General features: G+C 67.1%; 199 protein-coding genes, 6 tRNA genes and 8 pseudogenes (1 of these 213 cut by a window edge). 96 read left to right on the plus strand and 117 right to left on the minus strand.

The features are described from left to right. Window positions 1–170: 170 nt before the first annotated feature. Both IB225_RS18345 and IB225_RS18350 read right to left on the minus strand, forming a co-directional pair. Complete coding sequence (locus tag IB225_RS18345) at window positions 171–596, minus strand: SseB family protein (protein WP_192313710.1); 426 nt, start codon at window positions 594–596, stop codon at window positions 171–173. Window positions 597–667: 71 nt separating this feature from the next. After that, on the minus strand, window positions 668–1,015 hold the full coding sequence (locus IB225_RS18350; protein ID WP_192313730.1) for a ribonuclease E inhibitor RraB: 348 nt from the start codon (window positions 1,013–1,015) through the stop codon (window positions 668–670). 238 nt (window positions 1,016–1,253) lie between these two features. Here IB225_RS18350 and IB225_RS18355 point away from each other — a divergent pair, with 238 nt between their 5' ends. The 15 genes and pseudogenes from IB225_RS18355 (at window position 1,254) to IB225_RS18425 (ending at window position 14,264) form a co-directional block, all read left to right on the plus strand. Then, complete coding sequence (locus IB225_RS18355) at window positions 1,254–2,195, plus strand: integron integrase (RefSeq protein WP_225584073.1); 942 nt, start codon at window positions 1,254–1,256, stop codon at window positions 2,193–2,195. Window position 2,196: 1 nt separating this feature from the next. Further along, window positions 2,197–4,618, plus strand: a pseudogene (locus IB225_RS18360) (DNA internalization-related competence protein ComEC/Rec2); the annotation flags it as partial. Then, window positions 4,584–5,246, plus strand: a complete 663-nt coding sequence (locus IB225_RS18365; protein WP_192313739.1) for a MotA/TolQ/ExbB proton channel family protein — start codon at window positions 4,584–4,586, stop codon at window positions 5,244–5,246. The pseudogene IB225_RS18360 and the gene IB225_RS18365, both read left to right, overlap by 35 nt. A 9-nt stretch (window positions 5,247–5,255) precedes the next feature. Next, entirely contained in the window at window positions 5,256–5,678 is a 423-nt protein-coding gene (locus IB225_RS18370; RefSeq protein ID WP_192313742.1) for a biopolymer transporter ExbD, read from the plus strand. 5 nt (window positions 5,679–5,683) lie between these two features. Then, on the plus strand, window positions 5,684–7,429 hold the full coding sequence (gene msbA, locus IB225_RS18375) for a lipid A export permease/ATP-binding protein MsbA (RefSeq protein WP_225584076.1): 1,746 nt from the start codon (window positions 5,684–5,686) through the stop codon (window positions 7,427–7,429). After that, entirely contained in the window at window positions 7,426–8,442 is a 1,017-nt protein-coding gene (gene lpxK, locus IB225_RS18380; protein ID WP_192313745.1) for a tetraacyldisaccharide 4'-kinase, read from the plus strand. The genes msbA and lpxK overlap by 4 nt, the downstream gene beginning before the upstream one ends. Before the next feature lie 33 nt (window positions 8,443–8,475). After that, a complete protein-coding gene (gene kdsB, locus IB225_RS18385) occupies window positions 8,476–9,237 on the plus strand; it encodes a 3-deoxy-manno-octulosonate cytidylyltransferase (protein ID WP_192313748.1) in 762 nt (253 codons plus the stop codon). Beyond that, the gene (locus IB225_RS18390; RefSeq protein ID WP_192313751.1) at window positions 9,234–9,698 is read left to right on the plus strand and encodes a low molecular weight protein-tyrosine-phosphatase; all 465 of its coding nucleotides are present in this window, start codon (window positions 9,234–9,236) and stop codon (window positions 9,696–9,698) included. The genes kdsB and IB225_RS18390 overlap by 4 nt, the downstream gene beginning before the upstream one ends. A gap of 31 nt (window positions 9,699–9,729) precedes the next feature. Beyond that, a complete protein-coding gene (locus tag IB225_RS18395) occupies window positions 9,730–11,145 on the plus strand; it encodes a redoxin domain-containing protein (protein ID WP_192313754.1) in 1,416 nt (471 codons plus the stop codon). Continuing rightward, complete coding sequence (uvrC, locus tag IB225_RS18400; RefSeq protein WP_192313758.1) at window positions 11,142–12,989, plus strand: excinuclease ABC subunit UvrC; 1,848 nt, start codon at window positions 11,142–11,144, stop codon at window positions 12,987–12,989. Before IB225_RS18395 ends, uvrC begins: the two co-directional genes overlap by 4 nt. A 7-nt stretch (window positions 12,990–12,996) precedes the next feature. After that, window positions 12,997–13,644, plus strand: coding sequence for a CDP-diacylglycerol--glycerol-3-phosphate 3-phosphatidyltransferase (gene pgsA / locus IB225_RS18405; protein ID WP_192313761.1), 648 nt, complete (start codon window positions 12,997–12,999; stop codon window positions 13,642–13,644). Continuing rightward, window positions 13,635–13,710 (plus strand) — tRNA-Gly (locus IB225_RS18410). The genes pgsA and IB225_RS18410 overlap by 10 nt, the downstream gene beginning before the upstream one ends. A 172-nt stretch (window positions 13,711–13,882) precedes the next feature. Further along, window positions 13,883–13,956: transfer RNA gene (locus IB225_RS18415), tRNA-Cys, on the plus strand. A gap of 31 nt (window positions 13,957–13,987) precedes the next feature. Beyond that, window positions 13,988–14,063, plus strand: a tRNA-Gly gene (locus tag IB225_RS18420). 114 nt (window positions 14,064–14,177) lie between these two features. Then, window positions 14,178–14,264 (plus strand) — tRNA-Leu (locus IB225_RS18425). A 16-nt stretch (window positions 14,265–14,280) separates the two neighbouring features. Here the strand turns inward: IB225_RS18425 and IB225_RS18430 are convergent. Next, a complete protein-coding gene (locus tag IB225_RS18430) occupies window positions 14,281–14,427 on the minus strand; it encodes a hypothetical protein (RefSeq protein ID WP_192313764.1) in 147 nt (48 codons plus the stop codon). Between the two features lie 155 nt (window positions 14,428–14,582). On the opposite strand from IB225_RS18430, the gene IB225_RS18435 reads away from it, so the two are divergent. From IB225_RS18435 to pbpC, 6 genes are all read left to right on the plus strand, one after another. Further along, a complete protein-coding gene (locus IB225_RS18435; protein WP_192313767.1) occupies window positions 14,583–16,205 on the plus strand; it encodes an FMN-binding glutamate synthase family protein in 1,623 nt (540 codons plus the stop codon). A gap of 60 nt (window positions 16,206–16,265) precedes the next feature. Next, window positions 16,266–16,340 (plus strand) — tRNA-Val (locus IB225_RS18440). Between the two features lie 290 nt (window positions 16,341–16,630). Then, a complete protein-coding gene (gene gyrA, locus IB225_RS18445) occupies window positions 16,631–19,321 on the plus strand; it encodes a DNA gyrase subunit A (RefSeq protein ID WP_192313770.1) in 2,691 nt (896 codons plus the stop codon). A gap of 138 nt (window positions 19,322–19,459) precedes the next feature. Beyond that, window positions 19,460–24,355 carry an alpha-2-macroglobulin gene (locus tag IB225_RS18450; RefSeq protein ID WP_192314373.1) on the plus strand — a complete coding sequence of 1,632 codons (4,896 nt, stop codon included), beginning with the start codon at window positions 19,460–19,462 and terminating at the stop codon, window positions 24,353–24,355. A 103-nt stretch (window positions 24,356–24,458) separates the two neighbouring features. Further along, on the plus strand, window positions 24,459–24,803 hold the full coding sequence (locus tag IB225_RS18455) for a hypothetical protein (RefSeq protein ID WP_192313773.1): 345 nt from the start codon (window positions 24,459–24,461) through the stop codon (window positions 24,801–24,803). Further along, window positions 24,800–27,157, plus strand: coding sequence for a penicillin-binding protein 1C (gene pbpC / locus IB225_RS18460; protein WP_192313776.1), 2,358 nt, complete (start codon window positions 24,800–24,802; stop codon window positions 27,155–27,157). The genes IB225_RS18455 and pbpC overlap by 4 nt, the downstream gene beginning before the upstream one ends. Window positions 27,158–27,161: 4 nt before the next feature. Here pbpC and IB225_RS18465 read toward each other — a convergent pair whose 3' ends face one another. Together IB225_RS18465 and IB225_RS18470 are read right to left on the minus strand one after the other, a co-directional pair. Beyond that, on the minus strand, window positions 27,162–27,914 hold the full coding sequence (locus tag IB225_RS18465; RefSeq protein ID WP_192313779.1) for a hypothetical protein: 753 nt from the start codon (window positions 27,912–27,914) through the stop codon (window positions 27,162–27,164). Between the two features lie 3 nt (window positions 27,915–27,917). Next, window positions 27,918–28,397 (minus strand): peroxiredoxin, encoded by a 480-nt coding sequence (locus IB225_RS18470; protein ID WP_192313782.1) that lies wholly within the window; start codon window positions 28,395–28,397, stop codon window positions 27,918–27,920. 131 nt (window positions 28,398–28,528) lie between these two features. Here IB225_RS18470 and IB225_RS18475 point away from each other — a divergent pair, with 131 nt between their 5' ends. Next, window positions 28,529–29,416: a DnaJ C-terminal domain-containing protein gene (locus IB225_RS18475; RefSeq protein ID WP_192313800.1), complete on the plus strand. Its 888-nt coding sequence runs from the start codon at window positions 28,529–28,531 to the stop codon at window positions 29,414–29,416. Between the two features lie 245 nt (window positions 29,417–29,661). Here IB225_RS18475 and IB225_RS18480 read toward each other — a convergent pair whose 3' ends face one another. Then, window positions 29,662–31,857, minus strand: coding sequence for a M3 family metallopeptidase (locus IB225_RS18480; RefSeq protein ID WP_192313804.1), 2,196 nt, complete (start codon window positions 31,855–31,857; stop codon window positions 29,662–29,664). Window positions 31,858–32,000: 143 nt separating this feature from the next. Here IB225_RS18480 and IB225_RS18485 point away from each other — a divergent pair, with 143 nt between their 5' ends. Continuing rightward, complete coding sequence (locus tag IB225_RS18485) at window positions 32,001–34,034, plus strand: amidohydrolase family protein (RefSeq protein WP_345776651.1); 2,034 nt, start codon at window positions 32,001–32,003, stop codon at window positions 34,032–34,034. An 18-nt stretch (window positions 34,035–34,052) separates the two neighbouring features. On the opposite strand, the gene IB225_RS18490 is transcribed toward IB225_RS18485, so the two are convergent. After that, a complete protein-coding gene (locus tag IB225_RS18490; RefSeq protein WP_192313810.1) occupies window positions 34,053–34,655 on the minus strand; it encodes a hypothetical protein in 603 nt (200 codons plus the stop codon). A 131-nt stretch (window positions 34,656–34,786) separates the two neighbouring features. Here IB225_RS18490 and IB225_RS18495 point away from each other — a divergent pair, with 131 nt between their 5' ends. Beyond that, the gene (locus tag IB225_RS18495; protein ID WP_192313813.1) at window positions 34,787–35,269 is read left to right on the plus strand and encodes a glutathione peroxidase; all 483 of its coding nucleotides are present in this window, start codon (window positions 34,787–34,789) and stop codon (window positions 35,267–35,269) included. 29 nt (window positions 35,270–35,298) lie between these two features. Next, window positions 35,299–35,679, plus strand: a complete 381-nt coding sequence (locus IB225_RS18500; protein ID WP_192313817.1) for a hypothetical protein — start codon at window positions 35,299–35,301, stop codon at window positions 35,677–35,679. A 21-nt stretch (window positions 35,680–35,700) separates the two neighbouring features. Here the strand turns inward: IB225_RS18500 and IB225_RS18505 are convergent, their stop codons facing one another. The 4 genes and pseudogenes from IB225_RS18505 to IB225_RS18520 form a co-directional block, all read right to left on the minus strand. Continuing rightward, window positions 35,701–36,480 carry a ferredoxin--NADP reductase gene (locus tag IB225_RS18505; RefSeq protein ID WP_192313820.1) on the minus strand — a complete coding sequence of 260 codons (780 nt, stop codon included), beginning with the start codon at window positions 36,478–36,480 and terminating at the stop codon, window positions 35,701–35,703. Window positions 36,481–36,693: 213 nt separating this feature from the next. Beyond that, window positions 36,694–38,358, minus strand: a complete 1,665-nt coding sequence (locus tag IB225_RS18510) for a pseudouridine synthase (RefSeq protein WP_192313823.1) — start codon at window positions 38,356–38,358, stop codon at window positions 36,694–36,696. A gap of 284 nt (window positions 38,359–38,642) precedes the next feature. Next, a pseudogene (gene scpB / locus IB225_RS18515) lies at window positions 38,643–39,197 on the minus strand (SMC-Scp complex subunit ScpB); the annotation flags it as partial. Between the two features lie 47 nt (window positions 39,198–39,244). Continuing rightward, complete coding sequence (locus tag IB225_RS18520; protein WP_192313830.1) at window positions 39,245–40,150, minus strand: ScpA family protein; 906 nt, start codon at window positions 40,148–40,150, stop codon at window positions 39,245–39,247. Window positions 40,151–40,515: 365 nt separating this feature from the next. Here IB225_RS18520 and IB225_RS18525 point away from each other — a divergent pair, with 365 nt between their 5' ends. The 11 genes from IB225_RS18525 (at window position 40,516) to IB225_RS18575 (ending at window position 56,512) form a co-directional block, all read left to right on the plus strand. Then, entirely contained in the window at window positions 40,516–40,815 is a 300-nt protein-coding gene (locus IB225_RS18525; RefSeq protein WP_192313833.1) for a YciI family protein, read from the plus strand. Further along, a complete protein-coding gene (locus tag IB225_RS18530; protein WP_192313836.1) occupies window positions 40,812–41,081 on the plus strand; it encodes a BolA family protein in 270 nt (89 codons plus the stop codon). The genes IB225_RS18525 and IB225_RS18530 overlap by 4 nt, the downstream gene beginning before the upstream one ends. A gap of 87 nt (window positions 41,082–41,168) precedes the next feature. After that, window positions 41,169–43,430: a beta-glucosidase BglX gene (bglX, locus tag IB225_RS18535; RefSeq protein ID WP_192313839.1), complete on the plus strand. Its 2,262-nt coding sequence runs from the start codon at window positions 41,169–41,171 to the stop codon at window positions 43,428–43,430. Window positions 43,431–43,611: 181 nt separating this feature from the next. After that, window positions 43,612–44,640 (plus strand): LacI family DNA-binding transcriptional regulator, encoded by a 1,029-nt coding sequence (locus IB225_RS18540; protein WP_192313841.1) that lies wholly within the window; start codon window positions 43,612–43,614, stop codon window positions 44,638–44,640. 96 nt (window positions 44,641–44,736) lie between these two features. Further along, the gene (locus tag IB225_RS18545) at window positions 44,737–47,712 is read left to right on the plus strand and encodes a TonB-dependent receptor (protein WP_192313844.1); all 2,976 of its coding nucleotides are present in this window, start codon (window positions 44,737–44,739) and stop codon (window positions 47,710–47,712) included. Window positions 47,713–47,805: 93 nt separating this feature from the next. Then, a complete protein-coding gene (locus IB225_RS18550; RefSeq protein ID WP_225584078.1) occupies window positions 47,806–49,446 on the plus strand; it encodes a glucoamylase family protein in 1,641 nt (546 codons plus the stop codon). Between the two features lie 81 nt (window positions 49,447–49,527). After that, complete coding sequence (locus IB225_RS18555; protein ID WP_192313850.1) at window positions 49,528–50,808, plus strand: sugar ABC transporter substrate-binding protein; 1,281 nt, start codon at window positions 49,528–49,530, stop codon at window positions 50,806–50,808. Next, window positions 50,805–51,689, plus strand: a complete 885-nt coding sequence (locus IB225_RS18560) for a sugar ABC transporter permease (protein WP_192313853.1) — start codon at window positions 50,805–50,807, stop codon at window positions 51,687–51,689. Before IB225_RS18555 ends, IB225_RS18560 begins: the two co-directional genes overlap by 4 nt. After that, window positions 51,686–52,507: a carbohydrate ABC transporter permease gene (locus IB225_RS18565; RefSeq protein WP_192313856.1), complete on the plus strand. Its 822-nt coding sequence runs from the start codon at window positions 51,686–51,688 to the stop codon at window positions 52,505–52,507. Before IB225_RS18560 ends, IB225_RS18565 begins: the two co-directional genes overlap by 4 nt. A gap of 61 nt (window positions 52,508–52,568) precedes the next feature. Further along, window positions 52,569–55,694, plus strand: coding sequence for a discoidin domain-containing protein (locus IB225_RS18570; protein WP_225584110.1), 3,126 nt, complete (start codon window positions 52,569–52,571; stop codon window positions 55,692–55,694). A 149-nt stretch (window positions 55,695–55,843) separates the two neighbouring features. Beyond that, the gene (locus IB225_RS18575; protein WP_192313862.1) at window positions 55,844–56,512 is read left to right on the plus strand and encodes a hypothetical protein; all 669 of its coding nucleotides are present in this window, start codon (window positions 55,844–55,846) and stop codon (window positions 56,510–56,512) included. On the opposite strand, the gene IB225_RS18580 is transcribed toward IB225_RS18575, so the two are convergent. From IB225_RS18580 to glk, 4 genes are all read right to left on the minus strand, one after another. Beyond that, window positions 56,493–56,798, minus strand: coding sequence for a hypothetical protein (locus IB225_RS18580; RefSeq protein ID WP_192313866.1), 306 nt, complete (start codon window positions 56,796–56,798; stop codon window positions 56,493–56,495). The two genes, IB225_RS18575 and IB225_RS18580, sit on opposite strands and share 20 nt — an antisense overlap. Window positions 56,799–56,821: 23 nt before the next feature. Continuing rightward, window positions 56,822–57,478, minus strand: coding sequence for a bifunctional 4-hydroxy-2-oxoglutarate aldolase/2-dehydro-3-deoxy-phosphogluconate aldolase (locus IB225_RS18585; RefSeq protein ID WP_192313869.1), 657 nt, complete (start codon window positions 57,476–57,478; stop codon window positions 56,822–56,824). A gap of 150 nt (window positions 57,479–57,628) precedes the next feature. Next, window positions 57,629–59,539, minus strand: coding sequence for a phosphogluconate dehydratase (gene edd, locus IB225_RS18590; protein WP_192313872.1), 1,911 nt, complete (start codon window positions 59,537–59,539; stop codon window positions 57,629–57,631). A 233-nt stretch (window positions 59,540–59,772) separates the two neighbouring features. Continuing rightward, window positions 59,773–60,780, minus strand: a complete 1,008-nt coding sequence (glk, locus tag IB225_RS18595) for a glucokinase (protein ID WP_192313875.1) — start codon at window positions 60,778–60,780, stop codon at window positions 59,773–59,775. 431 nt (window positions 60,781–61,211) lie between these two features. On the opposite strand from glk, the gene ugpC reads away from it, so the two are divergent. Beyond that, a complete protein-coding gene (ugpC, locus tag IB225_RS18600) occupies window positions 61,212–62,294 on the plus strand; it encodes a sn-glycerol-3-phosphate ABC transporter ATP-binding protein UgpC (protein WP_192313878.1) in 1,083 nt (360 codons plus the stop codon). 70 nt (window positions 62,295–62,364) lie between these two features. On the opposite strand, the gene IB225_RS18605 is transcribed toward ugpC, so the two are convergent. After that, window positions 62,365–63,567 (minus strand): amino acid aminotransferase, encoded by a 1,203-nt coding sequence (locus IB225_RS18605; RefSeq protein WP_192313881.1) that lies wholly within the window; start codon window positions 63,565–63,567, stop codon window positions 62,365–62,367. A gap of 278 nt (window positions 63,568–63,845) precedes the next feature. Here IB225_RS18605 and smc point away from each other — a divergent pair, with 278 nt between their 5' ends. The 19 genes from smc to IB225_RS18700 all read left to right on the plus strand — a co-directional run bounded on the left by smc (window position 63,846) and on the right by IB225_RS18700 (window position 83,946). After that, the gene (gene smc / locus IB225_RS18610; RefSeq protein WP_192313897.1) at window positions 63,846–67,349 is read left to right on the plus strand and encodes a chromosome segregation protein SMC; all 3,504 of its coding nucleotides are present in this window, start codon (window positions 63,846–63,848) and stop codon (window positions 67,347–67,349) included. Window positions 67,350–67,385: 36 nt separating this feature from the next. After that, on the plus strand, window positions 67,386–68,120 hold the full coding sequence (gene zipA / locus IB225_RS18615) for a cell division protein ZipA (RefSeq protein WP_192313900.1): 735 nt from the start codon (window positions 67,386–67,388) through the stop codon (window positions 68,118–68,120). Window positions 68,121–68,172: 52 nt separating this feature from the next. Continuing rightward, a complete protein-coding gene (locus tag IB225_RS18620) occupies window positions 68,173–68,607 on the plus strand; it encodes a hypothetical protein (protein WP_192313903.1) in 435 nt (144 codons plus the stop codon). A gap of 135 nt (window positions 68,608–68,742) precedes the next feature. After that, entirely contained in the window at window positions 68,743–69,087 is a 345-nt protein-coding gene (locus IB225_RS18625) for a DUF2200 domain-containing protein (RefSeq protein WP_192313906.1), read from the plus strand. 75 nt (window positions 69,088–69,162) lie between these two features. After that, on the plus strand, window positions 69,163–70,044 hold the full coding sequence (locus IB225_RS18630) for a hypothetical protein (protein WP_192313909.1): 882 nt from the start codon (window positions 69,163–69,165) through the stop codon (window positions 70,042–70,044). A 5-nt stretch (window positions 70,045–70,049) separates the two neighbouring features. Beyond that, a complete protein-coding gene (locus IB225_RS18635) occupies window positions 70,050–70,385 on the plus strand; it encodes a low molecular weight protein tyrosine phosphatase family protein (RefSeq protein WP_192313912.1) in 336 nt (111 codons plus the stop codon). Between the two features lie 21 nt (window positions 70,386–70,406). Continuing rightward, entirely contained in the window at window positions 70,407–70,655 is a 249-nt protein-coding gene (locus IB225_RS18640) for a hypothetical protein (protein WP_192313915.1), read from the plus strand. A 4-nt stretch (window positions 70,656–70,659) separates the two neighbouring features. Then, window positions 70,660–71,022 (plus strand): hypothetical protein, encoded by a 363-nt coding sequence (locus IB225_RS18645; protein ID WP_192313918.1) that lies wholly within the window; start codon window positions 70,660–70,662, stop codon window positions 71,020–71,022. Then, entirely contained in the window at window positions 71,010–71,456 is a 447-nt protein-coding gene (locus tag IB225_RS18650) for a hypothetical protein (protein ID WP_192313921.1), read from the plus strand. Before IB225_RS18645 ends, IB225_RS18650 begins: the two co-directional genes overlap by 13 nt. 46 nt (window positions 71,457–71,502) lie before the next feature. Continuing rightward, window positions 71,503–71,865, plus strand: a complete 363-nt coding sequence (locus IB225_RS18655; RefSeq protein WP_192313924.1) for a GFA family protein — start codon at window positions 71,503–71,505, stop codon at window positions 71,863–71,865. 83 nt (window positions 71,866–71,948) lie between these two features. Next, window positions 71,949–72,434 (plus strand): hypothetical protein, encoded by a 486-nt coding sequence (locus IB225_RS18660; RefSeq protein WP_192313927.1) that lies wholly within the window; start codon window positions 71,949–71,951, stop codon window positions 72,432–72,434. Window positions 72,435–72,992: 558 nt separating this feature from the next. Beyond that, on the plus strand, window positions 72,993–75,335 hold the full coding sequence (ligA, locus tag IB225_RS18665; protein WP_192313930.1) for an NAD-dependent DNA ligase LigA: 2,343 nt from the start codon (window positions 72,993–72,995) through the stop codon (window positions 75,333–75,335). A gap of 500 nt (window positions 75,336–75,835) precedes the next feature. After that, window positions 75,836–76,807: an EF-P lysine aminoacylase EpmA gene (gene epmA, locus IB225_RS18670; RefSeq protein WP_192313933.1), complete on the plus strand. Its 972-nt coding sequence runs from the start codon at window positions 75,836–75,838 to the stop codon at window positions 76,805–76,807. A 109-nt stretch (window positions 76,808–76,916) separates the two neighbouring features. Next, window positions 76,917–77,669 (plus strand): DUF3011 domain-containing protein, encoded by a 753-nt coding sequence (locus IB225_RS18675; RefSeq protein ID WP_192313936.1) that lies wholly within the window; start codon window positions 76,917–76,919, stop codon window positions 77,667–77,669. 49 nt (window positions 77,670–77,718) lie between these two features. Continuing rightward, entirely contained in the window at window positions 77,719–78,777 is a 1,059-nt protein-coding gene (gene mtnA / locus IB225_RS18680) for an S-methyl-5-thioribose-1-phosphate isomerase (RefSeq protein WP_192313939.1), read from the plus strand. Window positions 78,778–78,958: 181 nt separating this feature from the next. After that, window positions 78,959–80,098 (plus strand): GGDEF domain-containing protein, encoded by a 1,140-nt coding sequence (locus IB225_RS18685; protein ID WP_192313942.1) that lies wholly within the window; start codon window positions 78,959–78,961, stop codon window positions 80,096–80,098. Window positions 80,099–80,194: 96 nt separating this feature from the next. Continuing rightward, on the plus strand, window positions 80,195–81,997 hold the full coding sequence (locus tag IB225_RS18690; RefSeq protein WP_192313946.1) for an ATP-binding protein: 1,803 nt from the start codon (window positions 80,195–80,197) through the stop codon (window positions 81,995–81,997). After that, window positions 81,994–82,434 carry a response regulator gene (locus IB225_RS18695; RefSeq protein ID WP_192313949.1) on the plus strand — a complete coding sequence of 147 codons (441 nt, stop codon included), beginning with the start codon at window positions 81,994–81,996 and terminating at the stop codon, window positions 82,432–82,434. The genes IB225_RS18690 and IB225_RS18695 overlap by 4 nt, the downstream gene beginning before the upstream one ends. 3 nt (window positions 82,435–82,437) lie before the next feature. Then, window positions 82,438–83,946: an ATP-binding protein gene (locus tag IB225_RS18700; RefSeq protein WP_192313952.1), complete on the plus strand. Its 1,509-nt coding sequence runs from the start codon at window positions 82,438–82,440 to the stop codon at window positions 83,944–83,946. 36 nt (window positions 83,947–83,982) lie between these two features. On the opposite strand, the gene IB225_RS18705 is transcribed toward IB225_RS18700, so the two are convergent. The 3 genes from IB225_RS18705 to IB225_RS18715 form a co-directional block, all read right to left on the minus strand. Continuing rightward, complete coding sequence (locus tag IB225_RS18705; RefSeq protein ID WP_192313955.1) at window positions 83,983–84,306, minus strand: hypothetical protein; 324 nt, start codon at window positions 84,304–84,306, stop codon at window positions 83,983–83,985. 114 nt (window positions 84,307–84,420) lie between these two features. Further along, a complete protein-coding gene (locus IB225_RS18710) occupies window positions 84,421–84,873 on the minus strand; it encodes a hypothetical protein (RefSeq protein ID WP_192313958.1) in 453 nt (150 codons plus the stop codon). A gap of 269 nt (window positions 84,874–85,142) precedes the next feature. Beyond that, window positions 85,143–85,496, minus strand: a complete 354-nt coding sequence (locus IB225_RS18715; protein WP_192313960.1) for a hypothetical protein — start codon at window positions 85,494–85,496, stop codon at window positions 85,143–85,145. Window positions 85,497–85,673: 177 nt separating this feature from the next. Here IB225_RS18715 and IB225_RS18720 point away from each other — a divergent pair, with 177 nt between their 5' ends. The 9 genes from IB225_RS18720 (at window position 85,674) to IB225_RS18760 (ending at window position 97,793) form a co-directional block, all read left to right on the plus strand. Further along, complete coding sequence (locus IB225_RS18720) at window positions 85,674–88,094, plus strand: DEAD/DEAH box helicase (protein WP_192313962.1); 2,421 nt, start codon at window positions 85,674–85,676, stop codon at window positions 88,092–88,094. Then, window positions 88,091–88,957, plus strand: coding sequence for a ribonuclease H-like domain-containing protein (locus IB225_RS18725; RefSeq protein ID WP_192313965.1), 867 nt, complete (start codon window positions 88,091–88,093; stop codon window positions 88,955–88,957). The genes IB225_RS18720 and IB225_RS18725 overlap by 4 nt, the downstream gene beginning before the upstream one ends. An 85-nt stretch (window positions 88,958–89,042) precedes the next feature. Then, on the plus strand, window positions 89,043–89,864 hold the full coding sequence (locus tag IB225_RS18730; protein ID WP_192313968.1) for a hypothetical protein: 822 nt from the start codon (window positions 89,043–89,045) through the stop codon (window positions 89,862–89,864). Window positions 89,865–90,038: 174 nt separating this feature from the next. Continuing rightward, a complete protein-coding gene (locus tag IB225_RS18735; RefSeq protein ID WP_225584080.1) occupies window positions 90,039–91,160 on the plus strand; it encodes an HDOD domain-containing protein in 1,122 nt (373 codons plus the stop codon). A gap of 88 nt (window positions 91,161–91,248) precedes the next feature. Next, window positions 91,249–91,854: a transcriptional repressor LexA gene (gene lexA / locus IB225_RS18740; RefSeq protein ID WP_192313971.1), complete on the plus strand. Its 606-nt coding sequence runs from the start codon at window positions 91,249–91,251 to the stop codon at window positions 91,852–91,854. 1 nt (window position 91,855) lies between these two features. After that, on the plus strand, window positions 91,856–92,482 hold the full coding sequence (gene imuA, locus IB225_RS18745) for a translesion DNA synthesis-associated protein ImuA (protein WP_192313974.1): 627 nt from the start codon (window positions 91,856–91,858) through the stop codon (window positions 92,480–92,482). Window positions 92,483–92,491: 9 nt separating this feature from the next. After that, entirely contained in the window at window positions 92,492–93,910 is a 1,419-nt protein-coding gene (locus IB225_RS18750; RefSeq protein ID WP_192313977.1) for a DNA polymerase Y family protein, read from the plus strand. Then, window positions 93,907–97,149 carry an error-prone DNA polymerase gene (locus tag IB225_RS18755; protein WP_192313981.1) on the plus strand — a complete coding sequence of 1,081 codons (3,243 nt, stop codon included), beginning with the start codon at window positions 93,907–93,909 and terminating at the stop codon, window positions 97,147–97,149. Before IB225_RS18750 ends, IB225_RS18755 begins: the two co-directional genes overlap by 4 nt. Before the next feature lie 8 nt (window positions 97,150–97,157). Further along, window positions 97,158–97,793 carry an alpha-ketoglutarate-dependent dioxygenase AlkB gene (locus IB225_RS18760; protein WP_225584082.1) on the plus strand — a complete coding sequence of 212 codons (636 nt, stop codon included), beginning with the start codon at window positions 97,158–97,160 and terminating at the stop codon, window positions 97,791–97,793. A 135-nt stretch (window positions 97,794–97,928) separates the two neighbouring features. On the opposite strand, the gene flgL is transcribed toward IB225_RS18760, so the two are convergent. From flgL to IB225_RS18820, 12 genes are all read right to left on the minus strand, one after another. Further along, window positions 97,929–99,131: a flagellar hook-associated protein FlgL gene (gene flgL / locus IB225_RS18765; protein ID WP_192313984.1), complete on the minus strand. Its 1,203-nt coding sequence runs from the start codon at window positions 99,129–99,131 to the stop codon at window positions 97,929–97,931. Next, window positions 99,128–101,011 (minus strand): flagellar hook-associated protein FlgK, encoded by a 1,884-nt coding sequence (flgK, locus tag IB225_RS18770; RefSeq protein ID WP_192313987.1) that lies wholly within the window; start codon window positions 101,009–101,011, stop codon window positions 99,128–99,130. The genes flgL and flgK overlap by 4 nt, the downstream gene beginning before the upstream one ends. Before the next feature lie 14 nt (window positions 101,012–101,025). After that, on the minus strand, window positions 101,026–102,078 hold the full coding sequence (gene flgJ / locus IB225_RS18775) for a flagellar assembly peptidoglycan hydrolase FlgJ (RefSeq protein ID WP_192314397.1): 1,053 nt from the start codon (window positions 102,076–102,078) through the stop codon (window positions 101,026–101,028). Between the two features lie 10 nt (window positions 102,079–102,088). Further along, a complete protein-coding gene (locus IB225_RS18780; RefSeq protein WP_305076764.1) occupies window positions 102,089–103,270 on the minus strand; it encodes a flagellar basal body P-ring protein FlgI in 1,182 nt (393 codons plus the stop codon). A gap of 8 nt (window positions 103,271–103,278) precedes the next feature. After that, on the minus strand, window positions 103,279–103,965 hold the full coding sequence (gene flgH, locus IB225_RS18785; protein ID WP_192313990.1) for a flagellar basal body L-ring protein FlgH: 687 nt from the start codon (window positions 103,963–103,965) through the stop codon (window positions 103,279–103,281). 31 nt (window positions 103,966–103,996) lie between these two features. After that, the gene (gene flgG, locus IB225_RS18790) at window positions 103,997–104,782 is read right to left on the minus strand and encodes a flagellar basal-body rod protein FlgG (protein WP_192313993.1); all 786 of its coding nucleotides are present in this window, start codon (window positions 104,780–104,782) and stop codon (window positions 103,997–103,999) included. Between the two features lie 950 nt (window positions 104,783–105,732). After that, on the minus strand, window positions 105,733–106,485 hold the full coding sequence (locus IB225_RS18795) for a flagellar basal body rod protein FlgF (RefSeq protein WP_192313996.1): 753 nt from the start codon (window positions 106,483–106,485) through the stop codon (window positions 105,733–105,735). 28 nt (window positions 106,486–106,513) lie between these two features. Next, on the minus strand, window positions 106,514–107,734 hold the full coding sequence (gene flgE / locus IB225_RS18800; RefSeq protein ID WP_192313999.1) for a flagellar hook protein FlgE: 1,221 nt from the start codon (window positions 107,732–107,734) through the stop codon (window positions 106,514–106,516). Window positions 107,735–107,771: 37 nt separating this feature from the next. After that, window positions 107,772–108,455 (minus strand): flagellar hook capping FlgD N-terminal domain-containing protein, encoded by a 684-nt coding sequence (locus IB225_RS18805; protein WP_192314002.1) that lies wholly within the window; start codon window positions 108,453–108,455, stop codon window positions 107,772–107,774. A 28-nt stretch (window positions 108,456–108,483) separates the two neighbouring features. Further along, window positions 108,484–108,891, minus strand: coding sequence for a flagellar basal body rod protein FlgC (flgC, locus tag IB225_RS18810; protein ID WP_192314005.1), 408 nt, complete (start codon window positions 108,889–108,891; stop codon window positions 108,484–108,486). Between the two features lie 11 nt (window positions 108,892–108,902). After that, window positions 108,903–109,289, minus strand: a complete 387-nt coding sequence (gene flgB / locus IB225_RS18815; RefSeq protein WP_192267724.1) for a flagellar basal body rod protein FlgB — start codon at window positions 109,287–109,289, stop codon at window positions 108,903–108,905. A gap of 114 nt (window positions 109,290–109,403) precedes the next feature. Continuing rightward, entirely contained in the window at window positions 109,404–110,357 is a 954-nt protein-coding gene (locus IB225_RS18820) for a chemotaxis protein (protein WP_192314008.1), read from the minus strand. A gap of 578 nt (window positions 110,358–110,935) precedes the next feature. Here IB225_RS18820 and flgA point away from each other — a divergent pair. The 4 genes from flgA (at window position 110,936) to IB225_RS18840 (ending at window position 113,757) form a co-directional block, all read left to right on the plus strand. Then, complete coding sequence (gene flgA / locus IB225_RS18825) at window positions 110,936–111,589, plus strand: flagellar basal body P-ring formation chaperone FlgA (RefSeq protein WP_225584088.1); 654 nt, start codon at window positions 110,936–110,938, stop codon at window positions 111,587–111,589. A 169-nt stretch (window positions 111,590–111,758) separates the two neighbouring features. Beyond that, on the plus strand, window positions 111,759–112,067 hold the full coding sequence (flgM, locus tag IB225_RS18830) for a flagellar biosynthesis anti-sigma factor FlgM (RefSeq protein WP_192314027.1): 309 nt from the start codon (window positions 111,759–111,761) through the stop codon (window positions 112,065–112,067). A gap of 5 nt (window positions 112,068–112,072) precedes the next feature. Next, window positions 112,073–112,417 carry a flagellar protein FlgN gene (locus IB225_RS18835; RefSeq protein WP_192314030.1) on the plus strand — a complete coding sequence of 115 codons (345 nt, stop codon included), beginning with the start codon at window positions 112,073–112,075 and terminating at the stop codon, window positions 112,415–112,417. 188 nt (window positions 112,418–112,605) lie between these two features. After that, entirely contained in the window at window positions 112,606–113,757 is a 1,152-nt protein-coding gene (locus IB225_RS18840; RefSeq protein WP_192314406.1) for an ATP-binding protein, read from the plus strand. A gap of 163 nt (window positions 113,758–113,920) precedes the next feature. Here the strand turns inward: IB225_RS18840 and IB225_RS18845 are convergent, their stop codons facing one another. From IB225_RS18845 to IB225_RS18910, 14 genes and pseudogenes are all read right to left on the minus strand, one after another. Further along, window positions 113,921–114,193: a GIY-YIG nuclease family protein gene (locus tag IB225_RS18845; protein WP_192314033.1), complete on the minus strand. Its 273-nt coding sequence runs from the start codon at window positions 114,191–114,193 to the stop codon at window positions 113,921–113,923. Further along, window positions 114,186–115,901 (minus strand): EAL domain-containing protein, encoded by a 1,716-nt coding sequence (locus IB225_RS18850; RefSeq protein ID WP_192314036.1) that lies wholly within the window; start codon window positions 115,899–115,901, stop codon window positions 114,186–114,188. The genes IB225_RS18845 and IB225_RS18850 overlap by 8 nt, the downstream gene beginning before the upstream one ends. After that, complete coding sequence (locus tag IB225_RS18855; RefSeq protein WP_192314039.1) at window positions 115,898–116,515, minus strand: histidine kinase; 618 nt, start codon at window positions 116,513–116,515, stop codon at window positions 115,898–115,900. The genes IB225_RS18850 and IB225_RS18855 overlap by 4 nt, the downstream gene beginning before the upstream one ends. Window positions 116,516–116,646: 131 nt before the next feature. Then, window positions 116,647–117,837 (minus strand): methyl-accepting chemotaxis protein, encoded by a 1,191-nt coding sequence (locus IB225_RS18860; RefSeq protein WP_192314042.1) that lies wholly within the window; start codon window positions 117,835–117,837, stop codon window positions 116,647–116,649. Between the two features lie 224 nt (window positions 117,838–118,061). After that, window positions 118,062–119,132, minus strand: a complete 1,071-nt coding sequence (locus tag IB225_RS18865) for a chemotaxis response regulator protein-glutamate methylesterase (protein ID WP_192314410.1) — start codon at window positions 119,130–119,132, stop codon at window positions 118,062–118,064. Beyond that, a complete protein-coding gene (cheD, locus tag IB225_RS18870; protein WP_192314045.1) occupies window positions 119,129–119,731 on the minus strand; it encodes a chemoreceptor glutamine deamidase CheD in 603 nt (200 codons plus the stop codon). The genes IB225_RS18865 and cheD overlap by 4 nt, the downstream gene beginning before the upstream one ends. Further along, on the minus strand, window positions 119,728–120,639 hold the full coding sequence (locus IB225_RS18875; protein ID WP_192314048.1) for a CheR family methyltransferase: 912 nt from the start codon (window positions 120,637–120,639) through the stop codon (window positions 119,728–119,730). Before IB225_RS18875 ends, cheD begins: the two co-directional genes overlap by 4 nt. Before the next feature lie 100 nt (window positions 120,640–120,739). Next, complete coding sequence (locus tag IB225_RS18880; RefSeq protein ID WP_192314051.1) at window positions 120,740–122,968, minus strand: methyl-accepting chemotaxis protein; 2,229 nt, start codon at window positions 122,966–122,968, stop codon at window positions 120,740–120,742. A gap of 99 nt (window positions 122,969–123,067) precedes the next feature. After that, window positions 123,068–123,415 carry a hypothetical protein gene (locus IB225_RS18885; RefSeq protein WP_192314413.1) on the minus strand — a complete coding sequence of 116 codons (348 nt, stop codon included), beginning with the start codon at window positions 123,413–123,415 and terminating at the stop codon, window positions 123,068–123,070. A gap of 223 nt (window positions 123,416–123,638) precedes the next feature. Beyond that, complete coding sequence (locus IB225_RS18890) at window positions 123,639–126,248, minus strand: EAL domain-containing protein (RefSeq protein ID WP_192314054.1); 2,610 nt, start codon at window positions 126,246–126,248, stop codon at window positions 123,639–123,641. Window positions 126,249–126,411: 163 nt separating this feature from the next. After that, window positions 126,412–128,661, minus strand: coding sequence for a methyl-accepting chemotaxis protein (locus tag IB225_RS18895; protein ID WP_192314057.1), 2,250 nt, complete (start codon window positions 128,659–128,661; stop codon window positions 126,412–126,414). Between the two features lie 214 nt (window positions 128,662–128,875). Then, the gene (locus IB225_RS18900; RefSeq protein ID WP_192267748.1) at window positions 128,876–129,364 is read right to left on the minus strand and encodes a chemotaxis protein CheW; all 489 of its coding nucleotides are present in this window, start codon (window positions 129,362–129,364) and stop codon (window positions 128,876–128,878) included. Window positions 129,365–129,550: 186 nt separating this feature from the next. Next, window positions 129,551–132,160: pseudogene (locus IB225_RS20680) on the minus strand (methyl-accepting chemotaxis protein); the annotation flags it as partial. Window positions 132,161–132,327: 167 nt separating this feature from the next. Next, window positions 132,328–133,107, minus strand: a complete 780-nt coding sequence (locus tag IB225_RS18910) for a flagellar brake protein (protein WP_192314063.1) — start codon at window positions 133,105–133,107, stop codon at window positions 132,328–132,330. Window positions 133,108–133,347: 240 nt separating this feature from the next. Between IB225_RS18910 and IB225_RS18915 the strand changes: the two genes are divergently transcribed. The 3 genes from IB225_RS18915 (at window position 133,348) to IB225_RS18925 (ending at window position 137,020) form a co-directional block, all read left to right on the plus strand. After that, a complete protein-coding gene (locus IB225_RS18915; protein WP_192314066.1) occupies window positions 133,348–134,319 on the plus strand; it encodes a hypothetical protein in 972 nt (323 codons plus the stop codon). 38 nt (window positions 134,320–134,357) lie between these two features. After that, window positions 134,358–135,035, plus strand: coding sequence for a hypothetical protein (locus IB225_RS18920; protein WP_192314069.1), 678 nt, complete (start codon window positions 134,358–134,360; stop codon window positions 135,033–135,035). Window positions 135,036–135,463: 428 nt separating this feature from the next. Then, entirely contained in the window at window positions 135,464–137,020 is a 1,557-nt protein-coding gene (locus tag IB225_RS18925; RefSeq protein ID WP_192314071.1) for a hypothetical protein, read from the plus strand. A 69-nt stretch (window positions 137,021–137,089) separates the two neighbouring features. Here IB225_RS18925 and IB225_RS18930 read toward each other — a convergent pair whose 3' ends face one another. The 23 genes and pseudogenes from IB225_RS18930 to IB225_RS19035 all read right to left on the minus strand — a co-directional run bounded on the left by IB225_RS18930 (window position 137,090) and on the right by IB225_RS19035 (window position 164,187). Beyond that, window positions 137,090–137,590: a hypothetical protein gene (locus tag IB225_RS18930; protein ID WP_192314073.1), complete on the minus strand. Its 501-nt coding sequence runs from the start codon at window positions 137,588–137,590 to the stop codon at window positions 137,090–137,092. Between the two features lie 30 nt (window positions 137,591–137,620). Then, window positions 137,621–140,467 (minus strand): TonB-dependent receptor, encoded by a 2,847-nt coding sequence (locus IB225_RS18935; RefSeq protein ID WP_192314074.1) that lies wholly within the window; start codon window positions 140,465–140,467, stop codon window positions 137,621–137,623. Between the two features lie 471 nt (window positions 140,468–140,938). Continuing rightward, window positions 140,939–142,537 (minus strand): annotated as a pseudogene (locus IB225_RS20685) (methyl-accepting chemotaxis protein); the annotation flags it as partial. 78 nt (window positions 142,538–142,615) lie between these two features. Next, a pseudogene (locus IB225_RS20690) lies at window positions 142,616–143,578 on the minus strand (Cache 3/Cache 2 fusion domain-containing protein); the annotation flags it as partial. 185 nt (window positions 143,579–143,763) lie between these two features. Next, window positions 143,764–146,025 (minus strand): methyl-accepting chemotaxis protein, encoded by a 2,262-nt coding sequence (locus tag IB225_RS18945; protein ID WP_225584091.1) that lies wholly within the window; start codon window positions 146,023–146,025, stop codon window positions 143,764–143,766. Between the two features lie 173 nt (window positions 146,026–146,198). Beyond that, entirely contained in the window at window positions 146,199–147,392 is a 1,194-nt protein-coding gene (locus IB225_RS18950) for a porin (protein ID WP_192314079.1), read from the minus strand. An 87-nt stretch (window positions 147,393–147,479) separates the two neighbouring features. Beyond that, window positions 147,480–149,474: a chemotaxis protein CheA gene (locus tag IB225_RS18955; protein WP_192314080.1), complete on the minus strand. Its 1,995-nt coding sequence runs from the start codon at window positions 149,472–149,474 to the stop codon at window positions 147,480–147,482. A gap of 48 nt (window positions 149,475–149,522) precedes the next feature. Beyond that, complete coding sequence (locus IB225_RS18960; protein ID WP_162338451.1) at window positions 149,523–149,888, minus strand: response regulator; 366 nt, start codon at window positions 149,886–149,888, stop codon at window positions 149,523–149,525. Beyond that, window positions 149,885–150,196, minus strand: coding sequence for an STAS domain-containing protein (locus IB225_RS18965; RefSeq protein WP_192314083.1), 312 nt, complete (start codon window positions 150,194–150,196; stop codon window positions 149,885–149,887). Before IB225_RS18965 ends, IB225_RS18960 begins: the two co-directional genes overlap by 4 nt. Window positions 150,197–150,368: 172 nt before the next feature. After that, entirely contained in the window at window positions 150,369–151,460 is a 1,092-nt protein-coding gene (locus IB225_RS18970; RefSeq protein WP_192314086.1) for a chemotaxis protein CheW, read from the minus strand. Next, entirely contained in the window at window positions 151,457–152,239 is a 783-nt protein-coding gene (locus IB225_RS18975; RefSeq protein ID WP_192314089.1) for a ParA family protein, read from the minus strand. The genes IB225_RS18970 and IB225_RS18975 overlap by 4 nt, the downstream gene beginning before the upstream one ends. Window positions 152,240–152,388: 149 nt before the next feature. Continuing rightward, window positions 152,389–153,201: pseudogene (motD, locus tag IB225_RS18980) on the minus strand (flagellar motor protein MotD); the annotation flags it as partial. Window positions 153,202–153,219: 18 nt separating this feature from the next. Continuing rightward, window positions 153,220–153,960 carry a flagellar motor protein gene (locus IB225_RS18985; RefSeq protein ID WP_192314095.1) on the minus strand — a complete coding sequence of 247 codons (741 nt, stop codon included), beginning with the start codon at window positions 153,958–153,960 and terminating at the stop codon, window positions 153,220–153,222. 218 nt (window positions 153,961–154,178) lie between these two features. Next, a complete protein-coding gene (locus tag IB225_RS18990; protein ID WP_192314098.1) occupies window positions 154,179–155,936 on the minus strand; it encodes a chemotaxis protein CheA in 1,758 nt (585 codons plus the stop codon). 27 nt (window positions 155,937–155,963) lie between these two features. Next, window positions 155,964–156,107 carry a hypothetical protein gene (locus IB225_RS18995; protein ID WP_192314101.1) on the minus strand — a complete coding sequence of 48 codons (144 nt, stop codon included), beginning with the start codon at window positions 156,105–156,107 and terminating at the stop codon, window positions 155,964–155,966. Window positions 156,108–156,143: 36 nt separating this feature from the next. Beyond that, window positions 156,144–156,761 carry a protein phosphatase CheZ gene (locus IB225_RS19000; RefSeq protein ID WP_192314104.1) on the minus strand — a complete coding sequence of 206 codons (618 nt, stop codon included), beginning with the start codon at window positions 156,759–156,761 and terminating at the stop codon, window positions 156,144–156,146. After that, window positions 156,761–157,141 carry a chemotaxis response regulator CheY gene (locus IB225_RS19005; RefSeq protein WP_192314420.1) on the minus strand — a complete coding sequence of 127 codons (381 nt, stop codon included), beginning with the start codon at window positions 157,139–157,141 and terminating at the stop codon, window positions 156,761–156,763. The genes IB225_RS19000 and IB225_RS19005 overlap by 1 nt, the downstream gene beginning before the upstream one ends. A 117-nt stretch (window positions 157,142–157,258) precedes the next feature. Next, entirely contained in the window at window positions 157,259–158,011 is a 753-nt protein-coding gene (locus IB225_RS19010; protein WP_192314107.1) for an RNA polymerase sigma factor FliA, read from the minus strand. Next, a pseudogene (locus tag IB225_RS19015) lies at window positions 158,008–158,820 on the minus strand (MinD/ParA family protein); the annotation flags it as partial. The gene IB225_RS19010 and the pseudogene IB225_RS19015, both read right to left, overlap by 4 nt. A 55-nt stretch (window positions 158,821–158,875) precedes the next feature. Beyond that, window positions 158,876–160,570, minus strand: a complete 1,695-nt coding sequence (gene flhF, locus IB225_RS19020; RefSeq protein ID WP_192314113.1) for a flagellar biosynthesis protein FlhF — start codon at window positions 160,568–160,570, stop codon at window positions 158,876–158,878. A gap of 48 nt (window positions 160,571–160,618) precedes the next feature. After that, window positions 160,619–162,703 carry a flagellar biosynthesis protein FlhA gene (gene flhA / locus IB225_RS19025; protein WP_192314116.1) on the minus strand — a complete coding sequence of 695 codons (2,085 nt, stop codon included), beginning with the start codon at window positions 162,701–162,703 and terminating at the stop codon, window positions 160,619–160,621. Continuing rightward, window positions 162,700–163,830 (minus strand): flagellar biosynthesis protein FlhB, encoded by a 1,131-nt coding sequence (flhB, locus tag IB225_RS19030; protein ID WP_192314119.1) that lies wholly within the window; start codon window positions 163,828–163,830, stop codon window positions 162,700–162,702. Before flhB ends, flhA begins: the two co-directional genes overlap by 4 nt. 84 nt (window positions 163,831–163,914) lie before the next feature. After that, window positions 163,915–164,187, minus strand: coding sequence for a metal/formaldehyde-sensitive transcriptional repressor (locus tag IB225_RS19035; RefSeq protein ID WP_192314122.1), 273 nt, complete (start codon window positions 164,185–164,187; stop codon window positions 163,915–163,917). A 44-nt stretch (window positions 164,188–164,231) separates the two neighbouring features. Between IB225_RS19035 and dmeF the strand changes: the two genes are divergently transcribed. The 5 genes from dmeF (at window position 164,232) to IB225_RS19060 (ending at window position 171,409) form a co-directional block, all read left to right on the plus strand. Continuing rightward, window positions 164,232–165,188, plus strand: coding sequence for a CDF family Co(II)/Ni(II) efflux transporter DmeF (gene dmeF / locus IB225_RS19040; RefSeq protein ID WP_192314139.1), 957 nt, complete (start codon window positions 164,232–164,234; stop codon window positions 165,186–165,188). A gap of 30 nt (window positions 165,189–165,218) precedes the next feature. After that, window positions 165,219–165,605, plus strand: coding sequence for a hypothetical protein (locus IB225_RS19045; RefSeq protein ID WP_192314142.1), 387 nt, complete (start codon window positions 165,219–165,221; stop codon window positions 165,603–165,605). A gap of 62 nt (window positions 165,606–165,667) precedes the next feature. Continuing rightward, the gene (locus IB225_RS19050; protein WP_192314145.1) at window positions 165,668–166,957 is read left to right on the plus strand and encodes a TolC family protein; all 1,290 of its coding nucleotides are present in this window, start codon (window positions 165,668–165,670) and stop codon (window positions 166,955–166,957) included. Beyond that, window positions 166,954–168,216 (plus strand): efflux RND transporter periplasmic adaptor subunit, encoded by a 1,263-nt coding sequence (locus tag IB225_RS19055; protein WP_192314149.1) that lies wholly within the window; start codon window positions 166,954–166,956, stop codon window positions 168,214–168,216. Before IB225_RS19050 ends, IB225_RS19055 begins: the two co-directional genes overlap by 4 nt. After that, window positions 168,206–171,409, plus strand: a complete 3,204-nt coding sequence (locus IB225_RS19060; RefSeq protein WP_192314153.1) for a CusA/CzcA family heavy metal efflux RND transporter — start codon at window positions 168,206–168,208, stop codon at window positions 171,407–171,409. Before IB225_RS19055 ends, IB225_RS19060 begins: the two co-directional genes overlap by 11 nt. Window positions 171,410–171,416: 7 nt before the next feature. On the opposite strand, the gene IB225_RS19065 is transcribed toward IB225_RS19060, so the two are convergent. Then, on the minus strand, window positions 171,417–172,400 hold the full coding sequence (locus IB225_RS19065; protein ID WP_192314156.1) for a GGDEF domain-containing protein: 984 nt from the start codon (window positions 172,398–172,400) through the stop codon (window positions 171,417–171,419). Between the two features lie 241 nt (window positions 172,401–172,641). Between IB225_RS19065 and IB225_RS19070 the strand changes: the two genes are divergently transcribed. Then, complete coding sequence (locus IB225_RS19070) at window positions 172,642–173,259, plus strand: hypothetical protein (RefSeq protein WP_192314159.1); 618 nt, start codon at window positions 172,642–172,644, stop codon at window positions 173,257–173,259. Window positions 173,260–173,344: 85 nt separating this feature from the next. Here the strand turns inward: IB225_RS19070 and IB225_RS19075 are convergent, their stop codons facing one another. From IB225_RS19075 to IB225_RS19220, 30 genes and pseudogenes are all read right to left on the minus strand, one after another. Further along, the gene (locus IB225_RS19075) at window positions 173,345–173,935 is read right to left on the minus strand and encodes a TetR/AcrR family transcriptional regulator (RefSeq protein WP_192314162.1); all 591 of its coding nucleotides are present in this window, start codon (window positions 173,933–173,935) and stop codon (window positions 173,345–173,347) included. 212 nt (window positions 173,936–174,147) lie between these two features. After that, on the minus strand, window positions 174,148–174,939 hold the full coding sequence (gene fliR / locus IB225_RS19080) for a flagellar biosynthetic protein FliR (protein WP_192314165.1): 792 nt from the start codon (window positions 174,937–174,939) through the stop codon (window positions 174,148–174,150). Between the two features lie 18 nt (window positions 174,940–174,957). Continuing rightward, window positions 174,958–175,227: a flagellar biosynthetic protein FliQ gene (locus IB225_RS19085; RefSeq protein ID WP_162338471.1), complete on the minus strand. Its 270-nt coding sequence runs from the start codon at window positions 175,225–175,227 to the stop codon at window positions 174,958–174,960. A 10-nt stretch (window positions 175,228–175,237) separates the two neighbouring features. Beyond that, window positions 175,238–176,053, minus strand: coding sequence for a flagellar type III secretion system pore protein FliP (fliP, locus tag IB225_RS19090; RefSeq protein WP_192314168.1), 816 nt, complete (start codon window positions 176,051–176,053; stop codon window positions 175,238–175,240). A gap of 1 nt (window position 176,054) precedes the next feature. Next, window positions 176,055–176,447, minus strand: coding sequence for a flagellar biosynthetic protein FliO (fliO, locus tag IB225_RS19095; RefSeq protein WP_192314171.1), 393 nt, complete (start codon window positions 176,445–176,447; stop codon window positions 176,055–176,057). Between the two features lie 10 nt (window positions 176,448–176,457). After that, window positions 176,458–176,721 (minus strand): annotated as a pseudogene (gene fliN / locus IB225_RS19100) (flagellar motor switch protein FliN); the annotation flags it as partial. Between the two features lie 80 nt (window positions 176,722–176,801). Next, a complete protein-coding gene (gene fliM / locus IB225_RS19105; protein ID WP_192314178.1) occupies window positions 176,802–177,842 on the minus strand; it encodes a flagellar motor switch protein FliM in 1,041 nt (346 codons plus the stop codon). Window positions 177,843–177,857: 15 nt separating this feature from the next. Continuing rightward, on the minus strand, window positions 177,858–178,385 hold the full coding sequence (locus IB225_RS19110; protein ID WP_192314181.1) for a flagellar basal body-associated FliL family protein: 528 nt from the start codon (window positions 178,383–178,385) through the stop codon (window positions 177,858–177,860). 233 nt (window positions 178,386–178,618) lie between these two features. Next, the gene (locus IB225_RS19115; RefSeq protein WP_192314184.1) at window positions 178,619–179,839 is read right to left on the minus strand and encodes a flagellar hook-length control protein FliK; all 1,221 of its coding nucleotides are present in this window, start codon (window positions 179,837–179,839) and stop codon (window positions 178,619–178,621) included. Further along, window positions 179,839–180,291, minus strand: coding sequence for a flagellar export protein FliJ (gene fliJ, locus IB225_RS19120; RefSeq protein WP_192314187.1), 453 nt, complete (start codon window positions 180,289–180,291; stop codon window positions 179,839–179,841). The genes IB225_RS19115 and fliJ overlap by 1 nt, the downstream gene beginning before the upstream one ends. An 18-nt stretch (window positions 180,292–180,309) precedes the next feature. Then, window positions 180,310–181,707 carry a flagellar protein export ATPase FliI gene (gene fliI, locus IB225_RS19125; protein ID WP_192314190.1) on the minus strand — a complete coding sequence of 466 codons (1,398 nt, stop codon included), beginning with the start codon at window positions 181,705–181,707 and terminating at the stop codon, window positions 180,310–180,312. Next, window positions 181,704–182,294, minus strand: coding sequence for a FliH/SctL family protein (locus IB225_RS19130; RefSeq protein ID WP_225584125.1), 591 nt, complete (start codon window positions 182,292–182,294; stop codon window positions 181,704–181,706). The genes fliI and IB225_RS19130 overlap by 4 nt, the downstream gene beginning before the upstream one ends. A gap of 23 nt (window positions 182,295–182,317) precedes the next feature. Then, window positions 182,318–183,304 (minus strand): flagellar motor switch protein FliG, encoded by a 987-nt coding sequence (fliG, locus tag IB225_RS19135; RefSeq protein ID WP_192314423.1) that lies wholly within the window; start codon window positions 183,302–183,304, stop codon window positions 182,318–182,320. A gap of 16 nt (window positions 183,305–183,320) precedes the next feature. Continuing rightward, window positions 183,321–185,000, minus strand: coding sequence for a flagellar basal-body MS-ring/collar protein FliF (fliF, locus tag IB225_RS19140; protein WP_192314196.1), 1,680 nt, complete (start codon window positions 184,998–185,000; stop codon window positions 183,321–183,323). 49 nt (window positions 185,001–185,049) lie between these two features. Beyond that, on the minus strand, window positions 185,050–185,409 hold the full coding sequence (fliE, locus tag IB225_RS19145; protein ID WP_192267821.1) for a flagellar hook-basal body complex protein FliE: 360 nt from the start codon (window positions 185,407–185,409) through the stop codon (window positions 185,050–185,052). A gap of 77 nt (window positions 185,410–185,486) precedes the next feature. Then, window positions 185,487–186,953: a sigma-54 dependent transcriptional regulator gene (locus IB225_RS19150; protein ID WP_192314199.1), complete on the minus strand. Its 1,467-nt coding sequence runs from the start codon at window positions 186,951–186,953 to the stop codon at window positions 185,487–185,489. Then, window positions 186,946–187,326 (minus strand): response regulator transcription factor, encoded by a 381-nt coding sequence (locus IB225_RS19155; protein WP_192267824.1) that lies wholly within the window; start codon window positions 187,324–187,326, stop codon window positions 186,946–186,948. Before IB225_RS19155 ends, IB225_RS19150 begins: the two co-directional genes overlap by 8 nt. Before the next feature lie 15 nt (window positions 187,327–187,341). Continuing rightward, window positions 187,342–188,766: an RNA polymerase factor sigma-54 gene (gene rpoN, locus IB225_RS19160; protein WP_192314202.1), complete on the minus strand. Its 1,425-nt coding sequence runs from the start codon at window positions 188,764–188,766 to the stop codon at window positions 187,342–187,344. Window positions 188,767–189,004: 238 nt separating this feature from the next. Then, window positions 189,005–189,637, minus strand: coding sequence for a response regulator transcription factor (locus IB225_RS19165; protein ID WP_192314205.1), 633 nt, complete (start codon window positions 189,635–189,637; stop codon window positions 189,005–189,007). 219 nt (window positions 189,638–189,856) lie between these two features. Next, the gene (locus IB225_RS19170) at window positions 189,857–190,441 is read right to left on the minus strand and encodes a PilZ domain-containing protein (protein WP_192314209.1); all 585 of its coding nucleotides are present in this window, start codon (window positions 190,439–190,441) and stop codon (window positions 189,857–189,859) included. A gap of 3 nt (window positions 190,442–190,444) precedes the next feature. Further along, window positions 190,445–190,750 carry a hypothetical protein gene (locus tag IB225_RS19175; RefSeq protein WP_162338489.1) on the minus strand — a complete coding sequence of 102 codons (306 nt, stop codon included), beginning with the start codon at window positions 190,748–190,750 and terminating at the stop codon, window positions 190,445–190,447. Further along, on the minus strand, window positions 190,747–191,163 hold the full coding sequence (gene fliS / locus IB225_RS19180; protein ID WP_192314212.1) for a flagellar export chaperone FliS: 417 nt from the start codon (window positions 191,161–191,163) through the stop codon (window positions 190,747–190,749). The genes IB225_RS19175 and fliS overlap by 4 nt, the downstream gene beginning before the upstream one ends. 52 nt (window positions 191,164–191,215) lie before the next feature. Then, entirely contained in the window at window positions 191,216–192,583 is a 1,368-nt protein-coding gene (fliD, locus tag IB225_RS19185) for a flagellar filament capping protein FliD (RefSeq protein WP_192314215.1), read from the minus strand. A 347-nt stretch (window positions 192,584–192,930) separates the two neighbouring features. Then, the gene (locus IB225_RS19190) at window positions 192,931–194,130 is read right to left on the minus strand and encodes a flagellin (protein WP_192314218.1); all 1,200 of its coding nucleotides are present in this window, start codon (window positions 194,128–194,130) and stop codon (window positions 192,931–192,933) included. A gap of 170 nt (window positions 194,131–194,300) precedes the next feature. Next, on the minus strand, window positions 194,301–195,497 hold the full coding sequence (locus tag IB225_RS19195) for a flagellin (protein ID WP_192314221.1): 1,197 nt from the start codon (window positions 195,495–195,497) through the stop codon (window positions 194,301–194,303). 175 nt (window positions 195,498–195,672) lie between these two features. Next, window positions 195,673–196,875, minus strand: coding sequence for a flagellin (locus tag IB225_RS19200; RefSeq protein WP_192314224.1), 1,203 nt, complete (start codon window positions 196,873–196,875; stop codon window positions 195,673–195,675). 82 nt (window positions 196,876–196,957) lie between these two features. Further along, complete coding sequence (locus IB225_RS19205) at window positions 196,958–198,130, minus strand: flagellin (protein WP_192314227.1); 1,173 nt, start codon at window positions 198,128–198,130, stop codon at window positions 196,958–196,960. Between the two features lie 82 nt (window positions 198,131–198,212). After that, window positions 198,213–199,421 (minus strand): flagellin, encoded by a 1,209-nt coding sequence (locus IB225_RS19210; protein ID WP_192314230.1) that lies wholly within the window; start codon window positions 199,419–199,421, stop codon window positions 198,213–198,215. A gap of 340 nt (window positions 199,422–199,761) precedes the next feature. Next, a complete protein-coding gene (locus tag IB225_RS19215) occupies window positions 199,762–200,340 on the minus strand; it encodes a hypothetical protein (RefSeq protein ID WP_192314233.1) in 579 nt (192 codons plus the stop codon). Then, window positions 200,324–201,178, minus strand: a complete 855-nt coding sequence (locus IB225_RS19220; RefSeq protein WP_192314236.1) for a hypothetical protein — start codon at window positions 201,176–201,178, stop codon at window positions 200,324–200,326. The genes IB225_RS19215 and IB225_RS19220 overlap by 17 nt, the downstream gene beginning before the upstream one ends. 165 nt (window positions 201,179–201,343) lie before the next feature. Between IB225_RS19220 and IB225_RS19225 the strand changes: the two genes are divergently transcribed. Further along, complete coding sequence (locus IB225_RS19225; protein ID WP_192314238.1) at window positions 201,344–201,754, plus strand: hypothetical protein; 411 nt, start codon at window positions 201,344–201,346, stop codon at window positions 201,752–201,754. Between the two features lie 70 nt (window positions 201,755–201,824). On the opposite strand, the gene IB225_RS19230 is transcribed toward IB225_RS19225, so the two are convergent. Further along, window positions 201,825–202,232, minus strand: coding sequence for a GFA family protein (locus tag IB225_RS19230; protein WP_192314241.1), 408 nt, complete (start codon window positions 202,230–202,232; stop codon window positions 201,825–201,827). Between the two features lie 88 nt (window positions 202,233–202,320). On the opposite strand from IB225_RS19230, the gene IB225_RS19235 reads away from it, so the two are divergent. Continuing rightward, window positions 202,321–203,274 carry a YafY family protein gene (locus IB225_RS19235; RefSeq protein WP_192314244.1) on the plus strand — a complete coding sequence of 318 codons (954 nt, stop codon included), beginning with the start codon at window positions 202,321–202,323 and terminating at the stop codon, window positions 203,272–203,274. A gap of 8 nt (window positions 203,275–203,282) precedes the next feature. Here the strand turns inward: IB225_RS19235 and IB225_RS19240 are convergent, their stop codons facing one another. Continuing rightward, on the minus strand, window positions 203,283–203,909 hold the full coding sequence (locus IB225_RS19240; protein ID WP_192314247.1) for a TetR/AcrR family transcriptional regulator: 627 nt from the start codon (window positions 203,907–203,909) through the stop codon (window positions 203,283–203,285). After that, window positions 203,909–204,166 carry an acyl-CoA-binding protein gene (locus tag IB225_RS19245; RefSeq protein WP_192314250.1) on the minus strand — a complete coding sequence of 86 codons (258 nt, stop codon included), beginning with the start codon at window positions 204,164–204,166 and terminating at the stop codon, window positions 203,909–203,911. The genes IB225_RS19240 and IB225_RS19245 overlap by 1 nt, the downstream gene beginning before the upstream one ends. A 151-nt stretch (window positions 204,167–204,317) precedes the next feature. On the opposite strand from IB225_RS19245, the gene IB225_RS19250 reads away from it, so the two are divergent. Then, the gene (locus tag IB225_RS19250) at window positions 204,318–206,306 is read left to right on the plus strand and encodes an SDR family oxidoreductase (RefSeq protein WP_192314253.1); all 1,989 of its coding nucleotides are present in this window, start codon (window positions 204,318–204,320) and stop codon (window positions 206,304–206,306) included. 678 nt (window positions 206,307–206,984) lie between these two features. On the opposite strand, the gene IB225_RS19255 is transcribed toward IB225_RS19250, so the two are convergent. The 4 genes from IB225_RS19255 to IB225_RS19270 form a co-directional block, all read right to left on the minus strand. Beyond that, on the minus strand, window positions 206,985–207,410 hold the full coding sequence (locus tag IB225_RS19255; protein ID WP_192314255.1) for a group II truncated hemoglobin: 426 nt from the start codon (window positions 207,408–207,410) through the stop codon (window positions 206,985–206,987). 84 nt (window positions 207,411–207,494) lie between these two features. Continuing rightward, a complete protein-coding gene (locus IB225_RS19260; protein ID WP_192314257.1) occupies window positions 207,495–208,442 on the minus strand; it encodes a restriction endonuclease in 948 nt (315 codons plus the stop codon). 244 nt (window positions 208,443–208,686) lie between these two features. Beyond that, complete coding sequence (locus IB225_RS19265) at window positions 208,687–209,250, minus strand: phasin family protein (RefSeq protein ID WP_192314259.1); 564 nt, start codon at window positions 209,248–209,250, stop codon at window positions 208,687–208,689. A gap of 94 nt (window positions 209,251–209,344) precedes the next feature. Then, window positions 209,345–210,589: a patatin-like phospholipase family protein gene (locus IB225_RS19270; protein ID WP_192314261.1), complete on the minus strand. Its 1,245-nt coding sequence runs from the start codon at window positions 210,587–210,589 to the stop codon at window positions 209,345–209,347. Between the two features lie 88 nt (window positions 210,590–210,677). On the opposite strand from IB225_RS19270, the gene IB225_RS19275 reads away from it, so the two are divergent. Then, on the plus strand, window positions 210,678–211,394 hold the full coding sequence (locus IB225_RS19275; RefSeq protein ID WP_192314263.1) for a hypothetical protein: 717 nt from the start codon (window positions 210,678–210,680) through the stop codon (window positions 211,392–211,394). 3 nt (window positions 211,395–211,397) lie between these two features. Here IB225_RS19275 and IB225_RS19280 read toward each other — a convergent pair whose 3' ends face one another. Continuing rightward, window positions 211,398–211,673, minus strand: a complete 276-nt coding sequence (locus IB225_RS19280) for a polyhydroxyalkanoic acid system family protein (RefSeq protein ID WP_192314265.1) — start codon at window positions 211,671–211,673, stop codon at window positions 211,398–211,400. A gap of 99 nt (window positions 211,674–211,772) precedes the next feature. Between IB225_RS19280 and IB225_RS19285 the strand changes: the two genes are divergently transcribed. Further along, a complete protein-coding gene (locus tag IB225_RS19285; protein ID WP_192314268.1) occupies window positions 211,773–212,576 on the plus strand; it encodes an FHA domain-containing protein in 804 nt (267 codons plus the stop codon). On the opposite strand, the gene msrQ is transcribed toward IB225_RS19285, so the two are convergent. Both msrQ and msrP read right to left on the minus strand, forming a co-directional pair. Beyond that, window positions 212,545–213,174 (minus strand): protein-methionine-sulfoxide reductase heme-binding subunit MsrQ, encoded by a 630-nt coding sequence (gene msrQ, locus IB225_RS19290; protein ID WP_192314271.1) that lies wholly within the window; start codon window positions 213,172–213,174, stop codon window positions 212,545–212,547. The two genes, IB225_RS19285 and msrQ, sit on opposite strands and share 32 nt — an antisense overlap. Before the next feature lie 6 nt (window positions 213,175–213,180). After that, window positions 213,181–214,149 (minus strand): protein-methionine-sulfoxide reductase catalytic subunit MsrP, encoded by a 969-nt coding sequence (msrP, locus tag IB225_RS19295; protein WP_192314274.1) that lies wholly within the window; start codon window positions 214,147–214,149, stop codon window positions 213,181–213,183. Between the two features lie 174 nt (window positions 214,150–214,323). Between msrP and serC the strand changes: the two genes are divergently transcribed. The 3 genes from serC to aroA all read left to right on the plus strand — a co-directional run bounded on the left by serC (window position 214,324) and on the right by aroA (window position 218,105). Beyond that, window positions 214,324–215,409, plus strand: a complete 1,086-nt coding sequence (serC, locus tag IB225_RS19300) for a phosphoserine transaminase (protein ID WP_192314277.1) — start codon at window positions 214,324–214,326, stop codon at window positions 215,407–215,409. Between the two features lie 97 nt (window positions 215,410–215,506). Next, the gene (gene pheA, locus IB225_RS19305) at window positions 215,507–216,658 is read left to right on the plus strand and encodes a prephenate dehydratase (protein ID WP_192314281.1); all 1,152 of its coding nucleotides are present in this window, start codon (window positions 215,507–215,509) and stop codon (window positions 216,656–216,658) included. A 136-nt stretch (window positions 216,659–216,794) separates the two neighbouring features. Then, a complete protein-coding gene (gene aroA, locus IB225_RS19310; protein ID WP_192314285.1) occupies window positions 216,795–218,105 on the plus strand; it encodes a 3-phosphoshikimate 1-carboxyvinyltransferase in 1,311 nt (436 codons plus the stop codon). Between the two features lie 189 nt (window positions 218,106–218,294). Here the strand turns inward: aroA and IB225_RS19315 are convergent, their stop codons facing one another. The 3 genes from IB225_RS19315 to IB225_RS19325 form a co-directional block, all read right to left on the minus strand. Further along, entirely contained in the window at window positions 218,295–218,858 is a 564-nt protein-coding gene (locus IB225_RS19315; RefSeq protein ID WP_192314289.1) for an energy transducer TonB, read from the minus strand. Between the two features lie 146 nt (window positions 218,859–219,004). Then, window positions 219,005–219,427 (minus strand): hypothetical protein, encoded by a 423-nt coding sequence (locus tag IB225_RS19320; RefSeq protein WP_192314292.1) that lies wholly within the window; start codon window positions 219,425–219,427, stop codon window positions 219,005–219,007. Window positions 219,428–219,431: 4 nt separating this feature from the next. Then, window positions 219,432–220,079 carry an energy transducer TonB gene (locus IB225_RS19325; protein ID WP_192314295.1) on the minus strand — a complete coding sequence of 216 codons (648 nt, stop codon included), beginning with the start codon at window positions 220,077–220,079 and terminating at the stop codon, window positions 219,432–219,434. Between the two features lie 111 nt (window positions 220,080–220,190). Here IB225_RS19325 and serS point away from each other — a divergent pair, with 111 nt between their 5' ends. Beyond that, window positions 220,191–221,471 carry a serine--tRNA ligase gene (gene serS, locus IB225_RS19330; protein ID WP_192314298.1) on the plus strand — a complete coding sequence of 427 codons (1,281 nt, stop codon included), beginning with the start codon at window positions 220,191–220,193 and terminating at the stop codon, window positions 221,469–221,471. A 200-nt stretch (window positions 221,472–221,671) separates the two neighbouring features. Here serS and IB225_RS19335 read toward each other — a convergent pair whose 3' ends face one another. Together IB225_RS19335 and IB225_RS19340 are read right to left on the minus strand one after the other, a co-directional pair. Beyond that, window positions 221,672–222,397 (minus strand): DNA alkylation repair protein, encoded by a 726-nt coding sequence (locus IB225_RS19335; RefSeq protein WP_192314301.1) that lies wholly within the window; start codon window positions 222,395–222,397, stop codon window positions 221,672–221,674. Window positions 222,398–222,570: 173 nt separating this feature from the next. Continuing rightward, on the minus strand, window positions 222,571–223,149 hold the full coding sequence (locus IB225_RS19340) for an NAD(P)H-dependent oxidoreductase (RefSeq protein WP_192314425.1): 579 nt from the start codon (window positions 223,147–223,149) through the stop codon (window positions 222,571–222,573). Window positions 223,150–223,265: 116 nt separating this feature from the next. Between IB225_RS19340 and IB225_RS19345 the strand changes: the two genes are divergently transcribed. From IB225_RS19345 to IB225_RS19365, 5 genes are all read left to right on the plus strand, one after another. Beyond that, a complete protein-coding gene (locus IB225_RS19345) occupies window positions 223,266–224,273 on the plus strand; it encodes a LysR family transcriptional regulator (protein ID WP_192267893.1) in 1,008 nt (335 codons plus the stop codon). A 113-nt stretch (window positions 224,274–224,386) separates the two neighbouring features. Next, window positions 224,387–224,476 (plus strand) — tRNA-Ser (locus IB225_RS19350). 28 nt (window positions 224,477–224,504) lie between these two features. After that, a complete protein-coding gene (locus tag IB225_RS19355) occupies window positions 224,505–224,816 on the plus strand; it encodes a hypothetical protein (protein ID WP_192314304.1) in 312 nt (103 codons plus the stop codon). 28 nt (window positions 224,817–224,844) lie between these two features. Further along, a complete protein-coding gene (locus IB225_RS19360; protein WP_192314307.1) occupies window positions 224,845–225,633 on the plus strand; it encodes a DUF5694 domain-containing protein in 789 nt (262 codons plus the stop codon). A gap of 62 nt (window positions 225,634–225,695) precedes the next feature. Then, window positions 225,696–226,160, plus strand: a complete 465-nt coding sequence (locus IB225_RS19365; RefSeq protein ID WP_192314310.1) for a hypothetical protein — start codon at window positions 225,696–225,698, stop codon at window positions 226,158–226,160. Between the two features lie 60 nt (window positions 226,161–226,220). On the opposite strand, the gene IB225_RS19370 is transcribed toward IB225_RS19365, so the two are convergent. From IB225_RS19370 to IB225_RS19380, 3 genes are all read right to left on the minus strand, one after another. Next, window positions 226,221–226,760, minus strand: a complete 540-nt coding sequence (locus IB225_RS19370) for a hypothetical protein (RefSeq protein ID WP_192314312.1) — start codon at window positions 226,758–226,760, stop codon at window positions 226,221–226,223. Window positions 226,761–226,903: 143 nt separating this feature from the next. Next, the gene (locus IB225_RS19375; protein ID WP_192314315.1) at window positions 226,904–227,956 is read right to left on the minus strand and encodes a RelA/SpoT domain-containing protein; all 1,053 of its coding nucleotides are present in this window, start codon (window positions 227,954–227,956) and stop codon (window positions 226,904–226,906) included. 281 nt (window positions 227,957–228,237) lie between these two features. After that, the gene (locus IB225_RS19380) at window positions 228,238–228,429 is read right to left on the minus strand and encodes a hypothetical protein (protein WP_225584100.1); all 192 of its coding nucleotides are present in this window, start codon (window positions 228,427–228,429) and stop codon (window positions 228,238–228,240) included. A 148-nt stretch (window positions 228,430–228,577) separates the two neighbouring features. Between IB225_RS19380 and IB225_RS19385 the strand changes: the two genes are divergently transcribed. The 4 genes from IB225_RS19385 to IB225_RS19400 form a co-directional block, all read left to right on the plus strand. After that, window positions 228,578–228,859 carry a hypothetical protein gene (locus IB225_RS19385; RefSeq protein ID WP_192314317.1) on the plus strand — a complete coding sequence of 94 codons (282 nt, stop codon included), beginning with the start codon at window positions 228,578–228,580 and terminating at the stop codon, window positions 228,857–228,859. A 152-nt stretch (window positions 228,860–229,011) separates the two neighbouring features. After that, window positions 229,012–229,506, plus strand: a complete 495-nt coding sequence (locus tag IB225_RS19390) for a hypothetical protein (RefSeq protein WP_192314320.1) — start codon at window positions 229,012–229,014, stop codon at window positions 229,504–229,506. Window positions 229,507–229,534: 28 nt separating this feature from the next. Then, window positions 229,535–230,167 (plus strand): superoxide dismutase, encoded by a 633-nt coding sequence (locus tag IB225_RS19395; RefSeq protein WP_192314323.1) that lies wholly within the window; start codon window positions 229,535–229,537, stop codon window positions 230,165–230,167. Continuing rightward, on the plus strand, window positions 230,148–230,686 hold the 5' portion of the coding sequence (locus IB225_RS19400; protein WP_192314326.1) for a ZIP family metal transporter. 397 nt of this gene lie beyond the right edge of the window; the window shows 539 of its 936 coding nt (coding positions 1–539); it begins with the start codon at window positions 230,148–230,150; its stop codon lies off the right edge, out of view. Before IB225_RS19395 ends, IB225_RS19400 begins: the two co-directional genes overlap by 20 nt.

Raw genomic sequence — 230,686 nt, forward strand, 5'->3', positions numbered from 1 at the left:
CGGGATGAGTAACAGGGGCGCTTGAACAGGTGGGGTAGTCCGCGCTCGGGCAGCCGACAAGGAGAGTCGGAAGAACAATAGCTATTGGAACGAATAGCCGATTCCTCACAAGCGGCACCTAACGCCTGAATTAAGCCGACCCGCGAAGCGGGTTCGGCTTGAATGAATTGTTAGGTTGCAGCCGAGTTGCCTGCAACCTGCTGCTTGAGACGGCCGATAGCTTCCGGTGCCAGTTCTACGCCGACCGAACCCCCTGGATTAATGACAACGCCAACTTCCGATCCTAAGCCCTGGAGTAGCCAAGTGAAGCTTACGAGCAGGCCGTACCCAAACTGAGGCAGGTGCTCATGCCAAGGAGTCGACCGCTCTGGCGCGGTGAACGCTGCAACGAAAGGCCCCCCTGCGGCATTTGTCAGCACGCACATGTTAATCGACGGGTCCCAGCGACCTTCGGGGCCGATATCCTTGTCTAGAAGGACGAATACTTGAGAAGTGAGTAGTTGGTCGAAAAAGGCTGCTGGCGAGCCAGTGCCCTGTTGCGCATCAAGTAGCGCATGCTCCAGTGAATTGGTGGGCGAGAACTCTTTTTCAGTCAATGCATTGCTCCCATGCAACCTAACGCCTGAATTAAGCCGACCCGCGAGGCGGGTTCGGCTTGAATGAATTGTTAGGTGCGCGCCGCCTGGACGGCGCACCCCCACCCATCGTAATCGAGTCCGAACAACTCACAAACGCAGGCCATGAAGCCGGAGACGGATTGAATGGCATGCTGCTCAATTGGCATGTTGACGACAACAAGGACACTCGGCGAGTCCTCCAGGCCTTGCGCTGTGGCGACGCCATACTGGTGATCGTTGATGAAATCTGCGACGACCGTTGCTTTGTCCGCGGAGGGGGCTTTGAGCAAGAACTCGACGTCGCGGGGAGTGCTGAAGCGATCTCCTTGTGCGTCCAACTTGCGAAGCAAGTCCGTGTCTGAGACTGCTGTGGCTATCAACATGTCGAGTACTGCCATAGCGCGCCTAACGCCTAGTAGACCCCACTCTGGGGTGATAACGCCGAGTATTCAGGTAGGGCGTGCGGGCGTCAATCGGGGTTTTCCCATGCGGGATCAGTGACTTGTCTGATGGTTGTGGCGTTTGCCCTGTGCGAGGTTGACCGCGTTATTCGCATGGAATGCGGTGGTTATGGATTATCAGGGCAAGGACGGGGCGGTATCTGCGGGCGAGGTCGGTGTACGACGTGGTGGCTTGATGGAAGACGTTGTCCGCAAGTTGCGGGTGGGTCACTACAGCATTCGCACTGAACGGGCGTACGTGGGGTGGATACGGCGGTTCATTATCGCCAATGGCAAGCGGCATCCGCGTGAGTTGGGAGTGGCGCAGGTCGAGACGTTCCTGACGCGGTTGGCGGTCGAAGGCAAGGTGGCGGCAAGCACGCAGAACCAGGCCTTGTCGGCAGTGCTGTTCCTGTATCGCGAAGTGCTGGGCATGAAGCTGCCGTGGATGGACGACGTGGTCCGCGCCAAGCGGCCGCAGCGCGTGCCGACGGTGCTGTCGCAGACAGAAGCAAGAGCGTTGCTGGCGCACATGGACGGACGCTTGGCGCTGCTGGCGCGCCTGCTCTACGGCACCGGCATGCGGTTGATGGAGGGCGTCCGGTTGCGCGTGAAGGACGTCGACTTCGCGCGCAACGAGATCACGGTGCGTGAGGGGAAGGGCGGCAAGGACCGGCGCACGGTGCTGCCGGGGTCGCTGGTCCCTGCGCTGCAGGCCGAGGTGGAGCGCGTCCATGTGCTGCATAGGGACGACCTGGCGCGAGGCATGGGGGAGGTGTGGCTGCCTCACGCGCTGTCGCGCAAGTATCCGAGTGCCGCGCGGGACCTGGGCTGGCAGTATGTGTTTCCCGCCCGGACGATCAGTCGCGATCCGCGTGACGGACGATGGCGGCGACACCATCTCGACGAAGCGATGCTGTCACGCGCGCTCAAGCGGGCACAGGGCGGAGCGGGAATCACCAAGTCGGTCACCGCGCACGTGCTGCGGCATTCCTTCGCGACCCACCTGATCGAAAGCGGATACGACATCCGCACGGTGCAGGAACTGTTGGGGCACAAGGATGTCGCCACCACGCAGATCTACACGCACGTGCTGAATCGCGGGGCGGGCGCGGTGCTCAGTCCGCTGGACCGCTGACATGGACGCGATCGGGAAAGGCGCGCCGCCGTTCGGGCTGGCCTGCGTGGCGGCACTGTTGCTGGGGATCACCGGCATGCTGTGGCAACCGGTGTTGCCCGGGCGCGTCGTGTTGTGGGCGCTGTTGTGCGCCGGACTGGCCCTCTGGTGCCTGCCTTCCCGCTGGCGGTGCGTGGGCGCATTGCTTGCGGGAATGGCATGGGCGGGATTGCACGCGACGTGGAGCCTGTATGTCCAGCTGCCGATGGCATGGGAAGGGCGCGAGACGACGGTGAGCGGCAGGGTGGTCGGGCTACCCGAGCCGCAGGCGCGACGCACGCGCTTCCTATTCCGTATCGATGATGGCGCCGGTCAGCCTGCGCCGCTACGGGGACGCCTGCTGCGGTTGGCGTGGTACGACGATTTCGGTGCGACCCAGCCAGGGCCGCGCTTGCAACTGGGCGCTGGAGAGGCGTGGCGGTTTCGTGTGCGCCTGCGGGCGCCGCGGGGGCTCGCCAATCCCGGCGGAGTGGACGCCGAGCGCTACGCGGCGGCGCAGCGCATCAGCGCGATGGGCTATGTCCGCGACCCCGGTGGCGCTCGCAGACTGGCGTCGGGGCAGGGAATAGATGCCTGGCGCAGTCGGATGTCCGAACGGATTGCGGAAGGAAGTCCGGATGGTGATGCACGCTTCGTCCAGGCGCTGGCGTTGGGCGACACGCGAGGACTCGATGACCATGACTGGCAGGTGCTGCGTGCTGCCGGGCTGACGCATCTCATCGCCATCTCCGGATTCCACGTCGGCATGGTGGCCGGCGCGTGCGCACTGGTCGCCGCCGGCCTGTGGTGGCTGATGCCGGTGCTGGCGCGATACATCCCGCGACCGCAGGCAGCAGGGGCTGCCGCGCTGCTGGGGACCCTGGCGTATGCGGCCGTGGCGGGCTTCGCGCTGCCGACAGTCCGCACGGTCCTGATGATCGCGGTGGTCGTGCTGGCGCGCCTCGCGCGGCGCCACGTACGCATCGCGGACACCCTCGCGCTCGCCATGCTGGCGGTGCTCGTTTTCGATCCCCTGTCGTTGCTCGCGGCCGGTTTCTGGTTGAGCTTCGGCGGTGTCGCGTGGCTGGCCTGGTGCATGCCGGCGTCGCTCCATTGGGCGAAAGCCTTCCTGCCTGCCCAGGGCGTTGCCACGGTGGGCTTGCTGCCGTTCACGGCCGTCCTGTTCGGACAGGCATCGCTGGCCGGTCCGCTCGCCAATCTGGTAGCCATTCCCTGGTGGAGCCTGGTGGTCGTGCCGCTGTCGCTGCTGGGGACCGGCCTGGAGGCGCTGCATCCCGGTGCGGGGAGCTGGGCGTGGCGCGCAGCGGCGGCCTGTTTCGGGCCGACATGGCGGGTCTTCGAGCAGGTGGCGCAGCATCGCTATGCCTTGTGGTGGTTGCCTGAGAGTCCGGCATGGGCGTTGTGGCTGGCGCTGGCGGGCGGATTCTGGCTGCTGCTGCCACGTGGTGTCCCGGGCAAGTCGCTGGCGTTGCTGCTGTGGCTGCCGTTGCTCTGGCCTGATCGCGAGCGACCGCGCGAGGGCGAGGTGGAACTGGTGGCGATCGACGTGGGGCAGGGGTTGTCCGCGCTGGTACGCACGGCGAACCATGCGGTCCTGTTCGATGCAGGCCCGGCGGTGGAGGACGGATTCGATGCCGGTGAACGTGCGGTCGTCCCGGCCCTGCGCGCACTCGGCGTGCCTCGTCTGGATGCGCTGGTGGTCAGCCACGGCGACAACGACCACGCGGGCGGCGTAGATTCCGTTCGCGAGGCCCTGCCGGTGCGCACGGTAATGGCACCGCCGGGCAGCCCCGTGGATATGGATGCGGCCTGTATCGCGGGCGCCTCGTGGACGTGGGATGGCGTGCGCTTCCGTTTCCTGCACCCCGGTCTGCACTTCCCCTATCTGGGCAACGAAGCCAGTTGCGTGCTGAAGGTGGAGACGGCGCACGGCGGGTTGTTGTTGCCCGGGGACATCGGCGCCATCGTCGAGCGCGGGCTCGTTCATCGTGATGCGGCGGCGCTGCGGTCGGAGGTGGTGGTGGTGCCGCACCATGGCAGCGCAGGCTCCTCCGACCCGGCCTTCATCACTGCGGTCTCGCCGCGGCTGGTGCTGAACGCCAGCGGCGCGGGTAACCGTTTCGGCCATCCCCGTGCCGAGGTCGTCGCGCGCTGGCGCAGGCGGGGTGCCGAGGTGCTGGACACCCAGTCGGGCGGGGCGCTGCGTGTGTGGCTGGGCGAGGAGGGCCTGCAGGTGCGTGAACGGCGTCACGACCGGGCGCGCTGGTGGGACGCCGTGCGGCGTCAGCAGGCCGGTGGGCTATCCTATCGGCTGGAAGAAGGACGGCCCGATGCGCCGGAGGACTGAACGTGCTGGAACTGGTGAAGGCCGGCGGTTGGCCGATGATCCCGCTGCTGCTGCTCGGCGTGCTGGCCCTGGCCATCGTGGTGGAACGCTTCTGGTCGCTGCGTCGCAAGGAGATCCTGCCACCCGGTCTGGGCGAGGAAGTCCGCGCGTGGGCAGGCCGGGGGCAGCTGGAGCCGGCCCATATCGAGTCCCTGCGCCGCAATTCCCCCCTGGGTGAACTGCTGGCGGCGGCGCTCGATGTCCGCAACAAGCCGCGTGACCAGATCCGCGAGCGCATCGAGGACACCGGCCGCCATGTGGTCCATCGCATGGAGAAGTTCCTCAATGCGCTGGGCAGCATTGCCTCGGCCGGCCCGCTGCTGGGCCTGCTGGGTACCGTGGTCGGCATGATCCAGATGTTCCTCGGCATCCAGGACAGCGGCGTGGGCGACGTCAATGCGCTGGCCGGCGGCATCGGCAAGGCGCTGGTGTGCGCGGCGGCCGGCATGATCGTGGCCATCCCGGCCCTGCTGTTCCACCGCTACTTCCGCGGCAAGGTCACCGGCTACGTGATGGAAATGGAGAAGGAAGCCACCGCGCTGGTCGACGCGCTGGAAGCCCGCCATCCACCACGCTCCGTCGCCCGTCCTTCCGGCGTCGTCGCGCCGGCGCCGACGAGCGCCTGAGGCCGGCGCATGCGTATCCGCGACGACCGATCGCAGGAAGAGCCTGAGATCAACCTGGTGCCGTTGATCGACGTGATCCTGGTGCTGATCATCTTCTTCGTGATCACCACGACCTTCGACGCTCGCTCGATGCTACAGCTGCAGCTGCCCAGCGCGACGGGCGAACCGGTGGCCGCGCAGGTCAAGGCGCTCAGCGTGCTGGTCAATGCCGACGGGCGCTATTTCGTCGATGAGCAGGAAGTGCTCCGTCCCGACATCGATGCGCTCAAGCAGACCTTGCAGCAGGTGGCCGGCAGCGATCGCAGCCGGCCGGTGCTGCTGCGCGCCGATGCCCGCACGCCGCACCAGGCCGTGGTGACCGCGCTGGATGCACTGGGCCAGTTGGGCTTCCGCAAGATCAACATCGCCACCGCGCCGGAGGCGCAGAAGTGAGCGGCATGGAGTCGCCCTGGCAGGTCTACAAGCGGTTGATGGGCTTTGCACGCCCGTATCGCGGACTGCTGCTGCTCGCCGGCCTGGGCATGCTGATCGAGGCGGCCGCCGGCGGTGCCTTCAGCAAGCTGATGGAGCCGGTGGTCAACGAGACCTTCATCGACCGCGACAAGGCCAAGAGCCTGCTGTTGCCGCTGGCGATCGTCGGCCTGTTCGTGATCCGCGGCATCGCCGGCTATGTCACCGACATGGGCATGGGCAAGGCCGCGCGCAGCATCGCGCGCGATGTCCGCGTCAACGTGCTGGGCAAGTACCTGCGGTTGCCGGGGCTGCGTTTCGATACCGAGCCGGTGCCGGCGATGCTGGTCCGCCTCGGCTCGGACGCGGACCAGATGGCGCAGGCCGCCGTCGATGCCATGAAGGTGATGCTGCAGCAGGTGCTGCAGATCATCGCCGCGCTGGTGGTGATGTTCTGGACGAGCTGGCAGGTCACGCTGGCGATCCTGATCATGGCACCGCCCCTGGCATGGATCATGGACAAGGTGGCCAAGCGCTACCGGCGCATCAGCCACCGCATCCAGGAAAGCGGCGCCGAGATGATGCAGGCCGCGGACCAGACCCTGTCCAACCAGCAGGAAGTGAAGGTCTACGGCGCTCAGGGCAGCGAGCTGGCGCGGTACGAACACCTCGCCAATACGAACCTCAAGCTGGCGATGAAAGTCGAGGCCACGCGCAGCGTCTCGTCGGCGATGGTGCAGCTGATGGGCGCCATCGGTCTGGCGCTGCTGTTGTTCTTCGCGGGACGCGAGGCCATGGCGGGGAGATTGACCGCGGGCGGCTTCGTCACGCTGATGATCTCGATGATGGCGATCATTCCGTCGCTCAAGCAGTTGACCAACGTGCAGAACATGCTGCAGCGGGGCGTGGCTTCGGCGCAGCGCCTGTTCTCCGTGCTCGATACCGATGATGAAAAGGACACGGGTATGCGCACGCTCGATCGCGCAAAGGGGCTGCTCGAGTTCCGCGACATCACCGCGCGCTATCCGGGCCAGAGCCGTCCAGCGCTGGAAGGTGTCAGCTTCACTGCGCGTCCCGGCACCGTCACCGCCATCGTCGGCCGTTCCGGCAGTGGCAAGTCGACGCTGATCAAGCTGATCCCGCGCTTCTACGAATACGAGTCCGGCGAAATCCTGCTGGATGGCCAGCCGCTGCAGGACTACCGCCTCGCCGATCTGCGGCGCCAGGTGGCGCTGGTAGGGCAGCAGGTGATGCTGTTCGACGGCACGGTCGCCGCCAACGTCGCCTATGGTGAGCTGCAGGGTGCTGAAGCCGTCGCCATGGAGGAAGCCGTCCGCGGCGCCAACGCGATGGAGTTCGTCAGCGAACTGCCGGACGGCATGCAGGCGCCGATCGGCAACAAGGGCGGGCGGCTGTCGGGTGGCCAGCGGCAGCGCCTGGCGATCGCGCGCGCGATGCTGAAGGACGCGCCGATCCTGATCCTCGACGAGGCGACCGCTGCCCTCGACAACGAATCCGAACGCCTGGTGCAGAACGCATTGCAGAAGCTGATGCCGGACCGCACCACGCTGGTCATCGCGCACCGGCTGTCGACCATCGAACATGCCGACCAGGTGCTGGTGCTGGACCAGGGGCGTCTGGTCGAGCAGGGCACGCACACCGAGTTGCTGGCGCGCGGTGGGCTGTACGCCCACCTGTACCAGATGCAGTTCCGCGAGGGCGAGGCGGGGTGAGTCGCCGCACGATGCCCCAGCCCCCGGCGTACTGGTTCGGCGATGGTCCTGTGCCGCTCTGGGCGCGCGTGTTGGCCGGCGTCTACGGCGCGCTGGTCGCCCTGCGTCACCGGCTTTACCGTACGGGCGTGTTGCGTCGACACCGTATCGGCGTCCCGGTCATCGTCGTAGGCAACATCACCGCCGGCGGCACCGGCAAGACCCCGCTGACCATTGCCCTGGTCGAGCGCCTGAGGGCGGCGGGTTTCAAACCCGGCGTGGCCAGCCGCGGTTACGGTCGCAGCGGCGATGCCCAGGCGCGCTGGGTGGACGCGGCGACGCCGCCCACCGATGGCGGCGACGAACCCGTCCTCATCGCGCGCCACACCGGCACCCGCGTGCGCGTGGACCGGGATCGCGTCGCAGCAGCGAAGGCGCTGGTGGCGGCTGGTTGCGATGTGATCATCTGCGACGACGGGTTGCAGCATTACCGGCTGCAACGCGACGTGGACATCGAAGTGATCGACGGCGCCCGGCGATACGGCAACGGTCGCATGATGCCGGCCGGCCCGTTGCGCGAGCCGGTGGCGCGCGCGGCGGACTGCGATTTCCGTGTGGTCAACCTGCCGGATGCCGGGAGTGTTGCCGGGTTCGGCGAGTGGCCGATGCACCTGCAGGCCGATGACGCGCTGCCGTTGCGCGGCGGCAGGCCGAAGCCGTTGTCGGCATTCGTGGGCCAGCGCGTGCATGCGGTGGCCGGCATCGGCAATCCGAACCGCTTCTTCACCATGCTCCGCGACCACGGACTGGGCGTCGTGCCGCACGCGTTCGCGGACCATCACGACTACCGCGAAGAAGACTTCGCATTCGGCAGCGAGCTGCCGGTGCTGATGACCGAAAAGGACGCGGTAAAGTGCGCCGCCTTCGCCAACGATTGGTTTTACAGCGTGCCGGTCGTGGCGAGACTGCCGGAGGCATTCTGGATCGCCTTGCTGGAGAAGCTCGGGCGGTCTTCCGGCGTCGCCTCGAAGTAACGCTTACTCAGAAAAACCAGGATCCGGATTCCGATGACCGATTTCATCGTCGCCATTCCCGCCCGGTATGCCGCGTCCCGCCTGCCGGGCAAGCCGCTGCGATTGCTCGGCGGCACGCCGCTGGTCGTGCATGTCGCCCGGCGCGCACTGGCCGCGGGCGCACGCGAAGTCTGGGTGGCGACCGACGACGGCCGTATCCGCAACGCTCTCCAGGGCACGGAAGTGCAGGTGGCAATGACCTCCGAGCGGCATGCCTCGGGCAGTGACCGCCTGGCCGAATGCGCCGACATTGCGGGCTGGGCGGACGACGCGCTGGTGGTGAATTTGCAGGGGGACGAACCGTTCGCGCCGCCGGCCGGTATCCGGACCGTCGCCGAGACGCTGGCTTCCAGCGGCGCGGAGATGGCGACGCTGGCAGTCCCGGTGGACGATGCGGCCACGCTGTTCGATCCCAATGCGGTCAAGCTGGTGCGCGCAGTCAATGGCGACGCGCTGTACTTCAGTCGTGCTCCCATCCCCTGGCCCCGTGACGCGTTCGCGCAATCGCGAGACGTACTGCCGCCCGGACAGTGGCTGCGGCATATCGGCATCTACGCCTACCGCGCGGGGTTCCTGCGCCGTTTCTCGACCATGCCGCCGGGCTACCTGGAGCAGGTGGAGTCGCTGGAGCAGCTGCGGGTGCTGGAGGCGGGTCATCGCATCGCCGTCGCACTGACGCCCGAGCCGTTTCCTCCAGGCGTCGATACGCCGGAGGACCTCGCGCGTGCCGAGGCGATCCTGCAGGCGCAGGCATGAAACTACTGGTCGTGTGCCTGGGCAACATCTGCCGCTCGCCGATGGCGGAGGGCGCATTGCGTGCACGCCTGGCATCGTCGCCGCTGGCCGGGCGCGTCGAGGTGGACTCCGCGGGAACCGGCGGCTGGCATGCCGGCGAGCCGCCGGACCGTCGCGCCATCGCCTGCGCCCGTGGGCACGGCGTCGACATCGCTGGGCAGCGGGCACGCCAGTTGACCGTCAAGGATTTCGAAGAGTTCGACTGGATCCTCTGCGCTGACCAAGTCAACGTCCGCGACGTGCTCCGCCTCGCGCCATCGGGCCGCCGCGATCGCGTTGCCCTGCTGCTGGAGTGGGCCGGCGTCGAGGCAGGCGGCGAGGTGCCTGACCCTTATACCGGCGGGCCGGAGGACTTCCAGCAGGTCTGGCGACTGGTCGATTCGGCCGCACAGGCGGTCGTGGCGCGGCTCGCCGCAGGGTGAGACTGCGGCATAATCAGGGAGGATGACGGACATGACTTTGGCGCCTGAACTGCCGCGTGGCCTGCAATGGCTCAACGCGCCCTCGACCACGTTGCACGAGCAGCGGGGCCGCATCGTCGCGCTGGCCTTCGTCAGCAGCGCGTCCGCCTGGTGCGGTCAGCGACTCAACGAGCTGGCCGTGCTGCAGGCCCGATACCTGGGTCGGCTCCAGGCGCTGGCGATCCACGTGCCGCGTTTCGACAGCGAGCGCGACCCGCAGGCCGCGCTTAAGCGGTTGCGCCGCCATGGCCTGTCGCTGCCGCTAGCGCACGACGCCGACTGGGTGGCCTGGCAACGCTTTGGGGTGGAATCGTGGCCCACGGTGTTGCTGATCGATGGCGAGGGCAACGTCCAGCATCGCGCTGCGGGCGCTGACGGGCTGGCGGACCTGGAACGGCAGATCGCGCGTCTCTGCGACGGCCTGCATTCGCCGCCGGACGATGACTTCCGCAGCTTCCGTGAAGCCCACCCCGAACCGCGGATGCCGCTGTGCTTCCCTACCGGACTGGTCGCCACGCCGGACCGCCTGTTCGTGGCCGACAGCGGCCACCACCGTGTGCTGGAGTGCAACCATCACGGCCGGGTGATCCGCCAGTTCGGCATGGGAACCCCGGACTTCGCCGACGGTGAACTGAATCACGCCGCCTTCCGCCGTCCGCAGGGCCTGGCGCTGGTGCGTGAATCGCTCTACGTCGCCGATACAGGCAATCACGCCCTGCGGCGCATCAACCTGCCGACCAGTTCGGTGGACACACTGTGCGGCAACGGCCGGGCAGGCGAGCCGAGCGAAGGGGTTGTCACGGCACCGCGCGACGTGGCGCTCAACCAGCCGCAGGCGCTGGTGGTCAACAACAACCAGATCTTCCTGGCGATGGCGGGCGACAACCGGGTCTGGAGCTACGACCTCGGCACACGCGAGATCCGCTCGCGCGCTGGCTCGGGTCAGCTCGATGTCCGCGACGGCAGTGGACCGATGGCTGCTTTCGCGCAACCCGCCAGCCTCACGGCGGCGCTGCAGACCCTGTACGTGTGCGATGCCGTGGGTTCGGCCGTGCGCTCGCTACAGTTGCGTGGCGATACGGTGCAGACACTGGTCGGGCAGGGCGCGTGGAGCTTCGGCGATGCCGACGGCCCGCGTGATCGCGCCCAGTTGCAGCATCCGCAGGCGGTGGCGCTGAGTCCGGATTCGCCGGTCATGTGGATCGCCGACAGCGGCAACGGCACGCTCCGCACGCTGCGCCTCGGCGGCGGCGAACTGGCTACCGTCGCGCTGCCGCGGCGCCTGCAGGGCCCCGCTGGCCTGTCCGTGGCCGCCGGCGCGGTGTGGATCGCCGAGACCGATGCCCACGCGGTGCTGCGCTACGATATCGCCACCGGCGAACTGAGCCACGTTCCGATCGACGAATGAGCGGTAGTCCCCAGGCGGAATTCGACGGCAAGGCCTTCGCGGCTGCGCTGAGCACCGCGCCGGGCGTGTACCGCATGTACGCGGCCGACGATGCCCTGCTGTACGTCGGCAAGGCGGGTGCGCTGCGCAAGCGCGTGACCAGCTACTTCAACAACTCCCCCAAATCCCCGCGCATCCTGTCGATGCTGTCGCAGGTCGCGCGGATGGACGTGACGGTCACCCGCACCGAAGCCGAAGCCCTGCTGCTGGAAAACCAGCTGATCAAGTCGCTGACGCCGCGCTACAACGTGCTGCTGCGCGACGACAAAAGCTATCCCTATGTCCTGCTCACGCGCGAGGACTGGCCGCGCATCGCCTTCCATCGTGGCGCGCGAGCGGTGCCCGGGCGCTACTTCGGCCCGTACCCCAGTGTCATCGCGGTGCGCGAGACGCTGAACCTGATGCAGAAGCTGTTCCGCATCCGCAATTGCGAGGACAGCGTGTTCCACAACCGGTCGCGCCCCTGCCTGCAATACCAGATCGGCCGCTGCAGCGGGCCGTGCGTCGGGCTGGTGGCGGAGGCCGACTACACCGAATCCGTGCGTCAGGCCACGTTGTTCCTCGATGGCCGCAGCGATGAACTGACGCGCGAACTCGGCGCCGCGATGGAGCAGGCCAGCGCGAATCTCGAATTCGAGCAGGCGGCGCGATTACGCGATCTGGTCGCGTCGATCCGCACCCTGCAGGCGCGCCAGTACGTGGACGGCCACGCCGCCGATCTGGACGTGCTGGCCTGCGCCATGCAGGGCAGCCAGGCCTGCGTGCTGCTGCTCGCCTTCCGCGATGGCCGCAACCTGGGTACGCGCACCTTCTTCCCGAAGACCAATGGCGAGGATTCCGCCGAGGAAGTGCTGGGCGCCTTTGTGTCGCAGTATTACGCCGAGCAGCCGGCGCCACAGGAAATCGTGCTGGATCGCGAGATTCCCGAGGCCGAGCTGATCGAGCATGCGCTCGCTGCTTCAGCGGGGCGCAAGGTACAGCTGAAATGGAACGTCCGCAGCGAACGTGCGGGCTATCTCGACCTTGCCCGGCGCAACGCCGAAATCGCGCTGGTGACCGAACTCGGCAGTCGCAACGCGCAGACCGCACGCAGCGAAGCGCTGAAGGAACTGCTCGGTCTGCCCGAAGTGGCCAAGCGCATCGAATGCTTCGATATCAGCCACACGATGGGCGAAGCGACCGTCGCGTCCTGCGTGGTGTTCGACGCCAACGGCGCAGTGCGTTCGCAATACCGTCGCTACAACATTACCGGGATCACCCCGGGCGACGACTTCGCCGCCATGCACCAGGCGATCGAGCGTCGCTTCCGGCGGGCGGTGGAGGAGGGCGGGGTCCTGCCTGATGTGCTGCTGATCGACGGCGGTGCAGGCCAGCTGGCACAGGCGCAGGCCGCGCTGGCGGATCTGGGTGTGGATGGCGTGACCCTGGTCGGCGTCGCCAAGGGCGTCGAGCGGAGGGCCGGGCATGAGGCACTGGTGCTGCCGGATGGCCGCGAACTGCGTCCGGGCGCGGCGTCGCCGGCGCTGCAGTTGATCCAGCAGGTGCGCGACGAAGCGCACCGGTTCGCGATCACCGGCCACCGCGGCAAGCGTCAGAAAGCGCGCATGACCAGCAAGCTGGAGGATATCCCCGGCATCGGTCCGCGACGGCGTGCGAGCCTGCTGAAGCATTTCGGGGGACTGGCCGGCCTGAAGGCGGCCGGCGCCGACGAGATCGCCCGCGTCGACGGCGTGAATGCCGCACTGGCCGAGCGAATCTACGCTAACCTGCACGGGCTGCCGTCCCCCGAGGCAGGAAAAGAGTAAGCCTGCGATGAAGTTGACCGTCCCCACCTGGCTCACGCTGCTGCGGATCGTGCTGATCCCGGTACTGGTGCTGGTGTTCTACCTGCCGTATTCGTGGACCAATTTCGCGGCGGCCTTCATCTTCGTTCTGGCAGCAGTCACCGATTGGCTCGATGGCTGGATCGCGCGCCGCTACCACCTGTATTCCGCATTCGGCGCGTTCCTCGATCCGGTGGCCGACAAGTTGATGGTGGCGGTGTCGTTGTTCCTGATCGTGCAGGACAACCCGACCATGTGGATGGCGATCTGGGCGGCGGTGATCGTCGGCCGCGAGATCGCGGTGTCCGCATTGCGCGAATGGATGGCCGAACTGGGCCAGCGCGCGACGGTGAAAGTGGCCGCGCTGGGCAAGATCAAGACCATCGTGCAGATGGTGGCGCTGTCCTGCCTGCTGTACGCGTCCACGCCGGGTGCGCAGACGCTGGAAGACATCTGGCTGGGTCGCTTGGTGTTCGTGCTGGGCGACTGGTTGCTGGCCATCGCGGCATTGCTGACGCTCTGGTCCGGCATCCAATACCTGCTCGCCGCGTGGCCGATCCTGCGCGAGGGCGAGAAAAAGCCTGTTGACATGCCCAAACAAGACGCTACAATTTCGTCTCTCTCGACGCGGGAATAGCTCAGTTGGTAGAGCACGACCTTGCCAAGGTCGGGGTCGAGGGTTCGAGTCCCTTTTCCCGCTCCAGTTTTTCGTCCTGAGAGGGACGGTCCACCAAACCCCGTTCGCGGGGTTTTGTGTTGTAGGGCGCCTTGAAAAAGCGCCTGGATTGCGCCAGTCTGGCGTGGTCGCCACCGGCCCGGTGGCAATGTGGTGATCCGGCGGACGGCAAGTCGATATCGGCTCCGCTGAAAGATTCGGCCTCGTGGCAGAGTGGTGATGCACCGGATTGCAAATCCGTTTACAGCGGTTCGATTCCGCTCGAGGCCTCCAATGTAGAAGACGGTGCATGCATCGTCGCCCCGCGGGAATAGCTCAGTTGGTAGAGCACGACCTTGCCAAGGTCGGGGTCGAGGGTTCGAGTCCCTTTTCCCGCTCCAGATTGGCTCCTCTTGGAGCACGCACGAAGCCCCGCTTGCGGGGCTTCGTCGTTTCCGGCCCCTGGCGTGGAAGCCGCTTTCCAATGCGCCGTGAGTGAGGCACGCTATCGGCGGGCCCGGATGGCGAAACTGGTAGACGCATCGGACTTAAAATCCGCCGGCCGCAAGGCCATGCCGGTTCGATTCCGGCTCCGGGCACCACCGTGACGTTGCCGCCTCAGCGCCGACGCTTCCTCTCTTCCTCGCGCACCTTGCGGCGTACGAACAGCGCCACGAAGACGCTGATTCCCACCATGACGATGCTGCCACCGATGGCCAGCCAGCCGACGGGTTCCATCAGGATTTCGCGCAGGATCGGATGCATGTCGTGTTCTCCCCGGTCGTGGTGGAGTCAACGTCGCATCGCATGCATTGCCAGGCATTGATCCGGATCAAGCCTGCAGGCGCGGTCAATCGTTGCTGCGACCTGTCGCCGCAGGCCATGTCTTAGAATCAGGGCTGGCCCACGGGAGACTGCCTATGCAGCGTTACCTCGCCTATGTCGTCAGCATCGTGCTGGCGCTTGCTTCGCTGGTGCTCGCGCTGTTCTGGCCGGTCGCGTGGTGGAGTGTCGCGCTGTTCGGCGCGCTGGTGCTGCTCGGAACCTGGGACGTACTGCAGACGCGCAGCACCCTGCGTCGCAACTATCCCGTGCTGGCGCACTTCCGCTACGGACTCGAATCCGTTGGTCCCGAAATCCGCCAGTACTTCATCGAAGGCGACACGGCGGAAGTGCCGTTCTCGCGGCAGCAGCGGGCGCTGGTCTACCAGCGTGCGAAGGGCGTCAGCGACGTGGTGCCGTTTGGTAGCCAGCAGGACGTGTATGGCGTGGACTACGAGTGGATCAACCATTCGATGGCACCGACCAGCGTGGATTCGCACGATTTCCGCGTGGTGATCGGCGCGGGCACGGCGCAGCCGTATTCGGCGAGCGTGTTCAACATCTCGGCGATGAGCTTCGGTTCACTGTCGGCCAATGCGGTGCGCGCGCTGAACGAAGGCGCGCGGCGCGGCAACTTCTACCACGATACCGGCGAGGGCTCGATCTCGCCGTACCACCGCGAGAAGGGCGGGGATCTGGTCTGGGAGATCGGCTCAGGCTATTTCGGATGCCGTGACGAGCAGGGTCGCTTCAGCGAGGCGCGCTTCATCGAGAACGCGCATTCGCCGCAAGTGAAGATGATCGAACTGAAACTGTCCCAGGGTGCCAAGCCCGGCCATGGCGGTGTGCTGCCGGCGGCCAAGGTCACGGCGGAGATCTCGGTCACGCGTGGCGTTCCGATGGGGCACGACTGCGTGTCGCCGGCAAAGCATTCCGCGTTCTCCACGCCGGTCGAACTGCTGCAGTTCGTCGCGCGCCTGCGGGAGCTCTCGGGCGGCAAGCCGACCGGATTCAAGCTGGCGATCGGCCATCCCTGGGAGTGGTTCGGCATCGCCAAGGCCATGCACGAGACCGGGCTGCTGCCGGACTTCATTGTGGTGGATGGCGCTGAAGGCGGCACCGGGGCCGCACCGGCCGAATTCATCGACCATGTCGGCGTGCCGATGCACGAGGCATTGCTGTTGGTCCACAACACGCTGGTCGGCCTGAACCTGCGTGATCGCATCAGGATCGGCGCCGCCGGCCGGATCATCAGCGCGTTCGATATCGCGCGCACCATGGCCATGGGTGCCGACTGGTGCAACGCGGCCCGCGGCTTCATGTTCGCGCTGGGTTGCATCCAGTCGCAGAGCTGCCACAACGACCGCTGCCCCACCGGCGTGGCCACGCAGGACCCGAAGCGCTGGAAGCACCTCGATGTCCCGGACAAATCGGTGCGCGTGCAGCAGTTCCACGACAACACGCTCAAGGCGCTGCGCGACATGCTGTGTGCGGCGGGGCTGGAACACCCCCAGCAACTCGGGCCGGAGCACATCCTGCGGCGCGTCTCGCCGATCGAGGTCCGTTCGCTGGCGGCGCTTTACCGCTTCCTGGAGCCGGGCGAGCTGCTGGACCGGGTGCCGTCGCATGCGGTGTTCCGCGACTTCTGGCCCGAGGCGCGGAGCGACGCGTTCGCGCCGCCGCGCCGGGTCAGCGCGCTGTGCGACACCAAGGACCGGTGACCGTTGGATCCGTTGACCGCCCCCCCGGTCCGCGGCTATCATTCGCGCCCCGATGATTTCGGGCGGTTAGCTCAGCGGTAGAGCACTGCTTTCACACGGCAGGGGTCACAAGTTCGAAACTTGTACCGCCCACCAGTTCCAGCGAAAAGCCCGGCCTTGGCCGGGCTTTTTCGTTTCGGTCTCCGCCGCATTCCAGGGTCTTTCCGCGGGCCTTGACGACGACCTCCGGGACATGTGTCGAACGGGCGCATAAGTGCTTGTTTCTCGGGCCGAAACGGCCGGTCTGGTGCGCCCGGTGTGGTACACTCGGCACGCTGCAGAACCCGCCGGAATCCCCGCCTGTCGCTGCCTCGCCGGCCCACGCCGGCTAGGCCCGTTTTGGCCGCGATTCCGGCCCGAGACAACCTGAGAAACACGGAACCCGAATGGCCGATACCGCCAAGGAAATCATCCCCGTCAACCTCGAAGACGAGATGCGTCGCAGCTATCTCGATTACGCCATGAGCGTGATCGTGGGCCGCGCGCTCCCGGATGTCCGCGATGGCCTGAAGCCCGTCCACCGGCGCGTCCTGTTCGCGATGAACGAACTGGGCAACCACGCCAACAAGCCGCACGTGAAGTCCGCCCGTATCGTCGGTGACGTGATCGGTAAGTACCACCCGCACGGCGACCAGTCGGTCTACGACACGCTGGTGCGCATGGCGCAGCCGTTCTCGCTGCGTTACATGCTGGTCGACGGCCAGGGCAACTTCGGTTCGGTCGACGGCGACTCCGCTGCGGCGATGCGTTACACCGAAGCGCGCATGGCCAAGCTCACCCACGAGCTGCTGGCCGACATCGACAAGGAAACGGTCGATTTCCAGCCCAACTACGACGAGAAGGAACAGGAGCCGACGGTCCTGCCGACGCGCTTCCCGAACCTGCTTGTCAACGGTTCGGCCGGCATCGCGGTGGGCATGGCCACCAACATCCCGCCGCACAACCTGTCGGAAGTGATCAACGGCCTGATCGCGCTGATCGACAATCCGGAGCTCGATGTCGACGGGCTGATGCAGTACATCCCCGGTCCGGATTTCCCCACCGGCGGCATCATCAACGGCACCGCCGGCATCATCGCCGGCTACCGCACCGGGCGTGGTCGCGTGCGCATGCGCGCCAAGGCCGATATCGAAGTCAACGATGACAACGGCCGCGAGTCGATCATCGTCACCGAGATCCCGTACCAGGTGAACAAGGCGCGGCTGATCGAGAAGATCGCCGAGCTGGTGAAGGAAAAGAAGCTCGAGGGCATCAGCGAGCTGCGCGACGAGTCCGACAAGGACGGCATGCGCATCTACATCGAGGTCAAGCGCGGCGAATCGGCCGAGGTCGTCCTCAACAACCTGTACCTGCAGACGCCGATGGAATCGGTGTTCGGCATCAACATGGTCGCGCTGGTCGATGGCCGTCCGCAGCTGCTCAACCTGAAGCAGATGCTGGAAGCGTTCGTGCGCCACCGCCGCGAAGTGGTGACCCGCCGGACCATCTTCGAACTGCGCAAGGCCCGCAGCCGCGCCCACATCCTGGAAGGCCTGACGGTCGCGCTCGCCAACATCGACGAGATGATCGAGCTGATCAAGACGTCGGCCAATCCGCAGGAAGCGCGCGAGCGCATGCTGGCCAAGACGTGGGAGCCGGGCCTGGTCGGTTCGCTGCTTGCCGCCGCCGGCGCCGAGGCTTCGCGTCCGGAAGACCTGCCCGTCGAGATCGGTTTCGTCGACGGCCGCTACCAGCTCAGCGAGGCGCAGGCCACGCAGATCCTGGAAATGCGCCTGCACCGCCTGACCGGCCTGGAGCAGGAAAAGCTCACCGAGGAATACCGCCAGCTGCTGGAAACCATCGCCGGCCTGATCCGCATCCTGGAGAACCCGGACGTCCTGCTGCAGGTGATCCGCGACGAGCTGCTGAACGTCAAGGCCGAGTTCGGCGACGAGCGTCGCAGCGAGATCCGCCACAGCGAAGAAGACCTGGACATCCTGGACCTGATCGCGCCGGAAGACATGGTGGTCACGCTGTCGCACGCCGGTTACGCCAAGCGCCAGCCCGCCAGCGCGTACCGTGCGCAGAAGCGCGGCGGCCGTGGCCGCAGCGCGGCAGCGACGAAGGAAGAGGATTTCATCGACCAGCTGTGGCTGGTCAATACGCATGACACGCTGCTCACCTTCACCAGCAGCGGCAAGGTGTTCTGGCTGCCCGTGTACCAGCTGCCGGAAGCCGGCTCCAATGCGCGCGGTCGTCCGATCATCAACTGGATTCCGCTGGAAGCTGGCGAGAAGGTCCAGGCGGTGGTGCCGGTGCGTGCGTACGAAGAAGGTCGTTACGTCTTCTTCGCGACCCGGAACGGCACGGTCAAGAAGACGCCGCTTACCGAGTTCGCGTTCAAGCTGGCGCGCGGCAAGATCGCGATCAACCTGGATGAAGGCGATGCCCTGGTCGGCGTCGCGCTGACCGATGGCGAGCGCGACATCATGATGTTTGCCTCCAACGGCCGCGCCGTGCGCTTCTCCGAGTCGCTGGTGCGCGCGATGGGCCGCACGGCGACCGGTGTGCGCGGCATGCGTCTGGTCGAGGGTGCGGATGCGGACGTCGAGGGTGACCAGGAAGAAGGCGAGGCCGGCGATGTCGATGGCGCGCCGTCGATCCCCGAAGCGGGCTCCGAAGTCGTCAGCCTGGTCGTCGTCGACGGCGAGGGCGACATCCTGACCGCCAGCGAGCGCGGTTACGGCAAGCGCACCCCGGTGGCCGATTACCCGCGCAAGGGTCGCGGTACCCGGGGCGTGATCGCCCTGAAGACCACCGAGCGCAACGGCCGCCTGGTCGGTGCCATCCAGCTGTCCGACCACCACGAGGTCCTGCTGATCTCCGACGGCGGCACGCTGGTGCGTACCCGCGCGGCGGAAATCTCGCAGGTCGGCCGCAACACCCAGGGCGTCACCCTGATCCGTCTGTCCGAGGGCGAGACGCTGCAGGCGGTGGAACGTCTGGATGCCTCGCTGGATGAGGACGAAGGCATCGACGGTGTCGTGGCGGCCACCCCGGTGGCACAGGAAGCGACCGATACGCCGCCGGAGGCCTGACGGTCGATTTACATGAAAGCGTGCGGGGTTTGACCCCGCCGCTTTCATCCCTGCGTTCTATACTGCCGATACGACCACGGCAGGGAACGGCACATGGGATCGGTACGTCGCAACACCAGGAACGCGCGCAGCCGCTGGATGCGCGCGTTTTTTATTGGCCTGATCGCGGCAGCGGCACTGGCCGGCTGCAAGCGCAACGAGTCCGGGCAGCTGCCCGAAGCCAGCGGTGATCCCATCAAGGCGCAGGCTGCCAAGGTGGAAGGCTTCGCTCTCGTCGGCGCCTATCCCGACCAGCATGACGGCGACCTCGCCATCGCACTGGAGTTCAGCCGTCCGCTGGTCAGCTCGCAGGATTTCGATGCGCTGCTGGTAGTGAAGGATGCCAACGGTGCGGCGGTGAAGGGCAGCTGGGTGCTGGACGACAAGGGTCTGGTGCTGCGCTTCCCGGCCGTGGAAGCGGCCAAGGACTACGACGTCACCCTGAAAGCCGGCCTGTCGGCCGCCGACGGCACGCGCCTGGGCAAGGACGACACCCGCAAGGTGCACACGGGCGAACTCGACCCGGCCGTGGGCTTCGCCTCGCAGGGCAGCGTGCTGCCGGCGCGCGAAAGCCGTGGCCTGCCGGTGGTGTCGATCAACGTACCGGAAGTGGACGTGGAGTTCCTGCGCGTCACCGAGAAGCAGTTGCCGAAGTTCTTCGCCGAGTACCAGCGCGGTGGCCGGCGTGGCAGCTGGGACCTGGACAGCGAGTACGGCGATAGCACGCCACTCGGTCAGCTGGCCGAGCCCGTCTACCTCAACCGCTTCGTGCTGGGCGGCAAGCCCAACGAGCGCGTGCTGACCTATCTTCCGATCCAGGACATCCGCGAGCTGCAGGATCCGGGTCTCTACTTCGCGGTGATGAAGCGCACCGGCAAGTTCGCCGGTGAATTCGAGACGGCCTTCTTCACCGTCAGCGACATCGGCCTGCACACGCGTGCTTACAAGGACAAGCTGTTCGTCCATACCGCCTCGCTGCAGGACGGCTCTGCCACAGGCAGCGTGGACCTGAAGGTGCTGGACGGGCGTGGCGAAGCCATCCTGACCGGCAAGACCGACGGCAATGGCAACGCGCTGTTGAATTACACGCTGGATGCTGGTCACGTGCTGGTCGCCACGCGCGGCAAGGACGTGTCGATGCTGCCGTTCAACCAGCCGGCGCTCGACCTGTCCGAGTTCGCGGTCGCCGGACGCGAGCAGGCGTGGTTCGATGTGTTCGCGTGGTCCGGACGCGACCTGTACCGCCCCGGTGAAACCGTACGCATCTCCGCGCTGCTGCGCGACAACGACGGCAAGCCGGTACCGGCGCCGAAGCAAGGCGGCGGGCAGCCCGTTTTCCTGCGCCTGAAGCAGCCCGACGGCAAGGTCTTCCGCGAGACCCGGCTGCAGCCCGGTGCGCAGGGCTATTTCAGCTTCGAGCAGGCGATCCCGGTGGAGGCGCCGACCGGCCGCTGGCAGGTGGAGTTCCGCACCGACCCGGCCAGCAAGGAAGCGGTGCAAGGCATGACGCTGCGCATCGAGGAGTTCCTGCCCGAGCGCATGAAGCTGGACCTAGACGCGGCGCCGGTGCTGAAACCGGGCCAGCCGCTGAAGCTCAAGGCGACGGCCGCTTATCTGTACGGCGCGCCCGCCAGTGGCAACCGCTTCACCGCCAAGCTGGCCGTGGCGGTGGAACAACATCCGCTGGAGCAACTGCCCGGCTATTTCTTCGGCGACCCGACGATGGAGCTGCCGAAGGAAGCCAAGGACGTGATCGACACCACGCTGGCCGACAGCGGCGTGCTGGAAGAAGACATCGCGCTGCCGGCGGAAGCCAAGCCGCGCAGCCCGATCGCCGCGATCGTGTCCGGCAGCGTTTACGAGACCGGCGGCCGCACGGTGAACCGCACGCTCAAGCGCGTGCTGTGGCCGGCCGATGCGCTGGTCGGCATCCGTCCGCTGTTCGACGACAAGGACGGCGCCGACGCCAACGCGAACGCGGGCTTCGAAGTGGTGCGCATGGACGCCGCCGGCAAGCCGCAGCCCGGCAAGGGGCTGAAGGCCACGCTGGTGCGCGAACTGCGCGACTACCACTGGAACCATTCGGATGACGGCGGCTGGGACTACGACTTCACTCGCCGCTTCGAGAACAAGGAGACGCGTACGCTCGATGTCGGCACCGGCGCGTCGAAGATCGACTTCCCGGTGGAGTGGGGCGAATACCGGCTGGACGTGTTCGATCCTGCCACCGGCCTGACAACGCGTTATCCGTTCCGCGCCGGCTGGAGCTGGGACGACCAGAACCGCGGCCTGGATGCACGCCCCGACAAGGTCAAGCTGGCGCTGGACAAGACCGGCTACAAGGCGGGCGACACGCTGAAGGTCACCGTGACCCCGCCGCATGCCGGCAAGGGTCTGCTGATGGTCGAGAGCGACCGCATGCTGTACGTGCAGGCGATCGAGGCCAAGCCGGGCAGTACGTTCTCCATTCCGGTGACGAAGGACTGGGAGCGCCACGACGTCTACGTCACCGCGCTGGTGTTCCGCGGCGGCTCGGCGCCCAGCAAGATCACGCCGGCGCGCGCCGTCGGTGTGGCGCACGTGCCGATGGACCGTCGCGACCGTCGCGTCGCGGTCGGCTTGTCGGTGCCGAAGCAGATGCGTCCCGAGCAGAACCTGCCGGTCACCGTCAGCGTGCCCGAGCTTGCCGGCCAGACCGCGCACGTCACGGTGTCCGCGGTGGACGTGGGCATCCTCAACATCACCCGTTTCCCGGTGCCGGACGCCAACGCGCAGTTCTTCGCGCAGCGCCGGCTGGGCGTGGATGCGTACGACATCTACGGCCGCGTGATCGAGAGCTTCGAGGGCGGCAGCGCGAAGATGCGCTTCGGCGGCGACATGGCGCTGGCCGCGTTGCCGCAGGCCAAGCGACCGACTTCGCGCGTGCAGACGGTGGACCTGTTCTCCGGTCCGGTGAAACTGGATGCCAAGGGCAATGCACGCGTCGCGCTGAAGGTGCCGGACTTCAACGGCACACTGCGGGTGTCGGCGCTGGTCTATTCGGATACGCGCTACGGCAACCGCGACCGCGAGACCGTCGTGCGTGCGCCGATCGTCGCCGAAGCCAGCCTGCCGCGCGTGCTGGCGCCGGGCGACAAGAGCACGGTGACGCTGGACGTGCAGAACTTCACCGGCAAGGCGGGCGCGTTCAAGGTGCTGGTGAACGGCGAAGGTCCGCTCAACATCGGTGAAGGCAGCAAGAGTGCGGATCTGTCCGTCGACGCCAAACGCACGCTGACGTTCCCGATCACGGCGGGCGAGGGCTATACCACCGCGCAGGTACGCGTGCGCGTCGAAGGCAACGGCTTCAAGGTCGACCGCCGCTACGACGTGCCGGTGCGCGCGGGCTGGCCTGCCGTGCTGCGCTCGCGCACGCAGGTGCTGGACAGCCTGGTGCCGGTCGAGATGGGTGCGGGTTTCGCCGATGGCCTGATGCCCGGCTCGGTAACCGCACGCATGACCGTCAGCGCGCTGCCACCGATTCCGTTCGCCAGTGCCCTGAAGGGCGCGCTGGAGTATCCGTACGGCTGTGCCGAGCAGACCACCAGTAAGGGTTACGCCGCGCTGGAACTGGACGATGCCACCGCCAAGCTGCTTGGCATCGACGGACTGGAAGCCAAGAAGCGCCGCGAGCGCATGGAAGGTGCGTTCGGACGGCTGGCGTCGATGCAGGTGGCGAACGGCCACTTCTCGATGTGGGGCGACGACGATTACGTCAATCCCGGCCTGACGCCGTACATCGCCGAGTTCCTGCTGGACGCGCGCGAAGGCGGCTTCGCGGTGCCGGAGACGGTGCTGCAGAAGGCACTGACCCGTCTCAACGAAGATCTGCTGGCCGGCGGCGCACAGTTCTACGGCTACGACCGGCGCGACCACCTCAAGTTCGCCAACCAGGCCTACGCCGGCTACGTGCTGGCCCGCGTCAACCGTGCGCCGCTGGGCACGTTGCGCGCGCTGTACGACAACGAGCGCGGCAAGACGCTCACCGGTCTGCCGCTGGTGCACCTGGGCATCGCGCTGTCGCTGCAGGGCGACAAGACGCGGGGTGCGAAGGCGATTGCCGAGGGCTTCGCCAAGACCGGCGACCGTCCGGAGTACCTGGGCGACTACGGCACGCGGCTGCGCGACGATGCGCTGATGATCGCGCTGGTGCATGAGCGCAAGCTGGCCAAGCCGGAGTACGACCGCCGGGCGATCTCGCTGGGCCGAGAGCTGGATGCCCGCCGCAACAGCGGCTGGATGTGGCTGAGCACGCAGGAGCAGGTCGCACTCGCACGCTTGGGCAAGGCGCTGATGGTCGACCAGAAGAAGCTGGTTTCCGGTCAGTGGAGCATCGGCGGCGAGGCTGAGGTGGTCGCGCCGGTGCGCTTGTTCGGCCGCGCCGTCGACCATGCGGCGCTGGCGCGCGGCGTGCGCTTCACGCCGGAAGGTTCGCCGCCGCTGTACGCATCGCTGGATGTGGCGGGTATTCCGCGCAGTGCGCCGGCACCGGACGATCGCCAGATCGGCATCGAGCGCCGCTACTACACGACAGACGGACAGGAGTGGAAGGGCGGGACGTTGAAGGAAGGCGAGGCGTTGATCGTACGCGTGGGCATCACTGCCAACGTGGCGATCCCGGACGCGCTGTTCACCGACCTGTTGCCCGCGGGCCTGGAGATCGAGAACTTCAACCTCGGCGACGCTAAGCAGTGGGCCGAAGTGGTCGTGGATGGCATCTCGATCAGCGACCGTGGCGACGCGGCGGACGTCAAGCACGAGGAGTTCCGCGACGACCGCTATGTTGCGGCACTGAAACTGGACCGCCGCAGCACTGCCAAGCTGTTCTATCTCGTGCGTGCGGTGACGCCGGGTACGTACACCGTGCCGCCTTCGCTGGTGGAGGACATGTACCGTCCGGATATCCGGGGTGTCGGCAGGGCATCGCCGGCGACGATCACGGTGGTGCAGCCGTGATCTCGTCCGGTATCCGGATCCGCCATGGGAGCATCGTGGAATCATGAGACATAAGGGACTGCGGGCGACCTACCTCGTGTTCGGGTTCGCCCCGGTTGCCTACATGTTCTGGTGGTTGCTCAAACGAGGGATCGACGATTGGTTCGAGGCGATCATGCTTGTTGAGGTGGCAGCCTGTTTGGCGGGAATGGCGACGGCATGCGTCGTTCAATTGCCTGCGAGGGCACGCACGTACTGGCCTATCGCCGCGGTGTTGGGCGTGAGCGCGATATGCTTGTCATCGATGGCGTTGCTGGGAGTGATGGCGTTCGGTAGGCGCGTCGACGCGACCTTTCTCAATGCACTGCATCTTGTTTGGAGCTACGTCGCTCCCTCACTGGTTGCCTTCCATTTCATCCTCCGCGCGCAGGAAATCGGTATGACCGCCGCGAAGCAAGCGACTGAATGAACGTTGTCGAGTCGCGACGATCGCGTCCATTGACAATCTTGCGCTGGACAACGGTCGTCGCGCTGCTGGCTTTGCTGGTGGCGGATCTCGCATTCCCGCCCCCCCTCCCGAAGACCCGCGACACCAGCACGCTGGTCGTCGCGCGTGACGGCACGCCGCTGCGCGCCTTCGCCGACCGGGATGGCGTCTGGCGCTATCCCGCCTCGCCCGAGACGGTGTCGCCGCTCTACCTGCAGGCACTGCTGAACTACGAGGACCGCTGGTTCTGGAAGCATCCCGGCGTCAATCCGTGGGCGCTGATGCGCGCAGCCGGCCAGTTCGTTCGCCATGGGCGCGTGGTATCCGGTGGTTCCACACTGACCATGCAGGTCGCGCGCATGCTGGACCGCCACTCGCGCACGCCATGGGGCAAGGCCAAGCAGATGCTGCGGGCGGTGCAGCTGGAGGCGCATCTTTCCAAGCGCGAAATCCTGACGCTGTACCTGGAGCGCGCGCCATTCGGCGGCACCATCGAAGGCGTGGATGCAGCGAGTTGGGCCTACCTCGGCAAGCCGGCCGCGCGGCTCTCCCATGCGGAAGCCGCACTGCTGGCGGTGCTGCCGCAGTCGCCCAGTCGGTTGCGGCCGGATCGCCACCCCGAGGCCGCCCGCATCGCGCGCGACAAGGTGCTGCAGCGCATGGCCGATCTCGGCGTCTGGTCGAAGACCGATGTCGACGATGCACGCATCGAGCCCGTCGTCGCGCGGAGCCTGCAGGCGCCGCTGAGCGCCGCATTGCTGGCCGAGCGCCTGCGCCGGCAACAGCCGCGGGCATCGCGCATCACCTCCACCATCGACGCCGGTCTGCAGCGGACGCTGGAAGAGCGAGTGCACAGCTACTTCTCCGCGCTGCCGGCGCGCACGTCCGCCGCCTTGCTGGTCGTGGACAACGCCACGATGGAAACGCGCGCCTATGTCGGCTCGGTGGCCTTCGGCGACCGCGAACGCCTGGGGCACGTCGACATGGTGCAGGCATGGCGCTCACCCGGGTCGACGTTGAAGCCGTTCCTGTATGGCCTGGCGCTAGACGACGGGCTGATCCATTCCGAGAGCCTGCTGATCGATGCGCCGCAATCGTTCGGCGGCTACCGTCCCGGCAACTTCGACGCCGCATTCAATGGTCCGGTCAGCGCCGCCGATGCGTTGCGCCTGTCGCTCAACGTGCCGGCGGTGGACCTGCTGGATCGCGTCGGGCCGGCCCGTTTCTCTGCGCGATTGGCGAACAACGGGTTGGTGCTGCGGTATCCACGCGGCGCTCAACCCAACCTGTCGCTGATCCTCGGCGGCACCGGTGCACGCCTGGAAGATCTGGTGGGCGCGTACGCGGCGTTGAATCGCGGCGGCCTGTCGGGCCGCGTGCGCTACACCGCGCAGGACTCCGCTTCGGATCGGCGCCTGCTGTCACCCGGTGCGGCGTGGATCATCCGCGAAGTGCTGGAAGCACATCCGCGCCCCGGCTACGGCAGCGGATTGCTCGACACCGGCAACCGCCCGCGCGTGGCCTGGAAGACCGGTACCAGCTACGGTTTCCGCGATGCATGGGCGCTGGGCAGCACGCGGCGCTACACGGTGGGTGTATGGGTGGGCCGACCTGACGGCACGCCGCTCCCGGGCCAGTACGGTGCGGTCACCGCGTTGCCGTTGATGTTCGAAGTGATCGACAGCCTTCCGCGCGCGCCGGGCGATGCCGGACCGCTGCCACCGCCGGCGGACGTGGCCGGGCACGAAATCTGCTGGCCGCTGGGAACGATGGTGGAAGCGGAATCCCCCCAGCTGTGCCAGCGCAGGCGCGATGCGTGGACGCTGGCCGGCAACGTGCCTCCGACGTTCGCCGAACGCGATGCGCGCTTGTGGAGTGCGGGTCGCGAACGCTTCGAGGTGGACGCGCGCACCGGCCTGCGCCTGTCAGCCGAGTGCACACGTCCGCACGAAGCACGCAGCACCGAGATCGCGCGCTGGCCGGCGCTGGCGTCGCCGTGGTTGCCGGCACGCGAGCGGATCGCGTCGCGCCTGCCGGCACTGTCGCCGGACTGCCAGCCCGACGGCCGCGATGCGGCCGAAGAACTGCGTATCGAAGGACTGAACGACCTCGCCAGCCTGGCCCGTGCGCCCGGCAGCGAACACGGCGTGCGTCTGCAACTGCGGGCGCTCGGCACCGACACGCGCGTGCAGTGGCTGCTGGACGGGCGCTGGATCGCGGAGACACGCGGTGCGCAGGCATTCCAGCAGGAGTTCGCCGAGACGGGCGAACACCAGCTCACCGCGCTGGCCGACAGCGGCGCATGGGCGAGGGTGCGGTTCAACGTGCTGCGCTGAAGCGTCAGCGGTAATGGGCGAGGAACTCGCCCAGCGAGGTGGCGTCGGGTACTAGGAGGTTCATCAGCGCGCCGGCGATCAGCAGGGATAGCGTGGCCGCCATGAAGGGTTTTCCGGTGTGCCGCAGCGTGGTCGACAACCAGTGTTCGCCGGAATAGGGACGCTTCAGGCGTCGATAGAGGCCGGCGGACAGCACCGCGTCCAGCGCGAGTTCCGCCAGCAGGGCTGGCGCGACCAGAATCACCCAGCCCATCGCCAGCAGCGCGCCGCCCAGCAACGCCATCACGAACACGACCGGCAGTGCCTCGTCGGCGTCCAGGGCGTTGTCGAGCGAGGGCAGTTCGGCCGCAGGCGTCGACGCATCGAAAGACGTGAGGGGTACCGGCGCTGCGGGGGCGTCGAACGAAGCGCTGGCGCCACCACCACCGGAACTACCACCGCCTCCTTGCCAGTCGCTTTTTCCTGGCGTCGGTGTTGCCGATGCGCCGTCCTCGCCACCGGACATGCCGCTCAGGTCCCATTCGCGATGACGGCGCCAGGCCCAGATCAGGCAGAGAAAGGCGCCGTACGCGAGCAGCACGCAGATCGGATAACGCAACCAGAGCGCGTCCACGCCGATCGCGGACAGGGCCACGGAAGCGAGGAAGCCGGTGGCCGCGGTCAGTAGCACCAGCAGGCTCATCTGCAGCCGCGGCACGCTGACCTGCGCCGCGGCCATCGCCCTCCACGCGTCGTGCGAGCGGTCACGACGCGCCATACATCAGCCGAGCTGTTCCAGCATGTGCTCCGCGCCGGAGACCTTGTACTCGCCCGGGGCTTCCACGAACACGTGCTTCACCACGCCGTCTTCCGCGTACAGCGAGAAGCGCTTGGCGCGGATGCCCATGCCGTAGGCGCTGGCGTCCATCTCCAGGCCGAGCGCCTTGGCCAGGTCGGCGTTGCCGTCGGCCAGCATCTGCAGGCCGTCTGGTACGTGCTGGGTCTTGCCCCAGGCCTGCATCACGAACGGGTCGTTGACGGACACGCAGAAGACTTCGATGCCGCGGCTGCGGAAGTCCTCGAAGTGCTGCACGTAGCTGGGCAGGTGCTTCTCGGAGCAGGTAGGGGTGAAGGCGCCGGGCACGGCGAACAGCACCGCCTTGCGGCCATCGAACAGGGCGGCGGTGTCCACCGTTTCGACGCCTTCGCGGATGCGCTTGAGGGTGACTTCGGGGATGCGTTCGCCGATCTGGATGCTCATGGGGCTGCCTGGCAGGGGGAATGCGGCCAGTGTAGCGCGCACCCGTGACGACGCTGCGCGGACGGCACGCGATTAGAATGGGCACATGGCGCGCGCCGGCGCGGGGCGCCCCCGATGATGGCGGAGATCGCATGCAGTTCAAGGATTACTACGCGGTGCTGGGCGTCGAGCCCTCGGCCGGCGACGCGGAGATCAAGACGGCGTACCGCCGCCTGGCGCGCAAGTACCACCCGGACGTCAGCAAGGAGCCGGGCGCCGAAGACCAGTTCAAGGCGGTCAACGAGGCGTACGAGGCCTTGCGCGATCCGCAGAAGCGCGCGGCCTACGACCAGCTGCGCGCGCGCGGCTACCGGCCGGGTGAGGAGTTCCGTCCGCCGCCGGATTTCGGGCGTGGCGGAGCGGGTGCGCAGGATTTCGATTACGACGAGATCTTCGGTGGTGCGGGCGGCAACAGTGGCGGCTTCAGTGATTTCTTCGAGGGCCTGTTCGGCCGTCGGGCGCGCGCCGAGCAGGCGACGCCGCGGGGTCCGCAGCCGGCGCGCGATTCACGCGCCAAGCTCGCCGTGCCGCTGCAGGCGGTGTACGAGGGCGGCAGCGTGCGGGTGAACGTCAATGGCAAGCAGTTGGACGTGAAGGTGCCGAAAGGCGTCAAGCCCGGCCAAGTGATCCGTTTGACGGGGCAGGGCACGCAGGGCGGCAACCTGATGCTGGAAGTGGAGTACGCGCCGCATCCCCAGTTCGAGGTGGACGGCCGCAACATCATCCACGTGCTGGCGCTGACACCATGGCAGGCGGCACTCGGCGCCACGCTCAGCGTGCCCACGCTGGGCGGTGCCGTGGAACTGAAGATCCCGGCGGATTCCGATTCCGGCCGCAAGCTGCGATTGCGTGGTCGCGGGCTGCCGGGCACACCCGCGGCAGGCGACCAGATCGTCGAGCTCGAAGTCACCGCGCCGCGTGCCGAGACCGACGCACAGCGTGAGGCCTATGTGGCACTCGGCAAGGCCTTCGACGTCTGACAGGCATCACCTGCGCCGCATTGCGTGATCGCACCATGCGGAGCGGTGGCGAAAAATCCGCCATCCGTCTTGACAGCACCGCGGCGCAAGGGCGCGCGGTAGTTATCCACAGTTTCGTGCAGTATCCATCCACACGCCCTGTGGAAAACCCGCCGGTCTCGCTGCGCAAACACGACCCCTGAAAACAACCACGCCACCCGAAGGTGGCGTGGTTGCGACGGCGTGCGACGGTGCCGTCGCGGTACTCAGCGACCCTGCGTGGCCGCGGGAGCCGGTGTGGCGCTGGCCGGCGCGGTCAGGCCACGCTTCTCCAGCAGCGGCTCGATCTTCGGATCGTGGCCGGCGAAGTCGCGGAACAGCTTCATCGCGTCCTGGCTGCCGCCCTGCGACAGCAGGGTCTTGCGGAAATGGTCGCCGTTCTCGCGCTTCAGGCCGCCGTTGTTCTTGAACCACTCCACGCTGTTGGCGTCCAGCACTTCCGACCAGATGTAGGCGTAGTAACCCGCCGAGTAGCCGCCCATGATGTGGCTGAAGTAGGGCGTCTTGTAGCGCGGCGGCACCGGTGCGTAGTTGATGCCGTCGGCCGCCAGCGCGGCGGCCTCGAACTTCATCACGCCGTCGGCAGCGGGCACCTGATCGGCGGTGATCTGGTGCCAGCGCTGGTCCAGCATGGCGGCGCCCAGGTACTCGGTGGTCTTGAAGCCTTCGTTGAACTTGGACGCGGCGATCACCTTGTCCAGCAGTGCCTGCGGCAGCGGTTCGCCGGTCTTGTAGTGCTTGGCGTAGTTGGCCAGGATCGACGGCCAGTCGGCCCACATCTCGTTGACCTGCGACGGGTACTCCACGAAGTCGCGTGGCACGCTGGTGCCGCTGAAGTACGGATACTTCACGTCGGAGAACATGCCGTGCAGCGCATGGCCGAATTCGTGGAACGTGGTGGTCACTTCGTCCCACGTCATCAGCGTGGGCTCACCGGTCGGCGGCTTGGGCACGTTGAGGTGGTTGGCCACCACCGGCTTGTCGCCACTCAGGCCCGACTGCGACACGTACGAATTCATCCACGCGCCGCCGCGCTTGGAGTCGCGCGCGTAGGGGTCGAAGATGAAGATCGCGAGCTGCGAACCGTCGGCGTTGAACACGTCGTAGGTCCACGTGTCGGCGTGGTACTTCGGCAGGTCGGTGCGTTCCTTGAACGTCAGGCCGTACAGCTGGTTGGCGGCGAAGAACACGCCGTTCTCCAGCACGTTCTTCATCTCGAAGTACGGCTTGAGCTGCGATTCGTCGAAGTTGTACTTCGCGGCGCGGACCTTCTCGGAGTAGAACGCCCAGTCCCACGGCTCGAGCGCGAAGGTCGGCTGCCCCTTGGCTTTCTGTTCCTGGTCGATCATCGCCTGCAGGTCGGCGGCTTCGCGCTTGGCGTTGGCCACCGCGGCCGGTGCCAGCTTGCCCAGCATCGCGTTGACGGCTTCCGGCGTGCGCGCAGTCTGGTCTTCCAGGCCGTAGGCGGCATGGTTGGGATAGCCCAGCAGCTTCGCGCGGTCGGCGCGCAGCTTCATGATGCGCGAGACGAGCGCGGTGGTGTCGAATTCGCCGCCATGGCTGCCGCGCGCGACCGAGGCCTCGTGCAGGCGCTGGCGCAGGGCGCGGTTGGTCAGCTGGGACTCCGGCGGCTGGCCGGTGGTGTTGAGCAGGGTCAGCACGTACTTGCCTTCATGGCCACGCTTCTTGGCGGCTTCGGCGGCGGTGGCGATCTGGCCCGGGGTGAAGCCGTCGAGCTGCTTCACGTCATCGACCACGACGGCCGACGCGTTGACTTCCTTCAGCACGAAATCGCTGAACTGGGTACCCAGCGAGGCGAGTTCGGCATTCATCGTCTTCAACGTGGCCTTGTCGGCATCGTTGAGGTTGGCGCCGGAGCGCACGAAGCTGGTGTGGTAGCGCTCGATCAGGCGCACGCCCTGCGCATCCAGGCCCAGCGTGGTGCGCTTGTCGAACAGCGCCTTGATGCGCGCGAACAGCTTGGGGTTGAGACTGATGGCGTCGCCGTGCGCGGCGAACTTGGCCGAATAGTCGGCGCGCAGCTTGTTGCGTGCGTCGTTGGTGTCGGTACCGACCAGGTTGAAGAACACCGTGGTCGCGCGATCCAGCACCTGGCCGGACTTCTCCAGCGCGATGATGGTGTTGTCGAAGGTCGGTGCCGCCTTGTTGTTGGCGATCGCATCGATTTCCTTCAGTTGCTCGGCCATGCCGGCGTCGAAGGCGGGAGCGAAATCGCTGTCCTTGATCTTGTCGAACTGCGGGTAATGCAGCGGCAGCGGGCTTTCGGCGAAGAAGGGGTTGGCGGCCTGGGCACTCTGGGTGGCCGGCGTGGCGGCCTGGCTGTAGGCGGGCATGGCGAGTCCGAGGGTCGCGGCAAGCGCGAGGGCGAGGCGGGTGGTCATGAAGCGCTACGTCCTTACAAAGGTGGATTTCCAAGGGTAACCCAGGGGGGGAGGTCGGACCCATGACGAAAGGCATGGGCGACCGGGCTGGCGGCGCTCCAAGCTGCGGCAGAATGGCGCCTATGCCTCTGTCGGAGAGACCTGTGAAGCCCGTCCTTGCCTTCTGTTGTGCGTTGCTGCTGGCCCCGTCGGCGCTGGCCGCCGAAACCCTGAAGTACGTCGCCCTGGTGGACGGCGGCAAGAAGGCCGGCGAACAGACGGTTACCTTGGGAGATGACGGCACCACGCGCGTCGACTTCATCTTCAAGGACAACGGGCGTGGACCGGAGCTGAAGGAGGAATTCCGGCTGCGCGCAGACGGCACCTACGACCGCTATCAGGTGAAGGGCGCTTCGACGTTCGGTGCGCCGGTAGATGAAACGTTCACCCGCAACGGTGATACCGGCATGTGGAAGAGCACGTCGGACAGCGGTACGCACGCCTTCACCGGCACCGCGTTGTATACGCCACTGGGCGGCACGCCGGCGTCGATGTCGGTGGCGCTGGCGGCGCTGGCCAAGCAACCCGACGGCAAGCTGCCGCTGGTACCGAGCGGCATGCTGACGCAGCGCAAGGTCGCGTCGATGGACATCACCAGCGGCAAGAAGATGCAGACGGTCGACCTGCTGGCGCTGACCGGCATCGGCTTCACGCCCAGCTTCGTCTGGGTGACGCGCGATGCCGAGCCCCGTCTGTTCGCCTTTATCTATCCCGGGTTCCTGCAGCTGATCGAGGACGGCTGGCAGGGCAGTGCCAATGCGCTCGAAGCCCGCCAGAAGACCGCCGAACGTGAAGCGCTGGTGGTGTTGCAACAACGCCTGGCGCATCCGTTGCCGGGCACCACGCTGATCCGCAATGCGCGCGTATTCGACAGCGAGAAGGCCGTGCTGGGCGCAGCGTCGGACGTGGTCGTCCGGGATGGCAGGATTCTGGCCGTCTCGCCGGTCGGCCAGTCGAGGGTTGCCGCCGACAACGTGGTCGATGCGGGCAATCGTGTGCTGCTGCCGGGGCTGTACGACATGCACGTGCACGCCGGTGCCTGGGAAGGCGGACTGCACCTGGCCGCGGGCGTGACCAGCGCGCGCGACATGGGCAACGACAACGCCACGCTGCAGCAGCTGATGGCGGAGGAGCGGGACGGCACGCTGATGCATCCGCGGGTGATCCCTGCCGGCTACATCGAAGGCCAGAGTCCGCATTCGTCGCAGGGCGGCTTCGTGGTGAAGGACCTGGCCGGCGCGAAGCAGGCGATTGACTGGTACGTCGAACACGGCTATCCGCAGATCAAGATCTACAACTCCTTTCCCAAGGAGATCCTGCGCGACACGACTGCGTACGCGCACCAGCGCGGTATCCGTGTCAGCGGACACGTGCCGGCGTTCCTGCGCGCGCAGGACGTGGTGGAGCAGGGTTACGACGAGATCCAGCACATCAATCAGGTGATGCTGAACTTCTTCGTCACTCCCGAGACAGACACGCGCACGCTCGCCCGCTTCTACCTCGTCGCGGACAAGACCGACGGACTAGACTTCGACAGCAAGCCGGTGCAAGACTTTATCGCCGAGCTGGCGAAGAAGCAGATCGTCATCGATCCCACGCTGGCGACGTTCGAGTTCATCCACCAGCGCGAAGGCCAGTTGTCGCCGATCGTCGCCGACGTGGCCGACCATCTGCCGCCGGACGTGCAGCGCGGTCGGCGTGCGGCGGAAATGGACATTCCCGATGACGCCACCGGCGCGCGCTACAAGCGCAGCTTCGACAAGCTGGTCGAGTTCACCGGGCGCATGTACCGCGCCGGCGTGCCGCTGGTCGCGGGCACCGACGAGTTGCCGGGCTTCACTCTGCAGCGCGAACTGGAGCTGTACGTGCAGGCGGGGCTGACGCCGTCGCAGGTGTTGCAGATCGCGACCTGGAACGGTGCTAAGTACAGCCGCACGCTGGACGATGCCGGTTCCATCACGCCAGGAAAGCGTGCGGACCTGGTGCTGGTGGATGGCGATCCGACCGCGGATATCGCCGATATCCGCAAGCTGGCGCTGGTCATCAAGGATGGCCGTGCCTACTACCCGGCAGAGATCCACGAAGCGCTGGGCATCACGCCGTTCGTGCCGGCGCTGAAGGTCCAACCTGCCCGATGAGTCGCGAAGAGGTGGCGCTTACGACAGGATCTCGTAGCGCCGCCAGATCCACGACAGTTCGTAGAGCAGTGCGGCCACGGCGAACATGCCGTGGAAGCGCGGACTGCGCGTGGCGATGGCCGCCAGACTTGCGAGCACGAACACCGTGTTGCGGACCCAGTACTCCGGTCCGAGCTGCTGCAGGTAGGCGGGACCCTTGATCAGCGTATCGCCTATGTCGATGACGAACATCAGCGCCAGCAGGCCGAAGAACCAGCGTCGCCGTCCGTAGTAGTACTCGCGGTATCCCACGCCTTCGGCCAGCGATTCGGGAAACACCAGCGCACAAAGCAGGTACAGCAGCAATGCGTAGAGGGTGACGTACAGGTAGAGCGTGAAGTTCCAGTGCGCCTGGTGGGACAGGCTGAACTGCCACCACCAGAAATGTAGCACGTAGACGAACATGAAAGCCGCCCAGAGCAGGTGCACGCCATGGACGCGATGGGCGTGTGGACGCTCGACGATCCGCGCCACGTGGCGCAGCAGATGGGTCAAGCCGAGGCCTACGATCATGCCCAGCAGGATGCGGACATGGATGTACAGGTTGGCGTGGCTGGCGGGGTCTGCAATGGCGTCCTGCATGACGGGTTCCCTGGGCCGGTGGCCTGCACGGTAGCGCAAGCGGGTACGGTTTCCCACGGTACGTGCGCGAGGGGCGACGCTTGCCCCACGGCCGCGGCAGGTGTCTGATAGCGCCTTTCCCGGAGCCTGACATGACCACCGCCTACGATTTTTCCGCCCAGGACCTCGACGGTCGCGAGCGGTCGCTGTCCGAGTACCAGGGCAAGGCCCTGTTGATCGTCAACGTCGCGTCCAAGTGCGGGTTCACGCCGCAGTACACGGGCCTGGAAGCGCTGTGGCGCGAGTTCGGTCCGCAGGGCCTGGTCGTGCTCGGCTTCCCGTGCGACCAGTTCGGCCATCAGGAGCCGGGCGACGAGGCCGAAATCCGCAACTTCTGCTCGCTGAACTACGACGTCACGTTCCCGATGTTCGCCAAGATCGACGTCAACGGCGACGCCGCGCATCCGCTGTGGAAATGGTTGAAGAAGGAGAAGGGCGGGTTGCTCGGCATCGCCGCGATCAAATGGAACTTCAGCAAGTTCCTGGTCGGCCGTGACGGCAAGGTCATCAAGCGCTACGCGCCCACCGATACGCCCGAGTCGCTGGCCGGCGACATCCGCGCCGCGCTGGGTTGACCCGTGGCATGAGAGGTGCGGACGCCCCCGTGTTCCACATCGAGTTCGGCACCGCCGATTACGGCCTGCGCGCCTGGGTGACCGGCACCAATGGCACGCTGGAGACGACACTGGCGTACTGGCGCGCCATCGCCGAAGAAGTGCGCCGGCTCTCGCCCTCCGGTCTGCTGGTGGTCGACGACATGGAAGGCCTGCCGCCGCCGCCGGAACAATTGCTGCAGTTCGTGCAGGCGATGCGGGGGCAGGGCATGGAAGCGGTGCGCATCGCCTACGTGGAGCGGCACACGGAGCAGATTCCGGAGGTCGAATTCGCCGGCCTGCTTGCGAACGAGCATGGCTTCGATGCACGGATCTTCGGGACCGAAGCCGAAGCGGTGCTTTGGCTACGCTATGGGGAACGCGACGTCTGAGCGCGTCGACGCGGTCTTCGTCTACTTCTCGACGAAAGCACGCTCGAACACATACTGGCCCGCGGTACCGATGCGCGGTGCGGCGGTGAAGCCGCGGCCGTCCAGCAGTTCGCGGAAATCGGCCAGCATCTGCGGGCTGCCGCAGATCATCGCGCGGTCGTGCTCCGCATCCAGCGGGGCGATACCGAGGCTGTCCATCATCGCGCCGCTGGCCATCAGGTCGGTCAGGCGTCCCTGGTGGACGAAGTCCTCGCGGGTCACGGCCGGGTAGTACAGCAGCTTCTCGCGGATGGTCTCGCCGAGGAACTCGTGCTGCGGCAGCTCCTTCTCGAAGTAGTCGCGGTAGGCCAGGTCTTCGGCATGGCGCACGCCATGGGTCAGGATGACCTTGTCGAAGCGCTCGTAGGTTTCCGGGTCCTTGATCACCGAGAGCCATGGTGCCAGGCCAGTGCCGGTGCCCAACAGGTAGAGGTTTCGGCCTGGGTGCAGGTCGCTGATCAGCAGCGTGCCCGTCGGTTTGCGCCCGATCAGCACGGTATCGCCGGGCTTGATGTGCTGCAGGCGCGAGGTCAGCGGACCGTTCTGCACCTTGATGCTGAAGAATTCGAGCTGTTCTTCCCAGTTTGCGCTGGCGATCGAGTAGGCGCGCAGCAGCGGCTTGCCATTGACCTCCAGTCCGATCATCACGAACTGGCCGTTCTCGAAGCGGAAACCGTCGTCGCGGGTGGTGGTGAAGCTGAAGTAGGCGTCCGTCCAGTGACGGACGTCGAGCACCGTCTCGGTGCCGAACGCAGAGGACATGGGGGGAGTCTTGTCTATCGAATCAACACGCCATTGTAGCCGACCGGCACGCGCCGACCTTTGATCGTGCTCAATACCTTGGCCGGGAAGCCGACAGGTGCCGTCCATGCCCATGGCGGCGCGACGCGACGACGTCATTCAACACGCGGCGAGCGTCGCATCGAACGGCGCGGGAAAAAAGAAGGCGCCGATAGGCGCCTTCTGTGTGGTTGCTCAACCGTGCCCGCCACCGCGGGGGCCACGCTGTCCGCCGCCGCCGGGACGACCACCCGGACCACGACCGCCTGCCGGACGCCCACCCGGGCGCGGACCGGCATGCTGCGGACGATTGCCACCGCCCCCCGGACGTCCCTGCGGACGCGGGCCACGCGGCTGCTGGCCGTACGGGTTGAAGCCGGGGTTGGCGTGGTCGGACGGGAAGCTCGGCGCGCTGGCCGGATGCCCATACGGACGTGCCGCACGCTGCGGCTTGCCGGCGCCCTGCGCACCACGCGGACCGCGCTCGGCACCAAAGCCAGCACTGCCGCCGCGGTCATTGCCGAAGCGATCGCCACCAAAGCCGCCCTGGCCACCGCCGGGACCGCGCTTGCCTGCGCCGCCGCCGCCCGGCTTGCCGCCTGCGCCGGGACGACCGCCCGGCTTGCCGCCATAGGGCTTCTTCGGGCCGCCGGGGCCGGCATTGCGATGACCGGCCGGGCCGGTATCCACGCCATCCGGCACGTACCAGCTGCGGAACGCGGCCGGATTGCCTTCCGGCAACGGCTTCGGGCCCTTCGGCGTGCGCTGCTTGAACGGGCGCTGCGACTGCTTGGCCGCCTGTTCACCGCTGACGGTCAGGCCGCCATGCGGCTTCTTGCCGCGGCCACCACGGCCACGGTCTTCGCGCACGTGGTCGAAGCGGCGCAGTTCGCGGCCTTCGTCGGCGCTGTTGTGGCCGTTGACGTAGGCACTGCCACTGCGGCCGCCGCCCACGTGCACGGTGGACTTGGCGGCCTTGCGCTGGCCGATCACCGGCTGCAGCGTCAGGGCGGCGGGCGTGCCCACGTCCAGGCCCAGGTCCTTGCGCAGCGCTTCGACCTGCGCGTCCGGCAATTCCTGCGTCTGGCCGCGCAGCAGCGGCTGCGGCAGGCTGACCTTGCCGTAGCGCACGCGCTTCAGGCGGCTGACCTGGCAGCCCTGCGACTCCCACAGGCGGCGCACTTCGCGGTTGCGGCCTTCCTTGACGACCACGCGGAACCAGTCGTGCGAGTCGGTGCCGCCGATGCGTTCGATCTCGTCGAACTTGGCCGGGCCGTCGTCCAGCGCCACGCCGCGGCGGAGGCGGTCAACGATGTTGTCCGGCACGCTTTCCTGGCCTTCCGGCGCGCGCACGCGCACGACGTACTCGCGCTCGACTTCGTACGACGGGTGCATCATCGCGTTGGCGAGTTCGCCGTCGGTGGTCAGCACCAGCAGACCGGTGGTGTTGATGTCCAGGCGGCCGATGGCGATCCAGCGCGCGCCCTTCAGGGCCGGCAGCGCTTCGAAAATCGTCGGGCGGCCTTCGGGATCTTCACGCGTGGTGACTTCGCCTTCCGGCTTGTTGTAGATCAGCACGCGCGAGGGCTCGGTCAGCGCGCTGGCGACGAAGGTCTTGCCGTCCAGTTCGACGCGGTCGCCGCCCTTGACCGACATGCCGGTCTGCGCGGTTTCACCGTTGACCTTGACCAGGCCGTCGGCGATGCGCTGTTCCAGCGCGCGGCGCGAGCCCAGGCCGGCCTGCGCCAGCACCTTGTGCAGGCGCTCTTCCAGGCGGGTGGTGTCCGGCGTTTCGGCGCCTTCGCCGCGCTTCAGCGACAGCTTGCCCAGGGTGGTTTTCTTCGGGGGGGTGTTGCTCATTGTTTCTGCTCCGACGGTGCCCGGTCTTCCTGGTCGGAAGCAGCGGCGTCGTCATCTTCGGGTTGAGGTTCATCGTCGGCATCGGCGTCATCGCCGGTGTCGTCCGATGGGGTGTCGTCGTCGGCATCGTCCGATGCCTCGGTGTCGTGGTGCGTGTCGTCCGTGTCGCCGTCATCGTCCGCGACGGGCGTGCTTTCGTCCTGCATGCTGTCGTTGGACGCGCTGTCGTCCTGTTCGCTGTCGACGGCATCGCCGCTGGCGATGCTGACCGGCAGCGGGGCGCCGTCCAGCGGCAGCTGCGGTTCCAGTTCGCCGATGTCCTTGAGTTCGGACAGCGGCGGCAGTTCGTCCAGGCGCTTCAGGCCGAAATAGTCGAGGAAGCCCTTGGTGGTGCCGAACAGCGCCGGCTTGCCCGGCACGTCGCGATGGCCGACCACGCGGATCCACTCGCGTTCTTCCAGCGCCTGGATGATGTTGCTGCTGACCGCCACGCCGCGGACCTGCTCGATCTCGCCGCGGGTGATCGGCTGGCGGTAGGCGATCAGGGCCAGCGTTTCCAGCGTGGCGCGCGTGTACTTGGTCTTGCGCTCGGTCCACAGGCGCGCGACCCAGGCATGCACGTCCGCCTTGACCTGGTAGCGATAGCCGGAAGCCACCTCGACCAGCTCCACGCCACGGTCGGCGCAGGCTTCCGTCAGCTGCTGCACGGCAGCCTCGACGCTGCCTTCCGGCGCCGGTTCCTCTTCCGGGAACAAGCCGTGTAGCTGCGCCAGCGTCAGCGGCTGGGTGGCGGCCATCAGAGCGGCCTCCACGATGCGGTTGATGAGCGATTGATCCATGCGGTCCTGTCGTTCGGAAGTGCGGCGGGCGTTGCGGCCCTACCGCGTCACGGGCTGTCGTTGGCGGCGTCGCTGTCGTCGAACTCGCTGGAGAACTGCAGCGGCTCGTTGGTGTTGTTCAGCGCCAGCGACTTGATGTAGATCGGGGCGAGCGGAGCTTCCTGCACGATGTCGAGCAGCTGCTCCTTGGCCAGTTCCAGCATGGCCAGGAAGGTCACCAGCACGCCCAGCTTGCCTTCCTCGGGGGTGAACATGCTTTCGAAGCGGTGGAACTTGCCGTCCTCCAGCCGCGTCAGCACGTCGCCCATGCGCTGGCGCACGCTCAGCGCCTCGCGCTTGATGGCATGGCCGGTGAACAGCTCGGCGCGCTTCAGCACGTCGTGCAGCGCCAGCAGCATTTCCTTCAGTTCCACCGGCGGCGGCAGCTTGACCGCCGCGCGGTCCGGCACGTCGGCGTGCACCGGGGTGGTGTCGCGGTCCTGGCGGGGCAGGGCGTCCAGATCCTCGGCAGCCTGCTTGAAGCGCTCGTACTCCTGCAGGCGGCGCACCAACTCGGCGCGCGGGTCGCCTTCCTCGCCTTCCTCGCTGACCGGCCGCGGCAGCAGCATGCGCGACTTGATCTCGGCCAGGATGGCGGCCATCAGCAGGTACTCGGCGGCCAGTTCGAACCGCAGCTCCTGCATCACATTGATGTAGTCCACGTACTGCCGGGTGATCTCGGCGACGGGGATGTCCAGGATGTCCAGGTTCTGCCGGCGGATCAGGTACAGCAGCAGGTCCAGTGGGCCTTCGAACGCGTCGAGGATGACTTCCAGCGCGTCCGGCGGGATGTACAGGTCCTGCGGGATCTGCAGCACCGGCTGGCCATGCACTACCGCCAGCGGCATTTCCTGCTGCTGGGGGTGCGTGGTCGGGGTTTGTGGGTTCGCGTCGGACGCGAGTTCTGGGCTCATCAAGAAACAGCCATCGTGCGGGTCACCCTGCGCGCAGCAGGACGGCGTGGCAACCGGCAATGCACCAACATCATCATGCGTCGCAGGGCGAACGCTTCCCTTACAGCAACCAGCAAAGCACACCGCAGGACTGCGGTGGCGGACAAGCGAGAGGTCGTCGGGCGCGGGCGGGTGGGGGCAGCGAATCGAACGTCCCGGTGGTCCCTCGACGGGCAGGGAGGCCGGCGTGACCGGATTTTCCCTTGGACGGGCCGCTGCTTCCGGCCGTGCAATGAAGGACAGGGTAAGCCCTGGCCCGGACCGTGTCCAGCACCCGGAGCAGGGCGCGCACGTACAATTCAGTCTTCGCCTTGGGAGTGAACACCATGTGGTATGCCATTGAAGGCCATGACGGGGCCGATGTCCTGGCCAAGCGGTTGGCGTCCCGGCCAGAGCATCTCGCCCGGCTGACCGCCCTGCGTGACGAAGGCCGCCTGCTGCTGGCCGGTCCGTGCCCGGCGATCGACGCTGAGGATCCAGGCCCGGCAGGCTTCAGCGGCAGCATCGTGATCGCCGAATTCGATTCGCTGGAAGACGCGCGTGCCTGGGCCGACGCCGATCCGTACGTGGCGGCCGGGGTCTACGTCCGCGTCGATGTCCGTCCGTTCCGCAAGGTCCTGCCGTGAGCCGGATCGAACGTATCCGGGCCGCGCTCGAGTCCGCCCTGCAGCCGGTCGCGCTGGAGGTGGTCGACGACAGCCACAAGCACGCCGGCCACGAAGGCGCCCGCGACGGGCGGGGCCATTTCACCGTCCGGGTGACCAGCGAAGCATTCGTCGGCAAGGCGCCACTGGCCCGACACCGGGCCGTCTACGCCGCGCTGGGCGACATGATGCAGACCGACATCCACGCCCTGGCCATCGAGGCGCGTACGCCGGCCGAAGCGGCCTGACCGGGGGCGTACGATCTGGCACTGCGGCATGCAGCGCCTCATGAAAACGTTTACATTCGCCCCCTTTCGTTACGCCGGGAGGGCGCCATGAGCCGGAAACACCCCCATTCTCCGACCCCGCTGCTGCTTGGATTGGCCGCCGCCCTGATTGCGGCCCCCGGCATCGCCAAACCGCCGGTCTATGCGACCCCGGCCGAGAAAGCCTTCGTCGACGCCCTGATGGCGAAGATGACGGTGGAGGAAAAGCTCGGCCAGCTGAACCAGCCTGCCGGGGTCGGCAACAACACCGGCCCGGCGGCGATGGCCGGCAACGAGGACCAGATCCGCCGTGGCGAGATCGGCTCCTACCTCGGCACCCAAGGCGCCGTGCTGACCTGCCGCCTGCAGAAGATCGCCGTGGAAGAGTCGCGGCTCGGCATCCCGCTCCTGTTCGGTTACGACGTCATCCACGGCCACCGCACGGTGTTCCCGGTGCCACTGGGCGAATCGGCCAGCTTCGACCCGGCCGAGGTGCAGCACGCCGCCCGGGTTGCCGCGATCGAGGCGTCGGCGCATGGCATCCATTGGACCTACGCCCCGATGGTCGACATCTCGCGCGACCCGCGCTGGGGTCGTGTGGTGGAAGGGGCGGGCGAGGACCCGTATCTCGGGTCGGTGCTGGCTGCCGCGCGCGTGCGCGGCTTCCAGGGCGATGACCTGCGCAAGCCGGATGCAGTGCTGGCAACAGCCAAGCACTTCGTCGCCTATGGTGCAGCCGAGGCCGGGCGCGACTACAACGTCGCGGACATCTCGGAGCGCACGCTGCACGAGCTCTACCTGCCGCCCTTCAAGGCGGCGGTGGATGCTGGCGCGCAATCGATCATGGCGGCGTTCAACGAGATCGCCGGCGTGCCGATGCACGCGCACCGGCCGTTGATCGAGGATCTGCTGCGCAAGCAGTGGGGCTGGGATGGCCTGCTGGTCAGTGATTACACCGGCGTGATGGAGCTGATGCCGCATGGCATCGCGGCCGACAGCAAGCAGGCGGGCGCGCTCGGCCTCCGCGCCGGCGTGGACGTCGACATGGTCAGCCAGATCTACGTGAAGGATCTGCCGGCCGAGGTGAAGGCGGGTCGCGTGCCGATGGCACAGCTGGATGCGTCCGTGCGCCGTGTACTCAATGCGAAGTACCGGCTGGGTCTGTTCGAAAATCCCTATCGTTCTTGCACGGCGGATGGCGCCCATGAGCGTGCGATGACGCTGACGCCCGCACATCGCGCCGACGCGCGCCGGATGGCGCAGAAGTCGCTAGTGCTGCTGGAGAACGACAACGACGTGCTGCCGCTGTCGAAGTCGGTGCGCACGCTGGCGGTGATCGGGCCGCTGGCGGACCACCGTCGCGCGATGCTCGGCAACTGGGCAGTCGCCGGTCGCGAGGAGGATGCGGTCACGCCGATCGAAGGACTGAAGGCCGCCCTTGGCGACGCCACCCGGCTGGTCGTGGCGAAGGGCGCCGATATCGACAGCCAGGATACGTCCGGCTTCGCGCAGGCCGTGGCGGCGGCAAAGCAGGCCGATGCTGTGGTGATGTTCCTCGGCGAACATCCCGACATGAGTGCGGAAGCGAACAACCGCACATCGCTGGATCTGCCCGGCGTGCAGGAGCAACTCGCGCTGGCCGTTGCGGCTACCGGCAAGCCGGTAGTGGTCGTGTTGTTGAATGGGCGTCCGCTGTCCATCGGCGGCCTGAAAGGCAAGGTGCCGGCGATCCTCGAAGCGTGGTTTCCCGGCATCGAAGGTGGCCATGCGATCACCGACGTACTGTTCGGCGACGTGAATCCGTCAGCCAAGTTGCCGGTGACGTTCCCGCACAATGTCGGCCAGGTGCCGATCTACTACGCGCACAAGAACACCGGTCGTCCGCCGAGTGAGACGGAGAAGTACACCAGCAAGTATCTCGACGTGCCGTGGACGCCGCTGTATGCGTTCGGTCATGGTCTCAGCTACACCACCTTCCGTTACGACGCGCCGGTGGTGTCGAAGAAGACGCTGGCGCCGTCCGCGCTGCAGCAGCAGGTCAGCGTGCGCGTTACCAATACCGGCAAGCGTGCGGGCGAGGAGGTCGTGCAGTTGTACGTCCGAGATGACGTCGCCAGCATCACTCGCCCGGTGAAGCTGCTGCGTGGTTTCCAGCGGGTGGCGCTGCAGCCGGGTGAATCGAAGACCATCAGTTTCGATCTCGGCTTCGACGATCTGGCGATGTACGACGATCGCATGCAGCAGGTGGTGGAACCCGGCACATTCACGGTGTTTGTGGGCGGCAGTTCGGACCGCACACAGCAGGTGTCGTTCTCTGTCGCCTCACAATAAATAGACCGGCGGCGCGGCAGTGACGATGCTGCGTCGCAATATTTTTCATCTGTCGGCAGCGCGCGTAAATAGCTGAATCCAAGCGCTTTTTTGCTCCAACTAACGCGGGCTTTACACGTTTCCGTGAAAACGGTTACAGTCCGCGCCACTCAAGGCAAGTCATCACCGCGGAGGGGCGGGAATGGCGCGAACCTCGGTCACCATCAAGGATGTCGCACGCGAGGCGCGGGTTTCCGTCGCCACCGTGTCGCGTGCCCTGAACGGTCACGAGAACGTCGCCGAATCCGTCCGTCAGCAGGTCCTGGCCACGGCCGACCGCCTGCGTTACCAGCCGCATGCCGCGGCCCGCAGCCTGAGCAGCCGGCGCACCCAGACCATCGGTGTGGTGTTGCCTGACCTGTACGGCGAATTCTTCTCCGAACTGATCCGCGGCATCGACCAGGTCGCCCGCGCGCGTCGCCAGCACCTACTGGTGTCCAGCTACCACGGCCATCCGGAAGAGCAGGGCGAAGCGCTGCGTGCGATGCGTGGTCGCGTCGACGGCCTGCTGGTGTTGTCGCCGTATACGGATCGCCCCGGCTTCCTCGTTGACAACCTGCCGTCGTCGCTGCCCGTCGTGCTGATCAATACGGACGTGCAGGATGCGTCGTATCCGGCACTGACCATCGACAACTACAGCGCAGCCGTCGCGATGGTCGAACACCTCGCCGGCGCTGGCCACCAGCGTATCGCGTTCATCGGTGGGCCGGAAGGCAATTTCGATGCGCGGGAGCGCCTGCGCGGTTACCGCGACGCGATGGCGCGTTTCGTGCCGGGTGCGCAGTGTCAGGAGTTTTCAGGCGACTTCAGCGAGTCGTCCGGCTACGAGGCCGGCAAGCGCATCGCGCAATCGGCAGAGAAGCCGCAGGCGGTGTTCGCAGCCAACGACATGATGGCGCTGGGCTGCCTGTATGCCTTCAACGAAGCCGGTGTGCGCGTTCCGCAGGACGTTGCGTTGGCCGGCTTCGATGACATCCCGCTCGCGCGTTTCGTTCACCCGACCTTGACCACGATGCGGGTCAGTATTGCGGAGTTGGGTGGCCAGGCGATGAGCCGTCTGCTGGAAGCGATTGAATCCGATGGTGCGCGTGTGGCGCCCTCGGCCATGCTGACCCCCGAACTGATCATCAGGGCTTCCAGTGTGGGAGAGGGCCGCCACGCAACGACTTAGCTAAATGCAGGGCCGCTTTTTTTTGGAGCGGGTTGTAATCGATTACAAGCGGCATCAAGCCGATACGCAGTACATCAATCTTTGGAGGGAGAGCCAATGAAGCAGCACAACCGCACCACATTCCGACCCAACCGCAAATTACTGTCATGCGCCCTGGCCAGCTGCCTGGCGATGGCCGCGCCGCACGTGATGGCGCAGTCGACGTCCGCCACGCTGCGCGGTGCAGTCACCGCCGATTCCACGGTCACCGTGACCAACGTGGACACTGGCCTGACCCGCACCACGAAGGCGGCGAACGGCAACTACAACATCGGCGGTCTGCCGCCGGGTACTTACCGGATCGAAGTTAACGCCGGTGGACAGACCACAAGCCGAGCCGTGACGCTGGCCGTGGGTCAGACCGCCACGCTGAACTTGCAGGACGCGCCGCCGGTGTCCGCGCCGACGGGTGATGCGACTACGCTGGATACGGTGCGCGTGACCGCGCCGTTGCTGGTGGAGACCAAGACGTCGGAAGTGGCGACGTACGTCAGTCAGAAGCAGATCGACTCTTTGCCGCAGAATTCGCGCAACTTCCTGGCGTTCGCCGACACTGTGCCGGGCATGCAATTCATCTCCAGCGTCAACGGCGACGAATCGCAGCTGCGCAGCGGTGCGCAGAGCTCCAGTCAGATCAACGTATTCATCGATGGCGTGGGCCAGAAGAATTACGTCACCCCAGGTGGTATCACTGGACAAGATGACAGCCGTGGCAATCCGTTCCCGCAGTCCGCGATCGGCGAGTACAAGGTCATCACCTCCAACTACAAGGCGGAGTACGACCAGATCAGCAGCGCGGCGGTGACCGCAGTGACGAAATCGGGCACCAACGATTTCAGTGGCAGTTTCTTCTGGGATCGCACCTCCGACGATTGGCGTAAGGCGACGCCACGGGAAGAGGCCGCGGGCGCCAAGACACCGGAGACCACCGAACAGTACGGCGTTTCCTTTGGTGGCCCCATCATCAAGGACAAGCTGCACTTCTTCGTGTCGTACGAAGCGAAGGACTTCGTGATTCCGGCGGACATCATCCCGCCGAACCAGGTGAATCCCGGCACGCTGCCGTCATCGATCACGTCGCAGTACGTCAGCGCGACGCGGCCCTTCAATCAGGACCTCTACTTCGGAAAGCTGAGCTGGCAGGCTTCCGACGCCCACCTGATCGAGCTGACGCTCCGTCAACGTGACGAGATCGGTACGCTGGACATCGGTAATCAGGATTCGGTCAGCCGCGCCACGCAGCTGGTCAACGACGAGACCCGTTACGACCTGCGCTCGGTTTACTCGGCCGAGAACTGGATGAACGATGCGCACATCACGTTCGAAGAGTCGGCGTACAACCCGCAGCCGTTGACCAAGGCGCCGAGCAATGCGTACACGGTCGTCAATCCGAGCGACCCCGGAAACCTGTCGCTGATCGTGCTGAACACGGGCGGTGGCGGCAACTTCCAGGACAAGGGCCAGGAAGGCTGGGGCATCCAGAACGACTTCACGTTCTACGGATGGGAACGGCACACGATCAAGGCCGGCGTGAAGTACAAGGACGTGGAGCTCAAGGCGTTCCAGCAGTTCCCGCCCTATCCGCGCTACTGGTACGACGTCAACGAAAGCCTCACGCAGCCCTACCGGGTCCAGTACACCACGCCGTTCACCGGCCGTACTCCCTTCATCGAGTCCAACAATCGCCAGTTCGGCATCTACGTGCAGGATGACTGGGAAGTCACCGACAAGCTGACCCTGAACTTCGGCATCCGCTGGGACTACGAGCAGACCCCGAGTTACACCGACTACGTGGTGGATCCGGGCATCGTGACGGCATTGCGTGGCTGGACCAACATCCAGAACACCGATTTCGACGTGGAGGACTACATCAGCAACGGCTCCAACCGCGATGACGACAAGAACAATTTCGCTCCGCGCTTCGGCTTCTCCTACGATCTCAATGGCGACCAGCGCCACGTGATCTTCGGTGGTGCCGGCCGCGCGTACGACCGCAATCTGTTCGACTACATGGCGAGCGAGTATTACTCCGGCGCATTCACCACCTACGAGCTCAACTTCGCCACGCCCATCCATGGATGCAGCGGAACGAGTTGCATCGCCTTCGACCCCGCGCTGCTCACGCCCGAGGGGCTCGCAGCTTATGCCGCAGCCAATCCCCGTTCCGGTGGTGAAGTGCGGTTGTTGAACAATGATCTGGAGACACCGTACTCCGACCAGTTCAGCATCGGCATGCGCAATGCGGTGACCTTGTGGGGCCAGGACTGGAACACGTCGGCGACGATCTCGCACATCCGCGGCCACGACGGCATTTACTTCCGTCTCGGTAACCGCTACTCGGATGGCCGGTACTACAACGTTCCCGGCGCGACCTGGGGCGGTCAGCCCTGGGGCCAGACCATTCCAGGATACGGCTCGCTCATTCTCGGCGACAACGGCATCGAAACCCGCCTGAACTCGTTGCTGCTTTCGATCGACAAGCCGTTCACGCAGGCGTCGGGCTGGGGTTTCACCCTGGCGTACACCTACAGCGACGCGGAGGAGAACCTGATCGACTCCGCGCAGAATAACGGCAATTTCGTGGGCGACTATCCTGTCATCCCCGACGAGTTGATCACGTCGACCGGCGTGCCGAAGCACCGGTTGGTGATGTCGGGCATCTTCGACCTGGGGTGGGACGTCACGCTGAGCAGCAAGCTGACGCTGGCCAGCCAGCGTCCTCGCTATGCGATCAACTGCAACAACACGACCAGCTTCGACAACTGTTTCTTCGATCCCTTCGAGCCGGAAGGAACGCTGGGTTACAAGCAGTTCGATCTCGCGCTGGAGAAGCGTTGGAGCACCGGCACCGATATCGGCTTCAAGGTCCGTGCCGATCTGATCAACGCGTTCAACTGGCGTAACTGGAACCAGTACGCGGATTGGCGCGGAGGTCCCGGCGAAGTCGTGCCGGACAGCTTCGGCCGCCGCAACGGCACCGAGATCCTGTGGCCGACGCGCACGTTCAAGTTGTCCTTCGGCTTCGACTGGTAATACGCACCCGCCCTCGGGCGACGCCTCCGGGCGTCGCCTGACCGGCGGGTTTGTTTGATGCACCTCTGTAAACGGTTACAACGGGAAAACGTTTTGAACAAGATCACCCCAGCCCCGCGCTCGTCCTGGTTCATCGGCGTTGCGCTGACTCTGTTGATCGCCGGTTGCCAGAAAGCGCCGGAAGAGAAGGCGGCGCCCGTCGCCACCAAGCCGGCGGCACCTGCCCCCGCCGTCGCCAAGCCGGAGCCGCCGGCGAAGCCGGAACTGCCTCCGCTGTTCCGCGACATCGAACGCCGCACGTTCCAGTTCTTCTGGGATACCACCAACGAAGCGAATGGCATGACGCCGGATCGCTATCCGTCGCGTCCGTTCGCCAGCATCGCGTCGATCGGCTATGCGCTTACCGCGTATCCCATCGGCATCGAGAACGGCTGGGTCAGCCGCACGCAGGCCGTCGATCGCACGCTGACCACACTGAAGTTCCTGCGTGATGTGCCGCAGGGACCGCAGAAGGAAGGGAAGGGCGGGCACAAGGGCTTCTATTACCACTTCCTCGACATGGATACCGGGCAGCGCTTCAACTCCTGGGTCGAACTGTCCAGCGTCGACACCTCGCTGCTGCTGATGGGCGTGCTGTTCGCGCAGTCGTACTACGACCGTGACGACCCGCGCGAGCGCGAGATCCGCTGGATCGCCGACACCATCTACAAGCGCGTCGACTGGACCTTCCTGCAGCAGAACAAGCCGCTGATCTCGATGGGCTGGTTCCCCGAGAGCGGCACGATTCCGCACGACTGGAAGGGCTACAACGAAGCCATGATGGTCTACATCCTGGCGATGGCCTCGCCGACGCATCCCGTGGGCCAGGACGCGTGGGAAGTCTGGACGCGCAGCTACAGCGAACTCTGGGGTGTGTTCCAGGGGCAGGAGTACCTGACGTTCGCGCCGCATTTCGGCCACCAGTACAGCCACGTCTGGATCGACTTCCGCGGCATCCAGGACGCGTACATGCGCGAGCGCGGCATGGACTACTTCGAGAACAGCCGTCGCGCCACGTACGCCCAGCGTGCGTACGCGACCGAGAACCCGATGAAGTGGAAGGACTACGGCGAGAACGTCTGGGGCCTGACCGCGTCCGATGGCCCGCAGCAGACGCTGCAGGAGTATCGTGGCGAACAGCGCCCGTTCCGCCACTATTCCGCGCGTGGCGCCGGCTTCCGCGAGAACTTCGACGACGGCACCATCGCGCCGACCGCCGCCATCGCGTCGTTGCCGTTCGCGCCGGAGATCGTCATTCCGGCCACCGAGGAGATGCATCGCCGTTATGGTGACTATCTGTATTCCAGCTACGGCTTCCTGGATTCGTTCAATCCCAGCTTCGACTACGACATTCCGCTGAAGACAGGACGCATCGTGCCGGGCAAGGGCTGGGTGGCCAGCGATTACATCGGCATCGACCAGGGCCCGATCCTGGCGATGATCGCGAACTACCGGAACGACTTCGTCTGGAGCGTGATGAAGAAGAATCCGTACATCCGCGATGGCCTGAAGAAGGCCGGCTTCCAGGGCGGCTGGCTGGATGCGAAGACAGAGAAGGCGGCAGAGGGCGCGGCCGCGGCGCCGATCGCGCCACCGGACCTCGACGCGGCGGCGGCACGTGCACTGGGCACAGCGGAATCGCGCGCCAACCAGGCATCACAGCCCGAGGCGGCGCGACCGCAGCAGCCAGAGTAAGCTGCCCGCATGGATCGGCGTGCGCCAGCAGGAGTCTCTCCGGCACGCATCAGGGTCTTCTCCGGTGGAAGGAGGGCCCTGATGCGCTGCTCTTCTCTTGCGATCCTGTTGTTCGCATTGGCGATGGTCGGCTGTACGCGCACGCAGGACGACCGCACTACCGTGCGGTTCTGGGTGATGGGCTACGAAGGCGAAGTCGTCGCCAGGCTGCTGCCCGAATTCGAACGCCAGCATCCCGATATCCATGTCGACCTGCAGATCGTGCCGTGGCTGTCCGCACACGAGAAACTGCTTACCGCGTTCGCCGGCGAGTCGTTGCCGGACGTGAGCCCCATCGGCAACACCTGGATTCCGGAGTTCGCCGCGCTCGGTGCGCTGGAACCGCTGGACGATGAAATCGCCGCGACACCGGGCTTCGACCAGCCGGACTTCTTTCCCGGCGTGTGGGACACCGGCGTGATCGATGGCCGCGCGTACGCGGTGCCGTGGTACGTCGAGACCCGGCTGCCGTTCTACCGGCGCGACATGCTGGCCAAAGCCGGTGTGAAGACGTTGCCGGCGAGCTGGGACGAATGGCGGACCGCGATGCGCGAGGTCAAGCAGGTCGCGGGGCCGGGCAACTACGCCATCCTGCTGCCGCTCAACGAATTCGAACCGCTGCTCAGCCTGGCGATCCAGCAACCGGAACCGTTGCTGCGCGACGACGGCCGCTACGGCAACTTCCGCAGTGCAGGCTTCAAGCAGTCGCTCGGGTTCTACAAGGAAATGTTCGACCAGCAGTGGGCGCCGGTCGTCACCAACAACCAGATCTCCAACGTGTGGGACGAATTCGGCAAGGGCTTCTATTCGTTCTACATCTCCGGGCCCTGGAACATCGCCAAGTTCAAGGAGCGCCTGCCGGCCGCGCAGCAGAAGGACTGGATGACGATGCCGCTGCCCGGTCCGAATGGTCCAGGCGCCTCCCTCGCCAATGGCACCAGCTTCGTGGTGTTCAAGGATTCGCCGAACAAGGACGCCGCTTGGCAGTTGATCGCCTGGTTGTCGTCACCGAAGGTGCAGGCGGAGTTTCATGCGCTGACCGGCGATCTGCCGCCGCGCCGATCGCCATGGCTGACGCCTGCACTGGCAGACGATCCGTATGCCAAGGCTTTCCGCGAGCAACTGGAACGTGCGGTGTCCACGCCGAAGGTGCCGGAGTGGGAGCGCATCGCCACCGAGATGCGCCTGGTGGGCGAGCAGGTCGCGAACGGTCGGCTGACCGTCGATCAGGCCGCCGAAGAACTGGACCGTCGCGCGGACCGCATCCTGGAGAAGCGTCGCTGGATGCTCGACCAGGCCGCGAATGCGGGAGCCGCACCGTGAGGTCTTCGCATTCGCTTGCCGGCTGGCTGTTCGCCGCGCCTGCGCTGACCGTCATCGTGCTCTTCTTCGGTCTGCCGGTACTGGCGGCGCTTGCGTTGAGCCTGACTGACTTCGACATCTACGCGCTGGCCGACATCGGCAACCTGCGCTTCGTCGGCTTCGACAACTACATTGGCCTGCTGCAGAACCCGATGTTCTGGAAGTCGCTGGGCAACACGGTGTACTTCGTCGTGGTCGGAGTGCCGCTGTCGGTGACGCTGTCGCTGGGCGCGGCAATGCTGCTGCATTCCAAGCTCGGCCGCTTCAAGGGCTTCTTCCGCACCGCGTTCTTCGCGCCGGTGGTGACCACCGTGGTCGCGGTCGCGGTGATCTGGCGCTATCTGTTCCACACCAAGTACGGCCTGGTGAACTGGGGGCTGTCGTGGGTCGGCATCGACCCGATCGACTGGCTTGGCGATCCCGCGTGGGCCATGCCGACGATCATCCTGTTCGCCGTGTGGAAGAACTTCGGCTACAACATGATCATCTTCCTGGCCGGCCTGCAGAGCATCCCCGAAGACCTGTACGAGGCCGCGCGCATCGACGGCGCCTCGCGCTGGGCGCAGTTCCGCCACGTCACCCTGCCGCAGCTCGGCCCGGTGCTGCTGCTGGTCGGCATCCTGACCATGGCCGGCTACTTCCAGCTGTTCGCCGAGCCCTATGTGATGACGCAGGGCGGTCCGTTGGAAAGCACCAAGAGCGTGCTCTACCTGATGTACGAAGAAGGCTTCAAGTGGTGGAACCTCGGCAACGCATCCGCCGTGGCGTTCCTGCTGTTCGTCCTGATGACGGCGGTGACCAGCGGGCTGCTGTGGTTCGCCCGCAAGCGGGGCGTGGAATGAACCAGCGTCTCGCCGCCATCGTCGTCAACGCGCTGTTGGTCGCACTCGCCTTCGTCAGCATCGGACCGCTGCTGTGGATGCTGTCGGTGTCCTTCATGCAGACCGGCGAGGCGGGCCACTTCCCTCCGCCGCTGCTGCCGTCGGCGCCGACGCTGGACAACTACCGCGAACTGTTCGTGCGCGCCGGCATGGGCCGCTACCTGTTCAACAGTGTCATCGTCTCGACCAGCGTCATGCTGCTGTCGTTGCTGTTCAACACGATGGCCGGCTATGCGTTCGCCAAGCTGCGCTTCAAGGGGCGCGATCGCACCTTCCGCGCGTTGCTGGCCGCGCTGGTGATTCCCGCGCAAGTCGCGATGATGCCGCTGTTCCTGCTGCTCAAGCAGATGGGCCTGGTGAATACCTACGCCGGCGCCATCGTGCCCGGCATGGCGGCGATCTTCGGCATCTTCCTGGTGCGCCAGTACGCACGCTCGATTCCGGACGAACTGCTTGAAGCCGCGCGCATCGACGGCGCCAGCGAGGCGCGTATCTTCTTCCAGATCGTGCTGCCGGGATTGAAGCCCATCCTGGTGACGCTGGCGATCTTCAGCTTCCTGGGCGCATGGAACGATTTCATGTGGCCGCTGATCGTGTTGAGTGACGATGCCCTGCAGACATTGCCGGTCGCGCTGGCGGGCCTGTCGCGCGAACACGTGATGGATTACGAACTGATGATGGCCGGCTCGGTCGTCACCATCCTGCCGGTGCTGCTGCTCTTTCTGGTCTTGCAGCGCTACTACATCCAGGGCCTGTTGCTGGGCAGCGTGAAGGGCTGATTCCTTCCCGCTGCGGCCTTTAGCCGGAGACGAAAACATGCTGTCGACCCTTTCCCGCCGGATGGCCGGGGTGATGTTGCTTCCGCTGGCTGGCGTGGTATCGGCAGAACCGGTGCGCGTGCTGGATGCCTTCGACAATGCCGCCACATGGCGCGTGGTCACCTCCAACCAGGTGAGCGGAGCCATCCGTCTGGTCGATGGCGTGCAGGGGAAAGGTCTGTGCCTGGACTACGACTTCAACGGTGTGTCCGGGCACGCGGGCATCCAGCGCGATCTGCCGCTGGACTACCCGGCGAACTACCAGTTCGGCTTCCAGTTGCGCGGAGATTCGCCACGCAACGACCTGCAGTTCAAGGTCATCGATGCGAGCGGCGACAACGTCTGGTGGGTCAACCGGCCGAAGTACGACTATCCGACGGCGTGGACGCCGGTGCGCTACAAGCTGCGCCACATCGACAAGGCTTGGGGGCCCGATCCGGATCGCGTGCTGCGCAAGAGCGCGAAGCTGGAGTTCACGGTCTACAACAACGCCGGCGGCAAGGGTTCGGTCTGCTTCGATGAACTGACGTTCCAGCCGTTGGCAGTGGATGACGGCGCACCGTTGACGGGCAAGGCCAGCGCCTCCGTTGCGTTTCCCGCCGGTGGCGCAGCGCTGGCCGTGGACGGCAAGACCGACACTGCCTGGGCTGCCGACCTTCAAGGCGAGCAGGATCCGCAGTTGACGCTGGACCTGGGCAAGGTGCGCGAGTTCGGAGGCCTCGTGTTGCGCTGGAAGCCGGGACAGCACGCATCGGACTATCTGGTGCAGTTGTCCGACGATGGCCAGCGCTGGCGCGATGCGCGCACGGTGGTCGATGGCAATGGCGGCAGCGACTATCTGGCGTTGCCGGAGTCGGAGGCGCGCTATGTCCGCGTGACGCTCGGCGACGGTCCCGGACGTTCGTTCGCGCTGGCCGAGCTGGAAGTGAAACCGCTGGCGTTCGCCGCGCATCCCAATGACCTGATCAAGGCGATGGCGGCCGAGTCGCCGAAGGGCTGGTTCCCGCGAGGCTTTAGTGGCGAGCAGCCGTACTGGACCATCGTCGGTCTCGATGGTGGCCGCGAGCAGGGGCTGATCGGTGAAGACGGTGCCATCGAGATCGCCAAGGGCGGCGTCAGCGTGGAGCCCTTCGTGCAGGTCGATGGCCGCTGGATTGGCTGGTCGGACGTGCAGGCGACGCAGTCGTTGCAGGACGGCTATCTGCCTATTCCGACCGTCGCATGGACACACGCAGATTTCGCGCTGTCCACCACCGCGTTCGCGGCCGGCAAGCCCGGCGACTCACGCGTCGTCGCGCGCCACCGTCTGACCAATACCGGCAAGGTACCGCGCGAGTACGTGCTGGCACTGGCCGTGCAGCCCTGGCAGATCAACCCGCCCAGCCAGTTCCTCAACACCACCGGCGGCTTCAGTCCTATCAATGATCTTGCGGTGCGCGATGGCGTGGTCAGCGTGAACGGGCGCGCCAGCCTGCGCTTTGCCAAACCCGACGCGGCGCTGGCTTCGCGCTTCGATGAAGGGCTGGTACGCGAGCGGTTGGCGTCGGTCGACGAGGTATCAGGCAGCGCCGACGCACAGGTAGGCGGCGAGCCCACGGGTCTCGCCTCTGGCGCCGTGCTGTACCGGATCACGCTGGCAGCGGGCGAAAGCCGCGACATCGATTGGGTCGCGCCCTTGGAGGGCACGCTGCCTGCCCGCATCGACGCAGACCGGGACCAGCAGGCCACTGCAGCGCTCTGGCGCAGCAAGCTAGGCGAAATGAAGCTGCAGGTGCCTGCCGAAGGCCAGCCGGTCGCCGACACGCTGCGCACCGCGCTGGCGCACATGCTGATCTCGCGCATTGGCCCGCGCCTGCAGCCGGGTACGCGTTCGTACTCGCGCAGCTGGATCCGCGACGGCGCGATGATCTCCGAAGGGCTGCTTCGCCTCGGTCGCCCCGAGGTGGTGAAGGAATACGTCGAGTGGTACGCGCCGTACCAGTTCAAGAACGGCAAGGTGCCGTGCTGTGTCGATGACCGAGGCAGCGATCCGGTGCCGGAGAACGACAGCCACGGCGAGCTGATTTTCAACGTTGCCGAGTATTACCGCTATACCGGCGACAAGGCCTTCCTGCGCAGGATGTGGCCGCACGTGCAGGGCGCGTTCGCGTACATGGAAGAGCTGCGCCTGAGCGAACGCACCGAGGCCAACCGCGCGGTCAACGCGGCGTTCTACGGCATGATGCCGGCCTCGATCAGCCACGAAGGCTATTCGGCCAAGCCGATGCATTCGTACTGGGACAACTTCTGGGCGCTGCGCGGCTACAAGGATGCGGTGGAAGTCGCCGATGCGCTCGGCGAAACCGCCGCGTCGAAGCTCATGGCCGCCTCGCGTGACCAGTTCCGCGATGATCTGTATGCATCGCTGCGCGCAGCGACGCAGTTGCACAACATCAGCTATCTGCCGGGCGCGGCGGAGATCGGCGACTTCGATCCGACGTCGACGACCATCGCGCTGGCCCCGGGTGGCGAGCAGGGCAAGCTGCCTGCAGACCTGTTGAACGGGACGTTCGAGCGTTACTGGACCGAGTTCGTGCAGCGCCGCGACGGCAAGCGCGAGTGGAAGGACTACACGCCGTACGAATGGCGCAACGTCGCCGCGTTCGTCCGGCTGGGCTGGCGCGAGCGGGCGTGGGACGTGCTGGACTTCTTCTTCAAGGATCGGGCACCGCAGGCCTGGAACCAGTGGGCGGAAGTGGTCTCGCGCACGCCGAGAAAGCCGTTCTTCGTCGGCGACCTGCCGCATGCGTGGGTCGCGTCGGACTTCGTCCGCTCGGCGCTGGACATGTTCGCCTACACGCGTGAGTTGGATGACAGCCTGGTGCTGGCCGCCGGCGTACCGGCGAGCTGGCTGGACGGGCAGGGCATCGCCATCGATGGCCTGCGCACGCCCAACGGTGTACTCGGCTACGCGCTGCGCAAGCAGGGTGATGAGGTCGTCCTCGATGCGAAGGCCGGACTGAAGCTACCGGCCGGCGGCCTGGTACTGCCTTGGCCTTACGAAGCCGCGCCTGGCGAGACGCGCATCAACGGCAGGCCGGCGCAATGGAAGGATGGCGAACTGCGCATCACTACGCTGCCGGCACGCGTGACGATCAAGACACGTTGATCGTTCCTTGAACTCGTAGAGCGGAGCCTGCTCCGCTTCTTCGACTTGGCCTGAGCGCGGACCGGTCGGCCGAAGCTGCGCAAGCTCGGCTCTGCGTCGCGGCATGGGACGGAGTACATTGCCGGGCATCGTCCTGCTCCGTCGCCGCCATGGTCGCTGATAGCGCGCGCATCCCGCTCTGGCCTTTGCCGTTGCTGCTGACGCTGCTGTTCCTCGTCGCCGCGCATGCGGCCTACCTGCTGTCGATCCAGGGCGGCCATGTGCCGGCTTGCATTCCTTACGTCGACGGCTGCGTATCCATCAGTCGCGCCGCGCGCCACGGGTGGGGCAATCACCTGTTCCAGCTGCTGGTCCTTCCATGCGCGGTGCTGCATGCGCTGGTGTGGTGGCTGGCCAGGCATTGGCTGCGCGGCGGTCGCGTCATGCTGGCGCTGGGCGTGTTGTCGGCCATCGCGCTGGCGGTGTACGCGACGTTCCTCGGCACCGAAGGTGAGGCGTATCGCTTCCTGCGGCGTTATGGCGTGGTGGTGTACTTCGGCTTCGGCTATCTGGCGCAGCTGGCGCTGATGCGGCGCGCGTCGTTGACGGAGGCGCTCGCCGCAGGCGTCATCGCGGCGATGTCGTGGATCTCGATCGCGATGCTGGGACTGGGCGTGGCGAACGTCGTGGCCGGCTTGGTCGTCGACGATCCGTCAGCGAAGGACCGCTGGGAGAACGTCTTCGAATGGTGGCTGGGACTGCTGATGGTGAGCTGGTATGCCGTGCTGGCTCTCGGCTGGCGACGTCAGAGTGTTGGCATCAGGTTACAAGCTGACTGAGGATGCTCAGATCCAATTGCGCGCGGCGAGTGGGATCGAACGCCGAGGCTGGGATTTCAATGGCGCCGAGCAAGCGGATCGCCTTTTGATCCAGCCCTGCCCACGATCCGCACAGGTCGGCGGGCGCCAAGGACGGCATCAGGTACACGTTGTATCGGTTGCCGTAACCATCAAGCTGATCGTCGAATGGGCAGTCGAGCAGGTAAGACTGCTGGCCGTCTGACGTGTAGAGAATCCTGGGTTGGTCCCAGAAATCCCGATATTGAAAGGGATGCCAGTTCGTCACCGCATGGTCTCCGGAGGTGCGACTCAGCCACGCACCCGTTGCACGATGCCCGCCGCTTTCGCGGAGCTCTCGGTGACCTTGTCCCACTCACCGTTTTCCAGCCAGTTCTTCGGCACCATCCACGAGCCACCGATGCAGACCACGTTCGGCTGCGACAGGTAGTCGGCCGCGGTGTCCTCGGTGATGCCGCCGGTGGGGCAGATCTTCAGTTCCGACATCGGACCGGCCAGGCCTTTCAGCATTGCCAAGCCGCCGACGGCAGTGGCGGGGAACAGCTTGCAGACGCGGAACCCGCGTGCCATCAACGCCAGCAGTTCGGTCGGCGTGGCGGCACCCGGCACCACCGGAATGTCGGCGGCGGCCAGCGCATCGGCCAGCGCCGGCGGCGTGCCCGGGGTGACCAGGAAGTCGGCGCCCGCATCGATGGACTGCTTCATCTGCTCCGTGGTCAGCACCGTACCGGCGCCGATCACGATGTCGGGCAGTTCCTTCTTCAGCATCGCCAGCGCTTCCATCGCCACCGGCGTGCGCAGCGTCAACTCGATCGCCGGCAGACCGCCCTTCAACAGCGCCTCGGACACCTTGCGCGCCTCGTCCAGCGTGTGGACGGTAACGACCGGCAGGATGCCGGCGGCGCGGAGGAGGGATTCGGCTTTCTGCTGGCGGGCTTCGATGGTCATGGTGTATCGGTCTGTTGGAGTGAGCCCCTCTCCCATCGGGAGAGGGGTTGGGGAGAGGGGCGACGAAGGTCAGGATAGTTCAACCTCACCCTGACGCTCGCCCCTCATCCGCCCTTCGGGCACCTTCTCCCGAGGGGAGAAGGGAAAAGCTCAGGCATCCTTCGCCTCATGCGGTGCTTCCGCTGCATGCGCTGCATCGCCGAGTTCGTATTCCGCATCGTATTCCCACGTGCCATCGTGGTACGGCAGGCCGCAGGAAATCGACATCGCGCCACGGTCTGCGGGCGTGACCACGTCGCGACTCACCGCGAACAGGTTGCGGCCCAGATCAAGCGCGGCCGGCGACGTATTCGGTGCGATCTCGCGCGCCGCCCATTCCTGCGCATCGACCAGCGCTTCCAGCGTGCCGGCTTCGGCGTCCAGGCGAATGATGTCGCCTTCACGCAGTTTCGCCAGCGGACCGCCGCGTGCGGCCTCCGGGGTCAGGTGGATGGCGGCGGGAATCTTGCCCGACGCGCCGGACAGGCGGCCGTCGGTCACCAGCGCCACGCGGCGGCCCTGGTTCTGCAGCAGGCCGAGCAGCGGAGCGAGCGAGTGCAGTTCCGGCATGCCGTTGGAACGGGGGCCCTGGTAGCGCACCACCGCAACGAAGTCCTGCGGCAGCGCGCCGGCGGCATGCAGCTTGTTGAGTGCGCGCGGATCGTCGACCACCACCGCGGGCGCCTCGATGTAGCGGTACTCCGGCTTCACCGCCGAGGTCTTGATCAGCGAGCGGCCGAGGTTGCCGCGCAACAGGCGCAGGCCACCCTGGCTTTCGAACGCACGCGATACAGGACGTGCGACCTCTTCGTCCGCACTCTCGGCGATGCCGGGCGCGTAGGCGAGCTTGCCGTCCTGCAGGCGCGGCTCATCGCAGAACGCACGCAGGCCGCCGGGCACGATGGTGGTGATGTCGTGCATCAGGCCGGCGTCGAGCAGTTCGCGGAACACGAACTGCGTGCCGCCCGCCGCAGCGAAGCGGTTCACGTCGGCTTCGCCGTTCGGGTACACGCGCGCCAGCAGCGGCACGGTCTGCGACAGCAGGTCCATGTCGTCCCACGTCAGCACGATGCCGGCCGACCGCGCCACGGCGATCCAGTGGATGGTGTGGTTGGTCGAACCACCCGTCGCCATCAGCGCCGCCATCGCATTGACGATGGCACGCTCGTCGATCAGGCGACCGATCGGACGGTAGTCGTCACCGAGGGCGGTGATGGCCAGCGCACGCTCCGCTGCCGCGCGGGTCAGCACGTCGCGCAATGGCTGGTCGGGATTGACGAACGAAGTGCCAGGCAACTGCAGGCCCATCGCTTCCAGCAATACCTGGTTGGAATTGGCGGTGCCGTAGAACGTGCAGGTGCCGGCAGCGTGGTAACTCGCGGCTTCGGCTTCCAGCAATTCCTCGCGCGTGGCTTCGCCTGCGGCGTAGCGCTCGCGGACTGCGGCCTTTTCCTTGTTCGGAATGCCGGGCGACATCGGGCCGGCCGGCACGAACACCGCGGGCAGATGGCCGAAGGCCAGTGCGCCCATCAGCAGGCCCGGCACGATCTTGTCGCACACGCCCAGGTAGAGCGCGGCGTCGAACATGTCGTGGCTCAGCGAGATCGCCGTGGCCTGCGCGATCACGTCGCGCGAGAACAGCGACAGCTCCATGCCGGGGCGGCCCTGCGTCACGCCGTCGCACATCGCCGGCACGCCACCGGCGACCTGCGCCGTGGCACCAAGGTCGCGTGCGACCTGGCGGATGATTTCGGGGTAGTGCTCGAACGGCTGATGCGCCGACAGCATGTCGTTGTAGGCGTTGATGATGCCGAGGTTGGGCGTGACGTCCGCGCGCAGCCGCCCCTTGTCGGTGGGACCGCAGGCGGCAAAGGCGTGCGCGAGGTTGCCGCAGCTCAGGCGTGCGCGTTGCGGACCGTCGCGGTGGGCGGTATCGATGCCGTCGAGATAGGCGCGGCGCAACGGGGCACTGCGCTGGCGGATGCGTTCGGTGACTTCCTGGATGCGGGGGTGCAGGCTCATGGGCGTAGGGCTAGGCTGCAGACGCTGTCATTCTGCATGGCGTGGCGATGAGGAGCCGTGATGCGCAGCCTTCCTGCAACTCCAGCGCGTGGAGGGGAAGGGCGATGAACGACGGCGACGGCATGATGCTTTCTACCGCCTTTATCGCAGGCGCGAAAGCGACCAAAGTCAGACCAGTCCACAGGTTGCGGCGCTGCCGGTGCTGCATTGCAGCGCGCATATGCGCAAAACGCTCAGGCGTGAGCGGCGCTTTTCGGTCCGAACAGTTCCACCGCATAAGCCGCGGCACCGAGCAGGCCGGGGCGCGGATGCACGTTCGCCAGCGTCGGCACGCGACCCATTGCGGGCGAGAAACGGCCCTTGTGTTCGAAGCGCTGGCGGAAGCCGGAATGCTGCAGCGACGTCAGCAGTTTCGGTACCAGACCACCGGTGAGGAACACGCCGTCCCAGGCGCCGGTGGTGAGCACCAGATCGCCGGCAATCGCGCCGAACACCGCGCAGAACACATCCAGCGTACGCACGCAGCGCGGATCGCCGGCCGCGGCGCGCGCGGTGACGTCCTTCGGTTCCAGCGGACCGCCCGGATCTTCGCCAGCGATCTCGCTGAGCGCGCGATACAGATTCACCAGGCCGGGGCCGCAGATCAGGCGCTCGTTCGACACGCGACCGAACTGCGCCGACAGGATTTCGAGAATGCGGATTTCTTCCGGCGTACCGGGCGGGAAACTGACGTGGCCGCCTTCCGTTTCGAGCGGATACGCGCGTCCATCGCGGATCACCAGTGCGGCCACGCCCAGGCCCGTGCCGGGGCCGATGACGGCATACGTGCGCGGCACCGACAGCGGTGCCGGCGTCCAGCGCGCGCCACCGATCGCGACCACGTCTTTCGGCGTCAGCAGCGATACCGCCATCGCCTGCGCGGCGAAGTCGTTGACCAGCTTCAGACCCTGGAATCCCAGCGCCTGCCGCGTGCGGTTCACCGAAATGACCCACGGATGATTGGTGATGCGGGCTTCGTCGCCATCGACGCGGCCGGCGACGGCGAACACGCCGTTCTGCGCAGTCGCGCCGGTTTCTTCCAGATAGTGCTGCGCGGCATCGGCGAGCGACGGGAAATCGGCGACAACGAACTCACGCACGCTGTCGTCCAGCAGCGGCACGGAGGCGGAGGTATCAGCCAGCGCGAAGCGCGCATTGGTACCGCCGATGTCGGCGAGGAGGACGCGATCGGCGCTGCTCATGCGGCAAACATCCTGTTCGATGCGGGGTGACTTCCAAAACGGGTCCGCTGCATTCGCCTGGTCGATCCTGTGCTGCCGTGAAAGGGCCACGTCGCGTGGGCGGCGCATGATAGCGCGCACCTGCGCTGTCGGCGCGCAAGCCCGCGCAGGTGTGCGCCATCCGTATACGTATGCGCCATTCCGGAATAGGTGGCCATGCGACGACACGCGCGGAAAGATGGGCAGGACAGAGAGGACATGCAGGTGGCGGACGTTCCGAAGGGCATCGGCACGCAGTCCGCTTGCGTCGTGAAAACGGTTACATGGCAGAATAGCGCAACTTCCCCGACCACGGAACGGGAAGCCGCGTGCATCGCCCACCCGGGCATGCCTGCACCCGGGAGGGCCGGGACGCAGCGAACAATCACGGGCGCCGCCCGACCGGAGCAATGATGGCCAGCGTCAAACTCGACCGCGTGCGCAAGGTGTACGACAACGGCCAGGTGGCCGTGCACGGGGCCAGTTTCGAGATCGCCGACGGCGAGCTCATGGTGCTGGTCGGTCCGTCCGGCTGCGGCAAGTCGACGCTGCTGCGCATGATCGCCGGGCTGGAAGAGATCACCGACGGCAACCTGCTGATCGGTGATCGCCGCGTCAACGACGTGGCGCCGAAGGATCGCGACATCGCGATGGTGTTCCAGAGCTATGCGCTGTATCCGCACATGACGGTGGCCGAGAACCTGGCCTTCGGCCTGAAGCTGCGCGGCGTGGCGCGCGCGGAGATCGACCGGCGCGTCAACGCCGCCGCCGAGACGCTGGGCATGACGCACATGCTGGGCAAGCTGCCGCGTGAGATGTCCGGTGGACAACGCCAGCGCGTGGCGCTGGGCCGTGCACTGGTACGCGAGCCGTCGGTGTTCCTGCTCGACGAACCGCTGTCCAACCTCGACGCCAAGCTGCGCCATTCCGTGCGCACCGAGATCGGCCGCCTACATCGCCAGCTCGGCGCCACCATGATCTACGTGACCCACGACCAGGTCGAAGCGATGACGCTCGGCCAGCGCATCGTGGTGCTCAAGGATGGCGAGATCCAGCAGATCGACACGCCGATGGCGCTGTACGAGAAGCCCGCCAACCTGTTCGTCGCCGGCTTCCTCGGCAGTCCGGCGATGAACGTGCTGCACGGCACGCTGCGGCAGGCAGAGGGGCTGCAGCTTGCCCTGGATGGCGGTGGCGAGATCCCGCTGGGCAATGCGGCCGTGGCCGACGTCTGCATTGGACGGCGCATCGCGCTCGGCATCCGCCCGGAGCACCTGCAACCTGCCGGCATCGGCAAACCCGCGTTCGAGGCGCACGTCGACCTGATCGAGCCGGTCGGCAACGAGGTCTTCGTCAATCTGCGCTTCGTCGGTCAGCCGCTGGTGGCGCGCATGCCGCCGCAGGTACTGCCTGAGCCGGGGCAGGGCTTGCGCATCACCGTCGAGAACGCCGCGCTGCACTGCTTCGATCCGGACAGTGGCCTGCGCCTGGGCTGAGGTCGTTCAGCGCTGCAAAGGAAAAAGGGAGGCCGAAGCCTCCCTTTTTTGTGCCGGATGACCGGGCAGGTCAGCCGCGACTGACGGTGCGCACCGCTTCCGCCACGTAGGCCAGGTTCTGCTGGTTCAGCGCGGCCACGCAGATGCGGCCGGTGCCGACCGCGTAGATGCCGAACTCGTCGCGCAGCCGGTCCACCTGTGCCTTGCTCAGGCCGGAGTACGAGAACATGCCGGCCTGCTGCTGGATGAAGGTGAACTCCGGCGCGCCGAGGGCGGCCAGCTTGTCGACCAGACCGGCACGCAGCGCATGGATGCGCTCACGCATGCCGCCCAGTTCGCTTTCCCACAGCGTGCGCAGTTCGCTGCTGGCCAGCACACCGGCGACCAGTGCGGCGCCGTGCGTCGACGGGCTGGAGTAGATGGTGCGGATGATGCGCTTGATCTGCGACTGCACCGCCTTGGTGTCCGCGGCATTCGGGCCGACCACCGACAGCGCGCCGACGCGCTCGCCGTACAGCGAGAACGACTTGGAGTACGAGTTGGCGACGATGAAGCTGTCGATCCCGGCCTCGGCGACGATGCGGACCGCGGCGCCGTCTTCAGTGATGCCCTTGTCGAAGCCCTGGTAGGCCATGTCGATGAAGGGGAACAGGCCGCGGTCCTTCAGCAGCGCCGCGACCTGCTTCCACTGCTCGATCGTCAGGTCGGCGCCGGTGGGGTTGTGGCAGCAGGCGTGCAGCAGCACCACGGTGCCGGGCTTCAGCTGGCCCAAGTCGGCCAGCATGCCGGAGAAGTCCAGGCCATGCGTGGCGGCGTCGAAATAGGTGTAGTCGACGATGTCGAAGCCGGCCGCGCCGAACACGGCACGGTGGTTCTCCCAGCTCGGGTTGCTGATCGCGATGGTGGCGTGCGGCAGCAGCTTCTTCAGCAGGTCGGCGCCGACGCGCAGCGCACCGCTGCCACCAACGGTCTGGGTGGTGGCGACGCGACCGGCGGCGACCAGCTCCGAGTCCTTGCCGAACACCAGTTCGCGGGTGGCGGCGTCGTACGCGGCCAGGCCGTCGATCGGCAGGTAGCCGCGCGGTTTGCCTTCGGCGGCCAGCGCCTGTTCCACCTGGCGGACGCAGTCGAGCAGGGGAATGCGACCCTGCTCGTCGTAATAGATGCCGACGCCCAGGTTGACCTTCTGGGTGCGTGAGTCAGCGTTGTAGGCCTCGGTCAGCCCCAGGATGGGGTCGCCGGGCACCAGTTCGACGGATGCAAAAAGAGACACGGAGTGGGGACCGTTGATGTGTGAGGGAGGGGGGGGGTGAAGCCGCCCGCGATGCTAACAGGCGCGGGCCTTTCCCGTACGCCGGAGGCGCAGGGGCGTACGGCGCCCGCAGGCCCGGGCATCGTCTGTCACAGGCGGCTATACTCATCCGTTGGCGTGCCAGACGGCAGGCCTGATTGCCACGGAATCAATCACTTGGCAGTCGAAGCTGATCCCACTTCACACTTGCGGCAGCGCGTCGGACCGGTCCGGTCGCGGTGCCCGGAAGACACCGTCGCATGCGCCTTTCCACCATCAAGCTGTCCGGCTTCAAGTCGTTCGTCGATCCCACCGTGCTGCACCTGCCGACCAACATGACCGGCGTGGTCGGCCCGAACGGCTGCGGCAAGTCGAACATCATCGACGCCGTGCGCTGGGTGATGGGCGAAAGTTCGGCCAGCCGCCTGCGCGGCGACTCGCTGACCGACGTGATCTTCTCCGGCTCGGCCGCACGCAAGCCGGTCTCGCAGGCCTCGGTCGAACTGATCTTCGACAACAGCGACCACACCATCAGCGGCGAGTTCGCCGCCTTCAACGAAATTTCGGTCCGGCGCCTGGTCAGCCGCGACGGCCAGAGCAACTACTACCTCAACGGTACCAAGTGCCGCCGCCGCGACATCACCGACCTGTTCCTCGGCACCGGCCTGGGCCCGCGCAGCTACTCGATCATCGAGCAGGGCATGATCAGCCAGATCATCGAGGCGCGCCCCGAAGACCTGCGCGTGTACCTGGAAGAAGCCGCCGGCATCTCCAAGTACAAGGAGCGCCGCAAGGAAACCGAAACCCGCATCCGCCACACCCGCGAGAACCTCGACCGCCTCAACGACCTGCGCGAAGAGATCGGCAAGCAGCTGGAGCACCTCAAGCGTCAGGCCAAGCAGGCCGAGCAGTACAAGGCCTTGCAGGAAGAGCGCCGCATCAAGGACGCCGAGTGGAAGGCGCTGGAATACCGCGGCCTGGACGGCCGGCTGCAGGGCCTGCGCGAGAAGCTGGCCCAGGAAGAAACCAAGCTGCAGCAGCTGATCGCCGAACAGCGCGAAGCCGAGCGCCTGCTGGAAACCGACCGCGTCCGCCGCGAGGAAGCTGCCGACGGCCTCAACAAGGCGCAGGGCGAGGTCTACCAGGTCGGCAGCACGCTGGCCCGCATCGAACAGCAGATCCAGCACCAGCGTGAGCTTGGCGACCGCCTCAAGAAGGCGCGCGACGAAGCCCACAACGCGCTGCAGGAACTCGGCCAGCACATCAGCGGCGACGAAACCCGCCTCACCGTGCTGCGCGAATCCGTCGCCGACGCCGAACCGCAGCTCGAGCAGCTGCGCGAAGAAGACGTGTTCCGCCAGGATGCCTTGCGCGAAGCCGAAACCCTGCTGTCCGATTGGCAGCAGCGCTGGGAAACCCACAGCCGCGACTCCGCCGAAGCCTCGCGCGCCGGCGATGTCGAACGCACCCGCGTCGATTACCTCGACCGCCAGTCGCTGGAAGCCGACCGCCGCCGCGAAGCACTGGCCGGCGAGCGCACCGGGCTTGACCTGGATGCATTGGCGTCCGCGTTCGAACAGTTGCAACTGCAGCACGACACCCAGAAGGAATCGCTTGAGACGCTCACCGAGCATGTCGAGGCGCGCAAGCAGGGCGCTGCCGACGTGCAGGAGCAGCAGCGCACCACCCAGACCGAACTGTCCGACGTGCGCAAGCGCGCACAGGTAGCCCGCGGTCGCCTGTCCTCGCTGGAGACCCTGCAGCACGCCGCGCTGGGCCAGGAGCAGGGCGCCGCGATGAGCTGGCTGAAGGCGCGCGGCCTGGACAACGCCTCGCGCGTCGGCGAGAAGCTGACCGTCGAGTCCGGCTGGGAGAACGCCGTCGAAGGCGCGCTCGGCCAACTGATCGAAGGCGTACTGGTCGATGCGCCCGAAGCGCTCGTCGATGCGCTGGGCGAGCTCGGTGACGGCCGCATCGCGCTGGTCGCCGACGACCGCAGCGACGTCGCGTTCGCGCCGACCTCGCTGGCCGCCAAGGTGCAGGGCCCGGCGGCGATCCGTCGTCTGCTGGCACGCCTGCACGTGGCCGAGGACCTGGCCGAAGCCCGCCGCCTGCAGGCCACGCTGGGCGACGGCGATTCCGTCATCACCCGCAACGGCGAGCGCCTGGGCGCGGGCTGGGTGCGTGTGCTGCGCTCCGGCGCAGCCAAGCAGGGCGCCCTGCTGCGCGAGCGCGAAATCCAGTCGCTGCGTGGCGAGATCGAGACCCTCCAGTCCCGCGAAGCCGAGCTGGAGGAACGCCTGGCCAGCCTGCGCGATGCGCTGCTCGCCGCCGAACAGCAACGCGAGGACGCGCAGCGCACGCTGTACATGGCGCACCGCGGTGTGTCCGAACTGGCCGGCCAGTTGCAGAGCCAGCAGGGCAAGGTGGATGCCACCCGCACGCGCCTGGAACGCATCGACGGCGAAATCGCGCAACTGGTCGAAACGCTGGATACCAGCCGCGAGCAGGCCCGCGAAGCCCGCGCCAAGCTCGAAGACGCCGTCACCCGCATGGGCGATCTGGAGTCCGCACGGCAGGCGCTGGAAGGCGAACGTCGCCAGCTGGTCGACGCGCGCGACCAGGCCCGCGAAGCCGCGCGCACCTCGCGCGACACCGCACACGCCCTGGCGCTGACGCTGGAATCGCAACGTACCCAGATCGTCTCGCTGAGCCAGGCGCTGGATCGCATGGGCGGACAGCGCGGCCATCTGGATTCACGCCTCGAAGAATTGACCCTGCAGCTGAGCGAAGGCGATTCACCGGTGCAGGAACTGGAAGCCCAGCGCCAGTCCGCCCTCGAACACCGCGTCACCGCCGACCGCCAGCTGGCGGAAGCGCGTTCGCTGCTGGAAGGCATCGACAACGAACTGCGCCAGTACGAGCAAACCCGCCAGCAGCGCGACGAGCAGGCCGTGGCCCAGCGCGAACGCATCTCGCAGCGCAAGCTCGACCAGCAGGCGCTCGCGCTGAAGGCCGAACAGCTGTCCGAGGGCGTCGTGGCCGGCGGCTTCGTGCTGGAAGACGTCATCAACACGTTGCCCGAGGTCGCGGACATCCGCGAGTGGGAGCAGTCCGTCACCCAGATCGACGGCCGCATGCGCCGGCTGGAGCCGGTCAACCTGGCCGCCATCCACGAATACGGCGAAGCCAGCCAGCGCTCGGAATACCTCGACGCGCAGAACGTCGACCTGACCACCGCGCTGGAAACGCTGGAAGAAGCCATCCGCAAGATCGACCGCGAGACCCGCGGCCGCTTCAAGGACACCTTCGACCGCGTCAACGCCGGCGTGCAGCAGCTGTATCCGCGCCTGTTCGGCGGTGGTCATGCCTATCTGGAACTGACCGGCGAAGACCTGCTCGACACCGGCGTGGCCATCATGGCCCGCCCGCCGGGCAAGCGCGTGTCCAACATCTCGCTGCTGTCCGGCGGTGAGAAGGCGATGACCGCGGTCGCGCTGGTGTTCGCCATCTTCCAGCTCAATCCCGCGCCGTTCTGCCTGCTGGACGAAGTCGACGCACCGCTCGACGAAGCCAACGTGGGCCGCTTCACCAACATGGTGAAGGAGATGAGCGAGAAGGTGCAGTTCCTGTTCGTTTCGCACAACAAGGCCACGATGGAAGCCGCACATCAGCTCAGTGGCGTTACCATGCGGGAACCCGGTGTCAGCCGGCTGGTGTCGGTGGACCTGGAAGAGGCCGCCCGCCTCGCCGGTGCCGCCTGACGCCTACCCACATTCCACCTTGCCGGAGAAACCCCTGTGTCCGACATGGCCATGCTGCGAATCGGAATCCTCGTCGCCGGCGTCCTGCTGCTGGTGGCGATCTTCCTGTTCGGTCGCCCCAAGAAGCCCAGCCAGGGCCGTCGCATCGAGACCACCGAGCGCGACAACGCGCGCGTGGAGCCGAGCCTGGCCGGTGATGACACCAGCGAGCAGGTGCAGGACTACAGCGGCGAGCGCGTCAGCCAGCCCGAACTCGGCCTGCCCGGCGGTACGCCGGTCGCGGGCGTGGAGAGCGACCTGGGCAAGCGGCCCAGCCAGGATTTCGACAAGATCGTCTCGCTGTACGTCGCGGCCAAGGCCGGGCAGGTGCTGCGCGGCGAGGACATTGTGGTGGCGGCCGAGAAGACCGGCCTGACCTTCGGTCACATGAATGTCTTCCACCGTCTGGTGGAAGGGCATCCGGAACGCGGCCCGGTCTTCAGCATGGCCAACATCATGCAGCCGGGCAGCTTCGACATGGCCAACATCCGCACGCTGGAAACCCCGGCCATCGCGTTCTTCCTGACGCTGCCGGCGCCGATGACCGCGCTGGAAGCGTGGGAGAAGCTGGTGCCCAACGTCGAGCGCATGGCCGAACTGCTGGGCGGCGTGGTCCTCGACGACAGCCGCAACACCCTCGGTCGCCAGCGCATCCAGCACATCCGCGAAGAACTGCGTGCCTATGACCGCCAGCACGAAGCACCGCCGCTGACGAAGGCGCCGCGGTGGTGAGTGTGGGGTTTTGTTGATCAGAAGAACGGACAAGTCGTAGTTTGAGGCCCGAATGGATATCCAGGTCGCTCTAGACGAAATTGCTCGAGAGATAACAGAGAGCAATGGGGGTGCATTCGAGCTATTGCTGGTCTCTGAAACGAAAGAGTCGAGAGACATAACTCGAGTCAACGAGGTTGTGCGCCGATGGGCCGAGATGGCGAAGCATGAACTGCGAAATCCTCTGCAACCATGGAATTTTTCTTTTCATGATCGGATATCAGCAAAGGCATTGCTGACAAGGATGCTTTCTAGAGACTTGGTCTTCAACTGCGAAGCTATGAATCCGCATCATGCTGCGAGAGTGGCAGAGCACATCCTCTCTTTGCTTCAAATCGAGTCTGTCTACTCCGAGCGTTTTGTCGCGGCAGATGCGGATTTCAGTGAGGTTGTGATTATTTCTGATCCTAGAGATAGCATCGTGGTGGCGGTCACTGGCGACGACTAACGCACGTAGAATGGGTGGAGCGAAGCGATACCCATCGCTCATGGCAAGGATGGCTCATGATGGGTATCGCCTTCGGCTCAACCCATCCTACGATCGCCTTCGATCGCTCCATCGCGTGCCCTTGGAGAAATGACGATGTCGCACCGCATCTTCACCACCTCCTTCGCCAGCGTGTACCCGCTCTACGTGCAGAAGGCCGAGCGCAAGGGACGCACGCGGGCGGAGGTCGACCAGGTCATCCTCTGGCTGACCGGTTACGACGCCGCCGGGCTTGAGCGCCAGATCCGCGACAAGGTCGATTTCGAAACCTTCTTCGCCCAGGCGCCTGCGCTCAACCCCAACGCGTCGTTGATCAAGGGCGTGGTCTGCGGTGTGCGTGTGGAAGACGTCGACGACCCGCTGATGCAGAAGATCCGCTACCTCGACAAGCTGGTCGACGAACTGGCGAAGGGGAAGGTGATGGAGAAGATCCTGCGGTGATACCGTGGCGCGGTATGGAATGCGCGTAACAAGTCCTTGCCCCAACGGAGGTGGAGCATGCGGCATTGTCTCTTGATGATCCTGCTGGCCTGTGCGGCCCTGGCGTCCGAGGTGGATGCTCAGGACCGCGATCCCGCTTTCGTGCCGGCCCAGGGCTGGATACTGGTGAGGGAGACCGTCGAGACGGTACAGGCGGATATCGCGTCGTACACCGAGTATTTGAAGACTGAGGATCCGACCGATACATTCCGCATCGAACTTCACCCGCAGGCCGACGGGCAGGTGGCGTTGATGTTCCCGGACGGCTTCCCGGCGACCGATCTGGCCGGACTGACGGGATGGGTGGGGTCACCCTGCCGGAAGCTGACGCCCGCCGTTGCTTCTGCATGGATCGTGGCGCAGGACGGCGCAGCCTATTACCTCGAATCCGATCCGACGCTGGAGGTGTTGGAGGATGAGACGGAAAAAGAGGCGCGTGACGGATGCCGCGAGGGCGGCGGAGTGCTGTACGGTGCGTCGTCCGCAGGGCAGCACGTGCGTTACGACATCCGGAATGCGCACCTGGTGACGGCCGAGACGGGCACGCCTTACCGCAAGGAATCCGCGCCAGCCAGGTCGGGCGCACCGGTCCTGCTCCGTGCTGCGATCCCGAACCAGACGGCACGCCCCGATGATGGCCTTGTTCTTGATACGCGCACAGAGCCGGAGCGGCTATTGGCTGAAGCGTTCCATCATTGCAAGGGTCTCGACAACATCGGTCAGAACACGGGTCGATGGGTTGAGGAACTCTGGTTCTGGTTGCAGGCCCATCGCGCCGACGTGTCCAAGCAGCTGTGGAACCCTGCCGGCCGTGCCGCCATCGCCGCAGCAAAAGCCACCGCCACCACGGAAGCCGACAAGGCCTGCCTGAGTCGCCTCGAGCGCGAAGCCAGGATCGGCGAGATCATCCACGAGTAATCCGCATGTCGCGCAACGTCCTTTTCATCTGCACCCAGAACCGCCTGCGCAGCCCGACGGCCGAACAGGTGTTCGCCGACTGGCCGGGCGTGGAGACGGCCTCTGCCGGGCTGGGCAACGATGCCGAGGTCCCGGTCTCGCCGGAACTGCTGGCGTGGGCGGACCTGGTCTTCGTGATGGAGAAGGCGCATCGCAATCGCCTGTCGGCGAAGTTCGGCAGCCACCTCAAAGGCGCACGAGTGATTTGCCTGGATATCCCGGACGACTACGAGTGCATGGATCCTGACCTGATCCGTCTGTTGAAGCAGAAGGTTCCGCGCTTTCTGCCGAGCGCGAAGTAGGCAGGTTGAGGAGGAAAAGCGATGCGCGATATCGATGGCAATGAAATAGTGCTTGGAAGCAAGGTCAAAGTCCTTGTGTTGGACCCCAGGATCGTCGAGTTCATGGATGACGAGGATCGCCGCAGCCTTGAGAACATCGTGGCAGGGCCGATGGTGGTCTATGAGCTATGCGCAGGGCACGTCAATGTGGAGGGCGTGCGCGAAGTCGAAGAGGGCGCTGAGTCCCACGCCTTCTCGGTGTTGCCGTCCAATGTCCGTGTGGTGGGATGAATCGATGAATCCAACCGACGTCCGCCCCTTCATCGGCAGCAAGGATTTCGACATCTCCCGGGCCTTCTACGAAGCCCTCGGCTGGACGACCGAGTATCTCGACGACCAGCTGGCGTTGATGGCCAACGGCGCACACCGCTTTTACCTGCAGCGTTACTACCAGAAGGACTGGCTGGAAAACACGATGCTACATCTCACCGTCGCCGATGCCACCGCCTGCCACACGCAGATCGCCGCGGTGCTGGCGAGCGGCGCGTACGGCGAGGCGCGCGTCGCACCGCCGAAACAGGAAGACTACGGCGCACTGGTGACCTACGTCTGGGACCCGTCCGGCGTGCTGCTGCATCTGGCGGAGTGGAAGAACTGACGATGCATCGCTACCCACTCGCGCTCGGTGCGGCGCTGCTGGCATGTTCGGTCGTCGCGCTGGGACAGCAGGCGCCCGCGTCGGTCGAGAACGAGGCCTATGTGCGCGCACGACTGATCTTGGTGGAGCGGGCCCCCGGCTGCGGCAACATCGTTTTCGGCTCGCGCGCGCTCTACGCGGTCGATGAGGGGCCGGATGGACTGAAGGGCGAACCACTTGAGGTTGTCGTCGGCTGCATCGAATTTCCGATGACCGATTGGGAGGGCATGGGTGACCTGAAGACCTTTGTCCCTGGCGAAACCCATTACCTGCGCATCAGCCGGGACAATGTCCGCAAGCTGGAGATCTACGACGACAGGGACGGTCGCGCATGGCATCTGTTGGCGGCATCCCTCAAGCCACTCGTGGACGATGGGATGCCCGCGCAGCTCTGAGTCCCCGTGGTCGTCTAGCATGAGGGACCCCACCGGACCGTCCCCCATGTCGTCACGCCCCCTGCAGACCTACACCGGCGCTTGCCACTGCGGCGCCATCCGCTTCGAGATCGACACCGAGTTCCCCGAGCTGACGCAGTGCGACTGCTCGATCTGCCGCAAGAAGAACGCGTTGATGGTGAAGGTGCACGAGAGCGCCTTCCGCCTGCTGGCGGGGGAAGATGCGCTGGCCGACTACCAGTTCCACACGCACACCGCGCACCACCACTTCTGCAAGGTCTGCGGCATCTACCCGTTCCACCGCAAGCGCGTCACCCCGGACTACTACGGCATCAACGTGTACTGCCTGGACGGCTTCGATCCCGCCGGCATCCCCGTGCGGATGACCGTCGGTGCAGGCATGCCGTGACCGTCGCCGGGTAGACTGCGGCCATGTGCCGATTCGTCACCGCCGTCCTTCCCGCCAGCGCGCCGCATGAGGCGTTGGATGCCATGGCACGTGCGCATGGTCGCCGCTTCTCGCGGGCGTCCAACCGCTCGGTAATGCAGCAACTCGAAGCGGACGAAGCCTACTTCCTGACGACGCTCGGCCATTGCGATTGCGATGAGCCCGTCGGTGCGCTTCACCTCGGTAAGCCGGAGGACTGGGACGAGACGGCCCGCAAGCTGGCGCGCAAGGGCTGGAGCGAAGGCAAGATCGCCCGCGCGGTGGCACAGAAACGCGAGCAGGCCGAAGCGGCCGACGGCGTGAAACGACGGCACGCGGACGACGACCTGGCCCGCTGGCGCGCCTTCGTGGATGCCGTCCTTTCTTCGGGCCAGACCGACCGGCTGGGCCTGCTGCTGCACGTCTACAGCGGCACGCTGGACGATGAGCCGGTCGTGATCCGCGAGCGCCGCCCGGTCGGACGGACGGAGGATCGCGCCGGGCTGCTGTACGGCATGGAAGAGGACGTGCTGTACCTGTTCCACGCCTGACCCCGTCGGGCTGGCGTTCCACGCGCAGCACATCTCACATTCCCGCGGGCAGATGGCACGCTGAGCCCCATCGATGGCATTCCGAGTGCCATCCGCAAGGCTCGGAATCCCGACGATGGGGCACCAGAGCTCCATCGATGGCGCTCGGCGTGCCGTCGTCGGCATTCAAAGACCCATCGATCGCTTTCCGAATCCCGACGTCGGAGCTCCCGAGCCCCGACGGTGGCTTTCGGAAAGCCAGCGCCGGCACTCAAAGACCCAAAGCTCACACTTCGAGTCCCGACGTCGGAGCGCATGAGCTCCAGCGCTGGCTTTCGGAGCGCCGGCGCTGGCTCTCGAAAACCCGACGCTCACCTTCCGAGCCCCGACGTCGGAGCTCATGAGCTCCGGCGCTGGCTTTCAAAGAGCCGGCGCTGGCATTCCGGGCCTTGCGCGTGGAGCTCCGCGGGCCATCTCGTTTGCGCTGACCCGGTGGCACCGTCCGCCAGAGGGCAGGGACCGTCCTCGGCCGCCCGGTGCTGCACGCCCTGTCACAGTCGCCGGCCTTAGAATTCACGCATGACGCCGACTCCCGCCGCCCGCATCGCCGACCTCCGCCGCCAGTTGGAGGACGCCAACTACCGCTATCACGTGCTGGACGAACCCAGCATTCCCGATGCCGAGTACGACCGCCTGCTGCGCGAACTGGACGAGCTGGAGGCGGCCCATCCCGACCTGGTCACCGCCGATTCGCCCACCCAGCGCGTGGGTAGCGCGCCGGCCGGCAAGTTCGCCGAGGTCCGCCACGCCATCCCCATGCTGTCGCTGGGCAATGCCTTCAGCGACGAGGAAGTACACGACTTCGTCCGCCGCATCGCCGACAAGCTCAAGCGCCCGGCGCTGACGTTCTCGGCCGAGCCCAAGCTGGACGGCCTGGCGATCAGCCTGCGCTACGAGGACGGCGCCTTCGTGCAGGGCGCCACCCGCGGCGACGGCGCCACCGGCGAGGACGTCACCCTCAACCTGCGCACGGTGAAAGCCATTCCGTTGAAGCTGCGCGGCAAGGACTGGCCGGCGGTGCTGGAAGTGCGTGGCGAGGTGTACATGCCGCGCGCGGACTTCGAGACGTACAACGAACACGCCCGCCTGCACGGCGGCAAGGTGCTGGCCAACCCGCGCAACGGCGCCGCCGGCTCACTGCGCCAGCTCGACCCGCGCATCACCGCGCAACGGCCGCTGGCGTTCTTCGCCTACGGCACCGGGCTGGTGGAGGGCGGCGAGTTGCCGGATTCGCACTCGGCCACGCTGAAGCAGCTGCGTGCCTGGGGCTTCCCGGTCAGCAGCCTCAGCGACGTGGTGGAGGGCGCCGACGGCCTGCTCGACTACTACCGCCGCATCGGCGAAGCGCGCGACGGCCTGCCGTTCGACATCGACGGCGTGGTCTACAAGCTGGACGACGGGGAAGGGCAGCGCGAGATGGGCTTCGTCTCGCGCGCACCGCGCTGGGCAATCGCGCACAAGTTTCCGGCGCAGGAACAGGCCACCACCGTCGAGGCCATCGAGATCCAGATCGGCCGCACCGGCGCCGCCACCCCGGTCGCCCGACTGACGCCGGTGCACGTGGCCGGCGTCATCGTCACCAATGCCACGCTGCACAATGCCGACCAGATCGCACGCCTCGACGTGCGCGTGGGCGACAGCGTGATCGTGCGCCGCGCCGGCGACGTCATCCCGGAAGTGGCCGGCGTGATCCAGGAGCGTCGTCCCGACGGCACCGTACCGTGGCAGATGCCGACGCATTGCCCGGTGTGCGGCGCCGAGATCGTGCGCGAGGAAGGCGAGGCCGTCTGGCGCTGCTCGGGCGAACTGAGCTGCCCGGCGCAGCGCAAGGAATCGCTACGCCACTTCGCCTCGCGCCGTGCGATGGACATCGAAGGCCTGGGCGACCGCTACATCGAGGACCTGTCCGACCTCGGTTACCTGACGTCCATCGCCGACCTCTACAAGCTGACGTTGGACGATCTTCTGGAAATGAAGCGCCGCGTGGACGAGCGCGACGGCACCACGCCGGAGACGGTGAAGGCCGGCAAGGTGGCGACCAAGTGGGCGGACAACCTGATCGAGGCCATCGACCGCAGCCGCGCCACCACACTGGAGCGCTTCCTGTTCGCGCTCGGCATCCAGCATGTCGGCGAGAGCACGGCCAAGGCGCTGGCGCAGTGGTTCGGCGACCTGCAGTTGATCCGTCGCCTGCCGTGGTCGATGTTCAAGCGCGTGCCCGACATCGGTGGCGAAGTGGCGCGCTCGCTGGGTCATTTCTTCGACCAGCCCGGCAACCAGCAGGCCATTGACGACCTGCTGGCGCGCGGCGTGGTGATCGGCGACACGCACCCGCCCTCGGGCAAGCTGCGCGCCGAGCTGGACCTGGCCACGGTGCTGGTCGACCTGGAGATTCCCAAGGTCACCCGCATCCGCGCCGAGCAATTGGCGTCGGCGTTCCCGTCCGTGGAGGCGTTGCTGGATGCGCCCGCGCACAACTTCGTCACCGCCGGCCTGCCGAGCGAATCGGCCAACGCGTTCGCCGCGTGGCTGGAAGACGACGCCAACGCGAAGCTGCTGTCGCGCAGCGGCGCCGCACTGGACGAGTTGCTGAAGATCACGCCGGAAGACGTGGCCGTCGCCGCCGGTCCGCTCGACGGCAAGACCGTCGTGCTCACCGGCGGCCTGGCCGCGATGAGCCGCGACGAAGCCGGCGAGAAACTCGAAGCCCTCGGCGCCAAGGTGTCCGGCAGCGTGTCGAAGAAGACCCACCTGGTGGTCGCCGGCGAAGCCGCCGGCTCCAAGCTCGCCAAGGCGCAGGAACTGGGCATCGAGATCTGGGACGAAGCGCAGCTGCTGGCGTTTCTGGAGAAACATGCGTGAGCGGCAGGAATGGTCGATGTGGGAGCGACGTCAGTCGCGATCGCTTTCCGGATGCACGGACGCCCGGTCATGCCCTGATTCCGTTCATCGCGACTGACGTCGCTCCCACACCGGGTATCGCGCGATGAATGGGCAAGCCTTCGCGGGACGAAGCGCGGTTGCTGGCGTTTCCGGAGATGCATGCGTGAGCGACAGGGATGATCGGTGTGGGAGCGACGTAAGTCGCGATCGCTTTGCGAATGCGTGGACGCCCGGTCGTGCCCCGATTCTGTTCACCGCGACTGACGTCGCTCCCACACCGGGTACCGCGCGATGAACGGGCAAGCCTTCGCGGGACGAAGCGCGGTTGCTGGCGTTTCCGGAGATGCATGCGTGAGCGGCAGGGATGACCGATGTGGGAGCGACGTAAGTCGCGATCGCTTTGCGGATGCGCGGACGACCGGCCGTGCCCCGATTCCGTTCATCGCGACTGACGTCGCTCCCACGCCGGGTACCGCGCGATGAAATGGCAACCGTCCGCATCGATGGAGGCCTTCCGTCAGCGCGCCCAACTCAACCGCCTCATCCGCGAGTTCTTCCACGCGCGCAACGTGCTGGAAGTCGAGACGCCGATGATGTCGCGGGCGGGCAATACCGATCCGAACATTGCGTCGTTCTCGCTCGAATTTTCCGGCCGCACCGATGGCGCACCGCGTACGCGCTGGCTGCGCACCTCGCCGGAGTTTCCGTTGAAGCGCCTGCTGGCGGCGGGTATCGGCGACTGCTACGAGCTGGGGCGCGTGTTCCGTGATGGCGAAGCCGGGGGGCGGCACAACCCGGAGTTCACCATGCTGGAGTGGTACCGCGTGGGCTGGACGCTCGAACCGCTGATCGACGAGACGGTGGCGCTGGTGCAGGCGGCGCTGGCGATGATCGGCCGGCAGGCGACGGCATCGCGGATCAGCTTCCGCGATCTGTATCGGCAGCGGCTCGGCTTCGATCCGATGACCGCCGAGCTGGACGTGGTGCGCCATGCCGCCGCCGGCATCGCCATCGATGGTGAAGGACTGACGCGCGACGACTGGCTGGACCTGCTGATGACGCATGTGCTTCAACCTGCGTTCGGGCGCGACGAGATCCTCGTCGTGCACGACTATCCCGCCACGCAATCGGCGCTGGCGCGCGTGGTGGAGCGCGATGGCGTGCCGGTCGCGGAGCGGTTCGAGCTGTACCTCGGTGCGCTGGAACTGGCCAACGGCTACCACGAGCTGACCGATGCGGTGGAGCAGCGCACGCGCTTCGAGCGTGATGTCGTCGTGCGGCAGGCACGCGGCGATGTCGCGCCGCCGATCGACGATGCCTTGCTGGACGCGCTGGCCCACGGCATGCCGGCGTGCGCGGGCGTGGCGCTGGGCGTGGACCGCCTGCTGATGGCGATGGGCGATACGGCGCGCATCGCCAATGTCGTCGCGTTCGACTTCGCGCGCGGCTGAAAGCCAGCCAAACATCGCGTCGACGCGATGAAGACTGCAAACGGTTTCGTGGGTTCACGTTCATGATGGCTGCGTAGATTGCAGGCCAACACCCACGAGGATGCACGCCATGGACCGCCACCTGATCGCTTCGTTGATGCTGGGAACCGCCACACTGCTCGGCACTGCCGCGGCCAAGGCCGCACCGCAGTACGACGATCGCTATTACGGCGGCGGCCAGACGGTCCGCTGCGAGTCCGCGAGCAACCGGTACCGCGAGTGTCCGATGGATACGCGCGGCGGTGTGCAGCTGACGCGCCAGCTGTCGAGCACGCGTTGCGAAGAGGGCCGCAACTGGGGCCTGGGTCGCAATGGCGTGTGGGTCGATCGCGGTTGCCGCGCCGAGTTCACCAGCGGGCGCGGCGGTGGCTGGGGCAATGGCGGGGGCTGGTCGGGCAACGGTCAGCGCATCCGCTGCGAATCGGACAAGGGCCGCACGCGCACCTGTGCGATTCCGCCGCGCGCCGACGTCAGGCTGGTGCGCCAGCTGTCGAGCTCGCGCTGCGTGGAAGGCCACACCTGGGGTCAGGACCGCAATAACCTGTGGGTGACGCAGGGCTGCCGGGCCGAGTTCGAGGTCTACGGGCGCGGCAACGGCTGGGGCAATGGCGGTGGCTGGGGCAACAACAACGGCAACTACGGCCAGACCTTCCGTTGCGAATCCGACAAGGGCCGCACGCGCAACTGCGGGTTCGACGGCCGTCGCGTACAGCTGGTGCGCCAGCTGTCGAGCAGCGCCTGCATCGAGGGCCGCACCTGGGGCCGCGACAACCGTGGCGTGTGGGTGACGGCGGGGTGCAGGGCGGAGTTCCGCAGCTGGTGAGTTCCATCGCCGGAACGGCCCTGTCACGGCGGGCCGTTACAATGGCGGCATGAACGACACCTTCGATTACGCCCGTTACGACCGCATCCGTCCCATCCGCTGGACCGGCACCGCGCTGGAACTGCTGGACCAGCGCAAGCTGCCGTTCGTGGTGGAGTACCTGAGCTGCACGACCAGCGATGAGGTGGCCGATGCCATCCATGTGCTGGCCGTGCGCGGCGCGCCGGCCATCGGCATTGCGGCGGCGTGGGGCGTGGTGCTGGCCTCGCGCGAGGTGATGGCGGCCACGCCCGCCGAGGCGCTGGAGAAGCTGGAGCCGGCCCTGCAGCGCCTCAACGACGCACGCCCCACCGCGGTCAACCTGGCCTGGGCACTGGCGCGCATGCGCGCAGCGCTGCGCACCGCCGGCAGCGACTGGCGCGGCGTGCTGGAACTGGAAGCGCTGGCGATCGCCGAGGAAGACCTGGCGGCCAACCGCCACATGGGCGAACTCGGTGCGGCGCTGATCGGCGAGGGCAGCGGCGTGCTGACCCACTGCAATACCGGCTCGCTGGCCACCGCCGGCTTCGGCACCGCGCTGGGCGTGATCCGCGCCGGCGTGGCGCAGGGGCGCATCGGCAAGGTGTATGCCGGCGAGACGCGTCCGTGGCAGCAGGGCGCGCGGCTCACCGCGTGGGAACTGCAGCAGGACGGCATCCCGGCCACCCTGATCGCCGACTCCGCCGCCTCGCACCTGATGAAGACCGGGGCGGTGCAGTGGGTCATCGTGGGGGCGGACCGCATCTGCGCCAACGGCGACACCGCCAACAAGATCGGCACCTACCAGCTGGCCATCGCCGCACGCCATCACGGGGCGAAGTTCATGGTGGTGGCACCGTCGTCCACGGTGGACATGGCCACGCCCAACGGCGATGCGATCCATATCGAAGAACGCGACCCGGCCGAACTGCTCGGCATCGGCGGCACCCGCATCGTCGCCGAGGGCGTGGCGGCGTGGAACCCGGTGTTCGACGTGACCCCGGCCTCGCTGATCGACGCCATCGTCACCGAAAAGGGCGTGATCGAGCAGCCGGACGAGGCGCGCATGCGGGCTGCCTTCGGCGGATGAGTCCGCTTAAGCGCATCCCAGGTGGGTCCAACATCGACGTAGCGCGTCAGGCGCGTGCCGCGGATGCCGCGCAGGTGGCATGGCGCGGCTGAAACGTCGCCGCTGCGCACCGGGTCCTGACGTGTCCGCGGACGTGGCACGCGGGTTGCATCGCGGGGTGCATCCCGTCCAGGAATCGCGCATGCGCGCCCAGACCGTCCACGCTCCGACCGTTGTGCCCGGGCTGCTCCACAGCCTGCGTGTCCTGCTGTCCCGCAAATCGACGCGCGGACTGGATGCGGCCGAGCGCGAGGATCTCGCCCGGGCCCAGCTGCGCGCCACGCGTCCGATCGTGAGTGGCGTGCTGCTGTGCGGGGCGGTGATGATGGGCATCATCGCGCTGTTCGAACTGGTGGAAGTGACGCCTTCGATCGGCTATCCGGTGTGGGCGCAGCTGCTGGCCGCCGTCGGCGTGGCGGCCTGCGCCGCCGGGATCGCGCGCCTGGAGCACTGGCAGCATCGCCTTATGCTGCTGCTGGGCGGCACGCTGATCGCCGGCATCTTCATGAGCATGCCGCTGCCGGGCGCGGCCGGGCAGCTGGCGCTGCGCACCGGCCTGTTCCAGTTGCTGCCGCTGGCACTGATGGCGCTGATGGTGCGCCCGGTGTCGTTGCTGGCGCTGGCCATGCTGATCGTGGTGATGGCGCAGCTGCGCATCGCGCTGTACGGCGCACCGGGGACCGGCACCGCGCTGTACTGGCTGTACACGCTGACCACGATCGGCTTCGGCCTGGTGCTGGCGGGATACCGTACGGACTTCGCCGTGTCCGCGTGGCGCATGCGGCGCCGGCTGGTGCAGCAGGCGCACACGGATGAACTGACCGGATTGCTGAACCGCAACGGCTGGGGCGATCACGCGATCGCGGCCCATGCGCAGGCGGCGGCCGCAGGCAGGCCGATCGCGGTGGTCGTGCTGGACATCGATTTCTTCAAGCGCATCAACGACGACTACGGCCACGACGGCGGTGACGCGGTGTTGCAGCGCCTGGGCGGCATCATGCGCGCACGCGTCGGCACGACCGGCTGCGCGGCGCGTATCGGGGGCGAAGAGTTCGCGGTGTTGCTGGAGGGCAACGATGCGCTCGAGGCGCAGGCGTTCGCCGAGCGGTTGCGCCGGGAGTTCGGCAAGACGCAGGGCGATGTCACCACGACCCTGTCTGCCGGCGTCGCGCATCACCAGCCGGGCGAGACCCTGCGCGACCAGATGCGCCGCGCCGACATGGCGCTGTACGAAGCCAAGCGCGAGGGACGCGATCGCGTTCATGTTGCCGGCGTTTCCTGAACGCTTTTAATTCGTTTCCAAATGTGACATCCCTGCGCTAGCATCCCCGTGATGTCGGCAGGGCACCCCTGCGGCGCACGCACATGCCAGGGGAACATGAACGACGACAGCGCCCGATTCACCTGGGGCAGATGGCGACTGCCCCTGCTGGGGCTGGCAATCCTGTTGATCGTGGTCGGTCCCGTCGTGCTGCTGCAGCGCCTGTCGCGCGCGAACCTGGATGCCGCCGACGCCGTCGCGCATACCCATGAAGTCGAAGCCGCCGTGATGGCGCTGGCGCTGGACGTCCGCGAGATCGAGTCGTCCGGCATGATGATCGCGCTGGGCGCCGATCATCCGCTGGCCCGGCAGCGCCTGGTCACCGGGCGTGCCGAACTCCCGGGACGTTTCGAAACGCTGACCCGGCTGACCGCCGACAATCCCGAGCAACTGGTCCGCGTGGGTCGCCTGCGCGAGCTGGTGGACGCGCGCACCGAGGTCGTCGAGCAACTGCTGGAAGCACCCGATGCGTATCGTGGATCCGTGGTGGCGCCGTTGGCGACGCGCTTCCCGATTCGCGCCCTACTGAACGACATCCTGAACGACGAGCGCGCCTTGCTGGAACGGCGCAACCAGGATGCGAAGACACAGCGGCAGCGCGCGGAATGGCTGGCGCTGGTGGCCATGGGCGCGCAGCTGCTGCTGCTGTCGCTGGTGCTGCTGTCGCTGATCCGCCAGGAGGCGCGCCGGCTAAGTGCAGAGAAGGACACCGTGCGGGCGAGCCAGCGCGCGCTGGTGGTGCTGGACACCGTGCGCGAGCCCATCGTGCTGCTGGACAGCGAACAGCACATCCAGATGCACAACGCCGCCTTCGCCGAACTCTACGGCGTCGAGAAGGGCAAGACCGCCGTCAGCCTCGATGCGCTGGGCACCGCCTGGCAGGACAAGGTGATGCGCCAGCGCCTGGACGACGTGCTGGCGCGCGGCCGCGAGCTGTGGGACTACGAACTGCAGCAGGACACCGCCGACGGCCTGCGCCGCACGGTGCTGCTCAATGCGCGCCGCATGCCGCTGCCGGACAAGGACGACAACGCCGTGCTGGTGACGGTCAGCGACATCTCGCTGCAGAAGACCGCACAGCAGGAAATCGCCGCGCTGAACCGCCAGCTGGAAGGCAAGGTGGAGCAGGTGTCGGAAGTGAACCGCGAGCTGGAGGCCTTCAGCTACTCGGTGTCGCACGACCTGCGCGCGCCCCTGCGCCATGTGGCCGGTTTCTCCGACAAGCTCGGCCGCCACCTGGGCGAGGGCATGGATGACAAGAGCCGGCACTACATCAACGTGATCGGCGACTCCGCGCGCCGCATGTCGCAGCTGATCGACGACCTGCTGGTCTATTCGCGCCTGGGCCGCAGCGCGCTGCGCCTGCAGGCGGTGGACATGCAGTCGCTGGTGGCCGAGGCACGCGCGATGCTGGATGCGAACGAATCCAGCGACGGCCGCGCCGATCGCGTGGAGTGGCGCATCTCGCCGATGCCCATCGTGCTGGCCGACGAGAACATGATGCGCCAGGTCTGGAGCAACCTGCTGGGCAACGCGCTGAAGTACAGCAGCCAGCGCGAGCGCTCGGTCATCCAGGTCGAACATCGCCTGCAGGACGACGGCAGCCATCTGTTCAGCGTGCGCGACAACGGCGCCGGCTTCGACATGGCGTACGCGGGCAAGCTGTTCGGCGTATTCCAGCGCCTGCACAAGGCCAGCGATTTCGCCGGCACCGGCATCGGCCTGGCCAGCGTGCGGCGCGTGCTGGGCCGGCATGGCGGCCGCATCTGGGCCGAGGCCGTGCCCGACCAGGGCGCGACCTTCTTCTTCACCCTTCCCGCGGCGCTCGACGCTCCGCTTTCCACAGAGAGAGACGCATGAGCGACATCCGCACCATCCTGCTGGCCGAAGACAGCCTGGCAGACGCCGAAATGGCGATCGACGCGCTGCGCGAAGCCAACCTGGCCAACCCGATCGTGCACGTCGAGGACGGCGTCGAGGCGCTGGATTACCTGCTGCGCCGCGGTGCGCACGCCGACCGCGCCGAAGGCATGCCGTCGGTGCTGCTGCTGGACATCAAGATGCCGCGCATGGACGGGCTTGAAGTGCTGAAGCAGATCCGCGGCGACGAGAAGCTCAAGCACCTGCCGGTGGTGATCCTGTCGTCCTCGCGCGAGGAAAGCGACCTGGCGCGCAGCTGGGATCTGGGCGTGAACGCCTACGTGGTCAAGCCCGTCGACATCGACCAGTTCTTCCAGGCGGTCAAGACGCTGGGCACGTTCTGGGCGGTGATCAACGAAACCCCGGCCGGGGGTTGATCCGTGCCGAAGACCGGTGTGCCGCTGGGACACATCCGCATCCTGCTGGTCGAGGATTCGGCACTCGATGCCGAGTTGCTGATCGAACAGTTGCAGGACGCGGGTCTCGATGCCGAGTTCGTCCGGGTGGACGGCGCGGACGACCTGCGGGCGGCGCTGGCCGGCGAGCCGTTCGACCTGGTGCTGTCGGACATGGACCTGCCGGGATTCTCCGGCTACCAGGCACTGGAAATCCTGCGCAGCCACGATGCGCGACTGCCGTTCGTGTTCTTTTCCGGCACGATCGGTGAGGAGACCGCGGTCAAGGCGTTGCAGGAAGGCGCCAGCGACTATGTGCTGAAGCACTCGCCCGCGCGCCTGCCGTCGGCGGTGGCGCGCGCGATCCGCGAGGCACGGACCGAACGCGAACGCGAACATGCCGAGCGCGAGCTGATGCGCTCGCAGCGGCTGGACTGCCTGGCGATGCTGGCGGCGGGCCTGAGCCACGACCTGCGCAACATCCTGCAGCCGCTGCTGATCGTGCCCGACCTGCTGTCGACCTACAGCGACGACCCCAAGGTCCTGCGGCTGGGGGCAGTGATCTCGGAAAGCGGCAAGCGCGGCCACGAGATGGCCGACTCGATGCTGTCGTTCGTGCGCGGCTCGCGCAAGGCCAGCGAGACCATCAGCGTGGCGGCGCTATTCAGCGCCGTACAACTGCTGTTGCAGGGTAGCCTGTCGCGCAGTGTCCGCCTGACGGTGGAGCAGCCGGCCGACGACCTGCTGATCGAAGGCAACTACACCGAGTTCCAGCAGTGCCTGATCAACCTCTGCCTCAACGCGATCCAGGCCATGGCCGAGCGCGGGGGCGAACTGACGCTGTCGGCGACGCCGGCCGTCGCCGACGATGGCGCTGAATACGTCGTGCTGCGGGTGGCGGACGAAGGTGCCGGCATGGACGACGCCACGCGGCAGCAGCTGTTCACGCCGTTCTTCACCACCAAGGCCAGCGGCACCGGCCTGGGCCTGATGTCGTGCAAGCGCATCGTCGAATCGGTGAAGGGACGGATCGAGGTGCACAGCGTGCAGGGGCAGGGCACCACGTTCGAGCTGTACCTGCCGGCACCGGTCGTCGATGAGTGGGCGGGCAGCGAGGACGCCGCGTTCCTGGATGGCGAAGGACGCCGCGTGCTGCTGGTCGACGGCGACGCGACGCGCCTGTCGCTGCTCGGCAATGCGCTGGCGGCGCAGGGCTACGACCCGATCATGTCGCCCGACGGCGCCAATGCGCTGCAGCAGATCGCCCGCCAGGGACTGCCTGCGCTGGCGATCATCGACGACGACATCCTGCTGCTGTCGGCGGCGGATGTGCTGGCGGTCCTACAGGAAGCGGGCTTCGATGGCCCGGTGATCCGCCTGCGCGAACCGAGCAGGCAGGCCGATGCGCACGATTACGCCGCGACGGTGGTCAAGCCGGTGCAGGTGCAGTCGCTGTTCGGTGCGATCGAACACGCGATGGGGATGCGCGCCTGACGATCCCGTCGGGAGGCAGGCGCGCGGGAGGCTCGCTCAGACGTGGCCGACCGCCGGCTTCAGGCGCTGCCACACGGCCCGCATGATCGGCTGCGCGCGGTACCAGCCGATCGGCGTGTCCGGGCAGTGTCGCTGCAGGCGGTCGCGCAGCGACGGCGCGATCTCCTCGAACTCCTGCCGGTGATGCAGCAGGTAGGCGTCGTAGCCAATCTTCAGGCACTGCTCCAGGTCGTTCACCGTGGCACCGACGACCTGGAACGTGTCCTCGTTGAGGCGCGTCTTCCAGTACGCCAGCTCGGCGTCGATGTCGACGATCTGCGCCGTGGCGGCGTGGGCGTTGCGCTGATGCAGACTGGCCATGGTGTTCCCCCGTGTCGTGTGTGGTGACGGGGTGAGTTTTTGTTCGGCGCAGTGATGCTTAAGTGAAATAAAGGGCGTTTTAACCTGCATTTAACCGCGCAGGGGCTTTTCCGTTCACCTTTGCCGTGACGGCGTGAAGCGATTGCCCGCACGACGTTGCATCGCTTCGGCCAGTACGAGGCGTTCGTCCATCACCGTGGCCACCAGCGAAGGCGCGAACAGCGGCGGATCTTCTTCCAGCGGCGCATTGAGGCGCTCCCACACGCGCGCGATCACGGCCGAGGCCAGCGTCCAGTCCAGGCGCGCGTTGCGCACGACGGCGGCTTCGTAGCGGGCCGGCAGCGTGGGCAGCAACGATTGCAACGGACGTCGTCGCGAGAGCAGGTAGATGTCGTAGGCGAACTTCAGCGTGGGCACGTAGTGGCGGAAGGCGGTGCCGGGGCGATGGAAGGCCTGGCGTGCGTACGTCTTCTCCCAGAAGCGCAGTTCGGTGTGGATGTCGACCACGGCGCATGGCATCGCCTCGTCGTCCCAGGCGTGGGCGAGCGGATCGGGCTGGCAGGACATGGGTTCCCCTCCCTGGCGCAAGGCCTGGCGGAGCATGGAACCGCCGGATGAAGCACGGTTTGCGGACACATGACAGGCATGTGCCGTCCGCGCCGCGGCAGTCGGCGGACTGCGCGGTGCCCCCTGTGGCGACGTGCCACTCCGTCCTCCCCGAAGAAGGCGTGTGGTTCCCGGCCTTGCCGGCGCTTGTCGTTGCCCCTGCCTCTTCAGACACGCATGGATACGCGACGGACGGCCTACCGTTCGTCAGTCGCGTATCGCTTCGTCGATCAGTGCATGCGGGCCTGGATGGCGCCGTTTTCATCCAGCCAGCGCCATGCTTCACGCAGCAGCGTGCGCGCCACGGGCCATTCCGGCCCCGCATCGCCGCGCAGCCGCTCCCAGTGGTCTTCCAGCTCGAGCTCGGTATCGAGGTCCAACTGGCCCGCGTGGTCCGCATGCGAAGCCGCCGCGAACGCATACGCGCGGCAGGCGTCCTCCCACGCGACATCCGGATGCAGGCGGCGCCTGCGACCGTAGTCATGCACCGTGAACGCGGCGAAGGCGTCGCTGGTCACGGCCGGCGCGCGGGGCGGCACCTGCCGGAGCGTGTCGAGTTGGTCGCGATAGAGCTGTCGGTCCATGCGGGAGCCTCCGTGGGGATAGTGCTGTGGTATCGCGGCGGTCGTTATCGATGGGTGAGAAATCCCTTCGATCCGTGATCACAAAGCTGAGATGCGGTCCGACGATCAGCCGGCGGTCAGTCTCATCTGCTGAGACGCGGGCCGCGTCAGATGGCGGCCTGCCGCCGAGAGACCGCCATGCCCGCCCAGACCGCCCTGATCCGTCGCCATGCCGACGAGGCTTCCCTGCTGCCCGCGACCAGCGCCGATGGCCGCGCGCTGGCCGAGCGGCTGTCCGGCAAGTACCACGACCGCGTGACCGGGCAGTTCGTCATCCCCGCACGCGAAGGACGCTATGAGGCGTTGCCGGACGACCTGCCGAAGGCGCTTGCCGATGCGTTGCGCCAGCGCGGCATCGAGCGGCTGTATTCGCACCAGGCCGAGGCGTGGCGGCAGGCGCAGGCCGGCGATCATCTCGCCATCGTCACCCCGACGGCCTCGGGGAAATCGCTGTGCTACACGCTGCCCGTGGTCGCCTCGGCGCTGTCGCGGCGGGGCAAGGCGTTGTACCTGTTCCCGACCAAAGCACTGGCGCAGGACCAGGTGGCGGAACTGCTGGACCTGAGCCGCGCAGGCGATCTGGGATTGAAAGCCTTCACCTTCGACGGCGACACGCCCGGCGATGCGCGCCAGGCGATTCGCCTGCATGGCGACATCGTGGTCAGCAACCCGGACATGCTGCACCAGGCCATCCTGCCTCACCACACCAAGTGGGCGCAGTTCTTCGAGAACCTGCGCTACGTGGTGATCGACGAAGTGCATACCTACCGTGGCGTGTTCGGCAGCCACGTGGCCAACGTGCTGCGGCGGTTGAAGCGGGTCTGCGCGTTCTATGGCGCCACGCCGCAGTTCATCGTCTGCTCGGCCACCATCGGCAATCCGCAGGCGCATGCGGAGGCATTGCTGGAACTGCCGGTGCACGCAATCACCGAATCCGGCGCGCCAAGCGGCGAGAAGCACGTGCTGCTGTGGAACCCGCCGGTGGTCAATCCCGACCTGGGCCTGCGCGCGTCGGCACGCTCGCAGAGCAACCGCATTGCGCGGCTGGCGATCAAGGCGGGCCTGAAGACGCTGGTGTTCGCGCAGTCGCGCACGATGGTCGAAGTGCTGACCAAGTACCTGAAGGACGTGTTCGACCACGATCCGCGCAAGCCGGCGCGCATCCGTGCCTACCGCGGCGGCTACCTGCCGACCGAACGGCGCGAAGCCGAGCGCGCGATGCGCGATGGCCGCGTGGACGGGATCATCTCCACCTCCGCGCTGGAGCTGGGCGTGGATATCGGCAGCCTGGATGCGGTGGTGTTGAACGGCTATCCGGGGTCCATCGCGGCGACGTGGCAGCGTTTCGGTCGGGCGGGGCGACGGCAGCAGGCGTCGCTGGGCATCCTGGTCGCCAGTTCGCAACCGCTGGACCAGTACGTGGTGCGGCATCCGGAATTCTTCGCCGACAGCCCGCCGGAACACGCACGCATCGCGCCGGACCAGCCGATGATCCTGCTCGACCACGTGCGTTGCGCGGCGTTCGAACTACCGTTCCTGGCCGGTGAACCGTTCGGTCCCATCGATCCGTCGCCGTTCCTGCAACTTCTGGACGAGGACAGCGTGGTCCACCGCGAAGGCGATCGTTACGAATGGATCGCCGACAGTTATCCGGCCAACGCGGTCAGCCTGCGTTCGGTGGCGGACGGCAACTTCGTCGTCGTCGATCGCACCGACGGGCGCCAGGTGATCATCGCCGAGGTCGACTTCAGTGCCGCGCCGTTGACGCTGTACGAAGGCGCGATTCACATGGTGCAGTCCACGCCGTACCAGGTGGAGCGGCTGGATTGGGAAGGACGCAAGGCCTACGTCACCCGCACGCACGTGGACTACTACACCGATGCGATCGACTACACCAAGCTGAAGGTGCTGGAGCGTTTCGATGGCAGCATCGCGGGGCAGGGCACCTGCCACCACGGCGAAGTGCACGTGGTGCGGCGCGTGGCCGGTTACAAGAAGATCCGTTACTACACGCACGAGAACATCGGCTACGGGCCGGTGAACCTGCCGGATCAGGAGATGCACACCACCAGCCTGTGGTGGCAGCTGCCGCCTGCACTGCTGGAATCCGAATTCGAGTCGCGCCAGGAGGCGCTGGACGGCTTCCTCGGCGCCGCCTATGCGTTGCATGTCGCCGCCACTGTCGCCGTGATGGCCGAAGGTCGCGACCTGCAGAAGGCCGTGGGGGATGGCGATGGCGCGTGGTTCGCGTTGCCGGATACGCAGGGGCGCGGCCAGCTGCGCGGCAGCGAGAGCCAGGTGCTGTCGCCGGTCTCGGGCGAACGTTTCGTGCCGACCGCGTATCTGTACGACAACTATCCCGGTGGCATCGGCCTGAGCGAACCGTTGTGGCGACGCCAGCGCGAACTGGTGCAGCGTGCGGTGCAGTTGGTCTCTTCGTGCGACTGCCGGGGCGGTTGTCCCGCCTGCGTCGGCCCGGTGCTTGCGAACGACGAGGACGCCGAGACCACGCCACGCGCGCTGGCGGCGCGCGTGCTGCAGTTGCTGGACGCCGCATGAGCGTCAGCGTCGAGAAACTGCAGCGGCTGCGGAAGCAGGCGGGGCACGATGCCGTCGTGACGTCGTCGTCGCCTTTGCCGCCCGCGCATGATCCGTTGCCCGCGCTGCGTCGCATGCTGGGCATCCGCGAAAAGGCACGTCCCGCCGTGACGGTGCGCGCCCACGATCGCGTGCTGCCGGGCGATGAGATCGCGCCGGGGTTGCTGCTGCTCGAACAGGTCCTTCCGTTCGATCGCGTGCCGTCGGAGGTCGACGGCACGTTTGCTCGCATGCATGCGTTCCGCACGGACAACCTGCTGTTCTTCGATACCGAGACCACCGGTCTGTCCGGCGGCACCGGCACGCGCGCCTTCATGGTGGGCGCGTCGGATTTCGTCCCCGACGGACTGCGCGTGCGCCAGTTGCTGATCACGCACCTGTCGGCCGAGCCGGCGATGCTGCGCGCCTTCGCCGGCTGGCTGTCGGAAGACACGCGACTGGTCAGCTACAACGGCCGCTGCTACGACGCGCCGCTGCTGGCCGCGCGCTACCGCTTGGCACGACAGGGCACGCCGTTGGCCGGCATCGAACATCTCGACCTGCTGTTCCCCACGCGCCGGCGCTACCGCGGCGTGTGGGAGAACTGCCGGCTGGCGACGATCGAGCGCCGCGCGCTCGGCATCGTGCGCGAGGACGACCTGCCGGGTTCGGAAGCGCCCGGCGCATGGCTGCAGTACCTGCGGGGCGGTGATGCCGGGCTGCTGCGGCGCGTGCTGGAGCACAATTTCCAGGACGTGGTGACGCTGGCGCACCTGCTGCTGCATCTGTCGGCGCCCGACGCGGCGTCACCGGATGGAAGCGTATTTACCTGCACTCCGCCTTGACCCCGCGCAGGGGCGGGCGGATGCTGGCCGCGCTGGAACCCCACGAAGACGCACTGCCTGTCCGCCCTGCCACAGGAGCCGTCCCATGCATCGTCCCGTCGTCTTCTGCCTGCTGCTCGCAGGCACGTCGTTCACTGCCGCTGCGCAGGACACCTTGCCGCCCGTCGACCGCTTCTACATCGGCGCAGGGCGCTACTGGGCCGACCACGACCTCGACACGCGCTGGGATGCCAGCGACGGTTCGATGGGCACGCACGTCAACGTCCAACGCGACCTCGGCTTCGCCGACCGCCAGGATGCGCTGGTCTGGAACATCGGCGGCAGCCTGGGCGAGGAACGGCGGCACAAGTTCGACGCCTTCGGCTACGACTACGACGATGACACCACGCGCCTGCTGGACCGCACGCTGCAGATCGGCGACAACGCCTACCCGGTGGATGCGGATCTGGACGGGCGCCTGGACCTGAAGATCACCGGCGTGTCCTACACCTGGTTCTTCCATCACGACGGCCAGCGCGCCTTCGGCGTGGGCCTGGGCGCGATGCGCTACGACGTGGACGTCGACCTGGATGCCCCCGCGACGGTGGCCGGCGCGCCGGTCGCCTACGCCAACACCCTGTCCGAGGACGAGTGGGCGCCGATGCTGCGCGTGGAATACGTGCATGCGCTGTCGGCGCACTGGCGCTGGGGCGCGTCGCTGGCCTACACCAGGAAGACCGGCGGCAATGTCACCGGTGACGCACGCGATGTACAGGTGGAACTGGAGTACTTCCCCTGGCAGCACGTCGGCTTCTCGCTGCGCTACAACTACAACGACGTCGACCTGGATTTCGAGCGCACGCGCTTCGACGGCAACCTGAACCTCAACAACCGCGGACCGCAACTGCTGGCGTTGCTGCGCTTCTGAAACACCATATGTCGGGGTTCCACCGACAGCGGAGTGTGAAGCGTTGCGCATTCCCCGCATCGCGTCTCAAGAATGCACCGGCGCGGCCGACACCCTTGCTAGATTCCATTGGTCCGTGCCTTCCCGAGTGGGAGGCATGCATTGAACTTGCAAGAAAAACAAAGGGGACGTGCCTTGCGCATTCTGTACGTTGGCGACACCGCCTGCCTGCCTGACGATCTGACCGACTACATCGGCGACATGGGCGACGAGTGGACGGTCGAAACGGTGGCCGATGGAAAATCGGCGATGTTCGCGGTCTCCAACGGCCCGGTCGACGTGGTGATGGTGGGGCCGGCGCTGTCGGACCTGCCGCCGGCCACGCTGCTGGGGCAGATCCGCACGCTGCGTCCGGAAACCATCCGCATCGCCCTGCTGGAAGGCAGCACCGACAGCCTGGCGGCACCGATCAAGCTGATCGGCGTGGCGCATCGCTTCCTGCCGTTGCCGCTGACGTCGGAAACGGTGCTGGAGTCGATCCACAGCCTGGAAGAGCTGCGCGACCTGCTGGACAGCCCACGCCTGCGCCGTGCGATCGGCCGCGTCGAACACCTGCCGTCGCCGCCGCACCTGTACTTCGCGCTGACGCGCGCGCTGGAAGAAGACGAAGGCACCGCCAACGACATCGCCCGGCTGGTGTCCGGTGATCCGGCCATCGCGGCCAAGGTGCTGCAGCTGTGCAACTCGGCGTACTTCTCCAACGGCCGTGCGGTCACCGACCTGCGCGCCGCGGTCACGCGGCTGGGCCTGGGCACGCTGCGCGACCTCGTGTTGGCCAGCGAAGTGTTCTCGATGAAGACCACGTCCGGCGTCGACCGCGCCGCCCTGCAGCACCGTGCGCTGCTGGCCTCGCGCCTGGCGGCGAAGATCCTGCCGCGTACCAGTTCCGAACTCGGCGCCACCGCGGCACTGCTGGCCGACATCGGCCTGCTGCTCCCGGGCGTGCGCGACGAGCGCGACTCACCCGCTGCCGAAGACGACGACCGTCCCGGCCACACCGAGGCGGGCGCCTACCTGCTGGGCCTGTGGGGCCTGCCGATGCCGATCGTCGAAGCGGTGGCGTTCCATCGCCAGCCGCAGCGTTCCAGCCTGCGCAGCTTCTGGGTGCCGGGTGCCGTGCACGTGGCCGGCGCGCTGGCCAGCAACGAGCCGGTGGACGAGGGCTACCTGAAGTCGCTGGGCGTGCTGGACCAGCTGCCCAACTGGCGGCAGATGGCCGAAACCATGGTCGAGCGCGCCGAGGAACAGGCCGCCTGACGGCTCCCTGGCGGGGTGCCGCTAGCCGATATACGGCAGCCTCGCCAGTCTCGCCCTGCGCGACGGAAAGGTGTACAAATGTACACCCATGAGCCCCGTCGACCTGCCTCCCCAACGTGCCGCCGTCCTGGCCTTCCTGCGCCGGGAGCTGGCGGCCGGACGCGCGCCCAGCCTGGCGGACATCGCCGACGCCTTCGGCTTCGCCTCGCGTAACGCCGCCCAGAAGCATGTGCAGGCGCTGGTCGCCGACGGTCTGCTGGAACAGGCGCCAGGCCAGAAGCGCGGCCTGCGCCTGCCCGGCGGTATGGCGGACCTGCTGCCGCTGCCCGTGCTGGGACGTGTCGCCGCCGGCCAGCCGATCGGCGCCGACATCGGCCTGGACGAACAGCTGTGGCTGGACCGCCGGCTGTTCTCGCCGCAGCCGGATTACCTGCTGAAGGTGCAGGGCGATTCGATGATCGACGACGGCATCGTCGATGGCGACCTGGTCGGCGTGCATCGCACCGCCGACGCGCGCGACGGACAGACCGTCGTCGCCCGCATCGACGGCGAACTGACCATTAAGCGCCTGCAGCGCGAACGCCGGCGCATCCGCCTGCTGCCGCGCAATCCCGCGCACACCCCCATCGACGTGCAGCCGGGACAGGACTTCGCCATCGAAGGCGTCTACTGCGGCCTGGTGCGGCGCGGCTGAGATGGGCGCCGTCGTCGCCCTCGACACGCTGCTGGCTGCGCGCACGCTGTGGCATGCGGGACGCAGCGCGGCCATCGCCGCCGATGGCGAACCCACCGGCCATGCCGCGCTCGATGCCTTGCTGCCGCAGGGCGGCTGGCCACGGCGCGCACTCACCGAACTGCTGCTGCCCGCTGACGGTGTAGGCGAACTGGCGCTGCTGCTGCCGACGCTGGCACGGATGACGCAGGCCGGCAGCACCGTGGCGGTGATCGCACCGCCGTACATTCCGTATGCGCCCGCCTGGCAGGCCGCAGGCGTGGACCTGGCGTTGCTGGAAATCGTCGAAGCCGCGCCGCGGGATGCGCTGTGGGCCTTCGAACAGTGCCTGCGCAGCGGCGCCTGCGCCGCGGTACTGGGCTGGCCCGTGAACGCTGATGGCCCCGCACTCCGTCGCCTGCAGGTGGCGGCCGACGGGGGCGAGTGCCTGGGTTTCGCGCTGCGCGACCGTCGCCATGCCACCAATCCGTCGGCGGCCGCGCTGCGATTGGAAGCCACCCGCGATGCCCGCGGCGACACCGCCTGGCAGGTGCGTAAATGCCGGGGCGGGCCGGCGCCTGCGCAACCGTTCGCGCTGGTCGCGCATTGAGGCCAGCGCATGCTCTGGGCCTGTGTACTGCTGCCGCAGCTGGCGCTCGACGCCGTCCTCCGGCGTCTGCCTGAACCTGATGCGCCACTGGCGCTGGTCGGTGGTCCCGCGCAACTGCGCACATTGCATGCGGTGAATGCATCCGCCGCACAGGCGGGCCTGCGTGGCGGCATGCGACTGACGGCGGCGCATGCCCTGTCGCCGGACTTCGCGATGGTCGAATACGACCCGCAGGCCGAAGCGCGCTGGCAGCGCTTCCTCGCGGCGTGGGCGTACCGGCACAGCTCGCTGGTCAGTGCACAGTGGCCGGGCTGCATCGTGCTGGAAGTGCGCGCGAGTTTCCGGCTGCTCGGGCCCTGGCCGCGCATCGAGGCGCGGTTGCGCGAGGAACTGGGTCTGCTCGGTTTCCAGCACCGCATCGCATTGGCGCCCACGCCGCGTGCCGCGCATGTGTTCGCCGGCCTGCGCGACGGGCTGGCGGTGATGCAACCCGCAGCGATGGCCGACCTGCTGGACCGCGTGCCGGTAAGACGTGCACGGCTGCCGGACGACACCGGCGAACGCCTGCACCGCATGGGCATCCGCGACCTGCGCACGCTGCATGCCTTGCCACGCGACAGCCTGCGCCGCCGCTTCGGCCTGCCGGTGCTGGAGCACCTGGACCGCCTGTACGGGCAGGCCGACGATCCGCTGGCCTACTACATGCCGCCGGACCACTTCGACGCACGCATCGAACTCGGCTACGAAGTCGAGAGCCACATGGCGCTGCTGTTCCCGCTGCGCCGGCTGATCGGCGATCTGTGCACCTACCTGTCCATCCGCGACGGCGGTGTGCAACGGTTCCTGCTGCGGCTGGAACACGAGGAAGGGCATACCGATGTCGAAGTCGGTCTGCTGGCCGCCGAGCGCGAACCGGCGATGCTGTTCGAGCTGACCCGCAACCGGCTGGAACGCGTGCAGATCGACCATCCGGTGGTCGGCGTGCGCCTGCTGGCGCGCGAGCTGCCGCCGTTCGTGCCGGCCGCGCGCGACCTGTTCGATACGAGGCCGCAGCAGCAACTGCCATGGCCGCAGTTGCGCGAACGCTTGCGTGCGCGCCTGGGCGACGACGCGGTGCACCGTGTGGCGCCGGCCGGCGATCCGCGTCCGGAGCGCGCGTGGCGTCGCGTGCAGGGCGATGGCGCGCGCATTCCGTCAGCACCGGTGCGTCCCCCGCGTCCGGCGTGGCTGCTGCCGCAGCCGGTGCCGCTGCGCGATCCGCACCCGCGCATCGTGTCCGGCCCCGAGCGGCTGGAAAGCGGCTGGTGGGATGGCGAGGACGCACGCCGCGACTACTACGTGCTGGAAACCTCGCAAGGACAGCACGTCTGGGCGTTCGCGCCGCCGGGCGAGCAGGGCGGCTGGATGCTGCATGGGTGGTTCGCATGAGTCGCGAGGAAGGACGCGGCGATCATCCCGGTGCGCACGTGCCACGGGCGTGGGAGACCGCGCAGCGGCTGCGCTTGCAGGTCGCGGCCAACGACGATGCGCCGGTCGACGATGGACTGCCGGCGTATGCCGAACTGCACTGCCTGTCGGATTTTTCCTTCCTGCGCGGCTCGTCCAGCGCGGAGGACCTGTTCGCCCGCGCCGTGCAATGCGGGTACGAAGCGCTGGCGATCACCGACGAGTGCTCGCTGGCCGGCATCGTGCGCGGGCTGGAAGCGTCGCGTGCGACCGGGCTGAAGCTGATCGTCGGCAGCGAGTTCACCCTGGCATGCGGATTGAAATGCGTGCTGCTGGTGGAAACCCTGCACGGATACGCACGCCTGTGCGAACTGATCACCACCGCGCGCCGTGCCGCACCGAAGGGCCGGTACCGGCTCACGCGCCAGGAGGTGGAGCAGGTGCTGGGCGACGGCGATCCCGAGGCCGGCGGCCTGTTCGCGCTTTGGTTGCCGGCGCGCGTGCCGGACCAGGCGCAGGGGCGCTGGCTGCTGCAGATCTTCGGCCCGCGGGCGCATCTCGCGGTGGAGCTGCACCGCGAGCAGGACGATGCGGCACGGCTGCGGCAGTTGCTCGATCTGTCGTCGCACCTGTCGATGCCGGCTGTCGCCAGCGGCGACGTGCACATGGATGTACGCCGGCAGCGGGCGTTGCAGGACACGATGACGGCGATCCGCCACACGCTGCCGCTGTCCGAGTGCGGTGAACATCTGTTCCGCAATGGCGAGCGCCACCTGCGTACGCGACGGGCACTCGGCAACATCTATCCGGGAACATTGCTGGATAACGCCATCGCGCTCGCACGGCGCTGCACGTTCTCGATGGCGGAGGTGAAGTACAAATATCCCGCCGAGCTGGTGCCGGAGGGTCATACGCCAACCAGCTGGCTGCGCGAACTGACCGAGCGGGGAATGCGCGAACGCTGGAAGGAAGGCGTGCCGCCCGCCATCGTCGCGCAGATCGACGAGGAACTCGTCCTCATTGCCAAGCTCAAGTACGAGGCGTTCTTCCTTACGGTCGAAGACATCGTCCGCTTCGCCAAGTCGCGGGACATCCTGTGCCAGGGGCGTGGCTCTTCGGCCAATTCGGCCGTCTGTTTCGCGCTGGGCATCACCGTGGTGGATCCGGCCGAAAGCCGGTTGCTGATGGCGCGTTTCCTGTCCGAAGAGCGGGGCGAGCCGCCTGACATCGACGTGGACTTCGAACATGCACGTCGCGAGGAAGTACTGCAGTACGTCTACGGCAAGTACGGACGCCGCCGTGCCGCACTGGCGGCCACCGTCATCCGTTACCGCGGCAAGAGCGCGGTGCGCGACGTCGCCAAGGCGTTCGGGCTTCCCGCGGACCAGATCGGCCTGCTGGCCGAGTGCTACGGCTGGGGCAATGGCGAGACGCCGATGGAACAGCGGCTGCGCGAAGCCGGCTTCGATCCGGAGAACCCGCTGATCCGGCGCGTGCTGGCGGTGACCACCCAGCTGCGCGGCCATCCCCGGCATCTGTCCCAGCATGTCGGCGGCTTCGTCATCAACGACGGGCCGCTGTCCGAGGTGGTGCCGGTGGAAAACGCCGCGATGGACGAGCGCACCATCATCCAGTGGGACAAGGACGACCTGGAGACGATGAAGCTGCTGAAGGTCGACTGCCTGGCGCTGGGCATGCTGACCTGCATCCAGAAAGCCGTGGACCTGGTGACGAAACACCGTGGCTACACGATCGACCTGGCGCGGCTGCCGCCGGGAGACAAGCGCACCTACGCGATGATCCAGGCCGCCGATACCGTCGGCGTGTTCCAGATCGAGTCGCGTGCACAGATGAGCATGTTGCCGCGGTTGAAACCGAAGAGTTTCTACGACCTGGTGATCGAAGTGGCCATCGTGCGCCCCGGTCCCATCCAGGGTGGCATGGTGCATCCGTATCTGCGGCGAAGGCAGAAGAAGGAAGCGGTGACGTATCCGTCCGAGGGCATCGAGGCCATCCTCGGCAACACGCTGGGCATTCCGCTGTTCCAGGAGCAGGTGATGGAGCTGGTGATCCACGCCGGTTACACGCCATCGCAAGCCGATGGCCTGCGTCGTTCGATGGCGGCATGGGGCAGGGGCGGCGACATGGAGCCGCATCGCGCGAAGATCCGCAGCCTGATGGAGGGAAAGTATTCCTCCGAGTTCATTGACCAGATCTTCGAACAGATCAAGGGCTTCGGTTCCTATGGCTTCCCGCAGAGCCATGCGGCCTCGTTCGCCAAGCTGGTCTACATCAGCTGCTGGCTGAAGCGGCACGAGCCGGCCGCGTTCGTCTGCGCATTGCTCAACGCGCAGCCGATGGGCTTCTACTCGGCCAGCCAGATCGTGCAGGACGCACGGCGGGGCCATTGGGCGGGGCGGCCGCGTGTCGAGGTCCGCCCCGTGGACGTGGCCTGCAGCGATTGGGACAACACGCTGGAGGGCGGGCGGATGCGGAGCGACGCGGTTCGCGGAGGACAGGCCGCGGTGCGTCTCGGCTTCCGCCAGGTCGGCGGGCTGTCGGAGACGGTGGGCGAAGCGATCATGGCGGCGCGCGCGCAGCGGCCTTTCACCGACGTGCGCGACCTGTGCCTGCGCGCGAACCTCGACGAGAAGGCGCGCACCGCCTTGGCCGAAGCCGGCGCGCTGCAGTCGCTCGCCGGCCACCGTCATGCCGCCCGCTGGGCCGTGGCCGGCATCGAGCGCCAGCGTCCGCTGCTGCCGGGCAGTCCCGACGAAGACGACATCGCGCTGCCCGCGCCGAATACCGTCGAAGACGTACTGTCGGATTACCGCGTCACCGGCCTGACGCTGGGCAAGCATCCGCTGGCGTTGCTGCGCGACCGCCTGCGTCGCGAGCGCGTGGTGGATTCGCGCCAGCTGCAGGACCTGCCGCACGGCCGTGGCGTGCACGTGGCCGGCATCGTCACCCAGCGCCAGCGGCCGGGGACGGCCAGCGGCGTCATCTTCGTCACGCTGGAAGACGAGCATGGCGTGGTCAACGTGGTGGTCTGGGCGCGTATTGCCGAGCGCCGGCGCAAGGCACTGCTCGGCGCGCGTCTGCTGGGCGTGCGCGGACGCTGGGAGCACGTCGACGGCGTGCGCCACCTGATCGCCGACGACCTGCACGACTTCAGCCACTTGCTCGGCGAGCTGCAGACCAGCTCGCGCGACTTCCATTGAGGTCCGCCATGCACGCCCTCTCTTCGATGATCGATGACCTGTTCGCCCCTGCGATGGTGCAGCTGGTGGACGATGCCGAAGGCGGCATCCGCTATTGGCCCGGCGTGATCGATCCGGTCACGGCCCGGCGATGGTTCGATGTCCTCCACGCCCATGCCGCGTGGACGCATCTGCAGCGGCCGATGTACGACCGCATCGTCGATGTGCCGCGGCTGCTGGCGAACTACGCGGTGGATGCACTGCCGAATGACCTGCCTCTGGCGCACCTGCTGGCCTGCGTGCAGGCGAAGGCGCCCGCGCCGTATTCGCGCATCGGCATGAACCTGTATCGCGACGGCAACGACAGCGTCGCCATGCACGGCGACAAGCTGCATACGGTCGCGGCGGGCCATCCGATCACGCTGGTCTCGCTGGGCGCGCCACGGCGCATGCTGATCCGGGCGACGTCCGGCGCGCGCGATACGGTGGCCGTCGATCTCGCGCCCGGCAGCGTGCTGTCGATGAGCCATGCCTCGCAGACCACGCACGAACACGGCATTCCTAAGACGCAGCGATCGCAGGGCGCGCGGATCAGCGTGGTGTTCCGGGTGAGGCCGGCGTCGCCTGTGGGAACAGGCGGGATAGCCGGTGTGGGAGCGACGTAAGTCGCGATGGGCCACCGGTAATGCCTCATCGCGACTTACGTCGCTCCCACAACCGTTTTTCCCGCCCTGCAAAAAAAATCGCCGCGAGTGTGCCGCGGCGTGAGGGCAAGGACTGCTTGAAAGGAGAGAGGTGCGTCAGCCCATCAGCTTGAAGAGCGACAGCTGCTGCATCTGCATGAAGACCGTCTGCGCGGCCTGGAGTGCGGTGTTTTCCATCTGGTAGCGGCCGATGGCCTCGGCCCAGTCGAGGTCGCGCAGGCCGGACAGCGTGTCCTTCAGCGTGACGTTGTTGGCTTCGCGCAGGGCCGCGGCATCTTCGATGGCCGACAGCTGGGCGCCGCCGCTGGCGCGGGCATCGATCATCTTGCCCTGCGCGGTGGAGACGTCGCGCATCGCGGCCTGCAGGTTGTTCTGCATGGCGGCGCGCTGCGCATCGGTGGTCGGACTGGTCTCCAGTGTGTCGATCAGGCCCTGCACCGTGGCGAAGATGTCGCGGCTGCCGGCCGGCCCCAGCGTGAAGCTGTCGCCGTTGGCGGGCTGGCCGTCGATCTTCATCTGCACGCCGGCGAAGGCGATGCTCTCGCCCTTGGTGTAGGTGCCGGAGGTGACCGGATTGCCGCCCGCATCCAGCACCTGGTAGGTGTCGTTGGCGCCGAACTCCAGCGTGTAGGTGCCGCCGGTCCACGCGGTGGAGTCGGTCACGCTGAAGCCCATCAGCAGGCCGGTGCCGGTGTTGCCGCTGGCGGCCGCACCGTCGATGCGTCCGTCGCCGGTGCGCAGGCGCAGGAAGACTTCGCTGCCGGGCAGGGTGTCGGCGACGAACATGTCCGGCGCCACTTCCACCTGCCGCTGCGTCTGGTCGCCGCTGTAGATCACGTTGCCACCGGCGATCGCGAACGGTGCGCTGCCGTCGCTGGTGCCGCCGAACAGGTAGCGGCCGGCGCCGTCGGTGCTGTTGGCCAGGTCCAGCAGGCCGGCGTAGATCGCCTTCAGCTCGGTGCTGATCGCCTGCCGGCTGTCGTCGCCCATCGCGGCGTTGTTGGCCTGGATGACCAGTTCGTTGACGCGCGCCATCGCATCGCCGACCCGGGTCAGTGCGTTCTCCTGCAGACCCAGGCGGTTTTCCACCGCATTGGCGTTCAGGCCGAAGCGTTCCAGCTCGGCGACCGCGCGGTCCAGGCCCACGGCGGTGCCGGCAGCGACCGGATCGTCCTTCGCCGTGACCAGCCGCTGTCCGCTGGCGAGCTGCTGCTGCGTGTGCGCCAGCTTCGCCTGCTTGGCCAGCATCGTCGAGATCGACTGCTGGTACATCATGTTGGTGGAGATGCGGTAGTTCATCGGCGGGTCGCAGCCAGGAGCGATTGGAACAGGGTGTCGGCGGTCGCGATGATCTGCGACGCGGCCTGGTAGGCCTGCTGCAGGCGCATCAGGTCGGCGGCTTCCTCGTCCAGGTTCACGCCGGAGATCGCATCGCGCGAGGCCTGCGCCTGGTCGTGGATCACCTGCTGCGCCTGCGCCGAGTAGTCGGCCTGGCGTGCCGCGGAACCGACCTGCGTGGTCAGGCCGCCGATGGCGCCGTTGAGCGTCAGCGTGCCGCCGTTGAGGACGCGGGCATCGTCCAGGTTCGACAGCAGCTTGGCGTTGCCGTTGTCGCTGGAGTTGGCGCCGGTGGGGCTGACGCGGAAGCTGTCGCCGGCTGCCGGTGCGCCGTCCAGCACCACGCTCCAGCCGTTGTAGGCGACGGTCTGGCCGGGGGTGTAGGCGAACGGGCCGGTGCCGTTGATGGTGTATTGGGTGGCGTCGATGAACTCGATGTCGACCGGCGCCAGCAGGTTGGCGTTCGCGGCGTCGGTGACCTTCAGGCCGCTGACCTTGCCGCTGCCGGTGTTGGCCATGTCGGTGTTGGCCTTCACCGGCGTCGCCGCGGCGATGCGGCCGGGATCGGTGATGGCCACGCTGAGGTTGCCGGCCGCACCCGCGGTGGGCTGCAGCAGGAAGCGGTCGTTGGTGCCCGGCGTGGTGCCGGGTGCCAGCCGCAGTTCGATGCCGTTGACGACCAGCGGATCCGTCGCGGTGCCGGTGCCGGTCATCGGGATGCTGGCGCCGGTGTCGGGATTCGTTGCCACCCATGCGGCGCCATCGAAGCGCAGCAGCACGTTCTGCGCGCTGAGCGCGCCCGTGCTGCCGACGGAGGTCTGCAGCGTCGCGTTGCCGGTGTTGCCCGCATTCGAGGAAATGCGCGGCGCCGGCAGATTGAAGAAGTCGGTGCCCAGTTGGCCGTACTGGTCCATACCGGCGCGGTGGCCGGCGTTGAACGTCTGCGCCAGCGAAGTGGCGACGCGGCCGAGTTCGGCCGCCGCCGGATCCAGGACGGTGGTGCGGAATTCGATCAGGCCGCCGATCTGGCCACCGAGTGCGCGCGAATCGAGCGTGGTGCGCTGGCCGTTGGTCTCCAGCGCCACCTGCAGGCGTTCGGGACGGTAGGGGTCTGGCACGGTCACCAGCGTGCTGGCGGTGGCGCCCACCACCAGCGGTTGTCCGCCGGCACTGAAGACGTTGACCAGGCCGCCGTCCTGCGTGACGGCATTGCCGCCGGTGTAGCCCACCAGTTCGCTGATCAGCTGGTCGCGCCGGTCGAGCAGGTCGCCGGACGGACTGCTGCTGCCGCCGATGCGGCCGTTGAGCTGCGCGATCTCTTTCGCCAGCCGGTTCACTTCACCGGTGGCGGCGGTCAGGCCGGCATTGACCTCGATGTCCAGGCCGTCGAGATGCTTGTCGATCTGGCCGAAGCGGGTGACCAGCGCATTGGCCTGCGCCAGCACGCTTTCACGGTCGGCCGAACCGGCCGCGTTCGACGACAGCGCGTTGACCGAATCGAAGAAGCTCGACCACGGCGCACTGATGCCGGTAGCCTTCTCCGAGAACAGCTGGTCCAGGCGGGTGGACAGCGTGGACAGTTGCTGCAGGCGCGAGAGTTCGCCGCCGCTGTCGAGCAGGCGCGAGGTGGCCAGCGAATCGGCCATCCGGCGCACGTCGACGATCTGTACGCCGTTGCCCTGGAAGCCGTAGCCGAAGAACGTGCCGTCGCGCGCCTCGAACTCCACGCGCTGGCGCGAATAGCCCGGCGTGTTGATGTTGGCGACGTTGTGGCCGACGGTGGACAGGGCGCGCTGGAAGGCGATCAGGGCGCTGCTGCCGGTGGCGAGTAGGTTCGACATGCGTTATCCCCAGGTCAGCGCCGCAGCGCGTTGCCGATGGCGTTGCCCACGACGTTGCCGACCTTGCCGCCGACGGTGTCGCCGATCGCCGACAGCACCTTGCCCAGCGTCGGGCCGTTGGCGATGGAGGCGATCTTGTTGGCGTAGGTGGGATCGGTGGCGTAGCCGGCGCGTTGCAGGCCGCGTGCGAAGCCGGCGATGTCCTTGCCGGCCGACAGTGCCTGCTGGTAGCGCGGGTTGTTCTTCAGCAGCCGCACGTAGTCGGCGAAGCTTTCGGCGGGTGACGCGTACGCGCGGAAGTCCGCGGTCTCGGTGTGCTTCACGCCGTTGGTGTATTCGTGCGTGGCGGTGCGGGCGCGTTCGCCCTTCCAGCCGGTCGCCTTGATGCCGAACAGGTTGTGCGCGCTGCCACCGTCGCCGGTCTTGATCTGGCGCTTGCCCCAGCCGGTTTCCAGCGCGGCCTGCGCGACCAGCGCACGCGGATCGACGCCCAGTTCCTTCGCCGCCTGCTTGGCGTGGTCCCAGATCTCGGCGACGAAGCGTTCCGGCGTGTTGCGCGCGTACTTGGACGGATCGGCCGAGGCGACCTGTTCGACTTCATCGCAGGCCGCATCGGGACGCACGGTGATGGTGTCCAGCGTGATCGTGCCGGGCATCGTCGTGGTGTCGCGCGCCGTGCTGCCGATGCCGCGGCCGGCGATGGCATCGAGCATCGAATCGGCTTCGCCGCCCGGCAGCAGGCGCTTGTACGCCGACAACGCGGTGCTGGCGGGAACGGCGGGTGTGTTGGTGTCGGTGGCGCCCAGCTGGCGCGCGATCATCGGCGCCAGGCCCAGCCCGCGACCCTGCGACATCGCCGTGGCCAGCTGCTGGTCGTACATGTCGCGGAAGACCTGGTTCTCGCCCGGGAACAGCGAATCGCCGAAGCCCGCTTCGCGCATGCACTTGATCATCATCTGCGCGAACTGGCCTTCCAGCTTCTTCGCGACGTCGTGGATGCGTGCGTTGTCCGGCTTGCCGCCGGCATCAGCCAGCGGCAGCGAGGGATTCAGCGTTCCGATGGGCATGCTGGCCATGTCAGATCACCTCGAGCTCCGCGCGCAAGGCGCCGGCCTGCTTCAGGGCTTCCAGGATCGCGATCAGGTCGCCGGGCGCGGCACCGACTTCGTTGACCGCGCGGACGATCTCGTCCAGCGAGGTGCCGCCTTCGAACTTGAACATGCGGTTGCCTTCCTGGCTGACGGACACGCTGGACTGCGGCGTGATCACGGTCTGGCCACCGCGGGAGAATTCGTTCGGCTGGCTGACGTTGGCCGACTCGGTGATCGTCACCGTCAGCGAGCCATGCGTCACCGCGGCCGGCATCACCTGCACCTGCGCGCCGATCACCACGGTGCCGGTACGCGCATTGACGATGACCTTGGCCGGTGCGCTGCCAGGCGTCAGTTCCAGGTTCTCGATCTGGGCGAGGAAGTTGATGCGGCGCGAGACGTCGGCCGGCGCGCGCACGGCGACGGTGACGGCATCCAGCGCGTACGCGTTGCCGGCACCGAAGTTCTGCTCCAGCGCGGCGACCATGCGCGAGACGGTGGTGAAGTCGGCGCGATGCAGGTTGAGCATGATGGTGCCGTCGCCGCTGTCCAGCGCATTCGGCACGGTGCGTTCGACCGTGGCGCCATTGGGGATGCGCCCCACGCTCGGCACGTTGACCGACACGCGCGATCCATCCTTGCCCTGTGCGCCAAAGCCGCCGACCACCAGATTGCCCTGGGCGATGGCATAGACCTCGCCATCGGCACCGCGCAGCGGCGCCATCAGCAGGCTGCCGCCGCGCAGCGAGGTGGCGTTGCCGATCGAGGACACGGTGATGTCGATCGGCTGGCCGGGCTTGGCGAAGGCGGGCAGGTCGGCGTGGATGGCCACGGCCGCTACGTTCTTCAGCTGCGGATTGACGTTGGCCGGGACGTTGACGCCCAGCTCGCCCAGCATGTTCTTCAGGCTCTGCACGGTGAAGGGCGCCTGGCTGGTACGGTCGCCGGAGCCGTCGAGGCCGACGACCAGGCCATAGCCGACCAGCGGATTGCTGCGCACGCCGCCGACCTGCGCCAGGTCCTTGATGCGCTCGGCACGCGCGGCCGGCGCCAGGCAGATCAGCACCAGGCCGATCCAGGCCAGCAGGCCGAGCAGGGTATAGGTGTCGATGCGACGCGGCTTCTTGGTGGGCGTCGGCGCAGCGTGGTTGGAGTCGTTGGTGTCCATCACGGCGCTCAGTTCGGGAAGATCGGGGAGTTGAAGAAGCGGCCCAGCCAGCCCATCGAATTGGACTGCGCGATGGCGCCGCGACCGCCGTAGGCGATGCGTGCGTCGGCGACCTTGCCGGACGAAATGGTGTTGTCCGGGTTGATGTCGGCCGGGCGCACGATGCCCTGGATCTGCACCATCTCGTCGCCCTGGTTCAGGCGCATGTTCTTCTGGCCCTGCACGACCAGGTTGCCGTTCGGCAGGCGCTGGATCACGGTGACCGTCACGCTGCCCTGCAGGCGGTTGCTCTGCGCGCTGTTGCCGGTGCCGTTGAAGCCGCGGTCGCCGTTGACCGTGGCGCTGAGGATGTCGCGGCCGTTGACCGTGACCGGCGCACCGGCGATGTTCGGCGCGGCCATGCTGATCTCGCTCTTCTTGTCGACCGACGTGGTCGCCGAAGTCTGCGCGGCGGTGTTCTCCACCAGGTTGATCGTCAGCAGGTCGCCCACGTCGCGCGCGCGGCGGTCGGCGTAGAGGTTCAGGCCGGGGCCGGCGCGGTAGATGGAACCGGCCGTGGCCGGCGCCGTGGCGGCGACGATCGGCTGGATGGGTTCCATCGGCGCGTACGGACGCACGTCGCCGTAGTAGCGCGCACAGCCCGGCAGCAGCATCAGTGCGCAGGCGAGGGTGGCGGCGGACGTGGAGCGCTTCATGGCGTGTCTCGTGGCGTGACGGGTTTGGACGTCAGACGTTGTTGTTGAGGTAACCGAGCATCGAGTCGGTCGTGGAGATGGCCTTGGCGTTCATTTCGTAGGCGCGCTGTGTCTCGATCATGCTGACCAGCTCTTCCACGACGTTGACGTTGGAGCCTTCCAGCGAGCCCTGCACCACGTTGCCCAGGCCGTTGAGGCCGGGCGTGCCGTTCTGCGCGGGGCCGGACGCGGTGGTCTCGACGTAGAGGTTTTCGCCCTTGGCCTGCAGGCCGGACGGATTGACGAAGTCGGTCAGCGTCAGCGAGCCGATCTCGAGCGCCTGCGCCTGGCCGGCCATCGTCACGCTGACGGTGCCGTCGTTGCCGATGGTCAGCGACTGCGCGCCTTCCGGAACCTGGATGCCGGGCTGCACGGGATAGCCGCTGTTGGTGACCAGCTCGCCCTGTGAGTTGATCTGGAACGAGCCGTCGCGCGTGTAGGCGGGCGAGCCGTCGGGCAGCAGCACTTCGAAGAAGCCGCGGCCGTTGACCATGACGTCGAGCGAGCGGCCGGTCTGCTGCGGATTGCCCTGCTGGAAGTCCTTGGAGGTCGACACGACGCGCACGCCGGTGCCGAGCTGCAGGCCCGAAGGCAGCTGGGTCTGCGAGGAGGTGGAGCCACCGGGCTGGCGGACCTGCTGGTACAGGAGGTCTTCGAAACTGGCGCGGTCGCGCTTGAAGCCGGTGGTGTTGGTGTTCGCCAGGTTGTTGGAGACCACGGACATGCGCATCTGCTGTGCGTCCAGTCCGGTCTTGGCGACCCAGAGGGCTTGGTTCATGGCGTGGTTCCTCGCGGGTGAAGGGGGTGGAATCGCGTGGTGCGGTTCCTCGCCTTCTCTCAGGCAAGTCCTGTGCCGAAACGGGTGTCGTGGTTCTGGCGCTGGGGGCCGGGCCGATCCGGGATCTGGATCAAGGTCCCGGCAGGGAGGTGCCGGAAAGCCGGCGCGGCAGCCTTGGAGCCCCTCTCCCTGCGGGAGAGGGGTTGGGGTGCGGGGTGATGGGGTCCGTTGCCTGTGCGAGCGGTTGTTCTGTCCAAGGTCTTGCGTTGGATATCTGGGCCTGTCGGGATGGTTCTTTTGGGGCTGCCGGCATGGCGCCGCTCGCCGCGGGGTCTTTCTTTCTTTGCTTGTGCAAAGAAAGAAGCAAAGAAACACACCCCAGGCGGCACGCCCTCCGCGCTGCGCGCTCCGGGTCCGCGAGTGGGCCGGGAATTTTCGTAAGGCACATCCCTGTGCCATACGAAAACGCCGCCCATCCAGGGCGGCGCCCTTCGGGTTTTACCCGTCCCACTCGCCGTGCCTCATGGGGGCCCGAAAAGCTGGAGCAGAGCAAAGCCTTCGTCGGATGTAACTGGGGTGGCTCTCGGGCCCCCTGAGGTCCGGCAGTCGCGGCGGGTAAAACCCCGCAGGGGCGCCGCACAAGGATGTGCGGCGTTTTCGTACAGGGCAGGATGCCCTGCACGAAAATTCCCGCCGGGACTGCGCACCCGCCGCGTGCGGCGGGCGGACCGCCGGGGTGTGCTTTCTTTGCCTACTTTCTTTGCACAAGCAAAGAAAGTAGGGCCTCCGCGGCGAGCGGCACCATGCACACGGAAAAGAAGAACCATCCCGCAAGGCCGTACAACCCAAGCCAATCGCGGACGTGGCCGACGCCACGGATCTCTAAAGGCAAGGACTCCGTTACCCCTCACCCCAACCCCTCTCCCGGTGGGAGAGGGGCTTGAGAAGCGTCAGCCGCCGAGACGCAGCAACTGGTTCGACGACTGCGCCATCTCGTCGCCGCTGCGGATCACCTTCACCTGCATCTCGAACTGGCGCTGCAACTGGATCATCTGCACCAGCGCACCGGCCGCATCCACGTTGCTGCCTTCCAGCACACCCATCGTCAGACTGTTGCCATTGGCGACGGGCAGCGCGGGTGCCTGCGGATCCGAGGGCCGCATCAGACCGTCGCCGCCGCGCGCCAGCTGCGACTGCGCCGCTTCCACGATGCGCATGCGGCCGACGATCGCCATCGTCTGCGGGCCTTCGCCCTGCGGGATGATCGACACCGTGCCATCGGAACCGATGTCGATCGACTGCGCCGGCGGCACCGCGATCGGGTTGCCGTTGTCGTCCAGCACCGCGCGGCCGCCGGCGGTGACCAGCTGGCCGTTCGGCGTGACGCTCAGTTCGCCGTTGCGCGTGTACGCCGTGCCGCCGTCCGCAGCCTGCACCGCCATCCAGCGGTTCGGTTGCAGCGAGATGTCCAGCGAACGGCCGGTGACCATCTGCGAACCGGTCCGGCCGTCGAAGCCCGGATCGATCAGTACCGCGTCCACGCGCGACGGAAAGCCCTGGCCCTGGATCTTGAACGCCTCGGTGCCGGCCAGTGCAGCCTTGAAGCCCTTGGTGTCCACGTTGGCCAGGTTGTGCGACACGGTGCCCTGCGCCTGCAGTGAAGCGCGGGCGCCGGTCATTGCGACGTAAAGGGCCTTGTCCATGCGTCAGTCTCCGTCGGCGTCTGCCGGATCAGCGGATGTTGATCACCGCCTGGGTGATCTGGTCCTGCGTCGAGATGGCCTGCGAGTTGGCCTGGAAGTTGCGCTGCGCCACGATCATGTTGACCAGCTGCTCGGTCAGGTCGACGGTCGAGGCTTCCAGTGCACCGGAGGCCACCTGGCCGAAGTCCGAGGAACCCGGCGCACCGATACGCGGCTCGCCCGAGGCGTAGCTGTGCGTCCAGGTGTTGTTGCCTTGCGAGACCAGGCCCTGCGGATTGCTGAAGTTCGCCAGCGCGACCTGGCCCAGCGGACGATCCACGCCGTTGGAATAGCGCGCGTACACGACGCCGGTTTCGGACACGCTGAACTCGTTGAGCTTGCCGGTGGCGTAGCCGTCCTGGTTCTGGATGCGCTTGGCGAACTGCTCGCCGTACTGCGTGGTGCCGCTGATGTTCATCGTCATGTTCAGCACGCCGGCACCGGTGCTGGGCGTGAACGGTGCCAGCGTGATCTGGCCATTGGCCGGGGCGGTCAGCGTGCCGTTGTTGTCGAACTGCACCGTGGTCGGCGCACCCATCGAGGCGCCGTCGACGTACGAGTGCATCTGCCACTCGTTCGGGTTCGGCGTCTTCACGTAGTAGACGGTCTGCTGGTGGGCCACGCCCAGCGAGTCGTACACGGTGACCGAGGTGGTCTCGTTGTAGCTGGCGCTGTCGGTCGGCGAGAACGGCGAGATCGTCGGCTGCGCGGCGTTGCCGGGCAGGGTGACGCCCAGTTCCACGTTGGTGGTCGGCGACGGCGGGCTGTCAGTGGTCAGCAGGCGCAGGTCGGCCATATTGCCGGTGTCGAAGCCGACGCCGTCGGCACGCGGCGGGAACACCTGCAGGCGGTAGCCTTCCGGCGTGGTCACGAAACCGTTCGGGTCGCGCTGGAAGTTGCCGGCGCGCGTGTAGACGTTGGTGCCGTTGTTGTTGACGGTGAAGAAGCCTTCACGGTCGATCGCCAGGTCCAGGTAACGGCCGGTCTGGTTGATGTCGCCCTGCGAGAACTGCTGGGCGACGTTGGTCAGGCGCACGCCGGCACCGACGTTGTTGCGCGTCAGGCCGTAACCCGTGGTGGAGAACACCTCGGCGAACTCCGCGCGCGACTCCTTGAAGCCGGTGGTGTTGACGTTGGCGATGTTGTGCGAGGTGACGTTGAGGTCGGCGTTGGCCGCCCTCATGCCGGACAGCGAGCTTTGGAATGCCATGGAAGACTCCTTGCGGGATGCGGTGGGAGCGGAAGTGTCAGGACGCCGACTTGCCGATGCGCAGCACGTAGTCGAGCGGGGCGGTGCCCAAGCCGGGCAGGTTGAGGTACAGGCCGTCGGAGCCGATGGTCACGCTGTCCACCGTGGCGTCGACATAGGTGTTGAGCGCGGTGCCGGTGCCGTCGGTCGCGGTATGGGTGGCCTTGATGGAGTACTTGCCGGCCTCGGCGCGTTCGCCGTTGGCTTTCAGGCCGTCCCACGCGAACGCGGTTTCGCCCTTGCCGGTCGCTTCCACCTCGACGGTGTCGACGACCACGCCGCTGGCATCCTTGATCTCGAAGGTCACCTTGCCGGCGCCCGGCGACATCACCAGGCCGGTGGCGTTGCCGGAGGCGGGCAGCGCGATGGATTCGGACGGCACCACCACCGAATGCCCGACCAGCGAGGCGCCTTTCAGCACCTGGTCGCCAGTCAGCGCGGCGGTAAAGCCGTTGACGGTGGTGTTGAGGTCGCTGATGCCCTGCACGGTGGAGAACTGCGCCAGCTGGGCGACGAACTCGCTGTTCGACAGCGGCTTCAGCGGGTCCTGGTTGCTCAGCTGCTCGGTCATCAGCCGCATGAAGTCAGCCTGGCCCAGCGTGTCGGCTTTCTTCGCGGTGGTCGCGGCGCCGGTGGTACTGGTGTTGAGGGCGGAAAAGGGATCGCCGTTGACAGTGGTCATGCGCGTGCTCGGTCAGGGGAGGGACGCATCAGCGGCCCATCGTCAGGGTGGCCAGGGCGAGTTCCTTGGCGGTGTTCAGCACTTCCACGCCGGCCTGGTAACCGCGCGAGGCGGAGATCAGGTTGACCATCTGCGCGACCGGATCGACATCCGGGGCGTAGACGTAGCCATCGGCGTCGGCCATCGGGTGGCCGGGTTCGTAGCGCTTGATCGGCGGCGCTTCGCTCTGGGTGATCTCCTTCACCTGCACCGACGTCAGCGAACCGTCGTTGCGCAGCGGACGCGCCTGGAAGATCGGTTCGATCGGTTTGTAGACCGCCTCGGGCGACGACGCGATGGAATCGGCGTTGGAGAGGTTGCTGGCGATGGTGTTCAGGCGCACGGACTGCGCCTGCAGCGCGGAACCGGCGACGTCGAAGATGGGCAGATTGCTCATGGCATGCCTCCTTACTGGCCGGTGATCGCGGTGAGCATGGTGCGCACCTTGGATTCGATGAAGCTCAGTGAGGCGCGGTATTCCAGCGCCGCGCGGCCGTAGGCGGCGCGCTCGGTGTCGGCGTCGACGGTGTTGCCGTCCAGGCTGGGCTGCACGCCGTCGCGCTCGAAGATCCGCGGCGAGGCGTTCAGCAGGGTCATGTGCTGCTCGCTGGTGCTCCGCAACGGTGCGGCCTTGGCGGCGGCCTGTTCCAGCGCGGCCTGGAAGTCCAGGTCCTTCGCCTTGAAGTTGGGCGTATCGGCGTTGGACAGGTTGCTGGCGATCAGCTGCATCCGCTGCTCACGCAACGGCAGGGCCGCCGCATGGACACCCAGGTAATTGGAGATGGGATTGGACATGGCACCGCTCCGGCAGACCGTTGCCGGGGCAGTTGCAAGGCGTGTGCCAGAACACGTGTTTCCTTCTCCCTGCAGCGCGGGGAGAAGGTGCCCGGAGGGCGGATGAGGGGAGCTTTACGCCGCCATGCGCGCCGAAACCACCTGGTTCAGGCGGAACAGCACGTGTTCGGCCAGCTCGTGCGGGCTGTACTTGGCCACGAAGGCGTTGGCGCCTACGCGTTCCACCATGGCGTTGTTGAACACGCCCGACAGGGACGTGTGCAGCAGCACGTACAGGCCGGCCAGGCCCGGGTGGCGCCGGATTTCCGTCGTCAGCGTGTAGCCGTCCATGGCCGGCATCTCGATATCGGAGATGACCATGGCGTAGCGCTCGGCCGGGTTCTCGCCGGCCGCGTGCACCTGCAAGAGATGGTCCAGCGCCTGGCGGCCGTCCGAGAGCAGGGTGGCGGTGACGCCCAGCTGCTCCAGCACGCTGCGGATCTGCGAGCGCGCCACGCGGGAGTCGTCGACCACCAGCACCTGCATCGGCGGGGCATCGGCGGGGAGGGCCATCTCCGGCGCCAGCGTGGCGTCCATGCGCGACTGGCAGATGTCGGCCAGCACGCTTTCCACGTCGATCACCTGGATCAGTTCGCCCTGGAACCGCGTCACGGCGGTCAGGAAGCTGTTTTCCGCACCCAGCTCCGGCGGCGGATGGATGTCCTCGACCGCGATGTTGACGATGCGCTCCACGCCGCTGACCAGGAAGCCCTGCACCGAGCGGTTAAACTCGGTGACGACCAGGTAGTTGGGGGCGTTCTCGGGGTTCGGATCGCGCTCGGGGTGGCGGATACTCAGGCCCAGGTCCAGCACTGGCACGGAGCGTCCACGCACGTCGGCCACGCCCACGAACTCGGTGGGCAGGCCGGGCAGCTGGAACAGGCCCGGACGGCGCAGGACTTCCTGCACCTTGAAGACGTTGACGCCAAAAAGCTGACGCCCGCCCAGGCGGAACAGCAGCAGGGCGAGGCGATTGTGACCGGCCAGGCGGGTGCGCTGGTCGATGCGGTTGAGCAGGTCCTGGGTCATGCACAGCATATCGGCCGGTGGGGAGGGCTCTTGAGCCGGCCGCCGAAGCTGTGAAGCCCCTCTCTCTGCGGGAGAGGGGTTGGGGAGAGGGCCAACGAAGTCCGTTGCCTTTGCGAGCCGTTGGTCTGCCCAAGCTATTGCGTTGAATTCCTGGGCCTGGAGGGATGGTCTTTTCGGAGCGCCGGCATGGCACCGCTCGCCGCGGGGGCCTTCTTTCTTTGCTTGTGCAAAGAAAGAAGCAAAGAAACACACCCCAGGCGGCACGCCCTCCGCTGCGCTGCGGGTTCGCGAGCGGTCCGGGAATTTTCGTATGGCACATCCCTGTGCCATACGAAAACGCCGTCATCCATGACGGCGCCCTTTGGGTTTTACCCGGCCCACTCGCCGTGCCTCATGGGGGTCCGAACGGCAGCAGCGCAAAGCCTTCATCGGATGTAACTAGGGTGGCTCCAGAGGCTCCCGCAGCCAGCGGCGCCATGCCTCTGCGTCAAGAAACACCACACCGAAGGTCCCGCGAACAAACACCGTTTGGCACACCGCTTGCACCTTCCCCGCCGATGAACCACCGGAGCCCGCCCATGCTGCTGCGCCTGATGACCGCCCTGATCGGTGGACTGACCGTCTGCGCCGTCCTGGCCGCGGACTTCCAGCCGGTCGACAGCATCAAGGCGGCCGCGATCGGCGCGCTGCCCGCCGGCAGCGAGGCCGAGGCCACGCTGGATCCCGCCCTGCGCCTGCCGCGCTGTGGTGCCGCGCTGGTCGCGCGCATCCAGGGCAGCAACAGCGTCGAAGTCAGTTGCCCCCAGGACGCCGGCTGGCGCCTGTTCGTGCCGGTGCGCGTGCGTCGCAGCCAGACGGTGCTGGTACTGGCGCGGGGGATCGCGCCGGGCGAGACGATCACCGCCGATGCCTTCGTCGCCGAGCGCCGCGATGCCTCGCGCATCGTCGGTGCTGCGGTGGCCGATCCGTCGCAGGCGGTCGGCCGCGTCGCGCGCCGCATGCTGTCGGCCGGTGCCGTGCTGGCCGCGACCGACCTGGTCGCGCAGCGGCTGGTCCGGCGCGGTGACAACGTCGCGCTGGTCTCACGCCGGGGCGGGGTGGAAGTCCGCGTGGCCGGCAAGGCGCTCGCCGATGCCGGCGAGAACGAGCGGGTCACCGTCGAAAACCTGTCCTCGCGCCGTGTGGTGCAGGGCGTGGTGGGGCCGGGCGGCGACGTCTGGGTCAGCCGATGAAAAATAATTGCCAGGTCGCCCTAAAGTTGCACCCGGGGTGGCCGATACCGAACGTGGGTGGAAGTAGACCGGGTACAAACCGGACCTTCTTCGGAAATGTGGCTTCCGTCACTAAAGTCGGAAACGCTGCGGCCGATAACTCCTATGAACCCTGTGACAGGTGACTGACATGAACCAGAAAATCGAAGGCACTCCCCCTGCCGCCATCCGCACCACCGGCCCCGTAAGCGGCCGCGTGGCGTCCGCAGGCGCTGATCGCTCCAGCCCCGTGGAAGCCAGTGCGGCGGGCGACAGCCTGCGCTTGACCGGTGAAGCCACCAGCCTGCAGGCCATGCAGCGCGAACTGGCCAGCGCCCCGGCGATCAACGAGGCCCGTGTGCAGGCCGTGCGTGAGGCCCTGCAGGCCGGCACGTACAAGGTCAACGCCGAGGCCATCGCCGACGGCATGCTCGGCCTGGAAGACCAGCTGGGTCGTTGATCCCGATGACGCAGGCCCCTCTCCAGCGACTGTCCGCGGCCCTGGACGAGGAACGCCGCGCCATCGTCGAGCACGACGTGGAAGCGCTGGTGCGCTCCACGCAGGAAAAGCTCGACGCGCTGCGCGCGCTGGAAGCGGCCGCGGCCGGCTTCGGCTTTTCCGAAGACATGCAGGCGCGACTGGCCGAACTGGCCGAACTGAACCACGCCAACGGCATCCTGCTGGCGCGCCGCCGACGTGAAGTGAACTGGGCGCTGCGCCACCTGGGCCGCACCGAAAGCCATGGCGCCTACGATGCGCAGGGCCAGACGTCCACGACGTCCGCACCGCGTCCGCTCGCTGTCGCCTAAGCCCGGTGCCCGATCCGCAAACTGCGACCCCGCACCTTGCCGCCCCCGCGGCCGCGCCGGATACTGGCGCCCCATCGCCGCCACCCGATGCATCCGTGGCCACAGCCCCGCCCAACAATCCGCCGTCCGGCGCCTGCGCCACGGATGACATCCCCAGCTTCTCCGATCTGAAGGCGCTGGCCGAACTGATGGACGACGGCTACCTGCTGTGCCGTGGCGATGCGCGCCCACTGCATGCCAACGCCGCCGCCCGCGCCCTGGTCAACGATGACGGCGACCCGCTGGCGGCGCTGTCGCGGTTGTTGCCCGCTGACGCGATCCGCACCGCACGCGAGACCGGTCGCTGGAACGCCGACCTGACCCTCGACGACGGCCTGGTGCTGCAGGTGCGCGCGTACTTCCACGACAGTCCTGGCGGCGGCCACTGCATGGTCGTGTTCCACGATGTCAGCGAGGCGCATGCGCGCCAGCAGGAACTGCAGCGCCGGCATGCGCAGCTCCGGCAGACGCTGGTGCGCCTGGCCGGTGCGCAGGAACAGTTGGTGCAGTCCGAGAAGATGGCCTCCATCGGCCAGCTCGCCGCCGGCGTCGCGCACGAGATCAACAATCCGATCGGTTACGTGCACTCCAATCTTGGTTCGCTGCAGGAATACCTGCACAGCCTGTTCTCGCTGATCGAGGTCTACGAGCGCGCGCTGCGCCTGCCGGACCCGAAGGTGATGCTGCCCGAGATCGAGGACCTGCGCGCGCGTTCCGACATCGACTTCATCACCGGCGACCTGCCGCAGCTGATGTCCGAGTCGCGCGAGGGCATCGAGCGCGTTACCGCGATCGTGCGCAACCTGAAGGATTTCTCGTACTCCGGCCGCGACGACAGCTGGAAATCCGCCGACCTGCACGCCGGCCTGGATTCCACCATCAACATCATCTGGAACGAGCTGAAGTACAAGGTCACGCTGGAAAAGCACTACGGCAAGCTGCCGCTGGTGCAGTGCCGTCCGTCCGAGTTGAACCAGGTGTTCATGAACATCCTGCTCAACGCCAGTCATGCCATCGACGAGCGCGGCACCATCAACGTCAGTACCGGCGTGGAAGGCGACGAGGTCTGGGTCGAAGTCCAGGACAGCGGCCACGGCATTCCGGACGAGATCCTGCAACGCATCTTCGATCCGTTCTTCACCACCAAGCCGGTAGGCAGCGGCACCGGCCTGGGCCTGTCGATTTCCTACGGCATCGTCAAGAAGCACAACGGCCGCATCGAAGCGCGCAACGAGCCCGGCGCCGGCGCCTGCTTCCGCATCACGCTGCCGATCCGCCAGCCTGCCGCCGACGCGGCGTGAACGATTCGATGCCTGCAGGTGTGGGAGCGACGTAAGTCGCGATCAGGGAATCCGGTTGTTCTGGAACTTGACCCGTGCGGCGGGCGTCGGTCGCCTTCGATGGCGCCATGATGGTTCGGTTGCTGCGTTCGCGACTTACGTCGCTCCCACATCCGCATACACCTCAGCAGGGATCGAAAAACGCCAGCTTCTTCGCCCTGGGCAACCGTTTCAGCTGCGCCTCGGCGCGCGAGGCCGCGCTGCGATCCGGATAGCCGCGACTGGCCAGCACGCGAACAGGTGGATTCGCCCGCGTGTATTTCGCGCCGGTACCGGCGACATGCGCGGCGTAGCGTGCGTCCAGGCGGTTCGTGATGCCGGCGTACCAGGCGCCGTTGCGGCATTCCAGCAGATACAGGCACCAGCCGTCCGGCGTCGGTGCATCCGCGTCAGGCATGGGCGCGGTGGTGCGGCTGGTTCTCGTAGGTGGTGAAGGCCTGGCGGATGTGTTCGCGCAGGTCGTCGTCGTTCCATGGCTTGGTCAGGAAGCGGTAGATCTCGCCGCGGTTGATCGCCTCGGTCACCGTCGCCAGGTCGGTGTAGCCGGACAGCACGAGGCGCACGGTGTCGGGGTAGAGCAAGCGCACGCGGCCGAGGAACTCGGTGCCGCTCATGTCGGACATGCGCTGGTCGGACAGGATCACCTGCACGTCGTTGGTCGCCAGCAGTTCGAACGCGTCGGTGACGTTGCTGGCGGCGAGGATGCGGTAGCCGTCACGGCGGAACAGGCGCACCAGCGATCGCAGGATGTTTTCCTCGTCGTCCAGCAGCAGCAGCGTGCGGTCCGGCTTGGTGGCGGCGAAGGCGTCGGCGCGCAGATAGCGGCGGCGCAGCACGGCGCCGGCGTCCTCGGCCGACATCGGTTCGCCGAACAGATGACCCTGGAACATGTCGCACTGATTGCGGCGCAGGAAGCCCAACTGGGTATCGGTCTCCACGCCGTGCGCGATGACTTTCATGCCCAGCTGGTGGCCCATCGCGATGATGGCGCAGGTGATGGCGACTTCGCGGGGGCCGGACGGCACGCCTTTCACGAAGTTGCGGTCGATCTTGATCTTGTCCACCGAGAAACGCACCAGCGAATCCAGGTTTGAATCGCCCATGCCGAAATCGTCCAGCGTCAGGCGCACGCCTTCGCGATGCAGCTGCGCCAGCGTGCGATGGACCAGGTTCATGTCCTTGGCCAGCGCGTTCTGCCGGACTTCCAGCACCACCATCTGCGGCGGGATGCCGGCTTCCTGCATGGCCTCCAGCACTTCGGAGACGAAGCTGGGGCGCAGCAGCTGCAGGGTGGAGACGTTGACCGCGATCTCGAAGTCATCGAAGCCCCAGTCGCGCCACACGCGCGCTTGCTTGAACGCATTGCGCAGCACCCAGTCGCCGATCTGCACGATCACGCCGAGCTTCTCGGCCACGTGCATGAAGCGCTCCGGCACCAGCAGGCCGAGCGCCGGGGAGTACCAGCGCAGCAGCGTTTCCATGCCGACCACGCGGCCATCGTGCGCGTTGATCTGCGGCTGGTAGAACAGGCGCAGTTCGTTGTGGTGGATCGCGTTGACGATCTGGCGCGCGATGATGCTGTCGCTGCGCGCGGTGATCGCGGCGCCGCGCCGGTACAGGCGCACCAGGTTCATGCCCTCGTGCTTGGCCTGTTCCATGGCGCTTTCCGCGCACTGCAGCAGGCCCGAGGCGGTCTCCGCATGTTCGGGGCACAGTGCGACGCCCAGCGTGCCGGTCAGGAACAGCGTGTACGGCAGCACCGTCATCGGCAGTTCGATCTGCTCGCGCAGCAGGTCGCCGAAACGCTCCGGCGGCAGCGTGCCGGGCAGGCGCGGCACTGCCACGATGAATTCGTCGCTGCCGTGGCGCCATGCGCGCGCTTCCGGACCCAGGGCCTGCTGCAGGCGGTCGCTGAGGATGGCCAGCGCTTCGTCGCCGACCTCCACGCCCATGTTCTCGTTGATCGAGCGGAAGTGGTCGATGTCCAGGTACAGCAACATCAACGGCGTGCCGTCGTTCGTGGCGGCCTCGACCATGCGCTGCAGGTCGGCTTCGCCAGCGCCGAGGCGCGGCAGGCGGGGCAGGTGGGCGTGCTCGGAATTCACGCGGGATCGGCGGATGCGGAGGAGGGGGCCGCATAGGGTAGGCGAAGTCGCCACGGCGTGCCCGGAACGGCCTCGAGCTCGCCGCCGACCGCGATCGCCAGCGCGTGCAGCAGCGGCCGCTCGGCGATGTCGCCGATGCCCGGTGACAGGTCGAGCGTGAACGTGCCCGCCGCGTCGCCATCGCCGGCCAGCGTCACGGCCGGCTGAGCGCCCGCGGCGCGCAGCAGCACCTGCGCGATGCGGAACGCCACCAGCGCGGTGTCCGTCGCCGGTGCATGAGGCAACGGCGCCAGGGTCAAGGCAGCGCCGGGAAAGAGCCGTTCGTACTCGGCGCGCAGCGCGGCATCCAAGCCGATCGAATCCAGTTGCGGCGGATGCAGGGTGGCGTGCAGGTCGCGCACGATGGCGACGGCTTCGTCGCTGGCGCGGATGATTTCCTGCAAGTCTTCCGCACGCACCTCGGCATCGTCTTCCGACTGCACCAGGTGCGCGCCCATCCGGATCGCCGACAACGCCTGGCCCACCTGGTTGTGCAGGGCGCGGCCGACGCGATGGCGCTCGGCTTCCTGCAGGCGGAACAGCTGCATCAGCAGGGGGGATGAAGGCGTCGACATGGGCGGTGCGCGGAGGGGAACGTCCGCAGTATGCCAGCCATGCCGCGGGCGGATGGCGCGCTGATGCCCGGAACGCAACGGGGCGGCCATCGCTGGCCGCCCCGTCGTGTCGTTCTTCAGATGTCAGCAGGTCAGAACAGCTCGACCGTGCCCGCACCCATGTTCTGCTGAGCGACCGGCTTGTGCGGCGGACGCTCCCACTCCGTGCGCTGGTCGCGCAGGCGGTTGCCGATCAGGCGCAGCGCGCTGAGCAGTTCGTTGTCGGTGGCGCCGCCCGTGCGGTGCAGCAGTTCCTGCAGGGCCAGCGCTTCCTTGTTGATCGCGGTCAGGCGGTCCAGGTGTGTCTGTGCACTGCCCAGCGACTGCGTGGCGATGTCTTCGAACTGCAGCGAGCGGACCGCATCGGCGACGCTGGCGTCGATGGCGTGGCCGCACATCGAGACTTCGCGCATGCCGTCGCCCAGCGAGGCGTTGATCGCGGCGACCTGGTTCAGCATGCCGGCGGCTTCGCTACGCGCTTCCCGCGAGCGGTCCAGGTCGCGCGAGGCCATGTTCGACACGGTGTCGCGCACCTTGGCGATCGATTCCTTCGAGCTGTGGGCCAGCTTGCGGATCTGCTCGTTGAAGGCGGTGGAGCGCTCGGACAGGTTGCGCACTTCGTCGGCCACCACCGCGAAGCCGCGACCGGCTTCACCGGCACGCGCCGCTTCGATGGCGGCGTTCAGCGCCAGCAGGTTGGTCTGGTCGGCGATCGACTTGACGTCTTCCAGCAGCGAGAAGATGCCGTCCAGGTGCTGCGCCATGTCGTCGATGTGGTGCACGGTGGTGCCGCTCTGGCCGGCCACCTGTTCCAGCGCCTCGACCAGCTGCTCCATGCGCTGGCTGGCGTTCTGCGCGAAGCGCGCCACGTCCACGCCGGCCCGGTCGCCTTCGCCGTTGCGGTCGATGATGCGGGAGATCGCGGTGCTCTGTTCGCGCGACTTGCGGTTCATCGCGTCGAAGCTGCCGCCCAGGTTGTTGACCGCTTCGCGGATCAGTTCGCGGGCGCGGTCGATCTCGCTGCGCGAGCCTTCGATCTCGTTGTTCACGAAGCGGCGCAGTTCGGTCAGCAGGGCATCCTGTTCGCGCACGACGCTGGCGTGCTCGGGGGAGATCTGGTGCGACTGGGTAACGGTCAGCCAGGCGAAGATCAGCCAGGCCAGCGTCAGCGACGTCAGCAGGGCCCATTGCAAGGCGCTGGGCCAGTCGAAACCGACCGACACCGGGAACAGCAGGGTGAGGATGAGGGGTGCCGCCAAACGAACCAGGATGCGCGAATACATGGGTGCTCTCTGCTGAAGCTCACTGATGAGTATCGGCCGTGCGGATCGGCTCTTTAGGCGGGAATTCCGCGGGTTTCCGGGTTGAGGGTGATCTGTGACTGCCGTTGCCGCTCGCGCGCCCGGCTGTTGTGGGAGCGACGTAAGTCGCGATGCTCTTCGTTCAGGCATCGTGGTCCCGTCATCGCGACTTACGTCGCTCCCACAAGACAGATGTGGACCGCTCCTCAGGCGATCGCCGCGGCCAGGTCGAGCAGGCGCTGGGCGATCCGCTCCAGCGGCAGGGCTTCCTTGGCGGCGCCCATGCGCATGGCGGCGCCGGGCATGCCCCAGACGACGCTGGTGGCTTCGTCCTGCACCAGCGTCGGAGCGCCGGCCTGGCTCATTTCCAGCAGGCCGCGCGCACCGTCGTCGCCCATGCCGGTGAGGATGGCGCCGACCGCGTTGCCGGCTGCGGCCTGCGCGACCGAACGGAACAGCACGTCGACCGCCGGCTTGTGCCGGTTGACCGCCGGACCGTCATCGATGCGGGCACGCCAGCGGGCACCGTCGCGAATGATCCGCATGTGCTGGCCGCCCGGTGGCAGGTAAGCGTGGCCCGGCAGGATGGCTTCGCCATCGCTGGCTTCGCGCACGGCCATCGCCGAATGACGGTCCAGACGCTCGGCGAAGGCGCGGCTGAAGCCCGCCGGGATGTGCTGGGTCAGCACGATGGCGGGGGCGTCGGCGGGCATCTGCTCCAGCACCACGCGCAGCGCTTCGGTACCGCCGGCGGAGGCGCCGATGGCAATCAGGCGGTCGGTGGTGCGGAAGCGCAGCGGGGGCGGGGGCGGCAGGGTGGTATCCAGGCCCACGCGCGGCGCGCCGGTACGGGCCAGCGGTCGCACGCGCGCCTTGGCCGCGGTCTTGACCTTGGTGATGATTTCTTCCGAGTACGCCTGCAGGCCGCTGGCGACATCGAGCTTGGGTTTGGAGACGAAATCCACCGCGCCCAGCGCCAGCGCCTGCAGCGTGGTGTCGGCGCCGCGCTCGGTCAGCGAGGAGATCATCACCACCGGCATCGGCCGCAGGCGCATGACGTTCTCCAGGAACGCCAGGCCGTCCATGCGCGGCATTTCCACATCCAGCGTCATCACGTCCGGATTGAGGCGCTTGATCTTGTCGCGCGCCAGCAGCGGATCGGCGGCGGAGCCGACGACCTCGATGCCCGGGTCGCGGGACAGGATTTCGGTCAGGATCTGGCGCACGACCGCCGAGTCGTCGACGATCAGCACGCGGCAAGGGGTCGTACTCATCAGAACAGCTCCACGCCCCCGGTGACGGGAGCCTTGGACAGGCGGGCGCGGGCTGCGGATTCGGCGGCCAGCACTTCGGCATCGTGGGCGTGCGGCAGGCGCTGCACGACCGCGCGGCCGGTATCGGGGAAGTACCAGACCTTACGCGGATGGATGCCGCGCAGGTCCTCGGCCACCACCGGGATGCGCTCGGCTTCCAGGTAGCGGCGGACGAATTCGGCATTGCGCGTGCCGACCGGATTGCTGGTGAAGCCCTTCAGCACGTTGGCGCCACCGAACACCTTGGCCTGCAGCCGGCTGCGGGCGGCGCCGCGCTTGAGCAGGTCGTTGATCAGCAGTTCCATCGCATAGCTGCCGTAACGCGCGGGCGCACCGTCGCCGACGTTGCCGTCGGGCAGCAGGAAGTGGTTCATGCCGCCCAGCTTCAGCAGCGGATCGCGGATGCACGCGGCCACGCATGAGCCGAGCACGGTGACCAGCGCGGTGTGGTCGTCCACCACCAGGTACTGCGTGGGCAGCAGCTTGGCGGCGTCGGTCTTGAAGCGGATGTCGTGGTAGCGCATCACGCTGCCATCGGCGAAGGCGGCTGCGGCGGCACTCATGCAGCGGCCCCGGCGCGACGGTACAGCGTGCGGCCGCAGGGCTGGATGATGTCTGCGGCGTGCAGGTAGTTTTCCGAGTGGCCGGTGTACAGCATGCCGTCGTCGGCCAGGTGCGGTACCAGGCGGGTCAGGATGCCGCGCTGGGTCGGCTTGTCGAAGTAGATCATCACGTTGCGGCAGAACATCGCCACGAACGGACCGGCCACGTCATAGCGCGGGGCCAGCAGGTTGAGCGGGCGGAACTCGATCAGCTGGCGCAGTGCCGGATGTACGCGGCATTTGCCTTCGTTGGGGCCGCTGCCGCGCTGGAAGTAGCGGCGCTTCATCGCGTCGCTCAGGCCGGCGATGCGCTCGACCGGATAGACGCCGCGTTCGCCGGTGGCGAGCACCTGCGTATCCACGTCGGTGGCCAGGATGCGCACCGGCGGCGTCAGCGTGCCGTAGGCCTCGCAGGCGGAAATGGCGATCGAATAGGGCTCTTCGCCGGTGGAAGCGGCGCACGACCAGATCTTCAACGGTCCGTCGTGGCGGCGCTTGGCCAGTTCTTCCTGCAGGCGCTCGAAGTGGTGCGGCTCGCGGAAGAACGAGGTGAGGTTGGTGGTCAGTGCATTGGTGAACGCCTGCCACTCGTCGCCGCCGTCGCGCTCCAGCTGGTCCAGGTAGTCCTTGAAGCTGCGCAGGCCGAGCGCACGCAGGCGCCGCGAGAGGCGGCCGTAGACCATGTCGCGCTTGCCGTCGGCCAGGGCGATGCCGGCCCGCTGGCGGATCAGGTCCGCGACGCGGCGGAAGTCGCGGTCATCGAATTCGAAATCGCGCGTGCCGCTGGCGGCCGGCTCGTCGTGGGCGGGCAGCGAAGGGGTCCGTCGGATCGAGGCAGCTGGGCTGGTCGGGCGGGTACTGACGGACATGGAGGTCTCGAAGGGACGGGAAAGCGCGTGTTGCGTGGCCGGTGTCCCGTCGCAGGGACGGGACACCGGGTCATGCCGCTACCGATGCAAGCGGTATGCCTCAGAACTCCTGCCAGTCGTCGCCTTCGGCCAGGGCGGGTTCCAGCACCGCCGGGGAGGCGGAGCGGACGACGGCGGGCCTGGCGACCGTGGCGGTCGCCGGCTTCACCGGCTTGGCCGCAGCCGCGGGCGTGGCGTGGGCATGCAGCTTGAAGACCGAGACCGACTCGCTGAGCGCCTGAGCCTGTTCTTCCATCGAACGGGCGGCGGCGGAGGCTTCTTCCACCAGTGCGGCGTTCTGCTGGGTGGTTTCGTCCATCTGGGTGATGGTCTGGTTGACCTGCTCGATACCGGCGCTCTGTTCCTGCGACGCGGCGGAGATCTCGGCCATGATATCGGTCACGCGCTGCACGGAGGCGACGATCTCGCCCATCGTGGCACCGGCCTGGTTCACCAGCTTGGAGCCGTCGGCGACCTTGTCGACCGAGGTTTCGATCAGGCCCTTGATCTCCTTGGCGGCGTTGGCCGAACGCTGGGCCAGCGTGCGCACTTCCGACGCGACCACGGCGAAACCACGGCCCTGCTCGCCGGCACGGGCGGCTTCCACCGCGGCGTTGAGCGCCAGGATGTTGGTCTGGAAGGCGATGCCGTCGATGACCGAGATGATGTCGGCGATCTTCTTCGATGAATGCTCGATGTCGCGCATCGTCGTGACGACCTTGCCGACCACCTCGCCACCCTGCGATGCGACGCCGGCGGCGCCGATCGACAGCTGGTTGGCCTGGCGGGCGGACTCGGCGTTCTGGCGCACGGTGGAGGTCAGTTCCTCCATCGAGGCGGCGGTTTCTTCCAGGTTGGCGGCCTGCTGCTCGGTACGGCGCGACAGGTCGCTGTTGCCCGAGGCGATCTCGCCGGCGGCGGTGTTGATCGACGCGGATGCATCCTGGATGCGGCCGACGATGTCGGTCAGCTGGGCAACCGTCGCGTTGGCGTCGTCGCGCATGGTGGCGAACACGCCGTGGAAGTCGCCTTCCATGCGGGCCGTCAGGTCGCCGCGGGCGATCGCCTGCAGCAGTTCGGACACTTCGGCCAGGTTCTCGTCGGTCGTCTCCATCAGCTGGTTCAGGCCGTCGATCATGTCGCGGAAGTCGTACTGGTACTTGTCCACGTCGCCGCGCTGGGTGAAGTCGCCGGACGAAGCGGCCATGGCCAGGCGCTTGATCTCGCCGTTGATCGCCGACAGGTTGGCCTTGGTGGCGTCCATCGTTTCGGTCAGGTTGGCTTTTTCGCCGGGCAGCTTGGGCATGTCCAGGCTCAGGTCGCCGACCGAGTAGCGCTGCATGATCTTCAGCGCATCGCCGATGGCCTGCAGGTGCGAGGCGACCAGGGAGTTGGTGTCGCGCACCATGCGGCCGTACTCGCCGGGGAACGCGCTGTCGTCCATGCGGAAGCTGATCTGGCCTTCGTCGTGGCGCGCAGCCATCTCGCTCTGCGCGGTGATCACCGACTGCACCTGCGTCTGCATGCGCTGCATGGCGGTCAGCAGCTGGCCGACTTCGTCGGAGCGGCTGGTGTCGATCTTGCCGTCCAGCTTGCCGGCGGACACATCGTTGGCCACGCGGACGGCTTCGCCGACGGCGTTGGCGATGGCGCGGGCGAAGAACCAGGCCAGGGCCAGGCCGCCCACGATGCCGGCCAGCAGCATGATGACCATCAGCGTGCTGGAGGCGGTGTAGGTGCTGTCGGCGTCCGCGCTGGCCGTCTTGGCCTGCTGGTCGACGACATTGATCAGGGTAGTCAGCGCGGCGGTCGCCTTGCGGTGCTGGTCGCGCGTGGCGCCGATGAAGGTATCCACGGCGTCATCCGGCAGGCCGAGGTCGAGCATTTCCTGCACGTCGGCGTAGGACTGCTGCGCGGCCTTCCATTCCTTGGTGAAGGTGTCGTACGCCTTCTTTTCTTCCGGCTGGGTGATCAGCTTGGCGTAGTCCTTGCTCGCCTGGTCGATCCGCTTCTCGGTCTCGCCGGCGAGCTTCCGGGCTTCCGCCTTGACGGCGTCGCTGGCGCGCACGTGCTGGCGGTAGGAATTGGTGCGGTACTCGCCCAGCAGGCTCTGCAGGTCGCCTGCGGCCTTGACGCTGGGCAGGACGTTGCCGGTCACCTGGGTGGTGGCACCGTTCAACGAGTTCAGGCCCACGAAGGCCGCAATGCCCTGGATCAACATCAGGGCTAGCACGACGCCGAAGGCGAGCATCATCTTCGTCGTCAGTTTGAGGTTCTTGATCCGCTGCATGGGATTCTTTTTCCTTTACCGGGGCGCGCGCCGCGCCACTCTCAGATGCGACCGGGACGGGCAGGGCATGGCGCCCTGCCCGCGAAGCAGATCAGCGGATCAGCGGATCGTGGCCAGCTTCAGGTTCGACGGCGAGTTGACGACGATTTCGGCGCGCGACTGGTCGCGCTCGATGGTGCCGATCACGCAGACGTCCTTGCCTTCCAGTTCTTCCGGGGCCGGCTTGAACTTGGCGCGGGCGTCGCCCGGGATGCGCGCGGTGAAGGTGTGGCGCGGGAAGTTGCCGCCCATGTACAGGAAGGTCGGCGTGCCTTCGGTGTTCTCGGCGAAACGGGCCTTGCCCACCTTGCCGCAGACGGTGCCGGCCTTGCCGGTGAAGCGGGACGCCATGTCGGCCGGAATGGCGTTGTCGATCTGCGACTGGCTGTTGGCCGGGGCGGCCGGCATCAGCAGGGCGGCGCCAGCAACGGCGATGGACAGGGTCAGGACGGATGCGATCTTCATGCCAGTAACTCCGGGTGGGCAGGGATAGAGAGAGAAAGACTCACCGCCTGAGATCGGCCCGCCGGGATCAAACTTGAGGCGGTGGCGCCAGCGGGACGAGCGGGTGTTCGCGATTGGGAGCCGTGTCACATTTCGCGCGCCGGCCGCGCCGGAATGCGCGTTGCGATCAGGCCGGGACGTGCCCGGTATCCGCCTCGCGCACGGCGGCGTAGCCCTGGGTCCGCAGCCACTCTTCCAGCGGACCTGCCGGCAGCGGTTGCGAGAACAGGTAGCCCTGCAGCACGGGGAAGCGCTGCTCGGTCAGGAAGCGGTGCTGCGACTCGGTTTCCACGCCTTCGGCCACGACCTTCATGCCCAGGCTTTCGCCGATGCGCAGCACCGACGAGGTCAGGGTGCGCGCGATGGCGCTGGTATCGATGTCGCGCACGAAGCTCTGGTCCAGCTTGAGTTCGCTGATCGGCAGACGGTGCAGGTGGCTGAGACTGGAGTAGCCGGTACCGAAGTCGTCCAGCGACAGGCGCACGCCCAGCACGTAGATGGCCTCGATGTTTTCCAGCACGTCCGGGTCGGGATCGAGCATGACGCTCTCGGTGATCTCCAGCGTGAGGTCTTCAGGCAGGAGTCCGTGCTCGTCCAGCAGGTCGGAGATCTGCAGCGACAGCTGCGGATCGCGGAAGTTGATCGCGGACACGTTGACCGACACGCGCGGAATGTCGACACCGCGGCGGCGCCAGTCGGCCATCTGCGCGCAGGCCTTGCGCAGTACCCACAGGCTGAGGTCGGCGATCAGGCCGCATTCCTCGGCGACGGGTACGAAGCGCGATGGTGGAATCACGCCCAGGTCCGCGTGCTGCCAGCGCAGCAGCGCCTCGACGCCATACAGTTCCAGCCCGTCGCGACCGCCGACCTGTGGCTGGTAATGCAGGTCGAGCTGGTCGAGCCGCAACGCCTCGCGCAACGCGGTCTCCAGCGAGACGCGTTCCTGCGCCAGGCGGTTCATGTCCACGCTGAAGAAGCGGAAACCGTGGCCGCCGTCGGTCTTGGCGCGGTACATCGCCATGTCGGCATGGCGCACCAGCAGGTCGATGTCGCGGCCGTCGTCGGGGAACATCGCCACGCCGATACTGGCGCTGGGATGCAGGGTCATCAGGCCGGCCGCGGTGGGTGCCGCGATCGCGCCCAGCAGGCGCTCGGCCATGCTGCCGGCCTGTTCGGTGCTGCACATCGGCAACACCGCGACGAATTCGTCGCCGGCCTGGCGGCCGACGATGTTGATGCCACCCAGCTCCTCGCTCAGGCGCGCCGCGACATCGCGCAGCAGGCCGTCACCGGCCGCGTGGCCCTGTGCATCGTTCACCCGCTTGAAGCGGTCCAGGTCGATGAACAGCACGGCGGCCGTGCTGTTGGCCTGGGCGACGTTGGCCAGCGCCTGTTCGGCCTTGGCACTGAACATGATGCGGTTCGGCAGGCCCGTCAGCGTGTCGTAGAACGCCAGCTGGTGCACGCGCTCGTTGGTCTGCTCGCGCTCCAGCGTCAGCGAGCACAAATGCAAGCAGGTGTCGGCCAGCCGCTCGTGCAGTTCGTCCGGTCCGCGGTTCTCGCGGTAGTAGAACGACAGCGTGCCCAGCACGCGGCCGCTGCTCGACTTGATCGGATGCGTCCAGCATGCGCGCAGCCCCAGCGGGGTAGTCAGGTGCCGGGTGTTGGCGCACAGCGGGTCGCTGGCGATGTCCTTCACCAACACCGCGCGACCGCGCCACGCGGCCACGCCGCTGACGCCCGCGCGCGGGCCGATCGGCAGGCCGTTGATCTTGCGTGCCCAGGCTTCCGGCAGGCTGGGCGAGGCGAGGGCATGCATCAGGCCCTCGCTGTCCACGGTGATGATGGAGACCGTCAGCTCCGGCGCGATGTGCTCCACCTCGCGGCAGATCAGTGTCATCACGTCGGCGACGTTCCACTCGTGCACCAGCGCATCCAGCACCTTGTTGTGCAGTACCTGGTGCATCTTGGTCTGGGTGATGTCGCTGAGCACGCTGACCAGGCCCAGCAGCGAACCATCCTCGTCATGCACGGGGTTGATCGCCGTGGACAGCCAGAGCGGGCGGCCCGCCTTGGTGTACAGCAGCACTTCGGTCTGCAGGCCTTCGCCGGCCGCCATCGCGCGGGTGATGCGCTCATCCAGCGAGGCATCGGTATGCGGGCCGGACAGCAGGTCCGCGGGCTTGATGCCGCGCAACTCTTCCAGCCGGTAGCCCAGCATGCGGGTGAAGCCGCTGTTGACGTAGACGACCTCGCGATCGGACGAGCTGATGAAGATGGCGTTGTCGCTGCTGTCGACCACGATCGACAGCTGCCGCAGCCGCGCCAGCTGCCGTTGCTGGTCGCTGGTATCGCGGACGAAGGCGGTGTGGAAGACGTGCTCGCCCACCACGACCTTCGACATCGAGACCGAGCAGGCGCTTTCGCTGCCGTCCTGGCGCAGCAGCATGGCATCGCGATGGCTGCCGAGCAGCGCAGCCAGCGTGGCGTCGATGCTGCCGTCGGCCTGTGCATCGGCCAGCAGGCGGGTGAACGGAAGACCGTGGACGTCCTCGCGCCGGCATCGCCACAGGGCTTCCGCGGCCGGATTGAACAGCACCACGCGGTGGCGTGCATCGATGACGAAGGCGGCATCGACCGACTGTTCAAGGACGTGCCACAGGCTGTCCTGCGCCGGTTCGACCGGCGCCTGGGCATCGCGCAGTGGCGTCAGCGCGTTCAACGTGCGACGCAGCATGCGGCCTCCTCGCGGGGCACGGGCGTCGGGCGTCGGGCGTCGTCGTGGGCGGTAGGTGCGACGGTCATCGGGGCGAGGGAGGAGGGCCTTCTGGTGACGTATCGGCCGCGATCCGGATTACTTGAACGCGGTCACGGGGCGGATGCGAAGCGGGTCCGACCGCTCAGAACTCCTGCCAGTCGCCGTCCGCCAGCGCCGGCTCGGGCTTGCGCGCGGCGGGTTTGCGGGCCACGGCCTTGGCTGCGGCTTTCGGTGCCGGCGTGGTGGCGACCGCGATGGCCTTGCGCACAGGCGCACTGACCGCGGCTTCGATCTTGAACACTGCCACCGATTCGCTCAGAGCCTGCGCCTGTTCTTCCATCGAACGGGCAGCAGCCGTGGCTTCTTCCACCAGCGCGGCGTTCTGCTGGGTGGTTTCGTCCATCTGGGTGATGGTCTGGTTGACCTGCTCAATGCCGGCGCTCTGTTCCTGCGAGGCCGCAGAGATCTCGGCCATGATGTCGGTTACGCGCTGCACGCTGGCCACGATCTCGGCCATCGTCGCGCCGGCCTGGTTCACCAGCGCCGAGCCATCGGCGACCTTGTCGACGGACGTCTCGATCAGGCCCTTGATCTCCTTGGCAGCGTTGGCCGAGCGCTGAGCCAGCGTGCGCACTTCCGAAGCCACCACGGCGAAGCCACGGCCTTGCTCACCCGCACGGGCGGCTTCCACCGCGGCATTCAACGCCAGGATGTTGGTCTGGAAGGCGATGCCGTCGATGACCGAGATGATCTCGGCGATCTTCTTGGACGACTGTTCGATGTCGGACATGGTGGTGACTACCTTGCCGACCACCTCGCCACCCTGCGACGCCACGCTCGCCGCACCAATCGCCAACTGGTTGGCCTGACGGGCGGACTCGGCGTTCTGGCGGACGGTGGAGGTCAATTCCTCCATCGACGCAGCGGTTTCTTCCAGGTTGGCCGCCTGCTGCTCGGTGCGGCGCGACAGGTCGCTGTTGCCCGAGGCGATCTCGCCGGCGGCAGTGTTGATCGAGCCCGAGGCATCCTGGATGCGGCCGACGATGTCGGTCAGCTGGGCGACGGTGGCGTTGGCGTCGTCGCGCATAGTGGCGAACACGCCGTGGAAGTCGCCTTCCATCCGCGCCGTCAGGTCACCATCGGCAATCGCGCGCAGCAGGGCGGACAGCTGCGCCAGGTTACGGTCGCTGGTCGCCATCATCGCGTTGAGGCCCTGCACCATCTGCAGGAAATCGTGGCGGAAGCGGGTTTCGTCGCCGCGCGCGGTAAAGTCGCCGGCCGCTGCGGCCTGCGCCAGTCGCTTGATCTCGCCATTGATCGCCAGCAGGCTCTGCTTGGCGGCATCCATGGCCTCGTGCAGGAAGGCGCGCGTGCCGGGCAGGCGGCGCGCATCCTGGCTCAGGTCGCCACTGGCGTAGCGTTCCAGGATGCCGATCGCATCGCGGAACGCGTCCAGGTGCTCGAACATCATGGTGTTGATGCCGCCGGCCAACTCGCCGTACACGCCGGGGAAGTCCTCCGGCATGCGGTGGGCGATGTCTTCGGCCGCATGCAGGCGGATCATGTCGCGCGTCTCGTGCGAGAAGCGCTCCAGCATGTGCACCATCTCGTCGGTGGCCTTGAGCATCTGGCCGACTTCGTCGCGGCCATGGTGGCCGGTGCGCACGCTCAGGTCGCCGCGCGAGACGCCCTTGATCGCCGACAGCGCACGCGCCACCGGCTCCAGCACGGACTGGCCGATGACCCAGCTGATCGCCATGCTCAGCAGCACGATCAGGCCACCGACGGCGGTCATGATGAAGGTGAACTGCAGCGCCTGCGCCTGCGTGTCATCGAGGTAAACACCGGTGCCGATCACCCAGCCCCACTGCGGGTACAGCGCGGCGTAGGAGGTCTTCGCCACGGGATCTTCCTCGCCGGCCTTCGCCCAGGCGTAGTCCACGTGGCCGCCGCCGGCCTTCGCCACGCGCACGAATTCCGGGAAGATGCGCTTGCCGTCCGGGCTCAGCACGTCCTGCAGCGGCTTGCCGATCAGGTCGGGACGCGTGGGGTGCATCAGCATGGTCGGAGCTTCGTCGGTGACGAAGAAGTAGTCCACGCCCTTGTTGGCCTGCATCGTCGCCAGCGTCGCGAGCGCGCGCGCTTTCGCTTCCGCTTCGTCCAGCGTGCCGGCCTTGGCCTGCTGGGCATAGCCTTCGATCACGCCGAGGGCCATTTCCGTCTGCGCCTTGAGTCCCGCCTGGCGCGTGCTGTTGAGATCCAGGTATTGCATGCGCGCCGCGATGACGGCCAGCGCGATGACGCCCACGGCGACCAGGGCGGTCTGGATCAGGAAGCGGCGCTTCAGCGGCAGGGAGGAGAGAGGAGCGGCGATCTTGGCGATGAACGACATGGCGATCTCGGACGACAGCAGGGGCGCAGGGAGGAGGAGGGGACCGTTACGTCCCGTGTTGTTTATCGGCGGCGCGGCGCAAACTTTCAGTCTTGTGAAGGGATTTGCGACGAACGGCAGTGCGGGGACGACAAGCCTGGAAAACGCGAAGACCGCGCACCTCGCGGCACGCGGTCTTCGATGGATGTCATCCTGCCGGTCGCCCGGCGACGGATCAGGCGGCCGCCTGTTCCGGCAGCGGCTGGCCCAGGTCGGCGCTGTCGATCAGCGTTTCGATGTCGAGCAGGATCAGCATGCGTTCGTCCACCGTGCCGATGCCCGAGATGAAGCGGGTGTCGACGCTGGCGCCGAATTCCGGCGTGGGACGGATCTGTTCGGCGTTCAGTGCCAGCACGTCCGACACGCTGTCCACGACGATGCCGACCACGCGGTCTTCCACGTTCAGCACGATCATCACGGTGAAGGCGTCGTAGCGGGCTTCCTTCAGGCGCAGCTTCAGGCGCAGGTCGATCACCGGCACGATGGTGCCGCGCAGGTTGATCACGCCCTTGATGTAGTCCGGTGCGTCCGGCAGGCGGGTCACCGAGTCGTAGCCACGGATTTCCTGGACTTTCAGGATGTCCACGCCGTAGTGCTCGTCCCCCAGGGTGAAGCTGAGGAACTCGTCCGCGCTCGCCGCGGCCTGGGTCTTCTTGTCGCTCATTCGTCGGGCTCCTGTTGCAGCCGGTAAGGGGTCGGGGTTCCCGGGGCGGAACCGGTCAAGGCCTAGATCGGCCCCGGGCGGGGTTTCTTTAGGGGAACATCAGGCGTGCGGTTCGGTCACCGGGTGGCGGGCGCCGCCGATACGGGAGACGCGCTCCTGCACCAGCCGCGCGACGCTGCCGTGGCCGTCCAGGCGGAAGGTCGACACGGCCTCGGCCAGGGCTTCCGCCTGTTCTTCCATCGAACGGGCGGCGGCGGAGGCTTCTTCCACGAGCGCGGCGTTCTGCTGGGTGGTCTCGTCCATCTGGGTGATGGTCTGGTTGACCTGCTCGATGCCTGCACTCTGTTCCTGCGAGGCGGCGGAGATCTCGGCCATGATGTCGGTCACGCGCTGCACCGATGCCACGATCTCGGCCATCGTCGCGCCGGCCTGGTTCACCAGCGCCGAACCGTCGGCGACCTTGTCCACCGAGGTCTCGATCAGGCCCTTGATCTCCTTCGCTGCGTTCGCGGAACGCTGGGCGAGGGTACGTACCTCGCTGGCGACGACCGCGAAGCCACGGCCCTGTTCGCCCGCACGCGCGGCCTCCACCGCGGCGTTCAACGCCAGGATGTTGGTCTGGAAGGCGATGCCGTCGATGACCGAGATGATCTCGGCGATCTTCTTCGACGACTGCTCGATGTCGGTCATGGTGGTGACCACCTTGCCGACGACATCACCACCCTGTGAAGCGACCGAGGCGGCGCCGATGGCGAGCTGGTTGGCCTGGCGGGCGGACTCGGCGTTCTGACGCACGGTGGAGGTCAGTTCCTCCATCGACGCGGCGGTTTCTTCCAGGTTGGCCGCCTGCTGCTCGGTGCGGCGCGACAGGTCGCTGTTGCCCGAGGCGATCTCGCCAGCGGCGGTGTTGATCGAACCCGAGGCATCCTGGATGCGGCCGACGATGTCGGTCAGCTGGGCGACGGTGGCGTTGGCATCGTCGCGCATGGTGGCGAATACGCCATGGAAGTCGCCGTCCATCCGCGCGGTCAGATCGCCCTTGGACAACGACTGCAGCACGCCGGACACGGCCTCGACACTGCCGGAGATCGTGCCCAGCAGGCCATTGATCTGCTGCGACAGCGCCAGCAGGAAGCCCTGCTTGCCGGTTTCGGCGATGCGTCCGCTCAGGTCGCCCTGCACGGCGGCCCGCACGATGCGGCTGACCTCCTGCTCGACCATCACTTCGTGGGTGCGGTCCGCCCACTCGACCACGTAGCCGATGCGCTGGCCTTCGCCGTCGGTCACCGGATTGATGATCAGCTGCATGATGCGGCCGCCCACGCTGATCTGCGCGCGGTGCGTGCCCTGCAGCTGCGCCAGCATGCGCGACTGGTGTTCGGGCTTCTTGTGGAAGATGTCGATGCTGCTGCCGATCACGGTCTGCACGTCGAACGCCGGCAGGTCGCGGCGCAGGTCTTGCTCGACGTCCGTCAGCATCTTCATCAGCGGGCGGTTGGCGTAGACGATCGTGCGATCGGCGTCGGCGATCATGACGTTGGTGGTCACGTCCTCCAGCGCGGTGCGGATGCGCAGGCTTTCCTTCGCCACCACGGCGTCGCGCTCGATGCGCTCGCGCAGGTTGCCCTGCATGCTGCGCATGGCCTTCATCAGCGTGCCGATCTCGTCGTCACCGCTCGCGTCGATCTCGCTGTCCAGCTTGCCGCGGGCGATGTCGTCGGCCACACGCACGGCACCGGCCAACGGCTTGGCGACCTGGCGGCGCAGCAGCCAGAACACCGCACCGCAGAGCAGGGCGGCGCCCAGCGCGCCGACCGCCACCACGGTCCACAACACGGCGCGGGCTTCCTTCATCAGCACCGCGCGCGGAACCACCACGCCGAGCGCGAAGCGCTCCTGGGCGGCGCCGATCTGCAGCGGCACATAGGCTTCCATCACCGCCTCACCCGTTGCGTCGGTGGCTTCGCGGAACACCGGCTCGCCGGCTGCGATCTGCTTCATGACCTCGGCGGCCTGCGCGCCGGCATAGGGCTTGCCGACCGATGCCGCATCCTGGTCGGCGATCACCACACCGGCCGGGGTCAGCAGGCGCACGAAACCCGCGTCCATCGGGGTCAGCTTGGCGATGCGCTCCTGCAGCGACTGCAGGGCGAAGTCCACCGTCATCACGCCCACGTAGTTGCCGTCGTCCAGCACCGGCGTGGACAGGGTCGTCATCAGCACGTCCTTGCCCGCGATCTTGTAGACGTAGGGCTCGGCGACCACCTGGCGCTTCAGCTCGCGCGGGCGCAGGTACCAGTCACCGGCACCGGGCACTTCGTAGTCGCGCAGGGCTTCCTGCAGCGGGGCGCCGTCGCTCCACGCCCAGTAGCTCATGAAGCGGCCGGTGTCGTCGTGGCCTTCCGCGGACACGTACTCCGCGTCCTTGCCGTCGAACGCGTCGGGTTCCCACAACGTGCCCACGCCGACCCATTCCGGATGGGCTTCCAGCTGGCGCTTGAAGATGGTGCTGGCCGCCGCGCGGCTGATGCCGTCGCCGGCGCGTTGCGCGAGCAGGGCATGCGCGAGCGCTGCGTTGGTGTCGAACGCTCCGGTCAGTTCGCCGGAGATGCGCTGCGCTTCCAGATTGGCCAGTCCTTCCATCGTGGTGCGCGCACCGGCGAGCAGCGACTGGCTGCTGCGCAGGTAGCTGGCCGCGGCGGCAACGCCGAAGGCGAGCAGGGCGACGACGGCGGTGCCGTACATCACGCGCGTGGCGATGCTGCGGGAGGAGAAGCGGGTGGAAGCGGATGACATGGCGGCCTCGTGCAGATGGGGCGGTGCGATTCCCGGCGCACGGGAATGGCCGCAGCGCAGCCACGCCTGTATGTCAGGAGCGTTACACGGGGTATCGGCGGCGGGTCGGCGGGGTTGAGCCGGAGGCGGTCAGAACCGACGGGTGGTGGTCGAAACGTCGACGCCGGTCACGCTGCGCCACGTTCGCGGGCGCTGCGCTGGCGCTCCAGCCGGAAGATGTAGCGCTGGATCAGCGCGTCGCCGCCACGCGGCATGTCGGTGAACTGGCAGCCGGCGCGCCAGCTCTCGCTGCCGTTCTGGTTGAGCTGGCGATGCAGGCTCTTCACCATCAGGCGGACGCTCAGCGGACCACTGTCGGGCAGGTGCAGCAGGCTGCCCGGAAACTCCTTGTACGGTTGCAGCGTCGGCTCTTCGGCCTGGACGGCCAGGGCGATGCCGCCGCCACTGATGTCCAGCACGCGGTAGTTGCGATAGGTCGTCTCGCCGTCGGGATGGCGCGTGGGGATGGCGCATTCCATCGGCTGCGTCACCGGCACCTGCAGCCGGTAGAACTCGCGACGCTGCAGGCGCAGGATGCTTTCCGGCAGAGCGGCGCGGAACGCGGTCTGTCCGTCCTTCTGCACGCGCTGGAGGTCGTACAGCTTGAACTGCACGTGGATGCGTTCCAGCCGCGACACACAGGTGACGTGGGTGGATTCCTCGATGCTGCGGTTGATCGTCTCCGAGGCGCTGCCATCGATCAGCACGGCATCCTCGTCCTCCAGCACTTCCACCACGGAGGTGGGGAAGGTGTGGTTGCGCGGCATGGCGCAGCCGCTGACGAGCGCCCGCTTGTCGATCAGCGATTGCAGCAGCTGCCGGATCGCGTACTCGCCGTGCACCAGGTACTTTTCTTCATCGTCGTACCTGACGGGATCGGCCAGAGGGGCGTCGCTGGACTCGGTCATGCGGGCGGGAACATCAAGGCAGGGAAGGCGTCACAGGCTGTATCGGCGTGCGTCACAGGATCTTTAGGACGGTGCCCCGCCGACGCACGTCCGGATGGCCAGCGCAGCGTGGGCGCACGGACGCATCAAAGGGCGAACTACGCGTTACACTCCGGGTGTCCATATGCGCTGGGGAGCGCCATGACGTCCTGCCGGGGAACGACGCCGAGATTCGCGTGGCTGCTTGGCGCTGCGCTGTTGATGTCCCTTCATCCGCTGGCTGCGGCGGAGCCGGAAGCGGACTCACCCAGCCCGAAGTCCGGTCCACGCACGCTGTCGGAGGCGGAGCTGGCCACGTTGCGCCAGCGGATCCAGACCGACAGGACGCGCCGTGCCGACGCGCTCAGCCGGGAGCAGGAAGCCGCCGAACAACAGCGCCAGCAGCTCGAACAGATGCAGATGGCGGCACTCGAGGAAGAGACGTACTGGGAGGAGGAGGCGCCAGCACCGGCGCCCAACCTGGCGGCCGTCTTCCTCAACACGCTGGGCAGCGAGATGGCCAAGCACCAGGCCGAACGCGAAGCGCAGGATGCGTTCATCCGTGACGTCGAGCGGCAACAGGCGATGATCGTCCAGCGGCGTCAGCGTGAGGAAGAACGCCAGCGACGCGATGCGGAGCGTGCACGACAGCAGCAATCCACCCATGCCGCGGTCGCGCCGTCGCCAGCCGCCAGTGCGCAGGACGTCGCGCGGAAGGCCGAGCAGGCACGCGCCGCCGAGGCACGGGACCGCGAACTCGCCACCCAGGCCGCCGCCGAGCGGGCGCGCCAGCAGCAACTGCGCGCGCAGCAGGCCACGTCAACGGCGGTAGCAGCCACGCCAGCGCCGTCGTCGTCCGACGCCGCCGTCAAACCGCTGCGCTTCATTCTCAGCATCAGCCTGCTCAACAAGCCCGGGGATACCGTCAATCCCATGTGCTACTCGAACGTCATCACCCGTCCCGGCCCGCCGGGGTGGGGTGGACCGGGTTTCCTGCCGCCGGGCTCGGGCAACCAGGCCCACGCGACCGTGCTGTCGATGAAGGACGCCTTCATCGCGCGTTGCCGTGCCAGCGGTCGCGAGATCACCAGCGAAGGCAACTTCAACTATTCCTGGAACCGCAGCCAGGGCGAAGAGGCCGGCATGCAGCAGGTGGGTCCGCGGCACCGTGAAGACATTTCGGTGTCGCTGTGATGCCGGGCATCCGTACCCGATACATCCAAGGGGAATCCATGACCAAGACCGCTTCACTTCTCGGCGTCGCGTTCGTCGCCGCATGCCTCGCCCTGCCGTCGACGACCGCACGGGCGCAAAGCGCGCAGACGGCGGAAGGCGCGCAGGCATTCCTGGCCACCATGGCCAAGCGGGGTTTCTCGCGCGTCACGTTCCTGGACACGCTGGGTAGGCCCAACCACGTGACGGGCACGCACACGGTGGACATCAGCCGCATCAAGTTGTCCATCAAGGAAGAGACGAGCAGCAACGTGGTCGAGAAGTCGCTGGGCGAGTTCGTCGTCTCGGGCCTGTCGTCGGGCGATGCGCAGGGCGCGGTCGATGCCTGCACCACGCGGATCGACAGCTTCCAGCCGCCGGCAGGCGTCTTCGAGAACAGCAGCACGACGTGGGAGGAACCGGGTTTCCTGGTATCGGTGACCGTGTTGAAGAGCGAGGTCTGGAACTACACGGAAGGCTTCAAGAAGTTCGTCACGCCGCAGTTCATCGACTGGCGGCAGGCCCAGGTCGTTCGCAGCAACGAAGGTGGCCGCATCGATGTGCGCGCCAAGGGGCAGGCGTTCGCCACCAATATCCTGTCGTTCTTGCCGGGCGATCCGGAACTGGCCGACCGTATCGAATACGCGACGAAATTCCTGCGGATGAGCTGCGACGAGACGGCCGATACCGGATTCTGATCGCTGCATCTGGCACGCAAGTGGTTGTCTGCGAACGCGGAAGTTAGCGCGACTGTCAGTTGCGCAGGTAAGAATGACTTCCGGGCTCTTTCAACCTCATTGATTTCATTGCGCGTTCGCGTAGTGCACACATGTATCTGACGAGCGGGGCGCGGAATTGTGTCTCGACGCGTCTGTGTGAGTGCAGACTGTTGGCAATGGCGCGATGTGCGCGTCTTGAAAGTGAAAGCCTGGAGAGAAGCGGTAGTCCGCTGATCAATCCGATGGTGAAGTGCGTTGGTTGTGTTGGATGCAGCCGCGCGTGCCCACCTGCATCGGTCCCGTAACAGGAAGTCCTGGTAACGACGCGCATCCGCTGGTGCGGGTTCACGCCTTTCGAAATTGCAGATCTCTCTCGCAACGTCAGGAAAGACCGGCGGAGGATTGACATGTTCCCGAGTACAGGCGTGCGCCGTCATGGGCGTGCACGGGTGTGCGCTGCGTCCGTGCTGCTTGTCCTGTTCTGCCTGCTGCCGTTGCAGGCGTCCGCGGATGAAATTCGCCAGGGTGTGCTGCAACTCCGCTGGGGCGATGCGGAGCCGGGTAGAGCCTCGCGGCCACCGCAACTCGAGGTCTGGCTGGATGCCGGACCGCGACAACGCTACCGGTTGGACGTGGATCAGGCGAGGCGCGCAGCGGGCGATCTCTATGCGCTGGCCAATCGCCGCGTTGCGGTGTCCTACGCAACGCGGCCGGATGGACGCACCGGACGCGCTGCCATGTTGATCGATGCGATCGTGCCTGCCGATCGGCTGTCGGCGCGCGCACAGACGAGGGGTGTGGATGGCAGGGCGACGCTGTCGTTGCCACTGCAAGGCAACACGCGATGGATCACCCTGATGTGCAAGTTCGGCGACATCGACACGGAGCAGAAGCCGCTTTCGTTCTTCCAGTCCCAGTACGGCAATGCGCCCGGCCAGCTGGGCCATTTCTGGTCGGAGGTGTCGTACGGCAACATCGATCTTGCCGGAAGCGATGCGTACGGCTGGTACACGCTGCCCAAGCCGAGATCGTCCTACGTGGAACTCGTGGGCGGCAAGCTGAAGGTCGATCTGTCCCTGCTGTTCACCGATTGCACGGTACAGGCGGATCCCGATGTCGATTTCGACGGTATCCACGGCGTCAACCTGATGTTCAACGACGAACTCGATGGATATGCGTGGGGAGGCGGTGCTTGCGCGACGCTGGACGGGGTCTATGTCTGTCCGCGTTCGACATGGAATCCGCCCTGGTCCTTCTCCCATCTCGCCTCGATGGCGCACGAGATGGGCCATGGCTACGGCCTGCCGCACTCCAACAACAGCGATGGCGACGGCGACACCTTCGACAATCCCTGGGACCTGATGAGCGACGCGTGGCGCATGGCCAACAGCGATGCGACCTATGGCCTGCTGCCCAAGCACCTCAGCATGTTCCAGCGACAGCGGCTGGGTTGGGTGACGGAGGCACGTACGCTGACCCTTCCGGCAGAGGATGTCGGCACCCACGAGATCGTGCTGGATGCGGCAAGCCTGCATGATGCCGCAGGTGTGCAGTTGCTCGTGCTGCCGCTGCCTGCGCAACCGGATCCCTTCGCGACGGTCGTCTACACCGTGGAGGCCCGCCGACGGACCGGCAGTTACGAGTCCAGGCTGGCGGGCGATGCGGTCATCATCCATCGGGTGAACGACTACGGCATCGCCTACAGCATGGATGCCGACGTGCCGCCCGCCGATCACGCGTCCAACGAGGGCTCGATGTTGAAGCCGGGTGAGCGCTTGACGCTGCCGGAGGGGCAGCACTGGGTGGAGGTGGTGGAAGAGACCGCGAACGGATTCATCGTGCGTGTCGGTCCACGTCTCCGTGTCATGAGTTCGCCCTTGCCGCCGCTGGTGAATCCGGTCGGTAGCGGGATGAAGTCCAGAAGGAGTGTTGTCGCTCCGCACATCAGGCCGCGCAGCGACTGACTGCTGACGCCTGCGTGCTGTGGCGCCCGGGCTATGGCGGTGGCCGGGTTGTCGACCACCGCCATTCGGTTACCTGACGATCTTCCCGTTGATGATCGGGTAGTAGACGGAGGGTGTTTCCTCGTTCAGATCGATCTCGACCAGGCTGGTATCGGCGTGGTCCACCGTCAACTCCCAACGGCGCCGCTCACCCGCGACATAGGCTTCGATGTCGGGGAAGAGCTTCTTGATCAGTTCGCCGCGCGATGTCGGGAACGGCTTCGGTTCGGCTGGCGACACGCTGACGATGACGAAATCGTAGTTGCCGTCGAACTGGTGGCTACTCAGCACGTACAGCGTGCTGCTGATCGTGGTGCCATGCTTGATCTGCGCATCCATGATCGGGCGGTGCCACTTCTTGTACAGCGCGAGCCATTCATCGTGCTTGCCGGGCGGCACCTTGTAGTAGCTGATGCCGACGCGCGGCCGGTCGGGCAGGGCGCGGCCGGCGAGGGCCTGGGCGGCGGCACTCTGGATCCCGGCGAGGGCCAGCGCCAGGATGGCCAGCGAGGTGAGCAGTCGGTTCTTCATGTTCGATCTCCTTCAGGTGGTGGGGTGGTGTCAGAACTTCGCGGTCAGGCCGACGAAGTACTGGCGGCCGAAAATGTCGTAGGTGCTGGCATGCGTGGCGCCGGGCGTGCCGCCGACCTGCGGCGGCTCCTTGTCCAGCAGGTTGTTGATGCCCGCGCGCAGGGTGATGGTGTCGTTGAGCGCCCAGTCGCCGAACGCGTCGAAGTAGTGGTAGGCGTCCACGCCTGGCGTGGTCGAGGCGGGATTGGTGACCTTGGAGCTGTGCTGCTGCGCGCCGAGGTAGCGCCAGCGCAGGCCTGCACCGAACGTGCCCTGGCCGTAACGCAGTTGGCTGACCGCCTTCCACTCGGGCACGTAGCCGACCGTGCCGACGTAGTCGTACACGGTGCCGCCCTTGAGCGTCTGGACGTCATAACGGTCGACCCAGCTCAGCACCGAACTGGCGCGCAGGCTGGCTACGCCCTCCCATTGCCGGCTCCAGTCCAGCTGCACGTCCACGCCCTGCGTACGCAGGCTGCCCATGTTGTAGGTGGGCTTGAAGATGTTGTCGATGCGGCCCGTCGTGGCGTTGCGCTGGATCTGCTGGCAGTAGAAGTTGTCGACTGCGTATCCCGGGTTGGCACCGTCCTGGTTGAAGCACGAAGCCAGCACCTGGGATGAGGTCAGCGTGCCGATGACGTCGGTCACCTTGATGTCGAACCAGTCCGCCGCCACCGAGAACCCGCTGCCGTCCGGGGACCACACCACGCCGACGGTGTAGGTATCCGCGGTCTCCGGTGTCAGGCCCGTGTTGCCGGCGATGGTCGCCAGCGACTCGCGCTGCGTGTCGATGTAGCCGGGCAGCAAGGCAGACGGAACCCCTTGCGCAAGGCAGAGCGCTTCGACCGCTGCGGCATTGGCGCCGCTACGCAGCGGGCTGCCGGCCTGGCACTGGTCGCCCTGTCCATTCGCCACCAGCCCGTAGCTGTTCGACTCGGTCTGTGCGGCGACATACAGCTCACCCACGCTGGGCGCACGCACGGCGCGCTGGTAGCTGCCGCGCAGGCGCAGGCTGTCGATCAGTGCCCAGGTGAAATCGAACTTGTAGGTGTCCGTGCCGCCCGACAGGTCGTAGTCGGAGTAGCGGTAGGCCAGGCCTACGTCCAGCGCGTGCGCGAAGGGTTTGCCGTACAGCAGCGGCACCAGGGCTTCCACATACAGTTCCTTGACGCTGGTGCTGCCGCCACTGGCGCCCTTGGCGGGAAGTCCGATCACGCCCCCTTGCTGGAGCAGGCGGTCGGGCTGGAACTCGTAGCGGTTGCGCCGCCAGCCCAGTCCGGTGGCGAAGCGCACCTCACCTGCCGGAAGATCGAACAGCCCGCCTTGCAGGTTCGCTTCCAGCACTTCCTGCTCGAAGACGGTCCGGCTGTGGGTCGTCGCGACCAGATAGTCGCGGCAGGCATCGGACAGCGTGGTGAGGCCGAACGGGTTGTAGCCGCCGGCGCACAGGCTGATGCCGCCGTCGGCGGCGTTGATGAGCGTGTTCAACGCCTGGGTGACGACCGCGCCATTGCTGATCTCGGACACATCGGTGCGGCCCTTGCTAGCGTAGACATCCCACGTGCCGTTGAGCGCTTCAAGACGGCCCTTGGTGCCGACGACGAACTGCCACGTATCGAAGTCGCGTTCGAAAGTGCGGGGGCCGGCTTCGCCGAAGCGCTTGTGCACGGTGAAGTTGGCGTTGGGGTTGGTGCGCGACGCGAGAATCGAGCGTAGATCGTCCGGAATGAAAGGGTTGGTGACCGGTACGCTGATGCCGGCGTTGCCGGCCTCTGCTGCCACATAGCTCTGCAGGTTGGACCAGCTGAACTGCCCGTAGGCCTGCACGTCATCGGTCAGCTGGAAGGTGGCGCGCCCGAAGGCGGTGTGCCGTTCCAGGGGTACCTGGATCAACGAGTCCTGGTTGAGGTTGTTGAGCTGGGTACCGGTGTTGAACAGCAGCGTGTCGGAGCCGCGCCAGTTGAACGGTCCCTTGTTCGCCAGGAACAGCGTGCCGTCGTCGTTGAAGCCGAGATAGGTGGTGGTGGTGACCGGCACGCGACCGGGTGCGGCTCCGTACTGGGCGAACACCTGGTCGACCGCGGCCTGACCCGGCAGGTTGGCGCCGAATTCGTAGGTGCCGGTCTGGATGCGGAAGTCGGTACCGCCCGGGCTCTTGCGGAAGAACTCCCGCGCCATGTAGTCCACGCCGTCGCGATCCGTCCACGAGAACGAGAGCACCGCATTGCCGCGTCCATCGGCGAAGTTCCCACCGAACGTCAACGACAGGTCGTGCGTGGTGCCGTCGCCCTCGGCGTACTGCGAAACCTGCGAGTCGAGCCGGACGCCCTCGAAGTCGTCCTTCAGGCGGACGTTCACCACGCCCGCGATCGCGTCCGATCCGTATACGGCCGAGGCGCCGCCGGAAATGATCTCCACGCCTTCGATCAACGCGCTGGGAATCCCGTTGATGTCCACCACGTTATCGGTCGTGGAGGGTTGCAGGCGACGGCCATCCAGCAGGACGAGGTTGCGCTGTGCGCCGAGCCCGCGAAGGTTGAGCGTCGACTGCCCCGTGCCTCCCCAGCCGGCGTTCGTCTTGTTCGCACCGAGTCCCAACTGCGGCAGCTGGTTCAAGGACTCTTCGAGGGTGCTCGTGCCGGTCGCCTGGATGTCTTCCGCCGAGACGGTGGTGAGCGGGCTGCTGCTCTCGTAGTCGAGGGCGGCGATGCGCGAGCCGGTAACGCTGACGGCATCCAGCTGGGTGGCCTTCGTCTCCCCTGGCGCTTGGGAAGCGGGTTCTTCGTTTGAGCGGGCCTGGGCGAAGGCCGGTGCGTTCAGCGCCTGGGCAACGAGCAATCCGAGAAGCGTCCGCTTCAGATGGGAGCGGGGCGGAAAAGAGGCGAAGCGGGATCGTGCCGGCCGCGATGCACGGGCCAGAAGCAAGAATGACATCAGTGGTAGTCCTGGGTGGTGGCGACGTAGGGGACGCACGGAACTCCGTGCCGCTACGCAATCGCCCGCACGGACCTCCCTCCCCAGGGCACGGTCACGCGCGCATCACCTCCGTGTGTCATCGCTCCCGACGTTGCGCAGCGGACGAACGTTATGCGGACACCACGCAAGCCGACCAATAACCTGCGCTCATGAATACATGGCGCCGCAGGGAATGAGGAAGGTTATGAGCATGGCATGAGCAAAAAGCGATGTTGCTGGAAACCCATGTGCCGTCTCGATCAGCGATGCACGCACGGCACTTACCCCCGAAACGCACACGGCCCGGAATGACCGGGCCGTGTGGTTGAGCGGAGCCGTCTGATCAAGCAGGAATCAGAACTCCTGCCAGTCGCCATCGGCGAGCGCGGGCTCCGGCGTGCGTGCGACCGGCTTGCGCGCCGCGGCCTTGGCCGGCTTGGGCGGCGTTCCACCGGTTGAAGCAGGCGCTTTCCGGGCCGGCGCACGCACGTTGGTGTGCAGCTTGAACACCGACACCGACTCGGTCAGTGCGTGTGCCTGTTCTTCCATCGAGCGGGCGGCAGCGGAGGCTTCCTCCACCAGCGCGGCATTCTGTTGCGTCGTCTCGTCCATCTGCACGATGGTCTGGTTGACCTGCTCGATGCCCGAGGACTGCTCCTGCGACGCCGCGGAGATCTCCGCCATGATGTCGGTGACGCGCTGCACGCTGGCCACGATCTCGGCCATCGTCGCGCCGGCCTGGTTCACCAGTGCCGAACCATCGGCGACCTTGTCGACCGAGGTTTCGATCAGGCTCTTGATCTCCTTGGCCGCGTTTGCCGAACGCTGGGCGAGGGTACGCACTTCGCTGGCGACGACCGCGAAACCGCGGCCCTGCTCGCCGGCGCGGGCCGCTTCCACCGCGGCATTGAGCGCCAGGATGTTGGTCTGGAACGCGATGCCGTCGATGACGGAAATGATCTCCGCGATGCGCTTCGACGACTGTTCGATGTCGGTCATCGTGCTGACGACCTTGCCGACCACCTCACCACCCTGCGATGCCACACCGGCGGCGCCGATCGACAACTGGTTGGCCTGGCGGGCGGACTCGGCGTTCTGACGGACGGTGGAGGTCAGCTCCTCCATCGACGCCGCCGTTTCTTCCAGGTTTGCGGCCTGCTGCTCGGTGCGGCGCGACAGGTCGAGGTTGCCCGAGGCGATCTCGCCCGCGGCGGTGTTGATCGAAGCGGAGGCGTCCTGGATGCGGCCGACGATGTCGGTCAGCTGCGCGACCGTTGCATTCGCATCGTCGCGCATGCGGGCGAACACGCCGTGGAAGTCGCCTTCCATGCGGGCAGTGAGGTCGCCGCGGGCGATGGCCTGCAGCAGGGCCGACACGTCGGCCAGATTGCTGTCGGTGGTCTTCATCAGCTGGTTGAGGCCGCCGACCATCTCGCGGAAATCGTACTGGAAGCGGTCCAGGTCGCCGCGCTGGCTGAAGTCGCCGGACGAGGCGGCGTGCGCCAGGCGCTTGATCTCGGCGTTGATCGCCGACAGGCTGGCCTTGGTGGCGTCCATCGTTTCGGTCAGTACGGCCTTCTCGCCGGGCAGACGGTCCATGTCCACCGACAGGTCGCCGATGGCGTAGCGCTGCATCACTTCGATCAACCGCATCTTCACCGCGATGTGCTGGGCGACCAGCGCGTTGGTGTCGCGCACCATGCGGCCGTACTCGCCGGGGAAGCGGCTGTCGTCGATGCGATGGCTGATCTGGCCCTCGTCATGGCGCTGGGTCATCTCGGTCTGCGCGGCGATCACCGACACCACCTGCGTCTGCACGTGGTGCATGGCGGTCAGCAACTGGCCGACTTCGTCCTGGCGCGTGGTGTCAATCCTGCCGTCGAGCCGGCCGGCCGCGACGTCCTCGGCAATGGCCACCGCCGAGCGCAGCGGACGCGAAACGACGCGGCGCACACCGAGCGCGGTCAGCACGGCGATCGCGATCAGCGCCAGCAGCGACAGCGTCACGATGGCGATGGTCAATGCGCGGCTGGACGCCAGCACGTTCGCGCGCGGCTCGACCGCGACCAGCGCCCATTTCCAGGGCGCGAAGCGCTTGACGGCCACCAGCGCGGGCACGGCTTCGTCACCGGCCTTGGGCGCGATGTCGAGCACCGCCTGTCCGCTGTCCTGCTCCAGCAGCGCCTTGATCGCCGGCACGGAGTCCGCGTCGACCACGGCCGTGTAAGGCGATTCCTGGCTGGCGGGATGCGCGGCCAGCATGCCCTGGTGGTCGCCCTCGGCCAGATCGACGACGAAGAAATAGCCGGCCTCGCCGAGCTTGGTGGTGCGCAGCTTGTCCTTCAGCGCGGCCAGGCCGTCGCCGTAGTTCTGGCCGACGAACAGGATGCCCACCGTGTTGCCTTCGGCGTCCTGCAGCGGCTGGTAGTGCGTCATGTAGTCGCGGCCGAACAGGCGCGCGCGACCGGTGTACGGCTTGTCCTCGAGCATCAATGCGTAAGCGGGATGCTTGTGGTCCAGCGCGGTGCCGATGACGCGGGCGTCTTCGGTATTGCGTAGCGAAGTCGTCGCACGGATGAATTCGTCGTCCTTGCGCACGAAGACCGTGGCGACCACGCCGGTGGCTTCCGTGAAGCGGTCCACGGCGGTGAAGTCAAGGTTGATCGTCTGCTCGCCAAAGCGCAGCGCCGGTACGTCGAAGTCACCGATGGGCGTGCTGTTCTCGGCATCGACCGAGACGTCGCCCGACGGCAGGGCGGCGCGGAAGCTGCTCGCCATCCGCTGCGTGCCATCTGTCAGCGTGCTGTCGTACAGCGCAATCGATTGCTGCATCACCTGGGCGGCGACGTCCAGGTCGGCGAGCGCGCGGTCTTCAATGGCGCGGCTCGACTGCCGCTGGACCACCAGGGCCAGCAGGATGAGGACGATGGCCACGGCGGCGGTGACCTGGATCGACAACTTGCTGCCGAGCGAAAGACGCGCTGATCGAGTCATAGGGCTGGGAAGGTGGTGGGAGGTTCCCGACTGATATCGGCGTCACGGAATCGGCATTGAGGGCCTGTCGGGACTTTCCCGACGAACGGTAAACACGTGTACGGGCTGCGGCCTGGCCTGAACGCACACGGCCCGGAAAGTCCGGGCCGTGTGGGGTGACGCGATCAACCGCTGCGGACGTTGGCTCAGAACTCCTGCCAGTCGCCATCGGCCAGGGCCGGTTCCGGCTTGCGCGCGGCCGGCTTGCGGGCCACGGCCTTGGCGGCAGGCTTGGCTGCGACCGGCGCCGAGGCGGCCGCCGCGATGGCCTTGCGCACCGGCGCACTGACGGTGGCTTCCAGCTTGAACACGGCCACCGATTCGGTGAGCGCCTGCGCCTGTTCTTCCATCGAGCGGGCGGCGGCGGTGGCTTCTTCCACCAGCGCGGCGTTCTGCTGGGTCGCTTCGTCCATCTGGGTGATGGTCTGGTTGACCTGCTCGATGCCGGCCGACTGTTCCTGCGAGGCCGCCGAGATCTCGGCCATGATGTCGGTGACGCGCTGCACCGAAGCCACGATCTCGGCCATTGTCGCGCCGGCCTGGTTCACCAAGGCCGAACCATCGGCGACCTTGTCGACGGACGTTTCGATCAGGCCCTTGATCTCCTTCGCTGCGTTCGCCGAGCGCTGGGCCAGCGTGCGGACTTCCGAAGCCACCACCGCAAAACCACGGCCCTGTTCGCCGGCACGCGCAGCTTCCACCGCAGCGTTGAGCGCCAGGATATTGGTCTGGAACGCGATACCGTCGATGACGGAAATGATCTCGGCGATCTTCTTGGACGACTGCTCGATGTCGGTCATGGTGGTGACCACCTTGCCGACGACATCGCCGCCCTGCGAGGCGACCGACGCGGCGCCGATGGCGAGCTGGTTGGCCTGGCGCGCGGACTCGGCGTTCTGGCGCACGGTGGAGGTCAGTTCCTCCATCGAGGCGGCGGTTTCTTCCAGATTGGCGGCCTGCTGCTCGGTACGGCGCGACAGGTCGTTGTTGCCGGAGGCGATCTCGCCCGCCGCGGTGTTGATACTGAGCGCGGCGGTCTGGATGTCGCCGACGATTTCCGTCAGCTGGCCAACGGTGGCGTTGGCGTCATCACGCATGGTGGCGAACACGCCGTGGAAGTCGCCTTCCATTCGGGCCGTCAGGTCGCCGCGGGCGATGGCTTTCAGCAACTCGGACACTTCGCCGAGATTCTTGTCGGTGGTTTCCATCAGGTGGTTCAGGCCGGCCACCATGTCGCGGAAGTCGTACTGGTACTTGTCCACGTCGCCGCGCTGGCTGAAATCACCCGAGGAGGCGGCATGCGCCAGTCGCTTGATTTCGGCATTGATGGCCGACAGGCTGGCCTTGGTGGCGTCCATCGTCTCGGTCAGGACCGCCTTCTCGCCGGGCAACCGGTCCATGTCCACCGACAGGTCGCCGATCGAATAGCGCTGCATGACCTCAGCCAGGCGCATCTTCACCGCGATGTGCGACGCGACCAGGGCATTGGTCTCGCGGACCATGCGGCCGTAGTCGCCCGGGAAGGCGCTGTCGTCCATCCGGTAGCTGATGCGGCCTTCGTCGTGGCGTGCCGCCATCTCGCTCTGTGCGGCGATGACCGACCTGACCTGCGTCTGCATGCGCTGCATCGAGCCGAGCAGGTCGCCAATCTCGCTGCGGTCGTCGATCGTGATCTGACGATCCAGTTGGCCACGTGCCACCGCGTCGGCGACGCTCGTGACGTCAGCCATCGGTCGTACGATCGAACGGGTGATGAGGATCGCGGCGGCGATGGCCAGCAGCATCGCGACCACCACCAGCAGGCCGATCGCGCGGATGTTGCTGTTGTAGCCGGCCTGTTGCGCGGCCACGGCGTCGTCCAGCCCCTTCATCTTGTCATCCAGCATCCGGGCCACGGCGTCGGCGACCGCCTGGCGCAGGTCGCCGGCCCCGCTGGCAGGCGTCAGGTCGCCGACCTTGACCGATTCGATCAGCTGGCGGCTGTTGTCGAAGTACAGCGCGGATTTGGCCAGCATCTGCTGGTACAGCTCCTGCTCCTGCTTGTCGGAAATGCTGTCGCCGTACTTTTTCGAAAGTTCGTCGAATGCCTTGCCGCCGGCGACCATCTCGCCGGTGTACTCGGCGACCTTGTCCGGATCCTCGTAGTTGGCAACGAGGCCGCGCTCGCTGACGCGGTACTCGGCCAGCATCGTGGCCAGGCGTCCCAGGTCGCGGATGGCTGGAACCTCCTTGTTCGTGATCTCGACCACCACGCCTTGGGCGACCCCCATCCGCTGCGCGGAAAAAGCCCCGGTGGCGACGATGAGCAGGACGAGCACGGCGAAGCCGATGGCCAGGCGTTTGCCGATCTTGAGGTGCTTGAACATGAAGGTGGTCTCGATGGAGTTCAGCGGTTGGGCCGCGTGCATCAGGCGGAAGCGAGAGCTGTCCGCACCGTCTTGGTGCGACGTCTGCTATGGAGTAGCGGCGTCATGTGACAGTTCTTTATCACTGTCTGCGCGAAAGGTAAGCGGACTTACCAAACTGCCGCCGCACGCGCACGAAAATCGTGACGTGACGCGTGCGAGGGGGGCAGAAAAGGTCAGAAGTGCATCTGTGCGCGCAGCTGGAACACGCTCGGGTCGGCAGAGAACGCACCGCGCGTGGCGTCCGTCTTCACGTAATTCGCTTGGAACTTGAAATACGGCGACAGGTACCAGTTGGCACCCACGGTCCAGTTGTGTTCACGGCCACCGGCGATGCCGTCGCTGTCCAGGTCGATGCGGCTGTAGCGGGCGAGCAGCTCCACCGCACCGTACTTGCCCTTCGGCTTGGGGTTGGCGACGTTGCCGCCGCTGTAGCCGCGCGATTCGCCGGTCAGCAGCCAGCTGGCGAACACGTAACCGCCATCGGCCGAATAGGAGGGCAGGCCCAGATCGCGCGTGGTCTTCTGGCGCAGGTACTCGCCCTGCAGCGACCACGGGCCGTGGATCCACAGCGCTTCCAGTCCGGTGCGGTCGATGCGGTCCACACGCGAGAGCGTGCCCGAATCCACCAGCCGCACGTCGGTCAGCGCGGCTTCCGGACGCGCGCGCCAGCGCACGCTGGGGTGCACGGTCACGCCGAGGCCATTGACCTCGCTATCCGGGCGCTCCTGCGCGCCGGCGATGCCCAGGTGCAGCACGTCGCCGGCGGCCTTGCGCGGCGTCCATGCCAGGCGGACTGCGGCGGTGTCGCCCTTGTTGTTGCCCAGCAGGTCGGACTCGAAGAAGTAGCCGGCGTTGGCGATGTAACGATCGCGTTCGAACGCCCAGTCGATGCCGCTGCGGCGGTTCTCGTAGAACGCCTGCGTGGGCAGCGCGCTTTCAAGGAAGCTGACGGCGCGGGTGGCGGTGTTGCCCTCGAAGCCCAGCGGCACCTTCATCTGGCCGATGCGTACCTTGCCCAGGTCGTGGCCGAACAGCGCCTTGGTCTCCACGCGCAGCGCCACGTCGTTCCAGCTCTTGGCGTGGAAGTCGTAGGTCACGCCCAGGTCGTAGACACCTTTCTTCCTCAGCGTCAGGCCCAGTTCCTGGCGGCGCCATGCGTCGTCGTCCTCCAGGTCCGCACCGTTGTAGCCGTCGCCGGAGAAGCGGTTGAGGTCGTATTGCAGGTTGCCGCCGAGGCTCAGCTCGGTGCCGCCGGCGAAGGTGATTTTCGGCGGCCACGCGGCGGCCGTGGTCTTGCCGTCATCGGCGCGGGCGCCGGCGTGCACGGCCAGCAGGGCGAGGGCGAGAGTGGAGAGCGCGTACTTCATACGGATACCGGTAGTGTAGGGACGTGCGCCGCCGAACGTCGCCTGCGGGAGGCGACGCGGTCGGGAGCGACACAAGGGAGTGGGGCGTCAGGCCGCCTGCTGCAGGCGGCGCGTGCGTACCAAGCCGCCGACATCGACGATCAGGGCGACGCGGCCGTCGCCGAGGATGGTGGCGCCGGAGATGCCGTCGATGCGGCGGTAGTTGTTCTCGAGGTTCTTCACCACGACCTGCTGCTGGCCGATCAGTTCGTCGACTTCCAGCGCCAGCTTGTGGCCATCGGCTTCGACCACGACGACCAGCGGGTCGGCGTTGCGGTTTTCGCCGTAGCGGTAGTACTCGTTCAACGCGACGATCGGCAGGTACTCGCCACGCACGCGCAGCACGCGTCCGTCACCGGCCACGGTGCGCACGTCTTCGTCCTTCGGCTGCAGCGCTTCCAGCACGTAGGTCAGCGGCAGGATCAGGGTTTCGTCGCCGACCGATACCGCCATGCCGTCGAGGATGGCGAGCGTCAGCGGCAGGCGGATCACCACGCGGGTGCCGTGACCGGCCGCGCTTTCGAGCTGCACTTCACCGCCGAGCGCCTGGATGTTGCGGCGGACCACGTCCATGCCGACGCCACGACCCGACAGGTCGGTGACCGCTTCGGCGGTGGAGAAGCCCGGCTGGAAGATGAGGTCCCACACCTGCGCGTCGGTGGGATTTTCCGGCACGGCGAGGCCACGCTCGGCGGCCTTGGCGAGGATGCGGTCGCGGTTGAGGCCGCGGCCGTCGTCGCTGACTTCGATGACGATGTGGCCACCCTGGTGCGACGCGGCCAGCGTGATGGTGCCGGTCTCGTCCTTGCCCGCCTGTGCGCGCACGTCGGGCATTTCCAGGCCGTGGTCGATAGAGTTGCGGACCAGGTGCACGAGCGGATCGGCGATGCGTTCGATCAGGCCCTTGTCCAGCTCGGTGCCTTCGCCGATGGTGCGCAGGCGGACCTGCTTGCCCAGGCGTGCGGACAGGTCGCGGACCAGGCGCGGGAAGCGGCGGAACACGGCGTCGACCGGCAGCATGCGCACGCCGATGACGGCTTCCTGCAGGTCGCGCGTATTGCGCTCCAGCAGGTCGAGGCCGGCGAACAGGCGTTCGCACTGGGCCTGGTCGAGCAGGCCGGAGACCTGCTTGAGCATGGCCTGGGTGATGACGAGTTCGCCGACCAGGTTGATCAGCCCGTCGATCTTGTCGACGCTGACGCGGATCGAGGTTTCGGCGGCATCGTTGGCGGCGGGTGCGGCCGCCGTGGCAGGCGCCTGTGCGCCGCTGGCGACGACGGCGGCCACCGGTTGTGCAGCGACGGCGACGGCGTCGACCGGCACGGCGTTGCGCTGCATCGGCTGGATGTCGAGTTCGCAGTCGTCAACGACCCACGCGAACACGTCGTCCACCGCGCTGCGCGGCACCTTGCCGATCAGGCCGAGGTCCCACGCCAGGTAGGCTTCCAGCGGATCGATCTGCTCGAAGCCGGGCAGGCGTTCCATGCGGCACGCGATTTCCAGCGGGCCGAGATGTTCCAGTTCGCGCAGGATGCGCAGCGGATCGTTGCCGCTCATGAACAGCGACGGTGCCGGCGTGAAGCCGATCTTCCAGCCGTCGGGTTCGGCCTGGGCCACTGCGGCAGCGGCGGGCGCGGCCGTCGCCGGCGCGTCCTGGCCGGACAGCACGGCGTTGAGGCGATCCTTCATGGCCTGCACGGCGGCGGGATCGGCCGGCGTGCCGTGTTCGGCTTCGGCCAGCAGGGCGCGCAGCACGTCGACCGAGGCGAGCATCGCATCGACGGCGGGCGGGCTGACGGCGCGCTGGCCGGCGCGCAGTTCGTCGAGCAGCGTTTCCAGCACGTGGGTCATGCCGGCGATGGCGTCGAAGCCGAAGGTCGCCGAGCCGCCCTTGATGGAGTGCGCGGCGCGGAAGATGGAATTGATCAGGTCGCCGTCACGGCTGCCCTGCTCCAGCGACAGCAGGCCGGCTTCCATGGCCTCCAGCCCTTCGCGGCTTTCCTCGAAGAACGTGGCGTGGAAGCGCTGCATGTCCATGTTCATTGCGACGGTGCCCTGGTGCGATCGGAAGGGAAGCGGAGGAAGAAGAAATCAGCCCAGGACTTTCTGGACGGTGGCGACCAGTTGTTCCGGGTTGAACGGCTTGACCAGCCAGCCGGTGGCACCGGCGGCCTTGCCTTCGGCCTTCTTGTCGGCCGCGGACTCGGTGGTCAGCATCAGCATCGGTGTGAACTTGTAGTCCGGCAGGCCGCGCAGCGCACGGATCAGCGAGATGCCGTCCATGTTGGGCATGTTGACGTCGGTGACGACGGCATTGAACTTCTGGCCCTGCGCGCGCCCCAGCGCGACCTGGCCGTCTTCTGCCTCATCCACCGCGAAACCCGCCGAGCTCAGGGCGAAGGCGACCATCTGTCGCATCGAGGCCGAATCGTCCACTACCAGAATGCGTGCGCTCATGCGGCGTTCTCCACTTGTTGCGTGTTGTGTTCGTTGTCGTTGGTCAAGCCGAGCTGCGGCGCGATGCCGAGCAGGCGCGCGGCGTCGCGGAAACTCTGGCTGACCGCACTGAAGTCGGTGGCAAGGCCGGCCTGCTCGCGCTGGCGCACGAAGCTGCACAGCACCTGCAGGCTGGCGGTATGCACGCGCTGCACGGTGCCGGCGTCCAGCGCCAGCGGTCCCGGCTGCGCGACGTGCGGGGCCAGGTGCTGCTTGAGGTCGGTGGCGGCCTCGATGCCGAGGTCATCACCCAGTGGCACAGCGCTCATCGTGTCTCCGGAAAGGCGGCTCTAACGAGGTATCGGCGCGGCATGGCCGCTCTTGAGGGGCGGGTGTGAATGTGTGACGGAGTTGGTAAAGCGCGGAGTGAGGGAGAGGAGCGAGGAGGGGCTGGGCGTCTGCTTTTCCTCACTTCCCACTCCTCTCCACCCGTTGCGCACTTCATTGCAGGATCCGCGAAGCATCCAGCAGGATCACCGCGCAGTCGTTGAGGCGTGCCACGCCGCGGAACAGCGGATTGGCGATGCGACCAACGCGCGCGTTGTCGGGGGATTCGATCTGCTGGTCGGTGAGGTTGGCGACGTCCTCGACCGCGGTCACGCGCAGGCCCAGGGTTTCGCCGTGTTCTTCCAGCACCACGATGCGGGTGGTGGCGTCGGTCTCGATCGCGCGGCGGCCGAGATACAAGCCCAGGTCGATCACCGGCACCACCTGGCCGCGCAGGTTCATCACGCCCAGCATGTGCGGCGCGGCGCCACGCAACGGGAGCAGCGTGGCTGGCCGCACGACTTCCTGCACCTTCAGCAGTTCCAGGGCGTAGTGCTGCTGGTCGCACCGCAGGCGCAGCCAGCGGGTTTTGCGCTCGGTCGCGCGACGGCGTTCGCCGGTGTCGAGCGCAGCCTGCAGGTACGGCTTGGCCGGCAGCGGTACGGCGGCGTAAGGCAACGGTGCGGCCTGCACCGGCGGCTTGGCGGCCGGTACGGGAGCGGGCGTGGCGACGACACGCGAGGTCGGTGCGGCACCGCCGTGCAGGTTGTCGAGCAGGGCTTCGAATTCGTCGTCGTCGATGACGTCCGCGCCGGGGCGGACCGGCGACACGGCGAGGGCGGGCGTCGCCGGCACGGCCGGTGCAGCGGATGCGACGGCGCTCGGTGCGGCATCGCCGTGCAGGGTGTCGAGCAGCGCCTCGAACTCGTCGTCGGTAATCAGGTCGGCTTCGCTGCCGGCGCGCACGGGCGCAACCGCGAGGGCCGGTGCGGGCGCAGGTGCCGGCGCGGTGTCCGCTGTCGCCACGGCGCCTGGCACGGCATCGCCGTGCAGCGTGTCCAGCAGGGCTTCGAATTCGTCGTCGGTAATCAGGTCGGCCTCGCTGCCGGCACGCACCGGCGCGACCGCCAGCGTGGGCGCGACGACCGGGGCGGGTTCGGGAACCGGAACGACCGTGGCCGCCGGCTCGGCGGCCTGCACGGGCGGCGCGGCGATATCGCCGAGCAGGTCCTGCAGGTAGTCGTCGAGGACGGCGGGGGTGGTCATGCGGCCTGCTCCGTGTCGCGGGCTTCCGTCAGCAGCAGCCAGTCGAGCGCGCGGCGATAGGCCGACAGACCGCGGCCCGGGTAGGCGGCGGCCGGGCTGGAACGCGTCAGCACGTCGACGCTGCAGATGCGGGTGTCGTTGGGAATGGCGTCGTTCCAGACGCGCTCGCCGTACTCGTCCTGCATGGCCTTGAGCGTGTCGGCACCGGTACGCGTGCGCTTGTCGTGCAGCGTCGGCAGGATCGACACCGGCAGTTCGCGGTGGCGCGAACGCTGGATCATCTCGGCGGTGCGGCACATGCCTTTCAGGCCGTGCAGTGCCAGCGGTTCGGTCTGCGTCGGAATGATGACGTGGTCGGCCGCGGCCAGTGCGTTGACCATCAGCAGGCCGAGCGTGGGCGGGCAGTCGAACAGCACGTGGTCGTAGGCGTTGCCGCTGCGGGCCAGCGCATTGGACAGCGCCAGGCCGAGACCCGGCTGGGTGGCGCTGCGACGTTCCAGCGTGGCCAACGGCGTCTGCGCGGCCACGAAGGACAGGTTTTCGATTTCGGTGGGGCGCGCCACGCTGGACAGCGTGGGCGGCTGTTCGTCGAACAGGTCCAGCACGCCGGTGGGCTGCGGATCGGTGGCGACGCCGAAGGCGCGCGTCAGCGAGGCATGCGGATCCAGGTCGATCAGCAGCACGCGATGGCCGCGCATGGCCAAGCCGCGCCCGAGGGCGAGGGTGGTGGTGGTCTTGCCGACGCCACCTTTCTGGTTGGCGATTGCCCACACGCGCATCACTGGACTCCTTCATGGACCTGGGGCGCCGGCGGCGCTCCGGGCATGGGCGACGCGGCGTGGGTCGGCAGCGGCGGCAGCGAGATCACTGACGGCGGTGCGACGGCCTGTTCCTGTGCCTGCAAGTTCGGTGCCGGACCGGTGGGGCTGGCCAGGATGATCAGCAGGACGCGGCGGTTGGCGTTGCGGCCTTCCTGGGTCGTGTTGTCGGCGACCGGGCGGAACTCGCCGTAACCGATCATCGCCAGCCGCTCCGGCGGAATCCCGTCGCGGACGAACAGGTGCACCACGCTGGCGGCACGGGCCGACGACAGTTCCCAGTTGGACGGGAACTGGGCCGTGCGGATCGGGCGGTCGTCGGTATAGCCCTCGACGCGGACCGAGTTCGGCACGCCGGCGAGCACTGCGCCCAGCTTGCCGACCGTTTCCTGCGCCTGCGGATCGAGCGCGGCCGAACCGGTGGCGAACAGGATGTCGCTGTTGATCTGCACTTCCAGCCACAGCGTGGAGCGCTTGATGGTCACCAGCTTCTCGTCGATCAGCGGCGCCAGCGCGCGCTCCAGGTCGTCGGCGATGCGCTTGAGTTCGCCCTGCGCGGCCTGCAGGCCGTTGGCGTCCAGCGACATGTTCATCTGCGAGGCCATCGCCGCCAGCAGGGTGACGTTGGGCGACGGCGAGGGTGCGGACGGTCCTTCCTTGGCGCCGGACTTGATCGGCGAGGGCCGGTCGAAGTCCGCGCCCTGCAACTGGTGGTTGCCGACCTGCACCGGATTGATCGTGCGCGGCGCGCCGCCGAAGGCGGCGGTGAGCGCATCCGCCACGACGCGGTACTTGCCCTCGTTGACGGTGGAGATGGCGTACATCACCACGAAGAAGGCGAGCAGCAGCGTCATCAGGTCGGCGTAGGGGATCGCCCAGGCCTCGTGGTTGGCGTGCTCTTCGTGCTTCTTCCTGCGTGCCATCGCCGTCGTCCCGCGCGCTCAGTGCAGGAAGCCGGCCAGCTTGGCCTCGATGTTGCGCGGGTTCTCGCCCTGCGCGATGGCGATCAGGCCTTCGATGATCATCTCCTGTTCGCGGCTGCGACCACCGATCACGCTCTTGAGCTTGCTGGCGACGGGCAGGAAGAACAGGTTGGCTGAGGCGATGCCGTAGATGGTCGCGGTGAACGCCGCGGCGATGCCATGGCCCAGCTTGCTGGGATCGGCGAGGTTCTTCATCACCGCGATCAGGCCGAACACGGCACCGATGATGCCCAGCGTGGGTGCATAGATGCCCATCGCCTCGAACACCTTGGCGGCGGCGAGGTCCTGGTGTTCCTGGCCGTTGAGGTCGATTTCCATCATGTGGCGGATCGCCTCCGGCTCCACGCCGTCGACCAGCATCTGCAGGCCCTTCTTCAGGAAGGGGTCGTCCTGCTGGTTGACCACCGGCTCAAGCCCGAGCAGGCCCTGCTTGCGCGCGATGTTGCTCCACTCGACGATCTGCGCGACCAGCGCATCGCCGTCGTTGCCCGGCGGCCGGATGATCCAGCGCATGATGCCGAGGGCGCGCTTGAACACCGGCGGCGGCGTATGTACCAGGATCGCGGCGATCGTGCCGAGGATGACGATGACGAACGCCGCCGACGACCACAGCGACGACAGGCCGGCACCCTTGAGGATGCTGCCACCCACCAGGGCGACCAGTGCCAGCAGGAGTCCGATGAGGCTGAAGATGTCCATGGTGTGATCTATCGGCCCCGTTCAGGTGGACTTGAGGTGACGCGGGTGTGGGAGCGACGCAAGTCGCGACCTTGATCACATCCGTATGTCAGGTGTGGGAGCGACGTAAGTCGCGAGCTCTTTCCTTCAGACGCCGGGATCCGGCCCGGTCCCGTCTCGCGGCCATCGCGACTTACGTCGCTCCCACAACAGCCGTGCTCCCACAACCGCTCAGTGGGTCACGCCGTCGCGCGCAGTCCATCGACATCGAGGATCAGCGCCATGCGGCCGTCGCCGATCAGGGTGGCACCGGCGTAGCCGGGCAGGCCGCGTACCGCGCGCGGTAGCGGCTTGATGACGACTTCCTCGCGGCCGCGCACCTGGTCGACGATCAGGCCGAAGCGCTGTTCGCCCATCTGCAGCACCACGATGGTGAGCAGGGGCGCCATCACCGGATCCACGCGCAGCCATTGGCGCAGGTCGACCAGCGGCAGGGTATGGGTCTGGCGGTCCAGCACGGCCTGGCCATCGAACCAGCGCAGGCTTTCGGAGGGGGCGTGCAGCACTTCCATCACGCGCGCCAGCGGCAATGCGTAGACGGGATCGCCGGCCTGCACCAGCAGCGTGGGCAGGATCGCCAGCGTCAGCGGTACACGGATGACGAAGCGGCTGCCGCGGCCCACGTCGGAATGGATGGTGATCTGGCCGCTGAGTTCGCGGATGCGCGACTGCACCACGTCCATGCCGACGCCACGGCCGGAAATGTCGGTGACCTCGGCCTTGGTGGAGAAGCCCGGCAGGAAGATCAGCTGCAGGCACTCGTCGTGGCTGAGGCGTGCGGCGGACTCGGGATCGATCAGGCCTTTTTCCAGCGCCTTGGCGCGCAGGCGCTCGGGATCGATGCCGGCACCGTCGTCGCGGATCTCGATGGTGACGAAGTCGCCTTCCTGCTGCGCCGACAGGCGCACGTGGCCGGCGCGCGGCTTGTTGCAGGCTTCGCGCAGCGACGGCACTTCGACGCCATGGTCGATCGCGTTGCGCACCAGGTGCACCAGCGGATCGGCCAGGGCTTCGACCAGGTTGCGGTCCAGCTCGGTGTCGGCGCCGACCAGTTCCAGGTCGACTTCCTTCTGCAACTGGCGGGCGACGTCGCGCGCCACCTTGGGGAAGCGCGAGAACACCTTGCCGACCGGCTGCATGCGCGTGCGCATGACGGCGGTCTGCAGGCGCGCGGTGGCGATGTCCAGGCTGCTGACGGCGCGGTCGAGTTCTTCGTCGCGGATGCGTGCGCGCAGTGTCTTCAACCGGTTGCGCGACAGCACCAGCTCGCCGACCAGGTTGACGATGGCGTCCAGCCGCTTGGTGTCCACGCGGATGGTCTGTTCGACGTCACCGCCGGCCTTGGCAGCGGGTTTGGGCGCAGCCGGTTTCGCAGGCGCGGACGCCGGAGCGGCCGGCGCCGGTGCGGGGGGCGCCACGCTGGTCGGTGCAGCGCCGCCATGCAGGTTGTCGAGCAGGGCTTCGAATTCGTCGTCGCTGATCAGGTCGCCACCGGCCGCCGCCGTCACGGGTACCGCGACCGCGGCCGCTTTCTGCGTGGGCGCGGGCGCGGGCGCACCGCCGTGCACGTCGAACTGGTCGATCAGTGACTGCGGAGCATGCGGCGGTTCTTCACTGGCGCCGATGGCGTCCAGCATCTGCTGCAGCCAGTCCAGCGACTGCTGGGCGGCGTCGAAGTGCTGAGATTCGAGCGTGGCCTGTCCTGCGCGCACCAGCCCGAGCGTTTCTTCGGCCGCGTGGCACAGGTTGACCATGGGCTGGATGCCGAGGAAGCCGGCACCGCCCTTGAGCGTATGGAAGCCGCGGAACACCGCGTTGAGCTGTTCGCTGTCGGACGGGTCGTGTTCCAGCGTGACCAGCTGTTCGCCGAGCCGGTCGAGGATCTCCTGCGCTTCGATCAGGAAGTCGGCGGCGATTTCAGGCGTGACGGCGGACATGGGCGGGGCGGGTACCGGTACGGGCGATCAGCGGGAAGGGTCAGGCAGGTGCAGGGCGTGGGCGTGGCGGCGACGCAGGAAGCGTCCGATCACCACATCGCAGACCAGCAGCAGGCCGACGAACAGCAGGACGACGGGATGACGGGAGCGGCGGGCGGATGCGGCGGGCATGGACAGTCTCCTGTTCCGCATCGCCCATCCCCCGGGCTACAGGCCCAGGCCGGACAGCAGGTCGTCGGCGTCACCCTGCGAGAACGCGTTGCGGTCAAGACCAGCAACGGCCGGACCGGCGAGTTCTGAAGGCTTGTCGCGGTTTTTTTCCGGCGGCGGCAGGCCGAGCGCACCAAAACCCTCGTGCACGCGGCGGACGATGCCGGCCACGCGGCGGATGATCTGTCCGGTGAGGTCCTGGTAGCTCTGCGCCAGCGCCATCTCCGACAGGCCCTTGCCGATGCTGTCCACCAGCGCGGCCTGGTCGGCCGACAGCGGCGTGGCTTTCAGCTGCGTGGCGTAGCCGCGGCATTGCTCGGCCAGGTCCAGCGTCTTGTGGCTGGCCTGTTCGGTCATCTCGACCACGTGGTCCAGGCGCGCGCAGGCATCGTCGAGTTCACCGGCGTCGGTCGGCGGCAGTTCGCCCAGCGTCTGCGCCAGCTCTCGGGCCAGGCGGCCGAGGCCCTGCATCATCGGCTGCGTGCGCCAGGCGGCGATCGCATCCAGTTCGCGGCGCCAGCCGGCTTCGTCGCCCTGTTCCAGGGCGTCGAGCGCGTGTTGCAGTTTCTCCACCAGCGCCGCGCGGGCACCGGTGGCGTCGGCGACGGCGTTCATCAGGCGGCCGCTCCCAGACGTTCGAAGATCTTGCCGAGCTTCTCTTCCAGTGTCTGTGCGGTGAACGGCTTGATGATGTAGCCATTCACGCCGTTCTGCGCCGCTTCGATGATCTGCTCGCGCTTGGCTTCGGCGGTGACCATCAGCACCGGCAGCGTCTTGAAGCGATCGTCAGCACGGATGGCCTTCAGCAGCTCGATGCCGGTCATGCCGGGCATGTTCCAGTCGGTGACCACGAAGTCGAAACTGCCCTGGGCCAGCGCCGTCAGCGCGGTGTTGCCATCGTCGGCCTCGGCGGTGTTGGTGTAGCCCAGGTCGTTGAGCAGGTTCTTGATGATGCGGCGCATGGTGGAGAAGTCGTCCACGATCAGGATGCGCATGTTCTTGTTGGCGGTCACATCGAACTCCGGTAAAGCGCCCCCGGCGAGGGGCAACGGCAAGGCAGGGGCTGCACGTGGCGGCCTACCGGGGCTTTATCGGCAGGCCGCGGGGTTTCTTCAGTCTTCGTCTTCCAGGCCGGCGTCGGCCTTCTCGAACACCTGCAGGCGACCGCGCAGGCGCACCATCGCCTGGCCGTGGATCTGGCAGACGCGCGACTCGCTGACGCCGAGCACCGCGCCGATCTCCTTCAGGTTGAGCTCCTGCTCGTAGTACATCGACAGCACCAGCTGCTCGCGTTCGGGCAGGTGGCCGATGGCCTTGACCAGCTGCTGGCGGAACTCGCTGCGTTCCAGGTTCTGCTGCGGCGACGGGCCGCCGGTGCGCGAGGTGTTCGGCTCGCCGTGGTCGTCGATATGCGATTCCAGGCTCAGCACCTGGCCACGCGCGGCGTCTTCCATCAGGCGCAGGTACTCGGGCAGCGGCATGTCCATCGCGCTCGCCACTTCGGTGGCGATGGCGGCGCGGCCGGTGCGCTGTTCGATCTCGCGCACGGTGGCGGCGGCCTGGCGCGCACGGCGGTGCACCGACCGCGGCACCCAGTCGCCGCGGCGGATCTCGTCGATCATCGAGCCGCGGATGCGGATCGATGCATACGTCTCGAACGAGGCGCCCTGTTCGGCGTCGTAGCTGCGCGAGGCTTCCAGCAGGCCGATCATGCCGGCCTGGATCAGGTCGTCGATCTCGACACTGGCCGGCAGGCGCGCTGCCAGGTGGTGCGCGATGCGGCGGACCAGGTCCGCGTGCTGGGTGACGAAGTCGTTGGCGGTCGTGCGCTGCACGGCGCGGTATTGGGCGGCGGCGGTGTTCATGCGGCCACCCCGCGCTGGATCAAGCGTTCGACGAAGAACTCCACGTTGCCGCGGGCGCCGACCGGCGGCTGCCAGCGGGCGGTGGTGCGTGCGATCTCGGCGATGGCGCGTGCCGACGGGCTGCCCGGGTAGGCCTTCACGACGGGTTGCTGGCGCTGCACGGCGCGGCGCAGCCAGTCGTCCTGCGGCACGGCACCCAGGTAGTGCAGGGCGACGTCGCCGAGGAAGCGTTCGCAGACGCGGGCGAGTTTTTCGTACAGCTTCCGGCCTTCGTTGGGGTCACGGACCATGTTGGCGATGACGTGCACGCGGTCCAGGCCGCGCTCGCGCGCCAGCACCTTGATCAGCGCGTAGGCGTCGGTGATCGAAGCCGGTTCGTCGCAGACCACCACCACGGTGTCCTGTGCGGCTTGGCAGAAGGTCAGCACGCTGTCGCTGATGCCGGCGGCGGTGTCCACCACCATGAAGTCGAGGGCGCGCTGCAGTTCGGAGAACACGTTGACCAGGCCGACGTGTTCGGCCGGGGTCAGTTCGGCCATGTGGCGGAAACCCGACGAGGCCGGCACCACCAGGACGCCTTCCGGGCCCTCAAGCAGAACGTCTTCCAGACCGCAGCGGCCGGCGATCAGGTCGGCCAGGGTGAACTTCGGCGAAAGGCCGAGCAGCACGTCCACGTTGGCCAGGCCCAGGTCGGCGTCCATCAGCAGCGTGCGCTTGCCCATCTCGGCCAGCGACACGGCGAGGTTGACCGACACATTGGTCTTGCCCACGCCACCCTTGCCGCCGGTGACGGCGACGACACGCACGGGATGGAAGGCGCCGGGCAACGGCGGGTTGCTGCGGGGGTTGGTCTGCAGCGGGTGATCAGGCGACATGGGTGGCCTCGGTCGAGCAGGGTTCGTCGGCTTCGCGGCGCAGCTGGTCCAGCCGCAGCACGAGGTGGGCGCTGTTGGCGCGGTGGAGGTCGTCGGGGACGCGCTGGCCGTCGGTCACCCAGGTCATCGGCAACTGGTGGTCGACGACCACGCTCAGCGCGCTGCCCAGGCGTCCGGTTTCGTCCAGCTTGGTCAGCACCACGCCTTGCGGCTGCACGGTGCTGAAGCGGCGGACCACTTCGTCCAGGTCGGAGAAGTGCGAATTGGCCGGCAGGCACAGCAGGGTCTTCACCTGGCCCGACGCACGCAGCCAGTTGAGCTGGCCGACCAGGTTGCGGTCGCGCTGGCCCAGGCCAGCGGTGTCGATCAGCACCAGTTTGTAGTCGCGGAGGCGCTCAAGCACCAGCGCCAGGGTCTGCACGCTGTCGGCTTCGTGTACGGCGATGCCGAGCTGGCGGCCGTAGCCGTGCAGCTGCTCGCGGCCGCCGACACGCACGGTGTCGGTGGTGACCAGCGCCACGTCGCGGGCGTTGTGGCGCTGCGCGAAGCAGGCGGCCAGCTTGGCGATGGTGGTGGTCTTGCCGGCGCCGGTGGGACCGACCAGGGCGATGACGCCGCCGGTGTCGAGCAGGTCGGTGTCGAGCACCGGCAGCTTCTTCGACAGCAGGCCCAGCATCAGGCCGCGGCCGCGGTGCAGTTCGGTATCGGCAGGAATCTGCAGGGCGATGTCGCGGGTGATGCCGGCATCGAAGCCGTAGTCTTCCATCAGCTCCATCGCCTGCATGCGCACCGGCGAACCGCGCAGGCGTTCGTCGGTGAGGCGGTGCATCTCGCGCTCGATCATCTCGCGCATGGCGGACAGTTCGCCGCGCATCTGCACCAGCTGTTCGTCGCTCTCGCGCGCGTCCGCGGCGTTGTCGGTGACGACCGTCAGCGTCGGCACGGTGACGGCGGCGGGCGCCGGGACCGGTGCGGCCGCGGTCACGCGGGTGGCGTGCAGGGCGACGACCGGGGCCGGTTCGGGTTCCGGCAGCGACAGCGGCGGGGCAATCGAAGGCAGCAGCGCATCCAGGTCGAGCGTGTCGTCGATCTCGGCACGGTGCGAGGCCGGGCGGCGCGGGATCGCGGCCGGCTCGATCCTGGCGACCGGTTCGTTGGCCGGTGCGGGCGGCAGGCAGGCCGCCAGCTTGGCGGCGAAGGATTCGGGTTCGATCAGTTGCGGCGCGATGTCACGGAGGACCGGTGCCGGAATCTCGTCATGGATCGGCGCGGGCGTGGCGGCGACCGGCGCACGCGACGGCGCGATCGGCGCAGGCGGTGCGATCGGGGCCGGCGCGACGGGAGCGGGCTTCACGGCGTCGGCACGCGGCGCGGCCGGCGCTGCCGGCTGGCGGCGGGCGAAGTAGCTGGCGGCGGCTTCGGCCGGCGACAGGGCCGGCGCGCTGGCGGTCGGTGCCTGCGGCGCCGGATCGAGCAGCGGATGCAGCGGGGCGCTCGGCGCGGCGGGGCGCATGGCGTCCAGCGTGCGCTGCACGAGGGCTTCGTCGTAATTGCTGGCGGCGACGATCTCGACACCGTCCTCGGTGACCCGGTTGGACAGGATCACCGCATCCGGGCCGTGTTCCTGCCGGACCATCGCGAAGGCGGTGCGCATGTCGGGGGCGACGAAGCGTTTGATTTTCATGGCGTGCTATCCGGTTCGATGTCGCGTCGGGTTCTGCTGCTCCGGGCCTCAGCTGATCGTGCCGACCAGCTTCAACCGCTTGTCCTCGGGAACCTCGCTGTAGGCCAGCACCGACAGCGAGGGGACGCTGTGGCGGACCAGGCGGGCGAGGGCGGCGCGGACCGTTCCCGGTACCAGCACCACCGCAGGCTCGCTGCGGGCTTCCTGCTTGGTCACCACGTCGGCGAGGCTCTGGTGCAGGCGTTCCGCCAGTCCCGGTTCCAGCGCCGCGCCGGTTCCCTGGGTACTGTCCTGCAAGACGCGTTCCAGATTCGGCGCCAAGGTATAGACGGGCAGTTCCGGGGCCATGCCGGAGATCTCTTGCACGATGAAACGGCCCAGCGACGTGCGCACGGCGGCGGTAAGCGCGGCCGGATCGGTGTTCTGCGGGGCGAACTCGACCAGCGCCTCGGCGATGCGGCGCAGCTGGCGGATCGGCACGCGCTCGATCAGCAGGTTCTGCAGCACACGCACCACGGTGGCCAGCGGCAGCGCCTTCGGCGTGAGGTCCTCGACCAGCTTCGGCGCGCTGCGGCCCAGCTGCGCCAGCAGTTGCTGGACTTCCTCGTGGCCGAGCAGTTCCGGCGCGTGTTCGCGCACCAGATGGGAGAGGTGGGTGGCCATCACGGTGGCCGGGTCGACCACGGTGTAACCCAGTGATTCGGCGGTGGCCTTCTGGTGCGCCTGGATCCACACCGCGTCCAGTCCGAACGCCGGATCCTTGCCGGGGATGCCATCGATGGTGCCGAAGGCGCCACCGGGATCGAGGGCGAGTTCGCGGTCGGGGTGGATCTCCGCCGATGCCACCGGCACGCCGTGCACCAGTAGGCGGTAACCGTTGGACGGCAGTTCCAGGTTGTCGCGGATATGCACCGGCGGCACCAGGAAACCGAGGTCCTGGGTCAGCTTGCGGCGCACCGCCTTGATGCGCGACATCAGCTCGCCGCCCTGGTTCTTGTCGACCAGCGGGATCAGCCGGTAACCGACTTCCAGGCCCAGCGGGTCGACCGGACGCAGTTCGTCCCAGGTCAGTTCGGCATTGCGGTCGGGTGCCGCGCCCGGGCCGGTCAGCGCAGGCACGTCGCCGGCCGCCGCCTCGGGGCCCTCCTGGGTCCGCTTCCACATCTTCCAGGCCAGGTAGCCGATGCCGGCGGCCAGCGTCAAAAAGGCGACGTTGGGCATGCCGGGCACCAGCCCGACCAGGCCCAGCACGCCGGCAGCCACCGCCAGCGCCTTGTGCTGACCGAAGGCCTGGCCCATGACGGCCTTGCCCATGTCTTCCGAGCGGGAGGCGCGCGTGACCAGCATGGCCACGGCCGACGAGACCAGCAGCGCGGGCAGCTGGGCGACCAGGCCGTCGCCGATCGACAGCAGGGTGTAGGTGGAGGCCGCTTCGGCGGCCGGCATGCCGTGTTGGAGCATGCCCACGGCGAAACCGCCGATGAGGTTGATGAACAGGATCAGGATGCCGGCGATGGCGTCGCCGCGGATGAACTTGTTGGCACCGTCCATCGAGCCGTAGAAGTCGGCTTCCGCGCGGACTTCCTCGCGGCGGGCCTTGGCTTCCTCGCGGGTCAGCACGCCGGCGTTGAGGTCGGCGTCGATGGCCATCTGCTTGCCGGGCATCGCGTCCAGGATGAAGCGCGCCGACACTTCGGCGATGCGTCCGGCACCCTTGGTGATCACCACGAAGTTAATGATGGTCAGGATGGCGAACACCACGATGCCGACCGCGTAGTTGCCGCCGACGACGAACTCGCCGAAGGCCGCGATGACCTTGCCGGCCGCGTCGTGGCCGTTCTGGCCGTTGAGCAGGATCACGCGGGTGGACGCCACGTTCAGCGCCAGCCGCAGCATCGTGGTCATCAGCAGGATGATCGGGAAGATCGTGAAGTCCAGCGGACGCCGCACGTAGATCACCGCCAGCAGCACCACCAGCGAGATGGCGATGTTGAAGCTGAAGAGGGCGTCCAGCACCGGCGGCGCCAGCGGCACCACGATCATGGCCAGCAGCGCCAGCACGACCAGCGGCGCGCCGAGGCCGTTCTTCAGCATGTCCATCCAGCGCATGCCGCCGGCAGGCTGGGCGCTCATGCCTTGCCCCCGTGTTCATCCACGTCGAGCGACGGCAGGTCGGGTAGGGGGGCTTCGCCCACGCGCCAGGCACGCAGCTGGTACACGTAGGACAGGATCTGGGCGACGGCGGCGTACAGTCTCACGGGTATCTCCCGGCCAAGCTGACCTTCGCGATACAAGGCGCGTGCCAAAGGCGGGGCGGAGACGATGGCGATGCGGTGGGCGTCGGCGATTTCGCGGATGCGCAGGGCCATTTCGTCCAGGCCTTTGGCGACCACGGTGGGGGCACCCATCTGGCCGGCCTGGTACTTCAGCGCGACGGCGTAATGGGTCGGGTTGACCACGATCACGTCGGCCTTCGGCACGTCCTCCATCATCCGGCGCTGCGACATCTGGTGCTGCATCTGGCGGATGCGGCCCTTCACTTCCGGGCTGCCCTCGCTTTCCTTCATCTCCTTGCGCAACTCTTCGCGGGTCATCTTCAGCTTCCGCAGCCAGTTCCACTTCTGGTACGGCGCGTCGATCGCGGCCAGCAGGATCAGGCCACCGGTGGTGGCCAGCAGCAGGGTGCTGGTGAACTTCAGGCCGCTGCGCACCGCCTGCTCGAGCGGCATGGTCAGCAGCTCGCGCAGGGGGTTCAGGCCCATCTTCAGGCAGATGGCGGCCGCGCCGCCGATCAGCGCCACGCGCAGCAGGGACTTCAGCAGTTCGGCGATGCTCTCCGCGCCGTACAGGCGCTTGAGGCCGGAGGCGGGGTTGAGTCGCTTGAAATCGGGCATCAGCGACTTCTGTGAGAACTGCAGACCGCTCATCAGGGCCGGCGCCGCCAGGCCGGCCAGCACGCAGATGGCCGCGACCGGGGCGATCGCGACCAGCAGCTTCAGCATCATGATGCCGACATAGCCGAACAACTGGTCCGGCTGGCGCATCAGCAGCGGGTCGGGCGTCAGCGCGATCTTCATCCAGCCCAGCGCGTTGCGCGCCAAGCCCGGACCCATGCCGATGATCGCCAGCACGCCCGCACCGAACACCGCCGCCGTCGCCAGCTCGCGCGAACGCGGGATGTTGCCCTGTTCCCGGGCTTCGCGAAGTCGTTTCTCGGTGGGTAATTCAGTGCGTTCGCCGCTTTCGTCCTGCTCAGACATGGCGCATTTCCGACGGGGTCGGAGGCCTGTCGTGCAAGAGCTGTTCCAGTGCGGCGACGGCTCGCCGCCATCGGGAAGCGCGGGCTACTTCAGGTAGCGACGCATCAGGTCGGCGACCAGTGCGGCCTCTTCGGCACGCCGGGGTTCGTCGGCTTCCTCGACCACGTGCGCCTGCAGGTGGTCGTTCAGCACTTCCATCATCAGGCCGTGGACGGCGCCGCGCACGGCGGCGACCTGGGTCAGCACCGCGGTGCAGTCGGCGTCGGCTTCGAGCGCCTTTTCCAGCGCGGACACCTGGCCACCGATGCGGCGGACGCGGGCGAGGAGTTTGTTCCGGTTCGAATGGATGTGCGCCATGGGATCGAATCATATACCCTAGGGGGGTATATAGGAATGCCGCCATGAACCACGATCTGCTCGCCGGCGAAGCCCGGTCCCGCGTCCACCCGCACCGGTTCGACACCGGCAACCCGCTTGCCGAGCGCAACACCCGCCGCGCGCTGTACCTGACGGCGGTGATGATGGTGGTCGAGATCGTCGGCGGCTGGTGGTTCAACTCGATGGCGGTGCTGGCCGATGGCTGGCACATGAGCTCGCACGCCATCGCGCTGGGACTGGCGGTGTTCGCCTACGCCTGCGCGCGCCGCTGGTCTCAGGACGCGCGCTTCACCTTCGGCACGTGGAAGATCGAGATCCTCGGCGGCTACACCAGCGCGCTGCTGTTGCTGGCCGTGGCCGCACTGATGGCCGTGCAGTCGGTCCAGCGCCTGGCCAACCCCAGCCCGATCCATTACGACCAGGCCATCGCGATCGCCGCGGTGGGTCTGGCAGTGAACCTGGTGTGCGCGTGGCTGCTGCGTGGCCATCACGATCACCACCATGGGCATGGCCACGATCATGGCGATGCCCACCATCACGATCTCAACCTGCGCTCAGCCTACCTCCACGTTCTCGCCGACGCGGCGACCTCGGTGCTGGCGATCGTGGCGTTGACCGGCGGCAAGGTATGGGGCGCCGCGTGGCTGGACCCGACCATGGGCATCGTCGGCGCCGTGCTGGTGACCGTGTGGGCCTGGAGCCTGCTGCGCGACTCCGGCCGCGTGCTGCTGGACGCGGAAATGGATGCGCCGGTGGTGGACGAAGTCCGCCAAGTCATCGAACAAGGCACGGTGCCCGCACGCATCACCGACCTGCACGTATGGCGGGTGGGGCGGGGCCACTACGCCTGCGTGGTGAGCCTGGTGACCACGGCGCCGGTCGATGCCGCGTTCTTCCGCAACGCCCTGCAGGTACACGAAGAGCTGGTGCACGTAACGGTCGAAGTGGTGCACGTGCCGGCCGCGGCCGTGATTGCCTAACACCTGAGGGCTTGGTTAGCATCGCCGCCGATGAGGCATCGTCTTCTCCAGCGCTTTTCCCGCGTGCTGCGCCTGCCGGCGCTGGCGGTGCTGCTGTTGGCGGTGCTGGTGAATCCCGTGTTCGCCTCGCTCGGCGATCTGCATGAGCTGGGGAGCGGGAGCGATCACCTGCATGCTGTCAGCGATCATGAAGCGACCGGCAGCGGTCACGATCATGCCGATGGCGATGCAGGCGAGGGCGACCTGCTGCATGCGCTGATGCATGCCAGCCACTGCTGCGGCCACCTGACCGCCATCGTCCCCGCGCCCTTGCTGCTGCAGGGCGTGCTGTTGCCATCCGTGGCGCTGGCGGCCGACGCTGTCCCGTTGCCGACCGCGCGTCCCGCATCCTTGCTGCGTCCTCCGATCGTCGCGTGATGGCCGTGCCGGGCTGACGTCCTGTCGCCCGCGTTCCCTCACCGACGTTCCGGAGACTTCCCATGTGGTTGCGATTGGCGGCATTGGCCGCCTTCGCGATCGCGCCGTGCGTGCACGCACAGGCGCCATCGCCTGCTGTTCCCCCTGACACCCTGACGCTGGACGACGCCATGGCGCGCGTCGCCCGCGCCCATCCCGACCTGCGCCTGTTCGGCGCACGCACCGATGTCCTGCTCGCCGAACGCGACGTGGCCCTGCTGCGTCCCGCCCTGCGCGCCGGCCTCGACCTCGAGAATGTCCTCGGCACCGGCGACGCCAGTGGCATCCGCCAGGCCGAAGCCACGCTGACGCTGGCCGGCGTGCTGGAGCGCGGCGGCAAGCTGGACGCGCGCCGCACGCTGGCGCAGGCCCGCATCGATGCCCTGGCGATGCAGCGCGAAACGCAGCGCCTCGATCTGTTGGCCGATGTCGCACGCCGCTATCTGGCCGTCGCCGGCGCACGTGCGCAACGGGCCATCGCCCAGCAGGACATCGCGCAGCGTCGGCGTACCGTTGCCGCCGCGCGTCAGCGTCTGCAGGCGGGCGCATCGCCCGAGTCGGTCGTGCTGACCGCGCAGGCGGCGTTGGCGCGTGCCGAACTGGCGCTGGCACGCGCTGACCAGCAGGACGCTGCGGCACGCCAGCATCTGGCCGCGCTATGGGGCGAACGCGCACCGCGCTTCGATGTGCTCGCAGGCGATCCGCTGGCGTTGCCCGCGATCGACGATGTCGATGCATTGGCCTCGCTGCTGGAGGGTACGCCGGAACTGACGCAGTTCGCCGACGAGCGCCGTATCCGAGAGGCACGCATCCGGCTGGCACGCGCCGCGTCCACGCCCGACCTCGACTGGCAGGTCGGCGTGCGCCGCATGCAGGACGGGCGAGACACCGCGCTGGTCGGCGGTATCTCGGTGCCACTCGGCGGTGCGCGCCGCGCGGTGCCGGAGATCCGTGCGGCCGAAGCGGACCTGGCAGCACTGGAGATCGAGCGCGAATCGCGCGACATCGCGCTGTACTCCACGCTCACCGATGCGCATGGCCGCTACCGCGTGGCGCAACTGGACGTGCAGCGCACGCGCGACGACGTGCTGCCCCGGCTGCTGCGTGCCGAACAGGCCGCCGAACGCGCCTATCGAGGTGGCGCCATCAGCTACCTGGAATGGGCGCAGCTGCAGTCCGAGACCACGGCGACGCGTCGCCAGCAACTGGACGCCGCGCTCGACGCGCAGGCGGCCCTGATCGAAATCCAGCGGCTCACCGGGCAGACCTTTGTCGCCGCTCCCGCCGCTCAAGAAGAAGGAACGACCCCATGACATTGCGTCCCCTGATGAGCGCGCTGGCGCTTTCGCTGATGCTGGCCGCCTGCGGCGGCAAGGACGACCATGCAGAAGATAGCCATGGCCACGGTGCTGAAGGCGAGGAACACGGGGCGGAAGAGGCTGCCCGCGGTGAGCATGGCGGACGCCTGCTGACGCAGGACGGTTTCACCGTCGAACTGGCGATCGCCGAGTCCGGCACGCCGCCGACCTACCAGGCCTGGCTGTACCGCGACGGCAAGCCGTTGCCGGCGACGGCGGGCAGCGTCGAGGTCCGCCTCGTGCGGCTTGGCAACCTGCGCGAGAACCACGTTCTGCAGCCGCAGGCGGATGGCAGCCTGCTGGCGAAGAGCGTGGTCGGCGAGCCGCATTCGTTCGATGTCGAAGTGCTGGCGAAGGTCGAGGGCAAGTCCCTGCGCTGGACCTACGACAGCTATGAAGGCCGTACCTCCATCGGCGCGAAGATCGCCGAGGCATCCGGTATCCGCGTCGCGCCGGTGCAGGCCGGCACGATCGCAGACGAACACGAAGTACAAGGCCTGCTGACGCCGGTCGAAGGCCGTGTGGCCAACATCGCCGCGCGCTTTCCGGGCCCGATCCGCCGCCTTGCCGTGAACGTCGGTGATCGCGTGCAGGCCGGGCAGACGCTGGCGACGGTGGAAAGCAATCTGAGCCTGACGACGTACTCGGTCACCTCGCCGATCAGTGGCGTGGTGCTGGCGCGCAACGCCAGCGTCGGCAGCGTGGCGGGCGAGGGGATGACCTTGTTCGAGGTCGCCGACCTGTCCACGCTGTGGGTGGATCTGCATATCTTCGGTGCCGACGCGCAGCACATCGTGCCCGGCGTGCCGGTCACGGTGACGCGGCTGAGCGACGGCGTCACCGCGCAGACCACATTGGAGCGCGTGCTGCCCGGCACGGCCACCGCCAGCCAGAGCACGGTGGCGCGCGCCACGCTGGAGAACAGCGACGGCCTGTGGCGCCCCGGTTCGGCGGTAAAGGCGCGCATCACCGTGGAACAGCAGCCGGCGGCGATGGTGGTACCGCTTGCGTCGCTGCAGACGTTCCGCGACTGGGATGTCGTGTTCGTGCGCGTCGGCGATACCTACGAGATCCGCCCGGTCGAGCTGGGCAAGCGCGATGCGCAGCAGGTCGAAGTGCTGTTCGGTCTGAAGGCCGGCGATCAGGTGGTCGTTGAACAGAGCTATCTGGTGAAGGCCGACATCGAGAAATCGGGGGCCTCGCATGACCACTGAGTACGCCAACCAGGAACCGCGCGGCCCGTTGGAGCGCATCCTGCGCTTCGCCATCGCGCATCGCTGGCTGATGCTGGCGTTGACGCTGGCGCTGGTCGCGGTCGGCGTGTGGAGCTTCGGCAAACTGCCGATCGATGTCACCCCCGACATCACCAACGTGCAGGTGCAGATCAACACCGAAGCGCCGGGCTATTCGCCGCTGGAAGCCGAGCAACGCGTGACCTTCACCCTGGAGACCGCGCTGGCCGGCCTGCCGGGCCTGGACTACACACGCTCGATCTCGCGCTACGGCCTGTCGCAGGTGACGGTGGTGTTCAAGGACGGCACCGACCTGTACTTCGCCCGCCAGCAGGTCGGCGAGCGCATCCAGCAGGTGAAGTCGCAGCTGCCCACCGGGCTGGAACCGGAGATGGGGCCCATTGCCACCGGCATGGGCGAGATCTTCATGTACACGGTGGAAGCCGATGCGAAGGCGCGCAAGGACGACGGCACGCCGTACACCGCTACCGACCTGCGCACGCTGCAGGACTGGGTGGTGCGGCCGCAACTGCGCAACGTGCCCGGCGTCACCGAGGTCAACACCATCGGCGGCTTCGCGCGGCAGATCCACATCACGCCGGATCCGGCCCGCCTGGTCGCGCTGGGATTCACCCTGCACGACGTGGTGCAGGCGGTGGCGCGCAACAACCAGAACGTCGGCGCCGGTTACATCGAGCGCAACGGCCAGCAGTTCCTGGTGCGCGCACCGGGGCAGGTGGCCGACCTCGACGGCATCCGCGACATCGTGCTCGACCGTCGCGATGGCGTGCCGATCCGCGTGCGTGACGTGGCGCAGGTCGGCGAGGGCCCGGAGCTGCGTACCGGCGCCGCGACGCTGGACGGAAAGGAGGTCGTGCTGGGCACCACCTTCATGCTGATCGGCGCCAACAGCCGTGAGGTCTCGCAGGCCGTGGCCGCACGCCTGGCAGAGGCCAACCGCAGCCTGCCGTCCGGCGTGCGTGCCGAACCGATGTACGACCGCACTTCGCTGGTGGACCGTACCATCCGCACGGTGGCCAAGAACCTGGTCGAAGGCGCGATCCTGGTCGTGGTGGTGCTGTTCCTCCTGCTGGGCAACGTGCGCGCCGCACTCATCACCGCGGCGGTGATCCCGCTGTCGATGCTCTTCACCCTGACCGGGATGGTGCGCGGGGGTGTGTCGGGCAATCTGATGAGTCTGGGCGCGCTCGACTTCGGCCTGATCGTCGACGGTGCGGTGATCATCATCGAGAACTGCCTGCGCCGCTTCGGTGAACTGCAGCAGCGGCTCGGACGCCTGCTGACGGACGAGGAACGGCTGGATGCGACGGCGTCGGCGACCGCGGAAGTCATCCGGCCCAGCCTGTTCGGCCTCGGCATCATCACCGCCGTGTATCTGCCGATCTTCGCGCTCACCGGCGTGGAAGGAAAGATGTTCCATCCGATGGCGATCACCGTGGTGCTGGCGCTGAGCGGTGCGATGGTGCTGTCGCTGACCTTCGTGCCGGCGGCGATCGCGCTGTTCCTGCGCGGTCGCGTGCAGGAGAAGGAAACACGGGTGATGGTGTGGGCGCGTCGTGCCTACGCGCCGGTGCTGGCGTGGGCGTTGCGTCAGCGTCTGGTCGTGGCAGGCGGCGCGTTCGCGCTGGTCGTGCTGTGCGGCCTGCTGGCCACGCGACTGGGCAGCGAGTTCGTGCCCAGCCTGGACGAGGGCGACATCGCGATGCACGCGATGCGTATTCCGGGCACCAGCCTCGATCAGGCCGTGCGCATGCAGTCCACGCTGGAAGAACGCATCAAGCAGTTCCCGGAAGTGCACCGCGTGTTCGGCAAGCTCGGCACGGCCGAAGTGGCGACAGATCCGATGCCGCCCTCAGTCGCCGACACTTTCGTGATGCTGAAGCCGCGCAGCCAGTGGCCGGATCCGCGCAAACCGAAGGTGACGCTGGTCGCGGAGATAGAGAAAGCGGTCGCCGAGATCCCGGGCAACAACTATGAATTCACCCAGCCGATCCAGATGCGCATGAACGAGCTGATTTCCGGCGTGCGTGCCGATGTCGCGATCAAGCTCTACGGCGACGACCTCGACACGCTGGTGGAGGTCGGTGAACGTATCGAAGCGGTCGCCAAGACCATCGAGGGTGCAGCCGACGTGCGCATCGAACAGGCAACCGGCCTGCCGCTGCTCACCATCACGCCGGATCGGCAAGCGCTGATCCGTTACGGTCTGAATCCCGGTGACGTGCAGGACACGGTCGCGACGGCAGTCGGAGGCGAAGTGGCAGGACAGCTGTTCGAAGGCGACCGTCGCTTCGACATCGTGGTGCGCCTGCCGGAAGCGATGCGGCAGGATCCTGCCGCGCTGCACGATCTACCCATCCCGCTCGGCGGCGCCGGCAACGAGGACGAGTCGACGCGTTCAGCCAGTTGGCGCTCGGGCACGCCGGGTACGGTGCCGCTGCGCGAGGTGGCGAAGATCGAGACCACGCTGGGGCCCAACCAGGTGAATCGCGAGAACGGCAAGCGCCGCGTGGTGGTGACGGCGAACGTGCGCGGGCGCGATCTCGGCGGTTTCGTCGACGACCTGCGCGATCGCATCAATGCTGAGGTGTCGTTGCCGGCCGGCTACTGGATCGACTACGGCGGTACGTTCGAGCAGCTGATCTCGGCCAGCCAGCGTCTTGCGGTGGTGGTGCCGGCCACGCTGGTGGTGATCTTCGTTCTGCTGTTCTGGGCGTTCGGCTCGGCGAAGGACGCCACGATCGTATTCACCGGCGTGCCGCTGGCGTTGACGGGCGGCGTGGTGGCGCTGGCGTTGCGCGGCATTCCGCTGTCGATTTCCGCGGGCGTGGGCTTCATCGCACTGTCGGGCGTGGCGGTGCTCAACGGCCTGGTGATGATCACCTTCATCCGCAAGCTACGCGAGCAGGGCCAGCGGCTGGATGAGGCCGTGGTCGATGGTGCGCTCGGTCGCCTGCGGCCCGTGCTGATGACGGCGCTGGTCGCATCGCTGGGCTTCCTGCCGATGGCGTTCAACGTGGGCGCAGGTTCGGAAGTGCAGCGACCGCTGGCCACGGTGGTGATCGGCGGCATCGTGTCGTCGACGCTGCTGACACTGGTGGTACTGCCGGTGCTGTACCGATGGTGGCATCGCCGCGGTGCGGCGATGGCCTGACGCCAGGTCAGAACAGGTCGTCCGCGATCACGTAGCTGTCGCGGCCGGCCATCTTCGCGCGATACAGCGCCGCATCGGCACGGGAGAACCAGTCGTGCCAGGTCTTCTCCTGTTCCCGCAGCAGGGCCGCACCCAGTGAAATGGTGATGCGGCCACCGGGTCCGCGCAGGGCGCCGCGCACCGCCTTGCGTAGCCGCTCGGAGGCTGATTCCAGCGCCTCGCGACTCTCCAGTTCCAGCAGCGCCACGAACTCTTCGCCGCCGAAGCGGAACACCTGGTCATTGCGGCGCATCTCGAAGCGCAGGATCGAGGCGAGGTCGGCGATCGCGGCATCACCGGCCGCATGACCGTACTGGTCGTTGACGTCCTTGAAGTGGTCCAGGTCGAGCACCACCAGCCCGAAGCAGCATTCGCCGCGCTGGAACCGGTCGACGGCGTCAGCCAGCGCACGCTCCATGCTGCGCCGGTTCGGCACGCCGGTGAGTGAATCGATCGCGGCCAGGCGCTCGAGCTGTACGCGGTCGTCCTGCGTGCGCGAGGCGAAGATCAGCGAGAACACGGTGATCAGCCCCGCGCTGACGAATACCGACACCGCATGCACGCCATCGTGGAAGAAGCCGGGGATCAGCTGCATGCCCAGGATCAGCGCGACGTTGCAGCCCACCGCCATCCAGCGGTGGGCGACGAAGAAGTTGGTCAGCAGCACCAGGTATGTCCAAGCGAGCGCCGTGTGGCCCAGCATCAGGCAGGCACCGAACGTCGCACAGGAATTGAGTGCCGCCAAAACATTGCCGGCGCGCAGGCTGTCGCCACCGCGCCAGGCGTAGAGCACGGGCGCCGCGACTGCGGCCACGACGATCAGGTCGAAGGCGGCCTGCGACCAGTTTCCTTGCCAGCCGCGGTACGCACCGAACGAAGCGATCGTTACCGCCGTGATGGAACCCAGCAGGACGATGATGTCCAGGCGGAAGTCGCGGCGTTTCGGCTTCATCGATAAGGCCGGGTGCGGACGGTGATGGTCGGGAGGTGACGTGCTCAACGGAAATCGGATAAGCGGACGGAACAGCGCCGCGCGGGCCCGCGCAGTGTAGGCGGTTGCAGAATGAGGGGAGTGATGGAGATCACGCTTGCCGGGGAGCGGAAATGCGCGGTAATGCGCGTTCTGCGGCGCCTCATCGCGTATTCACCGGGGACGACGAAGACTCGCGCCCACCCTTGAGAGGAAGTGTTGCATGAAGACATTGAAGATCGCGGCCGTGGCGGCATTGCTCGTCTGGGCCATCGCATCAACCGTGCCGGCCAAGGCGCAGACCGTGGGCTACAACGTCCGTACCGGGGATGTATGGGTCGACACGCGGCTCGGCGAGATCAACGATTACGGACGGCGGTACCACGATCCGTTCGTGTCGGAGATGACCGGCCACTACGGCGCCCCGCGTTCACTCGTCCTTGACCTGCTGGACCGTCGGGGCTGGGCACCGGCGGATGTGTACTTCGCTTGTGCCATCGCGCGTGCGCTGGGGATTCCCTGTCTAGACGTGGTGAATCGCTATGAGCGGAATCCCGGACAGGGCTGGGGCAACCTGGCAAAGCAGATGGGAATCAAGCCCGGTTCGCCGGCTTTCCATGCACTGAAGAATGGTGCGGTGGGCACCTATGACCGGTGGGGCTATCCGATCCGCATCGATCAGCGCGTCAGCGTCGACTGGGCGCAGCACGGGCCAGGCCGCGGCAAGTCTTCTTCGCCGGGCCAGGGCGGCAAACCTGACCACGCAGGCCACGCGGGTAAAGGCAACGGCAACAAAGGCAATGGGAAGGGCAACAACGGCAAGGCCAACGGTCGCGATTGAGCGATCTTTCCAACGCCGTAAAGAGAACGGCCTCCGCAAGGAGGCCGTTCGCATTCTTGTAAACGTATTTCCGGTGGGCGCTGCTTCAGGCCGACAGCGCTTCCAGCGTCTTGAACACTTGCGGCACGGCCATCGCCGGCGTGCCGCCGTTGACGGACACCGCACGCAGGCCGTGCTGGTAGCTTTGCCAGATCATCTCGTCGGCGTGCTGGATGTCGACGCCGCGGAATTCGCCGGCGCCCATGCCGCGACTCAGTTCGAGACGCACCGGTTCGCGCATGCGGCGCAGGGCGGAATTCATTTCGGCTTCGACCGCCGGCGACCAGCGTGCCGACACGCTCCACAGGGCGGGGAAGGCGATGAAGTTGGCGGCGTCTTCGCGTGCCGTCCAGAAATAGAAATCGAGGATGCGCTGCGCATGCGTCGATCCCTGGGGACGTTCCACCATCGGTGCCTTGCGCGCGGTGTAGTCGCGGATCAGCAGCGTGGCGATGATGTCGGCCTTGGTTTCGAAGTGCAGGATCACACCGCGGGCGCTGAGTCCCGTTTCCTCGCCCAGGTCCATCAGCGTGGTCTGGTCGAATCCTTTGGTGAAGAAGAGCCGGCGTGCGGCGGCGAGCACGGCCTCCCGCGTTTCCTGACTGGTGCGTCGCTTGTGGGTCGGGCTGTGGTTCACAGGCAATCTCCTTTTCGCGGGGGGAGCGCCACTGCGTCGGGCTGGATCAGCTCCAGTCCGTGCGCAGGCGTATGTTGCAGCTCCCTCGTCCCCATTCTGCACAAATTCATGCATTTAGTGGAACAGGGAACGCAAACGCGATGTGAAAGCGACACGCGATGCCCGCCAACTGTGCGTTTCAGCACTGTTTTACAAAGGTAACCACGATTTCTTTATGCGGTGAGTTGCCGCGCCGCATCAAAGGAAAGGTCAAAAACGCGCTGCACGGGAGGACCCAGTTCACCCGCCAGCAACGCCAGCAGGAACAGGCCCAGCAGCAGCGCAGTGGGCAGGCCGAGCTGGATGGGGTTCAGTGCGGGCGCGGCGCGGCCGAGCACGCCGAACGCCAGGTTCACGGCCAGCATCGCCACCATCACCGGCAAGGCTAGGCCCACGGCCGCGCGCAGGATGTGGGTGAACAGCATCGGCGCGACTTCCAGCATCTGTTGCACATCGGGCAGCGCGGTGCCGATCGGCAAGGAGCGATAGCTGTCCACCAGCAGCGACACCAGCGCAAGGTGGCCGTTGACGGTGAAGAACAGCAGGCCGAACGCCAGGTAGAACCACTGGCCGACCACGCCCGAGTTCACGCCACGCAGTGGATCCGACATCTGCGCAAACGCCAGGCCCGTGCCTTGCGAGATCAGTTCACCGGCCATCGCGCCGGCTTCGAACGCGAGCCGCAGCATGAAGCCCATGCTGGCGCCGACGGCGAGTTCGCGCGCCACGTTGAGCACGGTGCTGGCATCGAAGGCGATGCGGTCGGGCGTGCCCGGCAGCAACGGTGCCAGCGCCATCGCCAGCGCGCCTGCGATGATGACGCGCACACGCACCGATACCGCGCGCGTGCCGATCAGCGGTGCCGCCATCAACAGCGCGCCGGTACGCAGCATCGTCCACAGGATGGCGTTGATCATGCCGAAGGCCTGCTGGCCATCGATCACCATCTGGGTGGCGGCATCCATCGCGTCGTATCCGCTGCGTCAGCCGATCAGGTGCGGCAGGCGCTGGAACAGCGTGGTGGTGTACTCCACGAGTACGCCGAGCAGGTAGCTGCCGGTGGCGAACAACGCGGCCGTCAGCGCGATGGCCTTGGCGACGAAGGCGATGGTGGGTTCGTTGAGCTGCGTCGCGGCCTGGATCACGCCGATGACCACACCGACGACGAGGACGACCAGCAGCAGCGGACCTCCGACCCAGAGCGCGATCTCCAGGCCACCGCGAAGTTCGGTGAGGGCGGTTTCGGGACTCATCGTGGGCTCCTCAGACGCCGTTGAAGCTGGCGGCGAGCGAGCCGACGATCAGCACCCAGCCGTCGACCAGCACGAACAGCAGGATCTTGAACGGTGCGGACACCAGCATCGGCGACAGCATCATCATGCCCATCGACATCAGCACGCTGGCCACGACCAGGTCGATGATCACGAACGGGATGAAGATCAGGAAGCCGATCTCGAACGCGGTCTTCAGTTCGCTGGTGATGAACGAGGCGACGACGATCGGGAACGGCACGTCGGCCGGACCCGTGTAGCTGGTGTGGCCCGCCAGGCCGGCGAAGGTCATCAGATCGGTTTCGCGGACCTGCGCCAGCATGAAGTCGCGCAGCGGGCCGGTGGTCAGCGTCCACGCGGTGGAGAAATCGATCTGGCCGTTGAGGTAGGGCGCCATGCCCTGTGCCCAGGCTTTTTCGCCGACCGGCATCATCACCAGCATGGTGAGGAACAAGGCCAGGCCCACCAGCACCTGGTTGGACGGCGTCTGGCCGGTGCCCAGTGCCTGGCGCAGCAGGCCCAGCACGATGATGATGCGGGTGAAGGCGGTCATCGCCAGCAGCGCGGACGGGATCAGCGTGATCGCCGTCATCAGCAGCAACGTCTGCAGCGGCAGGCTGACGGTGTTGTCGCCGACCTGGCCGACGTTGACGTTCGGCAGCGTCGGCAGTGCGGGCGCCGTCGGTGCGGCAGGCGCAGCCGGTGTGGCAGCCGGCGCAGCGGCAGGCGTGGTGGTGGCCTGCGCGAACGCCAGCGTCGGCGCGGCCAGCCACAGCAGGCAGATCAGGGAGAGGATGAAGCGACGCATCTCAGGACTCTTTACGCAGGCGCTTGGCCAGCAGTTCGGCGAAGTTGGGCATCGTCGGCGCGGGCGCGACGACCAGGGGTTCGGGCAGCGTGTGCAGCGTGGTGATGCCGCCGGCGCTCACGCCGATCAGCAGTTGTTCCTTGCCGACTTCGATCACCATCACGCGCTCCTTGGCGCCGACCGACAGCATGGACACCACGCGCAGCTGTTCGCTGGGGCGGATGCCGAGGCCGGCGCCGGGCATGCGCTTCAGCAGCCAGGCCAGGCCGAGGATCAGGCCCAGTACCAGGATCAGGCCGACCAGCGCACCGCCGATGCCGGGCGTGGATGGCGCGTGCTGTCCGATCTTCTGGGCGGGAGCGGCCGCGGTGGCGAGCAGGGCGAAGGCGTGCATGGCGATCGGCTCAGCGCAGGCGACGGATGCGTTCGCTGGGGCTGACCACGTCGGTCAGGCGCACGCCGAAGCGGTCGTTGACCACCACGACTTCGCCGTGCGCGATCAGCGTGCCGTTGACGAATACGTCGAGCGGTTCGCCGGCGCCGCGCTCCAGTTCCACCACCGAGCCCTGGTTGAGCTGCAGCAGATTGCGGATCGGCATGCGGGTGCGGCCGACTTCAAGCGACAGCGTCACCGGCACGTCGAGGATGACGTCCAGGCTCATGTCGGCGTCGTGCGCGGCATGCGCCTCGCTGGTGGCGAGCTCGGTGTCGCCGAAGGCGGTGGCGAGGGCTTCTTCGTTCTCGGGAATCATGGCGTGGCGTCCTGGAAGGCGACGGGTGCAAGGGCGTGGCGGGCGGGAGCGGACGGGTGGCGGCTGCCGGGCGGGTGATGGGCGGTGATCTTCACGGCGTTCCGGCCGTTGGAGATGCCGAACTCGCCGCTGAACACCGGCACCTGTTCGACACAGACCGGCACCGACTTGGGCAGGTCGATCGGCAGGATGTCGCCGACCTTGAGGCGGGTCAGTTCGCGCAGGTTGATGCGCTTCTCGGCCAGTACGCTGGAAACGGTGACTTCGGCGGTGCGCAGCTGCTCGTGCATGGTGACGCGGAAGCTGTCGTCGTCATGCACGCGGTCGGACTGGATGCCGGCGTCGAGCAGTTCGCGGATCGGCTCCAGCATCGAATAGGGCAGGGTGACGTGCAGGTCGCCGCCACCGCCGTCCAGCTCCACGTGGAAGCGGCTGACGACCACGTACTCGCGCGGGCTGACGATGTTGGCGAAATGCGGATTCACTTCGCTGGTGATGTATTCGAAGTCCACCGGCATCACCGGCGCCCAGGCGTCGACCAGGTCGGCGAAGGTCTGCTTCAGCAGCAACTGGATCACGCGCATCTCGGTAGCGGTGAACTCGCGGCCTTCGATCTTGGCCGGGTAGCGGCCGTCGCCACCGAAGAAGTTGTCCACCATGGTGAACACCAGCTTCGGTTCGAACACGATCAGGCCCACGCCGCGCAGCGGCTTGAACTTGACCAGGTTGAGGTTGGTGGGCACGTACAGCGAATGCAGGTAGTCGCTGAACTTGATGGTCTCGATGCCGCGCACCGACAGTTCGGCCGAGCGGCGCAGCAGGTTGAACAGGCCGATGCGCCACGTGCGCACGAAGCGCTCGTTGATCATCTCCAGCGTCGGCAGCCGTCCGCGCACGATGCGGTCCTGGCTGGCGAAATCGTAGGTCCGCGCGACGGTCGGGTCGTGCGGCGGCTCCTCGGTCTCGATCGCGCCGGAATCGACGCCGTTGAGCAGGGCGTCGATCTCGTCTTGCGACAGCAGGTCACTGGTCATCATGGCGGCGGGGTTCCGTCACTGCATCACGAAGCTGGTGAACAGGAGCGACTCGGCGCTGGGCTTGCCGGTTTCGGCCACCAGCAACGCCTTCACTTCGCCGAGGGCGGCGTTCTGCAGGCGCTCCTTGCCCTCGCGCGACATCAGGCCGGCGGCATCCTGCTGGGCGAACAGCATCAGCAGGCGCGCGCGGATCGCCGGCGCGTGCAGTTCGATGGCCTTCAGCGACTCGGGGTCGCGGGTCATCAGCTGCACTTCCACCTGCAGGTAGCGCGCGCCGCCGGTCTCACCGACCAGGTTGACGACGAAAGGCGGTTCCAGCGCGAAGTACTGGGCCGGTGCCGGCACTTCGCCGGGCTTCTTCGCGGCGGGGGCTTCGGCCTTCTCTTCCTTCGCACCGTGGCTGGTGAAGTACCAGGCACCGCCACCGGCGGCGCCGGCGGCAATGACGGCCACCAGACCGATGGTCAGCATCGACTTGCCGCCCTTGGGCTTGTCGCCCTTGTCGGACTTGGACTTGCTTGCGTTCTTGTCGGCGGCTGCCACGGCGGTGGATCTCCTGAGGGGTCAGCCCAGGTGATGCAAGCGGTGTGCCGTGATGGACGGGGAAGGCCGACGGAGTTTTGACGGGACGTCAGCCGAGACGGTTTTCGGTGTGGGAGCGACGTAAGTCGCGATAGCCGTCACGCATCGCCTGGTCTCCGATGCGCCCGGCCACCCGGAGACGGCGTTCGCGACTTACGTCGCTCCCACAATCGGGTCCACCGGCAGGTGAACCATCAGGCGTACGCGTCCACCAGTCCGCGCGCCGTCATGCGGACGCTGCGCGGTGCTTCGGAGGCGGGTTCTCCTGCGTCGCCGCTGCCGTCACCGGCGTGCGAGCCACCGCCCTGCGAGGGCGGGGCGTGCTGCTGGCCCACGTCGGCGTGGGCGAGCTGGAAGCCGTGCTGGCCCAGCATGTCGCGCAGGCGGGGCAGGCTGCTTTCCAGGGCCTGGCGGACGTCGGCCTGGGCGCTGGCGAAGTCCGCATGCACGCGGTCGCCCTCCAGGCGCAGGCGAATCTCGACCGTGCCCAGCTCGTTCGGGGTGACCTTGATGTGGGCGTGGCCGATCTTCTGGTCGGCCATCCAGCGCACGGCATCGCCGATGTCTTCGTCGAAGTGGCCACCCTGCAGGTCGGCGCTGGGCGCTTCCATCGCGTTGACGGTTTCGGTGCGCGACAGGCCGAGCGATCCGTTCGATGCGCCCACGCCTGCCAGCACGTTGGTCGTCGGGGCCGCGTCGCCGTCCTCGTTGCGGAAGGCATCGACGAGGTCGCGGCCCAGGTTGATCGCGTCCGGCACCGCGGCCGCCACTTGCCCGGAGGCCAGGTGCGCGGCGAACGACAGCAGGTTCTGCAGTGGCGCCTTGCTGTCGCTTGCGGCCGCGGCTGCAGTCGGCAGGGACGATGTCGCGTCTGTCGTGGCGGGCTGGGCGGCGTCGCCGGCCTCCGGAGAGGCGATGGCCGGGGCGGCGCCGAGGGCGCCGGGCAGCGCCGACAGGGCGGCGCGAGCGCCGGACAGCAGAGCATCGGGCGTGGCGGTGCCGGCGGCGGGCTGGGCGCCACCGAGAAGCGGATTGCCGAGCGGATCGGTCAGTGCGGGGGCTGTGGCGTCGGTGGGCAGCGCCGCGAGGATCGGCGGCAGTTCCAGCAGGGTCGGTGGCGCGGCAGGGGCGGCGTCAGTGTCTTCCGGCTTGTCGTCGTCGCCTTTCGTACGCGTGGTGTCGTCCTGCTTGCGCGCGGCGGTGTCGGCGCGCTGCCTGACGGGTTCCTTGGCCCCGTTGGCGCGCGTCTCGGGCGTCCGTGGTGCGTCATCGCGCTTCGCAGGACGGCGGACCATGTCGTCGAACGCCGGCTTCTTCGCTGCGGAGGCGTCGTCGTTGGCCGCGACGCCGCTGCCGGACGGCGCGGACGCGGGAGCCTTGGTGGCGAAGGACAGCGCGGACGTCGGTGACGGCATCAGGCGTCCTCGTTCTCGCGAGCGGTGGCGGCCAGGCGTGCGCGGCGCGCGCCCACGTCGTCCATCTCGCGCTGGTCGCGGCGGTCGACGATCAGTTTTTCCTGCACGCGGTAGCTGGCGGCCAGCTGTTCCAGCACCTGCTTGTCGCGGCTGGCCAGCAGCAGACGGTCGCGTTCGATGTCCACGCTGGCGCGGCTGCGGTCGACGTTCTGCAGCTGCTGCTTGAGCGCCTGGTCGATGCGCTCGAGGAAGGCGCGGCGATTGGCCAGCTGCGCCGGGCTGGTCGCGGCCATCTGGCTGTTGGCGTAGTCCTCGGCGTACTGGCGCAGTTCCTCCAGGCGGGATTCGTGCTGCGCCAGCGTGTTCTGGCGCTCGGCCAGGTCGCGGGCGACGGAATCCTCGTGCTCCTGCGCGCGGCGCAGCAGGGGATCGATTCGGCGGGACTGCATCATCGTGGGGGTTCCTTGGCGTTACTGCAGGCCGGGCGGCAGGGGAATGCCGGCGGCGAGGTTGCGTTGGATCAGGGATTCCAGGGCGGCGCGGCTGCTCGGCAGGTCGGCGGCGTGCGCCACGTCCTGGCCGAGGAACTCGACGATCTCCGGCCAGCGTTCCAGTGCCTCGTCCACGGTCGGATCGTTGCCGCGCTGGTAGGCGCCGATGGCGATCAGGTCGCGGTTGCTGTTGTAGGCCGACAGCAGGCGCTTGAGCTTGCGGATGCGGTCGCGCCAGGTCTCGTCGGCGATTTCGGTGACCACGCGGCTGACCGACGACTCCACGTCGATCGCCGGATACAGGCCGGCGTCGGCGACGCGGCGCGACAGCAGGATGTGGCCGTCGAGGATCGCGCGCGCGGCATCAGCGATCGGATCCTGCGGATCGTCGCCTTCGGTCAGCACGGTGTAGAACGCGGTGATCGAACCACGACCCTTGGCACCGTTGCCCGCGCGTTCAACCAGCGCCGGCAGGCGCGCGAACACGGAAGGCGGATAACCGCGCGTGGTGGGCGGCTCGCCGACCGACAGGCCGATCTCGCGCTGCGCCTGGGCGAAGCGGGTCAGCGAGTCCATCAGCAGCAGCACGTTGAGGCCCTGGTCGCGGAACCATTCGGCGATCGCGGTCGCGCGGTACGCGCCCTGCAAGCGCGCCAGCGGCGGACGGTCGGCGGGACTGGCCACGACGACGGCACGCGCCAGGCCGGCGGGACCCAGCGTGGTCTCCACGAAGTCGCGGACTTCGCGACCACGTTCACCGATCAGGCCCACGACGATGACGTCCGCGGCGGTGTACTTGGTCATCATGCCCAGCAGCGTGGACTTGCCGACGCCGGAGCCGGCGAACAGGCCGACGCGCTGGCCGCGGCCGATCGGCAGCAGCGCGTTGATCGCGCGCACGCCGACATCGAGCGGCTGGGTGATGGGTTCACGCGACAGCGGATTGATAGCCACGCCGGCCAGACTGACGCTGCCTTCGGCGCGGATCGGGCCGCGGCCGTCGAGCGGGATGCCATCGCTGTCGATGACGCGGCCGAGCAGGCCTTCGCCGACTTCCACGCCGCCGCGGCGACGCGACGGCACCACGCGCGCGTTCGGCAGCAGGCCGTGCAGTTCGGCGCTGGGCATCAGATAGGTACGTTCGCCCGAGAAGCCGACGACTTCGGCATCGACCCAGCCGCCGTCGACGACTTCGACCTTGCAGGTCGCGCCCATCGGCGCTTCGCAGCCGATCGCTTCCAGGGTCAGGCCGACGGCGCGGCGCAGGATGCCTTCACGGATCAGGCCGCGGCCGCCCAGTTCGGGATTGATCTGCGACAGCCGCGCCGACAGGCGCAGGTCGCGTGCAGTGAGCCACTCGAGCGGCTGTGCACTCATGCGCGTGCCCCGCGGTTCAGGACGGTTTCCAGCGCGCCGCGCAGGCGGGCTTCCAGCGTGCCGTCGATGCGGACGCTCTCCGCATGCACACGCAGGTCGCCGCGGCTCAGCGACGTGTCGGCCGTCAGGCGGGTATGGGCGGTCATCGCCAGCACCGGCGTCAGCGCGGCGATGTCGTCCGGGTGCAGGCGCAGTTCCACTTCACGCTGCGAACCGCCGACGGCGTCCAGCGCGGTGGTGGCCAGTTCCTGCAGCAGCACGGGATCGGTCTGGTAGGCGCGGCCGACCAGTGCGCCGGCGATGCGCACGGCGAGTTCGGACAGCGCGGCGACGACTTCGTTTTCCAGCCGGTCGAGCGGACGCGAGAAGTTGTCGAGGATGCCTTCCATCTGCGCGGCGAGGCGACGCACGTCGGCCTGGCCCTGGGCGAGACCGTCGGCATGGCCTTCGGCCAGGCCGCGTTCCAGGCCTTCGCGGTACGCGGCGTCCTGGATCGCCTGGATCTCTTCCAGGGTCGGCGGCACCAGCGGCGGCGCATCCTGTTCGACGACAGTGTCGGACACCACCACGTCGAGCGGGGCCGGCATCCAGCGCAGCGGCGAGGGCGTGCTCATACCATCTCCTCGGCGCTGGCGGTGAGGGCGATGACGCCCTGGTCAGCCAGGCGGCGGACGATGGCGAGGATTTCCTTCTGCGCGCCTTCGACGTCGGACAGACGCACGGGGCCGCGCGCTTCCATGTCCTCGAGCAGGATCTGCGCGGCGCGCTGCGACATGTTGCGGGTGATCTTTTCCTTCACCTTGGCGTCGGCGCCGCGCAGCGCCAGCCCCAGGCGATCGTTCGGGACTTCGCGCAGCAGCGCCTGCAGTTCGCGGTCGCCCAGGTCGGCCAGGTTGTCGAACACGAACATCAGGTCCTGGATGCGCGAGCCGAGGTCGGCGTCGACCTGGGTGATGTTGCCCAGGATCACCTGGTCCTGGCCGGAATCCATGAAGTTGAGGATGTTGGCCGCGACCTTCACGCCGCCGATGCTGGAGGCCTTGAGGTTCTGGTTGCCGGCGAACTGGCGCTCCATGATCTCGTTGAGCTCGTTCAGCGCGTTCGGCGGGATGCCGTCCAGCGTGGCGATGCGCAGCAGCACGTCGGTGCGGGTGCGCTCGGGCAGCAGCTTCAGCGTGTCGGCGGCCTGGTCGCTGTCGAGGTGGGCGAGCACGATGGCGATGATCTGCGGGTGCTCGTTGCGGACCAGGTCGGAGATCGCGCGCGGGTCCATCCACTTCAGCGTGTCCAGGCCGGTGGTGTTGCGGCCCAGCAGGATGCGGTCGATCAGGCTGCCGGCCTTGTCTTCGCCCAGCGCCTGCACCAGCACCTTGCGCACATAGTCGTCGGCGCCCATGCCCAGCGAGGTCTGCTTGTCCAGCGCCTCGCCGAAGTTGGACATCACCTGCATCACCTGCTCGCGGCTGATGCCGGAGATGGTGGCCATGGCGATGCCGAGCTTCTGCACCTCCTTGGCGTTCATGTGCTTGAGCACTTCGGCGGCGTCTTCCTCGCCCAGCGAGAGCAGCAGCACGGCGGCGCGCTGCACGCCGGTCAGCGAGGTGTCCGGTACGTTATTCATCGCTGGCCACCCAGTCCTTGACCACCTGCGCGACCTGCTTGGAGTCGGTCTTCACCGCTTCGCGGGCCTGGCGCAGGCGATCTTCGTAAGCGTCGGAGGGCAGGGCGCGCATCGGCGGCGCGTGTTCGTGCGACAGCGTGGCGACCACGCCGTCCTCGTCGCCGTCCTCGTCCATCACGCTGACGTCGATGCCTTCATCGTCGTCGCGCTTGTGCTTGGTGGCCGGGCTGATGATCTGGCGCATGGCCGGGCGCAGCACGCCGAACAGCAGCGCGATGACGACCAGCGCGCCCAGGCCGTAGCGCGCGATGTCGCGCACCATCGGGTTGTGCAGCCACGGGCTCTCCCAGAACGGCACGTCCACCGGCGCTTCGGCCTCGCGGACGAACGGGGCATTCATGACCGAAACCGAGTCGCCGCGGGCGGCGTCGAAGCCGACGGCTTCCTTCACCAGCGCCTCGATGCGCGTCAGCGTAGCGGCGTCCAGCGCGGTCATCACGGTCTTGCCGTTCTCGCCGGTGCGCGGCACGTGGTCGACCAGCACGGCGGCGGTGACGCGGCGCACGCGACCGGCCGGCTGGCGCGTGTGCTGCAGCGTGCGGTCCATCTCGAAGTTGCGCGTGGCGCTGCTGGAGGTTTCCACCGGTGCGGCGGGATTCGGCGCGGCGGCGGCCGCGGCGTTCGGGCCGGGTGGCGTGTTGCTGGTCGCGCCGGGCACGCCCTCGGGGCCGGTGCCGGCGTTGGTGGTGTTCTGGCTGACCTGCTCGCTGCGGATCTTGGCCGGATCGTTGGCGAAGGTCTCGCGGGCTTCCTCGGTGACCGAGAAGTCCATGTCCACGGCGACTTCGGCGTTGACGCGGCCGGGGCCGGTCAGCGGCTCCAGCAGTTCGCGGATGCGGTCGTTGAACGAGGTTTCCAGCTTGCGCACGCGTTCGAACTGCGCAGCGTTGAGCGCGGCCTCGCTGTTCGGATCGCTGATGGTCAGCATGCGGCCGCTCTGGTCGACCACGGTGACGCGCTCGGGCGCCAGGTCGGGGATCGACGACGACACCAGGTGCACGATGGCGTCCACCTGGTTGCGTTCCAGCATGGCGCCGGAGCGCAGGTCCAGCACCACCGACGCGCTGGCGACTTCGCGCTGGCGGGTGAAGGCGGACGGCTTGGGGATGGCCAGGTGCACGCGCGCGTCGCGGACCGGGCGCAGCGTGGTGATCGTGCGGACCAGTTCGGTTTCCAGCGCGTGCTGGTAGCGCGCGTTCTCGACGAACTGGCTGACGCCGAAGCCCGGGTCGCGCTCCATCATCTCGAAGCCCAGGCGGCCGCTTTCGGCCAGGCCGGCGCCGGCCAGCTTCAGGCGGGCGTCGTGCAGGTTTTCTTCCGGCACGGAAATCGCGCCGGTGCCCTGGTCCAGCTGGAACGGGATCTGCGCCGCGCGCAGCATGTCGGTCGCTTCGGCGGTCGCCTTGGCGTCCAGGCCGGTGTAGAGCGGGGTGTAGGCCGGCTTCTGCGACCAGAAGAACACCATCATGCCCACGGCCACCGCGCCGGCGATCAGCAGCAGCGTGCCCATCTGCTTGAACACGCGCGCGTCCTGGATCTTGGTCAGCGCTGCGCCGGCCTTGTCGGCGGTCAGCGATTCCTTCAGGGCTTCCTTGGAGAGCGTGAGGGCCATGGCGACGGGTCGGTTCTAGGTAGGAGGGTGGGCGTGGAAGGGGCGCCGCTTACAGCGGCATGTTCATGACGTCCTGGTAGGCCTGCACCAGGCGGTTGCGTACTTCGACGGTGGCGCGGAATGCGACCTGCGACTGCTGCGCGGCCACCATCACCCGCGCCAGGTCCGCGCGCGGATCACCGAGTTCGAAGGCCTGTGCCAGCGCGCCGGAGGTCTTCTGCGCGTTGTTCACGCCTTCCAGCGCGTTCTGCAGCGTGTCGCCGAAACTCGGCGCCTTGACGCCCGGCTGCTCCAGGCCGACCCGGTTGGGCGTGAACGCGCCCGGATTCGGCATCGGCTCCAGCGCACGCGTACCGACCTGGTGCTGGTAGCTGCGGATCTGCGAGAGGATGGAGGTGACGTCGGACATGGGCGGGTGCTTCGGTCGTCGGAATGTCTTGCCTGATCAGTTGCAAGACCCGTGCCGGAAACCACGCCCGCCGCCAGTCAGTTTTCCGTCGCCAGCGCGACGTCTTCGCGTTCGATGCCGTACTTGCGCAGCTTTTCCACCAGCGTGGTGCGGCGCAGGCCCAGCAGCTGGGCGGCGTGGGCGACCACGCCACCGGCGCGGTCCAGCGCGTCGCGGATCAGGTTCAGTTCGATCTGGGCGATGTGCTCGCGCAGGTCGATGCCGGCTTCGGGCAGGCGGTCGGCCGGGGTCACCGCGGCCGCCACGACGGCGACGGGCGCCAGCGACGGGGTGGCGGCAGGGGCGGCGGCGACCGGTGCCGGAGTTTCGACGGCCGGCAACTCCATGCCTTCCGGCTGGTAGCGCTTGGGCAGGTCGGCCATGCGGACCAGGCCACCCGGGTGCAGCACGGCGAGGCGCTCGACCAGGTTGGTCAGTTCGCGCACGTTGCCCGGCCACGCGTAGGTGCGCAGCGCCTGCAGGGTGTCGCTGGCGAAGCGGACTTCGCCACGGCCGGTGCGGGACAGCTGGGCGGCGATGGTCATCACCAGGTCAGCCAGGTCGTCGGCGCGCTCGCGCAGCGCCGGCATCTCGATGGGGAACACGTTGAGGCGGTAGAACAGGTCTTCGCGGAAGTGGCCGTCGGCGATGCGCGCTTCCAGGTTGCGGTGGGTGGCGGCGATCACGCGCACGTTGCAGCGGATGGTCTGGTTGCCGCCGACGCGCTCGAAGCTGCGCTCCTGCAGCACGCGCAGCAGCTTGACCTGCATCGGCAGGCTCATGTCGCCGATTTCGTCGAGCAGCAGGGTGCCGCCCTCGGCCATCTCGAAGCGGCCCTTGCGGGCGCTCAGCGCACCGGTGAAGGCGCCTTTCTCGTGGCCGAACAGTTCGCTCTCCAGCAGGTCCGGCGGGATGGCGCCGCAGTTGATCGCCACGAACGGCCCGTCGCGGCGCGGCGACTGGTCGTGGATGGCGCGGGCCACCACTTCCTTGCCGGTGCCGGACTCGCCCAGCACCAGCACGGTGGTGTCGAAGCTGGCGACCTGCTCGATCATGCGGCGCAGGCGGACGACGGCCGGGCTGTTGCCGGTCGGGCCACTGGTGCTGACCTGCTGCGCCTGGTGTTCGGTATCCAGCCGCTTCAGGCTGGCACGGCGCAGGCAGGCTTCCAGCTGCGCGTGGCGGATCGGGCTTTCCAGCGCCCAGACGCCGGCCTCGTGCAGGCCGTGGGCGGCGGCGAAGCCGGCGGTGTCGCCTTCCAGCAGCAGCACCGGCGGCGGCAGTTGGGCCTTGCCCAGCCAGGCGAAGAAGGTGTCGGCGGCCTTCTGGTCGTCGAGCGAGCCGACCACCACGGCCAGCCAGTCGTGCTGGCGGGCACGACGGACATCCACGTCACCGGCGCTGGAAACCCAGCGGGGCGTCAGGTCCATGAACTCGAGCAGTCCGGCCAGGCGTTCGGCACGGGTAGCGTCGGCGTCGATGACGAGGATGCGGGATTCACTCATGGCGGCTGTCTTTGAATTTTTCGAGGATGGGCAAGACTTCCTGGATGTAGGAAAGCTTGCTGACGAAGTCGTCGGCGCCGGCCCGCATCGCGTGTTCGCGGTGTTCGGCGTCGTCGAAATGGCTGGCGATCACGATGAAAGGCGGTGCGTCCTGCGTCTTGATCAGGCGGGTGGCCTGCAGGCCACCCATCTCCGGCATGGCCAGGTCCATCAGCACCACGTCCGGACGCAGGGTCTCGGAGCGCTCGATGGCTTCCAGGCCGTTGCTGGCGCGGCCCACGACGTCCAGCCACTCCACCTTGCGCAGGTGGCGCAGGGCGGCGTTGATGAAACCTTCGTGGTCGTCCACCAGCAGTACGGTGATCTTGCTCATTACGGTCGTGCTCCGTTATCCAGCCTTGGCCAAGACGGATACGGTAGCGCGTCGGCGTTCCCGGGCGGGAGCGATATCGAGCTGTTCCCGGTACTTCGCCACAGTTCGGCGGGCGATGTGGATGCCCTGGCGGGCCAGCAGGCCGGCGATCGCCTCGTCGGCCAGCGGCTTGCCGGCCGGCTCGGAGTCGATCAGGCGGCGCACCATGGCGCGCACGGCCGGGCCGGACACGTTGGCGCCTTCCAGGCGCACCGCGAAGAAGTGCTTCAGCTCGAAGGTGCCGCGCGGGGTCTGCATGTACTTGCCGGTGGTGATGCGCGAGACCGTGGACTCGTGCATGCCGATGGCGTCGGCGACTTCCTTCAGGGTCAGGGGGGCCATCGCCTCGTCGCCCTGGGTCAGGAAGCCGGCCTGGCGCTCGACGATGGCGCGCGCGGTGCGCAGCAGGGTGTCGTAGCGGATCGACAGGCCACGGGTCAGCCAGCGGGCTTCCTGCAACATCTCGCGCAGCTTGCCGGCGCCTTCCGACGGCTCGGCCTGGTCCAGGGCGCGCTCCTGCATGGCATTCACGCGGATGCGCGGCGTGGTGGCCGGGTTCAGCGCCACGCGCCAGGCGCAGTCGGCGTGCCAGGCAACCACGTCCGGCACGATGTAGCCGGTCGGGGCGGGGGCCAGCGAGGCGCCCGGGCGGGCGTCCAGCGACAGCACCAGGCGCACGCCTTCCATGACCTGGGCGGTGTCCAGGTCCAGCAGGCGGGCGAGGGCGTCGTATTCGTGGGCGGCCAGCAGTGCCAGGCCTTCGGTGACGATGCGGCGGGCGATGTGGCGCGCCGGCACGCGACCCTGCAGGCAGTCCAGCTGCACCAGCAGGCATTCGCGCACGTCGGCCGCGGCCAGGCCGGGGAACTCGCCGCGCAGCAGGCGCTCGCGCAGGCCCAGCACGGCGTCGGTGGTCAGGTCGAAGCGGGCCGAGGCCAGCAGCGCCAGCGTGTCGGGCGCCTGCTCCAGGTAGCCGGCATCGTTGGTGTGCTCCAGCCAGAAGGCGATCACGTCGAGCGCGCGGTCGTCCAGTTCCAGCGCCAGCCGGTCCAGCACGCGCACGTGCGGGTCGCTGGACTCGCCGGCTTCGACGCGCTGCATGCGGTCGTCGTCGCCGTCCTGCCAGCCGGCACCCGGGATGTCCCACAGGTTCGATTCCGGCAGTTCGTCGAACGCGGCGGTTTCCAGCGTGGCGACGTCCTGCGGCGGCAGCACGTCGATCTCGCCGTTCTGCTCGGCGTCGTGGGCTTCCTCGACTTCGAGCAGCGGATTCAGGTCCAGCGCGCGGCGCACTTCCATCTCCAGCTGCAGGCCGTCCAGCTGCAACAGCCGGATCGACTGCAGCAGTTGCGGCGTCAGGTGGAGTTGCTGGCCAAGCTGGGTGGAAAGTCCCGTCTTCATTCCCGTAATCCCCGATTCGATGGCGTGCCGAGGTCGGCTTCACATCGTGTTGACACTTTGCGGGGCGGGTGACGGAAAAAAAATCAGGGCGTTTCTGGTTGTGCTGCGGGCACGCCCCACGCGCCGTCAGGGTTTCCCCTACAGCGTCGATTCAATGGCGGGAATGGGCGCCCTGCGGGGCGCTGCGATCACGGAATTCCGTCACGGAAAGGGCATCGCCCCCGGTGTACTGCAAGGCTCAGGCCAGTTCGTTCTGGTGGCGCGCGGCCAGCAACAGCAGATCGTTGGCGCGGCGGCAGCCGAGCGATTCCATCATGCGCGCGCGGTGCGTTTCCACCGTCTTGACGCTGATGCCGAGTTGCGCGGCGATTTCCTTGCTGCTCATGCCGCTGCCGAGTTGGCGCAGGATTTCGCGTTGCCGCGGCGACAGTGCGGCGATACCGGTCGGACGCTGTGGATTGAGCATCGGCGCCAGCATCTTCGACGACACCTGCGGGCTGAGGAACACTTGGCCGCTCGCAGCGGCACGCAAGGCGAGTTCCAGTTCCATCGGCGCGGCTTCCTTGACGACGAAGCCGGCGCAACCGCGATCGAGGGCGACGCGCACCTGGGTGGGATCGTTGTGCATGGACATCATCACCACGCGCGTCTGCGGCAGCGATTCGCGCAGCAGCGGCAGCAGTTCCAGACCGCTGCGGTCGGGCAGCGACAGGTCCAGCAGGATCAGGTCGGGACGGTGGATCGCCGCCATATCGAGGGCCTGCTGGGCATTGCAGGCTTCGGCCACGACATCGACATCGGGCAACGCCTGCAGCAGGCGTCCAATGCCAGCGCGGACCAGGGTGTGGTCATCGACGATCAGTACACGCACGGGGAGAGATCAGAGGCTGTCGCGTTGCAGGGTAGGGCCACGATAGCGGCGCGATGCCGTCGCGCCAATTCATGGACGCGATGGAGATGTGAAATACCGACACGAGTCACACTTAGCGCACGCACGGCGCGCGCAAAACCACGAATTGCGCAAGGCGCAGACGTGACAGTCACATCGCCTGCGCGATGCGCCTGCAGCAGACATCTGCGCGAAACGTGTTTACGTACGGCTTGCAAGCTGCCGTGCCTCGGCGACCTGACGACGGTGCAGGCGGAACAGGTGACGGTCCATCGCTTCGGCGAGGCCGGCGTTCAACGCATCGAACTGCAGCCACAGGTGATGCAGCCCCTGCGAGCCTTCCACCTGGTCCATCACGGTGGCCGGCAACTCGATCTGGTCGCTCAGCCAGGCCGCGGGCTGCATGGTGACGATGCCGGGATCGCCGGCGGTGCACGCCAGCGGCGTCGTGCTATCCAGCCGCACACCACGATGTGACCAGCGCAACGCGATGACGGGCAGGGCTTCTTCGTGCCGGCGCGCGAGGCGGCCGAGCAACGACAACACCAGGTCGAGCTTGGCTTCGATGCGCTGCTGCGATGGCGTGGCTTCCTTGCGCTCCTCGGGATCGTCACCGCGGACGTCTTCGGCGATCGCCAGGCCTTTCAGCAGGGCTTCCGACGGCGCCTGCATCACCACGCGCCGACCGGGGTCGAAGCGCGCGGGGAGCACCGCGTCACACGTCAATGCTCCGTCGAACAGCGCGTGTTCCGCGGGATGTTCCACCAGGATGATCGACGTGGTCATGGTTCAACCCTCGACGACGGACAGGTATGCGCGTGCGGCGCGATCCGCGCGCTGGGTGGCATGCATGCGGACACGTGCCTGTTCGCGTGCGTCCTGCATGGATTTCTGCAGTTCGAGCTGGGCGCGCAACAGCACGGCCAGCGCGTCGTAACCGGCGGTCCTGCCGCCGTCGGCATGCAGGAACGCGCGCACGTCATGGTCGTGGCGGTTCAACAGGCGCTCCACGTCCTCCAGTTCACCGGCGTGCAGCGCGTGCCGCATGCCGTCAAGCTGGGCAAACAGATCGTCGAGGGCCGGCGCGGCGCTCATCCTGCCGCGGCCATCGCCGGGACTTGGCGCTGCTCGCTGGGGATGGCGTTCCAGGCGGATTCGATCTCGCCCAACAGGTCCAGCGACTCGCGCAGGGCCGCGGGGTCGTTGTGCAGGTTGGCTTCGATCAGGCGCGTCTGCACGTAGTCGTACAGCGCCGAGAGGCTACCGGCGATCTCGCCGCCGGCTTCGTGGTCCAGCGAGCCGTTGAGGTGGCCGATGATGGCGCTGACTTCGCCGATGGCCTTGCCCTTGCGCGCCAGGTCGCCGCGCACCACGCAGGCTTCCGCCAGGCGCAGGCGCTCGCAGGCGCCCGACAGCAGCAGGGCGACCAGGCGGTGCGGATCCGCTTCCATCACGGCGCTGCTGAGGCCGGTGTTGCGGTACTGCGCGGCATAGGACTGAAGTGACATTCCATTTTCTCCTGGGGGCCCGGCGACGAAGGCGTATCCGGACCCGCGGTGTTTAACTGCTCGTCTGAGCGGTGAGCGACGCCAGCTGCTGGGCAAGGGCGGAACTGGTGGTGTTCATCTGTGAAATCATGCTGTCCAACGCCACGAACTGCGCCTTGTAGCGGTTGCCCACCGCTTCCATGCGCGCGTCGAGTGCGGTGCGCTGTGCTGTGACGTCCTTGATCTGTGCGTTCAGGCCGTTGGTGCGCAGGGTGAACGCGCCATCGGTGCCGACATAGCTGCCGACTGCCGTCTGCAGTCGTCCCGCGAACGCGGTCTCGCCGGTGAAGGCGGTGCGGATCTTTTCCGGGTCGGCGGTGAGCGCCGCGGTGAACTTGCTGCTGTCGAAGACCAGCGTGCCGTCCGAGGTCGGATAGCCCTTGGTCTGCAGGCCGATCGTCTTCGCATCCAGGCCCTGGGCGGCCAGGCCGCCGAGCAGATCGCCCATCAGGTTGCGCAACTGGCCCGCCGCGCTGCGCATCTGCGCGTCGCCGGTCAGGGCAGAGGGCTCGTTGCTCTCGGCGTTGTACTTGGTGCTGGTGTTGATCGCGGTGATGGCGGCGTTGTAGGCCGTCACGAAATCCTGGATCAACTTGCTGGCGGCCGCCGTGTCGGTGGACACGGTGACCGTGCTGGTGCCCTTGGTCTTCAGGTCCAGCGTCAGGCCGGGGACGGCCTCGGTGATCTTGTTGGTGCTGGCGGTGACGGTCAGGCCATCGATCTTCACTTCCGCATCTGCGGCCGGCACGCGCTCTTCCAGGCTGCCGACCAGCGACTGCAGGTCGCTGCCGCCGGAGGCGAAGGCGAGGGTGAAGCCGTTGGCGGCACCGGTCTTGTCCGCCGACACCGACAGGTACTGGCCGTCATTGGACGTCAGCACGCTGGCCTGCACGCCCTTTGCGCGGGCGACGTCGTTGATGGCACCGCGCACGTCCTGCAGCGTGGCGCCCTCGGCGATGTCGATCGCCAGCGATTCGCCGCCGATGGTCAGCGTCAATTGGCCGGCGCCGAACGTCTGGGTGGCGGTGACCGGGGTATCGGTGATCCATTTGTTGGCGGTGGCCAGTTCGACCACCTCCAGGTTGTAGATGCCGTTGGGCGTGCCAGCGGAGACACTGGCACCGGCAACGGTGTCGGTACCCGACTTGACCGTGCGGACGTCGAATGCGGTGGCGGACTTCAACGCCTTGAGGGCGGTGTCCAGTGTGCTGAAGGCGGAACTGACGGTGCCGATGGCGGACAGCTTGAACTTGGCCTGGCTCTCGATGCGGTTCAGGCGGTTGTCGGCGGGCTTGCGATCGGCCGCGACCAGCTGTTCGACCATGCCGGTGATGTCCAGCCCCGAACCGATGCCGCCGTAACCCAGCGAATAATCTGCCATTGCCCTGTCTCCTGTCTGGCCCTTTCCGCAAAAAGGGAGGCCGGGCGGGCCTCCATCCGATGACGAATGGGACCCGCCCGTGCACTACCAATAACGGCCCGGCTGAGCCGTTCTTTAGCCGCATTTCTCCGTCTCCCACCGCCGCCGTGGGTCCGGCGTGCTGGTGAGAAATGCGGGCCTGCGGAGCGATGCAGGGTTTGTGCCAGAGCGGCCGCGATGCCCCCCGTCGAGCGGGCAAAAAAAGACCCCCTCCACGACGGGAGGGGGCTGGGGTACTGCCAAACGGAGGGAGACGAATCCGTCCGTGACGACAGGGAACTACGGAGGTCGTTACTGCGTGCCGCGCGTCAGCGCAGCAGGGACATCACGTTCTGGGGCACCTGGTTGGCCTGGGCCAGCATGGCCGTACCGGCCTGCTGCAGGATCTGGGTGCGGGTCAGTTCGGCGGTTTCCTTGGCGAAGTCGGTGTCGCGGATGCGGCTTCGCGATGCGGCCAGGTTTTCCGAGCTGGTCTGCAGGTTGGCGACCACCGAGGTGAAGCGGTTCTGCACCGCACCCAGGTCGGCACGCGCCGAGTTCACGACGGTCAGCGCCTTGTCGACGATGGTGACCGCGCGCGAGGCGTTGAGATAGGTAGTGACATCCAGCTCGGACAGGCCTTTCACTTCACCCGCGCCAGGTGCGCCACTCGTGACGCCGACACCCGAGACGATGCCGGCGGCACTGCTGGTGCCGTACACGATGTTGATGCCGGCGGCGGCTCCGCTGCTGTTGAGCGCCGCACCGACGGTGTAGTACGAACCGCTGGTGCCGGTGGACTCGGCGTAGAGGCCGTGCTCGCCGACCTTGGCGTTGATCGCGCCCATGATCTTGGCGGTGACCTGGGCGCCGGTGTCGCCTGTCTTCACGTCGACATCGTCGATAGCGATCGTCGTGCCGGCGGGATTGGTCACCGAGATGTTGGTGATCTTGCCGTCGGCGGTCGCCGTACCCGTGGCCACGCCGACGCCGCTGGTGGAACCGAACTGGACCTTGCCCAGCGCGGTGGACTTGGCGTCGACGGTCTTGTCGATGGCGATGGCCTGGCCGGCGTTGGCGCCGACCTGGAACAGTTGGCTGGAAAACGAACCGTCCAGCAGCTTGGTGCCGTTGAACTCCGACTGCTTGGCCACGCGATCGATCTCAAGCGTCAGCTGCTTGACCTCGGCGTTCAGCGCGGCGCGGTCGGAGGAGGAATTGGTCGCGTTGGACGATTGCACGGCCAGTTCGCGGATGCGTTGCAGGTTGTTGCCGATCTCGGTCAGCGAACCTTCGGCGACCTGCGCCAGCGAGATGCCGTCGTTGGCATTGCGCACGGCGACATCGAGGCCGCGGATCTGCGTGCTGAAGCGTTCGGAAATGGCCAGACCGGCCGCGTCGTCCTTCGCGCTGTTGATGCGCAGGCCGGACGAGAGGCGCTGGATGGTGGTGGCGAGCGAGGCGCCGCTGGTGCTCAGGTTGCGCTGGGCATTCAACGACATCGTATTGGTGTTGATGACCTGTGCCATGGCGCGGACCTGATGGAAAGAAACGGGTTACAACGGAGAAGGAAGGCCCGGCGCCCGCCACCAACCCGGTGGAGGGCGGAAGGAAGGCGAACCTTCCTTCCCGACGCGAAACGGAGGGAGACGAATCCTTCCGGGATGCCTGCGCCAGGCAACGATTCCTGTGAAGCGGTTTAGCGGAGCAGCGACATCACGTTCTGCGGCACCTGGTTTGCCTGGGCCAGCATGGCCGTACCGGCCTGCTGCAGGATCTGGGTGCGGGTCAGTTCGGCGGTTTCCTTGGCGAAGTCCGTGTCGCGGATGCGGCTGCGCGAGGCGGCCAGGTTTTCCGAGCTGGTCTGCAGGTTGGCGACCACCGAGGTGAAGCGGTTCTGCACCGCGCCCAGGTCGGCGCGGGCGGAGTTGACCGACTTCAGTGCTTCGTCGACCACGTCCAGTGCCTGCTGCGCGCCCTTGACCGTGCTGATGTCCAGCTTGGACACGACGACAGCGGTCTGGCTGGCGGCGGTACCGGCGGTGAAGTCCACGCCGATCTGCGCGGCAGTGGCGTTGGCGGGCGTGCCCGTCGTGCCCTGGCCACCGGTGATGGTGCCGGCGGTGACGGTCAGGTCTTTGCCGGCCTTCAGCGATTCCAGCTTGATCGCACCACCGGAGGTGACGCTGGCGGACAGGCCGGTTTCGCCCATGCGCGAGTTGATGGCGGCGCTCAGCGTGTCGGCGATTTCCTTGCCCGTCGCGCCGGCCTTCCAGCTGACGTCGTCGAGGGTGACACCGTTCAGCGCGAAGCCGCTCAGCTTGCCGTCGGTCGTGGCGGCGACGGCAGCCGTACCGGTGCTGTCGGCAGCGAACTTGACGTTGCCCAGCGAGGCGGCCTTGGCATCGACGGTCTTGTCGATGGCGATGGCCTGGCCGGCGTTGGCGCCGACCTGGAACAGCTGGCTGGAGAACGAACCGTCCAGCAGCTTGGTGCCGTTGAACTCGGACTGCTTGGCGACGCGGTCGATTTCGGCGGACAGCTGCTTCACTTCGGCGTTCAGCGCCGCACGGTCGGACGAGGAGTTCGTCGCGTTGGCCGACTGCACCGACAGCTCACGGATGCGCTGCAGGTTGTTGCCGATCTCGGTCAGCGAACCTTCCGCGACCTGAGCCAGCGAGATACCGTCGTTGGCGTTGCGCACGGCAACGTCCAGGCCACGGATCTGGGTGGAGAAGCGCTCGGAGATGGCCAGACCGGCGGCGTCGTCCTTTGCGCTGTTGATGCGCAGGCCCGACGACAGGCGCTGGATGGTGGTGGCGAGCGAAGCGCCGCTGGTGCTCAGGTTGCGCTGAGCGTTGAGCGACATCGTGTTGGTATTGATGACCTGTGCCATGACGGGGTCCTGGGAAAGGGAAGGGTGAAGCCTGGGTGCGGAGAGGAATGCCCGGCGCCCGCCACCAACCCGGTGGAGGGCGGATGGACGGCAGAGCCATCCATCCCGGCGTCAATCGGAGGGAGACGAATCCTTCCGGGGCGCCTGCGCCAGGCAACGATTCCTGTGAAGCGGTTTAGCGGAGCAGCGACATCACGTTCTGGGGCACCTGGTTGGCCTGGGCCAGCATGGCCGTACCGGCCTGCTGCAGGATCTGGGTGCGGGTCAGTTCGGCGGTTTCCTTGGCGAAGTCGGTGTCGCGGATGCGGCTACGCGAGGCGGCCAGGTTTTCCGAGCTGGTCTGCAGGTTGGCAACGACCGACGTGAAGCGGTTCTGCACCGCACCCAGGTCGGCGCGGGCCGAGTTGACCGAGGTCAGCGCCTTGTCGACGATTTCCAGGGCCTGCTGCGCACCCTTGACCGAGCTGATGTCCAGGTTGCTGGCGAACTTCTTCGCCGGTGCCGAGGCGGCGACGGTCGCCGTGTAAGTCTGGCCGGAATCCGCGGCGTTCACGCCCGTCCAGGTACCGACGGTGGCGGTGATCGCCTTGAACGAGCCATCGGCATTGCTGCTGTCCTTGACCGAGGTCAGGGTCAGGCCGGTGGTGCCGTTGACTTCGGCATACACGCCGGTTTCACCGATCTTGGCGTTGATCGCGGTGGCCACGGCGGTGCGCGTCGCGGCGGCGGTCGCCGCACCATCCGCACCCTGCGTGACCTGCACGGTGTCGATGGCGACGCCGTTGATCTGCAAGCCGGAGATGCTGACGTTGGCGTTCGCGGTCAGGTTGCCCAGCGTCAGCGCATTGCTGTCGAAGCGGGCACCGCCCAGCGCATTGGCCTTCGCGTCGACGGTCTTGTCGATGGCGATGGCCTGGCCGGCGTTGGCACCGACCTGGAACAGCTGGCTGGAGAACGAGCCGTCCAGCAGCTTGGTGCCGTTGAACTCGGACTGCTTGGCGACGCGGTCGATTTCGGCCGTCAGCTGCTTCACTTCCGCGTTCAGCGCCGCACGATCGGACGAGGAGTTCGTCGCGTTGGCCGACTGCACCGACAGCTCACGGATGCGCTGCAGGTTGTTGCCGATTTCGGTCAGCGAACCTTCCGCGACCTGGGCCAGCGAGATGCCGTCGTTGGCGTTGCGCACGGCAACGTCCAGGCCACGGATCTGGGTGGAGAAGCGTTCGGAAATCGCCAGGCCGGCGGCGTCGTCCTTCGCACTGTTGATGCGAAGACCCGACGACAGGCGCTGGATGGTGGTGGCGAGCGAAGCGCCGCTGGTGCTCAGGTTGCGCTGGGCATTCAACGACATCGTATTGGTATTGATTACCTGTGCCATGGAGGGTTCCTCAAGGCGGTGGGACGGGAAGAGGCGCTGGGCCCGGGCGGAGGGAGAGTGATCCGCCCGGGCGGTTCTCCGCTTAGCGGAGCAGCGACATCACGTTCTGCGGCACCTGGTTGGCCTGGGCCAGCATGGCCGTACCGGCCTGCTGCAGGATCTGGGTGCGGGTCAGCTCGGCGGTTTCCTTGGCGAAGTCGGTATCGCGGATGCGGCTACGCGACGCGGCCAGGTTTTCCGAGCTGGTCTGCAGGTTGGCGACCACCGAGGTGAAGCGGTTCTGCACCGCACCCAGGTCGGCGCGGGCCGAGTTGACCGAGGTCAGCGCCTTGTCGACGACTTCCAGGGCCTGCTGCGCACCCTTGACCGAGCTGATGTCCAGGTTGCTGGCGTACTGCTTGGTCGGGGCGCCGCCCGCGGTGTAGCCGGCCGCCGTCGTGGCGAAGGCGGTGAACGCGCCGCTGGCGTTGACGCTGTCCTTGACCGAGGTCAGGGTGACCGCGCCGGCCGCATTGGCTTCGGCATAGACGCCGGTTTCGCCGACCTTGCTGTTGATGTGCGCGGCCAGCTGCTTGCCGGTTTCGCTGGCATTGGCGGCGGCCAGGCCGACGCTCTTCACGGTCAGGGATTCGAAGCTGACCGCCGTGCCCTTGCTGTCGGTGATGGTGAAGGCCGCGACCACCTGGTCGGTGTTGTCCGTGCCGGTCACGGCGGCGATGGTGCCCGTCGCGAACTGCGCGCCACCCAGGGCGTTGGCCTTGGCATCGACGGTCTTGTCGATGGCGATGGCCTGGCCCGCATTGGCGCCGACCTGGAACAGCTGGCTGGAGAACGAGCCGTCCAGCAGCTTGGTGCCGTTGAACTCGGACTGCTTGGCGACACGGTCGATTTCGGCCGTCAGCTGCTTCACTTCCGCGTTCAGTGCCGCGCGGTCGGACGAGGAGTTCGTCGCGTTGGCCGACTGCACCGACAGCTCACGGATGCGCTGCAGGTTGTTGCCGATTTCGGTCAGCGAACCTTCCGCGACCTGCGCCAGCGAAATGCCGTCGTTGGCGTTGCGGACCGCGACGTCCAGGCCGCGGATCTGGGTGGAGAAGCGTTCGGAGATGGCCAGACCGGCCGCGTCGTCCTTGGCGCTGTTGATGCGGAGACCCGACGACAGACGCTGGATGGTCGTGGCCAGCGAGGCGCCGCTGGTGCTCAGATTGCGCTGAGCATTCAACGACATCGTGTTGGTGTTGATTACCTGTGCCATGAGAAGTTTTCCTTAGGCGTTTGCCGCACGGGGGATGGAGGGTTCAACGCTTCCCGGCCGTGCAACCCGGGACGTCAAAGGGTTAGTTCCGCAGCAGGGACATCACGTTCTGGGGCACCTGGTTGGCCTGGGCCAGCATGGCCGTACCGGCCTGCTGCAGGATCTGGGTGCGGGTCAGCTCCGCGGTTTCCTTGGCGAAATCGGTGTCGCGGATACGGCTGCGCGAGGCGGCCAGGTTTTCCGAGCTGGTCTGCAGGTTGGCGACCACCGAGGTGAAACGGTTCTGGATGGCGCCCAGGTCGGCGCGCGCGCCGTTGACCGAGGTCAGTGCCTTGTCCACCACTTCCAGGGCGCGCTGGGCGCCGGAGAAGGTCGTGATGTCCAGGCTCTGGACGAAGCTGTTGGTCGTGGCCAAGTCGCCGCCGTTGGTGCTGGTCTCGGTCAGGCCGAGGTTGGCGGCGCTGGAGACGGTGGCACCGGTGACGGCCGGGCCGCCGAAGGCCAGATCGAAGCTCTGGCCACCCTTGATGGAGGTCAGGTTGATCACGCCGGCCTTGACCTCGGCGTAGACGCCGGTCTCGCCCAGCTTGGCGTTCAGCGCGGCAGCCGCGCCCTGGGTGATCGACTGGCCGGCCTTCACTTCGAAGGCGCCGATGTCGATGGTCTTGGTGACGCCGCCGCTGGTCGCGGTGACCTGCAGCTGCGAGTAGGTGGTATCGGCCGCAGCGGCGTCGACGCCCAGCGCGGTACCGGCATAAACATTGGCAAAGGTCACGCCACCCAGCGTCTGCGCGCGGGCGTCCACCACCTTGTCGATCGCGATCGCCTGGCCGGAGTTGGCACCCACCTGGAACAGCTGGCTGGTGAACGAACCGTCCAGCAGCTTGGTGCCGTTGAAGTCGGCCTGCTTGGCCACGCGGTCGATTTCAGCCGTCAGTTGCTTCACTTCGGCGTTCAGCGCGGCGCGGTCGGAGGCCGAGTTGCTGGCGTTGGACGACTGCACGGCCAGTTCGCGGATGCGCTGCAGGTTGTTGCCGATCTCGGTCAGCGAGCCTTCGGCGACCTGGGCCAGCGAGATGCCGTCGTTGGCGTTGCGCACGGCAACGTCAAGGCCACGGATCTGCGTGCTGAAGCGTTCGGAAATCGCCAGGCCGGCGGCGTCGTCCTTCGCACTGTTGATGCGAAGACCCGACGACAGGCGCTGGATGGTGGTGGCGAGCGAAGCGCCGCTGGTGCTCAGGTTGCGCTGAGCGTTGAGCGACATCGTGTTGGTGTTGATGACCTGTGCCATGTTCGTCTCCTCTTATTTGGATTCACGGCGTTGAAGGGAAAAAGACGCTGCCGGTTTGTTTTGGTTTGGCTAGTCGCCTTCGTGTTGCGAAATGAATAACGGCGCTGCCAAAAAAACCTTTAGCGTTCGTGCAAAAAAATGTGCTAGGCCGCCGAAACGCCCGTGGATTGGGCGTTTCGGCCGATGTCGAAAAACGTGATGGCGGCCCTAAAGAAGGGCGCGGGGGTGCCGTTAAGGGGCGCCCTTCAGGGCGCGTAGACGCGCGCGGACGCGCAGGCCGCCCGCTCAGGCGGGCAGCATCATCGCTATACGAAAGGAGGCAGCGCGTGCACGCACGCGATCACGGCGTGGGCGTGCGCCACGCGTCGTCGGGATCGGCCAGCAGTGAGAGCGCCGGCATGCGGTATTCGCAACCCACCAGCGTGCGGCCCAGCAGGCCAGGATGTTCGCCGGCGTAGACAACCAGCGCATGGGCGTCGTCGAGTGCGCCGGACAATGGTGCATCCGCGCTTTCTTCCAATGCACGCTCGAGTTGCGCGGAGGCCTGCTCGATCGGGCTGTCGACCAGCAGCAGTACGCGGTTGTCGGTGATGACCACCGCATCGCTTTCATGGCCCCACGCCTGCACCGGGTCTTCGAGCCGGTAGAGATCCATCATCGGTGCGCTGTACTGGCGCTCGGTCTGCACGAATTCGTCCGGACGCTCGCGCCGCAACCGCGGCAGCAGGCCGGGCAGATCGACGGCGCTGGTCCGGCAGGTGAGCGCATCCAGCAGCGTATCCGTCGGTCCGTCCGTCACCGGAGATGGTGGCGGCGCGGGTGTCGTCGGCGGCGTGGCCGATTGCGCAGACAGCGGCAGTGCCGCGCTGGCCAGCCACGCGGCCAGCGCGAGGGGCAGGGCGTTATTCGATCTGCGCATTCGCGTGGGCGGCGTCCAGCGCTTCCATGGCGTCGCGCGGCTTCAGCTTGCCGGCCTTCTCGAACGAAGCGGCGGCCGCGTCTTCCTTCTTGTCTCCATGCAGGAGCAACAGCACGTTGGCGTACTCGACATGGGCGATGGGCGAGTCCGGCGTCAGCTTGAGCGCGGTCTTGATGTGCGATTCCGCCTCGCCGGCCTTGGCGCCGTAAGTCAGCCCGCCGATCATCGCGCCGATCTTGTCGATGATCTCGGCGTGGTAGAGCGCCAGCGCGGTATGCGCCTCGGCATGCTTGGGTTCGCGCTCCAGCGTTGCGTCGAGGGCGGTGCGCACCTTGCCGGCGATGCCCTGCTTGAGCGCCTTGGCGATGCTCAGGCCCTGGCTGTAGCGGCCGAGCGCGAACGCGTGGCGGTAGTGGCTGTTGGCCTCGTCGGGCAGCGCCTTGACTGCGGCTTCCGCCAGCTTGGCGGCCTGCTCGAAGCGCTTGAGCTGTTCGGCTTCGTCATCCACCAGATAGGTGGCGTGGATGCCCATGGCCTTTACCGCGACCGAGGCGCCCGGCGGCCCGAGGGCCTCGCCGGCTTCATAGGCCGCCTGGAAATCGCCACGGTGGAAGGCGCGCCACGCATCCTGCAGGCGCTGCGCCAGATCGGCGGGTTCGAGGCCCTTGGCAGCCTTGCCGGCAGCGGCGATCAGCGCTTTGGCGCGCTTTTCGTCAGGGTAGGGCTCCTGATCGCCGGCATGCAGCGCGGGCCAGGCTTTCTTCAGCGCATCGCCGGCATAGGCAAAGCCCTTGGCGTCGTGCGGAAACGGAGCCCACTTCGAAGATTTCGCTGCCATCGATCATCCCTCCCAGGAAGCGGCGAGCATCGCCGCGAACGCGTGTCGCAGGCAACCCCCACGCAATCCATCGCGCCAGCGGCCAATAGTGTGATTGCTCGACGCAGGCCGGACAGCATCCCGTCATGGAAGCCGACCATCGGGGTCGGCATGTGGATTGCCCCCATGGCTGCCAAGAAGACCGCCCGCAAGACCCCCGAACCCACCCTCCGTCACGTCTGGCTCGCCGGCCTGGGCCTGATCGCCGTCGCCCGTCGCGAGGCCGTGGCTGCCGCGACGGACGCCTCCGATCGCCTGCAGGCTGCACGCAAGCAGGCCGAGACGTTCGCTGGCCAGGCACAGCGCGATGTCCTGGGCCGGCTCGCCGAGGTGCGTGAACAGGGTGAAGCCAGCGTCGAGCGTTTCAGTGCCGATGTGGAAGCCCGTCTGGAACCCGTGCTGACCAAGCTGGGCCTGAAGAAGCCGGCCCGAAAGGCGGCGCCCCGTGCGCGCAAGAAGCCGGCGGCCAAGAAGACGCGCTCCACGCCGGTTCGCAAGCCGGCGGCGAAGCGGACCCTCCGCCGCAGCCGCGCCTGACGCGCAAGGCATCGCTCCTTCAAGCAGAACGCCCCGGCATGCCGGGGCGTTCTTGTTAAGGCGTTTCCGCTCAGAGATGGCGGGTGACGGCGGGTTCGGAGAACCAGTCATTGTCGCGCCCATTGGAATATCGGATCGGAACCTCGGCAAGCGCTGCGGGTTCCACGTCGTCCAGGCAGGCCAGGTTCACCGAGTAATAGCGTCCGCCCAGCACCTCCAGCTCGCCGCGGCCGAACGATTTCACCCCGCAATGCTTGCAGAACAGGTGTTCCACCATGCCAGTGCCGAACGGATAACGGGTCAGCGCATCCTCGCCCTGCTGCAGGCGGAAGGCGTCCGGCTTGACGATGGCGCCCCAGTACCGGGTCTTGGTGCAGATCGAGCAGTTGCAGCGCCCGCTGCCGTGGGTGAGATCGAGGTCCACGTCGTAGCGGACGGCGCCGCAATGGCAGCTGCCACGGTAGGTCTGGACGGTCATCGGGCCTTGCTCCCTGCTGGATGGTGGGTGCCAGTGTCGCGGGTATCGAGGACAGGATCAGTCCTCAATAGGGGCGCATACTGGCTCCATGCTCAGCACCTCCAACCGTCTTCTCCGCCTGCTGTCGTTGATGCAGTCCCGTCGCCATTGGACCGGCGCGGAGCTTAGCCAGCGGCTGGAGGTCGATCGCCGCACACTCCGCCGCGACGTCGAGCGCCTGCGCGAACTCGGCTATCCGATCGACGCCTCGCCGGGCCTGGGCGGCGGCTACCGGCTCGGGTCGGGGTCGGCGATGCCGCCCGTGCTGCTGGAGGACGATGAAGCGGTCGCGGTGGCCGTGGCCCTGCGCACGGCGGCGGCCAGCGTGGGGCGGATGGAAGACACGGCGCTGCGGTTGCTGTCGAAGCTCGATCAATGGTTGCCCGCGCGCCTGCGCAAGCGCGCCAGTGCGCTGTACTCGGTGACGCTGTCGCTGGCGGGTGGCGTGCCGACCTCCGATGTGGACCTGCTGCTGCGCATCGCCGGTGCGTGCCGTGACGGCTTCCGGCTGCGGATGCATTACCGGGACCGCAGCCAGCGCGCCACCGAACGCCTGATCGAGCCGTTGCGCCTGGTGCATACCGGCAGCCGCTGGTACCTGGTGGCGTGGGACCTGAAGCGCGAGGATTGGCGGACATTCCGCGTCGATCGCGTGCAGTCGTTGCACGACACCGGTACGCAGTTCCCACCGCGCGAGTTCCCGGGCGATGTGGCGGACTACGTCGCCAAGTCGATCACCCAGCCGTTCACCCGTTACCAGATCCGGCTGCGGTTGCCGGGTCCGGTGGCCGAGCAGGCCACGCGCGTGCCGCCGTGGTGCGGCATCCTGGAAGCCGGCGATGCGCAACACTGCATGCTGGAACTGGGCGCCGAGTCGATCGATGCGCTGCTCGCGCTGATGGCCCTGATCGGTCCTGACTTCGAGATCATCGACGATCGCGGACTGCTACCTGAACTGCGCACTGCGTCGGCGCGCCTGGAACAGGCGCTGCGAGCGGCCTGAGCCGGGCGTCAGTCGCTGTAGGCCTGGGTCAGCGTGTTCAGGTGGACGCGCTCCGCATCGCGCAGGAACGGCGCCACCAGCATCATCACCTGCACGATGCCCTGGCGGATCGCGGCCTGTTCGTCCTTCTCGCCCCGCGTGGACGCGTAGTTCAGCCAGAAGGTCGAAATCACCAGCACGTTGGTGGCGGTCGCCGCCAGTTCCGCCGCCGAGGCACGCATCACGCCCGCATGGCCCATGCCGCGCATCACCGCATGCGCGCTGTCATCTGCGCGCTTGAGGATGCGGGCGAAACGCAGGCGCAGGCGCCGGTTGCGGCTGAGGATTTCCACCAGGTCGCGGTACAGGAAGCGGTAGTCCCAGATGCACTCGAACACCAGGTGCAGCTGCAGCCAGATGTCCTCGAGTCCCGGCAGGCGATCCGTGGGTGGCGTCAGGGCGGCATCCATGCGCTCTTCGTAGCGTGCGAAGAGCTGCTCGATGATGTCGTCCTTGTTGCGGAAGTGGTAGTACAGGTTGCCGGGGCTGATCTCCAGCTCGTCGGCGATGTGGTTGGTTGTGACGTGCGGCTCGCCCTGCGTGTTGAACATCGCCAGGGCGGCGTCGAGGATGCGCTGGCGGGTGTCGCGCGCCACTATGCGAGGAGCTTCTTCACCAGGTCCACGTACTTCTTCTGCGCATCTTCCTGCGCCGTGCCCTTCAGCTTGGCCCAGGCTTCGTACTTGGCGGTGCCGACGAAGTCGAAGAAGCCGGGCTTGTCGCCCTTCACGTCGCCCTCGGCGCCCTGTTTGTACAGGCCGTACAGACGCAGCAGCGTGTCGTTGTCCGGGCGCTCGGAGAGCGTCTGGATGTCCTTGGATGCCTGTTCGAACGAACTCTTCAGATCTGCCATGGATGATCCCTCCCAGTGATCGCAGCCATCTGACCACGGGCGGTGGGGGCGGTCAATCCGTGACGGGATTGTCGAACGTGGGCGGCTCTGGCAAGTTAACCCGCAGGGCGGTCGGAGGGGCTGGCCCACACAACTCGAGGATTGGGTCGTCATGAGCTATTTCGTCACGGGCGCCACGGGATTCATTGGCCGCTACCTGGTCGGCAACCTCCTCAAGCGCAGCGGGACGGTCCACGTGCTGGTCCGCAAGGACTCGCAGAAGAAGTTCGACGCCATCGCCAAGAAGGCCGGCTGGGACATGAAGCGCGTGTCCGTGGTGCATGGCGACATGACCAAGCCCAAATGCGGACTGACGCCCGCCCAGCTGCGGACGCTGACCGGCAAGGTGAAACATTTCTTTCATCTGGCGGCCATCTACGACCTGACCGCCACCCGCGAAGCGCAGCAGGCCGCGAATATCGACGGCACGCAACACGCGCTGGATCTTGCCGCGGCACTGAAAGCCGGCTGTTTCCACCACACCAGTTCGATCGCTGCGGCGGGACTGTATCCGGGCATCTTCCGCGAGGACATGTTCGACGAGGCGGAAGGCCTGGACGATCCCTACCTGCGCACCAAGCACGACTCCGAAGGTCTGGTGCGCAAGGAAACCCGCATCAAGTGGCGCATCTACCGGCCTGGCATGGTGGTCGGCCATTCGAAGACGGGCGAGATCGACAAGATCGATGGCCCGTACTACTTCTTCACACTGATCAAGAAACTGCGTGAACTGCTGCCGCAATGGGTGCCGGTGCTCGGCATCGAGGGCGGACGCATTAACATCGTGCCGGTGGATTTCGTCGCCGACGCGATGGACCACATCGCGCACAAGCCCAAGCTGGATGGCCATACCTTCCACCTGACCGATCCCGAGCCGATGCGCGTCGGCGAGGTGCTGAACGCCTTCTGCCGCGCGGGCCACGCCCCGGAGATGACCATGCGCATCGACGCGCGCATGTTCGCCTTCGTGCCCGGCAGCATCCGCATGGCGGTCGGCAACCTGCCGCCGGTGCGGCGCTTCATCGGCATGCTGCTGCGCGACTTCAAGATCCCGAAGGAAGTGCTGAAGTTCATCACCTACCCGACGCGCTTCGACAGCCGTGAGACCGAGCGCGCGTTGAAGGGCAGTGGCATCGCGGTGCCGCGCCTGGAGGACTATGCGTGGCGGCTGTGGGACTACTGGGAGCGCCACCTGGACCCGGACCTGTTCATCGACCGCTCGCTGAAGGGCAAGGTGCGCAACAAGGTGGTGGTCATCACCGGTGGTTCCTCGGGCATCGGCCTGTCCACGGCGCAGCGCGTGGCGGAAGCCGGCGCGACCACGATCATCGTGGCGCGCGGCGAGGAGGAACTGTTCAAGGCCCGCGACGACATGAAGAAGGCGGGCGGCAAGGTGTTCGCGTACACCGCGGACCTGGCCGACATGGCCGATTGCGACCGACTGGTGAAGACGGTGCTGGACGAGCACGGGCACGTCGACATCCTGATCAACAACGCCGGCCGGTCGATCCGTCGCTCCATTGAGGCGAGCTACGACCGCTTCCACGATTTCGAACGGACGATGCAGCTGAACTATTTCGGCAGCATCCGTCTGATCATGGGCTTCCTGCCGAAGATGACCGAGCGCCGCAAGGGGCACATCATCAACATCAGTTCGATCGGCGTGCTGGCGAATTCGCCGCGTTTCTCGGCCTACGTGGCGTCGAAAGCGGCGCTCGACGCGTTCAGTCGCTGCGCGCAGGGCGAGCTGTCGGGCAAGGGCATCAGCTTCACGACCATCAACATGCCGCTGGTGAAGACGCCGATGATCGCGCCGACCAAGATGTACGACAGCGTGCCGACGCTGTCGCCGGAAGAGGCGGCGGACCTGCTGGTCAAGGCGATCATCGAGAAGCCCAGCCGCATTGCGACGCGCCTGGGCATCTTCGCCGCGCTGGTCAATGCCGTGGCGCCGAAGGCCTACGAAGTGGTGATGAACACCGCCTTCGAGCTGTTCCCGGATTCGGCTGCCGCCAAGGGCGACCGCAAGGCGCTGAAGGAAGCCGCGCCCAGCCAGGAGCAGATCGCGTTCGCCTCGCTGATGCGGGGCGTGCACTGGTAGCGTGTCGTGCGGGTCTCCTGGGGCAGGACGCTCGGATTGAGTTGTGTACTCGTGGTGGGCGTCGCGCTCGGTGTGCACTGGCTGTTGTCGAGATCGTCAGACCAGCGGGATGCCTGGTTGGTCGAATGGACCGCAGAGGGTAAGCGTGCCGCAGCACGAACAGAGATCGATGGGTACCTGACGAACAAGCTGATACCTGCGCAAGCCACGTCTTGCGGGCCGCAGGACTCGGTAATCGTCCTGGCAGGTAGCGCATGCTCCGAGAGCGTCATTCTTGTGAGATCGTCCGAACGCGGAGGTGAGGCACGACTCAGGCCACCGAGGGGCGCCGGGTATCGCTGGCAGGGAGAATTCCATCGCGATATCGATATGACACTGAACCATCGGCAGTCCGCACAGATTCGCGAACTGGCAAAGCAGACGCTGGTATTGCCTGATGCCTACACGTCTGGCTGCACCACGATCCCTTGCTTGCAATCCGGCTTCGCTGCGTGCGCGGGTGGAGACTGGCGGGCAGCCTACGGTCCGCCAGAGCGATCCGGCGAGGAAGAAGATCGCAGGAGGCCGGGGAGCGAGCTATGGGCACAGGTCATGACCATTCTCCAGGTCGAGCCGATGTCTGACCCGGACAACTACGTCATTTGCATGTAAGCCGTGCACCGATGATGTGGTGCGGGGTCACGGTCTTTGACCGTCTTCCGCCCAACGCAGCGGCACCGCCTGCAGATTGCGCATATGCAGCGCCAGTGGTTCGATCCGCGACCAGATGACATCGCGTAGTTCGACGTCTTCGACGGTTTCCGTCATGGCACCGTGGAAACAGGCCAGCCAGCCGCTGGCTTCCTCCATGCCGATCCGGAAGGGCAGGTGGCGCGCGCGCAGCATCGGTGCGCCGTGCTTCTGCGTGAACAGCGGTGGTCCGCCGAGCCAGCCACTGAGGAACTCGAACAGCTTCTGCTCGCTGCCCTCGAGCGAGGCCGGATGCTGCGCACGCACGGCAGCCGCTTCGGGCAGAGTATCCATCAGCGCGTACATGCGCTGCGTCAGCCGGCGCAGGCCTGTTCCGCCACCGATGCGTTCGTAAAGAGTGGAGGCGTCTGTCATCGAGGCGACACGCGGAAGGTTCGCGGGATCATCCGGCGAACACGGGGGGGCGCACAGCGACCGAACGTCGCAGTGCGCGACGCGCTACATCGTCTTGCACTGGCGCCAGCGCACCGGCTCGCTGCTGCCCGGCGGCGGATTGAGCTGCACGCGGCTTGCGCGCAATGCCGGATAACGCTCCAGTTCCAGACAGATCCACGGCCAGACTTCCTTTTCGCTGGCGACGCGGTCGATGCTGAGGGTCAGCTTGGTCTGCCAGACGCCGCGGGTGATGCCCGGGGTCTTGGACAGCGCCTTCAGCACATTGCGCATCTGCTCTTCCAGCTCCGCATCGGTCGGCTCCTTGAAGCTTTCCGGCGGAGCCGGCGTCGAGGCGGCGGGCGTAGCAGGCTTCACGACGGCCGGTGCCTGCACGTGGGTCACGTCATCGACCTTTGCAGGGTGCGTGCTGGACCAGGCGGCCATGGCCAATGCGCCCAGGGTGACCGCTGCCAGCCACGAAATGCTGGCGTGGCGTTTGGCGCGGCTGGAGGCGTAATGGGTGATCTGCTCGAGCAGCGAAGGTTCGATCAGATGGCGGACTTCAGGCCACAGCCGCGGACCGTCGAGCAACTCGATGCTGGTGCCCTGGGCGGCGTCGCGGCCTTCCTTTTCGACCTTGCCCTCGGTGGCCAGGATGCCGCCCTGTGCAGCCCCAAGGCGGATGCTGGCAGCCAGTTCCTGGATGGGCGCGGCGGCGATCCGGTAGGCCGAGCCGTGCTTGCAGGACAGCAGCCAGCGTTCGTCGCCGCGGCCGAGCAGGAAGGTCGACTGCGGCTCGCGCGATTCCTGCTGCTCCGATGCCACTTCCACCAGGCCGCGCTCGGCCATCGCGGCCAGCACAAGCTTGGAAAACTCGCGCCAGCGCAGTCCGGACAGCGCATGCAGGCCGTAGGACATTTCGTCGCGAGGGCGGCGGACCAGCCAGAAGTAAAGAGTGGCGGCGATACCGCTCACGAGGGTGACGGCCAGGCCGATGAGCCAGATGGACATGTGGCGCGGGAAGCGTTGTTGTTATTAGACCCGCGATTCTACCGGGCCGGCCCTGCACATGTCTGTGATCGTCCGGCGGTGCGCCGGCTGGCGGGGCATGGAAGCGCCCGCCAGTCCGAAGCCGTAAGGGGAGGGGAGCAAACGAACTTCGATGGACTGGCGGGCGGAATGATTGTTACGTCAATCGATGCTGCCACGCAACAAAAATCTGTTCAGAAAACCTCACGAAACATCATGTGCTGCCTTATGGTGCAGCCTTCTTGCGCGATGCACGCTTGGCGGGCGTTTTCTTCGCGGCAGGCGCCGGTTTCTTGACGCCGGAAGCCTTGCGCGCACGCGTCGCGCGAGCGGGTTTCGCGGCTGGCACACCGCCCAGCTTCCGCAGTTCGGCATTCAGTGCATCCACGCGATCGATCAGCGTGGAGAGGTCTTCGCGGCTGGGGACTTCGAGTCGGCGCAGGGCGCGATGCACGCGCTCCTCGAATACCTTCTCAAGGCGATCCCAGGTATCGGAAGCGCGCTCGCGGGCCTGACCGACGGTGGTTTCCATCGCATCGCGCATGGCCTGCGCCTTGCCACCCGCGGCCTTGCGCGTAACCTGCTCCAGCGAGAGGCCTTCCTTTACAAGGGTTTCGAACAGCTTGGTGCCTTCGGCCTGCGCGCGTCCGAACGCACCGACGCCGGCCAGCCATACCTGCTGGGCGGATTCGCCGAGGCGCTTGGAGAGCTGTTCGGCCTGCGCCTGCAGGTTCTCGTCGCTGGAGGCGGAAGCGGTCTTCTTGCGTGCGGATTTCTTCAGCGTGGCCATGGCGTTCCGTCGTTGGGTGGTAGTGGAAGTGCGTGCCAGATTCGACGCCGCGTCTAGAGTTTTCACACCAGCGGGTGATGCGCCCGTGATCGGCTCAGGAGCGGCGCGCGGCGCGGTGCCGCGAGACCAGCTGGTCCACGTCGTCGAGCGCGCGACGCAGGCGGGCGGTGGTCTCGGTCATGCGCGGGGTCACGTCGAGGCCGTCCAGGATCGAGCGGTGGCGGTCGTTGACGATGTCGTCGTTGTAGCGGATGCCTTGCGCGGCCAGCATCGGCTTGAGCACGGCGGCACGCTTGCGCAGATCGGCCAGCGTGTTGCGGTAGGCCAGCTGGCAGACGCGGTGGCGCGAGGAGAAACTGAAGAGGTTGGTGAAGAACAGCTCGCTGTCGTCCGCATTCGGTTCGAATACCAGCTGGTCGATGTCGGGATAGCGGTGCGGGTACTTCTCCATGCCGATCTGCATGCGCGACTGCAACAGCGTACGCAGCGTCTGCGACAGCACGGCGGGCAGTCCGCCGCTGGCCAGGCCGACCTGCTCGGCTTCATCGGCCTGCGGGGCCGCCTGGTTGGCGTCGAACGGCACCAGTGGATTGATCCCGATCATCAGGTCGATGCCGCGGTCCAGCACGGTGCTGGCGTGCATCGTGCGGCGCAGGGCGCCGTCGAGGAAATGGCGACCCCCGATCTCGACGGGCGGATACAGGCCGGGCAGGGCGGAACTGGCCTGCACGGCGCGCGAGATCGGGATGTCGTCCCAGCCTTCTTCGCCGAAGCGCACGGCCTCGCCGCTGTCCAGGTCCACGGCGACCACGAACAGGTCGGCGTCCAGCTTGCGGAAATCGTTGCTGCGGCCACGGCGGCTGAAGATGTCGCGCAGGAAGCGTTCCACTTCCTCGTTGTCGAAGATGCCGGTGGGCACCAGGCCGCCGAAGCGCAGGAACAGGTCCGACCAGCGCGTGGCGCGACGTGGATTGCGCACCAGTCGCGACAGCCAGTCGGCATACAGCCCGGGCAAGCTGGCCGCCCGCCGCAGGTACTCGCTGACGTTGGGGCGCAGGAAGGTCTCGGGACGGAATTCGGCGTCGTCGCTGGTGCCGGTGATGAAGATGCGGCACATCTCGGCCGTGCCCATCCGGTTGGCCAGCCCGGCCGCGAGGAAGGCCCCCGAACTGACGCCCACGTAGCAGTCCATCCGGGTCAGGTCTAGGCCGTCGAGCGCTTCGTCCAGGGCACGCAGCGCGCCCAGCTCGTACATGCCACCAATGGGGCCGCCGCCGGCGATGGCCAGTCCGATCTTGCCGTTGTGGCCCCGTTGCCGTGCGCTGTGGATCGAAAGCATGTACTACCCGTGATGACCTTGCCGCCCGAGTGTAGCCGACCCGCCCGCGGGTTGCGGCGGTCGCGGCCTGCCCGGATCATGCCCCTCCATGGCTCGAGCAAATCCGCTGATCGAACGCGTCGGCAGGCGCCTGGCCTGGCACCAGGCCGCCCATGATCCGGTTCGCGAACCCCGCAACCGGCTGCGCTGGCTACCCGAGGTCCGGCGCTGGCAGGCGGCCCGACTGGAAGCCAGCTTCAAGCACTTCCTTAACGATCCGAAGCGGCGCGCGGCGGCGATGTTCTTCCTCAGTGACGTCTATGGCGACCACGATTTCAGCGGCCGCGACGCCAATGTCGCCAAGGTGATGCCGATGATGCAGCGCCTGCTGCCAGGTGCCGTGCTGGAGACCGTGGCGCATGGGATCGAACTGGGCGTACTGACGCACGCGCTGGACATGCGCATGGCCGAAGCGCTGCACCGGCTGGCGCCCAACCGCCGCAAACTGGATGCCGACCTGTACGGGCAGGCCTATCGTGAGGTGGGCCTGCAGCGCCTGCGCCGGCACCAGATCGACCTGATCGCCGAAGTGGGCGTGGGTCTGGCCCGGGCCGTGAAGACGCCGGGCGTCGCTACGTTGCTGAAGCTGTCGCGCGGCCCCGCCAAGGCCACCGGGCTGGGTGAATTGCAGGGCTTCCTGGAGCGCGGCTTTGCCGCGTTCGCCGCACTGGGCGACGGCAAGTCCTTCGTGCGCGATATCGAACGGGCGGAACGGGCGGTATCGCGCCGGCTCTTCTCCGGTGACCCGGACCCGTTCCGCGACTGAGCCTCAGTCGAACTTTTCGCTCAGTACCCGGCGGATCTCGGCTTCGATCGGCCCCTTCATCGCCGACAGCAGGAAGCCCAGGTTCGCGGTGACGCGCAGCTTGTCGGCCAGAAGGGCGATCTTGCCGTCAACGCCCGAGCGGCTGAAGTTCAGGGTGTCGCCGTCCCAGCCGTAGTCCATGTCGAAGCGCTCGGCGAGTTTCTTCGCGACGCCTTCGATGGCCTTGCGCGCCTGCGCTGGCGTCTTGGAATGAGGATGCTGGATATCGATGCTGGCCATGCGCGGACTCCTGTGACGTGGCGGTATTCTGCGCGGCGTCGCCGTGCGATGCCAAGCCGGGGCTGTCGGCCGCGCGCCAACCTGATAGGCTCCCGTCGCGTGCAGAACCTCAGACTTCATTTCAGCAACCGCCCCGCGCCGGACCGCCCGCTCACGACCGGCGTGCACCGCATCGTGCGCGAAGCCGCCGGCACGATCGGCGTCGGCGACGCGTTGCAGGGCGCACTGCTGGCGCAGATCTGCGTGGACAAGCGCGGCCTGTGGCTGCAGGTCGCCAACGGCATGCGTGGCGTGCACATCAATGGACGTCCGGTGAAGCGCATGGCGGTCCTGCGTCCGGGCGATGCGGTGTTCGTGGAAGGGGTGGAACTGCTGCTGCAGTCCGGCTATGCCTCCGCCAAGGACCTGCGCGATGGCGATGCCGGCCAGGGCGACATGCGGGTAGTCCTGCGTGGCCTGGGCGGCAAGTATCACGGCAAGAGCGTGTCGCTGGAGCAGCCGCGCGTGGTCGGGCGCGCCCGCGATGCGCATATTCGCATCGACGATCCTGCGTTCGCCGAGCGGCATGCCCGGCTGGAATTGCGCGGCGATCGCGTGCTGTTGCGCGACCTGGGGTCGGCCGAGGGCACGCGGGTCAATGGCGTGACGGTGCGGGATGCGTTGCTGGTGGCGGGCGATCAGGTGGTATTCGATGCCCAGCACCGTTTCGTACTGGAAGTACCTTGGGCGCCCAGCGCGAAGGTCGAGGACGGCGCATCCGTGGATGACGGCGACGCCGCGGGCGTCGAGCGCGTGCTGCCGGCGAAATCCTCCGCATCCGCCCTGCGTTGGCCCTGGCTGCTGCTCGCGGCCCTGCTGATGGCCGGCGCGCTTAGCGCACTGCTGCTGTTCGGCGCCGGCTGACCGATTTCCACGCTCGCCAGCCGAGCAGGACGGCCAGGATGACCGCATAGAGCAATGGCTCGCGGATGTCCGACTTCACCAGCCACCAGAAGTGCAGCACGGCCAGCACGCCGATGGCGTAGACGAGTTTGTGCAACTGGCCCCAGCGACGTCCGAGGCGGCGCATCCAGCCCTGCGTCGAGGTGATGGCCAGCGGCATCAGCAGCAGCCATGCGGCGAAGCCGACAGTGATGTAGGGCCGTTTGACGATCTCTTCGAAGATCTGCGTCCAGTAGCCGCGCAGGTCCAGCCCCAGGTACACCGCCAGGTGCACCGTCGCGTAGAAGAAGGCGTACAGCCCCAGCATGCGCCGGAAGCGCAGCAGCACCGATTGCCCCGTCAGCTGCCGCAGCGGCGTGATGGCCAGCGCCACCATCAGCAGGCGCAGCGCCCACAGGCCGGTGCGGTGTTCGATCTCCGCCACCGGATCGGCACCGAGCGCATCGCTGCCGTGTTGCCAGACATCAAAGAACTGCCAGGCCAGGATCGCCAGCGGCGTCAGCGCCAGCGCATGGATCAGGGCTTTGGCTGCGATCAGGCCGTTGGACGCCTTGCGCATCGCGGGTCAGTACCACTTCTTCAGGTCGAGGCCCGTGTACAGCGAGGCCACCTGGTCGGCGTAGCCGTTGAACATGCGCGTCGGGATGCGTTCGGCGAACAGCTTGCTCTGCGTGCCTGCGATCCTGCGCTCGGTCTTCTGGCTCCACCGCGGATGGTCGACGTTCGGATTGACGTTGGAGAAGAACCCGTACTCCGATGGTTGCAGGTCGTGCCAGGCGGTTTCGGGCATGCGCTCGACGAACTTGATCTCGACGATCGACTTGATGCTCTTGAAGCCGTACTTCCACGGCACCACCAGCCGCAGCGGCGCGCCGTTCTGCTGGGGCAGCGGCTTGCCGTACAGGCCGGTGGCCAACAGCGTCAGCGGATGCATGGCCTCATCGATACGCAGGCCTTCGCGGTACGGCCAGTTGATCGAGCGGTAACGCACGCCGGGCATCTGTACCGGGTCGGCGAGGGTGGTAAAGGCCACGTACTTGGCCTTGGAGGTCGGCTCGAATTTCTTCAGCACCTCGCCCAGTGGCACGCCCAGCCAGGGGATCACCATCGACCAGCCTTCCACGCAGCGCAGGCGGTAGACGCGCTCTTCCGGTTTCAGCCCCTTCACCAGGTCTTCCAGCGCGATCTTGCCGGGCTTGGCGCATTCACCGCCTACCACGACGGACCACGGCGAGGTCTTGAGCGTCTTGCGGGCGTTCGAGGGGTCGGCCTTGCCGGTACCGAACTCGTAGAAGTTGTTGTAGCTGGCGACGTCCTCGTAGCGGGTCAGCGTCTCGGTGGTGCGGAAGCCGGACCGCGCCTGCTCCGGCGTCACCGTGATCTTCGGGGGTGCCGGTGGTTCGGCCTCGGCGCAGCCGGCGAGTGCCAGGGCCGGCGCGGCGGCCAGGGTCTGCAACAGGCGACGGCGTTCGAGATAGACGCGTTCGTCGGTGATCTGGGCGGCGGGAATCCGCAGGGCATCGCGCAAGGACATGGGGGCTTCTCCGAAAGCGGTACTTCGACCCGGTGGTGCGGGATTGGTTCACTCCATCCCGCGACCGTTCACAGGGTAGTACGTGGGGGAGGAACAAAGCGATGCAGCCCGCGCTGGTTGCCCCTGCAACTGATGCGCTGCGGCATACTAGGGATTCATTCTTCCAGGTGCCCCATGACGCGCGCGTTCAACTTCAGTGCCGGCCCCGCCACCTTGCCTGAACCGGTATTGCGGCAGGCCCAGGCCGAGATGCTCGACTGGAACGGCATCGGCGCGTCCATCGTGGAAATCAGCCACCGCAGCCAGGATTTCATCGCGGTCGCCGCACAGGCCGAAGCCGACCTGCGTGCGCTGGTCGGGATCCCGGACGATTACGCCGTGCTGTTCCTGTCGGGTGGTGCCACGACCCATCAGGCGCTGCTGGCACTGAACTTCGCTGCGCCTGGCCAGGTCGTCGACTACGTGGTCACGGGTCACTGGGGCAAGACCGCGATCAAGCAGGCCAGGCCGTACTGCACGGTCAACATCGCCGCCGATGGCGAAGCCGGCGGCTTCCACGACATCCCGGCGCGCGACAGCTGGCGGCTGACGTCCGACGCCGCCTACGTGCACATCACCGCCAACGAGACCATCCATGGCGTCGAGTTCCGAGACACGCTGGATGTCGGCGAGGTACCGCTGTTTGCCGATTTCAGTTCGTCGATCGCCTCCGAGCCGCTGGACGTGTCGAAGTACGGCGTGATCTATGCCGGCGCGCAGAAGAACCTCGGCCCGGTCGGTGTGGCGGTGGTGATCATCCGCAAGGACCTGTTCGAACGCGCGGGGCAGCCGCGTGCCGACATCTTCGATTACCGCTCGCATGCCGAGCGCGACTCCATGCTCAACACGCCGCCCACCTGGAACTGGTACCTGGCCGGGCTGGTGTTCAAGTGGATGCTGGCCGAAGGCGGTGTCGCCGAGTTCGCCCGCCGCAACGCGGTGAAGTCGTCGCTGGTCTACGACGCCATCGACGCCTCGGGCGGGTTCTACCGCAACGAGGTCGCCCCGGCCGTGCGCTCGCGCATGAATATCCCGTTCTTCCTGCCGGACGACACGCTCAACGCGCGCTTCGTCGCCGAGTCCAAGGCAGCCGGCCTGCTGGCGCTGAAGGGTCACAAGGCGGTCGGCGGCATCCGTGCCTCGCTTTACAACGCGCTGCCGGTGGAGGGCGCGCAGGCGCTGGTCGATTTCATGCGGGACTTCCAGCAACGCAATGGATGAGTAGCGCTGTTGTAGGAGCGACGTAAGTCGCGACCGTCAGCCGTCCGGTCGCGACTTACGTCGCTCCTACAGAAAGCATTTCCAGGGATCACGAAACATGGCCTCCAAACCCACCAAGCCCAAGAAAACCGCCGCACCGGCGAAAGCCAAGAAGGCCGATGTCACCCCCGCACCGGCCCTATCCGACGTGCGCGCCAAGATCGACGGCATCGACCGCCAGATCCAGTCGCTGATCGCCGAACGTGCGCACTTCGCCCACCAGGTCGGCAAGGCCAAGGGCAAGCTCGCCGCTGCCGTCGACTACTACCGCCCCGAGCGCGAAGCGCAGGTGCTGCGCATGGTGGTGGACCGCAACGAAGGTCCGCTCAGCGATGAAGTGCTGGTGCATGTCTTCCGCGAGATCATGTCCGCCTGCCTGGCGCAGCAGGAGCCGCTGAAGATCGGCTATCTCGGTCCGGAAGGCACCTTCAGCCAGCAGGCCGTGCTGAAGCACTTCGGCCGCTCGGCGCACGGGCTGCCGCTGGCCAGCATCGAAGAGGTGTTCCAGGAGGTCGCCAGTGGCGCCGCCGATTTCGGCGTAGTGCCGGTGGAGAACTCGGGGCAGGGCACCATCCAGATCACGCTGGACATGTTCCTGACCTCGGACCTGAAGATCTGCGGCGAAGTCGAGCTGCGCGTGCACCAGTTCCTGATGTCGCGCACCGGCCGCATCGACGACATCGAACGCATCTACGCACACCCGCAGTCGTTCGCGCAGACCGCGGGCTGGCTGCGCGCCAACCTGCCGAAAGTCGAGAAGGTGCCGGTGTCGAGCAATGCCGAGGGCGCACGCCGTGCGCGTGGCAATGACGACGCGGCGGCCATTGGCGGTGAGAGCGCGGCGCACGTGTATGGCCTGAAGAAGGTCGTCATGAGCCCGATCCAGGACGACAAGGACAACACCACGCGCTTCCTGGTGATCGGCCGCAGCCTGTTCCCGCCGTCCGGCCACGACCGCACTTCGGTGCTGGTCTTCATCCACGACAAGCCGGGCGCGCTGTTCGACGTGCTCAGCCCGTTCGCGCGCCATGGCATCAGCATGAACCGCATCGAGTCGCGCCCGTCGCACCACGCCAAGTGGGAGTACGGCTTCTTCATCGACCTGGCCGGCCATATCGATGACGAAGCGATGAAACTGGCGCTGGCCGAGCTGAAGCAGCACTCCGCGCAGATCAAGGTGCTGGGTTCGTACCCCGTTGCCGTGCCGTAAGACCGGTCCTTCCTCCGCTTGCGGGGGAAGATGCCCGAAGGGCGGATGGGGGCGAACCCGAAACGCCTGACGCCGCTTGCCCCCACCCCAACCCTCCCCCGCAAGCGGAGGAGGGGGCTGAACCCAGAGACACACGATGAGCACTACACAAGACTGGATCGCCTCCGCCGGCCAACCGCTGCGCGGCACCCTCGACATCCCCGGCGACAAGTCGGTCTCGCACCGCGCGGTGATGTTCGCTGCGTTGGCCGATGGCGTATCGACCATCGATGGCTTCCTCGAAGGCGAGGACACCCGCGCCACCGCCGCGATCTTCTCGCGCCTTGGCGTACGCGTCGAAACCCCATCGCCCTCGCAGCGCATCGTGCACGGTGTCGGCGTGGACGGACTGAAGGCGGCGGACGGCGAGCTGGATTGCGGCAATGCCGGCACTGGCATGCGCCTGCTCGCTGGCCTGCTGGCCGCGCAGCGCTTCGACAGCGTGCTGGTCGGCGATGCCTCGCTGTCCAAGCGGCCGATGCGCCGCGTGACCGGTCCGCTGTCGAAGATGGGGGCGCGCATCGATACCGAAGAGGGCGGCCTGCCGCCGCTGCGCATCCATGGCGGTCAGCCGCTCACCGGCATCGACTACACGCTGGAGGTTGCCAGCGCGCAGGTGAAGTCGGCCGTGCTGCTCGCCGGTCTCTACGCTGACGGCGAGACCATCGTGCGCGAACCGCATCCGACCCGCGACTACACCGAGCGCATGCTGAAGGCGTTCGGCGTGGACATCGACTTCTCGCCCGGCTTCGCGCGCCTGCGCGGTGGCCAACGGCTCAAGGCCACCGATATCGCAGTGCCGGCGGACTTCTCGTCGGCGGCGTTCTTCCTGGTGGCGGCCAGCATCATTCCCGGTTCGGAACTGCGCCTGCGTGCCGTCGGCCTGAATCCGCGTCGCACTGGCCTGCTGCAGGCGCTGCGCCTGATGGGCGCGGACATCACCGAAGAGAACGCCAGCGAGCATGGCGGCGAACCGGTCGCCGATCTCGTGGTGCGACATGCACCGCTGCGCGGCATCGCCGTGCCCGAGGCGCTGGTGCCGGACATGATCGACGAGTTCCCGGCGCTGTTTGTCGCCGCCGCTGCCGCGGACGGCCCGACGGTCGTGAGCGGCGCCGCCGAATTGCGGGTAAAGGAATCCGACCGTCTTGCCGCGATGGCCAATGGTCTGCGCGCGCTCGGCCTACGTGTGGACGAAACGCCGGATGGCGCGACGATCTTCCCTGGTGAACTGCAGGGCGGGGCGGTGGACAGCCACGGCGACCATCGCATCGCGATGGCGTTCTCGATCGCCGGCCAACTCGCGAAGGGCGACGTGCGTGTCGGCGATGTGGCGAACGTGGCGACGTCGTTTCCCAACTACGACGGATTGGCGACGGGTGCGGGGTTCGCGCTGCGCAAGGCGTGATGCACGCGATCAAGATGGGTGTGGGAGCGACGTAAGTCGCGATGATCGGTGCGGAGTGCTTCATCGCGACTTACGTCGCTCCCACAGGAAAGATCCCATAGAGAAAGCCCGCAAGACGGGAGCCACGCACAGAAAAAGGGGCGCCTGCCCGCGCCCCTTTCCCCTTCCTCGTCTGTTGCGCGTGACGCGTTAGATCGGCTTGAAGTCGACCGGGACCTTCACGCTGGTGGCGATGGCCTTGCCATTGCGCATGGCCGGCTCGAAGCGCCACTGCTTCACGGCCGCCATCGCGGCACGATCCAGATCACGCTCGCCGCTGCGCTCGGCCACGCGGACGTTGACCGGGTTGCCCTGGGCGTCCACCTCGGCCAGCACGACGACCGTGCCGCCGACACCGGCGCGCAGCATCGAGGCCGGGTACTTCGGTTCGGCGTTGCCGGCCATCGGGCGGGCGTCGCGACTGATCGCTGCCGGGCGAGCGGCTGCACGTTCGGCGCGTTCGCGATTGGCGGCCGCCGTGGCGCGCTCCTTGGCGGGCGTGGTGGTGGCCGGGTCCTCGATCACGGTGCCGGGTATGGTCGCGACCGGTGTCTCGACCGGCGCACGCGACTGGCTCCACCAGATCAGGCCGCCGGCCGTCACGGCGAAGGCGAGCAGCGTCAGCAGGACGGGGGATGTGGTGCGGCGCGGCTCCACCGTGGTGTCTTCGACGGTGTCCGGGGCGCGGTATTCGTTGTTCGTGGGCATCGACATGTGAACCTCCGTTTCGCGTTGTGGGTTCCGCGTTGGAACGGTGCCGAGTCTTTGCGTGACGATGTTTGCGATGCGTGATCGAGCGATGAAGCGAGCAGACCGAAGTTCAGTTAGCGGAACAGTGGTTCAGCAATGCGCACTCGCCGTCAAAGTGCATCGGCGCATCGATCATCCTGCTTGAAGTAGAAGCCGCCGGGCGCGTGTGCGTTCTGTTCGCCGCGTCTGGCCAGCGCATCGCAACCCATCACGTTGACGGGCACAAGCTCCATCGCGATGGCGCCGGATGCGTGACGCAGCACGAACGTGTTGCCCTGTCGTGTCCATGTGCCTGACTGGAGCGGCTCAGCGCAGATATCGCACTGGACCTGCATCGTGTAGCGGCCGGACTCCATCAGGCGTACGGCATGGGAGTAGCCACGGCCCTTCACCCATGTTTCGCCGGGTTCGTTACCCAGCGGGTCGACCATTGCCGGGGCGCGCAAGAACCACAGCCACAAGCAGAAACCAAGAACGATCAACGATGTCGCCAAACCGATCGCGATGCGTGTGAGCAGTCGCGAACGGCTCATGTGATCACCGCATCTTGAAATCGATCGGCACCGTCACGGCGCCCGCCACCGGCTGGCCGTCGCGCTGTGCCGGCTGGAAACGCCACTGGCGTACGGCGGCCACCGCCGCGCGATCCAGGTCGCGCGAACCGCTGCGCTCGGCAACTTCGACCGAGGTGGGCACGCCATCCGGGCCGACATCAACGCGCACCATCACCGTGCCCTGGTCGCCATTGCGCATCGCCGAGGAGGGGTACTCCGGCGCCGGGGTCTGGCCGGGGATCGGCACGGGCACCTCGCCGGGCGCCAGCGGAACGGTGGCCGTCGCCGGCACCGCCTCGCCGGGCGTGGCCGGCAGCGGGGTCTCGGAGACCGGGGCCGGCATCGGTGCTTCTTCCACCAGCTGCGGGCGTTCCTCGGCGGCGCGGCGCGGTGCCGGCTCTTCCATGCCACTGGCGCCGGCGCTGTTGGCCAGCGGTTCCGGCAATACTTCGATCGGCAACGGCTTGCCCGGCGTAGCGGCCTCCGGGGTGTAGAAGCCCTCATCGCGTCCCGCCCACCAGACGATCACGAACAGCAGCAGGCCGACGCCGAAGGCGATACCGGCATTGCGCAGGGCGGTGCGGGGCAGGCGGAAGGTGAAGTGCGGGTCGTGCGGTTGCTGGGCCGACATGGGGGTCACCGGAAAAGACGCGCCGATTCTTGCACACGCGCCGTTAATCGCGCGGGCAGGCCGTCGCAGATGGGCGATAATGCCGGCTTCCCTCGCCAGACTGCTGTTTCCATGCTCGATCCCGTCCTGCTCCGCACCCAGCCCGCCGAACTCGCCCAGCGCCTGAAGGAAGCCCGTGGCTTCGACCTGGACGTGGCCCGCATCGCCGAACTGGAGGCGTCCCGCAAGCAGATCCAGAAGCGCACCGAGGAACTGCAGAACCTGCGCAACACCCGCTCCAAGGCCATCGGCCAGGCCAAGGCCAAGGGCGAGGACGTGGCCGCGCTGATGGCGGAAGTGGCTGGCTTCGGCGACGAGCTGAAGGCATCGGAAGTGAAGCTGGACGAGATCCGCAGCGAGATCGAAGCCATCGCGCTGGGCATTCCCAACCTGCCGCACGCCAGCGTGCCGGTCGGCAGCGACGAGGCCGGCAACGTCGAACAGCACCGCTGGGGCACGCCGCGCACGTTCGATTTCGACGTGAAGGACCATGTGGAGCTGGGCGCCCGCCACGGCTGGCTCGATGCCGACACCGCCGCCAAGCTGTCCGGCGCGCGCTTCACCGTGCTGCGCGGCCAGCTGGCCCGCCTGCACCGCGCACTCGCGCAGTTCATGCTCGACCTGCACACCAACGAACACGGCTACGAAGAGACCAGCGTGCCGGTGATCGTCAATGCCGACTCGATGCGCGGCACCGGCCAGCTGCCGAAGTTCGAGGAAGACCTGTTCTCCACCCAACTGGGCGAACACAAGCGCTACCTGATCCCGACCTCGGAAGTGCCGCTGACGAATATCGTCCGTGACGAGATCCTCGACGACGCCCGCCTGCCGCTGCGCATGACGGCGCATTCGATGTGCTTCCGTTCGGAAGCCGGCAGCGGTGGCCGCGACGTGCGCGGCATGATCCGCCAGCACCAGTTCGAGAAGGTGGAACTGGTCTCCATCGCGCGCCCGTCGGAGAGCTACGACGAGCAGGAGCGCATGACCCGCGCTGCCGAGACCGTGCTGGAGAAGCTGGGCCTGCCGTACCGCCGCATGCTGCTGTGCACCGGCGACATGGGCTTCGGCGCCACCAAGACGTTCGACCTGGAAGTCTGGCTGCCGTCGCAGGACATGTACCGCGAGATCTCCTCGTGCTCGAACTGCGAGGACTTCCAGGCCCGCCGCATGCAGGCCCGCTGGCGCAATCCCGCCACCGGCAAGCCCGAGCCCGTGCACACGCTCAACGGCTCCGGCACCGCCGTCGGCCGTGCGCTGATCGCGGTGATGGAGAACTATCAGAACGCCGACGGCTCGATCACCGTGCCCGAGGTGCTGCGCCCGTATATGGGCGGGGCCGAACAGATCGCGTGATTGCGGCTCCCTTCTCCCCGCGGGCGGGGAGAAGGTGCCCGAAGGGCGGATGAGGGGCCGCTGTTCGCGCAGGACTTTCGGTTCTCCCATCTGGCGCTGATCGAACGAGGCAGGCGGCTGAGCGCCTCAAGCACCCTGTCTCCGCTCGCCCCTCACCCGCCTTCGGCACCCTCTCCCCGCTTCGCAGGGAGAGGGGAGCTTCACGTCTTCTTCGTACGCCCCTTCGCCACCTTGGCTCGCACCAGCGGCCGGTCGAGGTCGCGCAACGCGTCCTTGCCGATCCAGCGCCGCGTCGCTTCGTCGGAGGCCGCCAACCGCGTCGCCAGCGCCATCGCCTCGGTATGCAGCCGCGAGTTGCGATGGCCGATGGCGCGCAACGCCCAGCTCACGCCCTTGCTGACGAAGTTGCGCGCATCGTCCGCGGCAGCGTCGACCAGCGCGAGGCCGTCCAGAAATGGCGCATCAGCGGTGCCGCGGTCGTGCACCGCCAAGCCTGCCAGTAGGGCGAAGGCCGCGCGTTTCTCGAACTCGTTCCGCTTGCGGGCCCAGTCGGACACCCGCGACCACGCCTGCGGGCTGCGGTCGAACAGATGCAGGCAGAGCGTGTCGCAGACCGCCCAGTTGTCGAACTGACGACACCAGCGGTCCATCTGCGTGACTGTCAGCTGCGCCGGATCGGCGATGAAGGCGACCAGCAGGCGGGCTTCGTAGATCCCGCTGTCCCATAGCGGCTGTGCCAGGGCGTGCTGGCGGCCGATGCGCTTGCCCAGCGCCTGGATGTCCCGCATCGGCACGCCCAGCGCATGCGTATCGGGAATCCCGTAACGCGCCAGCCCGGCGCGATGCGTCGGGCTGGAGGCGGCTTTCAGCAGGGCGATCGCCTGTGCGGCGTCGATCTGTTCCGGGGCGGCTTTCCGGGCGGGCATCGGCGGGTCGCGGGGACGGGAGCCGGCAGCATACCGGTCCCGTCCCGCGATCCCGATGCCTGTCGCCCGGCTGTTTCGTGCATTCCTGTGGGGCGGCCGCGCTTTCTGGTCGCCGCAAAGAAAACGGCCCGCTTGCGCGGGCCGAACGGAGAGGAGTTGCGGTGTGTCAGGACTCAGGCAGCTTGGCGCAGCGGGGCCGGGATGCTGGCCAGCGCGGCTTCGATGGCCTGGGCCTTGTGCTCGGGCGAGTAGGCCACGCGCTCGGCGCGGATGAATTCCACGTCGGTGATGCCCAGGAAGCCGAACACCTGCTTCAGGTACGGCGCCACGAAGTCGATCGCGGTGCCGGCGTATTCGCCGCCGCTGGCCTCGGCCACGATGACCTTCTTGCCGCCAGCCAGGCCCACCGGGCCGTTCTCGGTGTACTTGAAGGTGCGGCCGGCCACGGCCACGCGGTCGATCCAGGCCTTCAGCGTGGACGGCACGCCGAAGTTGTAGCGCGGCACGCCCAGCACGATGACGTCGGCGGCCAGGAATTGCTGCATGGCGGCCTCGCTGGCTTGTGCGGCGGCGGCATCGCCCCCACCCAGTACGGCGTTGGTCAGGTGGACCAGCGGGTCGGCGTCGAGGTCGCGGTAGGTGACCTCCAGCCCGGGCACGCTGTCCTGCCAACGGGCTACGATGGCGGCGGTCAGTTGTCGGCTGACGGAGTTGGCGGCCAGCGCGCTGCTGTCGATGTGCAATAGTTTCACGGTGGTGCTCCAGTCGGATGCGGCCAGTGCCGCCTTGGAGACCACTGTAGGTCGTTGCATTGGTAGGATAAACGTGGTCTTACGTCACTGATTGTTCTAAAGGCGGAATTATAGTCATGCAGCACGACCTCAATGACCTCTATTACTTCGCGATGGTGGTGGACCACGGCGGCTTCGCGGCGGCCGAGCGCGCCCTGGGGATTCCCAAGTCCCGCCTGAGCCGGCGCATCAGCCAGCTGGAAACCGATCTGGGCGTGCGCCTGCTGCAGCGTTCGACGCGGCGCTTCGCGGTGACCGACGTCGGCACCAGCGTGCACCGCCATGCGCAGACGATGCTGGCCGAAGCCCAGGCCGCGCGCGAAGTGGTCGACCGCCTCAGCGCGGAGCCGCGCGGCGTGGTGCGGGTCAGCGTGCCGGTGGCGGTGGCGCAGATGCAGTTGCCGAAGATCCTGCCGGCCTTCCTCGACAAGTACCCGAAGGTGCGGCTGCAGCTGCACGTCAACAACCGCCGGGTCGACATCATCAACGAGGGCTACGACGTGGCGCTGCGCGTGCGCGCCAAGCTCGACGACGATGGCAGCCTGGTGATGCGTAGCTTCGGCCAGATCCAGGAATTGCTGGTCGCCAGCCCCAAGTACCTCAACCGCGCCGGTCGTCCGAAGGTGCCGGAAGACCTGGCCGAGCACGTCACCCTGAGCATCAGCGAGGACGAGGCGCGCCAGCGCTGGGAACTGCACGGTCCGAATGGCGAGGTGCGCCGGATCGAACTGAATCCGCGTCTGGCCGGCTTCGATTTCCCGTTGCTGCAGTCGATGGCGAAGGACGGCTACGGCATCACGCTGCTGCCGGAGACGGTGTGTGCGGAAGCGGTGCGCAAGGGTGAGCTGGAGGTGGTGCTGCCGGAATGGAGCCTGCCGCAGGGCATCTGCCATGCGGTGTTCGCGTCGCGCCGGGGCTTGTTGCCGGCGGTACGGGTGTTCATCGATTTCCTGGCCGAGCATCTGCCGCAGCAGATCGAGTCGTCGCGGCTGGATTGCGGTGGCAAGTGTGCGGAGGAGAAGGAGAAGGCCATCGCGATGGCCATCGACAATACGAAGGCCGCCAAGGTGAAGAAGGCCTCGTAAGCCACGGCGGCGGGGTTCGTGCGAAAATGCGCCACGGCCTGCAAGGGGCCGGGCGCGCCGCCGGGGTAGGGCGGCGAGATGCCGCGACGGGGTCGCGGGCAGTTCCAGAAAACGGAGAGATGGCCGAGCGGTTTAAGGCAGCAGTCTTGAAAACTGCCGTAGGTGTAAGCCTACCGTGGGTTCGAATCCCACTCTCTCCGCCACATTGCACCGGATGGGGGACGTCTGGACGTGAAGAAGATCGATCTCGGAATCGCGGTGCTGTCGCTGCCGGTGGCGCTTTTCGTCGGCCAGTTGTTGGTGACGCTGTACCTCATGTTCTTCGCGGCTGACGAGGACCTCGCGTGGGCTTTCGAGCATTCGTGGCGCGGAGTGCTTGTCGCGGCGATTGCGCTCTATTTTCCTGTCTACGTGTTCCTGCGCCGGCGTCCGCCGGGCTGGATCAGGCGGCAGGTGATCCAGCAACTCGCGTTCGGCCTCGCGGTCTGCGTGCTGCTCGGGGTGTTCTTCGCACTGAACTTCATGGCGTCATCAGGCACGTAGGCATGTAAACACGTTGGAGGGAAAGGTCATGGGTCGTTTCCTCGTTCTGTTCGTCCTGCTCTTCCACGGTGCGGCGTGGGCTTCCGGTCCCCCGGCGCGCGTGATCCTCGTGGGTACCTACCACTTCAGCAATCCTGGCCAGGACCAGGCCAACGTGGCGTCGGTGGATGTCACGGTGCCGCAGCGCCAGGCAGAGCTTCAGGCGGTGGCGGATGGGCTGGCGGCGTTCAAGCCAACGTTCGTTGGCGTCGAGTGGCCCGCCGATGCGGCTAACGATGAATACGCAAGGTATCGCGAACGGCGTCTGCCGCCCTCCAGCAACGAAGTCGTGCAGTTGGGATTCCGGCTGGCGAAGCAGGTGGGGCTGTCGCGTGTCCACGGGCTGGACGTGCCGGGCGACTTTCCGTTCGAGCCGTTGAGTGCGTGGGCGAAGGCCAACGGGAAGGAGGGCGATCTGGATGCGCTGATGGGGCAGGCGCAGGGCATCACGACGCGCATCACGGCGCTGCAGTTCACGCACAGCATCGGTGGCGTGTTGCGCCAGATGAATACGCCGCAGGCGCTCGATGAGGCCGCGGCGTTCTATGCGGAGTTCCTGCGTTACGGCGGCGGTGCGCAGCAGCCGGGTGTGGAACTCAACGCTGCCTGGGCGAAGCGGAACTTCGGTATCTGCGCGCGCCTGCTGCAGGCCTTGAAGCCGGGTGATCGTGCGGTGGTGTTCTATGGGCAGGGACACGTCCCGCAGCTGGCGGCGTGCCTGAAGTCAGCGCCCGGGATCGAGCTGGTCGATGCGGGCGAGTTTCTCCCGGCGTCTTGAATGCAAGCGCGGGAGATGACCCAGCTTACGTGGTGCACGGAAAGCCAATCAGGGAGAACGCCATGAAAGCGCTTGTCTTCGTTGCAGCAACATTGCTCGCCGCATGCGACGGGAGCTATCCGGTCGCCGAAGAAGAATGCGCCGCAGGCCGGGTGTGCATCGAGGTCTGGCAGGAGGGAGAGGAGGTGTCCTTCCAGATCACCAACAACACGTACGACATGGTGACGCTGCCCGAGTTCGCCGGGCTGGGGACGCCCATGAACGCTTCCATCGAACTATCGTCCGACAGGCCGGATGTGGATGCCCCCGTCAGTTCCGGTGGTTCCCCGATTGCTGGACCGAGCAGCGACACCGTGTTGCGGCCTCAAGGCTGGGTGGGATTCACGTTGACGGCTGAGGACGTGAGGAAGGCCTACCGACTGTCCGAGGGCTGCCAGAACGTCAATGTCGCCTATCGCATCAACCGGGGCGGCGCGAAGTACTTCCTCGGAAGCGTCCAAGGCGGAAGCGCCAAGCTTTGTCTGTAGGATGGGTGCCGCTGCGCTCAACCCATCCTACTTGCTACCAATAATGATTGCGGCTTTTCGCTAGCCTCTCTTGAGCCACCAGTAGCGTATGCGTTGAACAATACTTGGCGTGATTACCTCGTTCACGACCTTGACGGTTTCGTCGTATACCCCGCCGGCATTCTCACGGATCAACTCCATGATCTCGATCTTCTTGGCGTCAATCAGTTCTTTACTTTGAGTTTTGGCGTGAAGTTCACGCGCGCCGATAGATATGTTCTTCGCTCTCCATATGACGTCGTAAAGGCGATAGTCCGGAATTTCGTGGAGTGGAATCGCGTCGAGAACTGAGCAGATTCTTTCCCACCATTGATATTGGGGGAGCGAACTGTATTGTCCTTCCCGACCCCTAAAGTCTTTAAGCGAACTGTCGGCCTGATCAACAATGTCGCTGGCAATTGCCAAATAAGCTGAGAGCTTGGCGCGTTGTTGGCGCTTCTCTTGATTGATCGCCATTCTCGCGGCAACAACAATGGCGATTGCAGACAGTACGGCTTGCGCCCACGCGGCCCATACCTCCGGCTCCAATCCGGACCAATCAAGATAGAAGCAGTACTCCATAAGAATTATTCCTGAAGATAGTCAGGGGTAAAGATGATTTTCGTGTTGTGAGCAGCAACTAGATTGCTGGTCACTGACAATAAGCGTGCCGAAGGAAATCCAGTGACTTGAGTCTCGTCAGGGGTGGCGAGACTGTCAGTGCTTCATTCGAAGCCGTGTCCCTGATTAATTATGCGCTCCAAAATCTTCACGAATGACTGCGTGTCCAAGAAGTAGTTTGGATAAGCCTTTCTCAAGCCATCTACTCGTCCACCCGTGACGAGGACTGGATCAAGTGGCTCCCCATTGAAAGCGCGTTCTTCCAGTTCGGCGTATGCCTTATTCGCCAAATCTTGATCGGCAAGAGGGAAGGAGCTAATTGTGAGTGTTCGTGCGGCAGAGTTAAGCGTGATCAGATGGTAGCTGGCCGATGCAAGGCCATCTCTGAATATTTTATCTGCTGCCACGCTAAATCCACGAAGTTTGAGGAGCACATCCAGCTTCTTCTCTGATTTCCGCAGCAATGAAAGTAATGTCTTAGGCGCAATGTTGCGGAATTTTTCGGGGAGAGGCATTTTCTCGCTATGGGCGAATGCTGCGCTAGCGAGAAGGAAGAACTCAGCCCAGTCTTGACTCGGCTCTCCCGCTTTAATTTTTTGTCCTAGAAAAGCATCAACCGTCTCGACAGCAGTTGCCCAGGCATGTTGCAACCTCGTACGAAGTTGTAGCTCGACGAATAGGCCGTCGTAGACTGGCGCTTTAGGGTTCTGGTATCGGTAGACGAGATGAATACTCCGGTAGCCATCGGGCTTGGGATTGCTAACATAGTCATGAGTCTTGATTAGCTCATGGATAAATCTGCTGTCTCTATAGTTGTCGTGTAGCCGTTTTAGCTTGGCGTTTGTCTCAACTATCGCGCGCAAGCCAGCAATGTCCTGCATCTGGTGCAACTTCATTGTGTTGAATCGAGATAGCTTTGCGACGATGGACGGAGCGCGCTTCAGGCGCTGACCGACAATCGCGGTCTTATCTAGATATCTGAGCTTGTTTCGCAGGGTCGATTGGAACGTGTTTAACACGTAGCCGTGACTGGCGCGCCAGTTCGTCATAACGCTCGTAGCGTGCGCCCTCTCCTCGGGAGTTGCCTTTCTTGCAATGAGGCATTCCCCGGCGCGCCGAACATCAGGCTTCGCATAGCACGGCTTCACGAAGGTCATGGACGTCCCTAGTTGTCCCCTTAAGTAGTCCAATTCTATGGCTCCTTGATCACATTTCAATTGTTCGTAAAAAGCCCCGCCTACCGGGCAAGCGAATAGATAGGGCTTTGGCGGCTTCCCGGTCCACTGAAGCCGTGGCTGCTGGACGGTTTTCCTGAAAATTCGGCACTCGCACCTAATCCGCATTGTTTGGCGCGATTGTCACGGTGTGGGTACCCCGCCCCCAAGAAATTCAAGCCATGGCGACGGCATGGTTACTCGCCCTCACGCCATGGCAGGGTTCAGGTGGCGTGGTTGTGGTTGGGCAACACGACCATCGCATCGATCACGAAGTGATGCCGTTGCCGCGTGTAGCGGATCGCCTCGCGCAGCAGATCGATATGGTCGACCAGTAGCGTCGCGCGGCGGTCGGCGAGATTGACGGTGAAGAAGTAGGTGGCGCCGGGAATGAAGGCGCGGCGGTAGTTGGTCATTCCTTGACCTCATGGATGGCGATGATGGGTAGACCGTCTTCGCCGTTGAAAGCCGCTTCGCTCAACCCATCCTACGACTATTCGGTAGACCAACTCTGCTCGGCCAGTCCGCTAGACTCCATTCACGCATCAACAAGACGCCCAGAACATGCCCATCACCCCAACCCCCCTCACCGCCGCCATCGCCGGCATCTTCGCCGGTGTCGCCATGCCATTGATCTGGCCGAAGCTGGGCGACGAGACGATGTACTGGGTGTTCGCGTTCCTGCTGGTGATCGCGCTGCCCATGCACGTGCTGGTTGTCGGCACCCGGCCCATGCAGACCGCCGAGGGCAGGGCAGGCATTGATGCCGCCGTGCTCAAGCGCGTCGCCATCTGGCTGGTGGCCGGCATCGCCAGCGTCGCCCTGATGAAGATCGTCACCGCCTGACACCCCGCGTGCGCCGCGCACGCACACGATACGCAGCGTCCTGACCCCGCCGCGCCGCCCCGACTGGACGATGGGCGGCGCACCTGCCTATCATCGTCCTGCCTGATTACGCATGCATACGCAAAGGGCCCCTTGGAATCGAGGAGCCAAGCATGCGTGGGCACACCCCCGTTTCGACACATCCGGCGCCGCAGAGTGCCGAAGGCCTCGCGCAGTGGCGCAGGCTGACACGGCAGGGCAACACCGCCTTCGCCGCCGGCCGGCTGGACCTGGCCGCCCTCGACTACGCCCGCGCCCTCCAGCTCGCCACCACGCTCGCAGCCGGATCCGCGCTGACGGCCTCGCCTGACGACTGCCTCGCCGCCCTCGTCGTGGCGCACCACAACCTCGCCGATACGCACGAACGCCGTGGCGACACCGGCGCCGCGCTCGACCATCTGTGCGCCGCGCACGACGCGCTGATGCGCATCGCTTGCGATGCCGGCACGCGCGACGACATCCGTCTGCACGCCATCCGCCACCTGACCGAAGCCCGCTTCGCGCTGCTGCACTGGCAGCGCACGCATGGCCACTGCACCCGCACCGACGCATTGCTATGCGCCAGCGCCACCGTCGCCTTCCCGCCGTTCGACGGCGCCCGCCACTGATCCCGACTTTCCCCCGGAGAACCCGACCATGCCGTACACGCTGCCCGCCCTGCCATACGCCTACGACGCCCTGGAACCGCACATCGATGCGCAGACCATGGAGATCCACCACAGCAAGCACCACCAGACCTACATCACCAACCTCAACAACGCGGTGAAGGACACGCCGTACGCAGACACGCCGGTGGAAGCACTGATCGCCGACCTGTCCCAGTTGCCCGCCGCGCTGCAACTGCCGGTGCGCAACAACGGCGGCGGCCATGCCAACCACAGCCTGTTCTGGACGGTGATGGCGCCGGCCGGCGAGGGCGGTGGCGGCGCACCGAGCGGCGCGCTGGCCGCGGCGATCGATAAGGACCTCGGTGGCCTCGATGCTTTCAAGGACGCCTTCACCAAGGCCGCGCTGACCCGTTTCGGCAGCGGCTGGGCATGGCTGGTGGTCGGTCGCGACGGTCGCCTGTCGGTCGAGAGCAGCGGCAACCAGGACAGCCCGCTGATGGCCGGCATCGGCTCCGGCGGCACGCCCATCCTCGGCCTGGACGTGTGGGAACACGCCTACTACCTGAAGTACCAGAACCGTCGCCCCGACTACATCGCGGCGTTCTACAACGTCGTCCGCTGGGACGAAGTGGCGAGGCGCCATGCCGAAGCCGGACGCTGACGCGCGCTTGGGCGGCCTGAAGGCGCCGCTGCCGCTGCGCACGCGCGACCTGCGCCGTGCGCTCGGCATCACCATCCTCGTGCTCGGCGTGATCGCGCTGGGCTGGAACTTCTGGCAGTTCGTCGACAGCTCGCCGGTGATCCGCGACGCCTTCATGGGCGGCTCGGTCGCGGCGATGGCGACCGCACTCGGTGCGCTGCCGGTGCTGTTCTCGCAGAACCTGTCCACGCGCACGCAGGACACGCTGCTCGGCTTCGGCGCCGGCGTGATGCTGGCCGCGTGCGCGTTCTCGCTGATCATGCCCGGACTGGAAGCCGCGCAGGGCACGCCGCTGTTCGGTGGCGGCGAAGCGGCCGCCAGCGCGGTGATCGGGCTGGCGATCCTGCTGGGCGGCGGCGTGATGATGGCGCTCGACCGGCTGCTGCCGCACGAGCACTTCATCAAGGGCAGGGAAGGGCAGATCTCGGAGAAGCTGCGGCGCACCTGGCTGTTCGTGTTCGCCATTGCGCTGCACAACCT

The organism is Pseudoxanthomonas sp. PXM02 (assembly GCF_014851805.1).
In the GTDB taxonomy this organism is placed as follows: domain Bacteria; phylum Pseudomonadota; class Gammaproteobacteria; order Xanthomonadales; family Xanthomonadaceae; genus Pseudoxanthomonas_A.

Bases quoted from the DNA above. Each gene is read 5' to 3' on its own strand.
- IB225_RS18350 (WP_192313730.1), bottom strand. From the start codon at position 1,015: ATGGCAGTACTCGACATGTTGATAGCCACAGCAGTCTCAGACACGGAC.
- IB225_RS18355 (WP_225584073.1), top strand. From the start codon at position 1,254: ATGGAAGACGTTGTCCGCAAGTTGCGGGTGGGTCACTACAGCATTCGC.
- IB225_RS18370 (WP_192313742.1), top strand. From the start codon at position 5,256: ATGCGTATCCGCGACGACCGATCGCAGGAAGAGCCTGAGATCAACCTG.
- msbA (WP_225584076.1), top strand. From the start codon at position 5,684: ATGGAGTCGCCCTGGCAGGTCTACAAGCGGTTGATGGGCTTTGCACGC.
- kdsB (WP_192313748.1), top strand. From the start codon at position 8,476: ATGACCGATTTCATCGTCGCCATTCCCGCCCGGTATGCCGCGTCCCGC.
- IB225_RS18390 (WP_192313751.1), top strand. From the start codon at position 9,234: ATGAAACTACTGGTCGTGTGCCTGGGCAACATCTGCCGCTCGCCGATG.
- IB225_RS18395 (WP_192313754.1), top strand. From the start codon at position 9,730: ATGACTTTGGCGCCTGAACTGCCGCGTGGCCTGCAATGGCTCAACGCG.
- uvrC (WP_192313758.1), top strand. From the start codon at position 11,142: ATGAGCGGTAGTCCCCAGGCGGAATTCGACGGCAAGGCCTTCGCGGCT.
- pgsA (WP_192313761.1), top strand. From the start codon at position 12,997: ATGAAGTTGACCGTCCCCACCTGGCTCACGCTGCTGCGGATCGTGCTG.
- IB225_RS18430 (WP_192313764.1), bottom strand. From the start codon at position 14,427: ATGCATCCGATCCTGCGCGAAATCCTGATGGAACCCGTCGGCTGGCTG.
- IB225_RS18435 (WP_192313767.1), top strand. From the start codon at position 14,583: ATGCAGCGTTACCTCGCCTATGTCGTCAGCATCGTGCTGGCGCTTGCT.
- gyrA (WP_192313770.1), top strand. From the start codon at position 16,631: ATGGCCGATACCGCCAAGGAAATCATCCCCGTCAACCTCGAAGACGAG.
- IB225_RS18450 (WP_192314373.1), top strand. From the start codon at position 19,460: ATGCGCGCGTTTTTTATTGGCCTGATCGCGGCAGCGGCACTGGCCGGC.
- IB225_RS18455 (WP_192313773.1), top strand. From the start codon at position 24,459: ATGTTCTGGTGGTTGCTCAAACGAGGGATCGACGATTGGTTCGAGGCG.
- pbpC (WP_192313776.1), top strand. From the start codon at position 24,800: ATGAACGTTGTCGAGTCGCGACGATCGCGTCCATTGACAATCTTGCGC.
- IB225_RS18465 (WP_192313779.1), bottom strand. From the start codon at position 27,914: ATGGCGCGTCGTGACCGCTCGCACGACGCGTGGAGGGCGATGGCCGCG.
- IB225_RS18470 (WP_192313782.1), bottom strand. From the start codon at position 28,397: ATGAGCATCCAGATCGGCGAACGCATCCCCGAAGTCACCCTCAAGCGC.
- IB225_RS18475 (WP_192313800.1), top strand. From the start codon at position 28,529: ATGCAGTTCAAGGATTACTACGCGGTGCTGGGCGTCGAGCCCTCGGCC.
- IB225_RS18480 (WP_192313804.1), bottom strand. From the start codon at position 31,857: ATGACCACCCGCCTCGCCCTCGCGCTTGCCGCGACCCTCGGACTCGCC.
- IB225_RS18490 (WP_192313810.1), bottom strand. From the start codon at position 34,655: ATGCAGGACGCCATTGCAGACCCCGCCAGCCACGCCAACCTGTACATC.
- IB225_RS18495 (WP_192313813.1), top strand. From the start codon at position 34,787: ATGACCACCGCCTACGATTTTTCCGCCCAGGACCTCGACGGTCGCGAG.
- IB225_RS18505 (WP_192313820.1), bottom strand. From the start codon at position 36,480: ATGTCCTCTGCGTTCGGCACCGAGACGGTGCTCGACGTCCGTCACTGG.
- IB225_RS18510 (WP_192313823.1), bottom strand. From the start codon at position 38,358: ATGAGCAACACCCCCCCGAAGAAAACCACCCTGGGCAAGCTGTCGCTG.
- IB225_RS18520 (WP_192313830.1), bottom strand. From the start codon at position 40,150: ATGAGCCCAGAACTCGCGTCCGACGCGAACCCACAAACCCCGACCACG.
- IB225_RS18525 (WP_192313833.1), top strand. From the start codon at position 40,516: ATGTGGTATGCCATTGAAGGCCATGACGGGGCCGATGTCCTGGCCAAG.
- bglX (WP_192313839.1), top strand. From the start codon at position 41,169: ATGAGCCGGAAACACCCCCATTCTCCGACCCCGCTGCTGCTTGGATTG.
- IB225_RS18540 (WP_192313841.1), top strand. From the start codon at position 43,612: ATGGCGCGAACCTCGGTCACCATCAAGGATGTCGCACGCGAGGCGCGG.
- IB225_RS18545 (WP_192313844.1), top strand. From the start codon at position 44,737: ATGAAGCAGCACAACCGCACCACATTCCGACCCAACCGCAAATTACTG.
- IB225_RS18555 (WP_192313850.1), top strand. From the start codon at position 49,528: ATGCGCTGCTCTTCTCTTGCGATCCTGTTGTTCGCATTGGCGATGGTC.
- IB225_RS18565 (WP_192313856.1), top strand. From the start codon at position 51,686: ATGAACCAGCGTCTCGCCGCCATCGTCGTCAACGCGCTGTTGGTCGCA.
- IB225_RS18570 (WP_225584110.1), top strand. From the start codon at position 52,569: ATGGCCGGGGTGATGTTGCTTCCGCTGGCTGGCGTGGTATCGGCAGAA.
- IB225_RS18575 (WP_192313862.1), top strand. From the start codon at position 55,844: ATGGTCGCTGATAGCGCGCGCATCCCGCTCTGGCCTTTGCCGTTGCTG.
- IB225_RS18585 (WP_192313869.1), bottom strand. From the start codon at position 57,478: ATGACCATCGAAGCCCGCCAGCAGAAAGCCGAATCCCTCCTCCGCGCC.
- edd (WP_192313872.1), bottom strand. From the start codon at position 59,539: ATGAGCCTGCACCCCCGCATCCAGGAAGTCACCGAACGCATCCGCCAG.
- glk (WP_192313875.1), bottom strand. From the start codon at position 60,780: ATGAGCAGCGCCGATCGCGTCCTCCTCGCCGACATCGGCGGTACCAAT.
- ugpC (WP_192313878.1), top strand. From the start codon at position 61,212: ATGGCCAGCGTCAAACTCGACCGCGTGCGCAAGGTGTACGACAACGGC.
- smc (WP_192313897.1), top strand. From the start codon at position 63,846: ATGCGCCTTTCCACCATCAAGCTGTCCGGCTTCAAGTCGTTCGTCGAT.
- IB225_RS18620 (WP_192313903.1), top strand. From the start codon at position 68,173: ATGGATATCCAGGTCGCTCTAGACGAAATTGCTCGAGAGATAACAGAG.
- IB225_RS18625 (WP_192313906.1), top strand. From the start codon at position 68,743: ATGTCGCACCGCATCTTCACCACCTCCTTCGCCAGCGTGTACCCGCTC.
- IB225_RS18630 (WP_192313909.1), top strand. From the start codon at position 69,163: ATGATCCTGCTGGCCTGTGCGGCCCTGGCGTCCGAGGTGGATGCTCAG.
- IB225_RS18635 (WP_192313912.1), top strand. From the start codon at position 70,050: ATGTCGCGCAACGTCCTTTTCATCTGCACCCAGAACCGCCTGCGCAGC.
- IB225_RS18640 (WP_192313915.1), top strand. From the start codon at position 70,407: ATGCGCGATATCGATGGCAATGAAATAGTGCTTGGAAGCAAGGTCAAA.
- IB225_RS18645 (WP_192313918.1), top strand. From the start codon at position 70,660: ATGAATCCAACCGACGTCCGCCCCTTCATCGGCAGCAAGGATTTCGAC.
- IB225_RS18655 (WP_192313924.1), top strand. From the start codon at position 71,503: ATGTCGTCACGCCCCCTGCAGACCTACACCGGCGCTTGCCACTGCGGC.
- IB225_RS18660 (WP_192313927.1), top strand. From the start codon at position 71,949: ATGGCACGTGCGCATGGTCGCCGCTTCTCGCGGGCGTCCAACCGCTCG.
- ligA (WP_192313930.1), top strand. From the start codon at position 72,993: ATGACGCCGACTCCCGCCGCCCGCATCGCCGACCTCCGCCGCCAGTTG.
- epmA (WP_192313933.1), top strand. From the start codon at position 75,836: ATGAAATGGCAACCGTCCGCATCGATGGAGGCCTTCCGTCAGCGCGCC.
- IB225_RS18675 (WP_192313936.1), top strand. From the start codon at position 76,917: ATGGACCGCCACCTGATCGCTTCGTTGATGCTGGGAACCGCCACACTG.
- mtnA (WP_192313939.1), top strand. From the start codon at position 77,719: ATGAACGACACCTTCGATTACGCCCGTTACGACCGCATCCGTCCCATC.
- IB225_RS18685 (WP_192313942.1), top strand. From the start codon at position 78,959: ATGCGCGCCCAGACCGTCCACGCTCCGACCGTTGTGCCCGGGCTGCTC.
- IB225_RS18690 (WP_192313946.1), top strand. From the start codon at position 80,195: ATGAACGACGACAGCGCCCGATTCACCTGGGGCAGATGGCGACTGCCC.
- IB225_RS18695 (WP_192313949.1), top strand. From the start codon at position 81,994: ATGAGCGACATCCGCACCATCCTGCTGGCCGAAGACAGCCTGGCAGAC.
- IB225_RS18705 (WP_192313955.1), bottom strand. From the start codon at position 84,306: ATGGCCAGTCTGCATCAGCGCAACGCCCACGCCGCCACGGCGCAGATC.
- IB225_RS18710 (WP_192313958.1), bottom strand. From the start codon at position 84,873: ATGTCCTGCCAGCCCGATCCGCTCGCCCACGCCTGGGACGACGAGGCG.
- IB225_RS18715 (WP_192313960.1), bottom strand. From the start codon at position 85,496: ATGGACCGACAGCTCTATCGCGACCAACTCGACACGCTCCGGCAGGTG.
- IB225_RS18720 (WP_192313962.1), top strand. From the start codon at position 85,674: ATGCCCGCCCAGACCGCCCTGATCCGTCGCCATGCCGACGAGGCTTCC.
- IB225_RS18725 (WP_192313965.1), top strand. From the start codon at position 88,091: ATGAGCGTCAGCGTCGAGAAACTGCAGCGGCTGCGGAAGCAGGCGGGG.
- IB225_RS18730 (WP_192313968.1), top strand. From the start codon at position 89,043: ATGCATCGTCCCGTCGTCTTCTGCCTGCTGCTCGCAGGCACGTCGTTC.
- lexA (WP_192313971.1), top strand. From the start codon at position 91,249: ATGAGCCCCGTCGACCTGCCTCCCCAACGTGCCGCCGTCCTGGCCTTC.
- imuA (WP_192313974.1), top strand. From the start codon at position 91,856: ATGGGCGCCGTCGTCGCCCTCGACACGCTGCTGGCTGCGCGCACGCTG.
- IB225_RS18750 (WP_192313977.1), top strand. From the start codon at position 92,492: ATGCTCTGGGCCTGTGTACTGCTGCCGCAGCTGGCGCTCGACGCCGTC.
- IB225_RS18755 (WP_192313981.1), top strand. From the start codon at position 93,907: ATGAGTCGCGAGGAAGGACGCGGCGATCATCCCGGTGCGCACGTGCCA.
- IB225_RS18760 (WP_225584082.1), top strand. From the start codon at position 97,158: ATGCACGCCCTCTCTTCGATGATCGATGACCTGTTCGCCCCTGCGATG.
- flgL (WP_192313984.1), bottom strand. From the start codon at position 99,131: ATGAACTACCGCATCTCCACCAACATGATGTACCAGCAGTCGATCTCG.
- flgK (WP_192313987.1), bottom strand. From the start codon at position 101,011: ATGTCGAACCTACTCGCCACCGGCAGCAGCGCCCTGATCGCCTTCCAG.
- flgJ (WP_192314397.1), bottom strand. From the start codon at position 102,078: ATGCCCATCGGAACGCTGAATCCCTCGCTGCCGCTGGCTGATGCCGGC.
- IB225_RS18780 (WP_305076764.1), bottom strand. From the start codon at position 103,270: ATGGACACCAACGACTCCAACCACGCTGCGCCGACGCCCACCAAGAAG.
- flgH (WP_192313990.1), bottom strand. From the start codon at position 103,965: ATGAAGCGCTCCACGTCCGCCGCCACCCTCGCCTGCGCACTGATGCTG.
- flgG (WP_192313993.1), bottom strand. From the start codon at position 104,782: ATGAACCAAGCCCTCTGGGTCGCCAAGACCGGACTGGACGCACAGCAG.
- IB225_RS18795 (WP_192313996.1), bottom strand. From the start codon at position 106,485: ATGGACAAGGCCCTTTACGTCGCAATGACCGGCGCCCGCGCTTCACTG.
- flgE (WP_192313999.1), bottom strand. From the start codon at position 107,734: ATGGCATTCCAAAGCTCGCTGTCCGGCATGAGGGCGGCCAACGCCGAC.
- IB225_RS18805 (WP_192314002.1), bottom strand. From the start codon at position 108,455: ATGACCACTGTCAACGGCGATCCCTTTTCCGCCCTCAACACCAGTACC.
- flgC (WP_192314005.1), bottom strand. From the start codon at position 108,891: ATGAGCAATCTGCCCATCTTCGACGTCGCCGGTTCCGCGCTGCAGGCG.
- flgB (WP_192267724.1), bottom strand. From the start codon at position 109,289: ATGTCCAATCCCATCTCCAATTACCTGGGTGTCCATGCGGCGGCCCTG.
- IB225_RS18820 (WP_192314008.1), bottom strand. From the start codon at position 110,357: ATGACCCAGGACCTGCTCAACCGCATCGACCAGCGCACCCGCCTGGCC.
- flgA (WP_225584088.1), top strand. From the start codon at position 110,936: ATGCTGCTGCGCCTGATGACCGCCCTGATCGGTGGACTGACCGTCTGC.
- flgM (WP_192314027.1), top strand. From the start codon at position 111,759: ATGAACCAGAAAATCGAAGGCACTCCCCCTGCCGCCATCCGCACCACC.
- IB225_RS18835 (WP_192314030.1), top strand. From the start codon at position 112,073: ATGACGCAGGCCCCTCTCCAGCGACTGTCCGCGGCCCTGGACGAGGAA.
- IB225_RS18840 (WP_192314406.1), top strand. From the start codon at position 112,606: ATGGACGACGGCTACCTGCTGTGCCGTGGCGATGCGCGCCCACTGCAT.
- IB225_RS18845 (WP_192314033.1), bottom strand. From the start codon at position 114,193: ATGCCTGACGCGGATGCACCGACGCCGGACGGCTGGTGCCTGTATCTG.
- IB225_RS18855 (WP_192314039.1), bottom strand. From the start codon at position 116,515: ATGTCGACGCCTTCATCCCCCCTGCTGATGCAGCTGTTCCGCCTGCAG.
- IB225_RS18860 (WP_192314042.1), bottom strand. From the start codon at position 117,837: ATGTATTCGCGCATCCTGGTTCGTTTGGCGGCACCCCTCATCCTCACC.
- cheD (WP_192314045.1), bottom strand. From the start codon at position 119,731: ATGAGTGCCGCCGCAGCCGCCTTCGCCGATGGCAGCGTGATGCGCTAC.
- IB225_RS18875 (WP_192314048.1), bottom strand. From the start codon at position 120,639: ATGTCCGTCAGTACCCGCCCGACCAGCCCAGCTGCCTCGATCCGACGG.
- IB225_RS18880 (WP_192314051.1), bottom strand. From the start codon at position 122,968: ATGCAGCGGATCAAGAACCTCAAACTGACGACGAAGATGATGCTCGCC.
- IB225_RS18885 (WP_192314413.1), bottom strand. From the start codon at position 123,415: ATGCCGGCCGCCCCGGCCAACAGCCAGTCGCAGATCGACAACGCCATT.
- IB225_RS18890 (WP_192314054.1), bottom strand. From the start codon at position 126,248: ATGCTGCGTCGCACGTTGAACGCGCTGACGCCACTGCGCGATGCCCAG.
- IB225_RS18895 (WP_192314057.1), bottom strand. From the start codon at position 128,661: ATGTCGTTCATCGCCAAGATCGCCGCTCCTCTCTCCTCCCTGCCGCTG.
- IB225_RS18900 (WP_192267748.1), bottom strand. From the start codon at position 129,364: ATGAGCGACAAGAAGACCCAGGCCGCGGCGAGCGCGGACGAGTTCCTC.
- IB225_RS18910 (WP_192314063.1), bottom strand. From the start codon at position 133,107: ATGACCGAGTCCAGCGACGCCCCTCTGGCCGATCCCGTCAGGTACGAC.
- IB225_RS18915 (WP_192314066.1), top strand. From the start codon at position 133,348: ATGTCCCTTCATCCGCTGGCTGCGGCGGAGCCGGAAGCGGACTCACCC.
- IB225_RS18920 (WP_192314069.1), top strand. From the start codon at position 134,358: ATGACCAAGACCGCTTCACTTCTCGGCGTCGCGTTCGTCGCCGCATGC.
- IB225_RS18925 (WP_192314071.1), top strand. From the start codon at position 135,464: ATGTTCCCGAGTACAGGCGTGCGCCGTCATGGGCGTGCACGGGTGTGC.
- IB225_RS18930 (WP_192314073.1), bottom strand. From the start codon at position 137,590: ATGAAGAACCGACTGCTCACCTCGCTGGCCATCCTGGCGCTGGCCCTC.
- IB225_RS18945 (WP_225584091.1), bottom strand. From the start codon at position 146,025: ATGCACGCGGCCCAACCGCTGAACTCCATCGAGACCACCTTCATGTTC.
- IB225_RS18950 (WP_192314079.1), bottom strand. From the start codon at position 147,392: ATGAAGTACGCGCTCTCCACTCTCGCCCTCGCCCTGCTGGCCGTGCAC.
- IB225_RS18955 (WP_192314080.1), bottom strand. From the start codon at position 149,474: ATGAACATGGACATGCAGCGCTTCCACGCCACGTTCTTCGAGGAAAGC.
- IB225_RS18960 (WP_162338451.1), bottom strand. From the start codon at position 149,888: ATGAGCGCACGCATTCTGGTAGTGGACGATTCGGCCTCGATGCGACAG.
- IB225_RS18965 (WP_192314083.1), bottom strand. From the start codon at position 150,196: ATGAGCGCTGTGCCACTGGGTGATGACCTCGGCATCGAGGCCGCCACC.
- IB225_RS18970 (WP_192314086.1), bottom strand. From the start codon at position 151,460: ATGACCACCCCCGCCGTCCTCGACGACTACCTGCAGGACCTGCTCGGC.
- IB225_RS18975 (WP_192314089.1), bottom strand. From the start codon at position 152,239: ATGCGCGTGTGGGCAATCGCCAACCAGAAAGGTGGCGTCGGCAAGACC.
- IB225_RS18985 (WP_192314095.1), bottom strand. From the start codon at position 153,960: ATGGACATCTTCAGCCTCATCGGACTCCTGCTGGCACTGGTCGCCCTG.
- IB225_RS18990 (WP_192314098.1), bottom strand. From the start codon at position 155,936: ATGTCCGCCGTCACGCCTGAAATCGCCGCCGACTTCCTGATCGAAGCG.
- IB225_RS18995 (WP_192314101.1), bottom strand. From the start codon at position 156,107: ATGCCCGCCGCATCCGCCCGCCGCTCCCGTCATCCCGTCGTCCTGCTG.
- IB225_RS19000 (WP_192314104.1), bottom strand. From the start codon at position 156,761: ATGAACGCCGTCGCCGACGCCACCGGTGCCCGCGCGGCGCTGGTGGAG.
- IB225_RS19005 (WP_192314420.1), bottom strand. From the start codon at position 157,141: ATGCGCATCCTGATCGTGGACGACTTCTCCACCATGCGCCGCATCATC.
- IB225_RS19010 (WP_192314107.1), bottom strand. From the start codon at position 158,011: ATGAACACCGCCGCCGCCCAATACCGCGCCGTGCAGCGCACGACCGCC.
- flhF (WP_192314113.1), bottom strand. From the start codon at position 160,570: ATGAAAATCAAACGCTTCGTCGCCCCCGACATGCGCACCGCCTTCGCG.
- flhA (WP_192314116.1), bottom strand. From the start codon at position 162,703: ATGAGCGCCCAGCCTGCCGGCGGCATGCGCTGGATGGACATGCTGAAG.
- flhB (WP_192314119.1), bottom strand. From the start codon at position 163,830: ATGTCTGAGCAGGACGAAAGCGGCGAACGCACTGAATTACCCACCGAG.
- IB225_RS19035 (WP_192314122.1), bottom strand. From the start codon at position 164,187: ATGGCGCACATCCATTCGAACCGGAACAAACTCCTCGCCCGCGTCCGC.
- dmeF (WP_192314139.1), top strand. From the start codon at position 164,232: ATGAACCACGATCTGCTCGCCGGCGAAGCCCGGTCCCGCGTCCACCCG.
- IB225_RS19045 (WP_192314142.1), top strand. From the start codon at position 165,219: ATGAGGCATCGTCTTCTCCAGCGCTTTTCCCGCGTGCTGCGCCTGCCG.
- IB225_RS19050 (WP_192314145.1), top strand. From the start codon at position 165,668: ATGTGGTTGCGATTGGCGGCATTGGCCGCCTTCGCGATCGCGCCGTGC.
- IB225_RS19055 (WP_192314149.1), top strand. From the start codon at position 166,954: ATGACATTGCGTCCCCTGATGAGCGCGCTGGCGCTTTCGCTGATGCTG.
- IB225_RS19060 (WP_192314153.1), top strand. From the start codon at position 168,206: ATGACCACTGAGTACGCCAACCAGGAACCGCGCGGCCCGTTGGAGCGC.
- IB225_RS19065 (WP_192314156.1), bottom strand. From the start codon at position 172,400: ATGAAGCCGAAACGCCGCGACTTCCGCCTGGACATCATCGTCCTGCTG.
- IB225_RS19070 (WP_192314159.1), top strand. From the start codon at position 172,642: ATGAAGACATTGAAGATCGCGGCCGTGGCGGCATTGCTCGTCTGGGCC.
- fliR (WP_192314165.1), bottom strand. From the start codon at position 174,939: ATGGATGCCGCCACCCAGATGGTGATCGATGGCCAGCAGGCCTTCGGC.
- IB225_RS19085 (WP_162338471.1), bottom strand. From the start codon at position 175,227: ATGAGTCCCGAAACCGCCCTCACCGAACTTCGCGGTGGCCTGGAGATC.
- fliP (WP_192314168.1), bottom strand. From the start codon at position 176,053: ATGCGTCGCTTCATCCTCTCCCTGATCTGCCTGCTGTGGCTGGCCGCG.
- fliO (WP_192314171.1), bottom strand. From the start codon at position 176,447: ATGCACGCCTTCGCCCTGCTCGCCACCGCGGCCGCTCCCGCCCAGAAG.
- fliM (WP_192314178.1), bottom strand. From the start codon at position 177,842: ATGATGACCAGTGACCTGCTGTCGCAAGACGAGATCGACGCCCTGCTC.
- IB225_RS19115 (WP_192314184.1), bottom strand. From the start codon at position 179,839: ATGCCGTCACCGACGTCCGCGCTGTCCTTCGCCACCAAGGCTCCCGCG.
- fliJ (WP_192314187.1), bottom strand. From the start codon at position 180,291: ATGATGCAGTCCCGCCGAATCGATCCCCTGCTGCGCCGCGCGCAGGAG.
- fliI (WP_192314190.1), bottom strand. From the start codon at position 181,707: ATGAGTGCACAGCCGCTCGAGTGGCTCACTGCACGCGACCTGCGCCTG.
- IB225_RS19130 (WP_225584125.1), bottom strand. From the start codon at position 182,294: ATGCCGGCCCCGCTCGACGTGGTGGTGTCCGACACTGTCGTCGAACAG.
- fliF (WP_192314196.1), bottom strand. From the start codon at position 185,000: ATGGCCCTCACGCTCTCCAAGGAAGCCCTGAAGGAATCGCTGACCGCC.
- fliE (WP_192267821.1), bottom strand. From the start codon at position 185,409: ATGTCCGACGTCACCTCCATCCTCTCGCAGATCCGCAGCTACCAGCAC.
- IB225_RS19150 (WP_192314199.1), bottom strand. From the start codon at position 186,953: ATGAGTGAATCCCGCATCCTCGTCATCGACGCCGACGCTACCCGTGCC.
- IB225_RS19155 (WP_192267824.1), bottom strand. From the start codon at position 187,326: ATGAGCAAGATCACCGTACTGCTGGTGGACGACCACGAAGGTTTCATC.
- rpoN (WP_192314202.1), bottom strand. From the start codon at position 188,766: ATGAAGACGGGACTTTCCACCCAGCTTGGCCAGCAACTCCACCTGACG.
- IB225_RS19170 (WP_192314209.1), bottom strand. From the start codon at position 190,441: ATGACCACGTCGATCATCCTGGTGGAACATCCCGCGGAACACGCGCTG.
- IB225_RS19175 (WP_162338489.1), bottom strand. From the start codon at position 190,750: ATGAGCGCCGCGCCGGCCCTCGACGATCTGTTTGCCCAGCTTGACGGC.
- fliS (WP_192314212.1), bottom strand. From the start codon at position 191,163: ATGTCACTTCAGTCCTATGCCGCGCAGTACCGCAACACCGGCCTCAGC.
- fliD (WP_192314215.1), bottom strand. From the start codon at position 192,583: ATGGCAGATTATTCGCTGGGTTACGGCGGCATCGGTTCGGGGCTGGAC.
- IB225_RS19190 (WP_192314218.1), bottom strand. From the start codon at position 194,130: ATGGCACAGGTCATCAACACCAATACGATGTCGTTGAATGCCCAGCGC.
- IB225_RS19195 (WP_192314221.1), bottom strand. From the start codon at position 195,497: ATGGCACAGGTCATCAATACCAACACGATGTCGCTCAACGCTCAGCGC.
- IB225_RS19200 (WP_192314224.1), bottom strand. From the start codon at position 196,875: ATGGCACAGGTAATCAATACCAATACGATGTCGTTGAATGCCCAGCGC.
- IB225_RS19205 (WP_192314227.1), bottom strand. From the start codon at position 198,130: ATGGCACAGGTAATCAACACCAACACGATGTCGTTGAATGCTCAGCGC.
- IB225_RS19210 (WP_192314230.1), bottom strand. From the start codon at position 199,421: ATGGCACAGGTCATCAACACCAACACGATGTCGCTCAACGCTCAGCGC.
- IB225_RS19215 (WP_192314233.1), bottom strand. From the start codon at position 200,340: ATGCGCAGATCGAATAACGCCCTGCCCCTCGCGCTGGCCGCGTGGCTG.
- IB225_RS19220 (WP_192314236.1), bottom strand. From the start codon at position 201,178: ATGGCAGCGAAATCTTCGAAGTGGGCTCCGTTTCCGCACGACGCCAAG.
- IB225_RS19225 (WP_192314238.1), top strand. From the start codon at position 201,344: ATGGCTGCCAAGAAGACCGCCCGCAAGACCCCCGAACCCACCCTCCGT.
- IB225_RS19230 (WP_192314241.1), bottom strand. From the start codon at position 202,232: ATGACCGTCCAGACCTACCGTGGCAGCTGCCATTGCGGCGCCGTCCGC.
- IB225_RS19235 (WP_192314244.1), top strand. From the start codon at position 202,321: ATGCTCAGCACCTCCAACCGTCTTCTCCGCCTGCTGTCGTTGATGCAG.
- IB225_RS19245 (WP_192314250.1), bottom strand. From the start codon at position 204,166: ATGGCAGATCTGAAGAGTTCGTTCGAACAGGCATCCAAGGACATCCAG.
- IB225_RS19250 (WP_192314253.1), top strand. From the start codon at position 204,318: ATGAGCTATTTCGTCACGGGCGCCACGGGATTCATTGGCCGCTACCTG.
- IB225_RS19255 (WP_192314255.1), bottom strand. From the start codon at position 207,410: ATGACAGACGCCTCCACTCTTTACGAACGCATCGGTGGCGGAACAGGC.
- IB225_RS19260 (WP_192314257.1), bottom strand. From the start codon at position 208,442: ATGTCCATCTGGCTCATCGGCCTGGCCGTCACCCTCGTGAGCGGTATC.
- IB225_RS19265 (WP_192314259.1), bottom strand. From the start codon at position 209,250: ATGGCCACGCTGAAGAAATCCGCACGCAAGAAGACCGCTTCCGCCTCC.
- IB225_RS19270 (WP_192314261.1), bottom strand. From the start codon at position 210,589: ATGCTTTCGATCCACAGCGCACGGCAACGGGGCCACAACGGCAAGATC.
- IB225_RS19275 (WP_192314263.1), top strand. From the start codon at position 210,678: ATGGCTCGAGCAAATCCGCTGATCGAACGCGTCGGCAGGCGCCTGGCC.
- IB225_RS19280 (WP_192314265.1), bottom strand. From the start codon at position 211,673: ATGGCCAGCATCGATATCCAGCATCCTCATTCCAAGACGCCAGCGCAG.
- msrQ (WP_192314271.1), bottom strand. From the start codon at position 213,174: ATGCGCAAGGCGTCCAACGGCCTGATCGCAGCCAAAGCCCTGATCCAT.
- msrP (WP_192314274.1), bottom strand. From the start codon at position 214,149: ATGTCCTTGCGCGATGCCCTGCGGATTCCCGCCGCCCAGATCACCGAC.
- serC (WP_192314277.1), top strand. From the start codon at position 214,324: ATGACGCGCGCGTTCAACTTCAGTGCCGGCCCCGCCACCTTGCCTGAA.
- pheA (WP_192314281.1), top strand. From the start codon at position 215,507: ATGGCCTCCAAACCCACCAAGCCCAAGAAAACCGCCGCACCGGCGAAA.
- aroA (WP_192314285.1), top strand. From the start codon at position 216,795: ATGAGCACTACACAAGACTGGATCGCCTCCGCCGGCCAACCGCTGCGC.
- IB225_RS19315 (WP_192314289.1), bottom strand. From the start codon at position 218,858: ATGTCGATGCCCACGAACAACGAATACCGCGCCCCGGACACCGTCGAA.
- IB225_RS19320 (WP_192314292.1), bottom strand. From the start codon at position 219,427: ATGAGCCGTTCGCGACTGCTCACACGCATCGCGATCGGTTTGGCGACA.
- IB225_RS19325 (WP_192314295.1), bottom strand. From the start codon at position 220,079: ATGTCGGCCCAGCAACCGCACGACCCGCACTTCACCTTCCGCCTGCCC.
- serS (WP_192314298.1), top strand. From the start codon at position 220,191: ATGCTCGATCCCGTCCTGCTCCGCACCCAGCCCGCCGAACTCGCCCAG.
- IB225_RS19335 (WP_192314301.1), bottom strand. From the start codon at position 222,397: ATGCCCGCCCGGAAAGCCGCCCCGGAACAGATCGACGCCGCACAGGCG.
- IB225_RS19345 (WP_192267893.1), top strand. From the start codon at position 223,266: ATGCAGCACGACCTCAATGACCTCTATTACTTCGCGATGGTGGTGGAC.
- IB225_RS19360 (WP_192314307.1), top strand. From the start codon at position 224,845: ATGGGTCGTTTCCTCGTTCTGTTCGTCCTGCTCTTCCACGGTGCGGCG.
- IB225_RS19365 (WP_192314310.1), top strand. From the start codon at position 225,696: ATGAAAGCGCTTGTCTTCGTTGCAGCAACATTGCTCGCCGCATGCGAC.
- IB225_RS19370 (WP_192314312.1), bottom strand. From the start codon at position 226,760: ATGGAGTACTGCTTCTATCTTGATTGGTCCGGATTGGAGCCGGAGGTA.
- IB225_RS19375 (WP_192314315.1), bottom strand. From the start codon at position 227,956: ATGACCTTCGTGAAGCCGTGCTATGCGAAGCCTGATGTTCGGCGCGCC.
- IB225_RS19380 (WP_225584100.1), bottom strand. From the start codon at position 228,429: ATGACCAACTACCGCCGCGCCTTCATTCCCGGCGCCACCTACTTCTTC.
- IB225_RS19385 (WP_192314317.1), top strand. From the start codon at position 228,578: ATGCCCATCACCCCAACCCCCCTCACCGCCGCCATCGCCGGCATCTTC.
- IB225_RS19390 (WP_192314320.1), top strand. From the start codon at position 229,012: ATGCGTGGGCACACCCCCGTTTCGACACATCCGGCGCCGCAGAGTGCC.
- IB225_RS19395 (WP_192314323.1), top strand. From the start codon at position 229,535: ATGCCGTACACGCTGCCCGCCCTGCCATACGCCTACGACGCCCTGGAA.